The organism is Pedobacter sp. ok626 (genome assembly GCF_900100435.1).
Classification (GTDB): domain Bacteria; phylum Bacteroidota; class Bacteroidia; order Sphingobacteriales; family Sphingobacteriaceae; genus Pedobacter.
Genome location: NZ_FNEX01000011.1, coordinates 1 through 230,686 on the forward strand (window position 1 = coordinate 1; position 230,686 = coordinate 230,686).

Here is a 230,686-nt window from a genome sequence, read left to right on the forward strand (position 1 = left end):
AGCAGGGCATTAAATATCGTAAACAACGCCCCGTCGATGTAGAACCCGTATTTGCACATATCAAAGCTAATCGTGGCTTCAAACGGTTTTTATTGAAAGGGATAAGCAAGGCTGAAGTAGAAGTCGGGTTGCTTTCCATCGCTCACAACTTAAAAAAATGGAAAGCGTAAAGCTTTTTGTATCGTTGTTTAATGCTAAAGTACACCGGGGAACATAGATGCATACACAAATCAACGTTCAACCAAAACTTGTAGCTTTGATCTGAAAAAAGTAGCTAATAACTCAAAAAATAACACAATAAAAAAACCGTCTCATAATTGACTTATGAGACGGCTACTTTTTATTTTGTTTCGTAAAAATGGCAGACTTGACTCCAAGTCAATAACACATGTAAATTGACTTGAAGTCAAGTCAATTTGGAAACGAGCTAAATAAATCCCTTTTGTCTAAAACAATATGCCTGTTTTTTTTATTTAACCTTAAACCAACAAATTAATTATTCATCTTTATTTAATGTTATTATGAAAAACTCGGCCCTTTATTTGTCACTTTTAGCTTTGCCATTATTGTTTAGCTGTAATCAAGATGCTCAGAGAAATAAGGAATTGAAGGATAGTTTAGCTGCTGTAGCAAAAGGTTTGGCTCCTAAGGAATGTTATATAGCCGTTGATGCAACGGATACTGCAAGAATGACAATTAGACCCGGACTGAATGATAAGGTAACAGGAGATCTTGTGATCAGTTATAAGGAAAAAGGGAAGAATGATGGCGCGTTTGTAGGTGCATATAAGGGTGATACCTTGTTTGTGGATTATACTTTCAAGATTGGTACGACAAATACAACAGTTTATAAAAATCCATTGGCTTTTTTAAAGAAAGATGGCAAACTCATCTTAGGTGTTGGCCAGATAGAAACAAGTGTAGGTAAGTCTTATTTTGTAAAAGGGAAACCTATTAGCTTTGATAAAGGTAGATTTACATTTGCTACTGTAGATTGCAAGGAATAAAATTACCTTACGATCTGAACAGCAATCCTGTAATCGGTCTACCAGCACGTTTTGTTTGATACATAAAGAATAAGCCTGTCGCTAAAAGTCCGATAAAGCCAGCGATACAAACAGCCAATCTAGGTCCAAACGCATGTGCTCCCCAGCCAATCAATAAGCTACCAATTGGAATCATTCCCTGATAAGCCATTACATAGTAGCTGATCGCCCTACCTCTCATTTCGGGGATCGCATGCGTCTGAATATAAGTATTGATCGCAGAGGTTTGGGCCATCATGCCTATTCCACTTAAAGCCATAAACAGCAATGCAATTGGTAACACGCTCGAGTAAGACATAAATACCAGGCTTAGGCCGAATATTGCACTCGCAATAATCGTTATTTTCATGAGCGGTTTGGCCGATTTCAAGTTGGCCAGATACATCGCTGAAACTACAGAGCCCAAACCGGCGGCACTTTCGAACCAGCTAAAAGTTCCGGCATTGCCATGAAATAAGTCTTTCGCAAAAATGGGCATTAAGGTATTGAATGGGATCACAAATAAACTGCTAATTCCGATCATCACAATCATACTGCTCAAATCTTTATCACTGGATATATATTTAAAACCATCTTCAAGTTCTCTCCAGATGCTTTTTTGAGCATGTGGGATTACAGTAAGGTTCAGTTTCATCATCAATAAACAGATGAGGACAGGAACATAACTTACAAAGTTGCCCACAAAACAAAAGTCTTCGCCAAAAGTACTCAGAATAACACCGGCGATTGCAGGCCCTACAATTCTCGCCAGATTTGCCATCGTAGAATTCAGCGCTATGGCGTTAGGTAAGTCGGCTTTGTCTTCCACCATTTCGACCATAAGCGATTGGCGACAAGTCACATCAAAAGCATTAATGATCCCTTGAAGTAAACTTAGACCTATAATAATGGGGATGTTGTAAAACTTGAAATATATGATCGCAGCTAATGCACCGGCCTGCATCATAGAGATAACTTGAGTAATCAGCAGGATTTTATATTTGTTGTTTCTATCAATTAAACTCCCGGCATAAGGAGAAAGAATCAAAGAGGGAATAAGACTAACAAAGGCAACTAATCCCAGCAACATGGCCGAATCTGTTAATCTGTACACCAGCCAGCTTACCGCCGTCTTCTGCATCCAGGTTCCGATAAGGGAAATGGATTGTCCGTAAAAGAAGAGTTTGAAATTGCGGTACTTTAATGATCTGAACATGAGGTACTATATATAAGATTAATGTGCTACAAATTTCGGCATAAGATTTAAAGTGGTAAAATTGATTGTTTTAATGATATTGATTAGTTTTAACGATCGATTAATTGCAGGTAATGGAAATTAGACAAATCAACTATTTTATTAAAGCGGCTGAAATGCTACATTTTACTGAAGCAGCTGCGGCATGTTTTGTGACACAGTCGACCCTTTCTCAGCAAATCAAACAATTGGAAGAGGAACTGGGGATGATGTTGTTTGACCGGATAGGAAAGCATGTCCATTTGACTGAGGCTGGTGCTGTGTTTCTGAATCACGCCAGACAAATTGTGCTGGATGTAAAGAAATCTAAACAGGCCATCTTCGAGTTAAATAACCTGGTTATTGGTGAACTAAGAATAGGCGTTACTTCGGCATTTAGTTCTGTATTACTGCCGGCACTGGCGCCCTTTTCTGCTAAATATCCTGGGACTAAAATAATAGTAGAGTATGGTACTGCAGCAGAGTTGGAGTATAAATTGAAACAGGCCGAACTGGATGTACTTCTTGCTTTTCATGAGCAGACAGATAGCGATGATGTCAGTCTGGAAATGGAACATCTTTTTTCATCGAGGATTATGATGGTGGTGTCCAAACATCATCCGCTTGCCAGTCTTGATAAGATTTCTTTAGCCAACCTTGCTAAGGTGGAGCTGATCTTGCCAAGTAAGGGCTTTAGCTCAAGGGATTTGTTAGACGAACTATTCCACAAAGCCCGTCTCTCACCACTGATAAAAATAGAGATGAATAATATCCATTCCTTGTTGTCATTGGTGGATGATGGTAGTTGGGCCACCATCCTTAATGAAAAAGCGCTTATTACCTGGGAAAACCTGGTTGCCATTCCAATCTCAGGAAAGGAATATTACAAGCAAGCCTTTATTTTGTGGCAAAAAGGAGGGTACAGAAAGAAATCGGCAACCCTTTTTATTCATGAATTAATTGAGACACTACAACTTGGGAAAACCTGATGAACTCATTCCTGATTGCTTAAAGGATGGTAGTTTGGTCGATGATTTGTCCCATTGGTCCTTAAAGTAAACGATATTGCCAGCAATAACATCCGATGAGTTTTTAAGCTTAATGACAACAGGATTGTCATTGGCCTGAACCATTTTTAAATCAGATAGTTTTGCTCCAATTACGTCATCCAGGAACATGGCGTACCTGCTGTCGCGCTTTTCATAATTGAATGAACTGTTTTTTACAGTAAACCCATTAACATGGCGCGCCCATATTCCATAAGAAGGTTGAACTTTTAGGTTTCCTACATTGTATTGGCCAACACCCAATTCTGGCGCCAGATTGGTCGTGTCCGAAGCAGGGTTTCCACCTTTTACCAATACATGCACATCATTAAATACGATGTTTTTGATATAGCCCGTATGCAGTCCGTTGGGTAACTTAAAATCAAGTCCGCCCACAACCGTTTCTGTATCTGGTAATTTATAACCTGCAATGATTGGGGTAGCTTTATCCTGTGTGCCATCATAAGCCTTCCAGCGGCCATTTTTACCACCGTATGAACTTCCACCATACACCTCAAAAATATCTATCCCATTAAGTATAATATTCTCCACCTTACCTATGCTCACATTCTTAACCAGCAATTCATCGTGTTTTATTCCATTTTCCATAAAAGCATATCTACCTACAGTAGCACCTAAAATGCGAGCACGGTTAGATATGGAAATAAAGAAAGGAGCTCTGGTTCTATACATCTGAGAGCGGGAATGTAGTTTTCCTGTATGGCCACAATTTAAGTGAATGTCGCTGATATGCGCACCGTCATTGGTCGAAATAGAAAAACCCGCCTTGTTTGCGCCAAGTACATAGATGTTGTCCACACAAATGTCCTTAATGTCGTCTGCCGTTTCTGAACCGATTTGAAACAAGTTACAATTTGTATCACCGATAATGTTGCGCACTTTATAATTCCTTGCCGGACGAGTGAAGCCCAAAGAACAATCAGAGCCCGGTTTTATGAGGTCATCAGAACTTACCTTCGAGTAAATATTGGTCGCCGTAACATTGTTGCAACCCATAAAATCATAAATGTCGCGGGCATTCCCCTGGTTTGCTTTGCCAAAATAAGTATCGTGCACATTGATGTTGTCTGTGCCTGTAGCCAGCAAAGCAAAGTGGCCGGCGCGATCAATTCTTAACATGTTACTCACATCAACAATTTTTGAGTTGTCTTTAGCAATATAATAGGGTTCATCTTTTTTAGGATCATACCACAGGTCTTCGGGACGGTATATACCACCAATTTCCAGATTCGTACATAGTTTCAACGTAAACATTTTATCAGCGCGATTATCTGGCGCATTGTTCATTACTTTATCGCTATTCACCAGATTCCCGTTACCCGTAATCAAACCATTACCAATGATTTTTACATTGTCCAGCCGCTCCCCAAAAAACATGGTGTTTCGAAAATAATGATGGCCAACATCCTGTTTTGTAAGGTAATTTTCTGGATCAGCATAGGGGCCAGCGTCAGTAGGCGAGAGTCCGGAACGATATTTCTTATCACTAAACCAACTAGATTCAGGAGCATCGGCCCCTTTAATGGCACTAATGGTAGCTTCCTTATCCACAAACAAATAAACATTACTTTTTAAATGGACTGTTCGCACATGATAAACCCCAGTACTAAATAAAAGCGTACCACCACCCATTTTATTTAATGAATCAATTGCATCATTGATCCCTTGTGTATCATCCGTACTGCCATCACCCTTTACCTCAAAATTTTTAACATCTACTTTCCCCGAATAGAATTTGAGCACATTAGATAAACCCTTATTTGGGCCATCCTTAACATTAAGTTTAAAGGTATATAATTTTTTAGGTGATAAACCCGACACCATAGCCGTTCCTTTTTTAGCATCAATCACAGCCGAAGCTGCGGTCCAGCTTTTACCATTATCCACAGATTGCATAATCGCAACATTTTTGATGTCGGCATTGATACCCCATTTAAAACCAACAGTAGTATAGGTAGTTGGTGTTTCTTTATACTGAAGATCCCTGTTTACAGCCCTTTCAAAGCTCGAAACCGGATTGGTTACTACTAATGTTGCACAAGCGGAGCCGGTAGCCGGACTGGTTAAAATCTCAGGCTTGGCTGTTGTATAGGACCCACTAAATGCATATTTTCCTGCTCTGTTTAATTTTACATTTTCAATCGTAAGCTTAAGATCTGGCCCATTCGATGGTCTCAAATCCAGGTTGCTAAAGGTAAGGATTGAACCTCCATCAGCGGATTTGCTAATGGTTGCAGTTCCAACTTTCGAGTAGGAATAAGCACCACCAACACGACCAATAGACTGTGTTGCTAAATCTTTTAATTTGACTGTACCACGTCCAATTACATTAACGGTGGTATTGTTTAGTGTAACCTCAATGCCGGCAGGCAAAAAGAGCTGCACCGTAGCATTAGGCGTTCTTTGGCCTGCGCTAAAATAAAGTGTCAAGCCATTACTGGTATTTACAGTGGTCTGCTCACTCTGTAAGTAAAGCCGTCCAGCTACGGCCATTGGTTTTACTACAATTTGATAGGTTTTTGTCGCTTTTCCATCCTCAGCAGTTACCATAAGCAAATCACCATTTACCAACTCCCCATCTTCTTTTGTCCTTCCATCCTTATCCGTAATCCTATACTTCTGAGAAGATCCATCTTTCGATTTCAGCTGCAGCGGAAGCTGTTTCGCAGTAATTTTTGTAGAAACCAAACCTTTATCCTCTGGGGTATCTACCGTGAATAAATAAGTGCTCCCGGCAACAATAACCAATCGATCATTCGTTATTTCCGCAATATGAGTAGACGATTTGCTCAGCTCTATTTCAGGATCAGATTTGTGTTTTTTGATTTTAATCGCCATAGAGGGTATAGCGAAACACATCAATAGAATCAGGGATAACGATTTTAGTTTGTTCATGATGAATTAAAATGGTTCTTAAAAATCGGTATTAAGTATTAAATATATATGACCAAGTATTCAACTATTCTGGCAGAAAACCTATATTTACCTGCAAGGCTTAGTTGTATTATGAAGAAAATCCTTTCTATTGATGGTGGGGGAATAAGAGGAATTATTCCGGGAATGGTATTAGTTGCGCTGGAAGAAAGGCTGAAACTGGAGAGTAAAAATCCAGATGCGGCTATCGTTGATTATTTCGATTTTTTTGCAGGCACCAGTACCGGAGGTATACTTACTTGCCTTTTGCTTTGTCCTGCGGAGGAAAATCCGACAAGACCACGTTTTTCGGCCAGAGCAGCACTAGACCTATACCTGGAGCATGGAAATGAAATCTTTAAAATGAGTTTCTTTAAACGTATCCGGGCAAAACTTGGGCTTGCTGGAGAACGGTACAATAGTATGGTTTTTGAAGGTGTACTAAAGAACTATTTTGGTGAGAAAAAACTTAGCCAGCTTATCAAACCCTGCATCATCAGTGCTTATAATATTGAACTGAGGAAAACCCATTTTTTCAGGCAGCAGAATGCAATTAAAAGGGGCAATATCCGTGATTTTTATTTAAGAGATGTTTGTCGTGCTACTTCAGCTGCACCTACCTATTTCAGCGTGGCAGAAATACACTCATTGGCCAATGTACGTTATCCTCTACTTGATGGTGGGGTATTTGCTACAAACCCAGCTTTAAGTGGCTTAATCGACGTGACCAGGGCCTTTAACCAAACAAGGATTAACGATATTTCACTAGTCTCACTAGGTACCGGTCGTTCAAGAAGGTCTTATGATTACGATCATTTTAAGAAAAGCAGCGCGATGGCTATTGTGCCTGCAATATTAGACATTATGATGAGTGGGGTTGCCGAAACCAGTGACTTCTTCCTGAAACAACTTTTCAATTCGATTGGGCATTCCGAAAACTACATTCGTATAGAACCCGATAGTTTGGAGAGCATTAAAGAGGGATTAGATGCCGCAAGTCCTGCAAATCTTGAAAGGTTAATTGCATTGGGCGACAGGACGGTTAGTGAAAATGAAGCGCGGATCACTCAGATCGCAAAGATGCTGATTGCGGAAGCAAAGGAGTCTGTAAATAAAAAGCCATGGGACTTTTTAAAGGCTGTAAGATCGCTTGGCTCTATGTAAGCACGTAATTGTAGCATACTTTTTGTTCTTACTTTTTCGTTAACAACAAGGATGAGCAATAAACTCCAAAGCCGTTTCTTCAAAGCCATAAAAGGAAAAATCATAATTGCACTGCTCTTAGCTTGTTTTGCTATGTTTATGGCTTGGGCAGTAAGCAAGGTGGCTTTTAAAGAAATGCTGACCACTGTGGAGAACATTACCGCACCAAGTGAGCGCTTAAGGGTCGTGAATGCAATTTCACGAAAAATAGGGGCACTTGATCAGCAGCAAAAAAAGAAGGCATTTAACGATCCAGGTAATTACAACCAGTTATTTAAGGAGTCCAGGCAATTGCGACTGGTGCTAGATACTTTGGCTGGGTTATATACCAATGACTCTACCCAGCTGACCCGGATTTTAACCATCAAAAGACTTTTAAGAGAAAGAGATAAGCAGTTTATAAATTACCTTAAAGTAAGAGAGCGGCTTGTAAATAGCAAGTCTTTCTCTGAACAGGTTAAAAATCTAAGCGCGCTGGCAGCCAAAAGTTCAGAACAGGCTGATAGTACCATAGTAGCTACAGAACAGAAAACATCCACAACCACCATATATCCAACAGAAGAGCGTCCAAAAGGCTTTTTTGGTAAATTATTCGGTAAGAAAAGGACCAATGAAGAGGATAATGGGGTCAAGATTGTAAACGAAGAAAAGGTAAAAAGAGATACCATTGCCTTGTCTGCCGAAGCCCGAATGACAAAAAAACTGGAGCAGTCCTTAAAGGTTATTGAGAAAGAACAGCGGATTAAAAATGAGAGTTTCCTAAACATGGAAGCACTTTTAACTGATGCAAATAACTTACTGGTTAGCCAAATGCTTGATGTTTTGAGAAAGGTAGAGAGTGAAGTTGTTGCACAAATTGAATTAAACGGTATTCAGGCTAAAAATGTAGTAAATACAGGTATCAATACGATTAGTCTCATTATGCTTATCTTTTTCTTTTTAACGGTTCTCTTGCTCTATTTCATTTTAACAGACATTACAAAAAGCAATAAATACAGGACCGAGCTGGAACTGGCAAAAGACGAAGCTGAATACCATGGAAGAGCCAAACAGCGGTTTCTTTCCAATATGAGTCACGAAATCAGAACACCCTTGCAATCCATTATTGGCTATTCCGAAATCATTAGAAAGCAGGAAAAACCGCAACGCAAAGATATTGAGGCCATTTATCATTCTTCAGAGCATCTATTGCAAATTGTGAATGAAGTATTGGATTACAACCGGATTATTTCGGGCAAATTTACCTTCTCCGAAAAATCATTTGATATCGAACAACTACTTAATGAGGTGGTTTCGGTGATGCGGGCACAAGCCGAACTCAAATCGCTTCAGCTGATTACCGAATTTGAGCTTTCTGGCATTAAATACGTAGAGGGAGACCCTTTTAGGTTAAAACAGATTTTGTATAATCTTTTGGGAAATGCGATAAAATTTACAATAAAAGGTGAGGTCACACTCTCCGCATTTTTCAAAAGACAGGGAGAGCTCCTTCATTTTACTTTTCTGGTGAAAGACACTGGGGTTGGACTATCTGAAGACGAAACAAAGCTGATCTTTAATGAGTTTGAACAGGTTAGCACTTTAGAAGATGAAGAATTGAATCTATCTGGTGCCGGGCTGGGCTTAACCATTATCAAATCATTGATTGAACAGCAAGGAGGCAGGGTTTATGTGAAAAGTAAGAAAGGTGTAGGCAGCGTATTTACGGTTTACCTAACACTTAGGATATCCAGCGAACCAGAATATGAAAGTAAGCTGATCGAATCTCCGGTTTATAAAGGAAAAGTTTGGGTAGTAGATGATGACCAGTTGATTCTGGATCTATGTGCCGTTATTTTTGAAAACCACGGTATTGATGCCCAGTTTTTTAACTCGCCCACACAATTGTTAAATGCCGAGTGGAACAATGAGGTAAAGTATATATTGATGGATATGCGGATGCCTGAAATGAGTGGTATAACCCTTTGTCGGCTGCTGAGAGAGAAAATAGGCAATGCAGTGAAGATCTATGCTATTACTGCACAGGTGTTGCCTGATGAGCGCGAATTGCTTTTAAAGAATGGATTTGATGGCCTGGTGATGAAACCCTTTAAACAAGAGGAACTTTTAACCATATTTTATAATCAGGCTACTACCGTTGTGGAAACTGACGAATCGGCTGAAATAGAAATAGAATCCGTTGACTTGGATTTGACTGCATTAAAGAAAATGACTTTCAACGATGATGAGCAACTAAAAAAAATACTCCTCAGATTTTCGGAAGACAGTTTGAACGATAGCGATGAAATAAGGGATGCGGTGGATAAAGCTGATCAACCTCGGTTGCGGTTACTTACCCATCGACTGGCTGGAAGAATTGCTCAGATAGGTGCAAAAAAGCTGGCCACTGCATTTAGATTGATGGAAATGGAATTGGGTAACAAAGATTTAGATCCGCTTAAAAAGCCTCAGATAGAGGCTTTGCTAACACAGCTGAGCCAGTTATTGGCTCAGATTAAGACGTCAGAATAATATTTATTCGATATCGTAACGCTCCATTTTACTGTAGAGTGTTTTTCTATCTATATTAAGGAGTTTTGCGGCTTTAGATTTATTGTATTTTACTTTGATGAGTGTTTCTATAATCATTGCCTTTTCATTCAGCTCATTAATTGCTTTTAGATCAGTGCTATTGGTTCTTGGTGCTTGATTTATAGCTATGGTCATCTCCTCAGGAAGGGATTCCAATTCAGCAGTTTCATTGGGTGTAAGCAACACCATACGTTTAATTACATTTTTGAGTTCGCGTAAATTGCCCGGCCAGTCGTATTGTAGCAATAGCGCCTTAGCTTCCGCTGAGATATTTTGTACATTTCTGTCCAGTTCCTGATTGGAAAGTTTGATAAAGTGAGCAATGAAAAGCTCAATATCTTTATCTCTGTCTCTTAGTGCAGGCAATTGTATTTTAAACTCATTCAGTCGGTGATAAAGATCTTCTCTGAAAGAACCATTGGCTACACTCGTTTTCAGATCATCATTGGTAGCAGTAATAATTCTTACATCAACTTTAATAGATTTGGTACTACCTAGTGGCTGTATAGTTCTTTCCTGAAGCGCCCGAAGCATTTTAACTTGAACCTCATAGCTTAAATTTCCAACTTCATCTAAGAAAAGCGTACCACCTTCGGCAGCTTCAAATTGGCCTTTTTTGTCAGTTAAAGCCCCTGTAAAAGCCCCTTTTGCATGACCAAACAGTTCGCTGGCTGCTAAATCTTTAGATAATGCCCCACAGTCAATGGCCACAAATGGTTTGTTACTACGTTTACTCTGTGTATGTAAGGCACGTGCCGCGTACTCCTTACCTGTACCACTTTCGCCCTGTATAATTACCGACATATCTGTAGGTGCTACCAGGTTAATATGCTCATAAAGCTTATCAGCAATGGTGCTTTTGCCTTTTATGGCATCAGCATGTTCAACAGATTTATCGGATTTCGTATTCGCCTTTTTACCGAGTGCATTTTTGATGAGCATAAGGAGCTCATCCGGATTAACCGGCTTGGTGATATAATCAAATGCACCGAGCTGTATAGATTTTACGGCCGTTCTAACATCGTTAAAACTGGTCATGATGATTGCTGGTTGGGGCGCGCCTTTTTCCAACACATGGGAGAGGACATCTAAACCGGTGCCATCTGGTAAACGATAATCAATCAATAGGAGATCGAAATTTTGCTGATCAGTTATTTTAAAAGCTTTCTTTACATCGTTTACAACATATGGTTCATAGCCATGCTTTGTAAGAAAGCCTTCTAACACCTGAGAGAAAGTAGAATCGTCTTCAATGATCAGTATTTTTGCCATAGGTATTGCGCTTGTGATAATAGCAAAAATACAAAAGCCGGATGAAATCCGGCTTTTGTGAGGTAATATATTATATAAATTAAGGGATATAGGGACTTATTCTATAACCACACCGTCTTTACCTAGTTTTAAAGAGGCGGTTTCTTCTCCTTTTTTAACATCAACCTGATAATATTCAGATTTGTCTGCTTTTGTAACAAGGAATGCAGCTGTTGGGATCCATTCTTTATATTTGTCTGAAGCTAATGTAGCTTTTACTGGATCTGGAAGATCCTTCAATTCAACTGGAGTTTTAGTTGTACTGTCTTGTGGTACGCTGATTACAACTGGAACTTTGATTTCGCTTGCTTGTACTGCTGATAATCCTGCAAATGCTAGGAACGCTGCTGATAAAATGATCTTTTTCATAATTATAAAATTTAAATTCGTTTTCTAATTAATTACGATAAGGTAAAGTGCAGAATTGTGCCATAACTGGCGACTGTAATTAATTTACTGATATTCAGATTTTTATGATTTTATTGTGTAGTTAAAGTTGTAGACTTCCTCCCCAATGTGTAGCGTGCTGAACCAAGATTTTTATTAGAATTGCTCGGCAATCCTTCGGGAACGCAAGCACACCCAGTAATTTTATTTTGATCTGGAGTCGGTTTTTACTGCTTAGCATAATTTTGTTTTGGCAAAAAACAATAACGCTGCGTTTTCAACCAAATTTCAGCTCAGTAAAGGTTTGCCATTAATTATCTAACGAGGTTTGCTTAAACAAATTAGAAAAACAATGAGCGAAGAAACAGAAGGAAAAAGATCAGGCAAGGCCGAATTTGATAAGCTTGAAAGATTTATTGTAAAAATACGGGTTGCGGAAGTGGGTAACTTAAGTCCAGAGCAAATAAAGGAATATCAGGAAAACTTAAAAAAGCGAGGTAATAGTAGTAGCGTTATGGATGTTATGAGAGAAGAAGCGATTCAAAGGGGGATTGAGATAGGACTTGACGAGGGGATGGACAGGGGAATTATGAAGGGGCGGGTAGAAGGGCTTAAAATGGGGCTTGAAGATGGTATTAAAATAGGAGTTGGAAGGGGGCGCGAAGAAGAACGTAAAAAACTGGCGATTAAATTAAAAGCTGAAAATGTGTCTTTAAGCATCATCTCCAGGACTACCGGGTTTACTATAGAAGAATTAATGTCTTTATAGCAGGGAATGAAAATCTATACAAATACATAAATCTTTTCTTAGCTTTGCTGTTATGCTGTCTAAGAAAACGAAATATGCAATAAAGGCACTGGTTGCTCTTGGCAAGAATAGGGAAAACCCTCCTATGCAAATAGTGCGGTTAGCAGAACAAGAGATGATACCCCGGAAATTTCTGGAGCAAATCCTACTTGATATGCGTAATGCTGGCTATTTATATAGTAAGAAGGGTGCAGGGGGTGGATATAGCTTGAATAAGGATCCAAAGGATATTTATTTGGCGGATATACTTCGTATTACTGATGGACCAATAGCAATGGTTCCCTGTGCCAGTTTAAAGTTTTACCGTAAGTGTGATGAATGTCATGATGAGGTAACTTGTGGCATCAGAAAAACATTTATTGATGTAAGGGATGCTACGTTAAAAGTACTTGCCCAAACAAGCATTGCTGATGTGATTGCTAGAGAAACTGACGATACGATCGTGAGCTGATAGATCTGCTTACCAAGAATCCATATGATTTTCAAAACCAGGACTTATCCTGGTTTTTTTTTGCCTTATAATGCCTTACCACATAGGTCCAAAATTTAATTAACTTTGTCAAAATTTTGAAAAATATGAATAAGATTAACAAGGATTTTTTCTGGAGTAGAGGAATGGGAGTGGTTTTATTGGCAGCGATGCCTTTTATGTCATTTGCTCAAAAACCGAACTGGCAGAACCTAGATTTAAAAGCTGATTCTACATTCGGTATAAGCACAGAAAAAGCTTATAACGAATTGTTAAAAGGTAAAAAATCAGTACCAGTTATAGTTGCAGTTCTTGATGGTGGCGTAGAAGATGTACATGAAGATCTAAAATCTATTATTTGGGTAAATAAAAAAGAAAAAGCTGGTAATGGAAAAGATGATGACAAAAATGGTTATATCGATGATATTCATGGCTGGAACTTTATAGGTTCTTCAAAAGGCTCTGTGAACTACGAAACTTTAGAGTTGACACGTTTAGTAAGAAGAGACAATGCTAAATTTGCCAATGCAGATGCAACTTCAGTAAAAGCAAGCGACTTGCCTGCTTTTGAAGCTTATCAAAAAAATAAAGCTGAATTGGATCAGGAATTAGCTGAGGCTAAAACAGGATTAGAGCGTTTTGGAGGAATCAAAAATGCAATTGATGCTGTAGTGAAAAAAATCGGTAAGGAAAATCCTACGCGCGAAGATTTTCAGGCTTTTAAACCTGAAAATGATATGGAAACTAATATTCAACGTATCATGCTTGCTCAATTAAAAAACAGCAGTTTTGATGATTTCTATAAAACTCAGATTATACCAGGTTATGATCATTATAAAAACCAGGTTGAGTATAACCTCAATGTTGATTATGATCCACGTGGTATTGTTGGTGATGATCCTAATAACAGCAAAGAGCGTTTCTATGGTAACAATGATATTGCTGGACCGGATGCGAGACATGGATCTCATGTGGCTGGTATCATTGGCGCAGTACGTACCAATGATTTAGGTATCAAAGGTGTGGCTGATAATGTAGTGATCATGGGTGTTAGATGTACGCCGAATGGTGATGAGCGTGATAAGGACGTTGCAAACGCGATTCGTTATGCTGCTGATAATGGTGCTAAGGTAATCAACATGAGCTTTGGAAAAGGCTTTTCATGGGATAAGGCAGTAGTTGATGAGGCAGTTAAATATGCTGTATCTAAAGATGTATTGCTTGTTCATGCTGCAGGTAACGACAACAAAGATCTAGAAGTAGAGAACAACTTCCCGAACCCAGATTATATTAGTGGTGGTAAAGCAGCTTCATGGCTTACTGTTGGTGCGTCTAGCTGGACTAATGATGGAAAGATAAAAGCTAATTTCTCTAACTATGGTAAAACGAAAGTTGATGTTTTTGCACCTGGTGTAGACATTAACTCAACAGTACCTGGATCGAAATATGAGAAATTAAGTGGTACAAGTATGGCTTCACCAGTAGTTGCTGGTTTAGCTGGACTTATTCGCTCTTACTATCCTAAATTAACTGCTGTACAAGTAAAAGATATTATTATGAAATCTGTTGTTAAAGTTAATCAGTCTGTAGAGGTTAAAACAGAAACAGATAGTAAAACTATTCCTTTTGCAGATCTATGTGTTACTGGAGGTATTGTAAATGCATATGATGCATTGAAACTAGCTGCGGAATACAAGAAATAAATTCAGAATTACAACCGACCGAATAAAAAAGCCATTGATAGCAATACAATGGCTTTTTTATTTAATGGTGATTGAAGTCTGTGTGCTCTCTTGGGAGGGCAAGAATCTTTCGGGAAAATTTGTTGTCCTCTATAAAGGTTAGCCGCTCATATTTGTATTCATTAATCCTATCCACACTGTTTAAATCAGAAAAGATAGCGATCAATAGGTTGTACATTTCTATACAGTTATAATTTAAGCTGTGTGTTTTAAAGAGATGGATACAACCCTCACAATAATCGCGGGCCAGCAGATATTCGCCTCTATTTTTAAGTTGATGCGTCTGTGTCATTTTTAAAATGGCAGCAGAATATTGTGTGACTTTATATCGGTGCTTGTTTTCATGAATTGCCACTAGAATTCTGACCAGTTGCTCCGTTTTCTTGCCAGGATTTATTCGCGTGCGCGACAAGGCAAGCATATTCATGATAAAAATGGTAAATGCAGATCTTCGGGTAAATTCTTTAGGATGCAATTTGACGATAGTATTTATCATTTTAACTGCCCCCTGGTCCGACCCGAAAAATAAATTGAGCACAATAGCCATCAAGTAAACAATCCCCTGCTGGGTATTGAGCACTCTATTCTCCTTTAAAAATGGATACCATAGGTTTTCTATTTGGCCCAAAAGCTCATTATTGCTAATGTATTTGTTCGTAATTTTTGCATGAACAAGTTGGATAGCTTCAAAAGGGTCTATCACCCAGTTTGATCGGCCCATATCTTGTATTTTTTCCATTCGAGAACTAATCCGATGTTCATCCAAACTCAACATATCCATCACCGCAAGAAGCGATTGATAGACTAAAGTATGTTCATCAGCATCCGAAATCTCAACCAATACTTCGACTGCTTCCTTGAAACTCGCGTCCACAAAATCAAAGTTGATTAGCTGCTCAATTATTTTCTCGTGCAGCTTGTGTTCCCTAATCAAATGATTGGTGTCTGCACTATACTTCGACCTGTATTTTAGGTTTTCGGCAATAAAAAGTATTAAATAATTATGTTCGAGATGCGATAATGGTAAATCAAATACGTAGCTAAGCGATTTTAAATCACCTATTCTAATGATAAAGCGAATCGCCCATTGTAACAGCTGGAAACGGGCGCTGTTATTTTGGTGTTCATTTTGGATGTATTGGAAAAAATCTTCCTCTACGCGTAAATTGAATTTCTCCAGGATCTCAATGAACAAGAAATATTCGAAGGTATGAGACTGAATAAAACGAACAAATTCTCGTGGATGATAATCCTCATATTGCTTTTCTTCTATTAAGATCCCATCAGAAAGGAGTTCCATATAGGCATTCTTGAATGCTGCTAATTCTCCAATTAGCAGGTCTTTAGGAACGCTGGCTCCATTTTTTCCAAAATCTGTGAGCTGGATTACTTTTTTCAGGAAAAGGATTTTTTCTGTATAATAATTAGAACGGTATATATTTTCCTGAATGAATCTGGAGATCAGTTCGTGGAAGGTAATGTTTGTAGAATAATTGAAACAAGGATCTTCTTGCTTTAACTGATAGTATAGTTGTATATGGAATGGTAATTTTAGTTGCGCCTTAAGTTTTGGATTAATATCTGTGACTGGTTTACCATCAATTCTAGAAAGGATCAGATCTACTTCTTTTTCTGTTAATGGCGGGACATTAGAAATTTCAGCCACATTAAAGTAGTTACCCGCAAACCATTTTGTTTTTAAGTAAGCGGAATGTCTAATCAATTCGTAAAAACGAATCCAATAGGTAGAGCGCATGCTCATCACCAATTTAATGCATTCAATGTCTTCTACTGAACAGATGAAATTGATGAGGCTATCAAACAGTTGTTTTTTTAAATCCTTTTTAAGCGTAAGCTCTGAAAAACCATCTATAAAAATGACAAACTTTCCGTTTGAATTTTTGTAGTTCTCCTCAATGAAACTAATCAGACTTTCTTTTTTGGGGATATTGAGTAAGGTTTTGAGTTGATCCTCAAAATTTAGATTAGGATTTTCGGCATTAAAAAAGTTATATGCCTGCAAAAATAATATCGAAGAATCATGGAAAGCGGTATTGGGGTTATTGAAGAATTTTTCTGCCAAATGGCACATTAACATTGTTTTTCCGTAACCTGGTTGTGAGATAAAAGCAGTGAAGCTATAGTTGCTTTTAAGAAATTCCTCAAAATCGTGTTCAGCAAATTTTCGGCTGATGGTCAAATCATAAGGCATGCCTACACGATTCTTGATTCCTTTCAGCGTGAAATCTGTGACTTTAGATACCCTGTATTTGATGTCTCCCCAGGTGGCAGGTGGACTTCCGGGGTGGAGGCCGATCGCAATTGGCCAGTTTTCTAAAATTTCTCCGCTAACATATTCAGTTAGGGTTGTAATGGTGAATTTAGAGAAGTTATGTTTGACCGCTGCAAAGCCGAATAGCCGTTTAATAGTAGTTTCACTAACGTGCTTATTTAATGCTCTGCTGATTTCAATCGATATCCTTTTGCAATCAGCAGGTGTAGCTGTCCTAATGCCTGTTTTGATTAGGATTAAACCTTTGAGTTCATTTAAGATAGATGCTTCATCCATACACTTTATAAGTGAGCGTTAAAAAATATAACTAAACGAATATAACGCAATAATAAGAATAATGAACAGGCATTATTTTGAGAAAAAAAAAGAATAAAAAAAACAAAGCCTTCAAAAACCTATCCCACAGTGGTTTAATGGCGTTTTTTTGACAAAAACGAATTTTGCTAATCTAGATAATGAACAAAATGAACGGCAGGTCACTTTTGCTGTGACTTAAATGAACAAGACGAATAGAGGCTAAAAACGAATGTATTTCTAAAATTGTGAATCTTAAACATAATTCATCTCAATCACTCTCCTATGAAAAGGACCTCTACCTTATTTAGCTTATTCAAAAAGTATCTTTTCCTCATTAGTATTTTTAGTATAACGCTCGCAGCTACAAAATCGTATAGCCAGACCAGGATTTATGCTAATGCGGTGAACAATACCAGTCATGTTGATAACCCAAATAATGCGAAGACCAGCAGCGAAACTACTTTCGCAAGAGTAAATTCCAACGCAGGACTTGCTGCTGGCCTTTTTGCTTATCAAGGTGAATTAGAATTGATATTTCCAACCAAAGTTCCCGCTGGCAAAACCTCGTACATCAGAATAAATTTGAACGAGCCGGATTTGTTAAATACGCTGTTGGGGGGGAGTTTGGGGAATTTATTAGCTGATGTGGTTGGAACGGTTGTACTTGGTAACAAATATTTTGAGACTGGAGCCAGGATGGGGGCAGGTAGTGGTAACAATGTAATCTCCGCAACCAGTGCTGTGCCGTTCTCTACTGATAATGTTAAGATTGTTAAAGATGCAAATGGTTATTATTATATCGCTATTACGCCTCAAAGCGAATATGATCGTGTTTATGTCAAAGACTTTACCGATGCTATTTTAGGTCTTGGAGCAAGTAGTTATACAGATGTTTATTATGCTTTTCATGGCGAAGGTGTTGATCCTTGTGCACAGGGTTTTGCTACGTCCTATGAAGGAAAGGGGATATCATTAGATCTATTGAAGTTGGGGCAGGCCGGAGTAACGAATATGGAAAGGGCTATTGATGCTGATAAAACTAATTTTTCACAATTAAGTCTGGGTGTTGTAGGAGTAGGATCAGAGATCAGTCAGACAATTTATTTTGAAACATTATCTAAGTCAACAGATGAATTTAATTTGAAAATACAGGCCGATAAGGCTTTATTAGATGTAGGCCTTGCAAATAATATTAAGGTTACAGCTTATAATGGATCAACATCAGTTTACGAGACGAACTTAAATAATTTGCTGAATTTGGATCTGTTAGGCTTGCTAAAGACAGGAGTTCCTGTTCCGATTCCGTTCGCACCGGGAGTTGCTTTTGACAGAGTGAAAGTGACTTTTTCTTCTTTTGTAGCGGTTGGCCTAACACAAACATTTAATTTATATTCTATCACACGTTCGGCGGCACGGCCAACATTTGTAGCGCCGGCATCTAGTGCCGTCACAGTATGTTATGGAACATCCGCTAATCTAACGGCAACAACATTGGCGACAAATGATTTGCGCTGGTACGATGCACAGGTGGATGGAAATTTGCTGGCTACTACGGCCTACAATGGCGCTTTCCCTACACCTGCATTAACCGCGAGTAAAACTTATTATGTTGCTGCAAGGACCCTTAATTGTACAGAAGAATCTGTAAGGGTACCAGTTGTAGTGACAGTAAATCCCGTGGTAGTTTTTTCGACTACCGTATTAAGTAATGGATCGTTGACCGCTCCTTACTTTAAACAAATTACTGCTGCTACTGGTGGGACGCCAGGCTTTACTTATGCTTTAGCATCTGGTAGTACGCCTCTGCCGGCTGGTATAACATTGGCTGCCAATGGAACCATAGCAGGTACACCAACAGTTTCCGGTGTTTTCCCTTTCTCCATTACCGCGACAGATAGTAAAGGCTGTCCGGCAACTACTGCTTTCAGCTTAACGATAAACGCTGCCTTGTCTATTCCAACAAAAGCATTGCCTAATGGAACAGTTGGAGCGCTTTATCCTCCAGAAGTAATTCCAGAAGCCATAGGAGGAACAGGCCCCTATACTTATGCAGCGCCCCAGGGCTCTCTGCCTCCGGGATTAGATTTTGATCCGTTAACAAGGACAATTACAGGTACGCCTACTCAAAAAGGCACTTATGAGATTCCTGTAACGGTTACCGATGCAAACGGAAATACCCTTACACAAAAATATACCCTGGTAGTCAGAGATCCGTTGGTATTGGCTACTGTACCGCTTTCTAATGGTACAGTAAATGTAGTTTATCCAACGCAAACAATTCCGTCGGCTACTGGTGGAAGCGGGGTTTATACTTATAACGTGCCAAATGGAGTATTGCCTCCGGGATTGACTTTTGATCCGCTTACACGCCAAATAAAAGGCACACCAACTCAATCCGGAACCTACCCGTTTTCTGTTACGGTTGCCGACTCAGAAGGAAAAACAACGATAACTAACTATAGTATATTGGTTAAAGATCCATTGGTGCTGCCTGCTAAAACATTGCCAGATGGAACAGTGGGTGCTGTTTATGCCACTCAAACACTGACTGGTGCTACAGGTGGAGCAGAGGGGTATACCTATATAGGTACTAACTTTCCTCCAGGATTAACATTTAATCCGACAACACTTCAGGTTACTGGAACGCCAACAACTTCGGGTTCTTACAATGCCAATGTGAAGGTTACGGATGCAGATGGGACTATTGCCAATCAAACTTACACCATAAAAGTGAACGGTGAACTTACGCTTCCATCGGCTACCTTGCCAAATGGATTGGTGGGTACAGTTTATCCAACTCAGGTTTTACCTGCCGTTAGCGGCGGTACATCTCCATATACCTATACTGCAATTGGCATGCCTCCAGGGTTAACTTTTGACCCGGCTACACGAGAAATTAAAGGAACACCATTATCGGGGGGGACTTTTACCGTAACGGTGACCGCAAAGGATAAAAATAATTTGACTACAACTACAGATTACACCATCGTTGTAGATGTGAGCGGCCCCACTGTAAATGGAGTAACGACTTGTAGCGGAACACCAGCAACTTTATCTGTATCCAGCCCACAAACAGGGGTTACTTATAATTGGTATGGCCCAACGGGAAACACGCCAGTATTTACAGGTACAACTTATACTACAGGGCCTATAAATGCGAATACAACGTATTATGTAGAGGCTGTTTCTGGTACTGCTGTAAGCAGCCGGACAGCTGTAAATGTTAGCATTAACGCTGCGCCAGACCCTGTTAATGTAATCACTGCAAATGAGAATATCAGTAAAGGGCAGACAGCAACACTATTGGTTAGTACAACAGGCGGTAGTATTGCAAAATGGTATACTTTGCCAACCGGCGGGGCACCATTCTTTACAGGAACTAGCTATACTACGCCAGCTTTAGCTGCTACAACTAAGTATTACGTGGAAACAGAGAGTACATTGGGCTGTTTGAGTCTGACTAGGGTAGAGGTTAAAGTTACCGTAACTGATTTACCAGTAAATGCTAAATGTAATGCGGCTACCAGTCAACAATCTGGTGTTGATGGTATTTGCCTTTTATGCGGAGTTGTTGATCCAAGTGCATCTACAGATGCAGATCCGAATACCTTTACCAAAATTAACCTGGTTGTTGGTGCCGGTGCAACAGGTTATCAACGATTGATATTTGCGACTCCAGGTTCGGCCACCGACAGTGTTCGTTTAGATATCGCTACGCCGGTTGGTTTAGCTGATGTGGCGGTGCTAGGAAATATTACGATTACTTTATTTAATGGCAATACCATGGTTGGTACTGCACACAATTTAAATGAATCACTTATCAACCTTCAATTAATAGGAGGAACTCGATTTAAAGCAACATTCGTAGCAGGCGGGGTTTATGATCGCGTTGAAATACGCTTTGGTGCTTTGGTTTCTGCACTGAGTAATTTAAGTATTTATGGCGCAGAAGTCGTTTATCCTAGCCCAACAGTTTCGGCTACTGGAAAAACAATTTGTTCGGGCAACGTTACTACATTAAATGCAACTGCAAATGGTGGTACCACATTAAAATGGTTTGCTTCGGCATCTGGAGGTACTGCATTGGCTACTGGACCAAGCTTTACCACGCCTACTCCATTAACAGCAAACACTACTTTTTATATAGAAGTAAGTAAAAACGGTTGTGCAAATACAGACAGAGTACCGGTTACAGTTACTGTAACTACTGCGCCTGATGCTCCGGTACTGGCAAATTCGAGTGCGGTATGTGCTGGATCGGCCGCTGTATTGTCTATCAGTAACCCTGTGGATGGAACAACTTACAAATGGTATACTTTGCAAACAGGTGGAACGCCTGTATTTGAAGGAGCTGTATTTAATGCTGGAGTATTAAATACTACAACTACTTACTATGTGGAAGCTGCAAATGGAAGCTGCTCAAGTTCAAGTCGCACTGTGGCTGTAGTTACTGTCAATTCGCTTCCAAACTTACCACAAGTCCAAGCCTCGGCTACAACTGTTAATCCTGGACAAACGGCTATACTAAATGCTTCTTCAGCAGAAGCTAATATCATATTTAACTGGTACGATTCACCAACTGCTATTACAGCTTTGCACACCGGCCCTACATACGTAACCGCTCCATTAACGGTTACAGCTACCTATTATCTTGAAGCTGTATCAACTGTTACAGGTTGTGCAGCTTCTAGCCGTGTGCAGGTTACAATTAACGTAGACAACGGTGGGCTGCCAAATCCGGTGCCATGCGAGGCCGCTACAACCCAAACGAATGGGGTGGATGGGCTTGGATTATTGGCCGGAGTATTTAATCCTGAACTAGCTGTTGATTTAGACACTAAAACGGGATCATCATTGGTACTTCCGGTAGGCCTGCTTGGTGGTTCAGTTTATCAGCGTGTTGGGTTTACTGGACTTTCACACACAGGTGATACAGTACGTGTTCAGTTGTCGACACCAGGTAAATTACTTTCATTAGGACTTTTAGGAGGAATCACGCTTACTACTTACAATAATGGGGTAAGCAATAACGATCCACTATTATTGACTAATAATCTGATAGATCTGCAATTATTAAGTGGAAATACTGCTGCGCTACTCTCTTTTGTTCCGACTCTTCCGTTTGATCAGGTAGAGCTGCGTTTGAATGCTGGTGTAGCAACGTTGCTTACTACAGTAGATTTAGACTATGCACAACGGATTACCAAAGCACCAGAAGTAGCTTCGGCGAATGTTTCAGGTTGTGAAACGCAACCATTAACCTTATCCGTGCTTAATCCTCAGGCAGGACTTACTTATACATGGTATGATGCAACAGGAACTGAGGTTCATAAAGGCGATTCTTATATTATCCCTAATCTTACAGTAAGCACAAAATATTATGTTTCAGCGGCTAATGCTTCAAACTGTGAAAGCTATAAAACTTTAATTAACGTAACTGTAAGCCCTAAACCTGCAGCACCAGAGTTAGTGGCCCCAACTATTAATACTTGTGCTGGTAATGACGTGACTATAACAGTGAAAAATCCAATCGCTGGAATCACTTATCAATGGTATGATAGCAGTAACACTTATCTTGCTGGTAAGGATGGGGTATCATTAACGATAGCTAATGTTCCAGCTCTTCCCCCAACCTTAAGCTATTCAGTAAAAGCTGTAAATAATTGTAATGTAGCTTCCGATCCAACAACGGCTACAATTAATATTGGGGCATTAGATATACCTTTGATTACTCCGCCTTCTGTGACTGTAAAAGTTGGAATTAAGGCTGTTTTAACTGCAACATCAAGCACTGCCGGTGTTACATTTAAATGGTATGATGCTCCTATAGCTGGTAATTTATTGTTTACCGGCCCAACTTACATTGCTGATGCTCAATTGGTGGCAGGCTCAAAAACTTACTATGTTGAAGGCACTGCTCCTTCTGGCTGTACTACATTAACAAGGGCATCGGTTGTTGTTACAGCCAATGATGGTCCGGTTCTACCAGTTCCTTGTGAAGGTGCAAGTACACAAGTTCCTAAAACTGATGGGGTAGTTCTACTTGCGGATGTGTACAACCCTGAATTGGCGATTGATCAGGATGCGGCAACGGCTTCCTCTCTGGTGATACCGGTTGGTGCACTAGGCGGATATGTTTCCCAGCGCCTGGGTTTTGTTGGTTTATCTAACGTAGGTGATACCGTTAGGGTATTGCTGACTTCGCCGGGTAAATTGCTTTCTCTATCTGTTTTGCCGTCACTTACGGTAACCTCTTATAATGGTGCTACTGATAATGGTGATGCAACCATGATTTCCAGTCCATTGATTAATCTTCAACTTTTGAATGGTGGTTCTCAGGTTTTATTAACTTTTGTGCCAACCAAACCTTTTGATGGTGTTGAAGTAAAATTAAACTCAGGGCTTTTAGGAGCCTTCGGTTCAATAGATGTGAATTATGCACAACGTGTAATGATTGCTCCAAATGCATTGGCACAAAGCGCAGCTGCATGTCAGGGATCAGGAGCCGTGTTGTCGGTTACAAATCCTCAAGCTAATGTAACGTATAAATGGTACCAGGGAACAACGTTTATGGCGGATGGGAATAGCTATTCAACGCCAACTACATTACTGGCGGGTACTTATGATTTCTTTGTGACCGCTGCTAGAAATGGATGTGAAAGCAAAAGGGTAAAAGTAGTGGTTACAATATTGCCATTGCCAGTGCTTCCTGTTGCGGATGTAGTTAGTCCAGTGACAACTTGTATCAATACACCGGTTACTTTAAGCGTAAAAGCAGTAAGTGGTGTAGTCTTTAACTGGTTTGATGCTGCGGTTGGCGGAAACCAATTGGTGACTAATAATAAGGACTACCTGACATCAGCAAATTTAGCTGTTGGCTCTTATGACTATTACGTTGAAGCTGCTAATGCAAATGGCTGTACCAGTTCGGCCAGATTAAAAATTACCCTTATTGTTAAAGCGAATGCAGTATCAACTGATATTATTGTTGCTGATCAAACGATTTGTTCGGGAAGCACTGCATCACTAACGGCCACTGCTCCGACTATTCCTGGTGCTACATTTAAATGGTATAAAGATCCGGCTTTGAAGGATACTCCATTTGAAGGTGCTAACTTTATCACTGATGCATTAACAGTAACAACCAGATACTACGTGATTGTAAATGGGCCAAGTACTTGTTCGAATGATGCTTCATCAGCTAAAATAGTTACGGTAACAGTAAACAAAAATGCGGTAGCATCTGATATTGTTGCAGCAGATAAGACCATCTGCGCGGGCTCTATAACTACTTTAAATGCAACAAGTACAACCGTAAATACCCCGGTATTTAGATGGTATAAAGATCCATTGTTAACGGATGCACCTTTTGTAGGAGCTACATTTACAACCGACGCACTTACTGCAACTACTAAATATTATGTAACTGTAAGTGGTGATGGTATTTGTGCAAACAATGCCGCCTCGGCCAAAATTGTTACGGTTATAGTAAACCGAAATGCAGTAGCAACGGATATTACTGCGGCAGATAAAGCTACTTGTTCTGGTACTGCAGTCGTATTAACCGCTACGAGTACAATAAGTAATCCAGTGTTTAGCTGGTATCGTGATAAGGACCTTACTGATCTGGCTGTAAGAAGTAATACATTTACTACGCCAGCATTAACGGTTGATACTAAATACTATGTTACTGTAAGTGGAACTGATGTTTGCGCGAATGATGCTTCAAATGCTAAGGTGGTAACAGTAACGGTAAATAGAAATGGTATAGCAACCGATATTACACTTGCCGACAAAACCATTTGTTCAGGAACCTCAGCAATACTTAACGCTAGTAGCACGGTAGCTACGCCAGTATTTAAATGGTATCGTGATGCTTCGCTTACTGACCTTGCATTTGAAGGACCTAGCTTTACTACACCTGCGCTTACCCAAACTACAATCTATTATGTAACGGTTAGTGGAACTGGTGTGTGTGCTAATGATATGGGTGCTGCAAAAGTGGTTACGGTAACGGTAACTCGAAATGGTGACGTAAGAGATATCACTTCGGCTGATCAAACCATTTGTTCGGGACAAACCGCAGTGCTTTCGGTAAGCAGCGGCACAGTAAATAATGCTGTATTTACATGGTACCGTGATGCCGCTTTAACTGACGTGGCCTTTAGAGGATCAAATGTAACTACGCCTGTCCTGACAACAACTACAAGGTATTATGTAACAGTAAGCGGTGATGGTGTTTGTGAAAGCTTACCAGGCTCGGCCAAAATGGTAACGGTAACTGTTAATCCAGTGCCAAATGTACCGATCATTGGCCCTGCAAGTCCAACAGCTTGTTCTGGTGATGCTGTGATATTAACCGTTCAAAACCCGCAAGCCGGAGTTACTTACGAATGGTATACAGCGGTAACCGGTGGAACCTTATTGAAAACGGGTACTTCATTTACTACTGACCCACTAAATGGCAATGTAGATTATTACTTACAAGCAACGAATGCTTCAAATTGTGGTAATGTTACGGGCAGGGTTAAAATAACTGTAGTTGTAACAGGTAGACCACAGCCGCCTTCGGTTGTCTTAGGTACCGTAAACACTTGTCTTGGAAGTGGTGCTACTCTATCCGTAGCTAACTCCGTAGCCGGAACTACCTACAATTGGTACGCTACAGCGACCAGTACTGATATATTAGGCTCTGGTGTAAACTTCACTACACCGCCAGCTACCGTTACCACTACGACTTATTATGTAGAGGCTAAATCAGGTAACTGTACCAGCTCATCACGTACACCGGTAGTTGTAAATGCTGGTGCTCTTCCGAATCCTCCGGCAACGGTTTCAGGAGCAGGGAATCCGGTGTGCCCTGGTAGTACAACTGTTTTGACAGTGAACAACCCGGATCCTGCTGTTAAGTATGCATGGTTTAGCGTTCAAACGGGAGGTACATCACTTGCCGAGGGAAATAGCTTTAACGTACCAGCACTTTCTGCAACAACGACTTACTATGTGGGTAGTATTAATTTACTTAGCGGTTGTTCAAGCAGTACACGTACTGCGGTAACCGTTACGGTGTTAACCAAACTTGCAGCACCGGTAGTCTCAGTACAGGCTGCTACGGCAACAAGTATCAACTTTGCATGGATTGCAGTACCGGGAGCTACAGCTTATGAAGTTTCTATAGATGCAGGTTTAACATGGACAGCTCCAAGTTCAGGTCCGGCTGGAACTTCACATCTGATAGCTGGTTTAAGTCCAGACCAACAAGTAACGATAAGGGTAAGAGCTAAAGGTCAGTTGGATTGCCAATTGAGCGATGCGACCACCTTTAGTGGTAAGGCCGAGAATCCTCTAGGCAACGACATTTTTGTTCCAAATACATTCACGCCAAATAACGATGGTAAAAATGATATCCTGTATGTATACGGGAATACCATTGCCAAGTTAAAACTGCGTGTGTACAATCAATGGGGGCAGTTCTTGTACGAATCACTATCTGTTCAGAACGGATGGGATGGTACTTACAAAGGGGATGTACAACCAAATGGTGTATATGTGTATTACCTCGAAGCTGAATTTAATGATGGGACAAAAGCAACTAAAAAAGGAACGATAACTCTATTGAGATAAAATGTATCCGATAATAATGAAAAATAGAATTGTTATGAAGAAACTAATTAGAATACTAGCAGTAGGAGCATTTTTAAGTTTGGGTGCGTTAAAAGTATCAGCACAAATTGACCCTCACTTTTCACAATATTACGCTCACCCGCTATGGTTAAACCCAGCCCTAACTGGTGTTATCGATGGAGAATATAGAGTTTCGTTAAATGCTAAACAACAATGGGGATCCATCTCCAATTCATTCCTAACCGCGGGGGCATCGTTTGATATGGCCCCCAAAAAAAATCTGGCATTTGGGGCAATGGTGCTCAATCAAAATGCTGGAGATATCAGCTACAATCATTTAAGTGCATTAGTTTCGGGCGCATACCGAATTCATTTTGGAAGAGAAGGATTTAGTATGATCAACTTCGGCCTGCAGGCTGGTATTTTGAATAAAAGTTTTGACCCTTCAAGAATTACATTGGGTAGCCAATATAATCCTGTAACGGGTTACGACCCGGGGCTTGGTCTTAGTGAGTCCTTCTCCTCAACGAATACGCTTGTTCCGGATGTAAATGCTGGGGTGATGTTTTTTGATGGTAATCCTGATCAAGGCGTAAATGCATTTGCTGGGGTTATGGCGGGCCATTTAACCAGACCCATTGATAAGTTTTTGGGAAATAGTACGCGTATGCCTATTCGCTATGCTGGGCATGGTGGTGCAAGAATTAGAATCTCGGATTCTTTTGATGTAACCCCGAATGGTCTGTATATGAAACAAGGTAATGCACGGGAGATTTCAATGGGTGCGTATGGACAGTTGATGCTTAACGCTGACTCTGATCTTCTTTTTGGATCAAATTACAGGGTGGATGATTCGGCTATTGCTTTTTTTGGGTTGCACCTTAACAACATGGTGTTCGGATTGAGTTATGATTTTAATACATCTAGCTTAAACCGGGTTACTGGGAGTAAGGGTGGACTGGAGTTGTCTGTTTCATTTACTGGCAGAAAAGGAATCCTGGGCCCTAACTTCTTTTGTCCACGATTATAGTTGAACTAATATGAATTCATTACACATTAATGAAACCCCGATGAAAACCAAAATACTCTTGATCCTCTGTTTATTTGCCTCTGCTGCTCAAGCTCAATTTGTATCCAATAATAAAAGGGTAGCCGATGTCTATTTTCAAAATAAAGATTATTATGCTGCGGCTGTATATTATAGAAGAGCGCTAACTCCCACTACCGATAGCGCTAGCTTTGTAGTCCCTTTCGGTTTTGTGGAGAAGATCAAAGAAGAGAGTCCTAAAAAGGATGAATTTGAATATTGTACCTATCAGCTGGGTGAAGCATTAAGGTTATACAAGAACTTTGGGGATGCCGAGAAATGGTACGAAACGGCTAGAGGGTTTAAAAGTCCTAAGTATATATTAAGTAGTTTCTGGTATGGAGACTGTTTACGCTCCAATCAGCGATTTAAGGAAGCTATTGCTGCATTTAATGAGTTTTTGGACAAGTATCCACTTAAAGATAATTATGTAGCCAAGGCTAAGCAAGAAATTGCTTCTTGTCAATTTGCGCTTTATGAGTTGCGCTATCCGAGGATGTATAGCTTTAACAGATTAAAGAATAACACGAATACCAAAGGGTCAAATTATAGCCCGACCATAAAGGGAGCAAATCTTTATTTTAGTTCTTCAAGGCCGATTGGTGGTATAGGAGGTAAAAAGGAGGTATTGACAGGAGATGAGGCAAGGGTGGTTAGAAAAGAAACCCCATATCTGAACGCTGTATATGTAACTACGGTGAATGCTTTTGATCGGGATGTAACTGTTAAAAAAACAACTATTGCAGGGAAAGATAAAGAGTCTGCTGCACCAACCTTTCATCCCAATGGGAAAGTTGCTTATGTGACTAGTTGGACCACGCAAGGCAATAAAAAAATATATCAGTTAAATGCTACTCCTGGTGCTGCAAAGGAGTGGTCGGACCCGATTGAATTGGGTAGCCAGATCAATGTTAGGGGATTTAATTCCATGCAGCCTTTTGTAACAACAGATGGAAAGTATTTGATCTTTTCGTCAGATAGACCTGGCGGATCGGGTAAGTTTGATTTATGGTATGCACAGATTCTTATTGATGGGGCATTAGGTACAGCGGTAAATATGGGTAGCACCATCAATACCGCCGAAGATGATGAAGCCCCGTACTATAATGCTTCGACAAAAAGACTGTTGTTTAGCACTAATGGAAGAGTTGGCATGGGAGGGCTAGATTTTTTTGAAAGTGATGGCGATTTTAGTGATTGGTCTGAGCCTCGTAATCTGGGATTTCCTTTTAACTCTTCAAAAGATGATCTTTATTTCACACCACTTAGAAATGATGATTCGGAAGGGTATATCAGTTCCGATCGTGAATCGAGTTGCTGCCTGGAAATTTTTATTATTAAGAAAAAATTCCTTATTATTCAGGGAGCTTTGTTTGATTGTAGTAATTCGAAGCCTTTAAAGGATGCGGTAGTTACGCTGGCTGATTCGGTGCAGCAATTTAAATTTACTACAGACGAGATGGGTAAGTATACTTTTAGAGTAAATAGCAACCGCCAGTTTAAGTTGACTGCTGAAAAGGATAAATACTTTAGTAAAACGCTGAACTTTAGCTATGCGCAGATGGCCCAAAAGGATACTTTGTTTAGTCCGGAGCTGTGTTTGACGCCCTTTGAAATTGATAAGCCAATTGTACTGAAAAACGTTTTGTACGAATTTAATCAAGCAACTTTGACGGAGGATTCGAAAGTGAAAATGGATTACTTGTATGGAATCATGGTTGATAATCCTACGATTGAAATTGAGTTGAGTGCCCATACAGATAGCAAAGGCTCGGAGGCGTACAACCTGGATTTGTCGGAACGAAGAGCAAAATCTTGTGTTGATTATTTAGTAGAAAAGGGTATTTCCCAAACGAGGATGACCAGTCGTGGCTATGGTAAAACCAGGCCTATTGCACCGAATGAGTTTCCTAATGGGAAGGACAATCCTGAAGGGAGAGCCCTCAACCGTAGAACAGAATTTAAGGTTACCAAAAAATAAATACAAATTCTCTAATTGAAACCCCGTATAGATTTTGCTTCAAAGTTTATATGGGGTTTCTGCTATACGGCTTATTTTCGGCTAATTGTTAAAAATATTTATGCTATAATTACATTAAATTGTAAATTGGCTTTTTGATTTTAATTATGCGCTACTCTAAATGTGCCATTCTGGTATTTCTGCTTTTCGGTTTCTTAACTGGATTTTCTCAAACTGTTGAAGTAACCAGTACCGCAGATGCGGGGATAGGGACATTAAGAGAAGCATTGACTAATGTTCCAGCGGGCACAACGGGTTATACCATTAAGTTTAATCTGCCTGGTCCGGCAACAGAAAACAACAGGACGATTCGATTGCGTTCGGCTTTACCATCTATACCTTCAAATGTTACAATTGACGGAACTTCTCAACCGGTATGGGACGCGTTAGGTGTTTCTGGTGCTAAAATTATTATAGAACCCGAGTTTGCCAATTCTACTTTTCATGGTCTAACAATTGGAACCTATAATGCGGTATATACGCAAGTGGTAAATGTACAAATCTATGGCTTGTTTCTCCGAAACTTTGCCAAGTTTACCAGTCTTCAAAATGTGAATACAAATCAAGGATCAGGAATTGTAATCGATTATAGGGCCAGTAACATAAAAATCGGAGCTCCAGGAAAAGGTAATGTTATTGGGGGGACTATCCATGGTATCTTAATTAACAACACCAATTACTATCCTGCTCCTACTTTGGCAAATATTAACATTCAATCTAATTTAATCGGAGTATTGTATGATGGCATAACAGCGATACCAAATATAACAGGTATTTCCTCGAGCCTATATGAAACATCGATCGCTATTGGTGGTGATAATGCGGGAGAGGGTAACGTGATTGCTGCTAATCAGACCAACGTTAACATTAACAGGGTAAATAATTCAGGTACACGTATTAGTGTGGTTATTGTTAACAATAAAATAGGGGTAAATTATAATGGGACAAAGGATTTTCATGATCTGCAATTATTTCTTTCATCGTCCTCGTTGGAGATTCATGGTGTAAAGGTTAACGCCATTAATGCAGACCTTTATCTACGTAAGAACTTCATTTCTGGTAACCGCACAACTGGAGTGTATATAACGAATTCTGATTTTGTCCTTACCAGCAATTATATTGGGACAGGGATTGGGAAAACGGAAGACTTAGGGAATGGTGTTGGTGTGAGACTTGAAGGCACGGCAACAGGAACCATAGGTGGTACGGTAACATCCGATCTAGGAAATATTATTGCTTATAACAATTATGGGGTAGAGCTGACTTCTTCGAGGCAGGTAAAAATAATGAGGAACAGTTTTTATTGTAATAAAATATTTGGCATAGGCCCAGCTTTAAACTATACACAAGCTTATGTGCAAATCCTCATTAAAAGGCCCGGTCACTTAGAAGGTAGAGCTACACCTAATACGGAAGTAGAGCTTTTTTATACACAGTATTGTAATGGTCTTTGTGAAGGAAAGGACTACTTTGTAACCGTTCAGACCGATGCTACTGGTCGTTGGTATTATGATGGCCTTCTCACAGGGAATGTTACGGCAACTGCAACGCCTATACTAAATGGAACCACATCGCAGTTTTCGACTGCGGCTTTGCTAGAGGGAGAAGCTATTGTCACCTCGGTAACTTGTAATGGGAATGGGTCTATAAAAATCCCTGAACCCAGAGAAGGCTTTTTTTTTACATGGAATAGGATCGAAGAAAATGGGACGCGGACGGAATTGATACCCGCAGGAACTATACAGGAAATCGGTGATTTACCGGTTGGGCAATATGAAGTGGTCGTTGATGACGGGTGTAAATCTGTTGCAAGACAATTTCTTATAAAAGATCAAAGATTGGTAAACCTTGTTGTGAATTGGCCTACGCCAGGCTGTGGACAGCTTACTTTTCCATTTTCGGCCAGTGTTGACAGAGGGGAAGGGGTAATAAAATACGAGTGGATTAATATGATTACAAATCAGGTCGCCTCGATTGGGAAAAACGTGACTCTACCCGAAGGGACATATAAGTTAAGGGTAACTGATCAGGCTGGGTGTCCTGTAGAGTCAATCGTAAAGAAAATTGATAGACTCTCGCAACCCATTATTAATATGGGAGCACGTTTGGTTGGGCCAGCAGCTTGCGGTGCTTCAAATGGGGTAATTAAAAATATTACTATAACAGATGCTATTGGTACAATAACCTACAAATGGTATGTAATGGATCGGGATCCTTTAACCGGTTCCTATGTTCAAGGTGCTAAGGTTAGTGACGACCTTGATCTTACAGGAATGCCTGGAGGAATTTATATGTTGGAAGTGAAGGATCAGGGGCCTTGTCCTGCTGTTCGAATTAGCTATCCGGGTATTACGATTCCTATCACCAACTCTGTTATTATAAATGGTGGTACTACACAGAACACGACTTGTGGTAATAATAACGGGGCGATAAATAATATTTCAATCACTCAGGGAGATACCTATAGGTTAACCACTTCTAATGGTGTGTTGGTGAGTACTGGAAGATGTAGCCCGGGCATACCGTTCAATATAACTACTGGTGTAAATGGTGGTTTAGCTGCTGGGACATACATTTTAAATGCAAGTAACGATTTTACCGGATGTACAGCGGTTCCTGTTAACTATACCATAGGCGTAACTCAAATAACCCAGTATCCTGCTCAGATAGTTTCAATAAACAAAGCGAAATGTGATTTGGACAATGGATCAATTACATTGAACTATCCCAATAATATAAAGCCGCAGACAGGTAAATATCAGTGGAAGAATGCCGCAGGTGAAGTTTTTCCGGGAACGGCTGAAAAGATCGAAAATCTACCGAAAGGCGAGTATACTTTACATATAATTGATCCCAATGGCTGTACTTCTGATCCTTTAGGACCTTACGAGATTGATCGAATTCCGTTAATTATTGTTGATAAGATGAGTGGTGTGGCAACAGATGACGTGTGCGGCCTTGGGCGAGGAACAATAACCGGTGTGCGAATTTCAGAAGGATTACCTTTAAGTGGTTCGGGCGCAGATGCTGTATATTTATATCAATGGAAAAATGCTAACGGTGATATCGTGAGTACGGATAGAGATTTGACTAAAGCCTTCGCCGGAGAATACCATCTTGAAGTAAGGGACCAAGCTTCTTGTGATCCCCAGATCAGTAGAGTTTTTACCATCGAAGCCCCAACTATTCCATTGCAAACACCAGTATTTGATCAGAAGCGACGTGTATGTTATGCAACTGAAATAATGATTCCAATAACTTCACCAGAGGAAGGTACCTACCAGTTGTTTCATTCTGAAGATGATGTTATTCCAATTATGGAAGCTAAGAATGGAATATTCATTTTTAAAGTGGCGAAAACAGGAGAATATGTGATCCGCAGAAAGAACGGAACCTGTGCTAGCGATTTTGTTCCGTTACATATAGAAGTAACTAACGACAATCTTGAGATTAAGAATACCATGACGCCTAATGGTGATGGCATGAACGACTACTGGATGATTAGCGGATTACCTGATCATAAGGATATCAATATTAAAGTTTATACCCGTAGTGGTCAATTGGTATATGAATCAACAGGCCCGTATAATAAGCCATTTGACGGCCGATTCAGAGGTGTTGACCTTCCAGCAGGCGCTTATTATTATAAAATAGATTTAAGAGCCGATTGTAATCCAATAGGAGGTAGTATTACCTTATTAAGATAAGATTAGGTATAACAAAAATGTGTTAAAACTGACGGGTAGAGCACTTCACGTCATAACGGTTATTCAACAAGATACCCAATACGATCTCATGTGTGCCATTGTTAACGTTTCGTAATGCAGATGTGGTCACATCATAGGAATAGCTGATGTTTATTAATGACGCAACATTAAAACCGGCAAGTGCGGAAAAGGAATCATTGTTTCTGTAGCTGCCACCAATCCAGAACTTATCTTGGTAGGCAATCTTAAGGTTGGCATCTAAAGTCATAGGAGCGCTTAACCAATAGGTGAGCAAGGTTGAGGGAATAAAAGCTATATCTTCATCAACAAAGAACTTATAGCCGGCAGTACCGTAAAATGTAGTGGTCTGGTAAGCCGATAAATTGGTCTGTTTGTTTGGCGTTGGAGAACGATAACCTAATATCTGCTTTGCCGAAGCACCAACAAAAAATCGCGGACTATATAGCCATACACCACCACCAACATCAGGTCTTATTTTATTATTGTAATCCGCAGATAAAAGCGGATCAGAAGTATTGTCCACAAGTACACTTGCCACATCAATGCTGGTAGAGGCTAAACCGGCAGAAATACCAAGAGAGAGATTGACATCATAACTAAGACCCAAATGATAGGCGTATGTTCCGTTTATATTGGTTTGCCTGATCCGGCCGGCCTTATCTGTCAATGCATAGAAACCAACTCCATGATGTGGCTCTGCTGATGTATAGGTATCCACATAACTACGGCTTAAAGGATTGTATCCGGCTCCCGAAAAAGAGTTTACTGAACTTCTTACAAAGTCCTCTCCAATTGGAGCGTGTATAGAAATATATTGGGTAACAGGCGCACCTTCAAGTCCTTTCCACTGATTTCTGTAACCCAGCTTTAGGTCAGTATAATTGTCTATTCCGGAAAGTGCAGGGTTAATTAAATAATTGTTAAAGATATATTGTGTAGACCTGGGATATTCCTGCCCAAAGCTAAACAAGTACGTTAGGAGCAATAACGAGAGGTTAAAAATAGATTTCATTCTTATCAAATAGCAATTAATTAACCAATTATAAGATAAATTTTGTGTATAATGAACTTTTAAACTAAATTCTTTAATTAAAGCTGTAATCTATGCATCCCGAATCGCAAATAAAACTCATCGCAGATACCTTACTTCCGGGTTTTATTCCTAAAAATGCTACTGAAAAGGAACTTTCTTTTCATTTTACTATTCCCCCAAATAAGAGCTATAAAGTGTGGTATCAAAAGAATGCCAAGAACGAATGGGTGTTTATAGGTTTTGAACCGACTGAAAACTAGGGGGTTATTGTAGGGCGGGGAATGAGGCTGATTGGAGTATTATTCACCAGTTTGAGTAATTTTTGCCCCCATGCTTCGTGATGTAAATTATACACTTAGGTCTGAAAAGTGCTTAAGCATAATGTAAATGCGTACTATTTGAATAGGGTATAGTAATTGCCTTAAATTACTATGCTACATAGGAAGATTTTGGAAAAGAAAATAAGGAGAAGCATTGTGCCGACCGTGCAGTCCCGACTAGAGAGATTAGATAGATATAACCTAATATATACTAAATCAGAATCTGTTTTTAATGATTTGGCCATATTAACAGCAACGCTATTTGATACGGATATCGCCGTAATTAATTTTATTGATCTGGACGCTGTTTGGTCAAAAGTTAAAATCGAGAACAATCAGGAATCAAATCTCAATACTGAGACAAGTATTTGTTCTTTGGCGATTATTAATGAAAAAGGCGACCTATTTGAGGGGCTATCGATGGCTCCCAGGTTGATGTCAAATGCTTTAATTGCCGGCGAAATGGGAATGAAGTTTTATGCTGCAGTACCTATAATTACCGATGAAGGTTTTCATGTGGGCAGTGTGTGCATTGTTGACAAAAAGCAAAGAGTCTTTTTGCCCCAAGATCGAGAAAAATTAGAATGGGTAGCAACAAGGGTCCGAAAAGAGATGAATAAAAGGATGGCCAAAAAGATAGAAGCTTAAGCATTTTTTATTCTGTAAAAATCAAAATAACTGCGTTTTCGTCGTAATTGTATTTTTTTACATGGAATGTGGATTCCATTATTTAACATTGAGAGTTGTTTGTTAACTCATTGATTATTTTGTAATTAAATGTTAAATAATGATTCTTTGTTCAATTTTTTGGTTTAAACGGATCGTCGTTTTGCTGCTTGCCCTCACGACTTATGAGAATGTACTCGGGCAGGCTTGGATGCCGAGTTATAACTTTCGGAAAAAGATCTCTATTGACAAATCCATGATCCAGGGTGGAGTTAATTTGTTAGAATTCTCTGTGCTCATCGAACTTGAAGATCGGGACTTGAAGCAGCCTACTGGTTGTGTATATCAAGGGCAAAATACGGAACTAGATATCTCATTTGCTAGTGTTCTACAGCCAGATATACCGATTCATTTTCAACTCGACGCTTATGATCCTTTGAAAGGGAAATTAATGTGTTGGGTTCGGATAAAAGAATTGATTGCATCAGGCAATCCCGGAGTCAATGAGCTTTATCTTTACTATGGTTCAACCCAAAGGCATAATCCCCTCTCTGCAGAAAGTCGCGCTACCTGGGGCAATGATTATCAAAACGTTTGGCATATAAACCCGGATATTCCACCTGCAAGCAGTAGGAGTGCCAATCAGAGTTCAAACAATGATATGATCGGTGATTCTGGGGTAAGTGTGGCTAATTTTCAGGAGGGCAAGATTGGTGCTGGACTCTGGTTTAATGGATCTACAACCTCAATGCATGCTGCGCCTGATACTAATTCAAATGTGTATGTTACGCTATGGCTGAAACTTCATGAAATTGGCCGCGAACAGGTTATTCTTGCCAACGATACTTTAGGTGTTGGATTTCGGATTACAATAGATGCAGAGGGGTATATCGTTTTATCAAGTGATTTCATCCGAAAGTCGACTATGGCGCTCACTGCGGGGACCTGGTATTATGTTGGGGTGATGTATAACCGCCAGCAAAAGGAGATTTATATCAACGGCGTGTATAGGGGTGGAGATGCTATCGTTAATTTACGAATGAAAAACATTGGAAGGTATAGTATTGGCAAGAGTAAACAAGACGATCGGTACTTCAATGGGATGATTGATGAGCTGAGGACTTTGCGTGTAATAAGACGGAAAGAATGGCTTTCCGCGGAATACAGAAATCAGCTCAATCCAACAGCTTTTATCAGTGTTTCAGCGCAAGAGATAAATCCTATACAAACTCCGCTGGTAGATGAATTTACAGGTGGATATGGAACAAACAATTGGGACGATGAAGGCAACTGGAGCTCTGGAACGATCCCTGTGCCATACGCCAATATTACTATTAAAGCAGGGCGGGAATTGCGAATACCGGCTGGTACTTCTTTAATCGTAAACAGCCTTATACTTGAACCAGGTAGTAGGCTTTTGTTAGGGACTGATTTAGAAGTCAACTGTAAGACAGAAATAGGCTCATCTTCATCAATAATTTTAGATGAGGGCGTACGAGTGGTGTTTAAAAATGATGTGGTAAATGATGGGGCAATTTTATTGAACGAAAATGCCGGAGCGCTGATATTTGCTGGGGATCAGTCCTTGCTAACCTTTTCCGGCTCGGGAATCTGCGCTGTTTCTCGTTTAGAAGTAAACCTCAACTCAGGCACAGCCTTACTACAAGCAAAACTGAAGGTGAGTAAGCAGGTTGAACTGATCAAAGGAACATTAAACGCTAATGGCAACCTGACGATGCTTGCGACAGGGGCGACTGATTACGCTGTTTTGATGCCCATTCAAAACATCAACGCTGCAAATATTATCGGTAACGTGACTGTTCAACAGTTTATTGATGGTGATTTTTTAGCACCTTCTACTGCACGCAATTGGTGGCTGTTAAGTTCGCCTGTGTACCAATCGTTGGCGGAGCCAAAATTGTATAACCTAAATGCTATTCAGCAAAGTATGTTTGTAACAGGGACAGGTGGTATAAATAATGGTTTCGATCTTTCTCCGAATAACAACTCCACGATTTACACACATGATCAATCCTTGCCCGGAAGCCTCTCTCAGAAGTATGCCGGCATAGCCAGCATGGGGACAAATTTACTTATGGGAAAAGGGTTTTATGTATTTTCAAGGGGAAGTAGGACAGAACCAAATGCCTATGTACATCAAATACAAACAACACCATTTTCGAATCCAAAGCCCTATCTGATTAATTATAGTGGCAAATTATTTACAGGTGAACTTAAGGTAGTTTTGCGGAATAGAGATACAGGCGGGGAAGGTGATGGATATAATTTGTTGGGAAATCCTTATGCTTCGACATTGTTATGGGGTAATTTACAAAAGGTAAATATGAGTCCCTTTTTATGGGTATTTGATCCAAAAAATAATGCCTATCGGGTAACAGATGATCCCGCTTACCTCATTCATTCAGGTGCCGGTTTCTTTGTTAAAGTAAATAGTGGCAATAGCACCGGCGAGCTTACGTTTACCGAACAGGCAAAATCTGGGGCAGTGGTTTCGGGCTTTTCGAGAATACTTTCGTCTGTAAATAAAGAAACAGATCTAGTGCGATACGATAGGAAAACCAGGATAAAAATAACCCTAAATAAGGAATCGCTGTCCGACGACTATATTTTAACCTTACATCCTTCCGGCAGTAACGAAATTAACGATGCTGATGCAGCTAAAATAGGAGAAGGACATTTAAGTATTTCGGGTTTAGCCACAAATGGGAATAAGCTTTCAATTGATGAACGGGCGATAGATACAGGCCGAAAGATAATTAAGTTGTTTGTGAAGGGCTGGACTACTGGTACATATACTTTTAAGTTTAATGCAGTTTTCAACAACCAGGAAAAGCTAACATTAATCGATCATTATTTGGATGTACATTACCCTATAGCCGCAGGAGAAAGCACACATCACTTTTCTATAAATACGGCAGTCGGGGCATCGTATGGCAAGGAACGGTTTTCTTTACTACTAGAACCGATAAAGATAAATGAGCCAATAAATGGGTTGTCTGATAGCCCATTTTTATTTTATCCCAATCCGGTAAATGAGCTGATTTATTTGAAAGCTGTCAATCAGAGCTGGAAAAACCTGAAAGTTATAATTCGTAACATTTCCGCTGAGCAGGTATGGCGCAATGACCTAGCTGTTCTTGAACCTGGTATTCCGGTGCAGTTGTCCTGTAGCCAATTGATAAAGGGAATTTATATCCTACAATTGATAGATCAGAAAAGTAATAAAATCATTGCTTCCTTTAAAATCTTAAAAAACTAAGTCGGATGAAATATGTATTGCTTTTTATTTTTATGTTGAGTTTTAGCCTGGCAATGGGTATACGTACAGATGATCCGGGCCTTCCGGGTGGTGATCCAGATGTGCCTGTGGATGGTGGAGTCGCTGCCTTGTTAGTCGCGGGAGTGGTATACGGAATAAGGAAAATTAGGCAATTACACTAAACGGTAATGCCTTCTTTTCTTAGAATGTAATTGTAAATTCCTTCAATAGGTTTCTGATAAATCTTACCTACTTTAACATGGCTCTTTAAGCATACCTCTCTTAAAATATCTTGATAGTAAAAGGCAATAGAACCCACAAAGTGAGTATCCAGGGTTTTATATTCGCTATAATCCTTGATGTTGCTATCTACAAACTCCTGAAAGCCTTCGCGTAGGATATTTACAATGAAAGGGTGCGTTTTATGATTGATCATAAAGCGGCTAATAGAAGCTAAGTATGTATTTGGACTTGGTTTTTGATATACATTAGTAATCACCGTTTCTTTATCGATATGAAACTCTTGTCCAAATTCAAAGCTGAGTTCAGCAGGCATTAGATTGTACAGGTAGGATGTGATCAGTTTACGACCAAACCATGTGCCCGAGCCCTCATCACCCAATACATAGCCCAGACCATGCATACCATGATGCAAAGTTTTACCATCAAAATAGGAGATGTTGGAACCTGTACCTAAAATGCAGGTTAAGCCTGGCTTATCCCCACAAGTAGCATACGCGGAACCCATCAAATCATGTTCAACAGCAACATAGGCATTCGTAAAGAAAGAAGACAGCCCATTGGATATAATTTCTATTTTATCAGGAGAAGAACACCCTGCACCAAAGAAATAAACTTCCTTAACCTGGCTTGCTAAATGAGCAATTTCTTTCTTTTTAGAAAAGAGTTTGAAAATGTCATGCGCATTCAGGAAGTAAGGATTTATACCCTGTGTGCTAAAGTTGATTTGTTCATTTGGGCTATAACCCATCCAATCTGTTTTGGTGGAACCACTGTCTGCTACTAGAATCATTTGCTAAAAATAGTAATCTTATTGAATATTTAAAGTGCCACTGATTTCTTTTAGACTAATTTCTGTTAATTTTGCTTCGTACTGGGCATTTAGATAGCGGGTTATCGCATCGATGAAATTCTTTTGGGCCTCTCTTAGCTCTAAAGGAGAGATGCTACCCAATCTGTATTTATCAAGCGTAATGTCTTGATTTTGTTTTGCGATATCCACATTGTTTTTCTCAATTTTAAGCAAATCAAGGTTGGTGCTGTAATTCTGATAAGTGAGCAACAACTGTGCATTGATATCCTGTTTCGTTTTTTCAAAGCTCAATTCAGAAGAGTTGATTCCAATCTTGGCATTTCGCTCATTCTGGCGCTGTAAAAAGCCATTAAAGATATTTAGGCTAGCCGTAACACCATAAGTAAAGCCGTTGGAACGCTGCTGGGTATTAAAGCCCGTCGGACTGGCGCTGTTTTGAAATTCGTATCCACCGTTTACAGCAACTACCGGATAGCGCTGCCCTTTAACCTGTTTCAAATTGAGTTCTGCTATTTTCTTATTGATGAAAGCATTTTGCAGATCAGGATTTAGTTGTGCCATCTGGCCTTCCAGGGTGGCTAAGTTCAATGCCTTATCAATGTCAATTCGCTCAGCAACCTTAAAATCAATATTGAGGTCTCTAGCCATTACTTGATTCAAGGAAGTTTTTGAAGTTTTTAACAAATTAATCTCCTGCAAATATGCCGATGTATCTGTATTGTAATCTACTTTGGCAGCCAGGACATCCAGTTTGGAGCCTCTACCAATGCTCAATTTGTTGTTGGCAATTGTTAAACGCAATTGTGATATATCCAATGCACTATCTCTGGCCACAACCAACTGCTGCTCTTTCAATACCGTATAATAGGCATTAATCACACTACTGATCGTAGTTAATATGGTTGCTTTTGCATTCACCTCACCCAGCTTTTGCAATTCTTTAAGGCGCTCGTAATTGGTGAACATTTGTAAACCATCAAATATAGTCCAGCCTAATGCAGCCCCATAGTTCATATTGGTGTTTCTTACCCCATCAAGTGTTTGCTGGTTGCCATTACTTTGTGTACGGGTAATGTTTTGTCTGCTGCCACCATCACTAAAGCTACCCGTTAATTGAGGCAGCATACCCGCATTTCCTGGGTTTAAGTTATTTTTAGCAATTTGAATATCGTTGTTTACGAGTTTAATATCATAGTTGTTTTTTAGCGCAATGCTTATGGCTTCTTCTAAGCCTAGCTTTTGCTGTGCAGAAGCCAGTTGCGTGTACATCGCCAAAACGGTCATTAAACAAAATACAACAGTAAGGCGTGTCCCTAACATGTAATTAATCCTTTTCATGTTTCAATGCTGCTTTTAATGATTGTTCTAATTCAGTATTCGTTTTGTGTTCTTTTGACCAGTATGAATAGATGGCTGGAATCACAAATAGGGTTAAGATCAATGCAAAGGTGGTTCCGCCTACAATTACAATTCCCATACCCATTCTACTTTTCGCTGCGGCTCCTAAAGCCATGGCAATAGGAAGAGCACCAATAGCGATGGCTAAACTGGTCATTAGGATTGGTCTTAACCTCGAAACTGAAGCCTCCCTAATCGCATCATGCACACTTTTTCCTTGTTCTTTAAGCTGGTTGGCAAACTCAAGAATCAAAATACCATTCTTGGTTACCAAACCAATCAACATGATCGTGCCAATCTGGCTAAATATATTCCAGCTCTGACCAAATAACCAGAGGGATAAAAATGCCCCGGCAACAGCCATAGGTACTGTTAAAATAATGATAATCGGATCTATAAAGCTTTCGAACTGCGCCGAAAGAATCAGATAAACCAGTAGCAAGGCCAATCCGAAGGCGAAAAGCGTATTTGAAGAACTTTCCTTGAAGTCCCGTGACTCACCGCCAAGGTCTGTTGTGAAAGTTTCATCCAATACTTTTTCGGCAATCCGGTCCATTGCAGCGATACCTTCTCCAATGCTTTTGCCCGGTGCCAGACCAGCAGAAACTGTTGCGGCTGTAAGTCGGTTGTTACGGTAAAGTTGTGGCGGACTGCTTTCTTCTTTTGCGGTTACCAGGTTGTCCAGTTGGATCAGTTCTCCATTACTATTGCGTACATATACCGAGCTCAGATCTAATGGATCTTTACGATCGCCAACTTCAAACTGACCAATCACCTGGTATTGTTTTCCATTCATAAAGAAATAGGAGAAACGCTGACCACTTAAACCTAGTTGCAAGGCTGTACCAATATCCGCAACTGATACGCCGAGGTTTTTGGCCTTATCCCTGTCAATAGTCAAGTCAATTTCGGGCTTGTTGAACTTTAAGTTTACATCCGAAGTAGTGAAGGTTGGATCTTTAGCCACTTCCTCCATAAACAATGGGACCTTTTCGCGTAACTTTTCAAAGTTCTGCGCCTGGATGATATAATTGACAGGTAGTCCACCACGACGACCTACGGAGATGGTAGGCTGTTGAGTAACCACTACTTTTCCTTCCGAATATTTACGGGTAATCTTGGTTAGGTCAGCTGCGATCTCCGCCTGAGTTCTATTTCTTTCTGAAGGATCTGTTAAACCCATCCTTACGAATCCACTATTGGTAGAGCCTGAACCGCCAAAACCTGGAGAAGTGATAGTAATATTTACTTTCTTTTCGGGTACCGAGTCGTTAACCATCTGGTTTATTTTCATCATAAACCTATCTGTATACGCAAATGAAGAACCTTCAGGCGTAGTCAGGTTCATGTTAATCGCACTTCGATCATCATAAGGAGCGGTTTCCTTCGGTAATATCTTCCAGAACAACACAATCAGGCCAACGCAGACCATGATAATCGGAATGGCTAACCATTTTCTGTCCAGAAACTTATTTAATTTTTCTGCGTAACCTTCATTCAGTTTTACAAAGTATGGCTCCGTTATTTCGTAGAACCTTGTTTTTTTATGCCCTGTTTTTTTCATCAGATAGGCATTCAACATCGGCGTTAAAGTAAGCGATACAAAGGCCGATATTAAAACGGCAGCTCCAATTACCACTCCAAACTCCCTAAACAGCCGGCCCACGAAGCCTTGTAAGAATATTACGGGTAAAAATACGGCAGCGAGGGTAATGGAAATGGAGATTACGGCAAAAAAGATCTCATTAGAGCCTTTTATGGCTGCCTCGAAAGGAGAATAGCCCTCTTCTACTTTTTTAAAGATGTTTTCTGTAACTACGATACCATCATCTACCACCAGACCCGTTGCCAACACAATGGCCAATAATGAAAGTACATTGATGGAGAATCCAAAAATGTACATGATAAAAAAGGTGAATACCAGTGATACTGGAATGTCAATAAGCGGTCGTATGGCGATAGCCCAATCCCTGAAAAACAAATATATGATCAGGATTACCAGAATCAAAGAGAGGATAATGGTCTCTGCAACCTCCGTTACTGATGCTTTAATAAATTTGGTAGTATCTAAAGAGATGTTCAATTTAATATCAGATGGAACATCTTTTTCCAATTGGGCAAAACGTTTGTCAAACTCTTTAGAGATATCAAGGTAATTTGCGCCAGGTTGGGGGATAAGGCCCACGGCAACCATCGGTTTGCCCGATTCTCTTAATACTGTTTCTTCGTTTTCCGAGCCCAGTTCTGCAAAACCAATGTCCTTTAAACGGACTACATTGCCGGTCTCATTTTTCAGGATTAGGTTATTGAACTCATCTGCAGTGGTTAATTTTCCTAATGTTTTTACGATGAGCTCAGTATTAGCTCCTGTGATCTTTCCAGAAGGCAATTCCACATTCTCTTTATCAAGTGCCGCTACAATATCCTGGGTTGTTAAGCCGTAAGCAGCCAGTTTATCCGGCGAAATGCGAATACGCATGGCATACTTTCTTTGCCCCATGATTTGTACGCTACTGACACCGGTAATGGTTTGCAACCTATCCGCAATTACATTCTCTGCATAATCACTCAACTCCATTACATTGCGTTTATCACTCTGTATGGTCATCGTAATCACGGCATCCGAGCTCGCATCAGCTTTACTTACAACCGGATTACCATCAATATCTTTAGGTAGCCTTCTGGCCGCTTCAGATACTTTATCGCGCACATCATTGGCCGCGTCATCAATGTTTTTATTTAGGTTAAATTCGATGGTGATGTTACTACTTCCCTGGTTGCTTGATGAGGAGATGTTTCTGATCCCGTCGATACCATTAATGGATTTTTCGAGTGGTTCAGTAATCTGTGATTCAATAATGTCCGAATTGGCCCCCGGGTAAGATGTCCGTACATTAATTACTGTAGGATCGATGTTTGGATATTCCCTTACACCCAGAAAATTATACCCGATTACCCCAAATAAGAGGATCGCCAGGTTCATCACAATGGCCAGTACTGGCCTCTTTATACTGGTGGTGGAAATACTCATATCTTAGACTTGTGATTTATCACTGTTACTTTAACTGGTGCACCTGGTTTTAAGGCCATTGCTCCGGTTGTTAATACAGTGTCACCAACATTTAAACCCGATGTGATCACAATGTGATCAGCAGTGCGCGTACCTGCCTCAACTGCTACTTGTTCTGCTTTACCATCTTTAGTAATGTAAACGGTTTTTCCCTTTAATACAGGGATGATGGCTTGGTTCGGAATTAATAAAGCATCTTTTACGGTACTTAGCGCCAGTTTTATTTTGGCAAAAGAGCCAGGACGCAGTTCATCGTTGGGATTGGGTACCAGTGCTTTTATTTGTAAAGTTCGGGTTTGCGTATTGATGCCCGGTTCTATGGCGAAAACCTTACCACTAAATGTTTTATTAAGTCCATCCGTAGTAAACGACATTTCTGAGTTCAGTTTGATCTGGCCGATATATTTCTCAGGAACAGAGAAGCTGATTTTTAAAGGGTTTACACTGGATAAGGTTGCGATAAGTGTTGTCGGCGTGATGTAACCGCCCACCGAAATGGAGCGCAAACCAATTTTGCCACTAAAAGGTGCATAGATGGCCGTTTTTGCCAGTTGCGCCCGGATCAGCTGAGTTTGTGCTTTTAAAGATTGTAGATCGGCAAGCGAGGTATCATATTCTTCCTGACTTATAGCACCTTTTTCCAACAGTTGTTTTGATCGGTTTTCATTGGTGGCAGATAGCTGTTGCTTGGTTAGCGCTTGCTGTAATTGCGCCTGTATATCTCTATCATTAATCTTAACCAGCAAACTGCCTTTACTTACATTAGCACCTTCTTTGAAATTAATACTGGTCACTAAACCGGATACTTCACTGCGCAGTTCAACAGATTCGTTGGCTTCCAAAGTCCCCGTGACTTCCAGATCGTTGGTAAAGTCGCCCGCAGTAACTACAATTCCATCAACCTGTAAACCTTTAGAAGGACCACCTTTGCCGCCGCCTTTGCCCATGCTTGCTCCCTCTGCTGCGATTTTTTTATTCGCCGAAATTCTGTAATAGATTAAATAAGCTGCCCCGACAATAAGTAGGGTGTAAATGATGTACTTTACTTTCATTTGTTTTGTGGTTCTTGTTTTACCTGCACTCGAGTTCCGGCGATTGCATTTTATACTTGGTTGCGTTAATGATAACGCGCTTGAAAGGTTAACACACAAAAATATCTAAAATGACCATAGCAGGTTGTATTAAGTGTGTTACAGGTACGGTGATTTTTGAAATAAATTCCTTACTCCGATCGCCTTTTTGCCCAGTTTTATCTAAGTTTGGCACAATTTAGCGAATTTTGCATATCCTTATGCTAGCTACACAACCGTTAAAAGAAAAAGATCAATGAAAAAATCATTATTAGCATTAGTAATATTACTATCAGTAGGTATGACGGCCAAATCACAAGTAAAAATAGGGTTCGAAGTAAGTTTTATTGAACCACAGGCGCACTATGCCGAAATAGAAATGACCATTTCTGGTCTAGTGAAAGACCATATAGACGTAAAAATGCCAGTGTGGGCACCGGGTTCTTATCTGGTACGTGAGTTTTCAAAAAGCGTAGAAGGCTTTAATGCTACAACGGGCGGCAAAACATTAAAGTATGAAAAAGTAAGAAAAAATACCTGGAGAGTACATACTGCAAAAGCAAATTCAGTTAAAATCAAATATAGAGTTTATGCTTTCGAGACTTCAGTGCGGACTTCGTTTATCGATGATACCCATGCGTTCTTGTCAAGCACAGGCATTTTCATGTATCCTGATGGATTGTTGAAAGAAGCGAGTACCGTAAAAATTATCCCTTACAAAGGCTGGACTAAAGTATCAACTGGATTAGAGCCTGTTGCTGGAAAGGAATTTACGTATACGGCTCCTGATTTTGATATCTTATTTGATAGCCCTATTGAAGTCGGTAATCAGGATATCTTTGAATTTATGGCCTCTGGTGTAAAACATGAGGTTGCTATGTTTGGCGGTGGTAACTATGACAAGGAAAAGTTAAAGGTGGATATGGCTAAAATCGTAGCGCAAGGAACTGCAATTTATGGCGAAAACCCAAATAAGCATTATACCTTTATTGTGCACAATTTCTCCACAGGTGGTGGAGGTTTGGAACACTTAAATTCTTGCGTATTAGGTGCTAGTCGTAATGCTTATGGGACTAAAGAGGGTTATAAGGGTTTCTTAGATCTTGTTGCTCATGAGTATTATCACCTTTGGAACGTAAAAAGACTTCGTCCTGTAGCTTTAGGTCCATTTGATTATGACAATGAAAATTATACAACCAATCTGTGGGTAGCAGAAGGTTTTACCGCTTACTACGAAAATAAATTGATGTTGCGTGCAGGATTTATCACCGAAAAGGAATTTGTAGATCAGTTGGTTACTGCAGTGAGCAATGTATCTAATATTCCGGGTGCACAGGTGCAATCTGTAGCTGAAGCCAGCTATGATGCATGGATCAAATTATACAGACCTAACGAAAACTCAAACAACACTACGGTTTCTTATTATGCCAAAGGTGAGGTAGTGGGTATATTAATGGATATTGCAATTGCACAGGCTACAAAGGGAGCTAAAAGTCTGGATGATGTGATGAAAGCCATGTACCTGCAAAATAAAGCACAGAAAAGAGGTTATACTGACGCCGAATTTAAGGCTATGGTAGAGAAAATCAGTGGACAGGATTTTACTGATTTCTGGGCCAAATATGTGAATGGTACTGCCTTAGCAGAATACGCGAAGTATTTTGGTTATGCTGGAATAAAAGTAACCAACGAAATGGAAGGTAAAAGTAGCCCGTATTTAGGCGTTACTTCTAAAAAGACTGAAGGAAGAATGTTTATTACATCAATCATGCGCAATACTTCTGCATGGGTGGATGGCTTAAGTGTGAACGATGAATTGATCAGCATTGATGGCACACCAATAGAATCTGCTGTAGAGCGCATGCCAGCGATCAGCAGTAAAAAAGCGGGTGATGTTGTAGTGGTTAAAGTAGCAAGAGACGGAAGGATTAGAGACTTTAATGTTACGCTTAAGAATTATCCAGGTATCAAGTTAGTAGGCGAGATCGATGATAATGCGAGCGAATTGCAGAAGAAGGTTCGTCAAGCATGGTTTAAAAAATAACCGTTCTCTTCCAAGAGCTGCATTGCTTCGCTGAAGAAGCGAAGAACGCTAGGCTCTTTCTGAGAAGGTAATTTTTTACCTGAGTAAGGAGTTTAAAACAGGAGCCTGGATCATATGTCTGATCCAGGCTTTTTGTTTGTACGAATATCTTGTGATATGGCTCTTTATCTGGCTAAAGTGTCGCGCTAGGAGGCCAATAATTTGCCTTTATAAAGGCCGTTTGAAAAATATTTTTATTTTTTTGCATTTATCATCAATACTGGTAGCAAAAGTGGTATCGTCAAAAGGCCGGTAAGGGCATGAATACAGCGGTTTATGGTCTTTTTCTCTTAAAATGATTATTTCGATAAGGGCAATTTTTCAATAGGCGTTTAAAGGGGATTGAGGGTGGGGTGCCGAATTATGGTTTTTTCAATGGCATAGCTATTGTAAATATCATGTTACATCAAATCATTAAATCATGAAAAACATAGTAAAAATTCTTGGCGTATTCCTAATTATAACGACGGTTATGATGTCTTGTAAAAAAGATACAGATCCTGCAACAAAAGATTTCTTTGTAGGTACTTATAAAGGTTCAGTTTCTTATGCCAAAGACAGCAGTACCATTACCAGTTCAGATGGAAAGATTACAGTTAGTAAAGTTGGGGAAACTTACAATTTCTTTTTCGGTAATAACATCCCTGATATTACAGGTGTGAAGTTTGAAAAACAAGGAGACAATACTTATGTAAGTGTTGGAAGTGGATTAACTGGGATTACCATTGATGCAAGCACTTTAAAAATGTTTGTAGCTAAAGATGGCGCAACTTGGACAGCTGATTGTACAAGGTAGTATTTTAGGCTCTCTAGATTTTTTTTAAATACAAAGGGCGGTAGGTGTTTAACCTGCCGCCCTCTTTTTTGATGTTATTTTAAGGTTGTTTAGAAAGCGAAACGAACGCCTAAACCTATATCACCACCCCAGAAACCAGTGCTTGGAGTTAATTGTAACGCTGGAACCCAGTCCAAAGATAAGTTGATAGGTGCATCTTTAAATTTGTAGTCTAAACCTAAAACACCGTTAGCTGATAGATAAACGTCACCATCACCATGTTTTATCTTGTAAGAACCGATAGTTGCACCTGCACCATAGTACCAGTTTAATCCTGGAGCGTTGGCGATTGGTTTATAAACTTCATATAAACCGGTTAGGTTAGCATAAGAAGCACCACTGTTGCTTCTAAAGTTTCCGATTAATTCCAACATAGCTCCTTTACTTAGGGCAGTTTTAAAACTTACTCCATTAGCAGAACCAAAACGACCACCGATTGCGTTATTGTAGCTCTGAGCCGAAGCAGTAGTCATATTAAAAGTAAAAAGTGCAGCAACGGCAATAAAAGTGAATAATAATTTCTTCATAATTTTTGTTTGTGTATGTGTTAATTGTTTTATTGAAACAGGCTTAGCAACTATTGTGCCGAAGTTAACAAATGTTTAAGTAAATTTTAATCCTGAAGCAAGAGGTTAAACAATTGGATTATATTAGTTTTGATCATATTCTTTAGAGATGCAGAACAGACGTAAATTTATCAAACTTTCAGCCTTCGGAATTCCGATGCTCTCCTCATTTGGTTCATTATCGAGAGATTTTACCACAGCAAGGGGGCAGGTGAAGCCTATTGTTATTTCTACCTGGGATTTTGGAATCGCAGCCAATCAAGCCGCATGGAAGGTCTTATCAACAGGTGGTAGGGCTTTGGATGCCGTGGAGCAAGGAGTACATGTTCCCGAAGCTGACCCAAAAAATCAGTCTGTGGGTTACGGTGGTTTACCGGATAGAGATGGACATGTGACCTTAGATGCATGCATTATGGATGAGTTGGGGAATTGTGGATCTGTAGCAGGATTAGAACACATCATGCATCCCATTTCTGTTGCCCGATTGGTGATGGAGAAAACTCCTCATGTAATGTTGGTTGGGGACGGAGCTTTACAATTTGCGCTGGAGAATGACTTTAAAAAAGAGAACTTATTAACCAAAGAAAGTGAGAAAGCCTGGAAAGAATGGCTAAAGACAGCCAAATATGAGCCTGTGATGAATATCGAAAACAAGCTTTATGATAAAGCTGCACCACAGAAATTACCGGGTAATCAATATAACCACGATACCATTGGGATGTTGGCCATTGATGCTAAAGGGAATTTATCCGGCGCCTGTACTACCAGTGGGATGGCTTATAAATTGCATGGAAGAGTCGGCGACAGTCCAATTATTGGTGCCGGACTCTATGTCGACAATGAAATTGGTGGAGCTACTTCTACTGGGGTGGGCGAAGAGGTGATCCGTAATGTAGGCAGCTTTTTGGTAGTCGAGCTGATGCGTCAGGGCTACTCGCCCGAGGACGCTTGTAAGGAAGCGGTAATGCGCATTATTAAAAAGAAACCGGATATTGCGAAAAAGATACAAGTGGGCTTTCTTGCACTCAATAAAAAGGGTGAGTATGGAGCCTATGCTATTCAAAAGGGCTTCAGTTATGCTGTCTGTACCAGTCAAAAAAACGACCTTTTGATAGATGGGAAAAGTTATTATTAAAAGAAAAAGATCAGTATGGTTAATATGGAAGTCTGCGCCAACTCATTGCGTTCTGCCCTTGCAGCAGAAGCAGGTGGAGCAGTAAGAGTAGAGCTTTGCGATAATTTGTATGAGGGAGGCACAACACCTGCTTACGCGCAGATAGCAATGGCAAAAGAAATGCTGCATATCGATCTTTTTCCAATCATCAGACCAAGGGGCGGAGATTTTTTATATTCCAATCTGGAATTCGAATTGATGAAAGAGGACATAAAGGTATGTAAGGAATTGAAATGTGAAGGTGTGGTATTGGGGATCCTAAATGCCAATGGAACGGTAGATGAGGAGCGCTGCGCAGAGCTGGTTGCCTTAGCTGGAGATATGCAGGTTACTTTTCATAAGGCTTTTGATAGGACGCGGGATTTGTTTGAGGCGATGGAGACGATTATAAAGTTAGGTTGTTCAAGGATCCTCAGTTCAGGGGGCCATATCAATGTAGATAAGGGGATGTCTGTTTTGGAAGAGTTGGTTAAAAAAGCTAAGAATAGAATTCTCATTATGCCCGGTGGTGGCATATCTATTGATAATGTACAGCGATTGGTAAAGTCTACCAAAATAAAAGAATTCCATGCTTCAGCAATGAAAGCGGTGCCAAGTGAGATGGAATTTAAAAACCGCAATCTAATGGCAGGTAGGGGAAGGGATTTAAACTATAAAGCAACCGATGCCGAACTCGTAAAAGAATTGATATATAGGGCAAATAAGCCAATGAAGTAATTAGTAGGGTCTTAAAATATTTTACATTTAATCCCTCTGTTATTTATATATTTGAATTGTTATTTGTTTTGAGTTTATTTTATTCTTTAGGCAAGAAACATGTCCGTGCGAAACTGATCTGCTTCTTGTTAAAATATAGATCCTACTTTTTCAATGAGCAATTTACTTAGCGCTGAACTTAAAATTTTAATAACTGACGATCATCGGGTCATTCAACAAGGATTGACTTTTGTGATTAGGGAATTTCTAAATAAGGCCATTGTCTCATATGCCAATTCTGTAAATGCCACTATTCTTTCGCTTAAACAAGGAAAAGTAGATTTACTAATTCTGGACATTAACATCCCAGGCGGTAATAATTTTAAAATGATTGAGCAGATTAGGGAAATACAACCTGATCTGAAAATATTGCTTTTTTCGGCCCATGAAGAAAGTACCTATGCGCTAAGATACCTTAAGGCGGGAGTGAACGGATATCTTGAAAAAAGTGTTTCAGAAGAAGAAATAAGGGAAGCTATCCGGAGAGTTTTAATAAAAGGGAAATACTTAAGTACTAATATTCAGGATCAATTGTTTGATACCTATTATGAGGGGGGGAACTCCAAAAAGAAACTGCATCAATTAACCAATAGGGAGATTGAAGTTGCACGTTTTATTATCGATGGAGAAGGAACAAGCAGTATCAGCGAAAAGTTGGACTTACAAGCATCTACAGTAAGCACCCATAAAAAGAATATATTTGAAAAACTGCAGATTTCTAATGTTTCAGAGTTGATTGATGTATTCAGAATGGAGCATCAAATGTAATTATTGTACTTTAGCGTAAACTTAACATTTGTCCCTTCATCCGTTTTACTATTTACCTCGAGCTGCATATCGATTTTTGCTGCAAACTCTTTCACCATTTTTAAGCCCAGTCCCTCAGTAATGTCCCGGTCTTCTTTTCCGTTCAACCAGTTTATAATATCATCAGGCATTCCGTAGCCGGTATCCTGCACCCAAAAATTGACCTCTTCTACGGTGCTTTTGGCGCCAAGTTCTATGTGACCATTCAGACAGAATTTGATTGCATTGTCTAAAAGATTATGTACAATCAGCATAAGCATTACCCTATTTGTATGCAAAATAAGATCTTCTGGGATTTTGTTGTGAATAACCGTTCCGTTATACTTTGCAATTTCAGAGAAGATCTGGATTTTCTCTGAAACCAGAAGATTTAAATTGATGTAATCATCTTTGGATGTTTTTTCGGTTAGGAAAAGTTTGCTATAACTTAATAGGTTTTCGGTTAAATGATACATGGAATTGGCCGATATATAAATGGTTCTCAGACTGTCTTTCACAGTCTCATTTGCCGCTTCGTTTTGATACAACTGCTTACCCATAATCGTCATGTATTTTAGTGGACTTTTCAGGTCGTGCGTAATTGCCCCAAGCAGCTTTTTTTGAAATGTAGCTTGTTGATTCAATAGATACTGCGATTCCTCTAGATTAACGATGTTTTTCTCCAGGTCTTCTGTTCGTTTCTTAACTAGATTTTCCAATCTTTCATTTTTAAGGACAATACGCTGGGTTCTCCTTTTAAAGAAAAGGACAATTAATCCCAATACAAACAATATAATGAGGGTAATAAACCACCAGGTCTGGTAAAAGTAAGGATTAACAATTATGGTTATTTTTTTGCAATTAAATCGATTTCCGAATCCAGCGGACTTTCTGATCAGTAACTCATGTTTTCCGGGCGATAGGGTATTAAAACTAATTATGGGGGTACCGATCAAGCTGGCCCAACTTTCATCAACAGCAAGTTTATATTCCAGCGTCATATTATCTGGATTCCCGAAATATGGAGAAGATACCCAGATGTTTAGACGCCCAAACCCTTGGTCTATGTGGATAAGGTCCTCGCCTTTTAAACTTTCGTTATCACGAAATATTTTATCTACGTAAATGGGTTTATCTGGTAAGTCGGCAGTTAAAAGGTCAGGATTAAACATAACCGAGCCCACCAGGGATGGAAATGTAAAATGCCCATCTTTTAAGATGGTACCACAAGGCTGACATCCACCATTAAACTCATTGGTATTGAAACCGTAAGTTACATTGTAATATTGATAGTATACCTGAGCAACTTGTTTATTGCTATAGGCCAAAAGATCATTAATGGCTACCTGAAAGAGTCCCTTGTTGGTACTGATCCAAAAAAAGCCTTTAGTATCTTCAAGTATGCAATGGGAAGTATTCAGAAAGCCGAACTTGTCGACCGGCATTTTTCTTAAATGAGCGTTGTGATAAAGATAAAAACCATCCCCATAAGTACAGATCCAAACCTCTTTTCCGCGGAGCTCAATATCTCTAACATGCATGTTGGCCATTTCTGGTATAGTCGCTAGTTTTTTCGTTAGCAAATCGTATCTAAAAAAACCATTGTGTGTTCCAATCCAAAGATTATCGCCTTGTTTTTTTAGGACTGAGACATCCTTAAGTTTTAACAAAAGATTTACTGCAGCATCAGGTTTGGTTAAATCTTTAGTATAGATTGCGTCGAGTGTTGCAATCCAGAGCAAATTTTGCTCATCCAGATAGAGACATGATGTTTTTTTATGAAGATCAAAACTTTGTAGCACTTGATCTCCTTTAGGAGAGAGTTTATGGACCAAAGAACCTTTTAGTGTCCATATGTTTTTCTCTTGGTCGATCGCCATTGCATAATTATCGCTATAAGCCCTAACGAGAGGGAGCAGAGTCCCTTTTCCATCAGCTTGTACCAGATCCCCATTGGCAAATAATACCGAATGATCTGTAAAAGGGTACAAGGCATATTTTACACTGCTGTTTAAATCTTTTGTTGGCTTCTCTGCCTGAAAGAGGTGTCGTTGTAAAACGAAAAAGCCCTGTGTGGGGCTACCCAGGAAAAGCTTTCTAGCAGTAGCATCATAGTAGATTGTCCAGATATGTTGCTCATCCAGATCAAAATCCTGAATGAGTAGAGTGGTGGTTAACGTGTTACCTACGTACACTACCTTAAAAATGGCCTTATTAACATAAATAAAGGTCTGATCAGTAGCCGTATTCCAGTAGATTTTCAGGTCTTTTGGCTCCCTAGTTTTCGCTTTTACCAAATCACCATTAAGCGAAACTGGTTTTAATTTTCCGCCTTCAATTAAAGTAAATTTTCCATTGTTGCTATACTGAAAAAGCTGTTTGCCAGAAACGAAGAATTTAGGTTGTTCATCGCGTTTAAGAGGGATAGTCTTAATTTGCTTATGGTGATGAAAAAACAGTGTGTCCTTTGTAATGTTGTAATAATTATTGGGGCTTGTTTGAATTGTGAATTTTACCAGACCGGGTCTCATTCCCGGTCCTTCCTGAACGTGTAGCTCTGGACTTACATTTGGAAAAACCTGGTTAAATGTCAAGGGATTTGGCCTTACACATCCTTTTGTGATAGGAATAAGATCATTATATTCTGTTTCTGCATATAAGATTCTGGTACTTAAATCCCGTTTTATCACGTACATTCGATTAGAGCGTGCATGAGTAGATCGTTTATCAAAACGCATGAAATTGTTTCCATCAAATCTGATCAAGCCATCTTCTGTAGCTAACCATAAATAACCGGCATCATCTTTTGCTATAGATTTTACACTGTTTTGCGGTAGGCCATTTACATCTGAGTAATGCTTTACGCTATAAGAACCGGGGTTTTGGGCATATCCGAAAAAGGAAAAAGCAAAGGAGAAAAGAAAAAGGATACGGCTCATAATAGCGTTAAGGCGGCTTGAAATTTAAGGTGCTAATTTATCACTTTTTTTTACTTTAAGACCTTATTGTGGTAATTGTCAAACCGGTTACAATAAATCTTACTAGTTGATATAGAAATAATTCTAGTACTGAGGAAAAGTACTTCTACTCTTGCTTTGAAACGGAGATTTTAAATTTGGCTACTCATAATTGTTAACCTCAAAGGATGATAAATTACGTCTCCAATGTCCGCAAATAGATCTATTGCTATGCGACAGTCTTACAAATTAATCTTGTTTGTTGAAATCCCCCATTTTATAAAATTCATATGAAAAAAAATCTATTTACTTTTTTACTGATACTTTTTACTTTTCAGCTTTATGCTGCCGATTATTATTGGGTAGGGGGAGGAGGAAACTGGAGTGATCTTAACCATTGGCGCTTAGGTAGCAGTGGTGGCAGTATTCCAAGTATCGTACCTTCTGCTGGTGATAATGTGTTTTTTGGGCCAAATGCAGGCTTTGGAACTGCAACGGCCGATAAAACGGTGACTATAAACGCGAATGCATTTTGTAACAACATGACCTGGACTACTGATGTGCCGAATAACCCTATTTTTACCAGGGGGCCCTCTACAACTATACTCCTTTCTATTTCGGGAAACGTTGCACTTTCACCTACGGTTACTTTTAATGGTGTTTATACCAGTTTAGTGGGATCTACTCCCGCTGTACTTACCACAAATGGGGTGATATCGGGAACTTTAAGTTTTACGATTGATAAGCCCGGGAGTGGGCTTACACTTGCCGATAATTTAATATATGCGACTCCTGCCAATGGTTATAATGTGGTTGTACTTACAGCAGGTAGTTTTAATTCTGCAGCAAAGACAATGCAGTTGTATGGTTTTGGTAGTAATAATGCAAATATAAGAAGTGTAAATATCAGCAACAGTACGATTAATCTTTCCTGGACATGGGATTACAGGGGGACAAATAAAAGTCTTATTGCAACCGGTGCCTTTATGAGTTCAGCCGTTGAATTTCATGTTGATGGAGGGTTTTACCCTGTAGTAGAGACTGGCGGAAGTCAAAATGCTCACTATGATATCAGTAGTACAACATTTAATAAATTGACCTTTACCTACACTGCTAATAGTTCATTGGCTAAGATAGCGAACAATAACATTGTAGATTCCCTGTTTTTTAAAGGTTCTGGTGCAATACGCAGCGGGAACAATAAGGTTAAATATGTCATTTTTGAAGGTGATGCGACAATTGGCGGTGGCGCTAATGTGATTCAATATGCCCGGATCGGGGGTAAACTAAGTTTGATAGATCAGGCAGGCCATCAGTTTGATACGCTAATTACTGCACCAAATAAAAATATAAGTATAGCAGGCTCAAATACCATAAACAAATACTTTAAGGCAGGTGGACTACCTTGTGACGGATTCACTGAGATCAGCGGGGTAAGTGCTGGAAAGTTAATCTTTGCTGCAGGTGCTGTTGTAGATATGGATAACGTACTACTTTCTAATCTAGCTGCTCAAGGACCAAATACCCCGATTGCGGTAAATGGTATTGATAATGATGGTAATTCCGGTTTTACCATTACTGAACCCGTGTCAACAGGGACCACACTTTACTGGGTAAATGGGGGCGGTGATTGGAATGATAAAACGCATTGGAGCACTAGTTCTGGTGGTACTGGCGGTGCTTGTATCCCTTTCGTTAACGATAATGTGGTCTTTGATGCGAATAGCGGATTTTCGAACGGAAGCATTGTAACAACAAGTGGTAATTCCTATTGTAAAGACATGACATGGGCCGCCGGGATTAATCAAAATACGACCTTCAATGAGAGCGGTACCTACACACTTTTTGTATATGGCTCAATCGTACTCAATCCAAAGGTAACCATGAATGCTTTTATGGAGCTTAGAGGCGATGCCGCTGTTACTTTGCGTACCAATGGTAGTAGCCTTGGTGCCAATCAGTATAATATTCGCAAATCTGCAGCGGGTGCTACCACTGGGCTTACTTTGCTAGATGACTGGAACAATCCCAATGCTGCTTTTGCTTTAATTAGAGGTGTGCTGGATATCCGTAATCGTACAGTGAATTTGTATGCCATCTCTAGTAGTGGCTCTTTAGGTAAGTTTCTTTACATGAACAAGGCAAATGTATCAGTAAACAATTGGTCCTTCGCAAGCCCTCCTAATGTTTTGGATGCAACTGATTCTTATTTGCTTGCCCGAAATTCCATCGTTACCAATGGCCAGACCTATCATATCGTAGACTGTGCGGTTACCACTTCAGGAGGTATGGATATGGCTGGTACTACGTTTGGACAACTTACATTCACAAATACCGGATTAACGAGTCCTGCCAGGATTCATGGGGGCAATACGATTCGCAGACTTGAATTTAAAGGGCAGGGGATGATCCGATATGGGGGTAATGTGATTGATTCATTGATCACTGCCGAGAACCGTAACTTCTATTTTTATGAAACTTCTCCTGGTCATACAAAGATCAATAAATACTATAAAGCTACGCATCCTTCCTGCAGCGGATTGGGGGAGATCAGGAGTGGTACTTCGGCTGTAAGTACGTTGATATTTGCCGCTAATGCCAAAGTCGATATCTCGAACGTGTATCTGGAAAATATTGCCGCAACCGGTGGTGGTGGCTCTCTTTTGATGCCTATTCCATTTAGCGGTGCAGATGCTGGTGGCAATAGTGGTTGGACAATTTCTTCCAGTTCAGGAAATGCCCGTTATTGGATAGGCGGTTCTGGCGATTGGAACGATGCCAGTCACTGGAGTCTTAGCAGTGGTGGTACTGGCGGAGCCTGTATCCCCACAGTGGGGGATGATGTTTACTTTGATGCTCAAAGTGGTTTTACCAATGCATCAAAATCCGTTACCGTAAATAATGGAAACGCCTACTTTCACAACATGAGCTGGGCTGGTGTACTAAACGATCCTGTTTTTACAAAGTCTGCGGCCTGGTCAATGGAATGCTGGGGAAATAGTATCGTTTTAAATCCGGTATCCACATTAAATATAGTTCCACTTCTGTTGAAAGGTGGGGAAGCAACAGTAATGTCTGGACAGTGTAAAGGAGATTTTGACCTGCGAATCACTAAACCAGGAGGAAGTTTGACGCTTGCAAATAACTATGATAATATTCAAACGGATTTTTATCTGATCGAAGGAGGGTTCACAGCCTCTGGGCGTTTGCTGAATATAAGGAGTATTGATAATGGGGGGCTGGATAACAATATTTCATTAGACATCAGCGGCAGTACCATCAATGCAACTGTAGCAGGAATACGATACAGTGGTGGAATTACAAAACGAAGTTTGAGTGCAGCTAATTCTATCATCAATGGTAACTTGATAGCGGATGGTTTTAATTACAATATTGTGAATAGCGCTGGTATTGGTTCCGCAAATATAACCATATCAAATACCACTATAAAAGAACTTAATTTAACAAATCCAAGTACCTCATCAGCTATAGGAATCAACGGTGCCAACAATACAATTGGCAGACTGGAGTATAAGGGCAGCGGTGGGATATATGGTACAGGGAATAAGATCGATACACTGATATTCTTTCCGGGAAATATATATACCCTTACAAGTGGCACCAACACTACCATTACAGGCGAATGGTTTGGCAGTGGTAGCCCTTGTCGACCTACAGAAATAAAAAGTAGTGGGCCTACTCCGGCTACTATCACTAAAACTGCTGGAATTGTAGATTTTGATTACGTTCGTTTGCAACGCATTGTCGGAACAGGTGCTGCAACTTTTAAGGCCAGGGAGCACAGTACCGATATGGGGGGTAATACCGGTTGGGTGATTTCTCCATATAATGGGGCGGCTCCGATATTGGGTCTTGGACTTGATTTGGGCTTGAAAAATAGTGACTTCCCTTACACGCTTAATACGAATGGCTTTTTTGGTTCACCACTTTCTCAATACGAATGGAAAAAAGGGGGCAATATAATTAGTACAGCAAATGAACTGAGCATTACCGAGCCGGGAACATATTCCGTTAAAGTCATGTTTCCTGATGGCTGCTCGATTACAGATGACATTACCATATCACTGGTAAGTACAGACCTTGCAATAATAAAGTCTGTGGATAACTCGGCACCTATTGTAGGCTCAAACGTGGTATTTACGCTTAAAGCAACGAATAACGGTCCGGGCGCAGGTACTGGAATTACAGTAACTGATCTGTTGCCAACCGGATATACATATGTAAGCAACACCGCTCCTGTGGGCACAACTTACGATGCGGGAACAGGCCTATGGACAATAAGTAATTTAGCTTCTGGTGTTGAAGCAATGATAACGATCACTGCAAAAGTAAATGCAACAGGTATTTATGTAAATACCGCAACCATTTCATCTACTGGAGATGATCCTGAACCTGCCAATAACAGTTCAACTGTTACTATTGTTCCAAGTCCAACAGCAATCATTACGCAGCCGAGCTGCGCAGTCGAGACCGGTACTATTGAAGTACCACTTGCTTCGGGCGGCATGTATTCAATAGATGGTGGTACTAATTTTCAGGTAGGCAATATCTTTGCTAATTTAGCTACTGCTGATTACTCAATTGTGGTAAAAATTGGCGCAAACACAAGTGCGCCTGTAACGGTAACCATTAATGAAGCTCCGGCTGCACCAGATGCTCCGATAAGTGGGGGCAACCAACAGGTATGTGCAACTAGCCCTATTCAAACTTTAACGGCAACAGCAACAGTGCCTATAGGTTCTACAGTAGTTTGGTATGATGCGCTACATGGGGGTAATGTTGTTGCCAATCCTATCTTGAATACCATCGGAACTGTAGTTTATTATGCAGAAACAAATAATGGTATCTGCACCAGTAAATCAAGAACGGCAGTAATGCTTAATATCAACTCAGCTCCGGTTATTGCGCAGCTCGCAGATCAGACAGGATGCACTACATATATACTTCCTGCGATAACAGGTACAAATCTTACTGGTAACGAAGCTTATTATGCCTTGCCGAATGGCGTTGGTTTAAAATATCTTGCTGGAACGGTATTGAATACTATAGGCACACAGACTTTATATATATATGATAAAGCTGCATCTAATGTGGCTTGTGCGGGGAACATTGATGTTGCGCCTAATGCAAGTTTAAGTAATAATGTGTCGTTGCATAATATATTTAGTGCTAGTCATGATTTTTATCCGCGTGCTATTAATCCTGATTTTTGGAAAGGTACAGGTAGTCAGTCTATCACATATAATGCTTCCGAGGGTGTAATACGCTATCAAAATGTGATAGGTGAGTTGAATATAAATAATGATCCTAGTTGTACTGGAAACCATGTTGAAGTTATGGTTGGTGCCACTTTTAAAAACGAAGGACCTACCGCAGGAACAGGTTATTCCGGCCATGTGACCATCGCCAATAAATTGACAGGAGAAGTCCTATACACAAAACCGATAGCACCAGACTTTAAGGTTGGAGCTACTGCAACTTATTCCGCATCAGCAATTGTATCTCCAGCTGAGCTGCTATCCGGTAATTTGATTGTGATTTTCGGCGTGGAAACTGCACAAGGTGGTTATAAAAACTGGACGCTATCTAATTTCAGGGCGACCTATAAGTATCTCTCGGAGATGCCTTGTCCGGATGAGAAATCATTTAAATTGACTATAAATTCACAGCCTGATGCACCAGTTACCGGGGGAGATCAAATGGCTTGTATCGCTGGGGCAACTTTGCCTTTAACCGCTACCGCTACCGTTCCTGCTGGTACGACTATGACCTGGTACGATGCTGTGGTTGGTGGAAATGTTGTTGCCACGCCTACCTTAAATACTGTAGGTACGGTTACTTATTATGCTGAAGCAGCAGCTAATGGTTGTGTGAGTGCAAACAGAACTCCGGTAAAATTAACCTTAAACCAAAGTCCGATTATTGCTGCCATCACAGATATAAGCTCTTGTGGACCATTAACACTACCCTCAATCACTGGTACTAATTTGTCGGGAAATCAGGCTTATTATACAGGGATCAATAAAACTGGGACAAAATTCAATGCGGGTGATGTATACAGCATTGCTGGGGAAACTACTTTGTATGCATATGATGAAATTTTGCAAACAGATAACAGTATCCCTAAATCCGGCACTTTAACATTGGCGGCTGACGGCACTTATAATGCGGTTAGACTCTTGGCCTTGTACCCGGATAATTCACGTGTGATGGCAGCGGGTCCGGTGGCATTCTGGACTGGCGGTGCCAATAACCTTTCGGGTGCTAAAACTAGTGTAGTGGTAGGTAAGGTTTCCGGTGCTAATTTACCGCTGGATATTGGAGCTCAGGTTGCACTTTCCGTTGAAGGTGGTTTTAGAACAGGAAGTGGGGCAGCACTTGGTGGTTACGCAGGTCAAATTGCCATTATTAATCTTGCTACAAATCAACTAATTTATCAGAGCACATTTAGTGATCATCCAATGGGACTGAAAAGGTATAGTGTTACCGGGATTGTATCCAGGACAGATTTAATAGCTGGTAACATCGGTGTTTTTGGAGAGTTTAAAAGTAACATTTGGAGGGCGGATAATTTTACTGCAAGTTTTGCATCTGTTCCGGAAGTTATTTCAAATTGCCCTGCCCAGCAGGCCTTTAAAGTAAATGTTAACCCAATACCGGCAGCACCGTTGGCCGTTAATCAAACTGCCTGTGTAGATTCTCCGGTTCAAACTTTAACGGCAACAGCTACTGTCCCATCCGGATCAACAGTAGTATGGTACGATGCGGCGATGGCTGGAAATATAGTAGCAACGCCAACATTAAATGCGGTTGGTACAATAACCTATTATGCCGAAACGCATTTGGGTACTTGTGTTAGTGCAACAAGAACACCAGTAGTATTAACCATTAATGCTCAACCAGTATTGACTGTACAAAATCCATCAGTTACTTGCCATCCTTCTACAATTGACTTAACAGCTGGTGTGATTACATCAGGAAACCCATCGGGGCTTCTGTTTACTTACTTTACGGATGCAACAGCTACTATTCCACTGGTAAGCCCTGCAGCAGTAGCTGTATCTGGCACTTATTATATCAAGGGAACCAACGCTTCAGGATGTTATATCATTAAACCGGTGGTTGTTCAGTTTGTGGACCAGCCTACGGTTACACTAATCCACCCTGATTGTGTGAATCCAACTGGAACAATTAAAATAACGGCGCCTGTTGGGGCCCAGTTTATTTATACTGTTACGCCTACAGCTGGGGGTACTGTTACGTCAACTGCTGATAATACAGCATTTACTGTTTCCGCTGGCACATATAGTGTAACAGCAAGTAATACCGTGGTACCAGGTTGTGTGAGCGCTGTGACTACTGTTGTTATTAATGCTACTCCTACAACAGCAATGCCTCTGGTATATCAGCCGAATTGCGATGAGGCAACAGGGAAAATTGAGTTTCCGGCCGATGCTAATTATGAGTATTCGATTGACTTGGGAGGTTTTACTGATCAGAATGTGTTTCCGAATCTTGTTCCAGGTATTTACAGTTTCAGGTCTAGGAAAAAAGGAGATGTTTGTATTGCCAGTCCTGTTTCCGTACCTATCGTTGCAAACGCTGGAAGACCGGCTGCACCGGTTGGTGCAGATCAGCAGGCTTGTGCGCAAAGTCCCCTTCAAACTTTGACGGCTACTGCTGCGGCAGCTGCAGGAGATCCTGTGGGTACGGTTATTAAATGGTATGATGCATTAGCTGGTGGAAATCTAATTACCTCTCCAACTTTGAATACTGTAGGCAGCATTACTTATTATGCAGAAGCGGTAAATGCAGGTTGTACCAGTGTGGGGAGGAAGGTTGTGAAATTAACGATTACCGCGCTTCCGGTTGTTAATGCTATAGCCGACATTAATGTTTGCGGATCATTTAAACTACCAGCAATTGCTGGTAGTAATTTATCGGGCACGCAGGCTTACTACACGGCAACTAATGGAGGAGGTACAAAATATGCTATAGGCGACCAATTCAACACGATTGGTGAAACTACCTTATACGCCTATGATAAAGCCTTAGGAACAAGTTGCAGTGCCGAACAAACCTTTAAAATTCTGATTAGAAATACAACAGCCGGAGCAATAAGCGGCGGCCAAACGATCTGTAAAAACTCAGCTGCCTTAGCACTGACCTCAACTACAATTGGAACTGGATCAGGTAGTCTGAAATACAGGTGGGAACAGTCAACAACAAGTGTCTCAGCAGATTTTACTGTTATTGCAGGTGCAACTTTAGCAACTTATTCCCCTAGTACATTAAACACAACAACCTGGTTCAGGAGAACCACCCTTTCTTCCTATAATGGAGTGGATTGCGAATCCGATCCAACAACCGCGGTTAAAATCTCGGTACAGGATGTTGTTACAGCAGGAACAATTGGGGCCAGTCAAACCGTTTGTAATAACAGTAGCCCAGCAACATTAACGTCAGTTACACCCGCTACTGGCTCTGGCACAATTAGCTACCGTTGGGAGAGTTCAACAACTGATGCGACTACAGGCTTTACAACTATAGTAAATCAAATATCCGCAGCTTATAGTCCAGTAGCCTTAACTACTACCACTTGGTTTAGAAGGGTAGCCCTATCAACGGATGGCGCGAATATTTGTGAATCAGTACCAACTGCAGTGATTAAGATCACTGTGCAAAATGCAGTTACAGCAGGTTTAATAAGTGGAGACCAAACCCTTTGCAACGATAGCGAGGTAACGATATCTTCTGTTACCGCAGGTACGGGATCAGGAACCATTAGCTATCGTTGGGAAAAATCAACAACTAGTGCTGCAATCGGTTTTGCTACAATTGCGGGAGCTATACAAGCAGATTACACACCAGCGGCCCTAACTGCAACTACCTACTTCAGAAGGATCACCATTTCAGTATTGGATGGAGTGGCATGTGAATCTGCACCAACAGCAGTTACAACAATCATTGTTCAGGATCAAGTTATAGCAGGGGTAATTGGATCAAACCAAACTATTTGCTTCAATACTACCCCTGCAGCTCTCAATTCTACCACTGCAGGTACAGGATCCGGAACCATTAGTTATCGCTGGGAACAATCCTTAGCATCAGTCCCTGCATTTACTGCAATTGCAGGTGAAACATCAGTGAGCTATAGCCCTGCTGCATTAACAGAAACAACCTGGTTCCGTAGGATCACCATTTCATCATTAAATGGTGTGCTATGCGAATCAGAGCCAACAGCGCTTATAGAAATTGCGGTTCAGGAGGCAACTTCCCCAGGGTCAATTGCTGCCAGTCAGACCATCTGTAATGGCAGCAGGCCTGAGCCGTTAACATCACTTACGGCCGGAACGGGTTCTGGAATCATCAGCTATCGTTGGGAAAGTTCAACCACCAACCCGTTGACAGGCTTCGCAACCATACCAGCTGCGACAGCTGCCACTTATGCTCCAGTCGCTTTAACCAGTACTACTTATTTCAGAAGGATTGCAGTTTCAACCTTAAATGGCAAAGCATGCGAATCGCTACCAACAGCTGTAGCTACCATCTCTGTACAAGGTACTGTTACAGCAGGTACAATTGGTACAGATCAGGTGATCTGCAATAATACTGTACCAGCAGCACTAAACACTGCTACACCAGCTGTTGGATCAGGTACGATTACCTATAGATGGGAGCGTTCGTCCTTTGCCACTACTGGTTTTACTGCTATAGTTGGTGCAACAGCCGATAGTTACAGCCCTACAGCCCTAACGACAACTATTTACTTCCGCAGGATCGCCATCTCTACGCAAAATGGTGTGGTTTGCGAATCGGTACCAACACCAGTAGTTAAAATCACGGTACAGGGAGCTACCAATGCAGGTATTATTGGCGATGATCAAACGATCTGTTCCAATACTGTTCCGACGGTATTAACTTCGGTTACCGCAGGATCGGGATCAGGTACCATCAGTTACCGTTGGGAAAGTTCAACAACCAGTACTACTGCTGGCTTCACAAGCATAGCAGCTGCGCAATCTGCAACTTATGCGCCTCCTGCTTTAACTGTAACTACTTACTTCAGAAGAATCACTATTTCAACAGAAGGTGGGAAGGCTTGCGAGTCTGCATCAACAAATGTGGTTTCCATAATCGTACAGGATGCAGTTACGGCAGGGGTAATCAGTGTCAATCAAACGATTTGTAACAACACAGTTCCAGCAGCATTGACTGCGGTTACTGCCGGAACAGGATCAGGTACAATTACCTATCGTTGGGAAAGTTCAACAACCAGTGCTACTACTGGTTTTGCAGCCATACCAGGCGCAACAACCGAAGATTATGCACCAGCAGCTTTAACCGCAACAACATATTTCCGCAGAATTACCAGTTCAACATTAAATGATAAGGTATGTGAATCTGCACCGACAGCAGTGGTTACCATTACTGTTCAGGGTACGGTCACTGCCGGAACGATCGCGGGCGATCAAGTTGTCTGTAAAGCCAGTATTCCGGTACCACTAACCTCAACTTCGGTTGGTACAGGTTCAGGAACAATTAGCTATAGATGGGAAAGTTCAACCACGGGCGACGATACAGACTTTACTGCCATCGCTGGTGCAACGGGTTCAGGCTATAGTCCCGCGGCTTTAACCTTTACTACCTATTTCAGAAGGATTACAATTTCAACCATAAATGGCGTGGCTTGTGAATCTGTGCCTACAGCTGCAGTTTCTGTATCACCAAACAATGCACCTATCGGAGCAAACCAGAATAAGAACACGGATGAAAATACGATGCTAACTGGTCAGGTGAATGCTACAGATACTGAAGGAGATGTATTGACTTATAGCAAACAAACCAATCCAATTAAAGGTACCGCAGTAGTCAATACTGATGGAAGTTATACCTATACGCCTAATCTATATTACGCCGGCAATGATAGTTTTACAGTAGGCATCAGCGATGGATGTAGCTTAACTGTCGTAACCATTAATGTTACTGTTAAGATGACTTCCGCTCCGTCTATATCGCTTGTGAAAACTGGCGTATTTGCACAAAACTACATTACCTATTCATTTGCCATTAAAAATACAGGTAACGTTCCGCTTTATGCACTAACACTTGTCGATGCAAAATTGGGGATTGTAAGTAAAACCATTGATGCTCCCGGTGGGCTATTGCCAGGCCTTACAATTACCGTGACGGAAAAATATACGCTTACACAGGCCGATAAGGAAGTAGGAAACGTTAACAATACCGCCACTGTAAATGCAACAGGTGGAGCTGGAATTGCGGTTTCGGATGTGTCAGGAACTGCGGAAAACAACAGTACACCTACTGTTACTGGTGTTACCAAACCTTTTGTCGCCGTGGATGACAATTACGAAGCCGATGCCAATAAAGTAATCAAAGAAAACCTGTTGGTTAACGATGACTTATATGGACAGCCAGTAACTAACCTCAGCGTAGAAACGGTTACCCTGCCTAAAAATGGTAAGCTGATTTTAAATGCTGACGGTACATTTATTTATACACCTAATCCTGGTTATATAGGTTCGGATAGTTATACCTACCGAATAAAAGATGAGTATGGGTATTACAGTAACGTGGCTACAGTTTCGTTTCAGGCCAATTTCTTCGAGATCAAGATGCCTACTTTATTTACGCCAAATGGTGATGGTGTAAACGACACCTTTGAAATACGCGGATTGAATCAGTTTGTAGAAAATGAACTAGCCATAGTTAACCGTTGGGGTAGCGAGGTATATCGAATGAAAAATTACCAGAACGATTGGAGTGGCATAAACCTGAATGAAGGAACCTATTACTATCTGTTAAAAGTTAAAAAAACTAATAGTAGCGAATGGGTGATTTTTAAAGGATACACCACTATAGTTAGAGCATTTAAAAAATAGGATTGAATTATAAATTGAGCATCAGGGGAGTGCAATCTCCCGCTGATGCAAAAATAAAATCAATGATGAGAAGAATATTACAGATCATAACATGTTTGGTACTGCTGTCCAAATTGGCCAATGCGCAACAGGATGGCCAGTTTAGTCAATACATGTTTAACGGGATATATATTAACCCTGCTTACGCCGGCTATAAGGAACAGTTAAACCTTCATGCTTTTTACCGCAACCAGTGGACTGGTATTCAAGGGTCGCCAAAAACAATGTCGATCGCTGTAGATGCAATAGCAAATGATGGCAATGTGGGTTTGGCATTGCAGGTCAGCAGCGACAAACTGGGGGCCCAACGCAACGAGTCTGTGTATGCGAACTATGCCTATCGCATCCGGATGAATGCCGAAGGAACTTCAAGACTGGCATTTGGGCTTGGCCTGGGCGCGGTTCAGCTAGGAATTGATGGAACACTTTTAAATGCGAATGATCCAGAAATTTATCAGCCAGTAGGTACCCAAAGTACCATTCTTCCCGATGCAAGAGTGGGGGTTTATTACTCTAGTGATAGGTTTTTTGCAGGTCTCTCTGCCGATAACTTGATTCTACAATATATGGACATGGATAAGTATGCCTATATCCCACAGCCCAAACCACATTTTTATCTAACCGCAGGCGTATTGCTTCCATTAAGTCAGGGTGTACTATTAAAGCCGTCTGTTCTGGTAAAGGATGACCGGGGTGGGCCAACCAGTATGGACGTAAGTACCTTTGTGATTTTTAATGAAAAACTCTGGTTGGGCGGGTCTTACCGTACCGGGGTAAAATTATACAACAAAAACTACTTGCAGAAAAATCTAACCAACCTCAATTCGGTGGTGGCGGCAATGCAAATTTTTCCTTCACAGAATTTGAGAGTAGGTTATGCTTACGATTTCTCTATTGGCAAATTACAGGGCTACAGCAGTGGTACCCACGAAATATCCATAGGCTATTTTTTCAATAGGAAAAATACAAGAATGCTAACACCAAGATATTTTTAAAATGAAGAAGATTCAATCCTCAATTATACTTTGCTTCGTTACGCTGCTTACTTTGCAAACTACAGTAAACGCACAATACGTTTTAACCGAAGCAGATCAACAATACACGCTTTATAATTACAATAAAGCAATAGATTTATACCAGCGCGCCTACCAGAAAAAGGCCACTCTTCATGCTGCGGAGAGATTAGCAGCGTGTTATGAAAATCAGCAGAACTACATCGAGGCAGAGCGGTGGTTTGCAACAGCCTCTGCTATGCCAAATAGCAATCCTGTAAACACGCTTTATTACGCCCAGGCTTTACAAAGTAATGCCAAATATGCCGAAGCTAAGCTGCAATACAGCAAGTATAGTGCGCAAAATAAGGAGCTAACAGAACAACAAAAGAACATCTGGCTGCGGTCCTGCGATTCAGCCATACACTGGATGAAGAACCCTACAGAAATAACGATAAACAACGAGAAGCATTTAAATTCTGCTCAATCAGACTGGGGAGCAACAAAAAATGATAACAATGTTGTATTTGCTTCGGATAGGAATATCGTAGGAAAAAACAAGCAGACCGCACACCGTCCTTTCCTTAAATTTGATGGTGCTAAAACACCCAATAGGAATGTTTATGGTTGGACAGGTAATGGTTACTTTAGACAGTACAGCCAAAATGGAAGCGATAGTGTTAAGATAGTTTCGATAAAAACTGGTACAGCTTATCATGTTGGTCCTCCAAGTTTTACGACAGACGGGAAAACGATGTATTTTACCCTGACAAAAATCCCTGAGGATGCCGTTTACGAAAAGGTAAAAGGAGCAAAGGATAAAGTGGCTACAGTAAATGTACAAATTTATTCAAGTACTAACGGTACCGAATGGTCTTCGCCGACTCCTTTCAAATATAACCATGCTAAAGAATTCTCACTGGGTGATCCTTTTGTCACTGCTGATGGAAAACGTTTATACTTTAGTTCAGACATGCCAGGAGGTAAAGGTGGAATGGACCTTTACGTATGCGAAAAGATAGCTGGTGGTGACTGGGGTCTGCCTGTAAACCTAAAGGAAATTAATACGGAGGGTAACGAACGAAGTCCTGCTGTAGATGAAGCGGGAAATTTCTATTTCAGTAGTGATGGTAGCGTTGGTATGGGCGGATTGGATATTTATAGCGCAACGATTGTCGCAGGGAAAATTGGTGAACCTAAGAACTTAGGATACCCCACAAATTCCCCTCAAGACGATTTCGCATTTAACAAAATTACAAAAGACGCGGGCTACTTGTCTTCAAATAGAACAGGTGGTTTGGGCGATGATGATATCTATAGCTTTACGCTAACAACACCAAAGAAAATCTCTTATATAGATCCAGTTTTATTGAATAAAGAAATTAGGATAGAGAATATCTATTACGACTTTGATAAATGGAACATTAGACCAGATGCGGCTCTTGAACTGGATAAATTGGTTCAGATACTTAAAGAGAATCCTACAATCTGGATTGTGTTGGGCTCACATACCGATAGTAGAGGGGATGATGCCTATAATCAGAGGTTATCGCAAAACAGAGCAAATTCTGCTGTCGAATACATCATCAATAGAGGTATTGATAAAAACAGAATTACAGCAAAAGGCTATGGAGAAACCAGGTTGCTGAACAGATGCAGCAATGGTGTTAAATGTAGCATAGCGGAGCACCAGTTAAACAGAAGAACAGAGTTTACAATTGTGAAGCAATAAATAAATCATCTTTGCCATAAAGAGATTGTAAGTGCTACCGAATTCTTTTTAAGCCCTTGGATGAAAATTCAAGGGCTTTTGTGTGTCTGGACTTTGACTGTTCTGTAAAATGACACAGTTTTGGAAGGTTTCATTATGAATAGGGAATGAATAGTGCTAAAGTTGGGAATGAATAGGGGGTTGCGTTAGGGTTGCCTTACCCTTGCTTTAGGGTTGCTTTACCCCTAGGGTAAGTCAAGGGTAAGGCAACCCTAACGCAACCCTAAAGCAAGGGTAAAGCAACCCCCAATTTTAGCGCTATTCATTTCCTACTTATCCCCTTATCATTACGGTGCCTGACAAAAGCAAATTCAGGCTTGGAATACACGTTAAATATTAATTATTTTTAGTTAAGTTTGGGAAGCAAGGGTTATGTGGCTGGATTTATCAATGCATAATCATTTAACCAAATCTTTAATTAAGCTGATCATATATGGCTGCAATGGTAACGAGAGTATTTGATTTACTCCAATACAACTTAGAGAACTTTCCAAAAGAAGAATTTATTAGCGGTAAGATAAAGGGTAAATGGGTAAATTACAGCACCCAAAAGTTTTGCGAGACAGTTGATCTGTTAAGTAAGGGCTTGATCAGTATTGGTATTGGTAAAGCATCCCGCGTAGCTGTAATGTCGCACAATAGGCCGGAGTGGAACCTTACTGATTTTGCAATAAGTCAAATTGGCGCTTATCAAGTTCCGCTATATCCCACGCTAGCGGAACACGATATCAAGTTTATTCTGGAAAACGCGGAGGTTACCGTGGTTTTTGCGGCTGATGAAGCTATCTACAAAAAATTGCAAGCGGTAAATAAGGAACTGAAATCCCCAGTTAAAATTTACACGCTTGATGAAATAAAAGGAGCAGACCATTGGATGGAGTTGTTAAAGGCTGGTGAAAAGCTTACGGAACTACATTTAGGTAGCTATAGAGATGAGGTAAAACCGGAAGATATCTTAACATTGATTTATACATCAGGTACAACCGGAACACCTAAGGGCGTGATGCTAACGCACAATAACCTGGTGCAGAACTTTGAAAATTCGGCAGTACTTTTACCTCCAGGACTTGAAAAGGGACTTAGCTTTTTACCGCTATCGCATATTTTTGAGCGCATGGTGGTATACCTATATATGTTCTCAGGAGTAAGTGTGTACTATGCCGAGAGTATGGACACGATTGTCGCCGACATACAATTTGTAAAACCGAATGCTTTTTCTACCGTTCCGCGATTACTGGAAAAGGTTTATGAAAAGATTATGGAAAAAGGTAAAGCCCTTACCGGAATTAAAAGGGGGATCTTTTTCTGGTCGGTAGCTCTTGCTGAAAAGTATGAAACCAAGAACAGTTGGTTTTATAATCTTAAACTGGGTATTGCCCGTAAATTGGTATTTAAAAAATGGCAGGAAGCCCTGGGCGGAAACATTGTGGTGATCGTTTCAGGAGGTGCAGCTTTAAACCCTCGTCTTTGCCGCATTTTTTGGGCAGCAGGAATGCCTGTTTTCGAAGGTTATGGTTTAACAGAAACATCACCAGTAATTACCGTTAACCATTTGGATAATACCATGTTTGGGACAGTTGGGCCGGTGATTAAAGGGATGGAGATTAAAATTGCTGCAGATGGTGAGGTTTTAGCAAGAGGCCATTCGATTATGAAAGGTTATTATATGCGTGATGATCTGACCGCTGAAACCATAGATAAAGATGGTTGGTTCCATACCGGTGATATTGGTGAGATTGTTGGCGGACGCTTCCTTAAAATCACAGACCGTAAAAAGGAAATATTTAAAACTGCGGGTGGCAAATACGTTGCACCGCAAACGATAGAAAATAAATTTAAGGAAACGGTTTTGGTAGAGCAGGTGATGGTGTTGGGCGAGAACCGTAAATTCCCGGCAGCCCTGATTGTACCTAATTTTATTGCCCTGAAAGCCTGGGCTGCTAAAAAGGGAATCAAATACAGCACTGATGAGGAGATGGTTAAAAATGCACAAGTTTTAGAGAAGTTTAACCAGATTGTTGAGCTGACTTGTAAAGATTTTGGAAAATGGGAACAGGTAAAGCGTTTTTCTTTATTACCTAAACAATGGAGCATTGATGGTGGGGAGTTGACACCAAAACTGAGTTTGAAAAGAAAAGTGATTCTTGAGAAGAATGCAACTTTGATAGATAAAATCTATACAGATGCAGAAGATTATAAGGGTTAAAGGTTTTATCTCGGTAGCGGCAGCACTATTTATAGCTACAGCTTTTTCTAGCTGTGTTGGCGGTCAGCTTGGTCAGGATAACAGTAACGAATACCGCAATGGTATGGTGGTTTCGGCCAACGAAAAGGCTTCTAGGGTTGGACTAGATATTTTAAAAAGGGGTGGTAATGCCGTTGATGCTGCAGTAGCAGTGCAATTTGCTTTAGCAGTTGTATATCCCAATGCTGGGAACATTGGCGGTGGTGGCTTTATGGTTTATCGTGACGCATCGGGGGAAATGAATTCACTTGATTTTCGTGAAACTGCTCCAGCAACGGCTTCCCGGGATATGTATCTGGATTCGGTAGGCAAGCCTATTGTAGATAAGAGTTTAGAGGGCCATTTGGCATCCGGTATACCAGGATCGGTGGCCGGAATGGTTGCCGCACATGCGAAATATGGAAAGTTGAAATGGGCCGATTTGATTGAGCCAGCTATTGCACTAGCCAAAAATGGATTTAAGCTTAGCGAGCAGCAAGTAGATGAATTGAATAGACTTAAGGCAAGATTTGTAAAAAATAATCCTCAAGGTACAGCATTAGCCAAAGAGACCGAATGGTTGGAAGATGATGTGTTGATACAACCTGAATTAGCGACAACTCTAGAAAAAATAAGAGATTATGGGCGGGCCGGTTTTTATGAAGGGCCGGTAGCTGATAGCCTGCTGGCCGAAATGAGACGTGGAGGAGGAATCATCAGTGCTGAGGATTTAAAAAATTATAAAGCCGTATGGCGTAAACCCATTGTTGGCAATTATAAAGGATATCGTATTGTAACCATGCCGCCACCATCAAGTGGTGGTATTGCTTTAATTCAATTGTTAAAATCTGTAGAGCCCTATCCTTTGAAACGTTGGGGATTAAATTCAGATTCGACAGTGCAGCTTATGGTTGAGGCTGAACGTAGAGTATATGCAGACCGAGCTGAGTATTTAGGCGATCCTGATTTTTATAAGGTGCCACAAGCGCAATTGTTAAACGATGCCTATATAAAAAGCAGAATGGCCAACTTTAACTGGGCGCATGCTACCCCAAGTTCAGAAATTAAGGCTGGGGTGTTAAGGCCTGCCGAGCACGAGGAAACTACGCATTTTTCTATTGTAGATAGAGATGGGAATGCGGTGTCTGTAACGACAACCTTAAACGGCTCCTACGGATCTGCAGTAGTAGTAAAAGGCGGCGGCTTTTTACTAAATAATGAAATGGACGATTTTTCGGTAAAGCCGGGATCACCAAATATGTATGGTTTAGTGGGCGGAGAAGCAAATGCAATTGCGCCTGGTAAACGTATGTTGAGTTCTATGACACCAACTATAGTGGAAAAGGATGGGAAATTGTTCATGATTGTAGGTACTCCTGGTGGTTCTACGATCATTACCTCTGTTTTTCAGACGATCGTTAATGTTATAGAATTTAATAAAACTATGCAGAGCGCGGTGAATGCAAAAAAGTTTCATCACCAATGGTTACCGGATACACTTTATGTAGAGAAAGGTGCCTTAGATAGTGTAACGACCCTGAAATTAATCAATAAAGGCTATCCGATTTTGGAGCGTGGTCCTATCGGTAGGGTGGATGCGATATTGAAAACTAAATGGGGATATTATCAAGGGGGAGCAGATAAACGCGGTGACGATAAGGCAATGGCTTGGTAGAGTTGTATAGAATTATACACAGCGAATGGGAAGTATTGGGGCTTATTAGAGGTTTTACAACTTGGCCTGACAATTGAATTGTTATTTCCAGAATTAATGGAATCTACTAATTATTTAACCCTCCAATTATGAAACAAAATTTATTGAGATGTTTGCCGCTAGCTTTTTCAGCGTTATTGCTTGGTGGTGCTGTTCAGGCACAAGACAAAACGGCCAGTCAGCTTTCTACCTGGTCTATAGGCGTAAATGCAGGTGTGTTGTCACCAATTTCTCCGCTAGGAGGTAAAAACGACTTTTCTAATTGGAAAAGTGATTTAGGATATGGTTTATACATTAAAAAGCAAATTACCCCATATTTCTCGCTACGTCTAGATGGAGTTAAAGGTAAATTAAAAGGAGACAATTCAAAAGCATTTGATGGTGGAGCAGTGATCACCAGTTCAACTACTGGTTTTGAAACTAATCTTGAATATTCAGGTAGCTTAAATGCTGTGGTAAACTTGTTTAACATTAGTATGTTTAATAGCAACAGCGCGGTACAGCTATATGCATCAGGTGGTGCTGGTTTAGCTGGTTATAAAGTAAAAACTTCTACCAACGGTGGTGGTTTAACAGATTACGCAGGTGGTAAGACCATTAGCGAATTGATTATTCCTGTAGGATTGGGCGCTAAGTTTAAGGTGGCCGAAAAAGTTAACCTTGATTTAGGTTGGACTGTAAACTTTGTGGATGGCGATAACCTTGATGGTACTTATCGTGGTAGTAATGATAAATACAATTACGCATATGCAGGTTTAGAATTTTCTTTAGGTCAAGGAAAACAATTGGCATGGCATAACCCAGTAGCTTTAACCTATGATGAGGCATTGCGCGCTAAGCAAGCAGCTGATGCACTGAAAAGTGATTTGGATGCGCAAAAAGCTGAAAATGCAAGGTTAAAATCTGAAGTTGGCGCATTGTCGACTGATAGTGACGGTGATGGTGTTTCTGATAAGTTTGATAAATGCCCAGGTACACCTTCGGGCGTTGTTGTGGATGGCTCAGGTTGTCCATTGAAAGTGCCTGTTCCGGTTGTTCAGGAAAAAGTAATCATTACTGAGGCCGATCGTAAGGTAGTTGCTGATGCGATTAAAAACTTAGAATTTGATTTAGGTAAAGCAACTATACGTGCAAAATCTTATCCTACATTAGATCGTGTTGCTGCGCTTTTGGTGGAGAAAAACTTCAGCTTAAAATTAGCAGGTCATACAGATAATACAGGATCTGCAGCTTTAAACATGAGATTGTCTAAAGATAGAGCGGAATCTGTTAAAGGATATTTAGTAGGTAAAGGTGCAAATCCTTCCAGAATCGAAGCTACAGGCTACGGTATGGCGCAACCTATTGCAACTAATAAAACTGCTGCTGGCCGTCAGCAAAATAGAAGGGTAGAATTTACTTTGTTCTAGCCTAAGACGGTATCCGGTTTAAAAAGCCTTCCTAATTTATTTAGGGAGGCTTTTTTTGTGCAAAAATTTTTAAAGAATTGTATTTGCATTATAGATTTTAATTCGATAGCTTTGTTATGCAAGCATAGTATTTAATGAAACAGCAGGAAACAATTGATTATTTTTTAAAAGTGGTTTGGCAGAATGTATCGAATGCATACAATCAGATTGCCTCGGGGTTTGGCATTACACAAGCCATCGGCTATGTACTCATAAATATTGATAAAGAAGGAACTGCAGTTTCTCAGCTGGCAGGTCTGCTGGGGGTAAAGGCTACCAGCTTGTCAAGAATGCTAAACAATATGGAAGAATTGGGGTTAATATACAGAGAAACGGCTTCCAGCGATAAGCGCTCAGTAAAAGTTTACCTGACCGAGCTTGGTTATGAAAAACGAAAAATGGCCAAAGGTGTGGTAATTGATTTTAATGAATACCTGGCTAAAAACCTGACTGCAGCTGAAAAGAATAACCTTTTGGTAACCTTGCAGAAATTGAACAAACTTACATTGGCATATAAAATTCCGGTAGAAGATGATGAACAAAAAAATAAATAGAGTAGCGGTATTGGGCTCTGGCATTATGGGGTCCCGTATTGCTTGTCACTTTGCAAACATTGGGGTAGAAGTACTTTTGCTTGATATTGCAGCGAAAGAAGGCGATAAAAATAGTATCGTAAACACTGCTTTACAAACTGCAGTAAAAACAAATCCTTCTCCGATATATTCTAAAAAAGTTCTGAATAAGATTGCAACTGGGAATTTTGAAGATGATATGTCTAAAATTGCCAGTTACGATTGGATCATTGAGGTGGTTATCGAAAACCTGGATATCAAGAAAAAGGTTTTTGAACAGGTAGAACAATTCCGTAAACCGGGAACATTGGTGACTTCAAATACTTCGGGTATTCCAATTCATTTGATGGCTGAAGGACGTTCAGAAGATTTTAAAGCAAATTTCTGCGGAACGCACTTTTTTAATCCGCCACGTTATTTGAGGTTACTCGAAATTATACCAACACCGCATACTAAACCGGAGCTGGTAGATTTTCTAATGCATTATGGGGATAAATTTTTAGGTAAAACAACGGTTTTATGTAAAGATACACCAGCATTTATTGCCAATAGGGTTGGGGTATATTCCATTATGGCTTTGCTGCATTTGGTAGAGAAAATGGAGTTGACGGTGGAAGAGGTAGATAAATTTACTGGGCCGGCTTTGGGCAGACCTAAATCGGCAACATTCCGTACTACAGATGTGGTAGGTTTAGATACTATGATTAAGGTGTCTAAAGGGCTTTACGATAATTGTCCGGACGATAAAGCGCATGACTTGTTTAAGCTTCCTGCTTATGTAGAAAAGATGGAAGCCAACAAATGGTTGGGTGATAAAACCGGGCAAGGTTTCTATAAAAAAACAAAATCTGCCGAAGGCAAAACAGAAATATTAGCCTTGGATTTAAAAACGCTGGAATACCGTCCGCAGGTGAAAGTTAAATCAGCTACGCTGGATTTGACTAAGCCAATTGAAAATGTGCGCGACAGAATGAAAGTATTTGCGGCGGGAAAAGATAAAGCTGGCGAGTTATTCAGAGCTTCTTTCTTCGGTCTGTTTGAATATGTGTCTGATCGTATTCCTGAGATTTCTGATGAATTGTATAGAATTGATGATGCCATGCGTGCCGGTTTTGGATGGGACTTAGGTCCTTTTGAGGTCTGGGATGCCGTTGGTGTTGCTGAGGCTATCGAAGGCATGAAAAAGTATGGACATGAGGCTGCGGCCTGGGTTCATGAAATGCTTGCTGCCGGAAATACTTCGTTTTACAAGGTTGAGGATGGAATAAGGAAATATTATGATATTCCTTCTAAAAGCTATAAAGCTGTTCCTGGTGCCGAAGAATTTATTATTCTCGACAACTTAAGAGCCAATAAAGTGATCTGGAAAAATTCTGGAGCTTCTATTATTGACCTGGGGGATGGCATCATCAATGTAGAGTTCCACTCTAAAATGAACACCATTGGTGGGGACACTTTGCAAGCCATCAATAAAGCCATTGATATGGCAGAAAAAGATTATAGAGGGGTTGTGATTGGTAATGACGGGGCAAACTTCTCGGCAGGTGCCAATGTGGGGATGATCTTTATGATGGCAGTTGAGCAGGAATGGGAAGAATTGAATCTGGCCATCAGAATGTTCCAGAATACCTCTATGCGGATTAGATATTCGTCTATCCCAGTAGTGGTTGCTCCTCATAATTTAACATTGGGTGGTGGTTGTGAGTTTAGCTTACATGCCGATCATGTGCAGTTGAATGCCGAGACTTATATGGGATTGGTGGAGTTTGGTGTAGGTGTAATCCCTGGTGGGGGCGGTACAAAGGAATTCGCCCTACGTGCATCTGATGAATATAAAGATGATCAGATTGTGCAAAATGTATTGAAAGATCGTTTCCTGACCATAGGTATGGCTAAAGTTTCTACTTCTGCTGTAGAGGCTTTTGAGTTGGGATATTTGCAAAAAGATAAATATTCGATCAGTATGAACAGGAGCAGGTTAATTGCCGATGCCAAGGCTAAGGCGATTGAACTGGCTGATGCTGGATATACACAACCGGTAAGGCGTAAAGACATTAGGGTTTTAGGTAAACAGGGTTTAGGTATTGTTTACGCCGGTGCCAATACCATGTATTCGGGTCATTACATTTCTGAGCATGATAAGAAGATTTCTGAGAAGTTGGGCTGGGTAATGTGTGGTGGTGATCTTTCATCGCCAACAGAGGTAACAGAACAGTATTTGCTGGATCTGGAAAGAGAAGTTTTCTTGTCGCTTTGTGGAGAGCGTAAGACTTTAGAGCGGATACAGAGTATTGTAACCAAGGGTAAACCATTAAGAAACTAATTAGCTTAATAAAAAGATAAGACATGCAAGAAGCATATATTATAGCAGGATATCGTACCGCAGTGGGCAAGGCCCCTCGTGGTGTATTTCGTTTTACAAGAGCTGATGATTTGGCTGCGGAAGTAATCAGAGCACTGGTAGCTTCGGTGCCTAATCTGGATAAGGAACAGATTGATGATGTAATTGTTGGAAATGCGACGCCTGAGGCTGAGCAGGGATTGAATATAGCCCGTATGATCTCGTTAATGGGATTGGATACGGATAAAGTGCCTGGTGTTACTGTAAACAGGTATTGCGCATCGGGGCTGGAAACTATTGCTACTGCCGTTGCCAAGATTAAAAGTGGAATGGCGGATTGTATTATCGCAGGTGGTGTTGAAGTAATGTCGGGTATGCCTTTTGGTGGTTGGAAAATTGTTCCAAATGCTGATGTGGCAAAAACAAATCCGGATTGGTATTGGGGAATGGGCTTAACTGCGGAAGCGGTAGCAAAGGAATACAATGTGAATAGGGAAGACCAGGATTTATTTTCTTTCCAATCTCACCAGAAAGCGGTAGAAGCCATTAAAAATGGTCATTTGAAAGATGGGGTATTGCCGATAACAGTGAATGAAAATTACCTGGATGCGGATATGAAAAAGAAAACCCGCAGTTATGTTGTGGATACCGATGAGGGACCACGTGCAGATACTTCAGTAGAGAAGTTGGCTAAATTAAAGCCTGTTTTTGCTGCGGATGGTTGTGTTACGGCGGGTAATTCTTCGCAGACTTCGGATGGTGCTGCTTTTGTACTGGTGGTGTCTGAAAAGAAAATGAAAGAACTGGGTGTTGAGCCTATTGCGCGTTTAGTGAGTTATGGAATTGCTGGTGTACCGCCACGTATTATGGGGATTGGACCAATTTATGCGATTCCTAAAGCCTTAAAACAGGCGGGGATGACGCTTGATCAGATAGATTTAATTGAGCTGAATGAAGCTTTTGCTTCTCAATCACTTGCTATTGTAAGGGATTTGCACATCAATCCAGATATTTTAAATGTGAATGGTGGCGCGATTGCTTTAGGACACCCGCTAGGATGTACCGGAGCTAAGTTATCAGTGCAAATATTTAATGAATTAAAAAGAAGGAAACAGAAATACGGAATGGTGACGATGTGCGTAGGTACAGGTCAAGGTGCAGCCGGTATTTTTGAAATGCTTTAATATTATAGAAAACATGGAAGCTACAGACAAGAAAACAATTAAAGGTGGCGAGTTTTTGATCACAGAAACCACTTATCAGGATGTATTTATTCCTGAAGAATTTGATGAAGAGCAAAAGATGATCGCACAAACCTGCCGGGATTTTTTGGCGGCAGAGGTGTTTCCTAATCTTGATCGTATCGATGCTCAGGAAGAAGGATTGATGCCTTCATTGATGGATAAAGCCGGTGAGTTGGGTATTTTAGGTGTTTCGATACCAGAGGTGTACGGAGGTTTTGGGAAGGACTTTAATACTTCTATGTTGGTGGCTGATGTGGTTGGTGCCGGGCATTCTTTTGCCGTAGCGCTATCGGCACATACAGGAATTGGTACTTTGCCTATTCTGTATTATGGAACAGACGAACAGAAAAATAAATATATTCCTAAGTTGGGAACGGGGGAGTGGAAAGCAGCTTATTGCTTAACTGAACCTAATTCGGGTTCGGATGCAAATTCGGGTAAAACCAAAGCTAAGTTATCTGCCGATGGTAAGCATTATGTGATCAATGGTCAGAAAATGTGGATCACCAATGGTGGGTTTGCTGATATCTTTATTGTTTTTGCGAAGATTGATGATGATGCAAATCTAACTGCGTTTATTGTAGAGCGGGAGTTTGGGGGCATTACCATGAATCCGGAAGAGCATAAAATGGGCATTAAAGGTTCGTCGACCAGACAGGTGTTCTTTAACGATTGCCCTGTACCTATTGAGAACATGCTTTCTGAACGTCAAAACGGGTTTAAGATTGCCGTTAATATTTTAAATATTGGGAGGATTAAATTGGCTGCAGCTGCAATTGGGGCTTCTAAAGCAGTGATTGATACGGCTGTGAACTACTCAAATGAGCGGATTCAGTTTGATCGTCAGATTTCTAAATATGGCGCGATCAGGTATAAACTAGCCGAAATGGCAACTAAGGTTTATGCTGTTGAATCTGCAAATTATCGTGCGGGTCAGAATATCGATGATGCTTATGAAACATTGGTTGCTAGTGGTATGGATGCGGGTAAAGCGAAGTTGAAATCTACGGAGCAGTTTGCTGTGGAGTGTGCGATATTGAAGGTTTGGGGTTCTGAAGCTTTGGATTATGTGGTGGATGAAGGTGTGCAGATTTATGGTGGTATGGGCTTTTCTGCCGAGGCACCAATGGACAGGGCATATCGCGATGCGAGGATCAATAGGATATTTGAGGGCACGAATGAGATCAACAGGCTGTTGACGGTGGATATGATGTTAAAGCGGGCGATGAAAGGTGAGTTGGATTTAATGACACCCGCTACTGCTGTCGCAGCTGAATTGATGTCGATCCCTGATTTTGGAGAAGAAGACGATACGCTTTTTGCTGCTGAGAAAAAGATCATTAAAAACCTGAAAAAAGCAACCTTAATGGTTGCAGGTGCTGCAGTGCAGAAACTGATGATGAGCTTATCTAAAGAGCAGGAAATATTGATGAATATTGCAGATATGGCGAGTTATGTATATGTGGCTGAATCGGCAATGCTGCGGACGGAGAAACTGGTAAGCCTACGTGGAGAAGCGGCTTGTGAAGGTCAGCTGAATATGATGCGCATATATTTTGTTGAAGCGGTTGATGCAGTTCAGAAGGCGGGTAAAGAGGCTTTATGGGCTTTTGCAGAGGGTGATGAGCAGCGTATGATGATGGTAGGCTTGAAAAGATTTACTAAAATGGAAGCTTTTAATGTTAAAGATGCCCGTCAAAAGGTGGCACAGCAATTGATCGCTGCTAATAAGTATTGTTATTAAAAATAGACGATTTATTAAAGAAACGATTCATAATTAAAACTGGAAGGCCCGTAATCTGATTGCGGGCTTTTTTTTGTACTACGGTTGTCGGGCGAAAATTGTTAAAATTGGTTAAAAATTGCGCCATCGGCAATAAAAGACTATTTTTGTGAATTATGTTAAAAACCAGTGTCTTGTTCGGGCTTTTTCTGTTGGCGGTAGCTTTTGTTGCCTGCAAAAAAGAAGTGCCTTATGATCAGGCAAAAGAGCTGGAAATTGACGATGAAATGATTGTCAAGTATATGGCAGATAGTAACGTTACGCTCACAAAGCATAGTTCCGGTTTGTATTATAACATCATTAACCCGGGGACCGGAACTGATGTTACCAATACTGATACCATTTACGCTAAATATACTTTGAAAGTTTTAAGAGACTCTGTTGTTCGGGCCAAAAGCCAGGATAGTACTTTTAAGTTCATGCTTCCCGGTTACATAGAAGGCTGGAAAATAGGTGTTGGCTTAATCAAATCAGGTGGCCAAATCCGGATGGTTATTCCGTCTGCTTTGGGTTATCAGCAAAGACCTGTAACATCACCTGTTATTCCACCAAACTCAATATTAGATATTACTTTATCAATAGTTAAAATAAGAAAACCCCAATGATTAAAAAGTTATCATTATATGCCTTTGCCTTGTTAGGCTGTTTAGTTCTATTCAATTCATGTAAAAAGGAGTATGAATCTATTGAAGATGTAGATAAGCGTGCGATAGCGGATTACATTGCTAAAAATAACCTGGTTGGGGTTAAAGATACATTGGGTTATAGTTATCAAATCATTACTCCTGGTACCGGCGCTGCGGTTGCCAATACAGACTCTGTATATTATACTTATGATTTTAAACGTGCAAATGGCGTTTCAATCATTAAAAATGGCGATTACCAAATTCCAGGAACATTTTTAGGCTATACAGATAGGTTTAGTTTTAAGACTATACCAGGGGTTAGACTTACCTTAGCTAAACTAAAAAAAGGTGGTACTGCAAGGATTATTCTACCATCGAGCATGGCATTTGGTAAAAATGGAAACACGGCTTTGGGAGTTGAGTCGAATGAAATCATTATAGTTGAGTTGGCTTTGGTTAATCTTGATCACCAGTATCAAGTAGATAACTTTTTGATCAATAAATTTGTTACTGCTAATAGTTTGACGACTGTTAAACCGACTAATAGAATTCAATATATTGTTTCAAGTGTGGGTACAGGTGCAGATATCTTACCGACATCGAAAATAAAAGTAAAGTATACAGGACGATTGCTAAATGGAACTGTGTTTGATTCTTCTACTGATGGTGTGGAGTTTAATCTTGATGAGGTAATTCAAGGCTGGACATTAGGTATTCCTGGAAATGTAAAAGTAGGTGGAAAGATTAGACTGCTGATTCCTTCTGATTTAGCTTATGGTAAGTCTGCTCAAACTGATGGAATTGGAAATACGACTATTCCTGGAAACTCTTGTCTTGATTTCGATATTGAAGTGATAAGTCTAACGGCTCCTTAAAATATTATTTAGCTAAAGCAGTTTTAAATACGCTTAAAACTCTTTCTCTTGCAAAAGCATGTTCAACTATAGGTAGGACATGCTTTTGTTGTTTTAACTCGGGTACCCAGTAGTTAATATATTCGTTTTTGGGGTCGAATTTTTTAGCCTGGAGTTCTGGATTAAATACCCTAAAGTAAGGTGCCGCATCGTTTCCGCATCCACAAGCCCATTGCCAGCCACCAACATTGCTGGCTTGATCATAATCCAATAGCTTTTCTGCAAAATAAGCTTCGCCCCAGCGCCAATCTATCAAAAGGTGCTTAGTTAAAAAGCTAGCCACTACCATTCTCACCCGATTGTGCATATAGCCGGTTTTATTGAGTTGGCGCATTCCTGCATCTACTAATGGATATCCAGTATTGCCTTTGCACCAGCTTTCAAAATCAGCTTCATTATTGATCCACTGTATATTGTCGTATGCTGGTTTGAAGGATTGATGGGCAGTATGCGGGAAATGCCAGAGGATCATCATATAGAAATCTCGCCAGGCTAGTTCGGATAACCATTTTTCTGCACCTTGTCTTAATGCTTGCCGCGTTGCTTTACGGATGCTAATGGTTCCAAAACGTAGATGTAGGCCGATATGTGTGGTTGCATCTTGGGCAGGGCAATCTCTGTTGCGCTCATATGCCTGTAGTTTTGTTTCAAAGCTTTTGACCGGAAATATTTGTGGGGAACGCTCAAAGCCTAAGTCCTGAAGTGTTGGATTCTTTTCTGTTTGTATAGGAAGCAGGTGGTCGATGTATTTCTTTATCGGATAGGCTTTGCTGTAAAAAGGCTGTAGCTTTTGTCGCCATTGACGGAAGTATGGAGTGAATACGGTGTAAGGTTTTCCATCTGCTTTGCAGATCTCATTCCTTTCGAAGATGACCTGATCCTTAAACGTTTTGAATAATATACCTTTTATCGTTAGCTGCTGTGCTACTGCTTCATCCCTTTTACGGGCGTAAGGTTCATAGTCATGATTAGTGTAGACTTCCTTAACTGTATAGGTGTCCAATATTTCATTCCAGGCTTGTTCGGGCGTTCCATATTTTATCTGTATGGTGGAGTTAAATTGGCTTAAATTTGATTGAAGTTGCAGAAGCGTGTCGTAAATAAACGTTACACGGGCATCATCCTTATTGGGTAGTTTTGAAAGTATATTTTTGTCGAATATAAATAGTAGTAAAACAGGGTAGTTCCCTTTTAATGCATGGTACAATGCCGCATTGTCTGCTATTCTTAAATCCCTACGTAACCAACAAATGCTTATCTCTTTTTTCATGAAATTGTTTTCAGGCGTAAATATCGGATAAGGCATCGAAAAGTTGCGTGTATTTAAATTTAAAATCAGCTGATAATAGCTTTTGGGCTGAAGTATTTGAACTGATGAATACGACATCGCTCATTTCTCCGAGGATCATTTTGAGTACTCTTTCTGGTACATGAAAAGGCCACACGGGGCGGGCGAGCTTATGGGCGATGGTTTTTGTTAATGTAGCATTGGTTACAGGAAATGGCGCGCATGCATTGTAGGCGCCAGCCATTAATGGGCTTTCTACAGCATTTTTGTACATCGCGATGATGTCGTCAAGATGGATCCAGGGGACCCACTGCTTGCCTGTGCCTAAGGGGGCTCCGAGAAAGAACTTAATTGGCCTTTCAAGGGATGCGAGTGCACCTTCACCTTTTGCCAGTATAACGCCCGTTCTGAATTTTACAATTCTTAAACCCAGGTATTTGCCTTTGTCTACCGCGTCTTCCCATTGTTTACAGCATTGGGCCATGAAGCCATAGCCAGGAGGGCTATCTTCGGTAAGAATTTCATCCCCACAATCGCCATAGTAACCAACAGCGGAGGCGGAGATAAAAGTGCTTACATCGGCATTGCTTTCTTTTATGGTTTTGTAGAGCAATTGGGTGGACAGCACCCTGCTATCGATGATTTGTTGCTTGCGCTTTGGGCTCCATCGTTGTTGGGCAATATTCTCTCCGGCCAAATGGATGATTGTATTCACGCCTGTCATGCAATTTGCATCAATATGGCCACTGTATACATCCCATAGGAAAACGTCTACACCTGGAATGTCTCTTAATCTTCTGCTGAGAACTGATACGGTGTGTCCTGATTCTTGTAAGGTCTTGATTAGTTTTTTACCTATCATGCCCGTTGCTCCGGTTATCAAAATTCGCTTGTTCATGTGCAGAGGGTTTTAGGTTAGATAAATACAGCATAAAGAAATTAAAACAATTAGCACCTTATTTAGGTATTGTTTGTTTGACGCTGTGCACTATTGGTTCTTGTATAACTACTTGAGTTGTGATTTGGTTTGTTAAATTATCTTTTTTTAGTAAATATTTTGTTCTGCTTATGTAAAGATTGCCGTAATATTAGTTTTAGGATAAAAAATGGCATATTTTTGAAATATATAGTATAGGTTTAGTCTGGAAATTAATGAGGAACAAGAAAATATTAGTTTGGTTTAGAAACGATCTCCGCTTACACGACAATGAAATGTTGGTTGAGGCAATCGCTAAATCTGACAGTATTTTACCCGTTTATTTTTTTGACCCACGTTACTTTGAAAATACCAGGTTTGGTACGGTTAAGACTGGTGCTTATCGGGCAGGTTTTTTACTGGAGAGTGTATTGGCTTTAAGAAATACTTTCCGTAAAATGGGCGGTGATATTTTACTGGTTCATGGCAAGCCTGAGGATCACATCAAAGAATTAGTGGAACAATTTGATATTGCAGAGGTTTACCATCATCGTGAGGTTGGGCCAGAAGAGACTTTGATTTCGGATGATGTTGAAGATCTTTTGTGGGAACTTAAAATTAACCTTAAGCACTTTATAGGTCATACCTTATACAATAAAGAAGATCTTCCTTTCCCTATAAAGGATATTCCTGATGTTTTTGCACAGTTTAAAAAGAAAACAGAAAGAGATGCGAGTGTTAAAGCATGTTTCTTATCTCCAGAAGAGATTACGTTTGTTGAAAATGAGAACTGGGGCGAATTACCTTCCTTAACTGAATTAGGTTTTGCAGAAAATGATAACGATTTCAGTGCGACATATGCTGTTGGAGGTGAAGAGGCTGGACTGGAGCATTTGAAAATGTTGTTGGCGGACGGTGCTGATATTTACCTAAAAACAAATGGTAAATCTAGTGTTGATAAGCCTGGGTTTTCTTCTCATTTATCGGCTTGGTTGACTTTTGGCTGTTTGTCACCTAGGAAGGTGTATTGGCAGGTTAAAGATGCTGAGCGTGAATTTGGAAGTAATGCTAATTTTAATCAAATGCTGTTGGGTCTGTTGTGGAGGGATTACTACAGGTTTATGTTTAAAAAGCATGGTATTGCCTTTTTTCAGGAAAAGAATCTGGAAAATGATATCATCGCGGCAACTGCAGCAATTGATCCTGCTTTGGAAAATTGGAAAACTGGTCATACCGGAAATCCAATTGTTGACAAGTACATGAAGGATCTGAATGATACCGGTTTTATTCCGCATCCTGGCAGATTATTAGTGGCTACATTCCTTATTCATATACTAGGCGTTCATTGGACTTGTGGTGCCGCATATTTTGAAGAAAAGCTGATCGATTATGCACCTGCGAGTAACTGGGGGAATTGGGCAAGTGTGGCCGGTGTAGATAAAGATACCAAGTCGAAAAACGGATTTGATCTGAGTAAGCAAATTAAAATTCTTGATATCGCTATTTCTGATAGCCCATCTTTTGCTTAGTTGATAAAAGTGTGGAATCTCGGAATTCGACATTCTTACAAAGGATCGGTTGAGCCCTTTAAAGAATGTTTGTCATATGGTCGATTTTCTTAAAGAATTATAAAGAAAATTGCCTGTTTTATAAGGTAAAATCCTAATTTTGCTTCAATATAGCATACTTAAACATAATGGATAATTTATCTTATCTCAGCGGCGCAAACGCCGAATACATAGAGTCCTTATACCAATCTTATAAAGAAGATGCGAATTCGGTAGAATTTGGCTGGCAGAAATTTTTTGAAGGCTTTGACTTTGGCAGAGATTCTTCGGGTGCTGCTGTTAGTTCTGAAGCTCCAGAGCACTTTTTAAAAGAGGTTAATGTGTTAAACATGATCAATGGTTACCGCCAACGTGGTCATTTGTTTACGCATACTAACCCGGTTAGAGAAAGACGTCAGCATTTACCAACATTGGATATTGAAAACTTTGGCTTAGCTAAATCTGATTTAGATACTGTTTTTAATGCAAGTGTTGAATTGGGTATTGGTGCTGCGAAATTGAGTGACATTGTTGCTTTCTTAAAGCAAACTTATTGCCGCTCGATAGGTGCTGAGTATAAATATGTGCGTACGCCTGAAGTGCTTTCCTGGATTGAGCGCAAAATGGAAAGTGTTCGCAACACACCGAATTTCTCTATTGATGAAAAGAAACGGATGTTGACGAAGCTGAATGAGGCCGTTTGTTTTGAGAATTTCCTGGGTACCAAGTTCCTTGGTCAGAAAAGATTCTCATTGGAAGGTGCTGAAGCATTGATTCCTGCGCTGGATTCAGTAATTGAAAAAGGTGCTGCAGTTGGAATTGAAGAATTTGTAATTGGTATGGCGCATAGGGGACGTTTGAACGTTCTGGCTAATATCATGCAAAAATCATATAAAGATATTTTTGCTGAGTTTGAAGGTAAGGCCTATAGTGCGGAATCTCCATTTGGAGGTGACGTTAAATACCACCTTGGTTATTCAACAGATGTGACCACAAATGATGGTAAGAGTGTCCACCTGAGTCTTTGCCCGAACCCTTCTCACCTGGAAACAGTGAATGGAGTGGTTGAAGGAATGACCAGATCTAAAATTGATTTTAAATATGGTGGGGATGATGCCCGTATTGCACCTATTTTGATCCATGGTGATGCTTCGGTTGCTGGACAAGGCATCGTTTACGAAGTGATCCAGATGGCTGGTTTGGATGGTTATAAAACAGGTGGTACTATTCACTTGATCATTAACAACCAAATTGGTTTTACTACAAACTTTAAAGATGCCCGTACCAGTACTTACTGTACCGATATCGCAAAAGTAACTTTGTCGCCGGTATTCCATGTGAATGGTGATGACGTGGAGGCTTTGGTTTATGCGATTAACCTGGCTATGGAATATCGTCAGAAATATAAAAATGACGTATTCATTGATATTTTATGTTACCGTAGGTTTGGGCACAACGAATCTGATGAGCCTAAATTTACGCAACCGTTGCTTTATAAAGCAATAGAGCAACATGCCAACTCAAGAGATATTTATATCGAACAATTGGTAAAAGAAGGATCAATTGAAGCAAGTGTTGCCAAAGACATGGAAAAAGCATTCCGTGCGTTTTTGCAGGAACGTTTAAATGAAGCGAAAGCAATTACTTCTACTTATCAGGACGTGAAGTTTGGTGGTGCATGGTCTGATATGCGTATCGCTACGCCTAAAGATTTTGAAAGCTCGCCAAGTACTGCTGTTAAGGAATCTACTTTATTGGAGATTGCTAAAAGAATAAGCACATTACCGAGTGATAAAAAGTTCTTTAAGAAAATTGAGAAGCTTTTTGAAGAGCGTAGTAAAATGGCCAACACTACCCATGTATTTGATTGGGCTATGGGTGAACAACTGGCTTATGGTACTTTACTTGCGGAAGGAAAAAGAGTACGTTTAAGCGGACAGGATGTTGAACGCGGTACTTTCTCTCACCGTCATGCGGTATTGACTTTAGAAAATTCGGAAGAAGAATATATCCCATTGGCAAATATCTCTGACCAACAAGCTCCGTTTGACATTTACAACTCGCATTTGTCTGAGTATGGTGTTTTAGGTTTTGAGTATGGTTACGCTATGGCTAACCCTAATGCCTTAACGATTTGGGAAGCTCAATTTGGTGACTTCTTTAACGGTGCACAAATTGTTGTGGATCAATATATCGCCAGTGCGGAAACGAAATGGCAACGTGAAAACGGATTGGTAATGTTATTGCCTCATGGTTATGAAGGACAAGGTCCTGAGCACTCATCTGCAAGGATTGAGCGTTTTATGGAGCTTTGTGCAGATTACAACATGCAGGTAACCAACTGTACTACTCCTGCAAACTTCTTCCATGCTTTACGCAGACAGTTTAAACGTGATTTTAGAAAACCTTTGGTGGTGTTTACGCCTAAGAGTTTATTGCGTCATCCAATGTGTGTTTCGCCATTGGTAGATTTCACAGAAGGAAAATTCCAGGAAGTAATTGCGGATACGAACTTAAAAGCTGCTGACGTTACAAGAGTATTGTTCTGTAGTGGTAAGATTTATTACGAATTATTAGAAAAACAGCAAAAAGAGCAAATTAAGGATGTAGCTATTGTTCGTGTTGAACAATTATACCCTACGCCATTAGAGCAGATGGAAGCTGTATATCGCAAATATAAAAATGCTAAAGAAGCACTATGGGTTCAGGAAGAGCCTGAGAACATGGGTGCATGGCCATATTTGTTGCGTAGACTTAGAAAAACATCTTTCAATGATATTGAAGTAATCTCGAGAAAAGAAAGTAGCAGTACAGCTACTGGTTATGCAAAACAACATGCAGATCAGCAAGCTTACATCTTGGCTAAAGCTTTTGAGATGAAGGTTTCTGAAGGTGATGAAAAAATAGCTAAAAAGTCTGTGAGTAAAGTATTTAATGTAGATTAGAAAAAATAATACAACTGTTATGAGTATAGAAATAAAAGTTCCGCCAGTAGGCGAGTCAATAACCGAAGTTGTTTTATCCCGTTGGGTGAAAAATGATGGTGATGTAGTAGAAATGGATGAGGTGATAGCAGAATTAGAATCTGATAAAGCAACATTCGAATTAACTGCAGAACAAGCCGGAACTTTAAAAACAGTAGCAGCTGAAGGTGATACTTTAGCTATTGGTGCTGTAGTTTGCAAAATTGAAGATGGTGGCGCTGCACCAAAAGCGGCGGCTGCTCCTGCTGCTGAAAAACCAGCTGCTGTGGCTGATAAAGCTGCTGCTCCGGTAGCAGAAAAATCAGGCGAAAGCTATGCAACTGGTACTCCATCGCCTTCGGCTGGCAAAATTTTGGCCGAGAAAGGTGTTGATGCTGGTTCTGTTAAAGGAACTGGTGTTGATGGAAGAATTACCAAAGAGGATGCATTGAATGCGCAGAAGTCTGCACCAGCGGCTAAAGCTGAGGCACCTAAAGCTGCAGTTGCTGCTCCTATTGCAGGTTCAAGAAATGAGCGCAGAGAAAAAATGTCGCCATTGCGCAAAACAGTAGCAAAACGTTTGGTTACTGTTAAAAATGAAACAGCTATGTTAACCACATTTAATGAGGTGAACATGAAGCCAATCATGGATCTGCGTGGAAAATATAAAGATCAGTTTAAAGAGAAATTTGGTGTAGGTTTAGGTTTCATGAGCTTCTTTACTAAAGCGGTTTGTGAGGCATTGAAAGATTTCCCTGCAGTAAATGCTCGTATTGACGGTGAGTCTGTTGTGTACAACGAGTTTGCTGATATCTCTATCGCTGTTTCTGCTCCTAAAGGTTTGGTAGTTCCGATTATCAGAAATGCAGAAAGCATGAGCCTTGCTCAAATTGAGAAAACAGTAGTTGAGTTGGCTACAAAAGCACGTGATAGCAAATTGACTTTAGAGGAAATGACAGGTGGTACATTCACCATCACCAATGGTGGTGTGTTTGGATCAATGATGTCTACTCCAATCATCAATGCACCTCAGTCGGCTATTTTAGGAATGCACAATATTATTGAGCGTCCAATTGCTGAAAAAGGTGAAGTTGTTGTGCGTCCGATGATGTATTTGGCATTATCTTATGACCACAGAATCATCGATGGAAGAGAGTCAGTTGGCTTCCTGGTTAGGGTTAAACAACTCCTTGAAGATCCTGCAAGATTATTATTAGGCGTTTAGTCTACGATTATAAAGAAAGGACCCGTATTTATTGCGGGTCTTTTTTTGATTTAAGCATTTCTATTTTTTTATCATTATGCAATCCCTTGGGTTGATTGTAATTCAATTCTTTTCCCTGTGAAAAAATATTATTTCCTTCTTTTTTTATTAATTTTTTCAATAAAATTAAGCGCACAACAAAAAACAATAATTTCTACACAAGAGCCTAAAATTGGCAAAAGTATTTTCGGTAATGAGGTGAAAAGAAATTTCTCGAGAAAGGGAGACTTCTTTGTGATGTGGGGGTATAACCATTCCTGGTATGCGAAAAGCGATATCAACTTTAAGGGTCCGGGTTATGATTTTACGCTTAGAGACGTTGTAGCTCATGATAGACAAACTAAATTGACCTGGAAATATCTGGATCCAAAATCGCTAAGTATACCTCAATTTAATTTCCACTTTGGTTATTTTATCAAGGATAACTACAGTATCTCTTTGGGCTGGGACCACATGAAATATGTGATGGATATTCCACAAACGGTGAAGATTGACGGACATATTGATCCTACTATATCTAATCCAAGCATTCCAACAGGTAGCTATGCTGGAGTATATAATGGTGAAATGCTAACTGTAAATCCTGATATGTTAACATTTGAGCACACAGATGGTTTAAACTACGCTAGTGTGGAGTTGGAAAGATATGATGATATTTGGGTTCCCCGTTCGCAGCGTACTTCATTAACTATGGAGACTGGAATTGGCGCTGGTTTGGTGGTGCCTAGAACTGACGTTCGTTTATTTAAGGTGGGAGAAAACAATTACTGGAATGTTGCAGGTTGGGGTATCTCTGCTAAGCTTGGGTTTAAATTATATATGACTAAAGCACTTTACTTACAAAACAGTACAAAGGTTGGTTATATTGACCTGACTAAAATCCACACTACAGGCAGAAATGATGTAGATGGCGCAAGTCAAAATATTAAATATATTCAGAATTATACGGTACTAGGTTTTCAATTCTAGTATTGTATCCAATAGCTGTATCGTAAATTCAGGACGACAGCATAAAATGGGTTGTATCATGCAAATGATACAACCCATTTTATTTTTGTTTTATATTTTAGCGCTTTGATCCGATCCTAAACATATGAAACACTTTATTTTTACTTTTCTTCTTTCTCTTTTTGTACTGAGTGGTTTTGCACAGCATGTAAACCAAAACTCTGGCTGGTTCTTGTTTTTGAATAGTACCAAGCTTAATGATAAGTGGGGATTGCATTTGGACGTTCAGTTAAGATCTGCTGATCACTGGGATGGGGTTCAGAATTTTCTGTTCAGACCGGGAGCAACCTATTATATCAACAAAAATAGCAATGCGACTCTTGGGTATTTGCTGGCAAATACCTATTTAAAAGGTGATGGTTTGGCTGATAATACGTTGACAGAGCACCGCATTTGGGAACAATATATCTATACGCATAAAATTAAACCAATTTATGCTCAGCATCGTTTTAGGTTGGAGCAACGTTTTGCGGAAACTGCTACCGGGGATGTCTTTTCACAACGACTACGGTATTTTGTGAGGTTTGTGCTTCCTTTTTCTGATCCCAAAGTTCCATTTGTTAAAGGACCATTTGTGGCCTTACAAAATGAATTGTTTTTCAATGTTCAAAATAATGACAAGCTAAATGGTAGACTGTTTGATCAAAACAGGGCATATGGTGCCGTAGGTTACCGATTTAGCAAGCGCTTTGATGTAGAGGCAGGCTACCTAAACCAATTTATTGATGGTCGTACAAGGAATACGACCAATAACGCAATTCAATTGGCTGTTTATACCCGGTTTTAGTTGGCTAATTTTGTCTTAATGTAGAAGTTTGGATCTGCTTTAAAGGATTCATTACTGATGGCTTTGTCGATGGCAATGCTTTTCCAATTGGTAGATGGTGTGATCAAACTGAAACTAGCCGGTTTTAGCGTTACTTTCACTGGCATGTCGAAATCCTTTACATCAGCTACCCATCTATATTTAAGTAGACCATTGGTGATTTGATATTCGAGTACTGGAATTTGAGTATGACGCAGGTATTGGTCAAAAATGTTGTTTAGTTTCAATCCACTTTGTGTAGCTATATAGTCTTCCACTTGTTTCGTGGTTACAGTTGTATGGTAAAAGGTTGTATTTAATCCTCTTAGGATCGCCCTGAATTTTTCGTCATTATCGATCAATTGCCTGATGATGTGCACGAGATTTGCTCCTTTATAGTACATATCGCCTGAACCTTCCTGGTTGACTCCATATCTACCAATGATGGGGATGTCATTTCTAATGTTTTTTCTGATTCCAACTACATAAGCCGATGCAGCATTTTTTCCTGATGTTGATTCGGTAAATAGGGCTTCGGAGTAATTGGTGAAAGCTTCGTGTACCCACATGTCGGCAATGTCTTTTGTAGTGATGTTATTGCCAAACCATTCGTGTCCGCTTTCGTGAATGGTAATGAAATCGAACTTTAAGCCCCATCCTGACCCAGACAAATCATTGCCCAGGTAGCCCCTTTGAAACTTGTTGCCGTAAGCAACTGCACTTTGATGCTCCATGCCGAGATGTGGGGCCTGTACAAGCTTATATCCGTCCTCATAGAAGGGGTAAGGGCCAAACCAATATTCAAAGGATTTGAGCATAGGTTTTACATCTGCATCCCAATGTGGGCGGGCAAGTGTACTATCTTCTTTTAACGACCAGAAGTCTAAAGAAAGCTTTCCTTTTTCGCCAGCATATTGATCTGTCCAATTTGAATACTTGCCGATATAGGTGGTTACATTGTAATTGTTAATGGGGTTTGCGACAAACCAGTTGTATTGCTTATATCCAGGTGGCTTTTCTACAGTGCTCCGCAACCTGCCATTCGAGATTTCTTGTAAATCTTTTGGAACGCTAATGCTGATCAGCATACTGTCTACCTCATCACTTTGGTGATCTTTAGTAGGCCACCAGCAACTCGCACCAAAGCCTTGGCAGGCTACAGATACCCATGGATTGCCTGATTTGTCGGCGCTAAAGATGAAGCCACCATCCCATGGTGGATTTTTAGCAATAACTGGATTTCCGGAATAATGCACAGTAAAGCTTTCTTTTGCTCCTTTTTTAACCTCGCTTGGAAAGGTTACATATACTGCATTAAATTCACGTTTAAAAGAGAGTTCGGTGCCATGATAAAGAACCTTGTCTACTTTTAAATTGGCAAACAGATCGAATTGTAACTTTCTGAAGTTTTGTGTGGCGGTAAACTTAAATTCATTGCTACCGCTGATGAACTTGTTTGGAATATCTACTTTAACATCTAGATGGTAGTAATTGATATCATAGCAAGTACGGAGTGGACTAAGCGTGCCCCGAAGGCTGTCAGCCCTCGAGAATGGATCTTTTCCTTGCATCAGCTGCGCATTGGAAGTGGTTAGGCTTAGCATTAATGCCATAAGGCTATATAACAATTTCATCATTATGAGCTTATGGTTTTAATACGGTTAGGGTAAGTGCCGAAGCGTTGTTAACATCGTGAAATATACGGTGTGTTGCTTTTTGAAAATCTGAAGGTTCTGCCTGGTAGATATCCATAAATTTCTGAGGGTTTCTGTCGGCCAATGGGAACCAACTATTTTGAACTTGCACCATAATGCGGTGACCTTTTTTAAAGGTATGGGCTACATCAGGAAGTGCATAATTCACTTTGGTGACCATACCTGGAACAAATGGTTCTGGCTTTTCAAAGCTGTTACGGTATTTACCACGCATGATTTCGCCGCGAACCAACATTTGGTAACCGCCCATAATGATGTTACGAGGGGTAGGCGATGGGGCCGGACTATCTTCTGGATATACATCGATCAGCTTAACTACATAATCGGCATCTGTGCCAGTGGTAGAAACAACCAGATTGGCTAGAACTGGGCCAGTCAATGTAATATCTTCCGTCAAAACATCAGTTTGATATACTTTTACATCTGGTCTGCGAGCGGCAAAACGCTGATCGTCGATCATGTATTCGCGTGTCCTTCCGGTTTGTATACCATCCTGGTAAGGAACAGGGCTGTTGGGATCGCTTACATATTCGTCCCAACTATCAGTTCGCTGTACTTTATCAAAGCTCAGTTTTCCATTGGGCTGGAAGTAAAGCGTTCTATTTTCTGTTTCCTTTGGTGGCCACGCGCTGAATTTTTTCCATTCGTTGCTACCGGTTACAAAGATGTTTGCTTCGGCAGGACTAAAGCTGCCTTCGCCTTTCAAGTGATATTTAAAGAAGGGTAGCTCGAAGTTTTCCTGATAATAAGTGCTAGTTGGCTGACCAAAATTGATGTCGCCAAAGCTGCTGCCGGTGCTACGTACCCAGCCGCCATGGTACCATGGCCCTGCTACCAGTATATTATTGGCGCCGGGGTTTTGCTTTTCTATGGTTTTGTAGGTTGCAAAGGTTCCATAAGCATCTTCCGCATCGAAGAAACCGCCAACTACCATTACGGCGGGTTTTACATGGCTAAGGTGTTGCAGGATGTTTCTTGCCCTCCAAAAAGTATCGAGGTTTGGATGTGCGAACAAATTGTTCCAGAATCTAATGCTATCGGCGAAATGTTTCTCTTTTAGATTTTTAACTGAGCCTGCTTCCAGGTAAAAACGGTAGATATCTTGAATTGGGAATTTAAAACGTTTAGGTCCTTTATCTGGTGTAATGGGTGTTGGTCTGGGTACGCCAAAAGTGCTCATAAATGAAAACGCATCGGCTAAGAATAGTGTGCCGTTGTGATGGAAATCATCGCCAATAAACCAATCCGTAACTGGTGCTTGTGGCGAGACTGCTTTTAATGCAGGATGTGCACCAGGCAAGGACGTGGTACTGTAAAACCCAGGGTAGGATATTCCATAAATGCCAACCTTACCATTGTTGTCTTTGATGTTTTTAACCAGCCAGTCTATCGTATCGTAAGTGTCAGAGCTTTCATCGATGTCCTTTTTACTTTTTTTGTTGGCAACTTGTGGTCTGATGTCGTCAAAATTACCTTCGCTCATCCATTTACCTCTTACATCCTGATATACAAAGATGAATCCTTCGCGCATTTCGGCTGGGAAATTACCTAAGCTTGTCTTGTAATTTTCTTCGCCATAGGGTGAAACCGTATAGGGTGTGCGGTTGAGTAGGATAGGGTATTTCTTAGTTTGATCCTTTGGGATATAAATGGAGGTAAAGAGCTTAATGCCATCTCGCATTGCTACGCGTCTTTCTATTTTTGTATAGTTTTGGCGGACATAGGCCGAATCTGTTTGTTGTGCGAATAGGGGAGGTGTTGCAAGAAGTACCAGTACGGTAGACCAGAAGGATTTAAGGGTAAGCATAAATGAGGGTTTTTTAAGACATAAATATATGGAATTGGTTAATAATTGACTGATATTCACATTAGGTTTCTTAACTTTACGCAAAAAAAATCCTTAATATGCAATACGATGTAGTTGTAATTGGCTCGGGCCCGGGCGGTTATGTTGGAGCAATCAGATGCGCCCAATTAGGCTTAAAAACGGCAGTTATAGAAAAATATAAAACTTTTGGTGGTACCTGCTTAAATGTAGGTTGTATTCCATCAAAAGCCTTGTTAGACTCTTCTGAACATTTTCACAATGCAGCCCATACGTTTAAAACTCATGGGATCAACCTAAAAGATTTGGCGGTTGATATGCCACAAATGATCGCTCGTAAAGACGATGTCGTGGCTCAAAATACTGCAGGTATTCAATATTTGTTCAAAAAAAATAAAATTGATTCATTTGAAGGTGTTGGTTCTTTTGTTGATAAAAACACCATCAAAATAACTAAAGACGGTAAGTCTGAAACGATTACTGCTAAACATGTAGTCATTGCTTCGGGTTCAAAACCTACGGCATTGCCTTTTTTACCAATCGATAAAAAACGCATCATTACTTCTACTGAAGCTTTAAATATTACTGAAGTTCCAAAACAAATGATTGTTATTGGTGGTGGTGTAATTGGCTTAGAGTTGGGTTCTGTTTATGCTCGTTTAGGAACTAAGGTTTCTGTGATCGAGTTTATGCCATCTATCATTGGTACAATGGATGCTGGTTTAGGTAAAGAACTGCAACGTGTGTTGAAAAAATCTTTGGGTATGGAGTTTTTCATGGGGCATAAAGTAACTGGTGCAACTACTAAAGGTAAAAAAGTAACGGTTACAGCAACTAATGCGAAAGGTGAAGAAGTTAGCTTCGACGCTGATTATTGCATCGTTGCTGTTGGTCGTACTGCATATACTGAAGGATTGGGCTTAGAGAATATCGGCATCAAGACTGAAGAAAGAGGAAACAAGATTCCTGTAAATGAACATTTAGAAACTGCTGTACCGGGTGTATATGCTATCGGTGACGTGATTAAAGGTGCCATGCTGGCGCATAAAGCGGAAGATGAAGGTATTTATGTTGCAGAACGTATTGCTGGTCAAAAACCGCATATCAATTACAATTTGATCCCTGGTGTAGTTTATACATGGCCAGAGGTTGCTTCTGTAGGTTATACTGAAGAGCAATTGAAAGCGCAAGGTGTTCAATACAAAGCGGGTTCTTTCCCTTTTAAAGCGAGTGGCCGTGCTAAAGCAAGTATGGATACTGATGGTTTTGTAAAAGTATTGGCTGATGCTAAAACTGACGAAATCTTAGGTGTACACATGATTGGTCCACGTGCTGCGGATATGATCGCTGAAGCGGTTGTTGCTATGGAATTCCGCGCATCAGCTGAAGACATCGCAAGAATTTGCCACGCACACCCAACTTATACTGAAGCATTGAAAGAAGCGGCTATGGCTGCTACTGAAAACAGAGCAATACATATTTAGTATCTGTTTTACAGAATAAGAAAAGTCGGAAGATTAATCTTCCGGCTTTTTTTTGCGCTTTCGTCATCATAAAAAAAGCGGAACCGTTTAGGGTTCCGCTTTTTGCTAATCAGCTTAAGCTATTAATGAACATGGTCCATTTCATACTCTTTCACTTCTTTATGCGTATAAGGCTCTTCCAATAATTCATCAATGGTTTTGCCTTTTTTGTTAAATCCAAAGTAATTCAGAATGTTGTCAAATACTTGATACATTACCGGAACCACGATAAGGGTTAAGAATAACGAACTGGTTAGACCACCAACGATTACCCATGCCAAACCATTTTTCCATTCTGCACCAGCACCACTCGCTAATGCAATTGGTAACATACCAATAACCATGGCGATGGTTGTCATCAAGATTGGACGTAAACGTGCGTGGTTAGCAAGAACTAAAGCTTCGTGAGTAGATTTTCCTTCTGCTTTCATCTGGTTGGTAAAATCGACCAGGATGATCGCATTCTTGGCCACCAAACCGATCAACATGATCAATCCTAAGATGGTAAAGATACCTAGTGACTGGTTTGCTAAAGCAAGTGCCAATAGGGCTCCGATAACCGATAATGGGATCGAGAACATTACTACCAGAGGGTAAACAAAACTGTCGTACAACGCAACCATGATCAGGTATACCAATATAATAGATGCCAATAAAGCAATACCTAATGTACCGAAACCTTCACTTTGGTTTTCCTGATCACCGCCCCAAACATAAGATACGCCAGTAGGTTTTTTCAATTCGCCGCTTTTTTCCAGATCTTCCAGTTTTTTCTGGAATTCAGATACGATGGTACCAGTTGGTCTACCGATAGACTGTGCTTGTACGGTTACTGATGTACTCTTATCACGCCTTTCTAGTTGACTTGGGCCTGAACCTTCTTTAATCTCCGCAAACTGCGATAATTTAACCTGTTGACCGTTAGCATTGATAAAGATCAGATTTCTTACATCGTCAATGTTTTTACGGTTAAACGCCTGGTAACGGATATTGATGTCGTACTCATACTCACCCTGGCGGAATTTACCATCTGTGTTACCGCTAAATGCAGTTTGCATGGTTGTACCAACCGTTTGTAAGGTTAAGCCTAAAGCAGCCATCTTATCACGATCTACCTGAACATTAATTTCCGGACTACCCTTCTCTACAGATAATTTTATTTCCGCAGAACCTTTAATACCAGCAAGCGCTTTTTTCGCACCTTCAGCATATTTTAAGGCACTTTCTAAATCAGGTCCCATTACCACCAGTTGGATCGGTGCATTTTCTGCAATACCCAAAATACTGATTGGAACTGTTTTTACTTTCGCTCCTACTAAGTAGTGAGAAAGCTCACGACTAATTTTAGTTGCATATATACTTGATTCGTCTGCTCGATCTTTACGATCCACCAATTTAACATTGATCTCTGATTTGTAGGCCGTTGCTTGTGTAGCACCCATGTCTCCACTAGATTGGCCAACAGTAGTGATCATTTGTGTGATCTCTTTTTTCTTACTTAAGAAAGCCTCTGCTCTTTGAGTTACCTGATTGGTTTTCTCAATGGAAGCATCTTTCGGTAATTCTATCTGAACAAGGAATTCTCCTTTATCACTCTTAGGGAAAAACTCTGAACCGATATAACCACCTATGGTTAACCCGCAAGAGCTTAACAGCAATAAGAATACACCGATAAGTGTAATTGCTTTGTGCTTTAATGTCCATTCCAGAATACCTGTAATCCATACGGTGAAAGTATGTAGTTGTTTTTCGAACCATAAAATGAAACGTCCGAAAGCATTTTTACCTTCGATTTTTTCCAGTTTACCGAATCTTGATGATAGGAGTGGAACGATGGTAAATGAGGCGAGAAGCGAGAGCAATGTCGCGATAATTACCACCACACAGAACTGACGAAGGATGTTGGAAACCAAACCTGAACTTACTGTAATCGGAAAGAATACAACCACAATTACCAATGTGATGGAGACAACGGTGAAGCCAATCTCGCTGGTTGCGTCGTAGGCTGCACGTACTTTGTTTTTACCCATCTCCATGTGTCTGTAGATGTTTTCCAATACCACAATCGCATCATCCACAAGGATACCTACCACAAGTGATAAGCCTAATAGTGACATCAGGTTTAGCGTATAACCCAATAAGCTGATTCCGATAAATGTTGCGATTAGTGAAGCTGGAATGGCAACCATTACAATTGCAGCGTTACGTAAACTGTGCAAGAAGAAAAGCATTACAAACGCAACCAGGATAATCGCAAGGATTAAATCGTGGATTACAGCATCTGCAGATTCTAATGTAAATATCGAACTGTCGTTTACAATTTTGATGTTTAGGTTGTTTACCGCATAATCCTTTTGTAGAGTTTCGATCGTTTTGTGCATTTGCTTACTTACCTCTACCGCATTGGCATCAGTTTGTTTAATAATCTGCACTGCAATTGCACCATTTCTGTCGATACGTGCGATCTTCTCTACTTCTTTTTGTGCATCCTGTACATCGGCTACATCCTTTAAACGGATTTGAGCACCTGCTTTACTGGTTGCAACAACCAGGTTTCTTAACTCATCTACATTTTTGTATTTACCAGATAGACGGATCAAGATATCCTCATCACTGGTTTTCACACTTCCTGTAGGGAAATCCAGGTTGGAACTTAAAATAGCTTGTTGAATTTGAGGAATAGATAATCCGTAACCTTGAATTTTATCAGCATTTAATCCTACTTCAATTTCACGTTCCTGTCCACCAACTAAGTTTACCTGAGCTACACCACTTACCCTTGATAGGATAGGTGCAATACGCTTATCCATCAAATCGTAAAACGAAGCATCATCCATCTTTGCAGATGCTGACATGGTAATTACTGGTAAGTCATCCAACGAGAACTTATTTAACGAAGGTGGTTTTACATCAGTAGGTAAATCAGCTAATATCGCATTTACTTTACGTTGGGCATCATTTAATGATAAATCGATATCCGCCTGAGCCGTTAACGTAATGGTTACTACTGATAAACTTTCATAAGAAACTGCATTTAGTTTCTTAACATTTTCCATGGAAGATACGGCATCCTCAATTTTCTTGGTTACCGTATTTTCTACCTCACTAGGAGATGCTCCTGGATAGATTGTTGATATTGATACTACGTTGTTTGAGAATTTAGGCAAAAGCTCATAACTCAAAGAAAAGTAGCTCAATAGTCCCAATAGTGTTAATGCGGAGAAAACCACAATAACAAGGCTGGGACGCTTTATAGAAATTTCTGTTATTTTCATCTTAATCTTATTTTACAGGGGCAACCGCTGTGCCGTCTACTAAGTTGATTTGACCGCTAGTAATTACGGTTTCGCCTTCATTTAATCCCTCAAGGATCTCTACGTTTTCACCTAAAATTCTTCCTGCAACTACTTTGCGGATTTTAGCTGTGTTTCCGTTTTCCAATACAAATACCTGGTTGCTGCTTACACTACCCACAAATGATCCACGAGGGATAGTTAAAGCAGGAGCTTGTTTAGGGAATTTGAATATTGCAGTTCCATACATACCAGCTTTGATGTCTTGTTTTTTATTGTTTTCTACAATTAGTTCAACAGGGAAATTCAACGAGTTATCTGCTTTTGCAGCGATGAAGCTCACTTTACCGGCAAAGTTCTCTGTAGGGAAAACATTAGATTTGATTTGAGCCTGATCGCCAATTTTAATGCTAGCTACCTGGTTTTCGTTAACGTTTACTTTCAGTTTTAACTTCGATACATCAACGATTTCAAACATTTGTGTTCCTTGTGTATTTACAAAGGCTCCAACTTCAATGTATTTTTTGTTGATGATACCGTTGATTGGTGATTTTACATTCGCATCGCTTACTTTTCTGGTAGCGCTTTGCAGTCTTAAACGTGCGTTTTCTACGGCTAGTTTAGCCTGATCTAATTGTTGTTGTGTAACACCACCAGTTTTAAATGAACTGCTGTATCTTGCTTCGTCTCTTATTGCATTTTGAAGAGTAGCTTCAGCGGTTTCTTTATCTGTATTTATGATCTCTGCATCAATACGGGCGATAACTTGACCTTTAGTCACTCTGTCGCCTTCTTGTACAAATATTTTGGTTACACGACCTGCATTTTCAGACAGGAAGTTTAATTCCTGGTTTGGTGCAAATGTTCCGTTTACAGCGAAATCAAGGTCAATTGCTTCTCTTTTAATAACTGCTGTACGTACACTCACAGCCCCACCACCTTGAGCCACGATTGCTGTTTTTGCTTCGTTTTTCTTTTTATTATTGGTTAATACCATACCGATTCCTGCTAGAGCAAGTATGATTACTAAGGCTGTAATAATTCCTCTTTTCATTATAATAGCGATTTTATATTTCCGTTTGATTTGATTAATTGTATTTCGGCAATTTTATAGTTTAAAAGTGCCTGGGTATAGCTGTTTTGTGCTTCGGTTAATGCGGTTTCCGTATCTAGTAGATCGGTTAAAGTCGCCAAACCATTTTTGTAATTGTTTTCCGTACTTCTATAGATTTCATCAGCCAGTTCAGCATTACGTTTTTGTAGTGTAATTGTGCTTAAACTGTTGCGAAGTTGAATTTTGGCATTTTCGTAAGCCATATTCAAGGAGTTTTTTGATTCCCTTCTGTCTTCACTTGCCTTTTTTATGTCTACATCAGCCTGACGGATTTTTGAACGGGTTAAGAAGCCATTAAAGATCGGCACTTTTAAAGTCAGACCAACAGCTGATGCACCATAACCAATAGCGGTATTGCTTGAACTCAAGAAATCAAATCCACCATTCTGACTCGAATAAGTATAGTTTCCTGTTAGGGCTAAGCTTGGATAATATTCAGCTACATAGGCTTTACGTTGTAGCGATAACAATTTGTCCTGGCTGTTCAAAATTTTGATTTCTGTTCTGTTATCCAAAGCAAGAGAATCCGTAAACTGAGGTAATTTAGTTACTTCAGTAAGTTCCGTTTTGGGTAAAGTAATTTGAGTAGTTACTGGCATTCCCATCGCAAACTTTAACTGGTTTTCAAATTGTAAAATTGAATTTGCAGTTTGCTCACGCTGTGTTAATAAATTGGTGAGCTTCACTCTGATACGGTCTAAATCAATTTTTTTAGCTAAACCATTTTTATATTGATCAGCTGAGATTTTTTCAGTAGCACTTACATTTTTAATGTTGTTATCTAGCACACTTAGTTGTTCTCTGTTTACCAATACCTGGTAGTAGTTGTTGGCAACCAATTCAATGATCTGCTCCTCTGTTAACTGAGAAGTAAGACTGTAATATTCCTCACTGGATCTTGCAGCTTGCAAGCCTGTGAAAACCTGTTGATTGAATAGTTGTTGCGAAAGTTGAACACCGGCGGAAGAATTCCAGTTTTGGCCCATTTTAAATGATTGCGTAGTTCCGCCTATATTTGCCACCAATTGGCCAATAATAGGGTTGTAGGTTAAGCCGGCAGTACCTGTAATTTGTGGCAAAGCCTGAGCCCTTACTTCTTCGGTTTTGTATTTACCACCATCGATGTCAAGTTTTGCTTTACGAACTTTCACACTATTCTGTACCGCGTAATTCAAGGCTTCTTTGAGCGTTAATGATTGCTGAGCGCTTACTGTATTAGATAACAACAAGCCCAGCAACAATACTGGAATTATCTTTATCTGTTTAATTATTGTATTCATATATAGTTTATTGATTTTTTAGGCCTTTAATAAATATGGAGGATAAGCTCAATTGCCTTTCCAGTATATTTTTCATTTCTTTTTTACTCGGGAACAGTTCTTTATTGCCATGCAGGATACACAATGATGTAATTCCGGCTAGAGAATCCAGGTATAGCTCTGCAGTTTTATAGGCATCTATAGGCGCAATTTCATTTTTGTCTATAGCTACTTGAAATAGGTCTGCATGAAGCTGTATGTTCTTAGCATGCATGGTCATGAAGTGCTTTTTAAGTTCATCAGAGTTTAACGATGAATCTGGGCTGCCACTTGATAGATGCAACATATAGTACTTTTGGAAAAAGCGATGTCTTATCTCCACATAGTTAGCCATGCACTGTTCCAACGGAATTTCTGTTGCTTTCCCAGGTTCTAGATGTGCAAAATAATCGTTAAATATTTTCTCTATTACTCCTAATACCAAACTGCTTTTATCAGGAAAATAATAATATAAAGAGGGTTTGGATACCGATAGGTCCTCTGCAATTTCATTCATTGTGGTTTTACTAATCCCGTAATGAATGAAACGTTTTATTGCACCCTCGATAATTGTTTCTCTTTTTTTATCTGTCTCTACCATTCTACTTTTTTACTTTCTGACTTTTTTATATTAAGAGTCAAAAATACGGCCATAATTTTACATATGGAATTTTAGCTCCAAAAGCAGTGTAAACTTACAATTCTATGACTATTGTTGAGTGGAATGTGGCCTTAAGCCTTGTAGAAAGATCTCGGCAAATACTCTTTCTTTTAAAAATATTTGCTTAAACTGCTCTTTACCAGGGAAAATGTTCTTGTCTTTGGACATGATATTGAAATGTATGCCTGACAAAGCATCAATAAATATCTCGGTTGCCAGTTTTGGATTCTCTATTTCGAACTCTCCATGTGAAATGCCACGAGTAAATAGTGATCCGATGATTATGGTCTCAAAAGCCCTTGCTTTACTAAATTTTTCATAGAGGTCATCAGGCAATTCGTTGCCAATAATTTGTGTTGACTCTAATAAATTGTAGTATTTCTGAATAAAAGATTGTCTTTTTTGTAATAATTTGAATATTCCTTCGGTTGAACTGCTGGTCTTGTCAATCGATTTAACCAGATCTCGGCTGATGACTTGCATCAGGTGTTCAATCGCGCTTACGTATAGGCTTAGCTTATCAGGGAAATAGTAGTAAAGTAGTGCTTTAGAGAAAGATACATCTTTCGCGATCTCGGTCATAGTGGTCTTTGATAAACCATAATGTGCAAATCGTTTTAATGCAGCTTCAATAATTATACCCCTTTTTCTATCCTGATTTTCCATATAAATACTACAATTCTCCTTTGATATAAGTTCTTTTAAAATGCTTTAATATTTAGCCGAAAAATAGGCATAATTTTTAAATATTGCTTTTAACATATTTATTACAACTGCGAACAATTACATTTGCGCTGTATATCTTTATATCTATGTCGACTATCCAAGAAAATATATCCCTAAAATCCTATAACACGTTTGGTGTAGCTGTTAACACAAGTTTTTTTGCAGAGGTTTTTCATGAATCAGGTTTAAGGGATCTGTTGTCTTTACCCATTGTTAAAGAACAGCCGTTGCTGGTTTTAGGTGGGGGTAGTAATCTTTTATTTACTAAAGATTTTAATGGATTGGTGATAAAGGTAAGTATACCAGGTATTACGGCAGTAGTTGAAGGTAATGTGGCTATGGTGACTGCGGGTGCAGGAGTGGTATGGAATGAATTTGTCAATTACTGTGTAGGTAGTGGCTTTGCCGGTGTAGAGAACCTAAGTCTTATTCCTGGTACTGTTGGTGCTTCACCGATACAAAATATAGGTGCTTACGGTGTGGAGCTTAAGGATGTTTTTGATTCCTGTACAGCTTATGAAATCGCGACTGCCGAAGAACGCGTGTTTAATTTTGAAGAATGCAGGTTTGGCTACCGGGATAGTGTTTTTAAAAATGAACTGAAAGGTCAATACATCATTACTACCGTAACTTTTAAATTAAGTACCGAAGCGCATATTAATACGAAGTACGGTGCTATACAAGCTGAGCTTTTAAATCGCAATATAGAGCACCCAACCATTTCGGACATATCGCAGGTCGTGGCAGATATTAGGGTAAGCAAATTACCAGATCCTACAACAATCGGTAATGCAGGAAGCTTTTTTAAGAATCCAGTTATAGATCAGTTAGCGTTTGAGCAGGTGCTTGCAAAGTTTCCAGGTATCGTTCATTATCCGGCTCCAAATGAGAAAGTTAAGTTAGCAGCAGGCTGGCTTATAGAGCAATGCGGGTTTAAAGGTAAGGTTGTAGGTCATACGGGCACATGGAAAAATCAGGCCTTAGTGCTTGTTAACCATGGTGATGCAACTGGAGCTGAAGTGTATAGTTTTTCAGAAGAAATCATAAATACGGTGTATATAAAATTTGGCGTAATGCTTGAACGGGAAGTAAATATTTTGTAATAATGCCTCTTAAGTATTATTAACGCACTTAATTGATTTCTTAACATAGAATCTGTTTTTTTGGTACATATCTTGTATAGGTATTAGTATGTATTATTAAACAAATTTTGAGCGCCACTCACTCAATAATTGTTTGTTTGTTTTTTAACCTTAAAAACTAAAACATTATGACAAAAAATGAGTTCAACGTACAGCTGCACGACCATTCGGGATCCTTACAATCGTTTGCCTTAAATTTCACTAAAGACCTTGAAGATGCAAACGATCTTGTGCAAGATACAATGCTTAAGGCAGTTACTTACTACGGGAAGTTTAAAGAAGGGACGAATTTGAAAGGATGGTTGTTTACAATTATGAAGAATACGTTCATTAATAATTACAGGCGTTTGGTTAAAACAAATGCATTAATTACCAAATCTGACGATATCTCTTCAGCAAATTTGCACTACAGTGCAACAAAAAATGCAAGCGAAAGTAAGTTTATCATCGGAGATATCCATAAAGCGCTAGCGACATTACAGCCTGAATATTACATTCCATTTGTAAAATATTTTGAAGGCTATAAATATCATGAAATAGCAGAAATGCTTGAAATTCCGATAGGTACGGTTAAAACAAGAATCCATGTTGCCCGTCAGATTCTTAAAAAATATTTAAAAACCTATTCAAAAGATATCTTGGGTGCCGAAATGATTTAAATCGAGTTTCTCATCCCGCATTAAAGGCGCCTTTGGGCGCCTTTTTTTGTGAACTGGGAATTCTACTTCAGAAAATATTCAGATTTCAAGTGTAGATTTGTAAAACTTTAATTTAGTTTTGCTAGTACCAAATGTAAAATGATTATAAAATATCAGTTAAGGGTTAGTTTAATTTTAATGGTATTGTTTTGTACTGTTAAAGTTCAGGGGCAAGCCATAGATTCATTATCAACAAAGGCGGCTTATAGCGAGGTTGAGTATAGACCGATTAGGCCTAAAGCGCTTATCGTACCGGCGATTTTTATTGCCTATGGGTTTAGCGCGCCTCATATAAAGCAATTGAAAAAGCTGGATGACGATACTAATTTCGAATTGAGAGAAGATCATCCTGGATTTGGGTTCCATGCTGACGATTACCTACGTTATGTCCCTATTGCTGCAGTGTATGCCCTTGATTTGGCAGGTGTAAAAAGTAAACACAAGTTTGTAGACAGAACGGCGATGTTGCTTTTGTCTTCCGCCATAATGGGTGCTTCAACTACCATCACCAAAAATATGACCCACAGGATACGCCCCAATGGCTTAAATGATCAATCTTTCCCGTCTGGACATGCTGCTATGGCTTTTATGGCCGCAGAGTTTATGCATCAGGAGTATAAAGATCAATCTCCATGGTATAGTGTAATGGGGTATTCGGTTGCACTAACTACCGCTACTTTGCGCTTGTATAACGAAGCTCACTGGCTTAGCGACGTAGTTGCTGGTGCCGGATACGGTATCCTTTCTACAAAAATTTCTTACTGGGTTTATCCCTTCATAAAAGATAAATTGTTCCACCACAAATCAAACCAAACTGTATTGGTTCCCTTTCATCAGGACGGCCATACGGGATTAACATTCGTTCGTAAGCTATAAGCTAAAAAAGATGACATCTAAAAACAAACTCCAAACTCTCCTTAAACACAGATTTAGCCCTGTTTTATTGGCTACACTGCTATTGTGCATAATATCATTCATTACCCGGGTGGTCTTATTGATTAATTCAAAGCAGTATGTCGATTGGTCAATCCTTAATTTATTAGGCATTTTTGTAATCGGACTTTTGTATGATTTGGCAGCGGCCTCATTCGCGGTTATTCCATTGGTGCTTTATGTTTGGTTGATGCCTGACAAATGGTATAGATCGAAATTTAACAAAGTCCTCTTGTCGCTCTATTTTTTAGTGGTTATTGGTACTTTGCTATTCAATGGTGTATCAGAATGGTTCTTTTGGGAAGAATTCTCGGTACGTTACAACTTCATTGCAGTTGATTATCTGGTATATACCACTGAGGTAATTGGCAATATCAGACAATCCTATCCTGTAAATACGATATTGGTGTTCTTGTTGTTGATATCTATAGGCATACTTTTCTTATTCAAGAAATACATTTGGAAACAGAACGAGCAGCCATTCAGATTTAAACAACGCAGCCTGGTCGCACTTTCGCTGCTTTGTATTCCTGTTGCTGTTTACTTTTTGTTTAGCCATAAATGGAAATATTTTAGTGCCAATCAGTATGTAAGCGAGCTTGCAGGTAATGGTATGTACGATTTTGGTAATGCCTTTTGGAACAATGAGCTAGATTATGATACTTTCTATAAAACATTGCCAATTGATAAAGCAGAAGCTTTGATCAGAAAACAGTTAAACCCAGACAGTACGAGTAGCGCTGATAAGTTTACACTTAGGCAAGTTGATAATCCTGGTGAGGAGAAAAGACTGAATGTGGTTTTGATTAGTGTAGAGAGCTTAAGTGCCGATTTTATGACGCACTTCGGAAACACACAGCACATCACTCCGCAGTTGGATTCTTTGGCTAAACAGGGACTTTTATTTACGAACCTGTATGCTTCTGGTACCCGTACGGTTAGAGGTCTTGAAGCTTTGGCGCTTTCTATTCCGCCAACGCCTGGACAGTCTATTGTGAAGCGCCCTGATAACAAAGGACTCTTCTCTCTTGGTAGCATATTAAAATCAAAAGGATATCACAGTAGGTATGTTTATGGTGGTTATGGTTATTTCGATAACATGAACGCTTTCTTCTCCGAAAACGGATATGATGTTACGGATCGTAGCGCATTAAAGGATTCGGAAATTCACTATTCGAATATTTGGGGGGTTGCTGATGAGGATCTTTTTACGCTATCTCTACGTTTGGCTGATGAGGATTATAACAATAAGAAGAACTTTTTTGCACATGTGATGACGGTTTCGAACCATCGTCCGTATACTTATCCAGAAGGACGTATTGATATTCCTTCACATACAGGTAGGGAAGGTGCTGTGAAGTACACCGATTATGCAATTGGCAGATTTATCAAGGAAGCTTCTGTAAAACCTTGGTTTAAAAACACCATATTTATTATTGTTGCTGATCATTGTGCTTCAAGTGCTGGTGAAGTTGAACTTCCTGTTAATAAATACCATATACCAATGATCATTTACTCGCCGGGTAATGTTGCGCCAGGAAACTTTGATAAGTTGACCGCGCAAATAGATATACCACCAACTTTGCTAGGCCTTTTAAATATGGATTATACCAGCAAATTCTTTGGACAGGATGTATTTAAAATGAAGCCTGGGCAGGAGCGTGCATTTATCAGTACTTACCAGAGTTTAGGTTATTTAAAAAATGGTAAGTTGGTGATTCTTGATCCAAATAGAAAGACAAAAACGTTTATTCCTGATTTTGTGACGGGTAGCTCTACGCAAACGGAACCGGATAATTCATTAATTGATGAAGCGATATCGAATTATCAGGTAGCTTCTTATATGTATAGAAATCACCTGTATAATAGCAAATAGATGATTTAAGGATAAAAAGCAGAAAGGGTTGCATGATCAGTCATGCAACCCTTTCTGCTTTTAAATCGATACTAACACTATTTAAAATATTGTGATAGGTCAGTTACCGTAATGCCTAAACTGGTAGACCTGGGTATTGATGTTTTAGTAAATTTACCATCCCCGATCACCATCAACTTTGATTTTCCAGCTTCAAAAATAATGGGGTTACCATATCGTCCAACATTTGGCTGGTATGGTAATGCTGCTGAGATGAAAGGCGGAACTGTTGCTGCCCCAGTATATGGCAAATTATTGGTTCCCTTTTCAACAATATCACAACCGTAAACAACATCTGAATTGTGAGGTAATGGAGGCAGTTCAATCTCGTTGAAATTGCCATTGGCGGGTAGTGTAAATCTGATCTCAGGTGTTATTTTTGTCGCTATCCCCGTTACGGTATTCCGCTCGTAAAATATAAGGTCAATATCGGCTCCGAGGTAATAGCCCAACGTTCCATAAATGCTTTGGAATTTTGCCGAAATCAACATGTTGGCCGGGTTTGCAGGTGGCCTTAATACTACATTGTCAACAATACTTGTTCCGTCAAAGAAAAAGTTCAATGTCTGTTTGTCGGGCGTGCTGGGAATTGTCTTTGAGAACAGTATGGTTGTTTCTCCTTTCTTACGGATCTCGATTTCTCTACTGGCGTTTTCTTTCATCAGCACCTGCACATTCTCTTTTTCGATACGAGCGGTTCCAGTATGTATTATCTTTCCGCCAACTACAAATTCCAGTTCACCCGATACCGCGTAGCCCTTGATCAATAGATTTATCACTTTGTCGTAAGCCTGAGTACCGTCATAATATAAAATTATGGTTTGATCAAACGGAGCAACAGCAATAGCTTTAGTCTGAACGATTGCACCAGAGTTTTTATTCCTGATTTGAAGTTCCTTCTGCTCGTCATTAAAACCCACGATTGTTTGTATATTAAAACCGCCGCCAACAGTTGCCAACACTTTGTTGTCAACAATATATTCTAGTGAATCAGAAGAGTTGCCCTGGAGGGTAAGCCTTACAATATGGGATGTATTTTCATTTAATATTTCTTTTTTACTGCAGGAAAGCAGAAAAAGTAAGCATAAACTTATGAGTCTGAAAGGTATGAGTTGTGTTTTCATATTTCTATTTTAAAAATTATAGGTAATCACAGTACTGTAAGTGCGTCCAAATCGCTGAACAAATTTCAAGAGGTCACCATCTTCATATTTATCGGTAAAACCAGGTTTCAGTCTAAAGGCCGAACTTAGGTCCCTGGATGCGACATCATAATCTGGATTTCGTTCATAACTTGCCTGATTGATATAAAATGAAGACGCGGTGTTGAGCAGGTTGCCCGCATTGAACTTTATCTCGCATCGGTTCTTTAACAATTTATAGCTAAACTGTAAGTCAATCTGTTCGCGTGGTCTTTCATATTCGATGAGACCGGGGTTGGCACTAACGATGTATGTTTTAAGTCCTGATTTATTGTATAGAAAATTAAAACCAAAATGTTTTCCTGTGTATTGTAGGCCAGCATTGATTAAATAGGGTGATTGGCCGTACATTGGTCTTTTTTTCTTGTTCGTCAACTCTATCGTTGAGGGGGCGCCTGGAGTTTTATCGGGATTGGTTACTCTGAATGTACCCACTACCTCCGATTTTTGTAGGGTGAGGTTTCCATAAGCCGTCAGATTTTTGAGTAGCTCATTATCAACAATAAAACCGAAGTTTTTGCGCAATTCTAATTCGAGGCCATAGACTTTTGCTTGATCAGCGTTTGTGATATAGTATTGGAGATTTCCGCTTTCAATATTGACCGTTAGTTCGACCGGTTTATCAAATTTTTTATAGAAAACACCAGCTGAAATTATCTCGCCAAGTCCTGGAAACCATTCTGTTTTAAGGTCGTAACTACCAATACGCGTGCTGTACAGGCCCAAATTGCCGAATTGCCCTCCCAGATATGGACTGTATTTCAAAAACTGACTGTTTTCCATCATTTCTGGACGTACGATGGTGCTGGAGTAGGCCGCACGGATATTTATTTGTGAGATTGGACTATAAGTTAAATTAGCTGAGGGCAACCATTGCCATGACTTGTCTGGTTTGGGCATATATTCTGATGCACCGCGAATGCTTTTTGGGTTTTTAATATCTGTATATTTGTAATAATCAGCCCTTACGCCCCAAATTAAACGAAGTTGGTCAAAAAAACGGTTATCCAACATCGCATATAATGCATGTGTTTTACTCTTTCCCTCAAAGCTATCGAGCCAGTAGGAGTTGGTGGCATAATTTAATCCATGAACTCCTAAGTTTTCAGGCTTCTGCATATCCGAGACTGATAGGTAGGTAACCGCTGGAGCTGTAGTAAGGCTACGTCCTAATGCTGCAATCTGCCAATTGAAACCTGCTTTTTTGTTGTTGCCAAAATAGCCTGTTTTTGCGGTACTACTAAAGCCTGCTACTTTAAATGGTACGCTTACAGACGCTGTCCATGAGTAATGGTGCTCATCGTTTTTATAGGTGTGCCTTGAAAGATTATCGCTGATTTGTGGCTGGTTAAAATTGCCCGGTATATAGAAATATTGATATGCGCCATTAACCAGTTGCGGGCCACTGTTCGCAATAGTAAGATCCTTTTCCTTACGTGCGATAAGGGTCTTTGCCAATTCCCACTCAAATTTTGCCCTGCCCAACTGATGTTGGCCGCTTAGCTTATTTTGCAACAGATCGGTAAAAGTTGGGTCGTCAGCCTCCTGGATACGTTGTGGTGTATTTAATGGAATGAAATCGCCACCGATTACATTGTCATAACCAATGTTTCGTACCAAAGTATTATCGTACATGTGGGTAAAAACGTTGCGAAGCGTGATGCGGTTTTTGCCAAGTTGTAGTCCCGCGTTCAGTAAAACGCCTATGGTTGTATTAAAACCATAAGCTTTCCCCGGATTTTCAGTATCAAGATTCCAGTCACTTCTATTTTGACGCTCTATTTCATTGATGTTTTGAGTATTTCGATAACTTAGCGATCCTGTAAAACCAAATCTATTCTTGTTCAGCGTATCTAACTTCAACAATCGTCCTATAGTGAACTGGTAGTTTTGCGATGGTGCGGTCTTGTATTTATAAACGGTAAAGTTGTCATTGGTAAACCTGCGGCTTTGATCAACAAGTTTCTGTTGATATTGTTCTTCAGGCATTGATCTATTGGGTTCAACTTCCTTATCGGTAACCATAAGACCGGATGGTGAGTTTCGTCCGCCATCATCAAATCCCCAGTAATCATATCGACCGCGCTTATGGCTTAAGAAATCCTTTCCAGTACTTTGGTCATTGTATGACATGCCCGCTGTAAAGCTCATGAAGTTTTCACTAGGGATATCTTTGGTGTTCACCTGAATCAGTCCACCTGCAAAACTTGCATTCATATCTGGTGTTATAGTTTTACTAACCACCACATTGTCTACCAGGTTGGATGGGATCATATCGAAAGAAAAATTGCGTGTTTGGGCTTCGGTGCTAGGCAGTACCGTTCCATCCAGCGTTGCGGAATTGTAACGTTCACCGATTCCACGGACTAGCACAAACTTGTTGTCAACTGAGCTTACGCCACTAATACGTTTTAAACTTTCTCCAATGTTCTTGTCTGGACTTCGTGATATCTGTTCTGCACTGATGCCGTTGCTGATCTCAGCAGCATTTTTTTGTTTTGCCAAAAGTCCTGCGACTGACGCCTTTTTATAGTCAGAACTAACAACTACTTCCTTTAGACCTTTTGAATCCATTTTTAAGGATACATTCAGCGGAGTGTTTCTACTTCCGGTTACCAATACACCGGTAACTCGTTGGGTTTGGAAAGATATGTAGCTAAACACAAGGGTGTATGTGCCAGGTTGGAGATCAATAATATAACTGCCATCTGCGCCCGCCTGGGCGGTGTTGCCGGTCTCTACTACCTTAACGGATGCACCGGGTAGGGATTCTCCATCCTGGCCTGAAATCTTCCCCGAAATACGGCCGGGCTTGGGAGGAAGAGGTAGTTCACTAAGGGCTATTAAATCCCCAAGTTGAGTGAATTTTAAGTGCCTGCCAGCTGTAAGGTCCTTTAAAACATTGGCCAGGGATTTGTTTTCGGCTTGAAATGATTCTAGTGCTATTGCTCCGACCTTTTTAGAAAAAGAAAAGGAAAATTCAGATTGTTGTTCTATCTTGTTTAATACCTCAGCGAGTATAGTTCTTTTTGCCGTAAGTGTCACTTTAGTCTCGTTAAGATTCTGGGATTTCACATCTGCCCCCATTAACACACCTGTTAGCGTTATGGAGACTGTCGTTACCAGAAAAGCGAATCTTGTCATAGCGCACAGCGATTTAATTACATTTATTTTTGTAGAATTGTACATAAGTTTTTTTAATGGTTTATTGTCCTGAAAAATGATGGATCAGAAAAACTTATTCCGAGCGGAAGTGTACCACCACTTTCGCTCTTTTATTGTTTATCTGATAATAATACTGTCCTGAATTTTTACATATAGTTTTCTTTTATGGATTGACATTTATTTCTGTTGTTGGGTAAATTGCTACCATATCACTATTCTATTCCCCTCAATTCTATATCGGAACTCTGCAGATATGCTTAGTGCCTTCATTACAGTGTCGATGCTCTGGTTTTTTACTTTCAGGCTGATCTGTTTTGTCAATAGTGACTTGTTTTTAAATAGGATGGTGACTTTATAGTACCGCTCTAGTTGATGGGCAATGTTTTCCAGAGTCTCGTTTCTGAAGGTGAATTTGCCCGTTTGCCATGCTTTGATATTGGCAACGTTTACAAGTGATTGACTAAATTTTCCTGTGGAACGGTTATAGGAAAGCTGATCGCCTGTTACCAGCATGTAAGTCTTGATTTTTGCTTTTGTTGGTGTTACACCTACTTTTCCCGAAGCTACCGACACAGATAGCTCTTTATCCACTCCAGAGGCTTGAATATTAAAGGATGTTCCCAGTACCTGTATGTCCAATTTGTCAGTATGTACTTTAAATGGTCTTTTAGGATTATGGGTAACCTCGAAAAATGCTTCCCCGATAAGAAATACTTCTCTTGTCTTCCCACTAAAAGAAGAAGGGTATTTTAATCTGCTCTTCCTGTTAAGAGTGATCTTAGTGCCATCGCCTAAAGTAATAACCTTTATTTCGGCGGTTCCTGTGGTCATTTCCCGAAGGGTTGTGGGGGGAGCCAAATAGTGGCTTTTATTATTAAAATAAAAAAGCCCAGCTATCGTTGATAAAATCAACAGGCTTGCTGCTACCGACCTTATCCAAACCGGGAAACGAATTGGTTTTGCTATTTCTATGGGGAAAAAATGTTCTTTTAAATCGCCCTGCGAAAGCGCCTGCTTTGCAGCTAACTGATCTGGGGTAAGTTCCCCATTGACATCCAGTTGGATAAGCCAGCGTGCTATCAATGTTTTCTCTTCTTCGGTTACCAGTCCCATTTGGTATTTCCGGAAAAGCTCTTCTAAATGTTTTCTTTCGTTCTGCATTCTATAAGTAATAAGCAGAATGGAAGGGAAAGGCCCAGAAATTAATTGTTAATTGTTTGTTATCTAATTGTTAACCATATCAAGACAAGTAACTCAAAAGCCGAAATAGAAGGGTCAGAAGTTGCTTGTCGAATGCGGTTGAGTGCACTGTTGATCTGGTTTTTGACGGTTTTTGGAGAAATATTAAGTTTTTCGGCTATTTCAGCAATGGAATATTCATTGCTTCGGCTCATGGTAAAAACTTCCCGCATTTTATCGGGCATTTCTGCGATCGTATGGTTGATCACTTCCATGACGGCCTCGTATTGCATATCCATTTCCCTAATTTCCATTTCGTCAAGATAGGGTGAGGTGTCTAACTGCTGTTGAAGAAAGTCTGCAAAGTTCTTAAAATGCTTTTCCCGGAAACCTTTGGTCCGGAAATATCCAGAAAGTTTAAACCATAGTCGATTTTTAAGGTAGTTAGTTAAAGGATTGTTGATTGAAAATGTCGCGCGTTTGTCCCATAGTTCAATAAACATGTCCTGCAAAAGATCGTAGGCCTCATCTTGATCTCCGATCTTTTTTGCAGCTAAAGCAAATAAGGATTTGTAATAACGGCGGTGCAGTTCTTCAAATGCAGTATAATCAGAATTCCTGATCAATTGCAAAAGATCCTGTTCGCCTATATGTTCCATACATTATTCTAATTTACTGAGCCAAAGATATCCCAATGAATATTAAGAATATGTTAAGGAATGGGGTGGAGACAGAATTCGGAAGAGTAGGGACGATTAGGAAGGGTTAATAGGTTCGTTGATTTTATGAAATCAACGAACCTGATTGCAGCAATTGAACGTGATTAAGCTGGCTTTTTTAATTCATCATTAACGATATTAGTTGCTAAAAGTAAGGTATGAAGATCTTGGTAATAAGCGATCAGATTAGCCCGTTCGGCATTAGTTAATACAAATCTCTTGGTATAGAAACTTTGTTGGATCATTGTCCAGAGGTTTTCGAGGCTTTCATCAAGCGGATACGTTTCAAAAAAATACTTTAATACAGTTTTAGCGAACTCATGAAGCTCAGCTTTAGTTCCCGATGGTCTTTTGTTAAGAAATTGTTCGTTTGGATACATATGCTCATTTTTTTTAGTTTCAAAAAATGAGTCTCAGTAGGAGTGTTTATAGCAAACACTATAGCAGTTGGTTTTATCGTATAAAGCGAAAGTGAACTATAGCGAGCTCTAAACACCGCACTTTCGGGCTTACCACAGCCTTGTCCACGGATTAACAATAGAGCCCACAACGCTATAGTCCACCTTCAAAAGTACGACAATATTTGTTATGGGCATTAATCTATTGTCTCTGGACCTACTTGTGGTAATTTGAAAGTAGAGACTCTGAATTAATACATCATTTAAGAAGTATGATCTGTTATTGCTGTTTCTTTATTTCATTGGCTATATATTTTATGTAATTGGTTTTTGGATTAAATCCATTGCAAGATTATTAGAATAATTTTAAAACAAAATATTTTCTGTAAAATTATTCGAAATTTATTTTGTAGGAAATATTGTGATTAATTGCAATATTTTAGCGCGCTCTCTTGTAATGACAAGCCCCGTCGCATTTATACCCAAAGAGTAGGCTTCTTCACACCTGGTTCACATCTCCTTCACACCAAACCCACAAAAGGGTACCTTTTTGTGAAGAAAGTGTGTCTAATGTGTGGATCATGTGAGGACTTGTTTCCTAGGATGGCACTTTTATAGTGAGTTGTGTTTGTCGATTTGATATCGAGATGGTATAATCTATTGGGTTCTTTTTCGATCAGTTTTAAAGGAATTGCAGAAACTTGATGTTAATCCTCGAAAACTATATAGCCCGGATTTTTACTGGTAATTCTTTCTATTAAAACACCATACTTTTCTGCTATTTCAATAAAATGCTGAATGTATTTAATGTGTTCTTTAGCAGAATCTTTGAACCAGGATAAAGATATATTAAGTGTTGCTCATTCGTACTCGATAAAGCCTTTTATCAAGAATTAAGAGAAACTAAAATAAACGGCTTCAATTACCAATTATGAACAGAATCCGAAGTCTATATTGCTTGGTCGATAAAGGAGATTATGGTTATTTAAGAAGAAAATCAAACAAGTTTACGTCAGAGGTAAGAGATAGCTTTTTCCGCAGGCGATAGCGACTAACCTCTACTGCCCTAGGAGTGATATTTAACAATTGAGCAATTTCTTTGGACGACAAATTGAGCTTTAAGTAAGCACATAGTTTTAAGTCGCCAGGGCTCAAGTTCGGATATCTATCTTTCAAATTACTCAGGAAGTTAGCATGAACATGGTCAAAGTGAATGGCAAACTGATCCCAATCATTATCCAGCTTTTTAGCTTCATTTAATAGCCTGATTACTTTTTTAAGATCATCTGCTGTATCCTGACTAGTCGTTTGTTTAACCATAGGCAGTAATTCATCGCCAATTTTGGACAATAATTTTCCTCGTTGCACTAAGTGCATCGTCGTTGTTGCAAGCTCTTTATTTTTAAATTCAACCTCTACTTCCAATTGTTTTTTCTGTAATTTGGTAATCTGTTGTTCATTTCGCTCTAGTTCTAATTGGTGCTTCTGACGTAAACGATCCTGTACTTTTCGATGCTGCTTTTCTTGATACTTGATAAGCAGGTATAATAAAAATACGAACATGATAAAATAGATCATATACGCCACATTACTTTCATACCAGGCTGGCCTAATGGTGAAAGGATAACTAGCCGGAATAGATTCATTCCCTAAATTATTGCGTGCCTTTACATAAAATATGTAACTCCCCGCTCCGAGATTGGTATAATCCTTTTCACTTTTACTATTCCAGGCCGACCAAGTATCTTCAAAACCTTTAAGATAATAGCTAAACTCAATATTTTCTTTCTGCTCAAATAATGTTGAACCAAATTCGAAGTGCAACGAATTAAATTTATGGGGTAATTTTGCCAAATCTCCCTTTTGTTTTTTTTCTTTGGTCAAATAGCCGCCAAATAGCACACTATCAGTGGCTCCTATGATCTGCACCCGACCCAAAATAACATTGGGTTTGTACATATTTGCAGCATATTTTTTATAGTCTAAATGCAACAAGCCCATATTTGCTCCAATAAATATGTTGTTGTCATCATATGGGTAAATATTTTCAAAACCAGAAACAATATTCCTCTTTAGTTCTGGGAACTCCACAATAGAGAAGTTCTGCCCGCCTGACTTTCTTTTAAAATCTACTACCCCAATCTTTTTGTCCGAAGCAAACCATAATTTACCTTCCTTATCTTGAACTAAGCATTGAAGTGGCATTTTCTTAAAAATTGGCCTAAAATAAGGGCTCACGTAAAATTTCTTCTTCTTTACATCATACTCGTATATACCTTCGGCAGTAGCAGCAACAATCTTATCCTTAAGGGCAAAGATATAGTTATATAGTGCTAAAGGTAGCCCATCTTTCTCCGTCAACAATGATGTTTTAATGATGCTTTGCCCATCAACCGAGAGATCCATTTTGAAAATTCCGCGATACGGATGAGAGGCCCAAATGCAATTAATCTTTTTATCAACTACTACAAATCGCAATGGTTCATTGAGTGAAGAAAAACTTCTATTATTTACAAACTCTCCATTCTTATAGTCCAGCATTTGCAAGCCGGTATAAGTACCCGTTATTACTTGTTCCGTTAAAGCCCCGCCACCCATTGGCTTATACAACCAGGTGCCCAAATCTTTGTATAATACCTTAGCTTCATTGCCCTTAACATCAAATGCCCCATCTTCTTTGGCCAATAACAAATGGTTGTTAATTTCTGTGAGTCCCCAAGTCTGTCCTTTAGTATTAGTTACTTCCAAAAAATTAGCTTTACTCGTACTAATATCAGATTTGTTTAAGTCAACCGACGCAGAAAACAGCCCATTTGAGGTGCCGATATAGAGCTTACCTTCAAAAATCCGACTGGCATAACTAGCGATCTGCTTGTTTTTATCTGGATAAATATGTTTAATAGCACTACTAAATGCAATAAAAGATATTCCATTGTCTAAACCAATCCACAAATTACGATGATGATCTAACAAGATGCTACGTATGTTATTATTTGACAAACCATCAGCATGAGAAAATTGCTGTTGCAATACCCCATTCCGGTCAACAATTAATAATCCCATAGAAGTGGTTCCTAAAGCATATAAATTTGGATTAATCTGAATTGCTCGATTTATTCGATCATTATAAAAAATCTTATCTAATGTTGTCTTCTTTTTAATGAGTTTATCACCGACTAATAAAAAGAGTCCATTCTCTAGGGTAGTTACCAATAAGGTATCTCTACTATAAGGCAAGATAGCTGTAACAGCCGAATTAGTAATACGTGGGTCGTTGCACCTAATAATCCATTTCCCATCTTTCCATGTTTTAATACCGATGTTTATTTCATGTACAAATACTTCTTTGTTAGCTTCTCCTATAAAAAACCATGACAATGAAGTATCATAAACGTTGATTTTATCATTTATGAGGCGAAAAATCTTAGTCATTGTTCTAAAATAAACGGCATTACCTATAATTTCAATATTCCATACATCTGCAAATTGCCGATTTGATTTTGGAATTAAAGGTTTAAGAGAATGGTACATTAAAACTCCATTCTTATTTGGAAGATAATAGCCAATCTCATCTTGTGCACCAACAAAAATTCTTCCTGTCTGATCAATTTTAACAGATCTCACAATAGTCTTATTTGGAAAAGGATATAGTTTCCAATACATGCCGTTAAACGTAAGTAGACCTTCGTTATTTGCGAAAAAAAGAACGCCATTTTTATCTTGAGCAATTCCCCAGTTCTGATCACCCGCTCCATAATCTAATCCTCGGAAACTGGTCACCTGAGGAATGCCAATTGGTGCTTGGCTTTTTACAACAGACAGTCCAGTAAAGGCCATCAAAATAAATAGAATGATAGATTTCATACAAGTGCTTAGAGTGCTTGAGATATTAGGTACATCAAGTTAGCAAAATTATCATTGTTGTGGTACACTACTGCGTATTCCTATCATTTAAGAGGAAAAAAGTTGTTCTTGTATGGGTATTGTAGTGGAGCTATTTTAGAGTTTAACTAATTACGAATCTATATTTGAGCTATTACAAGCAACCAAATTTTAAAATTAAACTGTTTTTTTATGAAAGGAAAATCTACGTTCATTCTTTTGATTTTGTCAGTGTTTTTTTGGACCAATCCCTGGCCGAAAGAAATAGATGTATCTGGAAAAGTTACCTGCAAAAATGGTGGAAAACCCTTACTCAGGGTTTCTGTTGTTATCCAGGAAACAAAAAATGAAGTTGTCAGTTCTGGACAACCGGGTATAGCTAGCATAATTGCTCAAAACCCAACACCTTGTGTACTCCTCAAATTAACAACCTAACCTGAATTACACATGCAAAGAAATTCAATAGCATACATGCGCAGCATGGTATGCGCAACCACTCATAACGTCTTAATTCAACTTCTCGCTATGTTTAAAGTTACGTTACTGCTTCTGATACTAAACATATCTCAAGCGAGCGCGGAGGTTTTTACTGAGAAAGCCAAAAGCGGTGCAAAAAAAATTGCCATTAAGAAAGTATTCCGCGACCGAATAGTCACTGGCAGAGTAACAGATGAAAGCGGCGAAACCATTCCTGGAGTTACAGTAAGGATAAAAGGCAGCTCCATTATATCTAAAACAAATGATAAAGGGATCTATCAAATTACGGTTCCAGATAAGGGAACCATTTTGGTATTTATTGCTATCGGCTATGAAACTCGTGAAATGTCGATAGGAACTTCAACAGCTCTTAATGTAGTCATGAAGGAATCCACCACATCAATGAATGAGGTAGTGGTGGTAGGATACGGTACACAGCGAAAGGAAACTTTAACAGGAGCGATTACTTCGATTAAGGCTTCAGATATTGTTACTACCAAAACTGAAAGTCTGATTAGTAATATTCAAGGTAAAGTACCTGGGGTACAAATCCGTCAAAACACTGCAGAACCTGGTGCATTCAATAGTAACGTAAGTATCCGTGGTTTTGGAAACCCCTTAGTAATTATCGACGGGGTTCCGCGTGATGGAGTACATGATCTTGCCCAAATCAACTCGGATGATGTGGAAAGTATTTCTTTTCTGAAAGATGCATCCTCGGCCATTTATGGAATGAACGCAGCAAACGGCGTAATCTTGGTAACTACCAAAAAAGGTGTTGCAGGTAAACCGGTGTTTGCTTACTCCTCTTTATTGGGAAGCAAAGGTGCAACAGGTTTAGAACAAACTGTTGATGCATACACCTATCGATTAATGAAGAATGAGATGGACAAAAACATCGGCGCATCTCCTACGTATAGCGATGATATTATTGAGCGATTTAGGACAAATCAGCCTGGATACACCGATAATAATTGGATCGACCTGACGTTGCATAAGCGCGTGTTCCAACAACAGCATAATTTCTCTTTAAGGGGAGGAACAGACAAGTCGAGGTACTTTGCGAGCTTTGGATATACCGAAGATAACGGACTTTTGAAAAGTGATATTCAGAAATATAGGAAGTATAGTTTCAGAGCCACAAGTACATCGGATTTAACAAATAACCTGACTTTAAACATTAATTTTTCAGGTAGACTTGATAATACAAACAGTCCTAGAGATAACTTTCTCTGGGTACTTAAGCCAATAATGGTAACTGACCGTGGTGTAGGTTATCATTCTATCGCTGATCCGGCGCATTTAACTTCGCCGAATCAGGAAAATACCAATCCATATGCGCTGATGAATCCAGATCTTGACGGCTACCGTTATCAGAGTGATCGCCAGTATACCACAACCGTCGACCTGAATTATAAAGTGCCTTTTGTAGACGGATTGAATGCCACTATTCTAGGTGCTTATGATGTGAATTCCCGCAATGAATCAGCGTTGAGAAAATCTTATGATCTATATGATTATTATACTGATGCCAAGATCTTAACTTTTGGTAACAACCAGTACAGTAATTTTATCGAGACCTATAATCGGATGTATGTGCGAGGGCAACTGAACTACAAACGTACATTTGCCAATGTACATAACATAGGTGCAACAGGCGCTGCAGAATTAACGCGTACTCGAGTAGATAATGTATCCGCTGCGCGTCAGTTTACAGATCTTTTCACCAATGATATGATCAATCAAGGCACCCCAACTACGGCAACCAATGGTGGGTTTCGTAACTTTGGTGCATTAGCCGCCTATATTGGCCGTTTAAACTATGATTATAAAGGTAAATACCTGCTGGAAGGCGTGGCACGGTATGACGGATCTTTCCGATATGCACCTTCCAAGCGTTGGGCGTTCTTTCCTTCTGCAAGTCTGGGATGGCGTATTTCTGAAGAGCCATTCATCAAAAATAATCTTAAATTCATAAGCGAATTGAAATTAAGGGCTTCTTACGGAGAAACTGGCCGTGAAGACATAAATTCTAGTCGCCAATCTCCATCTCCGTTCCAATTTATCCCTGGCTATGGCATAAGTGGTGGAAGTGGATCAGGTTACGTATTTAATCCTGGTGTGGTAACTGTAGGCGCTACGCCTCCAGGAGTAGTGAACGACGCGCTTACCTGGGCTACTGCCAAAACAACTAACATAGGTCTTGATTTTGATCTTTTTAAAGGAAAGCTAGGTGGATCGATCGATGTGTTTGAAAGAAAAACAGTAGGGTACCTTGCTGCCCGAATTCAAGATCCAGCTATCCCGAACACATTTGGCGCCTCTTTGCCAAATGAGAATATCAATTCGGACATCAACCGGGGTATAGAACTCGCATTATCGCATAATGGTAAAATCGGTAGTCAATTCGAATACACCATTGCTGCCAATTCAACGTATGCACGTTTGAAAGTTCTTCATGATGAAAGAACGCCTTTTAGTAGCTCATGGGACAGGTGGCGGAATGGTAATGAGAATCGCTATAGTGGACGCCGTCTTATGTATAGCTATAATGGTCAATATACTAATCTTCAACAATATGAAACGGCTCCGTTAAGTGGAGGAACGGCAGGAAATTCAAGGATGCTACCTGGCAGTTATGCCCTTATTGATGCAAATGGCGACGGTCGGATCAACGCGGACGACCAGTTATTCAGTTCATGGAATTTCGGTAACATTAATCCACCGTTGCAATACGGTCTTAACTTAAGCGGAAACTGGAGGAAAATAATTGATTTTAATTTACTGTTCCAGGGAAGTGCACTGTACACTGTCAATTTTGCGAATAATGATATATGGGGCTATGGACGGACACCAAGTTTACATGAGCGATTTATGGACCGCTGGCATCCAGAAGATCCTACGGCTAATCCGTATGATCCGGCCACAGAGTGGGTTCCAGGTTTTTATCCAGCTCTACGAAGCAATTTCACTGGTACTACGGACGACGGGAGTAGTTTCAGAAATAATGTGTGGACTGTTCCAGCAACGTTTTTAAGACTTAAGAGCGTTGAAATTGGATATTCACTTCCGAAATCACTGCTTTCAAAAATAAAGCTTAGCAATGCCCGTATTTATGTTAACGGATTTAATTTATTAACATTCAGCAAAAAGCAATTGAGAAATATCGATCCTGAAAAACAGGAAGGAGATTTCGATGCAGGATTAACCTACCCATTAATGAAGGCATATAATATAGGGATTAATATTAATTTTTAGTATTGGATAACATGAAAAATAACAGATTATATATTATTGCGTTTTGCCTGATCACAGGGCTTTCAAGCTGTAATAAAATGCTTGATCTAAAACCACTGGATAAAGTATCAGATGAAACGCTACTTGCAACTCCGAATGGCATCAAAACGCTAGTTGCTCGTTTATACGCACAGATGCCGATGGAGGATTTCAATTATCGTCCCACGCAAAACCCAGCATTCAACCGACGTGGTTGGGATGGTGTTGGACAAAATATCACTATGCTTGATTTTTTTACCGATGATGCTCATAGAGCATCGGGTAACGGGATTGGGGCAACGAATGACGGTTACTGGCCTTACGCTCAAATACGTGAAATTAATCTCTTTTTTGACAACATAGCAGGAGCGAAAGCAAAAGGTATATTGACTGAAACGCAATATAACATCTTAAAGAGCGAAACGCATTTTATTCGCGCCTATACTTACTTTGGTTTAGTAAAACGTTATGGAGGAGTTCCACTGATTACGAAAGCGCTAGACAATGATTACTTGCCAGGAAGCGATAATACTGCTTTGCGGATCCCAAGAAGTACAGAAAAAGAGACCTGGAATTTTATCATGAGCGAGCTTGACCTGGCTGTACAGTTTTTGCCTGCAACACCATCTAGTGGAGATGGTGTTTACAGAGCGACAAGATGGGCAGCATACGGCTTAAAGTCGCGAGCTGCACTTTTCGCCGCCTCCGTGGCCAAATATTCTAGCAAAGTTCCGTTAGCAGGTGAAGCCGTTACCAGCAAGCTAGTTGGAATGGATGCATCAGATGCAGCAGCATTCTATACACAATCCATCAATGCATCTAAAGAAATTATAGATAAATCAGGGAAGACTTTATATATGCCAACTCCGGCAAATGCGTCAGATGCAGCAAAGAATTTCCAAAACCTATTCCTAACAGAAAATTCAGAGATCATATTCTGCAAGGCCTTTCTCAACGGGACAACTGTAGCTGGACAGGGACATTCCTATGATGCATTTTATAACCCTGGACAAACCAATTCTGGTTTTCATAAATTCGGTCGGTATAGTCCTACACTAGATATAGTAGACGCATTTGAAGATTATAGCGATAATGGTTCTGGCGCCAGCGTACCGATTGTTACACGGACAGACGGTAATGAAAATTACTCTATTCCAACACAGGCTAACCTGCTGAGCAATCTCAACCTACCATTCAGAAGATATAACAGTCTAATGGAACCTTTTGTGAATAAGGATGCACGTATGTTAGCGAGTGTGATGGTTCCTGGGTCTATATGGAAAAACACACCTATTGTTATTCAGGGGGGCATTATTTCCCCTACAGGAGCGCTTACCCTATATGCGCAGGCAACTGTGAAAGGATCTGATGGGAAAGATTATTTTGCAATGGGTGCTCCAGGTACGGCTTTTTCAGGGTTTCTTAACACTACTGGTTCAGAGGATGGTATCAATTATACCACTTCCGGATTTAGTATCAAGAAATACCTTGCCGAAGGTGTAAGTGTGCAGGGAGCAACGGAATCATCTACGACATCGTGGATTGACTTCAGGCTAGCTGAAATTTATCTGAATTATGCGGAAGCAGTTATAGAAAGCGGTACTGGTGATGCGGCGTTGGCAAGGAAAGTATTAAATGATTTGCGACGAAGAGCAGCGCACACGGATAATATTCCGGCAACGCTTGCTAATGTACTTAAAGAACGCAGGGTTGAGCTTGCATTTGAAGGCCAGCGCTATTGGGACCTGATACGCAGAAGAGAATTCCACACACTTTTTAATCTGTATAAAAGAAAAGCGTTAGTTCCAGTGCAAGACCTTCGTGACGCAGCCCAACCTAAATTTATTTTTGTCAGAATGAATCAGCATCATGACGAAATATCTGGCGGACGTAGATTTGAAAATCACTTTTATTATAACTCTATACCGGGAAGAAGTTCAAATAATTTAGTACAGAACCCTGTTTACAATTAAAGACATGAAAAAACGATTAAACTATACATTATTTATTGCCGCTACGTTTTGCATTTTTACTATAGGGTGCAAAATTGATAACTACGGCCCTCCTAATGCTTCATTTTCAGGTGCAATAAAGGATGCAGTAACTAAAGAGCTGGTTGGAACAGACATTCAGAGTGGCTCGAGCATGCGTGCGCTTGAAATAGATCCCGATTTTCCTAGTCCTACCGCCTTAACCTGGGTAATTAAACAGAATGGAGAGTTTCGCAATGATATGGTATTTGCTGCTAAATATGACATCCAGTTTATTGACTGTAATTTTTATCCTTTCTCGGAAAAAAATGTAGTCCTAAAGCCTGGAACAAATGTTCGTGATTTTGAGGTGACACCATATATTCGGATTAAGGACTTTAGCATTACTCATAATGCAGCTAATAACCGGGTTACGGCTACATTTAAAATTGAAGGTGGTAAACCAGAAGTTAAGGTTATGGCAATGAGATTATATGCCTTTACCGACATCTATGTGGGCGAGCAAGTTAAATTTGCTACTTCAGGTAATTCGAATGAGAATAATACCTTCAGTAGAAACTTAACGGGGGCGGCACAAACCATTGATCCAGCAGCTGTACAAACGTTAAGCATTGACCTTGCTGCAAATCAGAGTCTTTTCGCTTTGAAAAGGAACTATTATTTCCGAATCGGAGCATTAGCAACTGGTCCTACCGGTGTTGGTGCAATAAGGTATAATTATAGCCCAACCCTAGTCATCCCTTTATAGGCAATTGAGTTGGTGAGTATCCGCTTGTTCGGATACTCAATTTTTAATATCTCCTAACAATAAAACTATTATGAGAATTTTCTTTCTAGTGGTATTTAGTATCACTACAAATGCATTTGCCCAGGGCATTCCTGAAATGCCCATGAAAATGCCTTATGAAAATACACTGGAGTATACATGGTCCCAAAAAAAAATCTTAAAATCTAAACAGTTGTCTGATATGGAGACAATGGATTTTTGGGAGCACGCAAATTTCGGTACATTATCCCTGTCTCAGGAAAAATTTCATAGTGGAAAATCATCTCTTTTACTTACTTCTCCTACTAAAGATGAAAAGGTCACAACAGGCAGACCGTGGGGTACAGCGAGTGCCATCTTTAAGGTAAAAGACGAAAATTGGTCAGATTGGAACAGGATATCTTTCTGGATATACCCAGATCTACCGGGTTTCAAGATCGTGTCTATTAACCTGGTATTCCATAATAATGGCGCAGAAAAAGTTCCGGATTCGTATAACAGAAATGGCCTAAATTACCAAGTTCTTGAAAATCATAAGTGGAACAAGGTGTATTGGGAGATCGAGCATCTTGGCCGTGATAAGGTTACTGGAGTGGAAATACGATACCGACTGCAAGGTAACGAGCCTGGTACTACATCTACTGCTAGGTACTTTATCGATGAAATGTACCTTGAAAAGGTTGATCCTGATCATTTCGAAGGCTGGAATGTGGCTAAAGGCCAGATAGCATATAATCATGCAGGATATGCTAACGGATTCCCAAAAACTGCCCTCGTATCTGACCTATCAGCAAAAACATTCTCACTCATAAATATAGCTACAAATAAGACAGTTTTCCAAGGTCCAGTTCAGTCAAAACAGACCCCATTGGACAAGTTTCAGATCCTTGATTTTAGTGGGATTAGCGCGGCTGGAAAGTACATTATTAAGGCTGGAGATTTACAAACTAAGCCCTTCCAGATTAATAATTTAAAAGACGTTTACCGAAGTTCTATTATTAAAACCATTAATCATTTCTATAGTCAGCGTTGCGGTGTTGACATTGCGGGGATACATGACGCTTGTCATGCAGACTGGATGACAAAGAATGGGGATAAAATGATCCAGATTAATGGAGGTTGGCACGATGCCGGAGATCTGTCCCAAGGCTTGGTCAATACCACAGAGGCGGCATATGCAATGCTGATTCTGGCAAGGAACCTCGAGAAAAGCGACCGCAAATTGTCCGACCGACTGTTAGAGGAAGCCAAGTGGGGCTTAAATTGGGTATTAAAGAACCGCTTCGGAGATGGATTCAGGAGCAATTGGGCAACCTATGACATGTGGACAGACGGAATTGTTGGTACCATCGACGATGTATTTAGCCAATCGCAAAATAGTTCTCAGGGTAATTTTATGTCTGCAACAACGGAAGCAACTGCTGCTATTTTATTTAAGACTCGTGATTCTTTTCTAGCTAATCGCGCGCTGCAGAGTGCGGAGGAGGATTGGGAATTTGCTTCTAAAAACATCCGATTAAGCACTGAAGCTGCAGGCGCTGCATTGAATGCCTCACTTGCGCTTTACGAAGCAACGATGCATGAGAAGTATAAAGTAGCTGCATTTGAATATGCTAATTATATTTTGGAATGTCAGCAACAAACTGATTTGGATACTGATGTGCCATTTAAAGGGTTTTTCCACCGTACCTCGGCAAAAGACAATATACTTCATTATCCTCATCGCAGCCACGAACAAGATGCTGTGGTTGGTTTAGTAAGGCTATCACAATTATTCCCAAAAGACGCACCTAAATGGGAGAATGCACTTCGTCTGTATGCAGACTACTACAAAAAAGTCGCTTCTTATACAGCTCCCTACTATATGCTGCCGGCGGGAATATACGATTTAACTAAAGCGCAAAATGAAAGCGATAGGGAACAAATAAAAAATGGGATCAGGCTAAACGACCGCTACTATCTGAAGAGATTTCCAGTTTGGGGCGAATTCAGGGGCAATAGCGGTACCACCTTGTCACAGGCAAAAGGATTGTCGAAAATCGCTACCTATTTTGGCGATAAAAATTTGGCAGATATCGCTTCCAGGAGCTTATCCTGGCATCTTGGTTTAAATCCTTTTAATCAAAGCTTTATGTATGGCGAAGGGTATCGATATGCAGGTCAATATAGCGTGATGAGTGGTAATATTGTTGGGGGACTTCCAGTTGGGGTACAAACACATTTCAACAGAGATGATCCTTATTGGCCAGCTGAGAATGTTTATAACTGGAAAGAGATTTGGGTTCATCCAGCTACTCGCTGGCTTATGATTATGAGTGATCTTATTAATTAAAATACGAATGGAAAATATTAAACAAATTAAAGTATATGGGTTATTATGGCTGTTAGTTGCATTTGGATTCGTTATGAACGCCAATGCAAATGATCTTTCAGTATATACACAAAAACCTCACGATCCTGAGGCCTTCTTCTTTACTCCAGAAAAATACGCGATTAAGGGAGATGGCAAAATGGACATATCTAATGCGCTTCAATCAGCAATTAATGAACTCAAAAGGACTAAAAATTTTGGTATACTATTTATCCCAGAAGGAAAATACCTTTTAAGTAAAACTATTCACGTGCCCGCAGCGATCAGGTTAATTGGTTATGGTAAAAAACGGCCTGAATTTATTTTAGGAAAGAAGACTCCCGGGTATCAGCATAAACAGAATTATATGATTTGGTTTACCAATGGTCTTGTTGAGGAAGGCGGAGCGCCAGTTGACGCTGGCGCAGGAACATTTTATAGCGCATTATCTAACATTGATTTCCGGATCGAGAGTGGGAATCCAGAAGCCGTTGCTATCAGATCCCATTTTGCCCAGCATAGCTTCATTAGTCATTCTATTTTAAACATAGGGAATGGAAAAGCCGGCATATATGATGTTGGAAATGAAATGGAAAATGTGAAATTCTATGGCGGTCAATATGGTATTAGTTCATCCAGAACATCGCCAGGGTGGCCAATGATGATGGTAGATACTTACTTCGAGGGGCAGAAAAAAGCTGCAATTCAAACACGTGAAGCTGGACTAACCATCATTAATATGTATGCTAAAAATATACCTGTTGTTGTAGAAATGCAGGAGGGTAGAGTTGATAAGCTTTTTATTGAGAATTCTTTTTTTGAAAATGTATCTCAAGCGGGAATTCTCGTGAGTAAAGAAAATAATGCCTTCTCTCAAGTCAACCTTATAAATGTTGATTGCAATAATGTGCCGCAATTAGTTAAGTATAGGCAAAGCGGAAAAAAAGAAACTGTAACTCAAAAGCAATATAAGGTAAAAGAGTTTACGTATGGTCTTGTTATGGCCGACATGACCAGCCCATCTAGTTTTCAAACAATCCGCGTAATTGAGCCACTTGCTGTATTCCCTAAAAAGATGACCATGGACATCTTGCCGCTTCCATCTATGACTACCTGGGTTAATATTCGGGATTTAGGTGCCAAGGGCGATGGTGAAACGGATGATACGCAGGTATTCCAAAATGCAATTGCCATGCATAAGAATATATATGTTCCGCAAGGCTGGTACCGCCTCACAAAAACGTTAAAAATGGCTTCAGGAACAAAGTTAATTGGGCTGCACCCATTTGGAACTCAGTTCGTATTGAATGAGAGTGAAACTGCTTTTAGTGGATTTGGAACTCCACAGGCCGTGGTCGAGTCGTCCGAAGGCGGGGATGATATTATAAATGGAATAGGCATTAGTACAGGTGCTTATAATTACCGCGCCGTTGGGCTTAAATGGATGGCTTCTAAAAATTCTATGATAAATGATGTTAAGTTTGTGGGTGGACATGGTACAATGAAGAAACCTGCCCAGGTAACTAATACCACAAATGCTCCTGGAGCACCTCAAGGTGGCGGAGGTCAAGGTGGTAGGTTTAATGCAAATGCTTCCAGAGTCAGTTCTCCCTCAAATCCTGTTAGTGCACAAGGGCTGGATCTAGCCTGGGATAATCAATATTGGAGCCTTTGGGTAACGAACAACGGAGGCGGAACGATAAAAGATGTTTGGACGGCAAATACGTATGCGGCAAGTGGATTTTATGTGAGCCATACTTCTACACCGGGAAGAGTATATGCAATGTCATTAGAACATCATGTCCGAAATGAAGCCCGGTTTGAAAATGTTTCAAACTGGAAATTATATGCCTTCCAGTTTGAAGAGGAAGGCCGTGAAGGAAAGGATAACATTATGCTCGAAGTTTCCAATAGTAAAGATCTGATGTTTGCTAACTTATGGATGTACAGGGTGATCCGCGCATCCGCACCAAAACAATTTGGTATACGACTCTGGAACAGTGAGCATATCGATTTCCGTAATATGCATAACTACACCCAGATATTACCTGTAATCGAAATTCCGGTTTATGATGTAAATAAGCAAATTCCGGTTTATGAATGGGATTTTGCACGTTTATTGGTTACCGGCAAAGAGCAAGGGAATAGTTTGTTTAGTAATCGGCCTGGTGTTATTGAGCAGGTAGTATCGGGATTTGAATTTGCTGCAGGTGCTACAAGCGATAGTAAAGGAAATGTTTATTTTGGAGAAAACAGATTGAAGAAGATTTATAAATGGTCGGCTGAAACAAAATCTCTTTCGCTAATCGCAGATTACCCTTGGAAACCCTTCACGATGAGTACAGATACAAAAGACAATCTGCTTGTTGTTTTTAGGTATGATCCGCAGCCAGGTTATTTAGTAGATGGAAAACAGGAAACCGTTGCTCGTGTACCGGATGATAATCCGATGTATAGCGGATGGGGAAATAGTGGGTGGACTGCATTGGCGTATTCGATTGATCCTACTAACCCAGATGCTTCTATGCAGCCAATGATCCGGATGCAGACCGATCAGGTTAAGGGCGTAAAGAGAGTTATCCATCCATCAAGCAGATGGAGAGGTGACTTTAATAAAACGGTTGAAAGCATGCCTGCATATAGCTTTGTGGCTCCAGATGGTGTAACTATTATACCTGAAACCTATGATTTAGGAAGATCTGCCGCGTTAACATCGGTAACTCCTGGTCAATCTGAACCAGTTTATATAGCGCGGGAAATTGACAAAGTGACCGTTAAACTAGATGTCGCAGCCGACGGACGATTAATCAACTTAAAAGAATCACAACCACAAGGCCAGTATAGCAATGTTGTGGATAGCGATGGAAATTTGTACATCGCTGACGGACAGATTTACGTTTATAATAAAGACGGGAAAGAAGTTAAAAGAATCATGCTAAAAGAGCGTCCAATATCAATAACTATTGGAGATACAGATAAAAATACATTGTTTATTACCACAACGACCTCTCTTTATAAAATGAAAATTAAGTAAAATAAAAAAAAAGCCATTTCTGCATAGAAATGGCTTTGTAATTTGGCTCCCTCTGCTGGGCTCGAACCAGCGACCCTCTGATTAACAGTCAGATGCTCTAACCAGCTGAGCTAAGAAGGAGTGCTGGTTGCCAAAACGTTGTTTTTGATCCTTTAAAGAAGAAAAACGCTCATTCGTTTCGGAGTGCAATATTAAGGATTTTTCATTAGATTGACGAAAATAAATGTAAAATAAAAATCCAATAGGATTATTCTGCCTCATTTTCAAATAGGTATCTGTCTAAAATTATAAGCGTGTAGATCATTGATCAGTGGATTTTCAAGCCAAATTTTTCGTGGACCCGGATTTTTGGTTTTCGTTTAAAACCAAAAAAGCCTCTCAGTTTTCACTGAAAGGCTTTGTATTTGGCTCCCTCTGCTGGGCTCGAACCAGCGACCCTCTGATTAACAGTCAGATGCTCTAACCAGCTGAGCTAAGAAGGAGTGCTGGTTGCCAAAACGTTGTTTTTGATCTCTTAAAGAGGAAAAACGTTTGTTCGTTTTGGGAATGCAATATTAGGGGTTTTAATTTATTTATGCAATATTTGCAGTGAAATAATTTTAAAAAATATTCAATTAATTTATATGAGCCTGATAATCATAGGAACTGTAGCCTTCGATGCTATAGAAACTCCCTTCGGAAAAACAGATAAAATCGTAGGTGGAGCTGCAACTTACGCTAGTTTGGCTGCTTCTTACTTCTATAATAAAGTCAAAATTGTTGGTGTTGTAGGTGATGACTTCGAAAAAAAGGACATCGATACTTTTACTGAACACGGGATTGATACCGAAGGATTGCAGATAAAAGAAGGTGAAAAATCATTCTTTTGGTCAGGTAAATACCACAATGATATGAACAGCAGAGATACTTTAGTTACTGAACTAAATGTATTGGCTGATTTTGATCCGATTATTCCAGAGAGCTATCAAGACTGTGAGTATTTGATGTTAGGTAACCTAACTCCGATCGTACAACAAACGGTTATCAAGCGTCTTAAAAACAAACCTAAGTTGATCGTTTTGGATACAATGAACTTCTGGATGGACATTATGATGCCAGATTTGTTGGAAACGATTAAAATGGTAGATGTGTTGACGATTAATGATGCTGAAGCGCGTCAGCTATCCGGAGAATATTCTTTAGTAAAGGCTGCTAAGAAAATCCTGGAAATGGGGCCAAAGTATTTGATCATTAAGAAAGGTGAACATGGTGCTTTATTGTTCCATGAAGATAAAATCTTCTCGGCTCCAGCACTTCCATTAGCAGAAGTTTTTGATCCAACAGGCGCAGGTGATACTTTCGCGGGTGGTTTTATTGGCTATATGGCTAAGGTAGGTACGGTTAACTTCAATAACATGAAGAATGCAATTATTTTCGGTTCTGCCTTGGCTTCTTTCTGTGTAGAGAAGTTTGGAATTGAGAAAATTGTAAACCTTACGGATGAAGAAGTTGCTGCGCGTGTTCAAGAATTCGTAAGCTTAAGCTCTTTTACAATCGAAGCATAACGACCCGATCAAAGATCTTTCTAAGAATGGCTATTCAGATAATGAATGGCCATTTTTTATACATTCAGTTTGCCGATCACGATAAATTTTTCAAATACCGATTCTGTATGAGGGGCATCTGATAATTCTTCTGTTAAATCCTGTCCAGCCCAATGTTCGTAATGTTTGCCATTGCGCCAGAGTCTACTTTCTGTAACGTCGTAAATCAAGCCTTTGTAAGCTACCCATATTTGTGGCTTATCTTGCCCATTGCGTAATGCCAGCTGTTGTTTGGAGTACAGTGGTAAATTATCCATCAACTTTGACCATTTTGCTTTTGAAAAGCTCAAACAAATACACTGTCATTAAGAGCATTCCCATAAAGTAGAAATAAACCTCAATTGGCAGGTACGCAAGGTATAATTTCAATGAAGCGTTTTCATTAAATACAAGGAAGGATTGTTTTTTAACAATCAGGCAGCCTATATAAAAGGGGATCAACAAAACAAAATAGGTTCTGTAAAAGCGATACATAAACCTCAGCTTGTTTTTATACTCTATGTAAAGTAATAGGGCTAATGCTACAAAAAAAGTAGTTGCCGTATACAATTTAAGATAACCGAAAAACAAAAAGGCAATACATATACCTAGCATCAGGTTACTAACCGATAGACTAAACTTTTCGGGATTATTATTGGGAAACTTGGTATTTAAAAAACGATATGTGTATAACCCAAAGGCAGGAATAATAAAGGAAAGTAGGATGATTTGAATAGGCAGGCCTGCAATAACTGCTCCGGTTAAAAGGTTGACATTAAAAGATAAGACGCCCAAAGTAGTGAACAATATTGTAAAAAGAGAAAATAGGATGCCTGTTAAACAAATTGATAATAAAATTATTCTGGTATAACTATTGTTCATGAATTGGGATAAATTATTCTCAAAAGTATGATTTTGACATCGTTTAACAACCATCTAATCTCAGTACTATGAAAAAAACGCTACTATCACTTATTCTTGTAACATTTTGCCTATTAGGTTATAGTCAGGAAACACCCAAAATTGACACGACTAAAAACTGGACTATTCATGGCGAGAATACATTTCTGGTCAACCAGAGTTCTTTCTCTAACTGGTCAGCAGGTGGTATAAATTCTCTTGCCGCAAATTTGATTTTAAATTACGATTTCAATTACAAAAAGGACAAATGGAGTTGGGATAATAAGGCTATTGCAGCTTATGGAATAAGTAAACAGGATGGTATTGGGATGCGTAAAAACGACGACAGACTTATCTTGAATAGTTTGTTAGGTTATAAGGCTGCTCAGTACTGGCTTTATACTTTTTATGCCAACTTCCAGACGCAGTTTGCAAAAGGTTATACTTATGACGGAAACGAAAGAACCACAATATCCAACGCTTTTGCTCCGGCTTACCTGACATTCGGGCCTGGTATTGCCTATAAAAAATCTGATAATTTTAGGGTCAATTTCTCACCTGTAGCTTCAAGAGTAGTGATGGTGTTTGATGATGACTTGAATAAGGATGCGCCTGCTTTTGGTGTTGATCCCGGAAAGAACGTACGTTTCGAGTTCGGTGCATCATTGGATGCTTACTATAAAGTGAATCTGATGGAAAACATTAGTTTTGAGAATATACTAAAGCTATATTCTAACTATCTGGATAAGCCACAAAATATTTATACTGATTATACTGCTAATCTGTTTATGAAGGTGAATAAGTTTGTAACCGTTAATGCCGGTGTGCAAATGATTTACGATGACAAGACTATGATTACGAAAGTAGTAAACGGCGTTAAAGAGGATTGGCATAAAGACTTGCAGGTAAAACAGATCTTTGGTGCAGGTTTAACCTATAAATTCTAGTTGGAGGGTAGGTGTTTATATTGTAAAATGATATCTTTGCCCCACCTATAAAGACATCAAAATAATGCTTTCGAAGTATAAATACCTATTTTCCCTTTTCGTTTTACTCTGTTTTTCTTCTTGTTTTCAGATTATTGAAGAAATTAATCTCACTGATGCGGGTTCCGGTACGGTTAATCTGACCCTAAATCTTAGTGCCAGCAAGACAAAAGTAGCCTCAGTTATGCTAATGGATAGCATACAAGGATATAAAGTGCCGTCCAAGCAAACCATCCAAAAGGAACTTGGCGAAGTTGTTGCCTATCTAAAGAAATCTCCGGGAATAAGCAATGTTCAAAAGAAGGTTGATTTTGAAAATTACATTGTGAGTGTATCCTTTGCTTTTAAAGATATAGCGAACATTGACAATGTAAATCAAAATGTCCTCAAAAAATTAAAGATAAAAGGGCTTAATAACTCTTCTTATACCTACAATCCAAAAATCAAGTTTTTTCAACGCAGTTATCAGCATACCAAGGAGGCTATAGCGGAATACAATAAGTTAAAACCTGAAGTTAAAAAGGTGTTTAAAGATGCTACTTATGTAAGTATTTATAGGTTCGAACAGCCTGTAGTGCTATGTACAAATCCTTTGGCAAAAATATCAAAATCAAAAAAAGCAGTTATGCTTAATACGGGTATTCTCGGTTTAATAAATGGAAAAACCGATTTATCCAACCGCATTACAATAACAAAATAACGTTTCTATTTAATTTATCCTTACTATGAATTCTTTTTTCAGATGCTTAACAGCATTACTTTTAGCCGGTCTTACATTTACATCCAGCGCACAAGATCTTGTGCATAAAATCCCTTCTAATGCACTTGCCGTAGCGACCATCCAAGGTAAAAATCTAACGGAATTAATGTCTTTAACCGAATTTAATAATTCGTTTCTTGGAAAAGAATTATTGGCAAAACAGGCAAAAAAATCAGGCGAATCTTATACTACTATAGAGGATTTGGGTTTTAACCTTGCTTCCTCATTTTATTATTTTAACCAGAGCAACGACAGCGTAACTTATAACTGTTTCCTTGCTCCTGTTAAAAACGCAGCACAAGTTGACAAACTGTATACACAAGCTGATCAGAAGTTTAGTGTAAAAGGTAATGTGAGATATTATTACAATGTTGATTCTACCGAAGTAGCTCGGTGGAATGGGGAAATGTTTTTGTTTGTAATAGCCAGAGGTAAAAAAGAGTACTTTTCGAAGCCTGAAGTGATGGAGCGTTTTGGATTAACTAACCCTTATCCAATAGCTGATTCTGTTGCAATTGATAGTGCGGCTGCCGCAGTTGATAGTTTAGCAGCTGATACTATAGCTGTCGAATATGCGGAACCAGCAGCAGTGGAAATGGGGATGCAAGACTCGGTTGTGGTTGATACAGCGGAAGCATATTCATCTGATCCTTTTTTCAAAAATGAAGACCAAAAGAAATCAATTGTAGCCAGATGGACAGAACGTATGGTGGATGATTTTTTTGCTGGTACCGATAAAACATCCATATTAAACAATAACGATTTTGTAAAAAATATTGATCCTAAGGCTGAAGCTACTATCTGGGTTTCTGGTGTGGATAAGCTTTTCAATACTTATGTGCCTACAACTTATTTAAAAGGCTTGGGCTTTTTAAATGGATATGGAAGCGGAAATGTAAAGCTTTACCTGGAAGATAAATCTATCCGGATGACCAGTAGCATGACCTTTAGCGATGAAATAGCTACTGTTTTTAAAAAGGTGCACAAAAGAAAATTAAACAAACGTTTCTTGAAATATGTGAATGAAGATCGTATGATTGGCTATTTGGGCTATGCAGTGGATACGAAGGCATATCTTGAAGAATACCCTAGGTTGATGTCCAAAATTTATGGCTCTGTATATGCTGATGAAATAGGTATGGCTACAGATCTATTCTCTCTTTTATTGGACGAAGAAGCAATAGGGAAGGTAGTTAAAGGAGATGCACTGTTCATCTTTAATGGTCTTTCACAAAATGAGGTGAGCTACAAGTCGTACGAGTACAACGAAGAGAACTTTGAAAGTAAAGAAGTGATGAAGACTAAAAAGGAGACCTTGCCAGATTTTTTAATGATGTTCTCTTCTGAAGATACCCGATTGATTGATAAACTGATTGCTTATGGCGTAAAAAAAGAATTTGTTAAAAAAGGCTCGGGATATTATGAATTGAGTATCCCTAAAAGTCCTTTGGCACTTTACTTTACGATAAAAGACAATATTGTTTTCTTCGGCACCAATAAAATGGAAATGGATAATATTGCTTCGGACAGATCAGTCGCAAAGGTTTCTGCTAAGAACAAGAAGATGTTGTTAAGTAGTAACTATGCTGCTTATTTCAGTGCTAAAAAACTGTCGGGAAAGATCCCTTCCGAAGAATTTGGAGGTGCTGAAAAGCTAGAAAAGACTAATCGTGTACTGAATGCATTGGGCGATATTTACATGAACTCGAATCCGGCCAAAGGGAATGTATTATCTGCACAAATGAGTATGGATATTCCCGCTAATCAACCGAATGCTTTAAAATATCTTTTATCAATTATTGAAGACGCAAAGAAATAATTTTAAGCGCATAGCAACAATCTTGGCAGCAGTACTAATACTGCTGCTAGCTTTTTTCGGCTATCTGTCGCTAAGGAAATATTATGCCTATAAGGACACTATACATGCAGATGCAGAACTTATAGTTAAGGTTGATGCTGATCAGCTATACTGTGATCTTGCGATGGACTACCTTAGCAATCTATCCTATTATCGAAGTAAAAAAGCGAGTTCAATTGAAAGTGGCTTAAATATACCTTCGCAGATTTTTGTGTATACGGTAAAATCCAAATCTGCTCATACTTACTTTTGTACCATGCCCGTAGCAGACTCGTTGTTGCTTAAGTCGTTTGTAAAACAAAGGCTGGGCATCACTACATTGAAAAATGAAGGGCAGTATCTAAGTGGAAGATCTGCGAATGGTCGACTTACTATTGCCTTTAATGCGCAAACATTTGCTCTGGGATACGCTTTTAATGGCGAAAATGTACAGGATGTTTTGACTGATTTGTTAAATAAGAGAAATCTACTATCTGATAAAGATCAAAAAATTGTGAGGCTTAAGGCGCTAAAATCACATTTGGCTTGTGTTCTTGGAAATTACACAGGGACTGGAGATTTTAAAGATGGGCAACTTCATGTTGAGGGAGACTTTAGCTTAAACGGTTTTACAGTAAACGGAAATAGTTTTAGCCACCGTGTTTTTGATAAAGATGCTATCGTAAAAACCTGGCTAAATGTCAATCCGTCTCTGAATAAAAGCTTTGGCCGAATTAAGGTTAAAGACTATGAAATATATCCGGATAGCTTACTGAAATATTGTAATGGGTATTTTGATATGGAAATGGTGAATCCGGTAAATCAGGCCGATACCGTAATCACTTATGAGTATAACGATGATTTTGAAAAGGAAGAAACCTTAACTCCCCGTGTGGTAAAAGTGCCCGGTGTAAACGGTGTTATTGCAGGCAACGTGACTGGATTGTTGAATTATCTAACTAGAACAAACATCATTAATAACAGTCGTGTTAATAAGGAGCTATTTCCATTGTATAAGTTTTATGCCAAAGATAACCAAACTGGCATATTATTGAGTACAGATCAGCAGGCGGTTACTTCGCAATTGACGGAAAGCACGCCTTACTTTTTTTATCTGGATGTTGATTTTGATAAATTAAAATCACAGGGGCAATTCCCGCTTTTTGAAAAATATATCAGGCAGCTGAACAGACTTGTTGTTAAAGCTAAGTCTGGGGTTGTCGAGAAAGTTGAGCGCATTAAGCATGATCCAAGAAATCACTTTGAAATAGACTTGTACTTTAAAAGAAAGGATGTAAATGCATTGGGACAATTGCGTTAAAATTCTGGCATTTGTGGTATATTAGAGTTTAGATCAATTTTTATGTCAAATATCAATCTGATTATTGAAGAACGCCCGGCGAGTATAGGCAGTTTTATGGTGGGGCGCCTCTTGCCTTTCAAGGAGAAACGTATGGTTGGCCCTTTTGCTTTTATAGATCACATGGGTCCGATATGTATGAGTGATAACGAAAGTTTGGATGTCCCGCCACATCCACATATTGGATTATCCACACTCACTTATCTTTTTGAAGGAAGTATTATGCATCGCGACAGTATTGGTACTGAAGTAGAAATAAAACCGGGTCAGGTAAATTGGATGACTGCAGGTAAAGGGATTGTACATTCTGAAAGAACACCCGAATATCTTCGTAATTCTGATAAAATGATGCATGGCTTACAGATCTGGGTAGCTTTACCTAAGGAGCTGGAGAAAATGGAGCCTGAGTTTTTTCATGTGGAAGGTAAAGGGCTCCCAGAGTGGACAGAAGGTGGTGTTCATTTTAAACTGATTGCTGGTGAGGCTTTTGGACGGAAGTCTGAGGTGCCGGTTTACAGTCCACTTTATTTCCTGGAATTGAAAAGCACTGGCAGGCAAACGGTTAAAATAGGTAATGAGCTGTTTGGTGAAAGTGCTTTATACATTTTAGAGGGAGCCATAGAAAGTGAAGGCAATACTTTTGGCCCAAAACAAATTTTGGTCGCGAAAGACAGTAAGCTTTGTGAGTTTGATATGCAGGAAAATTCGACGATCTTTATTTTTGGGGGTGAGCCTTTTCCTGAGCCTAGGATCATTTACTGGAACTTTGTCGCATCCTCGGAAGAACGGATTGAGGAGGCAAAAGCGATGTGGCTGGAACAGTCGTTTCCACCGGTGCCCGGCGAAACAGAATTTGTGCCCTTGCCCTTACAAAGTAAAAATGTAAAACCACATTTGTAATATTTGTATTTTTACGATTATGAAAGCAGCATACCTGGAAGGTAATAACCATCCATACACTCTAAAAGAGATACCAACACCCCTGCCTACGGGTCAGGAAGTTTTAATTAAACTTGAATTCTCTTCCTTTAATCAAAGAGACATTAGGGTACAGAAAGGGATTTATGCTGCGGCCCCTTTGCCTGAAGGTGGATTGGCTATTGGATCTGATGGTTATGGGAAAGTGGTAAAAGTTGCTGAGAATGCTGACCCAATGTGGTTGGGACGAGAAGTGGTGATTAATCCTGGACGCAATTGGGGTGATAATCCTGAGGCATTTGGGCCAGATTTTAAAATAATGGGTTGCCCTGATCAGGGTACCTTTGCTGAATATATAGCAGTTGATCAGAAATACATCCGACCTAAGCCTTTACATTTAACGGATGAGGAGGCTGCAGCTTTGCCACTGGCAGGACTTACGACTTATAGGGCCGTATTTACCAAAGGGAAAGTTAAAGCGGGCGAGAAGGTGTTGGTAACTGGAATAGGGGCAGGTACGGCCTTATTAGCGTTACAGTATGCACTTGCGGCAGGTGCTGAGGTTTATGTGACCTCGGGTACGGCGAGTAAGTTGGAACGGGCGATTACAATGGGTGCAAAGGCTGGCTTTAATTACAAGACTGAAGATTGGGCTGCACAGGCAAATGCATTAACCAATGGGTTTGATGTAGTTTTGGACAGTGCTTCGGGCAAGGGCTTTGCGAAATTGATAGAAGTACTAAAGCCAGGGGGCAGATTGGTGTTTTGGGGAGGTACGGATGGGCCTATAGAGAGCATCGTTCCTGCACATATTTACTGGAAAAATCTTTCTATTTTAGGAACCACACTGGGAAGTAATCAGGAGTTTGCCGATATGCTATCCTATTCAGAAAAACACAATATCAAACCTGTGATTGATAGAGTTTTTCCAACACTTGCCCATGCGCAGGAAGCTGCTGAATATTTGGCCTCAGGTACGCAGTTTGGTAAGATTGTGATGGGCAATAAGGCTTAGCCTGGCTTTGGCAGTTGGCGCTGCAATACTCTAGCAGTTTGTGTGCTGCCATCATGACTCCATCCCGGGGGATAAATGAAATACTTGATCTTATCGAGGAGTTTCGGTGCTTTTCTCACATCAGCTATTAAAGCTTTAAATTCATGAAAAATGATATTTACGGCACCTGTATCTTCAGGCTGCTTGGTTAAGCCATAGACTATCTTTTCTTCATCAACTTCTTTTTGAAAGGTGCCAAAAATACGATCCCAGATAATGAGTACCATGCCCATGTTTTTATCCAGGTAGCGCAGGTTACTGGCGTGATGTACACGATGGTGGGATGGAGTTACAAAAATGTACTCAAATGCAGGATGAAGTTTGCCAATGGTTTGCGTATGTACCAGGTTGCCATAAATTTGGGTAATGAGGTAAGCAAACAGGATGTCGAGAGCATTAAAGCCCATTAAAGCCAAAGGGAGGTAGAAAAAAGCACGATACAAAGGCTCAAAAACGGTTGACCTAAAGCCAGTGGTCAGGTTAAAGTATTGGGAGGAATGATGGGTGACATGCATTGCCCAAAAGAACCTTACATAGTGGCCTGTATAATGTAAAACCCAATATAGGAAATCCTGAGTAAGAATTAAGACAAGCCAGTAAAGGCAAACGTTGGAGATCTGGAACAAACGATGATGTCTGTAAACGTATTCCAACAACATGAATGTGCCCGCTTTTGTCGCTACATTGACGATAAATGCGGACGCCATAAGGTATACATTGCTGAGGGTATCACGCCCACGATAAAGTTTTTTATCGTGAGCGTAACTAAAATACATTTCAACTAAACTGAGTAAAGTAACAAAGCCGAATAAAGTAATTACGGTTATATGTTTATCTAATTCAGTCATCTCTATCGCATTATTGTATGGTTAATGTTTTTTGTTGTACCGTATGTGCGCTAAAAAAGCCAAGTGCACCGCCACTTATATTGCTTAGAGGATTACTTGGTGCTGCACCATTGTCTGATCCATTTGCACCAAACAAGCTAAATAGATAAGTATATACAGCAGGATCAATGCTATGCATAACTGCGGTTAATTTGTCTCCTTTTTTAAAGTTTAAAGACTTGTTTTTTGTATCGTTTTCAAAAACGAGGTAATCGTTAACCTCTTGCCCGGTGGTGAACTCATCATTCATTACTTCATATTTTTTTTGGAGCTTGTCGTTAACATACTGTTGAAACCAATAGTAATTTTTAGTTTCCAGGGGGTCTTTGAATTTTATCATAGGCGTAACTCTGGTTGAATCGAAATCTTTTGGTTTGAGGGTAAAATCCATGAAAGGAACAGCTTGAGGCATGGTGCTGCTGGCTTTAAATAACTCGCCTTTAATATTAACTGTTAAATTATAGGTTTCGCCAGGTGTGCCATTAATTGCTGTCGTCTCATAGATGCCTTTTCCTGTTTCTGTTAACACAATTGTATTGCCTTTGGTTTCAATTTTAACACTAGCACCGCTAATCCCATTAAAAACGTTATCATCGCCAAACGCTTTGGTCTCACTGATGTATACCTTACAGTTACCCGGTTCGTTCGTAATGGTGCCCTCAATTACATATTTAAGTTCATTGTCGTTGAATTTTAAGTCTACAACTTTCTCACAAGACCATTGAACCGAAATTATTAGTAAAAATATAATGCGAATTATTGTTTTCATATTCTAGAATTTAAAATTATAAGAAATTGACGGAACGAACCTAAATAGGGTTGTTCTGACTGCTTCCGTTCTGTTTGGATCTGTTTCGTTGTCTCTAAAAGTAATGCGGTAGGCATTCTCTCTGCCATAGGCATTGTAAAGGCTAAAATTAAGTTCAGAAGAGAACTTTTTGGTTTGTTTTAGCTGTCGTGTTGCACCCAAGTCAAGGCGGTGATAGCTCGGCATCCGGTCAGCATTGCGATCTGAAAAGTAGAAATAGCTATGTCCAAGCAATTTGTATTTTCCATTTGGAAAGGTAACTGCGTTTCCGGTGGCAAATACCCAGTTGGCAGATAAAGACCATTTTTTGCTCAGTTGGTACATGCTCACCAACGAAATGTCATGTGTTCTGTCTTGACGGGCATTGTACCAATTGTTACTGTTGATGCCATCAATCTTTCTTTCTGTTTTAGAGATGGTATATGCAATCCAGCCGGTTAATTTGCCGTTTTTCTTTTTCAATAAAAACTCTGCACCATAGGCTCGTCCTTTTCCATAAAGCAATTGAGTCTCAATAGGCTGGTTGGTATAAATATTAGCTCCATTTCTATAGTCAATCTGGTTTTGCAGGGTTTTATAATAGGTTTCAACAGTCAACTCATAATTGTCATCATTTAGATTTTTATAATAACCAAGAGATACCTGATCACTCAATTCTGGTTTAATCACATTGGTGCTGGCAACCCATCTATCTGTAGGAGAGGCGGAGTTTGAGTTAGAAATAAGATGCAGGTTTTGTGCATTCCTAACATAAGATGCCTTAATGGAAGTAGAACCGTTTACCTGTAAGGCAGCAGCTATTCTTGGCTCCAGGTTTACATAAGTTTTAACAACTTCGCCGCTTTTGTAGCTGGTTGTTCCCGTTACATTACCTGCTGGGTCAAACGTATAGTAGTCGCCTTCGCCAAGAATACTAAAAGCCGAAACACGTAGCCCATAAGTAAAACTCAAAGTATTGCTGGCTTTCCAGGTGTTACTGGCATAAACGGCGTTCTCAAGCGAGTATCGGTTTTGAAGCTTTTGCGATATTAGGCCGGAATTACCGGTAGCCTGGACTTCCCCAGGTGTAATGGTATGATATATCGAGTTTAGTCCAAAGCTAAATGTGTTTTTTTCGTTGGCATACCATTGGAAATCTTGTTTGAAGTTCCAGTCTCTGATCTGTGAGAAAAGGCTTAATGAACTTTCATCATCAATAGATTTTATTTTGTAATTGTAATTGCTGAATATAGCAGATGTGTTTGAAAATAGTTTGCTGCTAAAAACGTGGTTCCAGCGTAGAGTAGCTGTGGCATTACCCCAGTTTATACCTGCTACATTGTCTGCTCCTAATACATCTTTGCCAAAATAGCCAGATATAAACAATCTGTCTTTATCGCCTAAAATGTAATTGGCTTTTAAGTTTACATCATAGAAATACAGCTTTGCATCTCTAGTAGCCGAATCACTGGAAAGCTTTAGGAACATATCGGCATAAGTTCTTCGTGCTGAAATCAAGAAAGAAGATTTCTCTTTTTGTATTGGCCCTTCTACATTAATCCTTGCAGCAATAAGTCCTACACCGCCACTTACGCCAAACTTCTGGCTATTTCCGTCGTTCATTTTAACATCCAGTACCGAAGATAAGCCGCCGCCGTACTGTGCAGGCATACCGCTCTTGTAAAGTGTTACATTTTTTATGGCATCAGAATTAAAGGTGGAGAAAAAGCCAAGTAGGTGTGAAGCATTGTAAACCGGTGCTTCGTCTAAAAGGATCATATTTTGATCGGCGCTGCCTCCGCGGACAAAGAAGCCGCCACTGCCTTCGCCCGAAGTTTTAACACCCGGTAAAAGTTGCAACGTTTTTATCAAATCGCGTTCTCCGAGTAGTACCGGTACATTTTTAGTCTCACTGATACTTAGTCGTTCCATTCCCATTTGAGGGTTGTCTACACGTCTTCGATCATTGTTTCCTGTAATGGTTACGGTTTCAAGCTCATTTAAATCATCTTGCAGGGAGATGTTCAAATTGGTGTTTTTGCTTAAGTCAATTGTAGTCTTATAGTTTTTTGTGCCAACAGCATTTACAGTGATACTATAAGTACCTACTGGTAGGGTAATAGAGTAAAAACCATATTCATTGCTTGAAGTTGCATAATTGGTTCCTGCCACGCGCAAGGTTGCGGCTATAATGGTTTCACCGGTACTTGCATATTTAATAGTACCACTTAAAGTGCGTTTTCCTTGGTTTGCCGCCGGATTTGCCGCCGGTTCGGCCACCGGCTTTTTTTCCTTAGCGGGGTCAAAACGTATAAATACTTCTGCACCTAAAGGACTAAACTGTATTGGGTGTCCGGTAAATGCATCCTTCAGCATGGTCGATAGGGGGCTGTCTTTCGCAATTACATTGAGCTTTATATTACTGGTAGCTACCTGTTCGTTGTATGTGAATTTAACCCCGCTTACGCTGGTTATCTTATCTAGCGCGGCTTTTAAGGGTTCATTATTAAGTGTTATTGTAATGCGCTTTTCAAGCGGGTCTTGTGCCCATGCATGGGTTTGTACGATCAATAATAGTAGCAATACGATGGCGATGCATGTCAGAAATCTGACCTGTCCATTTAGTTTCATATAGATTTGATGTGTTTAAAAATTATGGCCTTTACAGGTATTTATTTTGTGATTGTATAGAGTGCTCCCTCTTTTTTCCATTTAGCTTCCATTACTATACATAATTTATTTAGGGTTTCATTTAGTGGATTAGTCATATTCAGGTTGCCGTAAAATGCCTTTGAAGACAGTTCAGGATCAAATTGAATTTTAATGTTATACTGGTTTTTTATATCGTTGCCAACTTCCTCAAGTACGGCTCCTTTGTATTCATATAAGCCTAATCGCTTGCTCAGGAAGGCTGCGGCATCAGGATAGTCCATCTTTGTGAGCTTTGATGTCATCTTATCCACCGTGATCCGTTGATTTGCGGTTATCGTATCCCGCTGGGTATCATTCTCGGTATTTAAAGCTACGGCGACTCTTCCTGTTACCAGTGTTACATCGATGGTATGTTGTTCTGCGTATGCGGTAACATTAAAGCTGGTACCAAGTACCGTTGTACTTACTGTTCCGCTTTTAATGATAAACGGATGTTTGGCATCATGGCTTACTTCAAAGAAGGCTTCTCCATCAAGTGAGACTAACCTTTCGGCTCCTTCAAATTTATCGGGATAGCTTAACTTACTGTTTGGACTAAGCCATACTTTGGTGCCATCGGCAAGTTGTAATTGTTTGCGTTGACCTGAAGCTGCGGCTATTTGATAACTAGGAGCTGAGCTAAATATTTGAGTAATGGCCGATCGGTAAAAATATGCGCCTGTAAATAGTAGGAGCAACGCTGCAACACCAATCCATTTTTGTAAGCCAAAGTAAGGCTTTCTGGTAGGCTGCAATTTTACTTGCTGCGCTTCTGTTTTTAGGAATGGTGGGATTAGCCCTTCTTCTGGCAAAGCATTTGTTTGATCCCAGGTGTTGGACATTAAAGCCAGGAGTTCCAGATCTATATTGCTTTTATCCAGCAACTCAAAGAATTTTTTAAGTTCTGTAGCGCTACACTGGTTGTTCAGGTAAAGGTTGTATAAGTGTTTTAATTGCTCTTTTTCTTCCACTGTTTGATAATTTAGCGAGCCCTTTTACGAAGCTCGTTTATTACAATACAATTGAAAAAGAGGAGGGGACTAGTGGGGACGAAAATAATTTGATGAAGCAATAATAAAACAAACGATGCTTCCATGTTTACTTACATAACTGCGGATGAATTTTGTAGCTTCAACCATGTGGTTTTTTACCGTGTTTTTTGAAATGTTCAATTTTTCAGCGATTTGATCGTGACTCATTTCTTCATTACGACTCATTTGGTAGATGATTTTCTTTTGAGGAGGTAGGTTTTCTATAGCTTCATCATAGGTTTTTAGCAGCTCTTTTTCCAGTAAGTTATCTTCTGTCGTATTACGGATGGTTTCAATGTAATGGAATATTTCGTCCTGCAGACTTTTTTCGCGTGCTACTTTTTTAAGGTGATTGAGTACGTGGTTTAAGGTGATTTTTTTGAGGTACGCGCTAAAGTTTAATTCCGTATTGATTTGCGCTTTCTTTTGCCATAATCTGATAAAGACTTCCTGAACGATCTCCTCGGCAGTTTCTGAGGATTTACATAGATTGTAAGCATAGATGTACATTTTGCTCCTGTACAGGTTGTAAATTTGTGCAAACGCCAATTCATCGCCGTTTCTGAGTTTAGTCAGCAGCACCTCGTTTTCACTCATATCCGATTGGTCTGTAAGCATGGAGATCTATTGGGCTCAATGTTAAATAAATTTTTCTTTACAAAAAAATTAGACGGAATAGACGACAATCTTATTGATTGCTAATAAGTTAATAAGAACTAACTTTTTTGGTTTTATAGTCAACTGTAATCTTGGTGTAATTAAGTGATAATAAGCGTAGTATTAAATTTGTGCTGTAACATTATGAAAGTTTTTTGTCTAATTTTGAAAACAAATATGACAATCTTTATGAAACGTTTCCTCTTTATGGCAGTTATGGTTTTGAGCCTGAGCGCCTGTGATAATACCCAAAAAATACGGTTAAGAGCTCCAGAGCCTAAAAGTACCGATGCTACCGTTTCGACTGGAAAGGTAGATACTATTCGGAAGGATAGTTTAAATAATGATCAGGTAATTTCACACTGACATAGGGTTGTCACAACCCCATTTATTTTTGCTTCATAAATCATCAAAAAATGGAAAAGCAAATACTCCGATCATTTCCTGTTATAGGAATTACAGTACGAACCAGCAATGCTGAAGGACATGCCGCAAAAGATATTCCTGAATTGTGGGCAAGATTTTGGAGGATTGATGTAGCTTCAAAAATCCCTGGAAGGGTGGGTAATGATATTTATAGCGTGTATACTGCCTATGAGGGGGATTATACAAAACCCTATACGACGTTGATTGGTTACAAGGTAGAAAACCTGGATCATATCCCAGATGGCTTTTCAGGTTTGTTAATTGAAGAAGGGCCATACATGAAATGTACTGCTAAGGGTAATTTATCGCAAGGCGCAGTATTTGATGCCTGGTTGGAAATCTGGAATGCCGAGATTCCCAGGGCGTATACGTCTGATTTTGAGGTATACGGAGAGCGGGCTCAAAACCCGGAAGACGCCGAAGTTGACATTTATCTGGCTCTTAAACAGTAACAGGGTTAAATTTTTACTAAGTTTGAATATACTAACTCATAACTTATGCTAAAAATAAACAGATCAATAGGGATTCCAGCGCTGGCTGGAACAATCTTATTCCTGGCTGCATGCAGTAATTCCGATGTTAAAACGGGCGAACTTCACTCTGGGATTATCCTTAAAAACATGGATACCACTGTGGTGCCGGGCAACAACTTTACAGAATATGTAAATGGTACCTGGATGAAAAATACTAAAATCCCTTCGGATAAGGCGTCTTTTGGTGCAATGGCCATTTTAGCGGATAAAACACAGGACGATGTAAAAGCTATTATTGAAACGGCGGCAAAATCTAAATCGAAAGATGGTTCTGAAGAACAGAAGATCGGTGACTTTTTCGATTCTTATATGAATATGAAAGTGCGCGATTCGATTGGTTTAGCGCCTTTAGCTCCAGAATTTAAGAAAATTGACGCACTTACATCCAATAAAGACCTTGCCGCTTATTTTGCTTATGCAAATAAGATTGGCTTTAAGATTCCTTTCGGTCTTGGGGTAATGGAAGATTTCAAAGATCCTAAAAAATATATGCTGTATAGCTGGCAGGGAGGTTTAGGCTTGCCTGATCGTGATTATTACTTGCTTACAGATGCAAAGTCGAAGGAGATTCGCGACAAGTATGTTTTGCATATCGAAAATATGTTGAAGATTGCCGGAATACCTGATGCTGGTAAAAAAGCGAAAGAAATCATGGCTTTGGAAACCTTACTTGCTTCAAAGCATATGAAAAAGGAAGATACCAGAGATATGGCAGCTTTATACAACAAGTATGCAGTTAAGGATCTGAATAAGCTACTTGCTGATTTTGATTGGAATACTTTGCTTGTTGATGGTGGTATTAAAGGTGTAGACAGCTTGGTGGTTACGCAGGTAGCTTATACCAAAGATCTGACTGCAATTTTGAAAAATACCCCAATTGATACCTGGAAAGATTATTTGAAATGGGGCGTGATTCATGGTGCTGCAACTTCATTAAATACAGCATTGGATAAGGAAAACTTTAACTTTTATGCAACAACGCTTAAAGGTGTTAAAGAAATGAAACCACAATGGCGCAGAGCGGTAGATGTGGTGAATGACAATCTTGGCGAAATGGTGGGTAAGTTATATGTAGAGAAACATTTTCCGCCTGTAGCCAAAGAACGCATGTTGAAATTGGTTGAAAACCTGCTAAAAGCTTACGAGTCTAGCATTAAAGAGTTGGACTGGATGAGTCCGGAGACTAAAAAGCAAGCTTTGGTGAAGATCAGTAAGTTTACGCCAAAAATTGGTTATCCCGATAAATGGAGAGATTACAGTACTTTGAAGGTGATTAAAGGTGATCTTTATGGTAATCAGCTCCGTGCTACAGAATTTGAATACAACAGAACTATTCATAAACTGGGTAAACCTGTTGATCGCTCTGAGTGGGGGATGACTCCGCAAACGGTGAATGCATATTATAACCCACCAATGAATGAGATTGTATTCCCGGCAGCAATTTTGCAGCCTCCATTCTTTGATATGAATGCTGATGATGCTGTAAATTATGGTGGCATCGGTGCGGTAATTGGACACGAGGTTGGCCATGGTTTTGATGATCAAGGTAGTACTTTTGATGGTGATGGTGTGATGCGCAATTGGTGGACGAAGAAAGATATGGAAGAGTTTAAGAAAAGAACCAGTGCATTGGTAGCTCAATACAGTGGCTTTAAAGTTTTCCCTGATTTGAGCGTGAATGGAAACTTTACTTTGGGTGAAAATATTGGTGACCTTGGTGGTTTGAGCATTGCCTTGAGAGCTTATAATGCGAGTTTAAATGGTAAACCAGCTCCGGTTATGGATGGTTTTACTGGTATACAAAGGGTGTTTATAGGCTGGGGACAAGCCTGGTTAAATAAATCAACTGATGAGAATTTGAGAAATCAGGTTGGTACTGATCCGCATTCTCCTGCTAAATTTAGGGTGAATGGTGTGGTAAGAAACATTCCTGAGTTTTATACCGCATTTAATGTGAAGCCTACAGATTCATTATATCTTGCTCCTGATAAGAGAGTGAAAATCTGGTAAGGGGTTTATTAATTCATTAAAAAGGTCTGTTCAGCTAGCTGAACAGACCTTTTTTTCGTTTTATGTTTGGTTAAATATGTTTAACTGGTAATATAGCTTTCAAGTTGGGAAATAGTTTGTTTCTGATCTTCAATGATGAATTTTACCAAATCTCCGATAGATACCATTCCATGTAGTTGATCGTTATCCATTACAGGCAAATGTCTGATGTGTCTCTCCGTCATGATACCCATGCAAAACTCAATGGTATCTGAAGTCGATACTGTAATAGGATTTGCTGTCATGACTTCTTGAACAGAAGTTTCGGCAGATGATTTACCGTGTAGGATAATCTTTCTGGCATAATCTCTTTCGGTAAAAATTCCTTTTAGGGTTCCTTCTTCCATAACGAGAAGAGAACTAATGTTCTTTTCCATCATTAACTTCAAGGCGTCTAACACAGAAGATTGTTCAGTTACGGAGAAAATTTGAACCGATTTGGTGTTGAGTAATTGTTTTACAGTCTTCATAAGAGATTCATATTTAGCTAATTAAATTTAACTAAAAAAATACAGAATTACAACATTCCTTATAAAAACAATAAAATAAATAGTCTGACTATAGTACGGATAAGATCTCCTCTACGTACTTTCTGTCGTTGGCCAGTCGTGGTACTTTATGTTGTCCACCTAGCTTCCCTTTCGATTTTAGCCAGTTGTAAAATGTATTTGCAGGTGCATTATGGACTTTCGGCCTACGCAAAGCAAGATCTTTAAATCGCTTTGCATCATAGTCCGAGTTTACTTCCCTTAACGTTTGATCTAGTACATCTACAAACTTTTCAAAATCATTTGGCTGTTGGTCAAATTCTATGATCCATTCGTGGCCACCCACTTCTTCTCCTTTAAAATAGATCGGGCAAGCGGTGTAATCCTTAAACACAGCATTTGTTTCAGTACAAGCCTTGCAAATGGCTTGCTCTGCATTGTCAATAATTACTTCTTCTCCAAATGCATTGATAAAATGCTTGGTACGTCCAGTAATTTTAATGCGGTAGGGCGAAAGGTTGGTAAACTGTACGGTATCCCCAATCATGTAGCGCCATAAACCACCATTGGTAGAAATGATGATGGCATAATTCTTATTCAGCTCCACTTCGGCAAGTGATAGCGTCCGAGGATGTTCGTCCTCAAGCTGCTCTAAAGGCAGGAATTCGTAGTAAATTCCATAATCAAGCATCAATAGCATCTCATCAGAATTTACTTCATCCTGTATGCCAAAAAAGCCTTCAGATGCATTATAGGTCTCCAGGTAATACATATCATTACATGGAATCAGTTCTTTGAATTGTTCTCTGTAAGGTTTGAAATTAACGGCACCATGTATGTAAAGTTCAAGGTTTGGCCATACTTCCAATAAATGTTTCTTACCAGTTATCTCTAAAACCTTTTTGGCCAATACAATGGTCCAGGTGGGTACTCCGGCAATATTGGTTACATTCTCTTTTATGGTTGCCTCTGCCATCTTTTCCATCTTTTCCTCATAATTGTCCATCAGGGCAATAGAAATGTTTGGGGTACGGTAATATTCGGCCCATACCGGCAAATTTTTGATGAGTACAGCTGAGAGATCGCCGTAAAACGAATCTTCATTCAGCTGGTTGATTTGGTGACTTCCGCCTAGAACCAGCCCTTTTCCCGTAAGGATCTGGTTGTTGGGTCTGTTGTTGCAAAAGATAGAAAGCATATCCTTTCCACCTTTAAAATGGCATTCTTGCAAAGACTCTTCAGATACAGGGATAAATTTGCTCCTGTCGCTGGTTGTGCCTGATGATTTGGCAAACCATTTAATCTCCGAAGGCCAGAGGATATTTTGTTCCCCTTTAAGCATACGTTCAATGTAAGGCTTTAAGGTGTCGTAGTTTTGTATGGGTATCCTTTCTTTAAACTGCTGCGGGCTAAGGATGGATTGATAATCGTATTTTAAGCCCCATTCTGTATATTCCGCGCTGGATATCAGTTTATGAAACCATTCTTCCTGTACATCATGTGGGTACTTCATAAAAAGCTCGATCTGATGAACTCGCTTTTTCATATACCAAGTAAAAATTGAATTTACAATTGCCATGCGTTGGGTTTTGAATAAGGATTAAAGGTTTTTTTTACGAAGCACGAAATTAGAGCCCAGGTACACCCTTCTTACCATTTCATTGGCAGCAAGAACTTCTGGCGTGCCCGATTCGAGGATTTTACCTTCAAAAAGTAAATAAGCCCTATCGGTAATAGACAAGGTTTCCTGAACATTATGGTCTGTAATCAATATTCCTATATTTTTTTGTTTTAGTTTGGCCACAATGGTTTGAATCTCTTCAACCGCAATGGGGTCGACACCTGCAAAGGGTTCATCCAATAGGATAAAGTTAGGGTTTGCAGCAAGTGCTCTTGCGATTTCAGTTCTTCTTCTTTCTCCACCAGAAAGTAGATCCCCTCTGTTTTTACGAACCTTATGCAAACTAAACTCACTAATCAGTTCTTCCAGTCGCTCATGTCGCTCTTCCTTATTCAATTTGGTCATTTCTAAAATGGCCATGATGTTATCTTCTACGGATAATTTCCTGAATACTGAGGCTTCCTGAGCCAAATAACCAATTCCCTTTTGGGCCCTACGGTACATTGGGTCGCTGGTAATGTCTTGGTCATCTAAAAAAATTGTGCCTTCATTAGGCTTAATCAAGCCAACAATCATATAAAATGATGTCGTTTTCCCTGCTCCATTTGGTCCTAACAGACCAACAATTTCTCCCTGGCTTACACTAAACGAAACGTCGTTAACAACCGTACGCTGCTTATATTTTTTGATTAGATGCTCAGCTCTTAATATCATTTATATATATTAATTATCGATTTTTATTCCTTTAATATTTAATTGTATTCGTCTTTGTTCCTTCCAAACATTCTCCTCTATGGTATAACAAACGGAAAAAGGTTGGTTTGGTTGTAGCAGGGGTTCATATTCTTCTGCCATTCCAAATCCGATACATTCAAAAATAGGGGAATTTTGTTGTTTTATGGTTAATTTTAAATGTTTTGTACCTACAACAAAGGGACGTCCTATAAGAGTTACCGCATTTGTTACAAATATAGGCGCCACATTATGCGGACCAAAGGGAGCCATTTGCGCAATAATGCGCTGAAACTTTCCGTCTATTTGCGAAAGGTGGATTTCGTTATCAATCTTAATTTCCGGACAAAGTAGGTCATCTGTAATTGTGGCCTTTACAATCTCTTCAAAGCGGTCGGCAAAAGCGTCAATGTGTTCTGGTTTCATGGTTAAGCCAGCAGCAAACTTATGTCCACCAAATTGTTCAAGCAGATCCACACAGCCTAGTAAAGCCTCATACAGATCAAATCCCGGTACAGAACGGGCAGAGCCAGTTAGTAAGCCATTTGATTTTGTGAGTACAATTGTGGGGCGGTAATAGGTCTCCGTTAGTCTGGACGCAACAATGCCAATCACACCTTTATTCCAGCTTTCATGATAGACAACTGTTGTTTTTTTATTCATCAGAATGTTGCATTCGCCAATTAATGCTAAAGCTTCGGCGGTAATGCTCTGGTCGGATGTTTTACGATCGGTATTTTGTAAATTGATGAGTAAGCTTTGCTCAAGGGCTAGTGTGTCTTCTGTACATAACAACATTTTAACCGCCTGATTTGCATGATCCATTCTTCCGGCGGCATTGATGCGCGGAGCCAGGGTAAATACGACATCAGTAAGGGTATAATCCTTGTTTTTACCTGATATGTCCATCAATGCTTTCAAACCCATGCAAGGATTTGTGTTTAGCTTAATCAAGCCGTGGTAGGCCAGGATCCGGTTTTCATCCTCTACGGGAACAATATCAGCGGCAATACTCACCATCACCAGGTCAATATATTTTTCGTATTGTGTTGCTGGTAATTGATGTGTAATGCAATAAGCTTGCGCTAATTTAAATCCAATACCACAACCAGCTAGTTCTTTAAATGGGTATTGACAATCATTACGTTTAGGATCCAGAACAGCAATAGCAGCAGGTAACTCATCACCAGGTAAATGGTGATCGCAAATGATAAAATCTATACCTAAGGTGTTTGCATAATCAATTTTATCTGTGGATTTTATCCCACAATCAAGGGCAATAATTAAACTGAAGCCTTCGGTTTTTGCATAATCGATACCAGTTGTCGAAATTCCATAGCCTTCTTTATGTCGGTCGGGGATGTAATAGGTAATGCGATCAGTAAATTGGTTAAAGAAACTAAATGCCAGGGCTACAGAAGTAGTTCCATCAACATCATAATCGCCATAAATCAATATTTTTTCGTTTTTACTTAGCGCGGTATCTATACGCTCAATAGCCTTGTCCATATCCTTCATTAAAAAAGGATCGTGCAGTTTGGCTAGCTCTGGTCTGAAGTATTCGCGGGCCTCATCAAAGGATGAAATGCCTCTTTGTACCAAAATTTGTGCTAAACTCTTATCTATATTTAATTTTTGTGCAAGCAAGTCTGTTGTTTCAGGATTTCCTTGGACAGCCTGCACCCATCTTTTCTTCATTGTTATCTGTTTGTTTATCAATCCTTATGAATTTTGCATGACCTTATAGTTGTCATTTATGAACAGGAAGTTCACGCAGGTTCCATATCTTTGCAATGATTCGTAAATATATCATTTAATTTCTGCTTAAAATAAAACGCCATTGCAAGTTTTCACTTTATACGAAGGTTCTTATTCTGTTGCTGCGGATAAGAAATTTGTTCCCTTTAATCCGGAGACAGATGATCCTAAAAGTCGTCCGGCATCTTTGTTTATCCACGTGCAGCCCTTCCTTGTAAAATTAAATAATTCGTTGATCCTATTCGATACGGGGCTTGGGTACAGCAATGATAAAGGACAGTTGATTTTGCATGAGAATATTAAAAAAGCCGGATTTGATCCTGAAGATGTGGATATGGTACTGATGTCTCATTTACATTTTGATCATTCCGGGGGGATGATTCATCACCTTGGAGATAAAATAGAGTTAAGTTTTCCACATGCAAATTATGTCATTCAACGCGGAGAGTGGGAGAGTGCTTTTACCAATAAATCTTCTTCTTATAAAACCGAAATATTCGAATTTCTGCAACGTAATGCACAGCTTACTTTTATTGAAGGTTCTGGACAGCTGACAAATGAGATTAGCTATGAACTGACTGGAGCACACACGCCTTTTCATCAGGTTTACTTACTGGATGATGGAGTAGATAAAGTGTTTTTTGGTGGGGATGTATTGCCTGAGCCTGAGGAGCTATTAAGGAAGTTTATTGCTAAGTATGACTTTGACGGAAGAAAAGCGATGGAATTAAGAGAAGAATTTGGGATAAGGGCAGCTGCTGAAAACTGGAATTGTTTGTTCTATCACGGAAAAAGCAGAGCTACTGGTTATGTTAGCCTAACAGACGGACAGTTTAAGATTTCGTAGGTTTTTGCTAATCTAGTAACTTAAAAAGTTCAATTAATCTTTCTATAGATAAGGGTTTAGAGATAAACCCTTTCACTTTTGCATAGGTTTTTGCTTTCTCTATGTCATTCTCATACACCGAAGAAGAAAGCATATACATATCTACTTTTTTGGTGATGTTTAATGCGTCATAAGCATCCAGAAATTCCCAGCCATTCAATACCGGCATGTTAATGTCGATAAGAATAAGTTGTGGAAAGTCGGTATGACCGAGCGTAGCTTTCAAATGGTCAATAGCCAGTAGTCCATTTGCTTTGGATACCATATTGACATTATAGCCCGTCTTTTCAACTATCTTTTTGATGATAAAGATGTTAATGTCGTCGTCATCAATAACGAGAAGGTTAATTTTATTATCCATCATAAAGTTGATTGGCCCCTAGCCCAAAAATTGCTATTCGTATAAAGTTATGAAATATGTATGTAAATTGTCAATGTAGTAAACATTTATTTTATCATAAAAAAAGCCATTACTAATAATGGCTTTTTTTATTTCGCTATAAAACTTATTATCGTAGCAATAAGTTTTATTTATACATGTTCTTCCATGTAACTTTCAATTGGAGGACATGCACAAACTAGTGACCTGTCACCAAATGAATCGTTAACTCTGCCCACAGATGGCCAGAATTTATAAGCTGCTACATAAGGCAATGGAAATGCTGCTGTTTGCCTGCTATAATTATGGTTCCAGTCGTCACCTGTAACTACAGCTGCCGTATGTGGTGCATTTTTTAAAGGATTGTCTGTTTTATCAAGGGCACCATTTTCAATCGACGAAATCTCTTTTCTGATGGCAATTAAAGCATCGCAGAAACGATCAAGCTCATGTTTAGGCTCGCTTTCTGTTGGCTCAATCATTAAGGTTCCAGCCACAGGGAATGATACAGTTGGTGCATGGAAACCATAATCCATTAAGCGTTTAGCAATGTCAACTACTTCAATGCCGTAGTTTTTAAAGCCTCTGCAATCCAGGATCATCTCGTGTGCACAACGTCCATTAGCTCCCGAATATAATACTGGGTAATGTTGCTCTAAACGCGCTTTCATGTAATTTGCATTCAATATCGCATATCTGGTAGCGTTAGCTAATCCATCTGCACCCATCATAGCAATATAAGCATGAGAGATAATCAGGATGGAAGCAGAACCCCATGGAGCGGAAGATACTGCGTGAATAGACTTTCCATTGTCGATATTTACTACAGCATGTCCTGGTAAATAAGGCACAAGGTGTTTTGCTACACCAATTGGGCCCATACCTGGACCACCACCACCGTGAGGGATACAGAAAGTTTTATGTAAGTTTAGGTGGCAAACGTCAGCACCAATATTACCTGGGCTAGTTAAACCAACCTGAGCATTCATGTTTGCGCCATCCATATAAACTTGTCCACCATTCTCATGGATGATGTTACAGATATCTATAATGCTCTCCTCAAATACACCATGTGTAGAAGGGTAGGTCACCATTAAACAAGAAAGGTTAGCAGCATGTTCTTCAGCTTTCGCTTTTAAATCAGCAACGTCAATGTTTCCGTTTTCTAATGATTTCACAATGATAATCTTCATTCCTGCCATAGCAGCAGAAGCTGGATTAGTACCATGTGCTGACGAAGGAATTAAGGCGATGTTACGGTGTGCATCACCACGATCATTGTGGTAAGCTCTGATCACCATTAAACCTGCATATTCACCTTGGGCTCCTGAATTTGGCTGTAAGCTCATCGCGGCAAAACCGGTGATTTCGCTTAACCATTTGTCTAATTCATTAAATACAGTATAGTAACCTAAAACCTGATCTGCTGGTGCAAAAGGGTGGATTTTACCAAACTCTGGCCAGGTAACAGGAATCATTTCTGTAGTTGCATTTAGTTTCATTGTGCATGAGCCTAAAGCAATCATTGAATGACAAAGTGAAAGATCTTTAGTTTCTAAAGATTTGATATAACGCAACATTTCATGTTCTGAACGGTGCGTGTTGAATATTGGGTGCGTTAAGTAATCTGATGTACGTTGTAAAGCTGCAGGAATTACAGTCTCCACGTTTTGATCATCCATTTCTACTGCATCAGCCGCAATGCCTTTTACTTTTGCAAATATTTTGGTTAGCAATTGAATGTCTTCAGCTGAAGTAGTCTCATCTAAAGCAATGGTAACAATGCTGCCATTGTAATGTAGATTAAGCTCATTGTCAATACACTCTCTGTGGATAGAATCCGACAGGTTGCCAAGGTCTAATTGGATCGTATCGAAATAAGCTTTGTTAAGTTGTTTGTAACCTAGTTTTTCTAATGATTTAGCCAGGGAAACTGCCAATCCGTGTGTACGCTCAGCAATTAATTTTAAGCCTTTAGGACCATGGTAAACAGCATAAAAACCAGCCATAATAGCTAGTAAAGCCTGTGCAGTACAAATGTTAGAGGTTGCTTTATCCCTGCGGATATGCTGCTCTCTGGTTTGTAAAGCCATACGCAAAGCGTAATTGTTATTACTGTCTATCGTTACACCAATAATACGGCCTGGGATAGAACGTTTGTACTCGTCTTTAGTCGCAAAGTAAGCCGCATGAGGACCACCAAAGCCCATCGGTACACCAAAACGTTGCGAAGTACCAACTACAACATCTGCACCCCACTCTCCCGGAGGAGTTAATAAGGTTAGACTTAATAAATCGGCTACAACAGTAACTTTAACATTTTTATCATGTGCCTTTTGTGCAAAACCGGTATAATCAAATACCTCACCATTACCAGCAGGGTATTGGATGATAGCGCCAAAGAACTCTTCACTAAGCTCGAAAGATTGGTGATTACCAATCACAAGCTCAATGCCATAAGGGTTAGCACGGGTTTTTAAAATATCTATAGTTTGAGGGAACAACAATTCAGAAACAAAGAATTTTGTAGCGCCTTGATTTTTACGCAGACTGTATTGCATAAACATAGCTTCAGCAGCAGCGGTACCTTCATCTAAAAGAGATGCGTTTGCAATTTCCATACCGGTAAGATCAATCACCATAGTCTGGAAGTTTAACAACGCTTGTAAGCGGCCTTGTGCAATTTCAGCCTGGTATGGAGTGTACTGAGTATACCATCCTGGGTTTTCCATTACATTGCGTAAAATAACACCTGGAGTAATGGTGTCATAGTAACCCTGGCCGATATAAGATTTGAAAACTTTATTTAAAGAAGCCGTTTGTTTTAGTGCTGCAAGGTAATCTTTTTCAGATTTAGCCTTTGGCAAATTCAACGGTTGCTTTAGTCTGATAGTTTGCGGTACTGTTTGTACAATCAGTTCGTCAATAGAACCCACACCAATGGTGTTTAGCATTTCATTGGCGTCCTGTGTGTTAGGGGCAATGTGACGGTCTTTAAAGTCCTCTTTGTAATGAATATTTAAGCTCATGAAGTCTATGAATAAAAAGTTGCGCAAAGGTAATAAAAAATACCCTTAGCTTCAGTCAAAAAGACTTCATAAAACTTTATGCATTAATGTTTCAATTGTTGCAGATACATTTGTATGGTGTTTTCAAGCCCTAAGTAAAGCGCATCGCTGATGAGTGCATGACCGATACTAACCTCAAGTAGGCCTGGAACGCTTTGCGCAAAATATTTCAGATTGTGCAGATCAAGGTCGTGCCCAGCATTAATGCCTAGTCCAAGTTCATTTGCTTTATGTGCTGCTGCAACATAAGGTAAAACGGCTTTTTCGCGGTTGTCGAAGTAATTATGTGCATAAGCTTCGGTGTATAGCTCAATTCTATCGGTTCCGGTTAAGACAGCAGCTTCAACCATTTCTACTACAGGATCAACAAAAATAGAGACTCTAATACCTGCTGATTTAAACAAGTTAACCATTTCCTTTAAATAGGCTGCATGTTTGATAGTGTCCCAGCCATGATTAGAGGTGAGTTGTCCGTCGGCATCTGGAACCAGGGTTACTTGTGCAGGCTTATTTGCCAAAACAAGCTTTACAAATTTTTCTTCTCTACAATTACCTTCAATATTAAATTCAGTTGCAATTACAGCTTTTAAATCGAAAACATCTTGATAACGAATATGTCTTTCATCAGGTCGTGGGTGTACCGTTATCCCTTCAGCGCCAAAACGCTCACAATCTAAAGCTACTTTTACAAGGTCCGGATTATTACCGCCTCTGCTATTGCGAAGCGTAGCTATTTTGTTGATATTTACTGATAGATGTGCCATGCACAAATATAAAAGAAATAACTATGTCAATACGATCTCTCTTTGTTTTTATAGCCTTTATCAGCATTTTTAACAGCAGTTACGCTCAGGAAAGCAAAAATGTTTTTAAAGGGTATCCTGTTATTGCACATTCAGATACGCTGTTTTTGGTTAAAAATAAGTTGGGCTCTTTGTCTGCCGCAGAAAGGGCTGAAAGAACCTCTACAAAAGTAGTCGCGCTGTCAGAAGACTTGCTTTTTGTGCCAGATTCGTTAATTACAGTAAAAGATTCGGCACTAATAGATATTGCTTACAAAGGGGATGTGTTGCTAAGTTTGTCGAAAGCTGATGCAGATTCGGTAAAGATGGATAGGGAAGTGATGGCTAAGGCTTATCGTGATATTGTTGCAGAGAATATAAATACCTATAAAAAGGAGACCGATGTTACAGAGTTATTAAAACGGGCTGGATTGGGCTTGCTTATCATTGCCATTATGGTGATGTGTATTTATTTCCTAAATAAGTATTCGAACAGGTTCAATGCCTGGTTACGTGTTAAGCTTCATGCAAAGATTTCAGGCTTTAAGATTAAAAACTATGAGTTAATTAACTCTAAAAATGAACTCCTCCTGATTCGAAAGGTATTGAACCTGATTAAGATAGTTGTGATATTTATTCTGGTCTACCTAACGCTGCCTATTGTATTTAGGCTTTTTCCATGGACTAAGCCCTGGAGTGACAGTTTGATTGGATTTGTGCTTAATCCATTAAAAAATATATCGAGTGCAATAATCAATTTCATTCCTGATTTAATTACGATTGGAGTCATCGTTATTGTTTTTCATTATATAAAAAAGATGGTTCGGTTTTTCTCTAATGAGATTGCAGCTGAGCGGTTAAAGATCAATGGGTTTTATCCAGATTGGGCCAAGCCAACTTATAACATTGTGAAGATCATTCTAAATGCATTTATGATCGTGGTGATCTGGCCATTTATTCCAGGTTCAAATTCCGAAATATTTAAAGGTGTTTCTGTATTTTTGGGAGTTTTGATTTCATTTGGCTCTTCATCTGCCATTAGTAATGGTGTGGCTGGAATGGTCATTACCTATATGCGCCCATTTAAGATTGGTGATGTGGTTAAGATTGGGGATACAACGGGAGCTGTCCAGGAAAAATCGTTGTTGGTAACTCGTGTTTTAACCTTTAAAAACGAGGTGATCACGATCCCAAATAGTGCAATTTTAACCGGAAATACAGTGAATTATAGCAGTCTGGCTGCACAGGATGGTTTAATTGTTCATACTACAGTAACCTTGGGCTATGATATTCCCTGGGCTACAGCGCACGAGCTGCTAATCAGTGCTGCGCTAGCCTCAGAGGGGGTAGTTAAAGAAAAACAACCTTTTGTATTGCAAACAGGATTAGAAGATTGGTATGTGTCTTACCAATTGAACGCTTATATCAGTAATCCTAAAAGGATGCCAGCCATTTATTCCGAAATTCATAAGAATATTCATATCGCATTTGATGCAGCCGGTGTAGAGATTATGTCGCCGCATTATCAGGCGATCAGAGATGGAAATGCGAGCACGGTTGTGAGTCCTGAAAAATCATAAAATGAAAAATATAAGCGATAAGGCAGTCAGTCTGCTTAGTTTCATTGGTTTAACTTTTTTCTTAGCTGTACCAGGCTTCGCACAAGTAAGTGTTGCGAATTACACTAGGTATTTTGCTGTAGTTAAATATGAAAATAAGACGCAGTTGGTGTTGCGTAAGTTTAAAAGAGATGATGTTGATTCCTTTTTGATTGTTGATCCTAATGAACTTACGACAGAAATAATTCCAGATGATCGGGTAAGTCCAAAAGCGCTAACCTGGAAGGAGGCACTTAATTATTTTAGCGATTCGCCATATGCGAAGACCATAAACGATGCAAGGCAATTATCCGGGAGTTTGCAAGATGCCGGGATCATTCATGGCTTTCCGAAAGAAAAGGGGATCACACTTACGATCGACCTTTGCCCCTCTCATAAACCGCTGGATAGGATTATTTTCAGCTCATTGATTACAGAGTTTCAGCGAACAGAAAAACCTGTTCCTGTGGCTATATCGATTACAGGAAGATGGATGCTGACCCATAGTAATGATTTGAAGTGGTTGAAAGAGCTCGTCCGTTCGGGGGATATTGACATTACCTGGGTAAATCATTCTTACAATCATCGGGTAAGTGCCAAGGCCCCACTTAAAACGAACTTTCTATTGGAGCCAGGAACCGATCTTAATTTTGAAATACTGGGGACAGAAATTGCAATGATCCAGCAAGGGTTGCTGCCCTCTATCTTTTTTCGTTTTCCAGGTTTGGTCTCTGATCAGCAAGTGGTGACTAAATTGCTTTCTTATGGAATTATTCCCGTAGGTAGTGACGCCTGGTTGGCAAAAGGACAGACTGCCAATTCTGGCAGTATCGTTTTGATTCATGGCAATGGAAACGAGCCTCTAGGCGTGAAAGACTTTATTCAGCTGTTGAAAAATAAACAAGCCGCGGTTAAAGGTAAGCAGTGGCTGTTATACGATTTAAGTGAAAGCATTGAGGATGAGTTTGAGAAATAAACGTTTTCGGATTTAATGCAAAAAGGGATGCAATTCTAAAACTGCATCCCTTTTCTATTTTTAACAGATTTTGTATCTGTTGTTGTGATTAGTATCTGTAAGCTTCTGGCTTGAATGGACCTTCAACAGGAACACCAATATAATCAGCTTGGTGTTGATCTAAAACATCAAGTTCTACACCAATTTTAGCCAAGTGTAAACGTGCTACTTTCTCATCTAAATATTTAGGAAGAACATAAACTTTGTTCTCATATTTATCTGTGTTAGTCCAAAGTTCTAATTGAGCTAGAGTTTGGTTTGTAAATGAGTTAGACATTACAAAACTAGGGTGACCAGTTGCGCAACCTAAGTTTACCAAGCGACCTTCAGCCAACAAGATGATGTCTTTACCATCAATTGTATATTTATCAACCTGAGGTTTGATCTCTACTTTAGTATCGCCATAGTTTTTGTTTAACCAAGCTACATCAATCTCATTGTCGAAGTGACCGATGTTACAAACGATCGCTTTATCTTTCATAGATTTAAAATGCTCAGCACGAACGATATCACAGTTACCAGTAGTGGTTACAATGATGTCAGCTTCTTTTACTGCTGTGGCGAATTTTTTAACTTCATAACCTTCCATTGCAGCTTGTAATGCACAGATCGGATCAATTTCTGAAACGATTACACGTACACCTTGCGAGCTTAAAGATTCAGCAGAACCTTTACCCACATCACCGTAACCAGCAACAACAGCAACTTTACCAGCCATCATTACGTCGGTAGCGCGACGGATCGCATCAACTAACGACTCACGGCAGCCATATTTGTTATCAAATTTAGATTTAGTAACTGAATCGTTTACATTGATAGCAGGTAAATGCAAAGTGCCATTTTTCATGCGCTCATATAAACGGTGTACACCTGTAGTTGTCTCTTCAGACAAACCTTTGATTGCTGGAATCAATTCAGGGAATCTATCAAATACCATGTTAGTCAAATCACCGCCATCATCTAAGATCATGTTTAGTGGCTGACGCTCAGGGCCGAAATGTAAAGTTTGTTCGATACACCAGTCAAAGCTCTCTTCATCTAAACCTTTCCAGGCATAAACCTGAATACCTGCAGCAGCAATCGCAGCAGCAGCGTGGTCTTGTGTTGAGAAAATGTTGCAAGATGACCAGGTCACTTCTGCACCAAGTTCTACTAATGTTTCAATTAAAACCGCAGTCTGGATGGTCATGTGTAAACATCCTGCAATGCGGGCACCTTTTAAGGGTTTTGATGGTCCGAATTCTTCACGTAATGACATTAAGCCCGGCATTTCTGCCTCTGCCAGTCCGATCTCTTTGCGGCCCCATTCTGCCAGTGAAATGTCCTTAACTTTGTAAGGAACGTAAGTTGTCTCTACTGATGACATATTGTGTTTGTTTAAATGAAGTGCAAAGTTACAGCATTACTTTATCAATAACAAAAAAGCACCCCTCTAAGGCATAGTATTGACAATGAGGGTATAAATGGGTAGCGCTAAGTAATTTAATCGTAAAAACTATCTCCTTAAGACGCTACACCTTTGATGCTAACTGCGAGTGCTGTACATTTGTATGTTCAAATAGGAATTATAAAAGTACTTAAAGCATATGTATCCAGAATATTTAGTAGAACCAATGCGTGCAGAACTTACTAAAGTAGGTTTTGAAGAATTAAAAACAGCAGAAGACGTTGATAACGCTATCAGTGGTGAAGGAACCGTATTTGTTGTTGTGAACTCTGTATGCGGTTGTGCCGCTGCAAACGCGCGCCCGGCAGCAAGACTGGCAGCAGCTAATGAAAAACATCCTGATAAACTGGTTACAGTTTTTGCAGGTATGGAAAAAGAAGCAGTAGATAGAGCAAGAGGTTATATGATGCCTTTTCCTCCTTCATCACCAGCGATGGCCTTATTTAAAGATGGTAAGTTGGTGCATATGATCGAGCGTCATCAGATTGAAGGTCGCCCGGCGCAAATGATTGCAGATAGCTTGATCGGAGCATTCGATCAGTATTGCTAATCGTTTAAACGAAAGATTTTATTCAAAGGGCTATCCGATATGATGGCCCTTTTTTATTTAGTAAGAAAGATGATGTAAAACCTTCCTGTATAATTCATCAGGTAAAAACGGTTTGATCACGATGTCATCAATCCCAGCTTCTGCTACCCTTAACTCTATCTCTTCAGGCAAGTTGGCCGTAAGTGCAATAATAGGGATGATAACTCCGTTTTGACGCATTTTAGCGCTAGATTTATAACCATCCATTACCGGCATATGTAGATCCATCAATATCAATCGATGTTTATTTACATCTAGCTTGTCTAATGCTTCTTGTCCATTTAATGCTACGTCTATGGTTGCACCCCAGCGTTCCAGATATCTTTGCGCTACAAGTACATTCATCAGATTATCTTCTACCAATAAGATATGAATACCAGTAAGCAATTGATCACTCTCATTGGGTAGTTGTTCCTGTTTGTTAAGCTCTAATGATTTTAAGCTCTTGTCAAAAGTTTGTACAAAATAAAATGTAGATCCTTTACCTTCACAACTAATCAGGTTTAGGGAGGAGTTTTGAAGTTCTAATATGCGTTTACAGATAGATAATCCCAGGCCAGTTCCGCCAAAACCTCTGGATGTCGAAGAATCGGCCTGAGTAAACCTTTCAAAAATAAGACGTTGCTTATCCTTTGAGATGCCTATACCCGTATCTGTAACTTCAATGTTTAAGGTTATAGTTTCATCTGTTTGCGCGATCACCTTTAGACCTACCTGTACAAAACCCTGATTTGTAAATTTGATAGCGTTGTGGACCAGGTTGGTAATCACTTGAGATAGACGGGTAGGATCACCCAGTAATTTGTGCTTAAGTGTTTTGTCAACATTTAGGGTCAAACCAATGCCTTTGTCGTTCGCTGCCCCCTGTAATCCTGAAACAATATTCCCTGCAATTGAAGATACATCCATCTCAATGTGCTCAAAGGAGACTTTTCCTGCTTCAATTTTATTGAGGTCTAAAATATCATTTACTATAGAGAGCAGATTGTTTGCAGAGAAAAGCATGACATCCAGTTGTTCCTTTTGGTCATTTCTGGGCGCGTTTTTTAAGAGCAAGTGACTCATCCCAATAACTGCATTTAAAGGAGTTCTGATTTCATGGCTCATCGTACTCAAAAACTCACTTTTTGCTTTTAATCCTTGCTCTGCTTCAACTCTCGCTTTTTTCAGCTCAAATGATACCCTATGTGAAAGTATGAGCGATTGAAGAAAGAAAAAGCTGATATAAAAAAGAAAACTAAGAAATTGAAACTGTGGAATAAAAGACCAGTAATGAAGCAAGGATATAGCGAAGACTGGCATCAGTGCAAATGAACTCATCAATGTGTAAATCGCGCCGGGCCTTTTTCTGATATAGGCCAATGTATATACGTATGGTACATAAACCAGACAGAATAGCATTACTGCCAGAAAGGGGTTCATTAATTGTGTAAAATATATAGGTGCTAAAAAAAGTGCAGCTAAAGAAAAACCAAAACAGAGCAAGCAGATACTTTTTATAACACCCCTATTAATATCAGCCGGATAGAGATAACGTGTGTACAAGGCGAATAGCCCTATTCCTAAAAATAGGGCTAAATACTCAAGTCGTGTGGTTAAATACCAGCTTAGATTAGGCAAAATCGTATGGAGTACATAGTTGTCAATTCCGATAATTCTGTAGCTATAAACTATAGAGAACAAGGAGAACAATAGAATCGCTTTATCTCTATTGCCCATTAAATAAAGCCCGAGAAAGAAAAAACCGCCCATAATCAAACAGCCGGTTAGTAATAGATCAATAGCTTCAGACTGCTTTCTTTTTAAAATAATGTCTTCTTTTTTGCCGATCCACATCGTTTTTTTAATACCCCCCTTACTATGGGTGAAGTTTGCTACCTGTAGCAATAGGGTTAGGCTATCCGTATTGCGAGGTAGCTCTATTGTTCTGTACTCCCAATAAGGAACAAAGTCTTTGGCAGTTGTACTAACATGCCCATTTGATGCCATTTGATATCCATTGACAAACACGCGGTAGGCACTGTAAGCTTCGGGCATTGCAATTCTTAAAGGGATATCAGTTTTAGGAAGCAGAACAATCAGCTTGTAAGTCGCAAAGCCTTTAGCAGGATAGCTTTTGCCATTTATTTTGTCTGTCCACCTAAAGGGAAAATCTACCAACTTTCCCGGGCTTAACTCAGGTTTACCAGGTGTTAAAAGTTGATTCCAGTAGAATAACCATTCACCATTAAGTGCTATTTGATGGTTTAACAATTGATCGCGAAGGTCTATAATGCCATTTTTCGCAATGGGAACTATTGCTTCAGATTTTGCAAAAACGGAACTTGAGAAGCAGTAAAGTACCAGTAGTGTGCTATATATATACTTTTTTATCTTCAAAAGAATTATTGAAATGATTAATTAATGATGTTGGATTAATTAGTTAACGATTTTAATTTTTGCGCTAATATAGGGGTAATTCAGAAAGTTATGGGAATCAAATTAGAAATCCTTATTTAGCAGCTTTTCAAGTTCTCCGAATGAGACATTCATTCTTACTCTTCCTTGTTTTGCGTAGGCGATTTCCCCGGTTTCTTCCGAGATAATAACCGCAACCGCATCTGTGGTTTCTGATACGCCGATACCGGCACGGTGACGTAGACCAAATTGTGGTGGTAGCTTATCGTTGTCGGTTAACGGAAGGATACAGCTCGCGCTCTTAATCTTATTCTCCGCAATAACAACGGCCCCATCATGGAGCGGGCTATATTTCTGAAAAATGCTTTCCAGTAAGCGCTTTGATATTTTTGAGTCAATGAGCTCACAGCTGTTGGCAAAAAGTTGATCGTCGTAAAACTTAACAAATACGATTAGTGCACCTGTTCTCGACTTTTTCATGCTTTTGCAGGCATCAATAATGGGCTTAATTCTAATCAGGTTATTTTGTTCGATATTTTTGCTGCCGAATAAATACCCCCACCAGGCCTTGTTTTGCTGCAGAAAGGTGTTTTTCCCTATTAAGAGTAGGAATCGACGGATTTCCGGCTGAAAGATCACGATCAATGCAATAATTCCTACACTCATAAACTGGTTAAGAATGCTAGACAATAGGTTCATGTGCAGTGCATCAACGATCCAATGGATCGCTAGGATAATCACCATGCCCAGTAAAAGATTTACAGCAAGGGTGTTTTTGATGAGGTTGTAAATGTAATATATGATGAGCGCGACAAGGATTATATCTACTGCATCTGTAATGGTAATCTTTAAGAAATCGAATTCAAGTGTTTTCAATGTGTTTAATTATTGTTTTGCAAAAATGCATCAGCTTAATTACCGCCAAGTTAGGAATTTTTTAGCCATATTATTGCTGTTGTGTCTTTCCAACCAATGCGATACACTCCGCTGCGGCTTTTACATCGTGAACACGTAAAATGTTAACGCCTTTTAGTAAGGCTATGGTATTCAATGTTGTAGTGCCATTTAAAGCCTGTTCAGGGCCTCCTCCTAAAAATTTATAGATCATAGATTTTCTCGAAAAGCCGGCAAGAACAGGGAGCTCAAAAATGTTGAGGTCGCTGATGTGCTGCAATAATTCATAATTTTGATCAAGCGTTTTAGAAAAGCCAAAGCCAGGGTCGAGAATAATGTCTTTTACCCCGAGCTTTTTAAGCTTGTCTATCTTTTCAGAGAAATAGCTGGTCATCTCCAGCATCAGATGGTGGTAGTTGGTATGCTGCTGCATGGTTTTGGGTGTTCCCTTCATGTGCATAATGATATAAGGAACATTTAAATCAGCTACAGTTTCAAACATAGCCTCATCCATTTCGCCAGCCGCAATATCGTTTATGATATGTGCTCCGGCTTCAATTGCTGCCCGGGCAACCTTGGCTCGAAAGGTATCTATGGAAAGCAAGGCTTCTGGGAAAGCCTTACTAATGGCTTCCACACCTGTAACAATTCTGTCTATTTCCTGCTCTTCAGTAACGTCATCAGCACCAGGTCTCGACGAATAGGCCCCAATATCAATAAAGCGACCGCCTTCATTTATAATGGTTTCAGCACGCTTCAGCGCCTGTTCAACAGTGCGGATGCGGCTTTCGCTATAAAATGAATCAGAGGTAAGGTTTAAGATTCCCATCACACAGGGAGTGCTTAAATCAACCAGCTTACCTTTCAGGTTTAGTGTGGTCTTTCGGTTTAAAAATGTATCTTTAGCCATTGTTTTAATACAAACTTAGATAAAAAAGATATCGTATTGAAACGGGTTTGAACTTATTATTTTAATTGTTTTGGCAACAAATACATCTCAGGAATTCGACGCTGTTATCGCAGTTTGCAAATCGCTTTTTTTAAAGAAAACAAAAGACTACGGAACCGCGTGGCGAATATTAAGACCGGCTTCTATAACCGATCAGATTTTCATTAAGGCACAACGTATTCGTACGTTAGAAGAAAAAAAAGTCTCTAAAGTAGGGGAGGACATCACTTCCGAATACATTGGCATCATTAATTATTGTGTGATCGCCATGATGCAATTGGATTTGGGCGAGCATGATCCATTGGAAATGGAACTGAAAGCCGTTGAGGCCGTTTACGATACAAAAGTAAATGAGACCAAGGAATTGATGTTCAACAAGAATCACGATTACGGTGAAGCCTGGAGAGACATGCGCATTAGCTCATTAACGGATTTGATTCTGATGAAAATCCTAAGGGTAAAACAAATCGAAGATAATTCAGGACAAACATTAGCGTCGGAAGGCGTAAGTGCCAATTATCAGGATATGTTAAATTATGCTGTTTTTGCATTGATTAAATTGGGCGTTCAATAATGAAGAAGATTGTATTAAACTTTTCGAGGATCTTTGTTGGTGTTCTTTTTATTTTCTCAGGATTAATTAAAGCCAATGATCCACTTGGGTTTGGCTATAAATTGCAAGAGTATTTCGATGTATTCCATATGTCCTTTTTGGGTGGGATGGCTACAGGAATTGCCATATTACTTTGCGTATTTGAAATCGTACTAGGTGCATTGTTGCTGTTTGGCTTTTGGAGTAAGAAAGTAACAAGTGGACTATTAGCGGTAATTGTCTTTTTTACCTTTTTAACCTTTGTGTCTGCTGCCTTTAAGGTGGTTACCTCTTGTGGCTGTTTCGGGGATGCAATTCCGCTAACTCCATGGCAATCATTCTCTAAAGACCTTGTTCTATTGGTGTTGATCATTTATTTATTTATCAATCGTGATCTGATCAAACCTGTTACTACAAACTTGAAAGTACAGCAAGGCTTATTTGTTTTTGTAACATTGGCTTCCACAATATTCGGCATATTTACTTACAGCACATTGCCTGTTTTAGATTTCTTGCCTTATAAAATAGGTGCAAACCTTCCTCAGTTGATGAAAATCCCTGAAGGAGAGAAAGGTGATGAGTACGCCATTATGTACAAGATGCACAATAAGAAGACTGGTGAAAAGAAAGTAATGAGCGATAAGGATTACTTGAAAACAGAGATCTGGAAAGACGAGAATTGGGAAATTGTAGGTGATCCAGACAAGGTTTTAGTGAAAAAAGGCTATGAGCCTAAAATCAAAGACTTGTTGATTACTGACGCTTCAGGTACCGATTACACAAAAGAACTGATAGAGAATCCTTATTATAGCCTGGTTATTGTGGCATACAACTTAAACGATACCAATGAGAAAGCCATCGCTGAGCTCAATGCATTGGCTTTAAATGCAGCTGAGCAGTTTAACATCAGAACGGTCTTGTTAACATCTAATTCTGCCAGTGATGCAGATGTGTTTAGCAAACGCATGAAGTTATTTGCCGAAGTGTTTTATGGCGATGCAGTACCTTTAAAAAGTATGGTTAGATCAAATCCTGGTGTAATGTTACTTAAAAATGGAGTGGTGATTAATAAATGGCATTACAATACAGTGCCTTCTTTCGATAAGCTTGCCGATATGTATTTTAGTAAATAACTATGTTTCAATACGCCATCAAAAAAATCTTATATGGATTTGCCGTAATGGCAGGCGTTATTGTAGTGGTGTTTTTTTTGTTTAACATATTGCCTGGTGATCCCGCAAGAATGACTATGGGGCAGCGGGCAGATGTATCCTCTATTGAAGCTGTGCGTAAGGAATTTGGATTGGATAAATCTAAGCCTGCACAATTTTTCCTTTACCTGAATGATCTCTCGCCGCTTGGCATTCATGAAAATACAGAGGAAGGTAAAGAGAAATATCATTACGTAAAATTGATTTCATCTGGTGAGGAGGTATTGGCGCTTAAATGGCCATACCTGAGGCGTTCCTATCAAACAAAACGTGATGTAACTACTATCTTGTCCGAAACGGTACCCAATACCTTTATATTGGCCCTTACTGCAATGATATTTGCAACACTGATTGGGGTGTTTTTGGGTGTGCTTTCGGCAGTTCATAAAGATACCTGGATAGATAAGGCTGCAAATTCATTTGCCATTCTAGGTATTTCTGCACCCTCTTTTTTTGCCGGAATTATCATAGCCTGGCTGTTTGGCTTTGTATTGAGTGATTATACCGGACTCAATATGTCGGGCAGTTTATATAGCTATGATCCTTTTAAAGGCGAAGTCATGACCTGGAAAAACCTATGGTTGCCTATGGTCACTTTAGGATTAAGACCCTTATCTATTATCGTGCAGCTAACCAGAAGTGCCATGCTTGATGTACTGGCACAAGATTATATCCGTACCGCTAGAGCAAAGGGGCTAAGCCGAAATGTGATTATCTATAAGCACGCACTAAAAAATGCATTAAACCCCGTGATTACCGCGATATCGGGTTGGTTTGCATCTTTATTGGCAGGATCTTTCTTTGTAGAGTATATATTTGGATATAATGGACTCGGCCGTGCAACGGTAAATGCACTGGAAATGTCTGATTTTCCAGTTGTAATGGGCTCGATTCTTTTTATTGCATTCGTATTTGTAATAATTAATATCTTGGTAGATGTATTATATGCCTTTGTAGATCCAAGGGTGAAATTAGCATAAATGATGAAGATTTTTTTAATAGGTTTTATGGGCTGCGGAAAAAGCACAATGGGGAAAAAGCTAGCCGTAAAACTGGGATACGAGTTTATTGACCTTGATCATCAGATCGAGAAAAGTCTGGGAACAACAATAGCTACCTACTTTTCAACACATGGCGAAGAAGCTTTCAGAAAACTGGAAAGCGAAACCTTAAAGAACTTTGATTATCCTGCAAATGTAGTTGTGGCAACAGGCGGCGGCGCACCATGTTTTTATGATAATATGGAATGGATGAATACAAATGGTCTGTCCATATATATTGAAATGCCCGCTGCGGCATTGGCCAAACGTCTGGAAGGTGGAAAAGAAAAAAGACCCCTGTTGAGGGATCTTAATGAAGTACAAATGATCGAATTTATCGAAAGTAAACTCATTGAGCGGGATGTATTTTACAAACGCGCCCTTGTAACGGTAAATGGAATTAGCCTCACTGCCGATGCGATGAGGGCTATGATATTAAGCAGACAATAATTAATTGCCTAGCTATTTAATTTCTGAAAATGTCAGGTCTCTTCTTCATGGCCTGATCTACGGAGTACGGTCCTGAACCCACAATCCAAAACAACACCAGTAACAGCAATACAATGATGGATAACCATAACTCATTGTTAAGTGCTGAAAATCCGCGAGACAGGTTGACAAAGAATACCGCACATAGCAATATTGGAATTTGAATCACCGCCGCAAAGCGGGTCAGCAATCCAAGGGTAATAAAAAGCCCACCTACAAGATGCACAAAGCCAACAATATGCAGTCCTAAGCTCGACATGAAGCCAGAGAAACCATAAGTGTCGTTTTGCAAAATCATATCTTGAAGTGCAGCCGTATTGCTAACTATCGCAATACCTTTACTAAAGATGAGCAGGCCTAATACAATTCGGATAACATCCAGCCATTTGGCATGATGGACATCGCCCCAGTGCTCAATTTTTTGAATAACTGTCATACAGAACGCCTTCTTTTTAATGAAGTCCTCTATTAAAGTTAACGAAATTTAAGGAGAGAAACAATAGTAAAATATTAACAACAAGAGGTTTATAAACGTTCCCAGGTTAGGTCGGCCTGCATTTGTAGAACAGACGAAAACTGCTGTCTCGGTGGCAGATTCAAATAAGGATAAGTCACTTTAGATAAATAAAGCCCCTCGGGATGTGCAGGAGTGATCAAGTCTGGTGTTTTATTATTGATCAGGTAACTTTCAAACTCTTCTACGCTCAATACGCCTTTGCCAATTTTTAACAATTGTCCCATGATGATTCTGATCATTTTACTTAGAAAACGATTGGAGGAAATCTGGAAACGAAGGTGATCGCCATTCTCGTCAACAGATAGACTGGCAGACCTGACGTAGCAAAGGGTATGTTCGTACTTATCCGGACTGGTGCAAAAGGCTCGGTAGTCTTTATAATTTGGCAGTATGGCTGCTGCCTGCTTCATCTTGTCAAAATCCAGCTTATCTACTAAATAAAACGAACTCAGGCCATTCAAAAAAGGATTCTTATAAGTATGAATGAAATAGTCGTAGGATCGCTGTACCGCATCAAAACGGGCATGTTGCTGGCCATCCATTGGGATAATGTCAAAAATAGCGATGTTGCCCGGCAACACCTTATTCATCCTGAATATCAGGTCGAAATCCCAGGGCTGTTCCACATCCATATGAAAGAAAAACTGACTGGCATGTACACGTGCATCTGTACGGCCACAGCCATTAATAAATATAGGCGTTTTTAATACCTGGTTAAGCGCTTGCTCTATAACACCCTGTACATTCATTACCCCCGGCTGTTTTTGCCAGCCATTGTACTTTAATCCGTTATAGCCTATGTGAACAAAATATCTCAATCTCTTTCTTTTAATATTATTTCTTTCCTGCGCGTTTATTCAGTTCTTCAATTGGCATGTTCATCATTCTGCCAATAGGCGTTTTGCCCCGGTAAGTAATTACCTTTAGCATCGTTGCATCCTTCGGCGGTGTTAGTTTCTCGGTATACTTCGGATAAAACCGGTCGGGGAAGGAATTGTCAAAACTGTAGTAAATTTCTAATCCTGGCACCTCTGTACTCAATTCTATCTGTAGCTGCCTGTCAGCTGATCTGCTTACTTTAAAAATAGGATCATATACACTTGGCGCATATTTAGTCTCCGCCATGTCTAATCGTTTAAAATGCTGCTCTACTCTGCCAAAAAAGTTTAGCCAGTTTTTCTTGGCGGCTGGCGACCAAACCGATTCTGCAATAGCCATTCCCCTTGGCCAGGTCATGTATTCGGCCTGACGGATGTTGTATACCTGCTCTGCCCATAAATTGGCCTGGCCCCCTTTAATGTATTTAGGATCAACATCTGTCGGCACAGGCTCAAATTCGTAAGACTTGCTTAAACGGAGTGAAGCATATACCCTTGGTTCTGTTATTGCATCTGCCTGCATATAATCCAGATAAGCATAAGTGCTAGGACTCATTACTACCTCATGTTGCTTTTTAGCAGCCTCAATACCATATTTCATTCCCCTCCAACTCATTACCGCAGCACTTGGTGATAAGTCGCCATCCAGGATTTCATCCCAACCTATAAATTTCTTTCCTTTGGATTCCACGATCTTCTGTACACGCTTTTCAAAATAGCCCTGAACCTGGTGCATATCTTTTAATCCCTCTTTTTGCATTAAGGCTTTAATAGCATCATTTTTCTCCCAGAAATTGAAAGGAGCCTCATCACCCCCCATGTGGATGTATTCGAAAGGGAAAAGTGCAGCTACTTGTGTAATAACCGTATCTAGAAAAGTATATACTTTTTCATTAGCAGGACAAAGCGTATTGTCGACTAAAGCAGTAGGAGGGGCACCTCTAGACCAATCCATTATACGTTCACCAGAACGTACTTTGTAGTTCTCAGCACCCGGGGTGCAAGACAACTCAGGATAAGAAACAATTGCAGCCAAACTATGACCCGGGACATCAATTTCAGGTAGGATATTTACAAACCTTTCCTTTGCATACTGTACCAGTTCTTTAATGTCTTCCTGTGTATAAAAACCGCCATAATTACGTGGTTCATCAGCAGTAGGAGGGATGAAATTCCCAAACTCACCTACTTTTTTCACACTCCATGCACCCACCTCTGTTAACTTAGGTAAGCCTTTTATTTCTATTCTCCAGCCCTCATCATCTGTAAGGTGTAAATGAAGGATGTTGTATTTATAGCGCACCATCGCATTGATGTATTGTTTCACTTCATCCTTTGTAAAAAAATGACGGGCAACATCAAACATTAAGCCTCTCCAACCTAAGCGTGGGTAATCTGTAATTTCGACACAAGGCGCTTTCCAGTCTATTCCTTCCACAAGTTCCTTACTTTCAATAGCAGCAGGGAACAGCTGCAGCAAACTTTGTACGCCATAAAATAAACCAGCAGCATAGTTTGCCTTTATAGTAATGTGTTTTGGTGTTACAGATAGTTGATAACCTTCAGTGCCAAGTATTGGATCTGCTTTATCATTTAGAGATAGTTTGATGTTCGCAATTGCCGATTTGCTACTCATTGTTGATACAAAGCTGCCGGTAGGTACCGATAACCGTTCCTGTAGAAAAACAAGCAGCTGATGGGTTTCCGGTATAGCGGGACATTGTATGGTTACGTTGGCAGGTAAAGTAAAATGTCCTTCATGCTTAGCAACACTTACTGGCTCGGGTATTATGGAAATATCTTGAGGCAAATTAACAGGATCTGATATTTCTAATGGTATGGTGGTTTGTGCGACAGAAGTTTGACCGATGGCCGAATAACTGAATAAGAAAAAACACAAAAGGGAGAAGATATTCTTCATTAAATGAATTTTAGCGGATTATAAATTCTGGAAACGGATGCAATTTACCAATTACTTTAATGCATCCAATACCGTAAATAGTTTCTTGTTGATGCCTGAGCCTGAATAATTGTTGATATTGATAACGATGATGTACTTATTTCCGGCAGCACTGGTATGGTAACCAGCAAAGGCTGATACATTGTTTATAGTGCCACTTTTTATTTTCATGCCATTGTATTCTGGGAAGGCTTTGTAATAGTCACCAAACCAGGTTTCTTTCTGCGCTTGAAACAAAACATTAGCTACGGCCATTGTCGTAACACGATTTGCCGGCGATAGACCACTTCCATCTATAATGTTTAAAGCATTTTTATCTATGCCTTTATCAGCCCAAAATTTAATTTCCGCTATTGCACCATCGTTCGTTGTCGCCTCTTTACCAGATTTCATGGCGACTGCCTTCAATAAGGTCTCACCATATAGATTAATGCTTTTTTTTAAAAACCAGTAAGTGATCTCTGATAACGTCGGCGAAGTTAATGTGCTGATTTTTTGTGTGATCTCCGGAATAGGCTGATCGTTTAAAGCCATGATGCGCGTTGTAGTAGCCGATTGCGTTACACTAATCCCCGATAGCTTTAAACTATCTTGCAAACGGTATGCGCAATCAAAAGCGGGATCGGGTAGGGCAGCCGAAATGCTTGATTTGCCAATTCCTAATCCCCATGTGCCTCTTACGTAAGCAACAGAACCATAAGGAGGTAAGAAGACATAGGCTTGGTCTCCAGTACCCGGAGCCCCAGTTTTGACCTCGTTGACAATTTTTAAATATGGGATTTCTGGGACTGTTTTTAATAATTTCGCAGCATCATTTAGGTTCGCCCCTGTTTTTAAATAGAGGTCAAACTGATTCTCACGCCAAGACAATCCAGAGGTGCCTGCCCCATAATAATTCCCCATGTCTTGCCAAGTCCAGCCTTCGGGAGTAGTTTGCGTGCCGAATATGCGGTCATCGCCAATAATAGTCCCTTCAATCTTTTTTATGCCTGCTTTTTTGATTGCTGTAACCCATTCTGTGAGAACTACCTTTTCCTTATTCTGGTATCTATCCGAACCCAAAGTAGGGTCGCCACTTCCAATAATGACCAAGTCTCCTTTTAAAACCCCATCCTCAGTAATATTTCCGGTGTAAGCTAAAGTCGTCTGAAATTGAAAATCTTTACCAAGTACACTAAATGCTGTGGCAGCAGTAATAACTTTTAAGGTAGAGGCTGTTGCCAAACCTGTCTGCTCGTTACGAGTAAACAGCGGCTTTCCGGTATTGGCATCCAAAACACAAAGCGAAGAAATGGCATATTTGGTTTGAGGATCTGCCAGAAAAGAGTTGTAAGCTTTTTCCAGTTTCTGTATAGGGCTTTGTGCAAAAGAGAAACTACTGATGAAGAGTAGAAATAAAAAAGGTAATCCTGATCTTTTAGACATATGCTTTAAAAAAAAAAGTGATGTATGTATAACTGGTAAAAGCTATTCATACATCACTCTAACGTTTATAATTTATAAAATTATACGAGTTGGTTCTTTACAAGGTATTCAGCAATCTGAACAGCATTTGTTGCTGCACCTTTACGTAGGTTGTCAGCTACAATCCACATGTTCAATGTGTTTGGTAAAGATTCATCACGTCTGATTCTTCCCACAAATACCTCATCTTTCTCATGCGCATCTTTAGGCATCGGATATTTAAGGTTTGCAGGATCATCAACTAAAATGATACCTTCAGTATTTGCCAATAGGTTCTTTACTTCAGTTACATCAAAGTCGTTCTCAAATTCAACGTTTACCGACTCAGAGTGACCTCCCATTACCGGAATACGTACTGTTGTAGCCGTAACTTTAATGCTGTTGTCGCCCATAATTTTTTGGGTTTCCAAAATCATTTTCATCTCTTCTTTGGTGTATCCATTGTCCTGGAAAACATCAATCTGAGGGATCACGTTTAAATCGATAGGATAAGCATAGGCCATTGGACCGTCAGTTATTCCTTTACGCTCGTTCATCAATTGCTCAACAGCTTTCACACCAGTTCCGGTTACGGACTGATAAGTTGAAACAACAACGCGTTTGATCTTATATTTATCATGAAGTGGTTTTAAAGCCACCACCATTTGAATAGTTGAACAGTTTGGGTTTGCAATGATTTTATCATCAGCTGATAATTCACTTGCATTTACTTCAGGAACAACCAGCTTTTTCGACGGATCCATGCGCCATGCAGATGAATTGTCGATTACTGTAGTACCAACTTCAGCAAAACGAGGGGCCTCAGCTAATGAAGTGCTGCCACCTGCAGAAAACAACGCAATATCAGGTCTCATCGAAATCGCAGTCTCCATGTTTACAACAGCGTACTTCTTACCCTTAAATGTGATTTCCTTACCAACACTCTTCTCAGAGGCTACAGGGATCAATTCGGTTAACGGGAAGTTACGCTCTTCTAATACTTTTAACATTACGGTGCCTACCAGACCGGTGGCTCCAACTACTGCAATTTTCATCTTTTAATTTGTTGTTTTACTTGTTTTTAATTATTTAATCAATTGTATTTATGGTGAAATAATAAGTTTCCAAATATGGGTATTTTTTCAATCATAAAAAAGGGGAGTGGCTTTTGACAACCACTCCCCAATATCTTGTTAAGAATATCTCTTACTTAATCAGTTCGCGGTTTACATAATCAAAGCTTTGCTTAATGCTTACAAAAGGATCCTTCGAAAAGTTCTCTTGCTCCACAATTAAGTGCTCAAGTCCAGCCTGCTTTGCATGCTTGTAAATGTTCTTGAAATCTATGGTACCCGAACCAACCTCAGTATTTATACCGTTGTTAGCCTTATCCATATCCTTTACATGCCACATCGGGAAACGACCTGGGTATTTGTTGAATAGTGCAACAGGATCATTTCCTGAGCGTACTACCCAATACAAATCCATTTCAAATCTGATCAGGTTTTTATCTGTTTCATTTAAAAAGATTTCATAACCGGTAGTTCCACCTTCATGCTTTTCGAATTCAAAAGCATGGTTATGGTAAGCCAATTTTAACCCAGATTGTTTCACCAGTTCGGCTGCTTCATTTAAACGGCCTGCAACTTTCTTGTAATCTTCAAGCGACTTTCTTAGCGGTTCTCCTATGTGAGCAATGGTAAAATAACGATTGTTAACCGCTACAGCTCCTTCTATATATGGTTTTAACAAATCCTTGTTGCCAGTTTTGATGAATTCATCAAAACCAAAATGACCACTTGGCGTAGTTAAGCCATTTGCGGTAAGTAAGTTTTTAAATGATTTTGCATCCAGACCCCAGTAACCACCAGTTGGTGAAAAACCATAAGTCTCTACCTCTTTATATCCTGCCTTAGCAATTTTTTCTATTACACCTTTTACATCATTAGGAAGTTGATTCCTTAATGAATACAACTGTAGTCCAACTTTTCTCTTTGAGCCTGCCGCAAAAGAAATAGATGGTAGTAAAAGCGCTCCTGCTGCAGCAAGTCCCGCTTGTTTAATAAAAGTTCTTCTCGAGTTCATATACTTTCAATTTAAACGTCGCAAATATTTACGGCATCTCTTAATGATTTTATTTTATCTGCATATTTTGGAATAAATTCCTGTGCCACATAACCCTTAAATCCGGTTGCAAGGATTGCTTTCATAATGGCAGGGTAATATAATTCCTGGGTATCATCAATCTCATTTCTGCCCGGTACACCCGCAGTATGGTAATGAGAAATGTATGGGTGAAAAGTTTGGATATTACGGATCACATCTCCTTCATCAATCTGCATATGATAAATATCATATAGTAATTTGAAGTTTTCAGAGCCTAACTTTTTCGCCAGTTCTGCACCCCAGGCAGTATGGTCACATTGATAATCCTTGTGGTTTATTTTACTGTTTAATAGCTCCATTACCAGTACTACACCGTGCTTTTCAGCTAGTGGTAATACCTGTTTCAAGCCATCAACGCAGTTTTTAAGCCCGGTCTCATCATCTTTACCACGTCTGTTGCCGCTAAAGCAGATCAGTTGTGTATAGCCCGCCTCAGCAACTTTAGGAATCATTTCCGAATAGTTTTTAATCAGCGTAGCATGAAATTGCGGGTCATTCCAGCCATCCACTAAATTGATCTCCGCACCATTACACATAGATGAATATAATCCATGTTTTTTTAGTGTGGGCCAGTCTTTAGGGCCTACAAGGTCAATAGCTTTAATGCCAATTTTTTTTGCTTCGATGCACAAATCATCCAACTCCATCTTTCCAAAGCACCAACGGCATACCGAATGGTTTATATTTCCTTTTAGCATCGTGGATTTAGTCTGTTCCAGAGCAAAAGCGGGTATAGCCGCCGAAACGCCTAAAGCGGCGGTTCCGGCAACAATATTTTTCAGTGCAGTTCTCCTGCTTAGATTTTCACTCATTGGTTATTAAATAATTAAGCTTCAACTTTCTTTTTATCATTAAAAAAGAGCGTAAACAACAGGAATACTACAAATGCGATGCCCGAAGGAATGATCCAGATCATTTTCCAATCGAAAGCGCCTTCGCTGGTTTTGTAAGAGTCAGTGATTAGCCCTGCAACTTCAAAGCCAATAAGCATACCCACACCATAAGTTGCAAGGGTAATTAAGCCTTGCGCAGAGCTTTTATATTTTTCACCTGCAGCAGCATTCGTATAAATCTGTCCCGATACAAAAAAGAAATCGTAACAAATACCATGCAATGCAATACCAATGATCAGCATAAAGCTTAAATCGCTCGCATTACCATAAGCAAATAGTGCATAACGGACACCCCAGGCAAGCATACCTACTAAAATGGTCTTTTTAAAGCCAAATTTGCTAAAGAACACTGGTAATAATAATAAGAACAGCACCTCAGATACTTGTCCAATTGTCATTTTACCTGTAGGGTTTTCAAGGCCTACATTAGAAAGGAACGAATGCGCATTCTGATAGTAGAACGCTAGTGGAATACAGATCAGTATAGAAGAGATAAAGAATATGGCAAAGTTCTTATCTTTTAATAGCTTCAAAGCATCAAGACCAAGTATCTCTGATATTTTCACCTTTTCTCCTGATGCAACTTTAGGCGGAGTTTTAGGTAAAGTAAAGCTAAATAGACCTAAGATTAGAGACACAACTGCGCCCATCATGAAGGTATTTTTTAGTAAGCCTTCTTTTACACCCTGGTCAGTATCCCAATGAAATACATAGCTAATTAACAATCCGGCAGCTATCCAGCCAATAGTTCCCCAAACCCTAATGGTAGAAAATTCTTTTTCCGGATCTTTCATTTGGTTAAAGGATACCGAATTGACCAGTGCTAACGTCGGCATAAACAAAATCATGTAAGCCAGTACATATGGATAAAACCCATTGATGTCGGTAGCATTATACATCTGGTACATTAAAACGGCACCAACTAAATGTAAGATGCCTAGAATTTTTTCAGCATTAAAATATCTGTCTGCAATAAGCCCAATAATAAAAGGGGCAATAATGGCACCCCATGATTGAGTTGAAAAAACGGCGGCTGATTGACCACCAGTAGCACTAAGGTTGTGCCCAAGAAAGGTACCAAGTGTTACAAACCATGCACCCCAGATAAAAAACTCCAGGAACATCATGGTTGATAATTTGATGCGGTTATTTAAGTTCATGTTTGGTTATTTATTTCTTTTTTTTGGATCTATTATAGCTTTTTAATCATGATGTTGCGGTACCAAACTTCATTTCCATGATCTTGAAGTGCTATTTTTCCTGATTTGTAAGTTCCCCAATCTGGCCAGCTTGCAAACTTACTTCCGGCAACAAGCGATTTCCAGTTGTCGTCCCAAAGTGTAGTCGATACTACTTTTACGCCATTTAGGTATTGCTCCAGTTTACCATCTTTGCAAATGATTTCAGCTGTATTCCATTCGCCAACAGGTTTTACCGGCTCAGAACTGCTTTTAACAAGATCATACAAATCCCCTGAACGGTGTTTTGGTATTTTACCGTCGCTATGACCATCATTATCCAATACTTGCATTTCTAAACCCGTACTATAAGTTTGATGATATTTTGCTGGATCCTCCTTTACATAGTAAATGATACCACTATTGCCTTTAGGCGCAATTTTCCAATCTATTTTTAAATGAAAGTTGCTGTACTCATTGTCCGTTACTAAATCGCCACCGCCACTTTTATCTCCATTGGGATTGAAGTGTAAAGCGCCACCCTCAATAGTCCATTTAGAGCCTGCGGCAGTTTTACCGTAAGTATGCCAGCCTTTCGTTGTTTTACCGTCAAATATTTTAGTAAAACCTTTTTTGCCCGATTGAGCCTGAGCAACGCTTCCACCAAATAGTGCGGTTAACACAATGGCTGATAAGATATATTTTTTCATGTTCTTAGTTTTCTATCCTTGTTCTTTACGCTTTGTACTTTAATTCTGGTTAAACACCAAGCGACCATCCTTTACGGTATTCGCGTTTTACAAATTGATTCACGTCATCAAAATTGGTGATCTTCATGTTGGCATTGTCCCAAAGTAATTTAATGTTTCTGCCTGGATACTTAATTTTTCCTTCTGCATTTTTGCGTTGGATGTCAGTACCTCTAATCGCAAGATTAGCCATTAACAATGATTCTGTAAGCGGTCCTGCAATAGAGAATGGAGAGCTTAGCTCTTTTTTGCCATAACCAGCGATACAAGCATCAACCCATTGTGTGTAATGACCGTTAGCGCCATCTGGAACACGAGCAAATTTTTGTGCTACTTTGATATTCTCATTTCTGCTTAAAGGAATTAAACGTGGATTTGCACCATAAGTACTAGCCATCATTTTACCTTTTGTCCCAACAAACAAGGTGCCGTTTCCACCGTCGCCAAATGTATCGTTGGCGCCTAATTCTTCAGGCCTTTCAGGTTGTATACCACCGTCCATCCAATGTACAGTAACGTCACCCTTTGTTTTATTAGTCTTAGGGAATTTTAAAGTCACATGACTTGATGGTGGGCAGCTATCAGGGAAATACCCTCTTTTAAACTCATCAACATATACAGAACCAACGCTAGCCTGAACTTCAGTCGCGTATTTTAGATTTAAAACACTGAAAGGAGCTTCCAATAGGTGACAACCCATATCTCCTAACGCTCCGGTTCCGTAATCCCACCAGCCACGCCAGTTAAAAGGAACAAGTTTATCTACATAATCTTTATAAGGAGCAGTACCTAACCACAAATCCCAATCAAGATCAGCAGGTATTGGCGCTTTATTGGCCGACCATGGAATACCTTGCGGCCATACCGGTCTGTCAGTCCATGCATAGATAGTATGTACATCGCCAATTAAGCCGGCATCATACCATTCCTTCATTAACCTTGGACCATCATTAGAGGCACCCTGATTACCCATTTGCGTAACCACTTTATATTTTTCAGCTGCTGCAGTTAAAGCACGCGCTTCATAAATATCATGGGTTAAAGGCTTCTGAACATACACATGCTTTCCTAACTGCATAGCGGCAATAGCTTGTATAGCATGATTATGATCAGGGGTAGAAATAGAAACTGCATCAAAGTTCTTAGCCTCTTTTTCCAACATTTCACGGTAATCCCTATAATACTTTGCTTTTGGGAAAGCTTTTACGCTCGCCGCAGCTCTACTATCATGTACGTCGCAAAGGAATCCAATATCGGCTTTTCCGCTTTTATAGATACCGGAAATATCCGCTTGTCCTTTACCGCCAGCGCCTATACTTGCAGTAATAAGTCTATCGCTAGGGGCTAAAAAGCCTCTTCCACCCAAAACATGGCGCGGTACAATCATAAATGCCGATGCTGCGATAGCGGTGGTCTTTAGAAAGTTCCGCCTGGATGAAGATTCTTGATCTTTTTTTGTGTGGTCCATTTGTGTGTGGTTCTAGTTGTATGGTTCTTTTTGTGTGTTGTTTATTTTTTTAGCGATAAAATATAGCTAACCATTTTTTTCGCATCATCTTTACTTAAAGCTGAGTGTGGCGTCATAGGAACTTCACCCCATACTCCTTTACCACCTGCAATGATCTTATCCGCAAGATGATTTACATTTTCGTCATTTAAAGGGTATTTAGCTGCGATATCTACATATGCTGGGCCAATCACTTTTTGTACTTTGTTGTGACAGCCAATACAGTCAGATTTTGCAATCAATTTTTCTCCTTCGCCTTTAACCGCGGGAGCTTCAGCTGCTGGAGTCTCAGTAGTTGTTGCTGGGCTTTCAGTAGTTGTTGTAGTACTTGTAGTTGAAGAACGTTCTTCAGGACTTGAACATGAGGCCATTGCCAATACAAGGCAGCCTAGTGCTAATAGTGTTTTTTTCATCAGTTTAATTTGTCTTTAACGGTGATGAAGCTATCATGTGCTACCAAAAAAATATTCGTTTCGGTTTGTGTTCTGCAGCACATGATGGTTTCATTTTATTGTTTTATGGATTCAGGCCTAAAATCTTATTGTTGAAATTATCATCTCCACCGGAAGAAGCAAAATCATCAAAAGCCCTGTCTGTTACTTTAATAATATTCTTTTTAATAAATTCAGCACCTTCTTTGGCGCCAACCTGAGCATCTTTTATGCAGCATTCCCATTCCATTACTGCCCAACCCTTATAATCGTATTGTGCCAGTTTACTGAAAATGGTTTTGAAATCTACTTGTCCATCCCCAGGAGAACGGTATCTGCCGGCACGGTTGGCCCAACTTTGATAACCGCCAAAAGTACCCTGTTTACCTGTAGGATTAAATTCTGAATCTTTAACATGGAATGCTTTGATGCGCTCATGATAAAAATCGATGTATTGGATATAATCTAGTTGTTGCAATACAAAATGCGAAGGATCGTACAGCAGACAGGCGCGGGGATGGTTGTTTACCTTTTCAAGGAACATCTCGTAAGTGATGCCGTCAAACAAATCCTCTCCAGGATGTATTTCATAACAAACATCCACACCACAAGTATCAAATTCATTAAGGATCGGCATCCATCTTTTTGCCAGTTCCGTAAAACCTGCATCAACCAGGCCCTCAGGGCGCTGCGGCCATGGATGGAACATATGCCATAATAAGGATCCGCTAAAAGTAGCATGTGCATTTAAGCCAAGATTTTGTGAGGCTTTTGCTGCATACTTCATTTGTTGAACAGCCCATGCTGTTCTGGCTTTTGGATTGTTTTTATAAGCATCTGGTGCAAAAGCATCAAAGGCAAGGTCATAAGCAGGGTTTACTGCTACCAGCTGCCCCTGTAAATGAGTTGATAGTTCGGTAATCTCTAATCCGTACGACTGAACTTTTCCTTTCAGCTCGTCTGCATAAGTTTTACTTTCTGCTGCTTTTTGCAAGTCGATGAAACGTGCATCCAGTGTAGGCATTTGAATACCTTTAAATCCAAGGCCTGCTGCCCATTCGCAAATGGCATCCAATGAATTGAATGGGGCTTCATCTCCAATAAACTGGGCTAAGAAAACTCCTGGTCCTTTAATCGTTGTCATTGTTATTTATATTTTAAAATCAAACCATTTCTGGTCCGACTGGCTCGAAGCCACAGTGTTTTCAATAAAAGCCATTCCCCTGATGCCATCATCAACATTCGGGAAGTCGAGCATTGCTGCTGTCGGCGTTCCGCCTTGTAGTTTTGTTCTCAAAGTCAGCACAAAGTTTCTGTAGATATTTGCAAAAGCTTCAAGGTAACCTTCTGGGTGACCTCCCGGTACACGGGTATTGTGCTTCGCAACATCAGATAGATAAGCTTGTCCAGCACGATATATCTGTGCAGGTTGATCTAACCATTTAACAATTAAAGTATTCGGTTCCATTTGGTGCCATTCCAGACCACCTTTTTCTCCGTACATTTTGATTTTTAAGGCGTTTTCTTCACCAGCAGCAATTTGCGAGGCGACTAAAACTCCGTTTGCTCCGTTGTCAAACTTAAGCAGCACATTACCATCATCATCTAAACCTCTGCCTGGCACCACGATGTTCAGGTCAGCACAAAGTTTAGTAATCTTCAATCCAGAAATGTATTCCGCTAATTGCGCTGCATGAGTACCTATGTCTCCCATACAACCACTTTTTCCACTTTTTGCAGGATCAGTACGCCATGCTGCGCCAGCATTACCTTCACGCTCAGTAAGTGTGCTTAACCAGCCTTGAGGATACTCGACCATGATCTTTCTGATGGCACCCAATTGGCCTTCAGCAACCATATGTCTAGCTTGTTTTACCATTGGATAACCAGAGTAAGTATGCGTTAAGCATAAAATCAATCCTGTTTCCTTAACCTTTTGTTGCAATTGCTTAGCCTCATCAAGCGATAAAGCGATAGGTTTTTCAATCACCACATTAAAGCCATGATCAAGCGCCATCATTGCAGGAGCAAAATGGGCAAAGTTAGGCGTTACAATCGTTACAAAATCTATCCGTTTATCCGCAGGTAATTTACTCTCCTGCGTAATCATCTCTTCATAATTTAAGTAAGTCCTGTCCTCAGGAAGGAACAATATTTTACCAGATTCCTTGGCAACTTCAGGGTTAATACTCAATGCACCACAGCAGAATTCAACCTGCCCGTCAATATTTGCAGCTATACGATGAACGGCGCCGATAAAAGCATCTTTACCGCCACCAATCATGCCCATTCTAATTTTTCTATTCTCCATTAAAGGTTACCTTTTTTTAATTCACTAACTGCAAAATCACATGCTCTGGCCGTTAGTGCCATATAAGTTAATGATGGGTTCTGACATGCGGCCGAGCCCATGCATGATCCATCGGTTACAAAAACATTTTTTACTTCGTGCATCTGGTTCCATTTATTCAAAACAGATGTTTTAGGATCGTGGCCCATACGTGCTGTTCCCATTTCATGAATAGCCATACCCGGCGCAGAACCTTTGTCAAATGTTTGGATATCTTTAGCACCAGCAGCCTCCAGCATTTCTGCTGCATCATTCATCATGTCAACACGCATTTTGCGCTCGTTATCTTTAAACTCGCAATCGATGGCCAAAACAGGTTGTCCCCATTTGTCTTTTTTGCTTTTATCGATGTAGACTTTGTTTTCAAAATAAGGAAGTGATTCACCGAATCCACCTAAGCCCATATTCCATGAACCCGGAACGGTCATTTGATCTTTAAAATCACCACCAAAGGCCAACTCTGCTACATCAGCATGCCAGTTACCGCGACTTCCGCCGCCTTGGTAACCAAAGCCTCTTAAATAATCACGTTTATCATTACCCATGTTCTGGTACCTTGGAATATAAATTCCATTGGCCCTCTTTCCGTAGGTATATTTATCCTCAAATCCTTCTATTCTACCATTTGCACCGGTACGGAAATGGTGATCCATTAAATTATGTCCCAATTGTCCGCTGCCATTACCTAAACCGTTAGGATGCTCATCAGAAGTAGAGTTTAATAAAACGAAGGTGGTTCCTAGAGTTGATCCGTTTACGAATACAATCTTTGCAAAGAACTCAGTAGTCTCCATTGTTTCCGAATCGATAACTACTACACCTTTTGCTTTTTGGGTTTCTTTATCATAAATGATAGAGTTTACCAATGAAAACGGGCGTAATGTTAAGTTACCTGTAGCAACGGCGGCTGGTAGAGTTGACGATTGCGTACTAAAGTAGGCGCCAAAAGGACAACCTCTACTGCAAAGGTTACGGTATTGACATTTACCACGGCCGCCATGCTCAACCGTTAAGTTGGCTGTACGACCAATGGTCATGATCCGCGATTTATTCCATTTGGCTTCAATACGTTTCTTAACTTCCTTTTCTACACAATTAAATTCCATAGGAGGGAGGAATTGACCATCTGGCAATGCCGGCCAGTTTTCAGCGCGTCCGCTGATACCTGCAAATTTCTCTACATAATCGTACCAAGGGGCAATGTCTTTATATCTAATCGGCCAATCTACACCGTGACCATCTTTTAAGTTATCTTCAAAGTTCAGGTCACTGAAACGGTAGCTTTGTCTACCCCACATTAATGATTTACCACCAACATGAAAGCCGCGGTACCAGTCAAAACGCTTTACTTCAGTATAAGGGCAGTCGTGGTCATTTACCCAGAAGCTCTCATTAAATTCTGTATACGGATAATCTCTTTTTTGTACCGGATGGGTTTCTTTTTGCGCTTCGGTCAATTTACCCCTGTGCTCAAATTCCCAAGGCTTTTTCATAGCCGTGGTATAGTCTTTTATATGTTCAACGTTCCTGCCTCTTTCCAGCAATAAAACTTTTAAACCTTTTTCAGTTAATTCTTTTGCTGCCCAGCCGCCACTAATTCCAGATCCTACAACAATTGCATCATAAGTGTTCTGTGCTGTTGCTTTAACATTTAAATTGCTCATTATTTAATTATATAAAAAGGTTTACGACCAAACTTTCTGACCAGGTTTTAAATCTACGCAACCATCGTAGCGACCCGGAATTTCAACAAATGCATAAGCCTGAGTGGCTCCAATTTCTGATGTGAAATAACCCAGTAGGGTAAGGTCTCTGATGATAGAAAAGAAACGCGGTTCCGTTTTAGGAGGATCCTTAGGAAGTATCGAAATCGTGCCGGTACCCTCGGTGGCTGATTTTGCCTGATCTACAGGGTTTGTCTTCTGTCTATCTCTTTCAGCTTGTTCCTGTTTGTCAAGATTTTCCTTTTCTGCTTTGGTAGCAGCAACGGTTACGTCCCTAAGTTTACCTAGCAATTCCTGACGTTGAGCTACGGTTAGTTCCAGGAAGGATTTTTTATATTCATCCTTCGCTTGCTTGTCCAGATCTTCAAGGCCTTTAACAAAAGCTTTTTGTGCATCGTCCGGGTAACAATCCTTTATCATCATCGCAATGAACGGTCCAACACCCGCCGCTTTTGCGCCAGGAGAACTCGTTGTAGGAATGATAATGTCTGCGACCTCAGTAATCAGTTTTTGCTGATCTTCCGTAAATAAACTGCCTTTTGCCTTAGTGGTTGGTGAATTGCAACCCTCCAGAAATACGCCAATTGTAGTTGCCGATAACGCGCCCCCCATTAAAAAGGCAACGTTTCTCACTGCTTCTCTTCTGTTCATATTTGGTTGTTATTGTGTGTTTAAACTGCGTTTTGTTTTGTAATATTAAGCAAAATAAAATAGTTAGTGTCATAAATACACCATAAAGTAAATATATAATGTTTTTGTTACTAAATCAACTTTTTAACAATTAGTTGTATAGAGGGATTTGAAAATAGCCCAGCAATACGCTGTAAATAATCAACTATAAATTTTGGTTGCTACGAACATTTTTGAATAGGTTTGTTCATTTATTTACCTTTGCCAAAATCCATAAATTATTTATGAGTGAAAAAATATTAGTATTAGGTTCTAATGGCCAGATCGGCACTGAACTAGTTACTGCCTTACGTAAAGCATATAGTGAAGATAATGTAATTGCCTGCGATATCCGCAGACCTGATTATGATATCAAAAATTCTGGACCTTTTGAGTTTGTAAACGTACTTGAAAAGGATACCTTAAATAACATCTTTCAAAAATATAAGCCAACACAGGTATACCTGCTGGCTGCGTTACTGTCGGCCACAGGCGAGCAAAATCCAAAGCTAGCCTGGGACTTAAACATGAACGGGTTATTGAATATTTTAGACCTGGCCATTACTTATAAAACAGCAAAGGTTTACTGGCCTAGCTCTATTGCGGTGTTTGGGCCAAATTCGCCTAAAGACTTAACTCCGCAGTTTTGTGTGATGGACCCAAATACAGTATATGGAGTAAGTAAACTTGCCGGTGAGCGCTGGTGCGAATACTACTTTAATAAGTATGGTCTGGATGTACGTAGTATCCGTTACCCTGGACTGATTAGCTGGAAGGCTGCCCCAGGTGGAGGTACAACGGATTACGCGATTCATATCTTCCATGACGCGTTGATGAAAGGAACTTATGCTTCTTTTTTAAATGCAGCAACAGAATTACCGATGATGTATATGGATGATGCAATAAGGGGAACTATTGAATTGATGGACGCAGAATCGAGTAAAATCTCTATCCGTTCTAGTTATAATTTTACAGGTGTAAGCTTTACGCCTGAGATCCTTGCTGCTGAAATCAGAAAGCATATTCCAGAATTTACCTTAACTTACACCGATAATGATCCACGTCAGCAAATTGCAAATAGCTGGCCAAGGTCTATAGATGACAGTTACGCGGCTAAAGACTGGGGTTGGAAACCAGAATTTGATTTAGCAAAGCTGACAATAGACATGTTAAAGAACTTAAAAAAATAAAGTATCTGGTCAAAGGGGGATCCTGTCGACTAAGAGAAAGTAAAAAATAAAAATAGAAAATGGGAAGAGCATTTGAATTTAGAAAAGAAAGAAAATTTAAGCGTTGGGCCAAAATGGCCGTGCAGTTTACCAGGATAGGTAAAGAGATCGTAATGGCTGTAAAGGATGGCGGTGCTAGTCCTGATACCAATTCGCGTTTACGTACCGCAATCCAGAATGCCAAGGCAGTAAATATGCCTAAGGATAGGGTAGATGCTGCAATCAAACGTGCTTCTAATAAGGATGAGAATGGATACGAAGAGTATGTATACGAAGGTTATGGACAGCATGGTGTAGCTGTGCTTATCGAAACTGCTACAGATAATACCAACAGAACAGTTGCTAACGTACGTAGCTACTTCAATAAAACTGGTGGTACTTTGGGTAAAACAGGATCATTAGATTTCATCTTTAACCGCAAGTCGATCTTTAGATTTATCCCTGGAGAAAGAGATCTGGAAGAATTGGAGTTTGAATTGATCGATGCTGGTTTAGAAGATTTATATCTTGAGGCTGATGAAGAAGGAAATGATATTGCAGTAGTACAAACTGCATTTGAGGACTTCGGAAAAATGCAAAAAGCGCTAGAAGATCTTGGTGTAGAAATGAAAAGTGCTAAACTGGAACGCATCGCTTTATCACATACTGCTGTAACTGAAGAGCAGGCAGCTGATGTTTTCAAATTAATTGATAAACTGGAAGAGGACGATGACGTTCAGGCCGTTTATCACAATATGGCTGAATAGCTTTAATAAAGCTATTTATGCTTAGAAAATAACCACGGCAATAATTCGGGCTCTGCAAAGGCAGAGTCCCAGCTGTTGTGGTTCGCATTAGGGTATAGGGTTAGCTTAACAGGACTGCCTAGTACTTTTAACTGATCAGCGATGCTTGTTGAATATAGAACAGGGACCACATCGTCTTTCTCCCCATGAAATATCCACATTGGCGTATTTTTATACTTTTGGACATTAGCCACGTTATCACCTCCACAAATCGTAAATGCAGCAGCAAATAGTTTAGGTTTGCGTCTTAGTAATTCGTAAGTGCCCATTCCCCCCATTGATAATCCAGCCGCATATACTTGATGTTTATCTACGTAAGGTTTTTTAGCGAAATTATCTATCATGGCCAATAAGGCTTGCATAGCTTTACTCGGTTGGCCTGCTTCCTGGAAAAGGAATTCTCTATTGCCTGTAGCATCTTGTTTAAACTCTACATTAGACCAGAAGCTGTCAGAGCTGCATTGCGGAAATACAATAATCGCAGGAAACTGTTTTCTTACTTCTTCCTTCAAAAATAAGCCCCCTCCATGGGTCAGCTGACTTTGGTTATCATTACCTCTCTCTCCACTTCCGTGTAGGAAGAAAAGGATTGGATACTTTTTGGTGCGGTCAAAATTTTCAGGAAACAGCACTCTGTAGCTAATACTGTCCTTTCCCTTTATAAAAGTAACTCTCTCGTATTTTGTTAAATCTTGAGCTTTACTGTTTAAACCGTAAGACAGGAGAATGATGGAGAAGGTTAGTTGGAGCTTGTTCATTTAACTAAATTATCGAATTCTGCTGGCTTCTACAATACTCTGGTGATGGGTGTTGTATCTTCAGCAGATTTATCTGAACTTGTAACTCCTTGACAAGGGGGGCGCTGACATCGCCTCTTTGTTAGTTTCATCAATAAAAAATCGTATATTTGTGTAATAAATCCTTAATGAAGCAAATTAAAGATGAATTACAGAGTATCATTATCGAAAATGGACAGGATGGCTACAGAAGCCAACTCAAAAAAGTCCACAATTTCCTTAGAGGAAATGCGAAAACAGGCTCAAAACCTGAAGAACAAAAGCGTCTCAAAAGTGAAGAAGAACAACTCCTGATTGAGTTTGCTAAAAAAGAGAATCTTATCTTTTCTGGGGATATATCAGAAGATTTATTCATAAGCGAAGGAGCTGAACAAAGGGTTTACCGTTTTGATAATCATAGTGTGATCAAACTTAACGGGAGCGTCTTTTACGAATATTGGTTAGACTATTTTAGCAGCCTGCTGATTCATAATTATTTTTTTAAATCAACCCTATATGAATTTCTCGGTTTTAAAATAATTGACAATGCTCTTTTTGCGGTTGTCAAACAAGACTTTATTCTAGCTACGGAAACAACTGACCTGAAGGCGCTAAGGTCTTTCCTTGAATATAATCAGTTTGACCACGTGCGGAACAATGATTATCAAAATGCTAAGTTGGGTATCATTTTTGAAGATTTGCATGATGAAAATGTTCTTTGTTGTGATGGCTTACTTTATTTTATCGATACAGTATTCTACATTACACCAAATTTCTACAGCGAACAGAACTTAATTTCATAGCTTTCTATTAAACCCTTTATATTTCAAAAACTCTTTTCGCATAAAACGAACTGCGCGGCTCATTTGTACCTTTGCATTATTTTCTGAAATATTAAGAATTGCTGCGATCTCGCTAAATTTATACTCTTTTTCTAAGCGCATAAGTACAATGTGCTGTCCACGCTGTGGAAACTTTTGTGTAATCCAGTATTATATTTTCTTCAATCATAACGTACAAAAAAATGCATACCTATAAAAGATTACGTTATGATTGAAACTTTTGTTGTTTTTGGTAAACATTCAATTATACTAGAAGTTTATGATCGAAGAATTAATTACTCGTTCTGGGAATTTGGTAATCAATTTCTACAAATGGATGCGATTTGAAAAATTACTTAATTAAATCTATAGTTAATTTTTTAGATATTTTTTTTATTTAAAGTTTCTAATGATATTTGGCTAGAGGTTATAGCCCTGAATTTAGACCAAAATATCAAGCCAATGAACTAAAGAAATATAAACAACCTATCAATTACTTCTTAAATGAGGTATTAATTTAAAGAGTCTCGAATGCTCAAATTCTCACAATTAATGAACCGAGGCAATAGATTAAACCCATAACAAATATTGTTGTACTTTTGACGGTGCGCTATAGTGTTATGGGGCTATTGTAATCCGTGTTCAAGGTCGTGAGAAGCCGAGCGTTGCGGATTTACTTTAGGCCCCTAATACTAAGCGCATCTTCATTTTTAACCCGATCTGTGGTTAAAACCGATCTCTAAGCCTACTGCTAAAATCTCGCGAGGGACTCCTATTATCAACTGTTTAACAAACAATAATATGGAACTCAACGACGAAGAAAACAACGAAAGCCTTTATTTTATTCTGGAACCAAATGCCGAAACGGACATCCCTGTCCATGTAGTTTTTGATGACGCATTTGCCGCTAAAGCCTATTTCAACAGGTTTCGAACATTTAGCGATGCTCAGATTCTGGAATGCCGCCTTAACCCAGGTTTTTACACCGATATCACCAGGGACTGTTATTTTATCCAGCTAGAGAGAAATTCCGATGTATATGTGATTTCACTGGCCAATGACCTGCAGCGATCTGAACTTGCCATCAAGGAGCATTACTTTTTTGAAGGAGATCAAATTTGCATTTATCTGATGGCATCATGCGAAGAGGAGGCTGTAAAAGCGGCTCGCAAGATACGTGATAAGGCTATTGCAAACAATGAGTTTGTAAGCAAGCAGAGTTTAGGGCAAATTTTGGGAAGAGCCTGAAATGGCTTTGTCAGGCAATGAAATAAATAGGGGATAAATAGGGAATAAGTAGAGGTAAAATAGGGGGTTGCTTTAGCCTTGCTTTAGGGTTGGCTTAGGGTTGCTTTACCCTTGACTTACCCTAGGGGTAAAGCAACCCTAAAGCAAGGGTAAGGCAACCCTAAGGCAACCCGCTACTCATTCCCTATTTATCCCCTACTTATTCCCTTGTCATTGCAGAAGCATGCCTTGTCCTGATATTACTTGTTGATTTAGGCTAACTCCACCTAGGTTCAGGCTAGTTATTCCTAATTTTGTTTGTTTAGAGGTGATAAAACAAATTTCGTTTCCATTACATCTCTGGAATTGCCTCCGATATAGATTTTGAAATCACCAGGCTCGGCAATAAATTTTAAAGCAGTATTGTAGAATTTCAAATCCTCTTCAGTGATTTTAAAAATTACTGTTTTACTTTCTCCGGGTTTTAAACTGATTTTTTGAAAAGCTTTCAGCTCTTTAACGGGGCGGGTAGAGCTGCCTACAAGATCCTGAATATATAACTGCACGACTTCTTTGCCTTCGAAAGCTCCTGTATTTTTTACCTCAATACTGGCAATGATGGATTCACCAGTTTTAAAGCTGGTTTTGCTTAGTTTTAAATTGCTGTAAGCAAAAGTAGTGTAACTTAAGCCGTATCCAAATGGATAAAGCGGATCGTTGCTTACATCAAGGTAATTGGAACGGAATTTACTAAACCATTTGCCCTCTTCTAATGGCCTACCTGTACTTTTGTGTGCATAATATAGCGGAACTTGACCTACATTTTGAGGGAAGGTCGCCGTCAGTTTTCCAGATGGGTTTACTGTGCCAAACAAAACATCTGGAATAGCATTCGCAGCTTCAGTACCGCCAAACCAAACATTTAAAATCGCAGGTACATTTTCATTTTCCCATTTCAAAGCCAAAGGTCTGCCGGTAAATAAGACTAGCACCATCGGTTTACCCGTTTTAAGTAAAGCCTGCAACAAATGTTTTTGTACCTCAGGGATTTCAATATTTGTTCTGCTGGAGGCCTCACCACTCATCTCTGAGCTTTCGCCCAATGCAGCGACCACTACATCAGCTTGTTGAGCTAGTTTTACAGCTTCAGCGATAATTTCTGCTTCAGGACGATTATCGCGTGGGATATCCCGGCCAAACATAGTTCCCCTTTCCTGGTATTGAGCATCAGCAAGCAAATTAGAGCCTAGACTATGTAAGATTTTAACTTCGGTACCTGCTGCTGCCTGCATTCCTTGTAAAAGAGATTTGGTGTTGGCCAAGTCGCTATTTACACTCCAGGTGCCTGGCATATTGGAACCAGTATTGGCTAAAGGTCCTATTAAAGCAATGGTGCCAGTTTTTTTTAAGGGTAGGATCTGTTGGTCATTTTTTAAAAGCACAAAAGACTCGCTAGCTGCTTTCCGGGCAAACGCAAGGTGTTCTGGTTTTAGAATCTCTGTTTTTGCTCTTTCTTCATTGCAATAACGGAAAGGATCCTCAAACAAGCCAAGTTTGTATTTGGCTTCCAGTACAAGGCGACAAGCCTCGTCAACCCTTTGTTGTTTTACCTTGCCTTGCTGAACTGATTTTTTAAGCGTGGTTAAAAAGCCTTCGCCAACCATATCCATATCTACGCCTGCATTTAAAGATAAAGCCGAAACAGTTTGAAGATCACCCAGACCATGGTCTATCAATTCGTTTACGGCAGTATAATCGGTAACAACCATACCTTTAAAACCCCATTGCTTGCGCAATAGATCCGTCATTAACCATTTGTTGGCCGTTGCCGGAACACCATTGATGTCGTTAAAAGAAGTCATAATGCTACCCGCTCCAGCATCAAGGGCAGCTTTGTAAGGTGGCAAATACTCATTGTACATACGATCCAGACTCATGTCTGTTGTGTTGTAATCCCTTCCTGCCTCTGCAGCGCCATATAAAGCAAAATGCTTTACACAGGCCATCATGGTATTGTATTTCGAGAGATCATCGCCCTGGTAGCCTTTAACCATTGCCTTTGCAATTTGTGATCCGAGGTAGGTGTCTTCTCCGGAACCCTCAGAGATACGGCCCCAGCGTGGATCCCTGGAAATATCGACCATAGGGGAGAAGGTCCAGTTTATTCCGTCGGCAGTGGCTTCAATAGCAGCAATGCGGGCTGTTTTTTCTATTAATGCCATATCCCAGGTACAGGAAAGGGCAAGTGGAATAGGGAAGGTGGTTTTATAACCATGAATCACATCCTGACCAAATATAATGGGTATTTTTAGTCGGGTTTGTTGAACTGCAATTTCCTGCGCCCGACGGATGCGCGAAGGAGTAGTCATGCTGAAAATGCCGCCTACCTGTCCTTTTTTTATCTTGCTTTCCACATCTGTACTTACAGCAGATCCAGTGGTGGCTTCACCTCCTGTCAGTAAATTTAGCTGCCCTATTTTTTCATCTAGTGTCATTTTCGACATCAGGTTGTTGAGGAAAGTGTCCATTTTTTTGTTGGTCGAAGGAACTGCCTTTTTCTGTTGCCCAAAACCGGTGTTAACGGCCAGGAGCAGGGATAGGGAAAGTAAGGATAGGAATTTCATTATGTGTGTGCTTGTATGTTCTTTTATTGTTTTACTGATGGAGGCAAGGCCGAACTCGTAAAACCAAGTTTATTTAAGCCTTTTTGTATTTCTGGACTGCTCATAAAGAGTTTCCACAGCAGACCACTGCGATAATTTTCAATCATCACAATAATAGGTCCCTGATCTATGGCCAGATGCGATTTTGCATACCAGTTGTGCTGTTCGCTAAAGGCATCAACAAAGCCATATTCACTCCATATTTTATTGCCGAGATCTTCATAGAAATGCCTCAATGCTTGCATAGAATATTCGGGGGTATAAGGGAAGGCAGATAGGGCTGCTGTAGGCGTAATTACACCTAGGTCTTCATTGGGCGAATGGGCTGCGTAACCCTGCCAGCTATCGCTAGCCGTTAGCCCCCAGCTGTTTGGTCCGTAGCCTTTGTATTGTTTTGGATTTGCAAGGCAATAGGCCCTGTTTACTAGTGTATGATTTTTGTTCTGCTCCCAGTAATCGGCATACCGGTCTTTCAATCCCCTTGGGTCCAATCCTAAAAAGGAATAATGGGAAAAAAATAGAGGACCACCATTGTCAAAGCCGAGCGGTAACTTATGCCCATAAAATTCTTTACCATTCAAAAAGAAATTGCTTTGTGCCCAGCCTCTGTGGTAAACAGCAGCCGATACCGGATATCTTGTTGCAGAAGCTGCGAGTACGTAAGTAATGAGGCATTCATTGTATCCCCTTAGTGGAAAATTCATTGCCCAGCCATTGTTTGGACTCCAGTGCCAGTACAATACTTCTTCTCCCCCTTTAGTAAACCAATCCCATTCTACTTCATCCCAGAGCCAGGTTATGCGGTTCCTCAACTCACTTTCTACCGGGTTATCTGCATTGAAATATTGTTTGGCAGTTAGTAAGCCCTGGAATAGAAAAGATGATTCGACCAGGTCGGCTCCGTCGTCTTTGCGACTAAATGGGATGGTTTTGCCTGTTGTGCCATTAAGCCAATGTGGGAATACACCATGGTAAGCATCGGCTTTAGCTAAAAATTTAACCATTTTTAACAGATACGCGGATGCGCTGTCGCGATTGATCCATTTTCGGTCAGTAGCCACGATAGTTGCCATAATTCCAAACCCTGTGCCTCCTGTGGTTACCACTTCATCCCCATAGCCAAAGGCAACATTACTACGTTCACGCGCCATGCCGCTAACCGGATGACCAAAATTCCAGAAATATCTAAAGGTTTGTTTTTGCACAAGATCCAATAGTTGATCATCACTTAATCCCTTCTGGATTTTTAATTGTGAAGGAATATTTTTTGTGTTGTTTTTTTGCGCCTTCGCAGGCTGCGGAACTATTATTGAACAGGATGTGAGCACCAGAAAAAGTACTGTAAAAAGTCTGCCTTTTGCCATAATTATTATTGCTAAAAAAGGCTGCTGACCAAAATCAGCAGCCTACAGTTCATTTGTTCTTTAGAAGCCTGGGTTTTGAGTAAGGACCCCGCCACTCAAGTCAATTTCAGTCTGCGGAATTGGCCATACTTCATTACGACCGGCTTTCCATCCTTTAGGACCAAAAACTTCAGTTCCGCGTCCTTGACGAATCACGTCGAAATAGCGGTCAAACTCCATTGCAAATTCAACACGTCTTTCTCTGTAAATTGCTTTTCTCATTTCATTCTGATCGGTTGTAGTTACCTTAGGTAGAATGGCCGTATTTCCTTGACGAGCCCTTAGTCTAACCTGTTCCAGAGAAGAGATCGCCTGACCACTATTGTTTAGTTCGTTGGCGGCCTCAGCATTCATCAGTAATACATCGGAATAGCGAAGCATACGTACATTTTGTTGTGCACCTTCGTTAAAGCCTGATACAAACAAGGAGAAAGGAACATATGATTTCTGGTTGTACATTGGGTTATCTCCTGTTGCTGAAATCACGTCGCCCGACGGTGTAGTTTCGCCTCTGAAAATGATGGTCGCATCCCTTCTTGGGTCTCCGGTTTCATAAGCTGCTGCCAGATTGGCTGAAGGAACATTAAATCCCCATCCGCCACCGGTTACACCGCGTACACCTTGTACCTGAGAATATTGAGAATTAGAAGCATCTTTATTATTTGGCAATAATGCACACTGGATTTCAAAAATAGATTCTACGCTATTTTCATTTTCTATCCTAAACACCTTTTCGTAGTTGGGAAGCAAGGAATAGCCCATGCCCATTACCGTATTGGTGTAAGTCATTACATCTGTCCACTTTTTAAGGTACATCGCAACTTTGGCATGTAAGGTTAATGCTGCGCCTTTTGTTACACGGCCAATATCTGTTGTTGCAGTATAAGATGGGGGCAATACAGCTGCCGCCTCATTCAGGTCTTTCTCAATTTGTGCATATACTTCTGCAACAGATGCTCTCGGAAGATTGTAGTCTGTATTTGCATCTTTAGGAACATGTAAGCGCAGCGGAACTCCTCCGAAAGCGCGTACAAGCCTGAAATAAGAAAAGGCGCGTACAAATTTAGCTTCGGCCAAATACCTTGCTTTCAGGTTCTCATCCATGGTTATGCCTGGAACATTATCCAGTACCTGGTTGGTATAATTGATATTCCGGTATTGTCCATTCCAGAAGCCTGAGATATTTCCCTGATCCGGGTCGATCGTAAACTGATCGAATTGTAAAAAGAAACTGGCATCAGATGCTGTACTTCCTTTGTCTGCATCGTCAGAGCCGATACTTTCGATAGCAATGGCCGGAAATGCAGTGTTTTCCCAGGAACGTAGGTTCCCATAAATAGCGTTTACTCCAGCTGTGGCATCATCAGCCGTTTTCCAGAAGACCGTACTTTGTTGCTTACCTTGTTCAGGAACATCCAGGAAACCTTTGTTGCAGGAAGGCAGGATACCAATGCTAAGGGCTAAACCAATACCCAAAGCTGCTGTTTTATATAGATTATTATATTGTTTCATGATATTGCAGATTAAAAAGTAAGGTTAATTCCGAAATTGTAGGTAGCAAATAAAGGATAAACATTAGCATCCAATCCTGCATTTAAGGCAGTGTTTGGTCTGTCTGCTTTAATCTTTTCTGCATTGTCAGTTGGTATCGGGCCTACTTCAGGACTGAACCCTTTGTAACCAAAAATGTTAATTGCATTTTGAGCATTGGCATAGATTCTTACCTTTTTGATCTTCCATTTATTTAAAATACCTGAAGGCAGGGTATAACCCAGTTGTGCATTTCTTACTCTGAAATATGATCCGCTGGATACATAAAATGAGTTAGGCGCTGCATTGGCTGAGGCGCCTATGTTTGCTGAAGGGTAGGTGTTTGAAGTACCTTCTCCATGCCATCTGTTATCAAAAAGGTCTTTGCTGATGTTCTCGTTTCCGAAGCGATTGGCCAGATTAGCATTATATATGTCTACACCTGCCACACCTTGGAAATCCAAAGCAAGGTCGAAATTTTTGTAAGCAAAGTTGGTGTTAACCCCATATGTGTATTTAGGATTAGGGTCACCAATTACGGTTCTGTCGGCAGAAGTAATTTTTCCATCGCCATTCAGATCTTGATATTTAAAACCTCCAGGAGCAGCACTTGCCTGAGTAGGTGAATTGGCTACATCTGTTGCATTCTGAAAAATGCCCGCAACTTTGTATCCATAAAATAAGCCTATAGGATCTCCAACAATAGTTCTTGTAGCGAATGCGCCGTTGGTAATACCTGTGCTGCCAGAGAAAATAGGTATTTCGCCTGAAAGTACATTTATTACTTTATTGGCATTGTAGCTGATATTGCCACCTACTGAGTAAGTTAAGCCTCCTTCAGTTGTATTTGTCCATGCTGCAGACAACTCCACCCCCCTGTTCTGAATGTCGGCCTGGTTGCCTAGTAATTGATTGTCTACGGTGCCCAATGATCCCAATACAGGGATCTTAAAAATTGCCCTTGAAGTTTTTCTGTTATAAAAATCTGCCTCAACAGTTAACCTGTTTGTTAGGAAGGCAGCCTCAAAGCCAATGTTCGTACCAATTCCCTTTTCCCAAACAATGGCAGGTGGGATAAGGGTATTCACACTTTTACCGGTAAAAGGAATGTTGTTAAATATGGCAACTAGATTGCCTGTCTGGCCCACTAACTGTTGTGAAGGATTAATCGGTACGTTTGCATTTCCAATAATACCCCAGCTTCCTCTTAACTTCAATGAGCTGAACACAGTTTGATTTTTCATGAAATCTTCATTAGTGATTACCCAACCAGCACCAACTGAAGGGAAATATCCCCAGGTTTCGTTGCTGCCAAAAAATTGTGAAGCACCATCGGTACGAATAGAGGCATTCAGCAGATATTTATTCTTGAACGAATAATTTGCCCTTGCAAAATAAGAAGCGAATTTGATGAGTGAACCCTCGTCTGCTGCAGTCCTTGTGGCCGCATCGCCCAAATTAAGATATAGGTCTGCATCACTAGTAAACGGTACATTTTGTGCTGAAGCATTTAAAGTATAAGCTTTGTTACTTTGGGCAGATTGACCGAGTAGTACAGTAATGTTGTGATCTTTGTTAAATGTATTCTCATAAGTCAGCGTATTTTCAATGATCCAGTTTCTGGTTTCAACACGTTTGAGATCAAGGATACTTACATCACTTTTCTGTGCATAAGTAGCATAATATTTTGGACCATATTTTCGATTTTCTAGTTGACCGAACTCTCCACCAAAGCTGGATTTAAAAGTAAAATGTTCTGCAAATTTCAATTCTGCGAAAACATTACCTGTAACTCTGTATTGCTTGGTCTGTTGATTGAAAAAATCAAGACTGGCCTGAGGGTTAAAATTAGCACCATCTCCAAGACCTTGGCTAGTAGGATCTCCGTATGAACCATCTGCATTAAATACAGGTATAGAAGGTGAAGCAGAATATATTTGATGATAGATCGTTGTTGGAACATCTTTGGATTTACTAGAAACCCCGGTAATGTTGTAACCCACCTTAAAGCTTTTTGACAGTTGTATATCATTGGATACGCGGGCTGTATACCTCTTGTAGTTGTTGGTTTTGATAATTCCATCTTGATCAAGATAACCCAATGAGATGTTGTAGGTAGATTTGTCTGTTCCTCCAGCTATCGAAACATTATGGTTTGTTACAAATGCATTGCGAAGGGTCTGATCATACCAATCCGTTCCTACACCCAAATTATCGGTATTACTGAACACAGGGGTTCCGCCGTTTAGTCCGGCAAGTTCATTTGTAAAAATTCCGTATTCTTGAGCATTCGCCATTTTAACCTTATTGGTTACTTTCTGAAAACCGGCATAGGCATCATAGTTGATCGTTGTTGGAGTGCCCAATTTTCCTTTCTTTGTCGTAATTAATACCACTCCATTTGCAGCTCGGATACCATAAATAGACTGTGCAGAAGCATCCTTTAAAATGCTCATGTTCTCAATGTCATTTGGATTCAAAAAGTTGATGTCGTTATACCATACCCCATCTACCACATATAAAGGAGCTTGGTTTCCGAATATTGTTCCTAACCCACGGATGCGAATCTGAGGTGAAGCTCCTGGCGTACCTGTACTGGTTATGGATACCCCGGCAATTTTACCTTGCAATGCCCCTATAGGATTTGTAGATGCCTGTTTTGATATTTCTGATCCTTTTAAACTGGCTACAGCACCCGTTACGTCTAATTTACGCTGGGTTCCATAGCCGACTACTACAACCTGCTCCAGTTGCTGTGAGGAAGGAGTTAATACTACATTGATTGTTTGTTGTCCGTTAATTAGGACTTCCTGGGTTACATAACCAATATAGGTAAATACCAGGGTACTATTGGCCGATGTGTTAATGGAATAGTTTCCGTTAACATCTGTTTGTACTCCTTTAGTTGTGCCTTTTACGGTAACGCTTACTGATGGTACAGTGGTCTTGTCCAGACCATCTGTAACAGTGCCCTTAACAGTGATGTCCTGTGAAAAGGCTGCATTGGTAAAAAACAAACAAAGTGTACTTAAAACAGAGAGTTTTGTAAAAAATCTTTTCATACTCGTTTAAGTTTTTGGTTAATATTTGATAGTTAAAACTCCATTAGATTATTGGTTATAACAAGTTTTGCAACCTCAACATTATTACATCATTTATTAAAAAAGGCTATCTCATCGAGGCGGAGAATCACCGATTTTAATGCGGAAAACAGGGTTGTTGTGGATTAAACCCCATTGAGTTATATACTACAACGATGGAATTAAAAAGGTTTGGTCTGGGGGCGTTTTTTTGAGTTATGAGAGGTAATGTAGTAGTGCTTATAACTCCATAAGGAACTCTACAAGGTTTTTATCGTGTGGTACATTCAGTTTTTTTCTTAGCCTATACCTTCTGATCTCCACTCCTCGAAGGGAAATGTTTAATAAAGACGCCAGCTCTTTGCTACTCATATTCATATGTAAATAGGCGCAAAGTTTTAGGTCATTGGGTACCAGGTCTGGGTGATTGGCTTTAAGTTTTTTGAAGAAATTTTCATGCGCTTCATTAAAACTATTCTCAAATAAATTCCAGTCCCGATCATCATTCATGCCCTCGTCAATGACTTTCTGAATTCTCCTCAATTGATCTTCCGAAAGCGTCTTTCCGTGCTCGTCTTTAAGCTTCAAAATTTCTTCGCTGATTTTTTTGAGTAGCTCATTTTTGTAAACCAGGCTCATGGCAGAATTTGCTAGTTCCCTGCTTTTTCCGGCAAGTTCCGCATGTAGTTTTTCTGTCTGTAATTTTATGATTTGTTTTTCAGTGGTTTCAGCTTCTTTCTTTAGGAATATTTCTTTTTCAGCTTGAAGTTTTGCTGTAATTGCCTGTTGATCTCTAAGTAATTTTTTCTCATATAATTTCTTGCCGATATATAAGAATATAATCAGCAAAATCAGGTAGAAACCAAATGCCCACTTGCTGGCATAAAAGGGGGGAAGCACAGTAAACTCAAAAGCGGTAGTCCCACTTAAGGTCTGATCATTTATTTTCGCCCGGACCAGAAACTTGTAATTCCCATGGTTTAAGTTGGTGAAGTCTTTCTGGGAAGCGCTGCTCCAATCCGACCATTGCTTGGAATAACCTTCAAGGAAATACTGGAATTTGATGTTGGCTTGTCTATAATAGGGTAGTGCATAAGAGACTCGTATATTATTTCGACTGAAAGGGATTTCTATTGCTGATTTGCTGTTACCTACTTCGCTTATAGTGGAGTAGGTATCTGTAATATCCTCTATCTTTCTGATCAATACCGATGGCAGGCTGATTTTTTTGCTCGTTTGGGGTTCATTTGCATTGTATATCACAAAACCATCATCCACGCTGATGAGGTAAATCTGGTTGCTGATTTTGCTGATATTCTCATAATATTGAACCATCCGTCCATCCAGTATACTAAAACGGTTGGAGTCTATATCGATCTTGCCAGGCTGAGCAAAATTGATGAGGGCCATTTTACCGTGGTTAATAAACCAATATTTTTTCTCGCCCGCATTAATGACCTTATTGGAATGGGCAAAGGAACCAATATACTTATTCAGAATTTCATAGGTGGTAAAGCGATTGCTGATCTCGTCAAAAGTTAAAAAGCCTTTATCAGAAGAATAAAGCAGTTTGTTCTCTAGTGTAAACAGATTAACATTGTAACTGCTGGGTAAGCCGTTACGTTCATCGTAATATTTAACGTTGATTACTTTTTTAAAATCGGGACTAAGGCTCAGTTTATAAAGCCCTCTATAAGCATGACTTACCCAAATGTCTCCTTTGGAATCTTTTTCTATATATCTGGAAGGTTCTTTGAAGTTTTCAATTTTATAAAAATATTTCCATTGCCCGGCCTCTTTTTTATAAAGGACAAGACCTGTGTATGTACCTTGAATCAGGTATTCGTCATTTAGTTTTTTTATGGTCCAGCCTCCGCTTATGCTGGAGACCTTTTCTATATTGTTATCTTTTACGCTGAAGGTGCCATCGTTATGACCACATAGTAATTGTCCATCAATTAAGCTCAAGTCCCATACCTGGCCCTGTGACTGTGGAATAAGCTTAAAATTAAAGGGCTTAAAATCTTGTCCCTTTCCACCTATCCATGGACTGGAAAATAGGCCCTGATTGGTGCCTAGATATATTTTATTATTGTAGATCAGGCTGGAATAAACTGTGCCAAACATGCCCGTTTTATCAAAATAGAAATAAAGGGGAGAATTTAGTTCTATCCTGTCGATCCCGTTATCCAGTCCTGTCCATAAATTTTGTTCGTTATCTGCATAAATGCTTAATACCGTGTTGTTTTGAAGGCCGCTTGATTTATTAATTTGCTGTACAATATTACCATCCTCGTCAATAATAATAAGGCCGTTTAAGATAGTGCCGTAGGCATAATATTTGCCCAATACTCGAGCTCCATTATTGAGCTGGTATGTCTGTAAAAAGGGATTAGCTGCAGTTTTGAAAGGAGTGTATCGCTGACCATCATATAAAAAAAGCCCGGCTTTACTGGTTCCTATCAGTAACTGTCCATTTTTGTAAGGGAGTATTGATAATATACTTTCCGGTAAAGGTAATCCTATATTGTTTAAAGGAGCCAATTCATGGCCTTTCAACTCAAACAGCCCTTTGCCGAGCTCTTCGACAATGAAACGCTTATCAACTTTGTGCAAAAACAAAAATGAACCTGTGCTTTTAATCACACTGATTTTGCTATGCTCATAGATGTATATAGTAGTGAACGATTGGAAGATAATTCTTTTATCGTCAACATAGATCTTCCATATCTCATCGGTCATTTTGTGTTGCTTGGGGATAAGGTTGATTAACGAAAAGTATTTTAAACGCTTATCAATTACCCGCCAATAGCCAAACTCACCAAAACTACCTACATAAATTACACCGTCATTACCTGTTGCTACCGACCGCACAATTTGTTGGTTTGGCATTTTGTATTGTTGCCAATATTTTCCATCATAGCTTAAAAGTCCCTGGGCATTTCCAAAATACATAATGCCGGCCTTGTCTTTTGCTATAGACCAGTTTTGATTGCCAGATAAGTAAACGGATTTGGGGAAATTTTGCACATAAGGAACCCCAATATTTTTTACATCATCAGCTGCTGCATAAAAAGGCAGGAATATAATAAGATAAAGTAAAAAGTATGTTAGGCTTCTTCGTTTCATGAAGAGCTAAGATAGTTATTTGGCCGATACGTTTACTGGTTGAGGTACTTTTACATAATATCCTGTTCCATCGTATTTACGCTTACGCGGATTGGTGGTGCAGGGTACCGAACAACAGCCTTGTAACTCATCTCCACATTCGTCACATTGTGTTACATGCTCATTGCACTCTGGATTGGCACAATTGATCATTTTAGGCGTTATTTTGCCACAGTTATAACATGTGGATACTACAGATGGATTAACAGAGTTCACGTCAACAGCAATGCGGCTGTCAAATACATAACATTTACCTTCAAAATCCTCTCCACCTGCTTCTTTTCCGTATTTAATGATCCCGCCATGAAGTTGGTATACATCATTAAATCCATGGTGCAACAGTAATGCAGATGCTTTTTCGCATTTGATACCACCTGTGCAGTAGGTTAGTACTTTTTTGTCTTTGTATTGAGCAAGCTCATTTATCTTATCCGGGAATTCCCTGAAATTTTCGATGTCGAGGGTGATGGCGTTTTTAAATCTGCCAAGATTATGCTCGTAATTTGAACGGACATCAAGGATGATTACATCTTCCTGATCAATCATTTTCTGAAATTCTACGGGCTCCAGGTGCTTCCCAGTCTGTTTGTTCGGATCAATGATGTTCGGATCTCTTAAGCCGGAGTGAACAATTTCTGATTTATAACGACAATGCATTTTAATGAAAGAGGGTTCTTCCACATCGTCGATTTTGAATTCAGTTTTTGCAAAACGTTCATCTGCGTTGATGGCTGCCATATAGGCATCACAGGCTTCTTTTGTTCCTGAAACGGTACCGTTTAACCCCTCATCGGCGACGATGATTCGGCCAACAAGACCTATGGATTTACAGAATTTTAAGTGATCGTCCGCGAATTGTTCTGCGTTTGCTATGTGACTATAGCAATAGTAAAGTAATGTCTGGAATTTATTCATAATTCATTGATACCGGTGCAAATGGCGTTTAATGCGTTGCAAAAATGCAAAAAAAACCGTTCTCCTCCAAGTCTGGCATCTTTAAGGCTCCTGAAGGGGAGCTTAAAGCGCCTGAGGCCTTGTCGGAGAAGGTATTTTTTGTTTCAAGCAGGGCGGAATAGTAGACCGTTTTATTGGGTTGCGGATAGGAGGGGAACGATTTAAAGTGAAGGGTAACCGCTCCATTGTAACAAATTAAGTGGTATGCAGCTAACCTGCACTTAATTTGTGTTGGATAATTACTAAGTTTGCGTCGGTAATCAATTAGAACGTATACTAACTAACTTTTAAACATAAAATGACTAAATTTTCAATGAAGCCATTGTGGTTGTCAGCTGGGCTTTTGCTTGGTACTACCGTTGGTTTTGCACAAGACAATCTTGTTAATTCACTAAAAAATAACCAAAGTGCTAACAGTACAAGCAGTTTCACTTTTACTCCGGTAGTAAATGCAGAAGCTACATCTGTAAAGAACCAAAAATCATCGGGTACTTGCTGGAGTTATAGCACCAACTCATTCCTTGAGTCAGAAATGATTCGTATGGGAAAAAAAACAGTTGATTTGGCTGACTTGTTTACTGCTCGTAATGCTTACATCGAAAAAGGTATTAACTATGTACGTATGCACGGCGCTTTGACTTTAGGTGATGGTGGTGCTTGTCATGATGTAACCAATATGCTAGCTAAGTATGGTGCTTTACCTCAAGAAGCTTATAGTGGTAATGATTATGGAAGCCCAGGTTCTTCAGATAGAATGAACAAGTTAACTGAAGCAATTTTAAAGAAAGCAGTTTCTGGTAAATTTGATCCAACATGGAAAGCAAGATATATTGCAACTATCGATTCTTGCATGGGTGCTGTTCCTGAGAAATTTACTTACGAAGGAAAAGAGTATACTCCTAAAACTTTTGCTAAAGAGGTTGTTGGAATAAATCCAGCTGATTATGTTGAACTTTCATCGTTCACCACCAGCCCTTATTATGAGAAAGCTGTACTGATGGTGCCTGATAACTGGTCATTTGATCAGGTTTACAATGTGCCAATGACTGACATCACTACCATTATTGATAATGCTTTGAAAAAAGGATTTACAGTTGCCTGGGCTACAGATGTAAGTGAAAAAGGTTTTAGCTGGAAAAATGGTGTGGCTTATGTGCCTGCAAAAGATTTTGAAAGCATGAGCATTGATGAGAAAAAAGCAATGTTTAATGGTCCAAAACCAGAGAAAGAAATTACTGTAGAATTACGTCAAGCTGCTTTTGATGACTATGAAACTACTGATGATCACGGTATGCAAATCACTGGTATTGCAAAAGATCAGTCAGGTAAAGAATATTATATCGTTAAAAACTCATGGGGTGCAACTAACGATTACAAAGGATATTTGTATGTAACTAAAAACTTTGTACAGTACAAAACAACAGCCTTCCTGTTGAACAAGAATGGAATTCCATCTGATTTACGCAAAAAAATGGCGATTAAATAAGAGGAAGTTTAAAGCTTAAAAAGGGATGTTTCGTTACGATACATCCCTTTTTTGTATGCTTTACTAGCAAGTTCAAGCTGAATGACCTAGACTAAAATCCGTAAGAAAGTCTAAAACCGTGCTGTACTCTGCTACTGCCGTCGAAAGCAAAACCATAAACGGCTCTGAATATTAAACGCTGAACACCGAAGTAGAATTCCGAGTAATCTTTTTTGATAGGCTGGCTTAAATAGCTGGCGCCAATTAACTCTTCCAGTTTTAATTTACGTAGGAATGGAACCTTGTTGCTGAACCTGCCGGAAAAGTTATGCTCAAAATGTGCCTCTATGTATTCTCTATCAGTACTGAATAGGTAAAAATCAAGGAAAAGGAATTTTCTTAGTTCGGGTAGAGAGAACAACGCGTTATTGCCCCTGAAGTGTTTGGCTTCGGGATAATAGATCTGGTTGTTGTTTAGGAATTTTCCCGCTTCTAACGAAACAGAGGAATACCCCCACAGGCCAAACCTTACTTTCTCCTGCATGACTTCCACTGAAATGAGATCATAATCAACATCACTGCTTAGTGCGTTTTTTATACCTTTTCTATACGAAAGATCAATTATAGGGTATTTTGCAGGCTGGTAAATCCGACCATCAGGATGGGTAATGTATTGCTGCTTGATGGTGTAATTTAGGGATGCTTTTAAAGTTAAGGCCTTATAAGTTGGGAACAATGGTGTCTCCATCGTTGGCGTAAAGGGATTGTTGGAGGTAAACTGTTCTCCCTTAAAGTCATCGAATTTGTAGTTGGTGCTATTAAAGAGGTTGGTGTTGCGGGTGTAGTCCGCACTTAGGTGTGCCAGCAATCCATTAGTCAGCTCCCTTGTGGTTCCTATGCTGGCAAATTCTTTTTTATAAAACTTGGAATAGTTGGTCTCAAAAAGCAAAGAGTTGAGAGAGTTGCTGTAGAGCGTCATCGAACCATAATTGTTTAGGTCATATATGCCAGATCCTGCGCTAATGCTAATGTTTGCTCTTTTTAAGGGGTTGTAAAGGTAGGTGCCGGTTAGGTTTCCGGTAAATGTTTTATTTGAAAACCCGTACCTGGCTTCTGCTCGAACAGTGTAATTACGTTGATCTTCGAGGTCTTTTTTATAAACTACAGCAGGTTTTAGGGTTAAGCCCTCTACTGTGTTGTAAAATATAGAGTTGGTAAGTGGATCGAACGTATAATGCGCTTTTCTACGGTATTTGTTAATGGTTTGTCCAAATATGACAAGGGAAAATGGGCCTATCCTGTTGTTTGCTTTTTCCAGAGAATCGAGGTAATGACTTGAATTTTTTATGGCTGCAATACTGTCTTTTCTGACGTAATTTCTGCTTTCTTCGGCGGTAAGTGGAATCGGACGGTTATTTAACCAGAATAATGAGTCTTTTTTGTTTACGGCCTTATTGATATTCAGAATTTCACCATTGAAAAAGTGTTTTGGGAAGTTGGGCTGTAGATTGTAATTGCTGTAAACACCAATGTAATAGCCTTCAAATTTAAAGCCCAATATATTTCCGTTGAATTGAAAATTAATATTAGAGGGCATAAAAGTACTGCCTGTTTTTAAAAACTGTTGGGAGATGTTCAGGGTGTCGAGCAAATTAATGCCTGTGTTTTTGGTAAGGTAAAGATCTACGTTAACCAGATGCCAGCTGTCGTCCCTAATATATATAACTCCTCTAAATACAGGATCGTGGGCACCACGGGGAATGACTTCGATTTTGTTGATCAGCACGCCATCATCCATACTTACGCCTAAAAGTTTGTATTGATAGTAACGTAGGGCATTGTCGGCGATTGGAGATACAAAGCCCCGGGTGCTTAATTTACTTTCTAATAGAATGTTGTCATAGAAATTGATGATCAGGTCTGAAGCCTTGTTAAAGCTAAAAGTTTTATTCGTACCAGCGGTTTTTGAAGAAATCATTTCCTCATGAATTTGATCGGGGCGTTGATAAGCAAAAGTAGAGGTGGATTCTGAAAGATATAAGATGCCTTTTCTGTTCGTATCCAAATCCAGTATCTTTTGTACATCCTTTCCAAATATCTTTTTTGGAGCTCCAACGAGTTTTTGTACACCTTTGATATAGACATTGCAGGTATAGGCGTTGACCTCGTTCAGGTGTTTCTTTCTTGCTTTTATGGCCTGTCTGATGATCTCATAAGCAGGATCTTCAGCGTTTGAATTAATGGTTACACCAGAAAGTGTGAAAGTCTCAGGGCTAAGTGTGATATCTTGAGAAGTGTTAGCGCTGATGGTTAATTCTTTTTCTATTGGTTTATAGCCAATGGCTTTGTACATGATGGTATGAGTACCCTGTTCAATCGAGAAGGAATATTGGCCGTCGATGTTCGCAGCCGTGCCCTTTGTTGTACTCTTAATAAATACCGATGCGAAAGAGACTGGATTACCCTCAGGGTCTTGAATGCGGCCACTGAGTTTAAATTGCTGTGCTGAACTGTTAAGTAAGCTAAGGAAAAGGAATAAGGTAAAGAAGATCTGCTTCATCAATAGGTAGGCAAGTATGATTATAATTTACAACGCACGCGAGCGCGCATTGTTTTAATTTGTTAACCGGCAATTTTTTTAATCTTGAGGTAAGATAGCTAAAATGCTTGATATAAAGATATAGGGGTAATGTTTGGCCCATTTTTGCCTACCTACTTATAGGTATATTTGACTTGAAATCTGCATTTTATCAGACTTCTACGGAAGAAATGAAAAAACGTACTTATCTTTGAGACTTATCTAATAAGCCCAATTGCGTAAACTCTATGTTTTCTCACATGATAATTTTTTGTCGTATTGTTCTCAACGCGATTCCTTTTAACCTTTTACACCTCTTTCCCTTGCAATCTTTGAGTAAGTTATTATCTAGTGTGGGTCTTTTGATACTGCTGTTTTCTTTGCCTTCTTTTGGCCAAACTACCATTAAAGGTGTAATTAAGGATAAGCATACAAAACAACCGATCCCTTCTGTTTCCATTTCATTTGCAGGTGTAAGTGGGGGTACGGTTTCTGATAAGGAAGGTTTTTTTCAGATTCGCATTAGTAAAACGATAAAAGGGCTTGTTTTTTCTGCAATTGGTTATAAAAAGCATCATTTTACATTGTCTGAAAAAGAATCTCCATATGTAAACATAGAACTGGAAGAGCTTCGCAATGATCTGGATGGCGTAAGTATTGTTGCCGCTAAAAGGCCAAGGTATCGCAATAAGAATAATGAAGCTGTTGAACTGATCAAACATATTATCGATCATAGAGATAAAAACAGGAATAAGCAGGATAGCACCGTGGTTTTTAAGTTGTATGAAAAATTGAATATGTCATTGAATATGGGTGCTGCGGAGATTCCTACTTCTTCGTTTCTACGCAAATTTCCTTTTTTGCTTAAAACAGCCGATACAGTAAGACTTCCGGGGCGGGCATTGATCCCTTTGTTTATGCGGGAGCGCTTAAGCTTGTGCCAGGAGACTAAGGATCATGTAGATGACAAATCCGTGGTGCTGGATGAAAAGCAATCTCGGGTTGATCAGGGATTTGATGAAGATGGTATTGATGAGTACCTGAACCATATCTATCAACATGTAGATATTTACGATCATGATATTTCTCTTGGTAGTCAACGCTTTTTAAGCCCGATATCCTCCCTTGCTCCTGAATTTTATAAGTACTTTATTACCGATACCATTAAGGATGTAAAGCCTTATGTCGTTCGCCTTGCTTTTAGTCCGCGAAGTAAACAGGACCAGCTTTTCATGGGTGAAATGCTGATCCCACTTGATGGTAATTATGCGGTAAGTAGTGTAACCCTTTACCTGAACAAAGCGATCAATATCAATTGGGTAAATGATTTTCAAGCTAGCGTTGATTATAAGCGGGATAAAAAAGGGCAGTATTACATTGCTAAGAGTACAACCGCAATGGACTTAGGCCTCTTTAAAGGTAAACATAGCCTTTATGGGGTACGTACGGTGGGGACTTTTGATTATACTATTGGCAATAAGGGAGTTGTTTTTCCTATGCCTAAAACATTCTCGTCCAGGAAGAAAAGATTGGATACTTTTAGCCGACCCTTAGCTTTATCCTCTTTGGAGTTAAATGCTTACAAAAATATTGACAGCCTGAAAGAGTCTCCAAAGTTTAAACGCTTTATTGGTCTTTCGACGTTGGTTATGTCGGGTTATAATAAGAGGGGGCCTATTGATATTGGACCGGTAACTTCATTTTATAGCTTTAACAATGTTGAAGGAACAAGGCTTCGGTTGAGTGCGCGTACAAATGAGGACTTTAGCGATAAGTGGGTTGTAGATGGTGGAGTTGCCTATGGAACTAAGGATAAACAGTGGAAGCACGCTGTAGGGGTTATTTATTCTTTTAAGCCAGAGGGTGTGTTAAGGTATCCCATAAATTCAATCACGATAAAGAGTAGTTATGAAACCCAGATTCCAGGTCAGGACTTTAGTTTTATAGAAGAGGACAATTTCTTGTTATCTTTTAAAAGAGGGGTTGATGATAAACGTCTTTACACAAGGAAATGGTCTGGAGAGTACTTTCGAGAAATGGAAAACAATCTTTCTTATCGTCTGGGTTATCGCAATCAGGAATTTAATCCAGCAGGTGGACTTATCTTTCAGCCTGAATCGGGTGCAGCACTGGTACATAATCTTCAGGTATCGGAATTTACCTCCGAGTTTAGATGGGCTCCTAAAGAGCAGTTTTTCCAGGGCAAACGCTTTCGTCGTCCTATAAAAAATGGGCATCCTGTTTTTACATTTAGAGCTTCGGCGGCAATTAAAGGTTTCTTAGGTGGAGATTATACTTACCAAAATTTATCTTTGAATATCTTTAAAAGGGTATATGTTTCTCCTTTTGGTTATTCTGATGTCATTCTTGAAGGTGGAATGATATTGGGTAAGGTTCCATTTCCGCTCTTGTCTATCCATAAGGCGAATCAAACCTATTCTTATCAGATTCAATCCTATAATTTGATGAATTTTATGGAGTTTATGAGCGATAGATATGCCAATATCAATATTGATCATTCCCTGAATGGTTTACTCTTAAACAAAATTCCATTAATTAAAAGGTTACAACTTCGGGAGGTATTTTCTGCGAAGATACTTTATGGTGGAATTTCGGCTAAGAACAGACCGGAAAACGATCCTGATCTTTATCGCTTTGCTACGGATAAGGACGGTATGCAAACTTCTTTTGGATTGGGAAAAACACCTTATGTGGAGGGCAGTGTTGGTCTTTCAAACATCTTCAAATTGCTGCGGATAGACTACGTTAGACGCTTTACTTATCTTGACCATCCAAATGTGGCTAAGTCAGGTATCAGGGCCAGGATACACGTCGATTTCTAAACATAGCTGATTTTTGGTTACCACCCGAACAGGGGAATTGCATAACTTTGGCGGTATAACAAATATATTATGTATAAAACATTACAGCCAGTTCTTAAGCAGGAACTAGATCAAATAGAAAAAGATGGTTTATTTAAACGTGAGCGTATTATTGTTACGCCACAGGGCGCAGATATAAAGGTAAGTACAGGGCAGGAAGTGGTTAACTTTTGTGCAAACAATTACCTTGGTCTTTCTTCTGATTCACGTGTTATTGAGGCAGCTAAAAAAGCAATTGATAAATATGGCTATGGAATGTCGTCTGTTCGCTTTATTTGCGGTACCCAGGATGTACATAAAGAATTGGAAGAAAAACTCTCTAAATTTTTAGGTACTGAAGACACCATTTTATATGCTGCGGCATTTGATGCGAATGGCGGTGTTTTTGAACCATTGTTTAACGATCAGGATGCAATTATATCTGACGAATTGAATCATGCTTCAATTATTGATGGGGTTCGTTTGTGTAAGGCACAACGTTTTAGATATAAAAATGCAGATATGGCTGATTTAGAGCGTCAGTTGATTGCCGCTAAAGATTGCAGACATCGTATCATTGTTACGGATGGTGCATTTTCTATGGATGGAGTAATCGCTCCACTAGATCAGATCTGTGACCTTGCCGATAAATATGAAGCCTTGGTGATGATCGATGAGTCGCATTGTACCGGGTTTATCGGAAAGACGGGTCGTGGAACACATGAGCATTTTAATGTAATGGACCGTGTTGATATTATCACAGGTACTTTAGGTAAGGCGCTAGGCGGTGCTTCAGGTGGATTTACAGCAGGTAAAAAAGAAATTATTGATATGTTGCGTCAGCGTTCTCGTCCATATTTATTCTCTAATACTTTGGCTCCTGCCATTGCAGGCGCTTCTGTGGCTGTATTGGATATGTTAAGCGAAACAACTGATTTAAGAGATAAACTGGAAGCCAATACAAAGTATTTCCGCGAAAAAATGACGGATGCAGGGTTTGATATTAAACCAGGTGTACACCCAATTGTACCTGTGATGTTATATGATGCCAAATTGGCACAGGAATTTGCGGCGAAAATGTTGGAAGAAGGAATTTATGTGATTGGTTTTTACTATCCAGTAGTTGGACAAGGTAAAGCCAGAATCCGTGTTCAGCTGTCTGCGGCACATGAGATGCACCATTTAGATAAAGCAATTGCAGCATTTACCAAGGTAGGTAAGGCATTAGGCGTGATATAAAATGTAAGACCGGGTTCATTTTCCTGCTTAGCACATCTTGCAAGTTGATTTTGAACCCGGTGTTTATAAAAATATTATAGAAATTGCTGTATATTTGACCCTATGTTACAAGATAAGATAACACAATATACCGAAGAAATTAATGCTTTTTCTACGGATAATGCTGATGAATTAGAACAATTCCGCATAAAATTCCTTGGGACCAAAGGGATAATCAAAGATATTTTTGATGAATTTAAAGCTGTTTCACCAGAGGAGAAAAGAACACTGGGTAAGGTTTTGAACGAATTTAAGCAGTTGGCAGAGGCCAAATATCAAACACTTAAAGACCAAACTGAAGTAGCAGACACTTCGAAAGAATCGGGTATGGACCTGACACTTCCGGGTGAAGGTTTTGAAGTTGGTTCTCGTCATCCTTTGGCTTTGGTACGAAGAGAGATTATAGAGATTTTTAATAAACTTGGTTTTGTGGTGGCCGAAGGGCCGGAAATTGAAGACGATTGGCATAATTTCTCCGCATTAAACTTTCCTGAAGAACATCCAGCACGTGATATGCAGGATACTTTCTTCATTAAAAAGGGTGGAGAAAATGGTGATATCGCATTGCGTACACATACATCCTCAGTACAAGTGAGAATGATGGAGGCTGGAAAACCACCGTTCAGAGCAATTATGCCAGGACGTGTTTACCGGAATGAAGCAATTTCTGCGAGAGCACATTGCTTTTTTCATCAGGTAGAAGGTTTATATGTGGATGAGAATGTATCTTTTGCTGATCTAAAACAGACCTTGTTTTATTTTGTACAGGAGTTATATGGAGAGGGTACAAAAGTACGTTTCCGTCCGTCTTATTTTCCATTTACAGAGCCATCTGCAGAGATGGATATTTCTTGTACCATATGTAAAGGTGCTGGCTGCCAGATGTGTAAATACAGTGGCTGGGTTGAGATTTTAGGCTGCGGTATGGTTGATCCAAACGTTTTGGAAAACTGTAATATCGACAGTAAGAAGTATAGTGGATTTGCATTTGGAATGGGTATAGAGCGTATTGCAAATTTGAAATTTGAAATAAAAGACCTGCGTTTGTTCTCGGAGAATGATGCAAGGTTTTTAAAACAATATAAAACTTCATTGATATAAATGAGGAGTTTCCCTGGTATATTATTGTTCATTTTGGTGTTGACCGGATGCGGTAAAGAAAGTATGGTGATCCCTAATGTTCCGGTTAATTTGACTCTTCAATTAACTGATCCCAAATTAATTAGGTTAAGTAGTAGTGGTGGGGCAGTCGCTTTCGATAATTATGGCGTTGCGGGCATTGTGATATACAAAACACTTGGTGGGAATTATGTTGCTTATGATAGATGCAGTACCGTCAATCCTGAAAAGAAATGTGCTGTAACGTTAGATGAACCAAGTTTTACAGTAACAGACAAATGTTCAGGAGCGAAATTTTTTTTGGAGGACGGGGGGCCGGCAAAGGCACCGGCAAAGTTGTCACTGAAAAGGTATAATACAGCTGTGTCAGGATTTACAACATTACACATAACCAATTAATGGAACCAGAGAAAATAAAAGAGAGCATCGTTAGAGCTGCTAAGGAGTTGTTCAGAAAATACGGTTATCATAAAACAAGTGTTAATGAAATAGCCAGGAAGGCGCGCATAGCCAAGGCAACCATCTATAAGTATTTTGAGAGTAAGGAACAAATTCTGGATGCCATTTTGATGGATTATCTGGATTTAAACCTACACGAGATCTTAAAAAATAAAGCTCAGTTTGCTGACGAGGAAGAGCACCTTAAGGCATTGGTTATGAAAACTTGTAGGTTGACTTATACGGTCTGTAATGAGTTTATTGGTTGGGATTTTGTACGCGAAAACGCGAACTCCCAGGAATTTTTAAAGCATTTGTCTGATCAGTTAGAGTCGTTATTGCTTTCTGCTTATCTTGAACTTGATCACTTTAAAAACCATCCGTCACGTAGGGAAGGATTGGCATTTCTATTGAAGGCGAGTAAAAATATAGTGTTTTCTTTTGCCTTTACCTCCGTTAGTGATTCTGATGTACGCAAGAACTTTGTTAGTTTCCAGAAAGAATTACTTCCTTTTTTAGTTAAAGCTGCTTTATAATCAGTGCTACCGGCTCATTCAGACCGGTAGATTTCTTTACATAAATTTAATGTAGACCAATTCGGTATTTGGTATAAAAGACTGTATATTTGGAATATATCGTCATTTATAGCAATGAGTAAAGAAGTTTTAGAGATTTCTGTATTGGTAGAAGAGAAGTTTGATATGAAATTCGATCTGGTAGAAGGTGTTTTGGGGTTTATACTTAAAATCTTTGGCCGATAGGATTTAACAAGCTGATTCCTTTCTGTAGCGGCATTCCAAAATGTCTGCCGGATAGCTGTATGTCTGAAAAAAAACCTGTAAATTTGCGGCATAATGAGTAGAAATAGAAAAGCAGGAACGATAACCATCATTCCTGATGTAAGTATTATTGATATTGCCGAAGAGGGTAAAGGTGTTGGAAAGGCTGATGAGCTGGTTATTTTTGTAGAAAGAGCTGTGCCAGGCGATGTCGCAGACGTTCGTATTGTAAAGAAGAAGAAGAATTTGGCGGAAGCGGTTATTGAAACGCTTCATAAAAAATCTGAATTAAGAACTGATCCTTTTTGCCAGTATTTTGGTACCTGTGGTGGCTGTAAATGGCAGCACATGGAGTATGATGCTCAATTAAAGTTTAAATATAAAAATGTTGAGGCTGCATTACAGCGTCTCGCAAAAATAGATACGGCCAGTATGGAACCAATTTTAGGTTCGGCCGAGAATAAATACTACAGGAATAAACTGGAGTATACTTTTTCTAATAAACGCTGGTTAAACAAAGAGGACATGGTAGAGCGGGCGGAAGCGCTTGATACGGACGGTCCTAATCCAAATATGGAAATGAATGCTTTAGGTTTTCATGTTCCATTGCGTTTTGATAAAATAATTGATATTCAACATTGTTATTTACAAGCTGAGCCATCTAACAGCATTAGGAATGAGGTTAGGGATTATGCTTTAAAAATGGGCCTTACTTTCTATGACCTACGCAACCATGAAGGTAATTTGAGAAATCTGATTATCCGTACCTCTTCAACAGCTGAGGTTATGGTCGTAGTGGTTTTTGCTTATGCCGAGCAGGAGCAGATTGATGGCTTGATGGAGCACTTGAAAGGCAACTTCCCGGAAGTTACTTCTCTATTGTATATTGTAAATCAAAAGAAGAACGACACCATTTTTGATCAGGAAGTAATTACTTATGCTGGCAGAGACCATATTTTTGAAGATATGGATGGTTTGAAGTTTAAGATCGGTGCCAAATCTTTTTACCAGACGAATTCTGATCAGGCGCATGAACTATATAAGATTACTAAAGAGTTTGCAGGCTTTACTGGTGGTGAACTGGTGTATGATCTTTATACTGGTGCTGGTACGATTGCTAATTTTGTTGCGCGTAGTGTAAAACAGGTGGTTGGAATTGAATATGTACCAACAGCTATTGAAGATGCTAAGTTTAACTCTAAACTAAATGGAATAGACAATGCAATTTTCTATGCTGGTGATATGAAAGATATCCTGACAAGGGAGTTTATTGCGGATCATGGTAAGCCTGATGTGGTAATTACAGATCCACCTAGAGCTGGAATGCATGCTGATGTAGTAGCGCGTTTGTTAGAAATGGAAGCAGATAAAATTGTTTATGTAAGCTGTAATGCGGCTACACAAGCACGCGACCTAAGTTTGCTTAAAGAAAAATATGAAGTTGTACGGATTAAGCCCGTTGACATGTTTCCGCACACCCAACATGTAGAGAACGTAGTATTGTTAAAATTTAGAGGGAATTAGCTTAAGCGATTTTTAAAGATGGATATTGAAGAATTAATGCCACAACAGCCTGAGGGTGGCAAAGAAGAGCAGAAAAAGAGTCCACTGATTAGTTTAGAGAAAGATCTGGACTTATATGCAGATGCTTTGAAGGAAGTAGCAGTAGAGATTATCGTGGAAGGGATTTCTGCTAATCCTATTTTCGTTGCGCATCAACATACGGTGAGCATAGGAGAGGTGATTTTGGACAGAAAGGAATTGAGTACGGACTGGACTATTCAAGCCTCAACTTTTGAGGAGTTTGTAGAAAAAGGAATCATTACACCTGAGAAAAAAGCGCTGTTTTTGAGAAACTATAAAAAACCAGAGGATTTTATGTGTGTATTTGTGATTGTACCTGAAGGTGCTAATTTTATTTACTATCCTTATAAAAACAAAGGGTAAGCATTGGCTTACAAAAAGAAATCCCTATCCGGGCAAACATGGATAAGGACTACTAAAAAACTATCGATTAGACAACGCTAAAGCAGAAAGGTTTCATGGTTCAGAAAATATTTTTAAATATTTGAATATGAATCTTAAAATCGTTCTTTTTGTAGCAATAAAATAAGGCGAAAAATGGCAGGATCTCAATTACTCATTCTAGATAAAAAGCAGATACAACAGAAAATAAACCGGATTGCTTATCAGATATTGGAAGATAATCTTACGGAAAAGGAAATTGTGCTGGCAGGAATCTGGGACAGGGGCTATAAACTGGCGCTGAGATTGAAAAAGGTATTGTCAAAAATCTCTGATTTGAAGATTACCATGCTGAAAATTGATCTTGACAGGAAGAATAGCAAGTTGGTTGCGAATACTGATCTGGATGAATCTCATTGGAAAAATAAGGTAATCATTCTTGTTGATGATGTACTGAATAGTGGTAAAACACTGGCTTATGGTTTAGGTGTGTTTTTAAATACACCACATAAAAAAATTAGAACGGTAGTATTGGTAGACAGGAGTCATAAAATATTTCCTATCGCTACTGATTATGTAGGTCTGAAAATGGCAACGGTTTTAAAGGAACATGTTGATGTGGTGATGGATGTTGAGGGTGAGGAAGATCGGGTTTATTTGAGCTAATTAATTTAGAAACAGGAGATGCAGTATGATATTATTTGTGTATGCAGTCCTGGTTTTTCTTGTACTCAGGTTTTGTGTTACTTTATTTAATTTTCTGTCTAACCCAAAGCTTGGGTATTACAGTAAGCATTTTTCGGACAAGGTTTCGATCATTGTCTTAGCTTCAACAGTTAAGCATGATGTGGAAAACCTGTTAACTTCTATTTCTGAGCAGGAGTATGAGCATACCGAGGTCTTTGTTCAGCGCCAGGAAAGCATCTCCGAATTGGTCAATCAGACAACAGGCAAATATCTTTTATTCTTATCGCCGGGTACTACAGTGCATTTTGGTTTAATCAATAACCTCATGTACAGAATGAAAGTATTTAACCTCGCCGTTTTAAGCTTAATACCCACTTATAAAGCTTCGAGCTTTATGGGGAATTGCATTTACCCCTTAAACGACTTCCTGTTGTTGAATTTGCTTCCTTTAAGATTGGTTAGGTTGAGTGCCCTTTCTGCATTTACCGCTGGTAGTAATGATTGTATTTTTTTTGATGCTGCGATATATAAACAATATAGATGGCACGAAAAATTGCATCCTAAAGCGTTGGAAGCAGCAGAGATTGTAAAATTAGTAAAGCAACAACAGCTAAAAGCTGAAGTTTTGCTGGCCAATAAATTTGTTTACCATACTGTTGATGTAAAAGATACGGCAAGCTTTTCGATGCGCTTGTTAATGAATTTTTCGAATAGTAGTTTAGCAGCATTGATGTACTTAATGTTGGTTGTCGTTGGCCCAGTTGTAGTATCATTTGATTTCAATCCTGTGCTTATCGTACTTCCAATTGGCCTGATCTTCTTATCAAGGGTGATGATTGCTTTTTTGACTGCTCAGAATCCTTTATTGCAGGTGTTGTTGCATCCGCTGCAGATGCTCTTGTTATTCGGATTGTTGCTTAAGGAGATTTGGGAACGTATTGCTGTGTCAATTAAACTTAAGAAATAGAAAAATCAGGCAGATTTTGCGTAATTTTGTACCATCTCAAAAAAAACGATATCCATGAAATACGATTTAGCGGTAACAATAGATAAGGCATCGGGCTTTTGCTTCGGAGTAGTTTATGCTATTGATATGGCCGAAGACATATTGGACAATGAAGATTACCTTTATTGTTTGGGTGATATTGTTCACAATGACGAGGAGGTGAAGCGCTTGACTGATAAAGGGCTTCGCATTATAGATCATGAACAGCTACAGGGCTTACATAAAGAAAAGGTATTGATTCGTGCACACGGAGAGGCGCCATCTACTTATGAGCTTGCCTTGAAAAATGAATTGACATTGATCGACGCTTCTTGTCCGGTTGTATTGAAATTGCAGAATAGAATCAAGAACTCGTATGATGATGATGAGCAAATCCTCATATTCGGGAAACATGGTCATGCTGAAGTGATTGGTTTACAAGGGCAGACTGATGGCAAGGCCATCGTATTCCAGGATATTGCAGAGTTGGATAAGGTAGAATTGCCTGCTAAATTTACTTTGTATAGTCAAACCACTAAGAGTACCGATAAATTTTATGCAATTAAAGATGAGCTGATTAATCGGGGATATGATGTGAAAGCAAATGATACCATTTGCAGACAAGTATCTAATCGTTATGGTGATCTGGAGAAATTTGTGGCAAACTTTGATAAAATTCTGTTTGTGTCGGGCAAAAAGTCTTCCAATGGCAAGGTTTTGTACGATGTATGCAAAAAATATAACGATAACTCGTATTTTCTATCTAATGTATCGGAAATTGATATGAGTTGGTTCGCTCCCAACGATAAAGTAGGGATTTGTGGAGCAACATCAACGCCAATGTGGCTAATGGAAGAGGTGAAAGCCTTTCTCCTTCATCATTAAAAAGTAATTATTCCTTTTCGGGTAAATGATAAAACGGAAAAACGGTTTGAATAGTTAATTTTGGGGAATAATTATGGGAAAAAAGGGTGTACTTTTAGTGAATTTGGGAACTCCGGATAGTCCGGAAGTTGGTGATGTACGTAAATATCTGGATCAGTTTCTGATGGATGAGCGTGTAATCGATGTTAATGTTTTTAACCGTACCTTATTGGTTAAAGGTATTATTGTTCCTTTTCGCAGTCCGAAAACTTCAAAACTTTACAAAGAGATCTGGGATGAAAATGGTTCGCCTTTATTGTATTTTAGTAAAATACAGGCCGCTTTAGTGCAAGAACAGCTTGGTGATGATTACCATGTCGAGTTGGCTATGCGCTATCAAAATCCTTCCATTTTATCTGCTTTAGAAAAGATGAAAGCTGGTCTGGTTGAAAGTATTAAAGTAATTCCTTTATTTCCCCAATATGCATCTGCCAGTAGCGGTTCAGTTATCCAACTGGTGATGGAATTGGTGAGTAAATGGGCCACTATTCCCCCAGTAAGTTTTGTAAGCTCTTTTCATGATAATGAACTGATGCTGGAGACCTTTGCTGAAAATGCAAGAAAGTATAAACCAGAAACTTTTGATCATGTTTTGTTTAGCTTTCATGGCTTACCAGAACGTCAATTATTAAAATGTGACCATACCGGGAAACATTGTCTAAAAAAAGATAATTGCTGTGATAACCTGAATGATACCAATAAGTTTTGCTACTCTGCTCAGGGACATGATACCGCGAGATTGATTGCGCAGAAACTGAATATTGCCAAAGAAGATTATACCGTATGTTTCCAGTCGCGCCTGGGAAAAGAACCTTGGGTACAGCCTTACACAACAGATGTGTTGAAAAAGCTTGCTGCTGAAGGTAAAAAGCGACTATTGGTTTTTAGTCCTGCTTTTGTTGCCGATTGTTTGGAAACCCTTTATGAAATTACGGTTGAATACCACGAGGAGTTTAAAGCTCTTGGTGGAGAACATGTACAGCTTGTTGAGAGCTTAAATGATAACCCGAAGTTTATACAAGCGCTGGTCGAAATGGCTAAGGCTTAAGGTACTGACTTAGGTATTGTAGGATCTGGTCGGTAGAACCTGTTTTTGAAGTCACATAATTCTTTGCAATATCTCCTTGATTTCCATTTGTGGTTAGCGTGGTAAAGGCTATGTTAAGCTCAGCTATATTGTTGATACTTTGTGCAACCCCTATCTGAATCAGGTCTTTTGCTTCCTGGAACTTATCGTATTTCGGTCCAAAAATAACTGGTATCCCGAATGCCGCCGCTTCCAAAGTATTGTGGATACCGACACCGAAGCCTCCACCGATATAGGCAATTTTGCCGTATGCATAAAGGGACGACAGCATTCCAATATTATCTATAATGAGTATTTGATGTTCGGATGAGGCTTCTTCAGTAGCAAACGTCGAATATTTGATTGCCTGAGGAAACAAGCCCTCAATTTCATTGATGTGATGCACGCCAATTTCATGAGGTGCAATAATGAATTTCCATTCTGGATTTGAAGCGCATAATAAGGCGATCAATCGTTCATCCTCAGGCCAGGTACTGCCGGCAATAAAAACAGGCGCATCTCCGCAAAATCTTTCAATTATACTTAATTTCTTAGGGCTGGCTGCATTTTCGGCTACCCTGTCAAATCTTGTATCTCCACTTAGCGTGGCATTTTGAATGTTTATTGTTTTTAGTAATTGAATGCTTTCTTCGTTCTGTACAAAGAACTGGCTAACATAAGACAGGATTTTTCGATGGAATGAACCATAAGACTTAAAAAAGATCTGGTTAGGTCTGAAAATACCTGAAATAATTAATAATGGAATGTTTTTATTGTGTAGCGCTTTAAAGTAGTGATACCAGTACTCGTATTTGGTGAAAATGGCAAGCTCAGGATTAAAGGCCGCGACTAATCGCTCGGCATTTGAGGCTGTATCCAAGGGTAAATAAAAAACAGCTTCTGCTAATGCATAATTTTTTCTGATTTCGTAGCCGGAAGGGGAAAAGAAGGTGACAATTATTTTTTTATCAGGGTATTGCTCTTTTAATTTCTCCAATACTGGTCTACCTTGTTCGAATTCGCCTAAAGAAGCAAAGTGAAACCATATATGGGGAATAGTTGAATCTATTTTTTTCTCAATTTTGACGAAGATATTTCCTCTACCCTTTAAAAAAAATGAAGCTTTGGAGTTAAAGGGAGCGAATAACCTGATTATTAAGCCGTAAAGTTGAATTGCAATGTTATAAAGCCAAAGCATTTTGTGTGTTTATTTATTATCTTAGCCGAAGATACTTTAATATAATTAAAACAGGATTAATATATGAAAATAGCCGTTATCGGGACCGGATATGTTGGGTTAGTAACAGGAACTTGCCTATCAGAAACAGGAAATAATGTAATTTGTGTAGATATTAACGAAGCAAAAGTGGCCCAGATGCAAGCTGGAATAGTCCCTATTTACGAGCCTGGTTTAGATGTTTTATTTCATAGAAATATTGCACAAGGTCGTTTAACTTTTACTACTGATCTTGCTCATGCAATTAAGGACGCTCAGATTATATTTATGGCATTGCCAACCCCTCCGGGTGGAGACGGTGCTGCTGATCTGTCGTATATTTTAGGTGCGGCAAAGGATATTTCTAAGCTGGTTACCAATTATAAAGTTATTGTAAACAAATCTACAGTTCCTGTTGGGACGGCGGATAAGGTTCAGGCTGTTTTTACTGAAAATACTGATGTAGAAATTGATGTAGTTTCTAATCCTGAGTTTTTGCGTGAAGGTGTTGCAGTAGAGGATTTTATGAAGCCTGATCGCGTGGTTATCGGAACCAGAAGTGATAGAGCACAAAAATTAATGGCAGAATTGTATGGTCCTTATGTTAGACAGGGTAATCCGATTCTATTTATGGATGAACGTTCTTCTGAATTGACAAAATATGCAGCGAATTCTTTTTTAGCAACCAAAATTACCTTTATGAACGAGGTGGCTAATCTTTGCGAGATTGTAGGTGCAGATGTAGATGCTGTTCGTAAAGGAATAGGATCTGATGCAAGGATCGGCAAACGCTTTTTATTTCCAGGTATTGGTTATGGTGGTAGCTGTTTCCCGAAAGACGTACAGGCATTGGCAAAATCTGCTGACGAGCACGACTATGAATTCAAGATATTGAAATCAGTAATGGAGGTGAATGAAAAGCAAAAAACCATATTGGTTGATAAGTTGTTAAAGTATTATAAAAATGATTTAAAAGGTAAGCATTTCGCATTATGGGGATTGGCTTTCAAGCCTGAAACGGATGATATTCGTGAAGCACCTTCTTTGTATATTATTGACGAATTGATTAAGCATGGTGCAAGGGTTACCGCATTTGATCCTGAGGGGATGAATAATGTGAAGGCCATTGTAGGGGATAAAATAACTTATTCTGAAAATCAATATGATGCATTAGTAAATGCTGATGCTTTATTGATTGCCACAGAGTGGTCTGTATTTAGAAATCCGGACTTTGAATTGATGGAAACAAGCCTAAGCAACAAAGTTATTTTTGACGGACGTAATTTATATGATTTGGATAAAATGATTGAGCTTGGATATTATTATAACAGTGTTGGCCGTAAGCTTATAAATTAATGAAACGTAAAAGAGTTTTAATAACCGGTGCAGCCGGGTTTTTAGGTTCGCATCTGTGCGACAGATTTATCAAAGAGGGGTACCATGTTATAGGAATGGATAACCTGATCACTGGGGATCTCCAAAATATCCAACATTTGTTTGGATTGGAAAATTTTGAATTCGCTCATCATGATGTTTCCAAATATGTATATGTATCAGGGGACTTAGATTATATTCTCCATTTTGCTTCACCGGCAAGTCCAATTGATTATTTGAAAATTCCTATTCAAACCTTAAAGGTTGGATCATTGGGGACTCATAATCTACTTGGTTTGGCTAAAAGCAAAAATGCAAGGATGCTTATTGCTTCTACCTCAGAAGTGTATGGCGATCCAAATGTAAACCCACAACCTGAAGAATATTGGGGTAATGTAAATCCAGTCGGACCAAGGGGTGTTTATGATGAGGCTAAACGTTTTCAGGAAGCGATGACTATGGCTTACCATACTTTCCACGGTTTAGAAACCAGGATTGTAAGGATCTTTAACACTTATGGACCAAGAATGCGCTTAAACGACGGTAGGGTATTGCCTGCGTTTATAGGTCAGGCATTACGCGGTGAGGATCTTACTGTGTTTGGTGATGGGTCTCAGACGCGTTCATTCTGCTATGTAGATGATTTAATTGAAGGTATCTACAGGTTGTTGTTAAGTGATTATGCGATGCCGGTTAATATTGGCAATCCTGATGAGATTACTATTAAGCAATTTGGTGAGGAAATTATCAAATTGACAGGGACAAATCAGAAGTTAGTACTTAGAGATTTGCCTGTTGATGATCCAAAACAGAGACGTCCGGATATTACCAAAGCAAGAGCGATCTTGGGTTGGGAGCCGAAAGTAAGCAGAGCAGAAGGACTGAAAATAACTTACGAGTACTTTAAATCTCTGCCTCAAGAAGCTTTAATCAATAAAGACCATAAAGATTTTACAGGATATAACCGTTAATTAAACAATGTCTAAAATATTAGTAACCGGTGGAACCGGTTTTATTGGCTCGCATACTGTAGTAGAACTACATAATGCAGGCTATGAAGTTATTATCGTTGATGATTTTTCCAATTCTAATCCGAAAATTCTTCAGCAAATAGAAGCAATTACGGGTACTAAGCCTGAATTTGTTGAATTGGATCTATGTGATGAAGCTAAAGTAAATGAATTTGTTTCACAGCACAATGATATCACTGGGGTAATACATTTTGCGGCATTTAAAGCTGTTGGAGAGTCTGTACAGCAACCGTTAAAATATTACAGAAATAATTTTTATTCCTTGATCAATCTGATCAATGCATTTAATAGCAAGGTGAATTTGGTGTTTTCTTCTTCCTGCACAGTATACGGGCAGCCAGATGTTTTGCCGGTAACTGAAGATGCGCCGACTAAAAAAGCGGAATCACCGTATGGTAACACTAAGCAGATTGCAGAAGAGATCTTGCAGGAAACTTGTGCGGTAACCCCTCAATTAAAAGTAACCTCTTTACGTTATTTTAATCCTGTAGGTGCACACCATACTGCATTGATTGGTGAATTGCCAATCGGTGTTCCTCAAAATCTGGTTCCTTTTATTACCCAATCTGCAATTGGTAAACGTGGACCAATTACTGTTTACGGTAATGATTATGATACTCCTGATGGTAGTGCAATAAGAGACTATATTCACGTGGTGGATTTAGCAAAAGCCCATGTTGCCGCAATTAAACGATTAGAAAGTAATAAGGCCAGCGCTAATTACGAGGTGTTTAACCTGGGTACAGGCAAAGGTTCATCAGTATTGCAGATTATCGATGCATTCGAATCGTCGACAGGAGTAAAACTAAACTATACGATAGGACCAAGAAGAGAAGGTGATATTGAAAAAGTTTGGGGTGATGTAACTAAATCTACAAAAGACCTGGGCTGGAAAGCTGAGTTGGACTTGAAAGAGATGATGTCATCGGCTTGGAAATGGGAACAATACTTACAGGATAATCCGTTTTAAATGCTGTTAAGTGAGCATAAGGAGCTGAAACTGGAGATCAAGTCTCTTCCTGAAAAGGAAAAGGATAAGCTATTGCTCAGGTTAATTGCTAAAGACAAGGTTTTAACTGAACATCTTCATTTTAAATTACTTGAAGATGAGCACGATTTGGTACGCAGGCAGGAGCAGCTGAAGTCAGGTATTGACGAAGGTATTGCTGATTTGATGACATCTAGAAAGTTGAACTCGAAGGAAACGTTATTGAAGATGCGTAAATTAAATGGCAGTATTAATCATCATTTTAAAGTAACAAAGGATTTAAATAGCGAGATGGAACTTAGAATTCATTTGTTAAATGAGGTTCCCATTGAATTTGATGAAAGTGTTTTTTCAGCCCTTTATAAATTTAACGAGAAGCTGGTTATTTATTTTGTGAAAACAACGGTTTCAGTTTTAAATAAATACGACAAAATGCATGAGGATTTGCAATTTGACCTCAAAGCATCTTTGAATATTTTGCTAGATAAAATTTACAGACATAAAACGGCAGCAATTGCAAAAACACTTGGCTTGCCAACAGAATTATAACAAAAACTTATAGAAAGCTACATAATTTCAATGAAAAAAATATTAGTAACAGGTGGTGCAGGTTTTATCGGATCTCATGTGGTACGAAGATTTGTAAACAATTATCCTGAATATGAAATTGTAAATCTTGACAAATTAACTTACGCAGGTAATTTGGCTAATTTAACTGATGTGGAAGATAAACCTAATTATAGGTTTGTTAAAGCTGATATTACTGATGCAGTTGAGATCAATAACTTATTTCAGAAAGAACAATTCGATGCAGTGATCCATTTGGCTGCTGAATCTCATGTGGACAGGTCGATTGCAGATCCTACGGCGTTTGTAATGACCAATGTTATTGGTACCGTGAATTTATTGAACGCTGCCAGAGAATTTTGGAAAGAAGATTATTCAACAAAACGTTTTTATCATGTTTCTACTGATGAGGTTTACGGTGCATTAGGCGAGACCGGTATGTTTACCGAAACAACGGCTTATGATCCACATAGCCCGTATTCTGCTTCTAAGGCTTCATCTGATCACTTTGTGAGGGCTTATCATGATACCTATGGTCTGGATGTCGTAATCTCAAACTGCTCAAATAACTATGGTTCTCACCATTTCCCGGAGAAATTGATTCCGTTAGCAATTAACAATATCAAAAATGGTCAGCCTGTCCCTGTTTATGGAAAAGGCGAAAATGTGCGTGATTGGCTTTGGGTGGAAGACCATGCAAGGGCTATTGATGTGATTTTTCACGAAGCTAAAACAGGTGAAACCTATAATATTGGTGGGCATAACGAATGGAAGAACATTGATTTAATCCATTTGCTTTGCAATATTATGGATAAAAAACTAAATCGTGAGGCAGGAGAATCGGCCAAACTGATTACTTTTGTAACAGATAGGGCAGGGCATGATTTGCGTTATGCTATAGATTCAAGCAAGTTGCAAAACAAGCTGAACTGGGTGCCAAGTTTACAGTTTGAAGAAGGATTGGAAAAAACGGTAGATTGGTATCTGGAAAATGAAGAGTGGCTGAGTAATGTTACTTCAGGCAACTATCAAGCTTACTACGATACCCAATATCAAGGAAGATAATAAATTAGCTATTCATACCTTAAAGCCTCTACTGGATCCAGTTTAGAGGCTTTTTTTGCGGGGTAATATCCCGAAACTATACCCACTAAAACACATACAGCAAAGCCTCCAAAAATCCATTCCCATGGGATAATGAATGATCCACCCATACCCAGGGAGATCAGGTTTCCGATGGCTATGCCCAGAAATATCCCAAAAGCTCCGCCCATTAGGCAGATGATTACGGCCTCTATCAAAAACTGTTTTCTTATGACAGCAGGGTTTGCACCAATGGCTTTCCTAATGCCTATTTCTCTTGTTCTTTCAGTTACCGAAACCAACATGATGTTCATCAGGCCAATTGAAGCCCCCATTAAGGTGATTACACCAATAGCGATACCACCCCAGACAATGTATCGTAGATTTTCAAAAAGGGTTTGGGCCATAGCATCACTTTTGGTAATCTCGAAATTGTTAGGATCTGTAACCCTTATTTTCCGGATGTTCCTAAATGTGGCGGTGGCCTCGCCAATAACATTCTCCATAATGTCGTTGCTTGGCACAATAACAGTTATGGTATAAGAGGGATTTGAAGTAGAGTTGATCAGCTTTGCTTTTAACAAGGGGACATATACAGCACGGTCGCCACTAAAGCCCATACTTTGACCTTTGGAGACAAGTACGCCAACTACTTTTAAGCGACTATTGCCTACATTAATAATTTTATCGAGTGGATCCTGATTTTTGAATAGCTTCTCACTGACCTCGCTTCCAATAATACAAATGTTGTTTCCGGATTGAACTTCGGTTGTATTGAAATTTCTGCCGAGTGCTAATTCCAGGCCTTGTGAGCCCAGGCCATGCTCATCTACACCTTGTATGCTGATGTTTGGATTTGTTTTTTCTGTGCCATACTTCACTGTAGCACCTCTAGTAGCAACAACACTTATGGCTACTTTTGCAGGCGTGTTTAAGCGTTCTTTAAAGGCCAATGCATCCTCATATCGGATCGATTTGAAAGGTTTTTGCCTTTGGCCGCCACCGATCCTAATGCCTGTACCGCGGTTTCTGATGTTAAATGAATTCGCCCCCATACTGGAAAAAGCCTCTGTCATACTTTTTTTAACAGCATCAAGCGTTGTTAAAATACCTACTAAGGCAGCTAAGCCAATTGCAATGATCAATGCTGTAAGCATGGTGCGCAACCGGTTGCCAGTAATAGATTGCAGGGCTAATTTTACGTTTTCAGTATAGGTCATTACAGGCAGATAAATTTAGGTGCTAAAATAAAAGTCCTGTTGTTAAGACAACAGGACTTAGTATAATGTTACAAATGATGATCTCTTTTATACTGAAAAACTGGTTCCGCAACCGCAAGTACTCGCTGCATTCGGATTGCTAAAAGTAAAGCCCCTCGAATTTAAACCATCCTGCCAGTCAACTTGCATTCCCATCAAGTACATCTGATGGGCTTTATGCATGAAAACCTTGATGCCATCAATAATAAACTCCTGATCACCATCTTTTTTCTGATCAAAACCCAAAACGTAATTCATTCCAGAACAGCCACCACCTTCAACACCTACACGTAAGCCAAAGTCTTCGGCTATTTCTTGTTGGTCTTTCAGTTTAAAAAGCTCTTTCACAGCTGTTTCTGTAAAGGTTACAGGGGCAAATGCGGTATCTACTGTATTACTCATGTTATTTATCAACCGTTAAAAATGTATTAATAGAGCAAATATAAATCAAAATGCACATTTTTGTCGGCACTACCACTAATTATTACGGTATTTAAACAAAATAAAATGGACTTGCAGAAATTTATAACCGAAGCAGCTGTATTGGTGATTGGAGGGGTGGCTACGGTATCGGCTGGGTACTATTTGATAAAGGATGATATTAAGACCTATTTTAGATTGAAATTTTCTGATCAGAAAAAGGAAAAAGAGAACCCATTATTGCCGTTGCGCTTACAGGCCTACGAACGTTTAACTATTTTTATAGAACGGATAAACCCCGCTAACCTTTTTATCAGGCTACATCAACAAGGCATAACAATTGCTGAACTTCAGGCAATCGTATTAAACGAAATTAAATCAGAATACCAACATAACATCACGCAACAGTTGTACATCAGTACGCCCACCTGGGATGTAGTAAAGAAGCTTAAAGATGATACCATTGCTATGGTGAATAATGGGGTGAAGAGTCTGCCTGCAGATGCTCCGGGAGTTGATTTGAGTAGAAAAGTTTTACAGCATATGGCGGGTATTGAAAATAACCCCTATGATTTGACATTGGATTTGATTAAGAAAGATATTCATCAGTTGTTTTAGTTATGAGCAATAAAAAAAT

At 39.6% G+C, this 230,686-nt stretch carries 163 protein-coding genes and 2 tRNA genes (1 of these 165 cut by a window edge); 91 read left to right on the plus strand and 74 right to left on the minus strand.

Annotation, left to right across the window (positions count from 1 at the left end; all coding sequences use genetic code 11):
- Together BLS35_RS15575 and BLS35_RS15580 are read left to right on the plus strand one after the other, a co-directional pair.
- On the plus strand, nucleotides 1–170 hold a 170-nt coding region (locus tag BLS35_RS15575), incomplete at its 5' end, for a transposase (protein ID WP_175459607.1).
- Nucleotides 171–521: 351 nt separating this feature from the next.
- Nucleotides 522–1,007 (plus strand): hypothetical protein, encoded by a 486-nt coding sequence (locus tag BLS35_RS15580; RefSeq protein ID WP_090782676.1) that lies wholly within the window; start codon nucleotides 522–524, stop codon nucleotides 1,005–1,007.
- 7 nt (nucleotides 1,008–1,014) lie between these two features.
- On the opposite strand, the gene BLS35_RS15585 is transcribed toward BLS35_RS15580, so the two are convergent.
- The gene (locus BLS35_RS15585) at nucleotides 1,015–2,241 is read right to left on the minus strand and encodes an MFS transporter (RefSeq protein ID WP_090782678.1); all 1,227 of its coding nucleotides are present in this window, start codon (nucleotides 2,239–2,241) and stop codon (nucleotides 1,015–1,017) included.
- Between the two features lie 113 nt (nucleotides 2,242–2,354).
- Here BLS35_RS15585 and BLS35_RS15590 point away from each other — a divergent pair, with 113 nt between their 5' ends.
- The gene (locus BLS35_RS15590) at nucleotides 2,355–3,248 is read left to right on the plus strand and encodes a LysR substrate-binding domain-containing protein (RefSeq protein WP_090782680.1); all 894 of its coding nucleotides are present in this window, start codon (nucleotides 2,355–2,357) and stop codon (nucleotides 3,246–3,248) included.
- On the opposite strand, the gene BLS35_RS15595 is transcribed toward BLS35_RS15590, so the two are convergent.
- Nucleotides 3,228–6,221, minus strand: a complete 2,994-nt coding sequence (locus BLS35_RS15595; RefSeq protein WP_090782681.1) for a glycosyl hydrolase family 28-related protein — start codon at nucleotides 6,219–6,221, stop codon at nucleotides 3,228–3,230. The two genes, BLS35_RS15590 and BLS35_RS15595, sit on opposite strands and share 21 nt — an antisense overlap.
- Nucleotides 6,222–6,269: 48 nt before the next feature.
- On the opposite strand from BLS35_RS15595, the gene BLS35_RS15600 reads away from it, so the two are divergent.
- Together BLS35_RS15600 and BLS35_RS15605 are read left to right on the plus strand one after the other, a co-directional pair.
- A complete protein-coding gene (locus tag BLS35_RS15600; RefSeq protein ID WP_254778916.1) occupies nucleotides 6,270–7,403 on the plus strand; it encodes a patatin-like phospholipase family protein in 1,134 nt (377 codons plus the stop codon).
- A gap of 51 nt (nucleotides 7,404–7,454) precedes the next feature.
- Nucleotides 7,455–9,953: a hybrid sensor histidine kinase/response regulator gene (locus tag BLS35_RS15605; RefSeq protein ID WP_090782685.1), complete on the plus strand. Its 2,499-nt coding sequence runs from the start codon at nucleotides 7,455–7,457 to the stop codon at nucleotides 9,951–9,953.
- Nucleotides 9,954–9,956: 3 nt separating this feature from the next.
- On the opposite strand, the gene BLS35_RS15610 is transcribed toward BLS35_RS15605, so the two are convergent.
- Together BLS35_RS15610 and BLS35_RS15615 are read right to left on the minus strand one after the other, a co-directional pair.
- Nucleotides 9,957–11,285 carry a sigma-54-dependent transcriptional regulator gene (locus BLS35_RS15610; RefSeq protein WP_090782687.1) on the minus strand — a complete coding sequence of 443 codons (1,329 nt, stop codon included), beginning with the start codon at nucleotides 11,283–11,285 and terminating at the stop codon, nucleotides 9,957–9,959.
- A 96-nt stretch (nucleotides 11,286–11,381) separates the two neighbouring features.
- On the minus strand, nucleotides 11,382–11,693 hold the full coding sequence (locus BLS35_RS15615; RefSeq protein ID WP_090782690.1) for a hypothetical protein: 312 nt from the start codon (nucleotides 11,691–11,693) through the stop codon (nucleotides 11,382–11,384).
- Between the two features lie 370 nt (nucleotides 11,694–12,063).
- Here BLS35_RS15615 and BLS35_RS15620 point away from each other — a divergent pair, with 370 nt between their 5' ends.
- The 3 genes from BLS35_RS15620 (at nucleotide 12,064) to BLS35_RS15630 (ending at nucleotide 14,691) form a co-directional block, all read left to right on the plus strand.
- Nucleotides 12,064–12,480, plus strand: a complete 417-nt coding sequence (locus BLS35_RS15620) for a FliH/SctL family protein (RefSeq protein WP_090782693.1) — start codon at nucleotides 12,064–12,066, stop codon at nucleotides 12,478–12,480.
- Between the two features lie 52 nt (nucleotides 12,481–12,532).
- Nucleotides 12,533–12,970 carry an RrF2 family transcriptional regulator gene (locus BLS35_RS15625; protein WP_090782695.1) on the plus strand — a complete coding sequence of 146 codons (438 nt, stop codon included), beginning with the start codon at nucleotides 12,533–12,535 and terminating at the stop codon, nucleotides 12,968–12,970.
- Nucleotides 12,971–13,095: 125 nt separating this feature from the next.
- Nucleotides 13,096–14,691, plus strand: coding sequence for a S8 family peptidase (locus BLS35_RS15630; RefSeq protein ID WP_090782697.1), 1,596 nt, complete (start codon nucleotides 13,096–13,098; stop codon nucleotides 14,689–14,691).
- 61 nt (nucleotides 14,692–14,752) lie between these two features.
- Here the strand turns inward: BLS35_RS15630 and BLS35_RS15635 are convergent, their stop codons facing one another.
- On the minus strand, nucleotides 14,753–17,299 hold the full coding sequence (locus tag BLS35_RS15635) for an NACHT domain-containing protein (protein WP_090782699.1): 2,547 nt from the start codon (nucleotides 17,297–17,299) through the stop codon (nucleotides 14,753–14,755).
- A 303-nt stretch (nucleotides 17,300–17,602) separates the two neighbouring features.
- On the opposite strand from BLS35_RS15635, the gene BLS35_RS15640 reads away from it, so the two are divergent.
- The 4 genes from BLS35_RS15640 (at nucleotide 17,603) to BLS35_RS15655 (ending at nucleotide 33,758) form a co-directional block, all read left to right on the plus strand.
- Nucleotides 17,603–26,944 (plus strand): Ig-like domain-containing protein, encoded by a 9,342-nt coding sequence (locus BLS35_RS15640; protein WP_090782701.1) that lies wholly within the window; start codon nucleotides 17,603–17,605, stop codon nucleotides 26,942–26,944.
- 34 nt (nucleotides 26,945–26,978) lie between these two features.
- The gene (locus BLS35_RS15645) at nucleotides 26,979–27,974 is read left to right on the plus strand and encodes a PorP/SprF family type IX secretion system membrane protein (protein WP_254778919.1); all 996 of its coding nucleotides are present in this window, start codon (nucleotides 26,979–26,981) and stop codon (nucleotides 27,972–27,974) included.
- A gap of 40 nt (nucleotides 27,975–28,014) precedes the next feature.
- Nucleotides 28,015–30,012 (plus strand): OmpA family protein, encoded by a 1,998-nt coding sequence (locus tag BLS35_RS15650; RefSeq protein ID WP_254778920.1) that lies wholly within the window; start codon nucleotides 28,015–28,017, stop codon nucleotides 30,010–30,012.
- A 146-nt stretch (nucleotides 30,013–30,158) separates the two neighbouring features.
- The gene (locus BLS35_RS15655; RefSeq protein ID WP_090782710.1) at nucleotides 30,159–33,758 is read left to right on the plus strand and encodes a gliding motility-associated C-terminal domain-containing protein; all 3,600 of its coding nucleotides are present in this window, start codon (nucleotides 30,159–30,161) and stop codon (nucleotides 33,756–33,758) included.
- A 22-nt stretch (nucleotides 33,759–33,780) separates the two neighbouring features.
- Here the strand turns inward: BLS35_RS15655 and BLS35_RS15660 are convergent, their stop codons facing one another.
- Nucleotides 33,781–34,791: a PorP/SprF family type IX secretion system membrane protein gene (locus tag BLS35_RS15660; RefSeq protein WP_090782712.1), complete on the minus strand. Its 1,011-nt coding sequence runs from the start codon at nucleotides 34,789–34,791 to the stop codon at nucleotides 33,781–33,783.
- A 92-nt stretch (nucleotides 34,792–34,883) separates the two neighbouring features.
- Here BLS35_RS15660 and BLS35_RS15665 point away from each other — a divergent pair, with 92 nt between their 5' ends.
- The 4 genes from BLS35_RS15665 (at nucleotide 34,884) to BLS35_RS27855 (ending at nucleotide 39,260) form a co-directional block, all read left to right on the plus strand.
- The gene (locus tag BLS35_RS15665; RefSeq protein WP_090782714.1) at nucleotides 34,884–35,072 is read left to right on the plus strand and encodes a hypothetical protein; all 189 of its coding nucleotides are present in this window, start codon (nucleotides 34,884–34,886) and stop codon (nucleotides 35,070–35,072) included.
- Nucleotides 35,073–35,261: 189 nt separating this feature from the next.
- Nucleotides 35,262–35,780 (plus strand): GAF domain-containing protein, encoded by a 519-nt coding sequence (locus tag BLS35_RS15670; protein WP_254778921.1) that lies wholly within the window; start codon nucleotides 35,262–35,264, stop codon nucleotides 35,778–35,780.
- 139 nt (nucleotides 35,781–35,919) lie between these two features.
- Nucleotides 35,920–39,078: a LamG-like jellyroll fold domain-containing protein gene (locus tag BLS35_RS15675; RefSeq protein ID WP_090782718.1), complete on the plus strand. Its 3,159-nt coding sequence runs from the start codon at nucleotides 35,920–35,922 to the stop codon at nucleotides 39,076–39,078.
- 5 nt (nucleotides 39,079–39,083) lie between these two features.
- On the plus strand, nucleotides 39,084–39,260 hold the full coding sequence (locus BLS35_RS27855) for a PID-CTERM protein-sorting domain-containing protein (protein ID WP_165973325.1): 177 nt from the start codon (nucleotides 39,084–39,086) through the stop codon (nucleotides 39,258–39,260).
- Here BLS35_RS27855 and BLS35_RS15680 read toward each other — a convergent pair.
- The 4 genes from BLS35_RS15680 to BLS35_RS15695 are packed head-to-tail and all read right to left on the minus strand — an operon-like array spanning nucleotide 39,257 to nucleotide 45,652.
- The gene (locus BLS35_RS15680; RefSeq protein WP_090782720.1) at nucleotides 39,257–40,111 is read right to left on the minus strand and encodes an N-acetylglucosamine kinase; all 855 of its coding nucleotides are present in this window, start codon (nucleotides 40,109–40,111) and stop codon (nucleotides 39,257–39,259) included. The genes BLS35_RS27855 and BLS35_RS15680 overlap by 4 nt on opposite strands.
- 18 nt (nucleotides 40,112–40,129) lie before the next feature.
- Nucleotides 40,130–41,470: a TolC family protein gene (locus BLS35_RS15685; RefSeq protein WP_254778923.1), complete on the minus strand. Its 1,341-nt coding sequence runs from the start codon at nucleotides 41,468–41,470 to the stop codon at nucleotides 40,130–40,132.
- Nucleotides 41,457–44,561 (minus strand): efflux RND transporter permease subunit, encoded by a 3,105-nt coding sequence (locus BLS35_RS15690; RefSeq protein WP_090782722.1) that lies wholly within the window; start codon nucleotides 44,559–44,561, stop codon nucleotides 41,457–41,459. Before BLS35_RS15690 ends, BLS35_RS15685 begins: the two co-directional genes overlap by 14 nt.
- A complete protein-coding gene (locus tag BLS35_RS15695; RefSeq protein ID WP_090782724.1) occupies nucleotides 44,558–45,652 on the minus strand; it encodes an efflux RND transporter periplasmic adaptor subunit in 1,095 nt (364 codons plus the stop codon). The genes BLS35_RS15690 and BLS35_RS15695 overlap by 4 nt, the downstream gene beginning before the upstream one ends.
- A gap of 274 nt (nucleotides 45,653–45,926) precedes the next feature.
- Here BLS35_RS15695 and BLS35_RS15700 point away from each other — a divergent pair, with 274 nt between their 5' ends.
- Both BLS35_RS15700 and BLS35_RS15705 read left to right on the plus strand, forming a co-directional pair.
- Nucleotides 45,927–47,714, plus strand: coding sequence for a M61 family metallopeptidase (locus BLS35_RS15700; protein WP_254778925.1), 1,788 nt, complete (start codon nucleotides 45,927–45,929; stop codon nucleotides 47,712–47,714).
- Between the two features lie 460 nt (nucleotides 47,715–48,174).
- The gene (locus BLS35_RS15705; RefSeq protein WP_090782728.1) at nucleotides 48,175–48,549 is read left to right on the plus strand and encodes a hypothetical protein; all 375 of its coding nucleotides are present in this window, start codon (nucleotides 48,175–48,177) and stop codon (nucleotides 48,547–48,549) included.
- 89 nt (nucleotides 48,550–48,638) lie between these two features.
- On the opposite strand, the gene BLS35_RS15710 is transcribed toward BLS35_RS15705, so the two are convergent.
- Complete coding sequence (locus BLS35_RS15710; RefSeq protein ID WP_090782730.1) at nucleotides 48,639–49,115, minus strand: hypothetical protein; 477 nt, start codon at nucleotides 49,113–49,115, stop codon at nucleotides 48,639–48,641.
- A gap of 148 nt (nucleotides 49,116–49,263) precedes the next feature.
- On the opposite strand from BLS35_RS15710, the gene BLS35_RS15715 reads away from it, so the two are divergent.
- From BLS35_RS15715 to BLS35_RS15725, 3 genes are all read left to right on the plus strand, one after another.
- Nucleotides 49,264–50,289, plus strand: coding sequence for a N(4)-(beta-N-acetylglucosaminyl)-L-asparaginase (locus tag BLS35_RS15715; protein WP_090782732.1), 1,026 nt, complete (start codon nucleotides 49,264–49,266; stop codon nucleotides 50,287–50,289).
- Nucleotides 50,290–50,313: 24 nt separating this feature from the next.
- On the plus strand, nucleotides 50,314–51,045 hold the full coding sequence (locus tag BLS35_RS15720) for a copper homeostasis protein CutC (protein ID WP_207909124.1): 732 nt from the start codon (nucleotides 50,314–50,316) through the stop codon (nucleotides 51,043–51,045).
- 153 nt (nucleotides 51,046–51,198) lie between these two features.
- Nucleotides 51,199–51,852: a response regulator transcription factor gene (locus tag BLS35_RS15725; RefSeq protein ID WP_090782736.1), complete on the plus strand. Its 654-nt coding sequence runs from the start codon at nucleotides 51,199–51,201 to the stop codon at nucleotides 51,850–51,852.
- Here BLS35_RS15725 and BLS35_RS15730 read toward each other — a convergent pair.
- Nucleotides 51,843–54,809, minus strand: a complete 2,967-nt coding sequence (locus BLS35_RS15730; protein ID WP_090782738.1) for a sensor histidine kinase — start codon at nucleotides 54,807–54,809, stop codon at nucleotides 51,843–51,845. The two genes, BLS35_RS15725 and BLS35_RS15730, sit on opposite strands and share 10 nt — an antisense overlap.
- A 308-nt stretch (nucleotides 54,810–55,117) precedes the next feature.
- Between BLS35_RS15730 and BLS35_RS15735 the strand changes: the two genes are divergently transcribed.
- The 12 genes from BLS35_RS15735 to BLS35_RS28085 all read left to right on the plus strand — a co-directional run bounded on the left by BLS35_RS15735 (nucleotide 55,118) and on the right by BLS35_RS28085 (nucleotide 82,380).
- Complete coding sequence (locus BLS35_RS15735) at nucleotides 55,118–66,751, plus strand: Ig-like domain-containing protein (protein ID WP_090782740.1); 11,634 nt, start codon at nucleotides 55,118–55,120, stop codon at nucleotides 66,749–66,751.
- Nucleotides 66,752–66,813: 62 nt separating this feature from the next.
- Nucleotides 66,814–67,785, plus strand: coding sequence for a PorP/SprF family type IX secretion system membrane protein (locus tag BLS35_RS15740; RefSeq protein ID WP_254778927.1), 972 nt, complete (start codon nucleotides 66,814–66,816; stop codon nucleotides 67,783–67,785).
- 1 nt (nucleotide 67,786) lies between these two features.
- Nucleotides 67,787–69,514, plus strand: a complete 1,728-nt coding sequence (locus BLS35_RS15745) for an OmpA family protein (protein ID WP_090782742.1) — start codon at nucleotides 67,787–67,789, stop codon at nucleotides 69,512–69,514.
- A 472-nt stretch (nucleotides 69,515–69,986) separates the two neighbouring features.
- A complete protein-coding gene (locus BLS35_RS15750) occupies nucleotides 69,987–71,759 on the plus strand; it encodes an AMP-dependent synthetase/ligase (protein ID WP_090782744.1) in 1,773 nt (590 codons plus the stop codon).
- The gene (ggt, locus tag BLS35_RS15755) at nucleotides 71,737–73,452 is read left to right on the plus strand and encodes a gamma-glutamyltransferase (RefSeq protein ID WP_090782746.1); all 1,716 of its coding nucleotides are present in this window, start codon (nucleotides 71,737–71,739) and stop codon (nucleotides 73,450–73,452) included. Before BLS35_RS15750 ends, ggt begins: the two co-directional genes overlap by 23 nt.
- A 128-nt stretch (nucleotides 73,453–73,580) precedes the next feature.
- Nucleotides 73,581–74,900, plus strand: a complete 1,320-nt coding sequence (locus BLS35_RS15760; protein ID WP_090782748.1) for a DUF6089 family protein — start codon at nucleotides 73,581–73,583, stop codon at nucleotides 74,898–74,900.
- A gap of 134 nt (nucleotides 74,901–75,034) precedes the next feature.
- Nucleotides 75,035–75,493 carry a MarR family winged helix-turn-helix transcriptional regulator gene (locus BLS35_RS15765; protein WP_090782750.1) on the plus strand — a complete coding sequence of 153 codons (459 nt, stop codon included), beginning with the start codon at nucleotides 75,035–75,037 and terminating at the stop codon, nucleotides 75,491–75,493.
- Nucleotides 75,474–77,834, plus strand: coding sequence for a 3-hydroxyacyl-CoA dehydrogenase/enoyl-CoA hydratase family protein (locus BLS35_RS15770; RefSeq protein WP_207909126.1), 2,361 nt, complete (start codon nucleotides 75,474–75,476; stop codon nucleotides 77,832–77,834). The genes BLS35_RS15765 and BLS35_RS15770 overlap by 20 nt, the downstream gene beginning before the upstream one ends.
- A gap of 23 nt (nucleotides 77,835–77,857) precedes the next feature.
- A complete protein-coding gene (locus BLS35_RS15775) occupies nucleotides 77,858–79,036 on the plus strand; it encodes an acetyl-CoA C-acyltransferase (protein ID WP_090782754.1) in 1,179 nt (392 codons plus the stop codon).
- Between the two features lie 13 nt (nucleotides 79,037–79,049).
- Nucleotides 79,050–80,840: an acyl-CoA dehydrogenase family protein gene (locus tag BLS35_RS15780; protein ID WP_090782756.1), complete on the plus strand. Its 1,791-nt coding sequence runs from the start codon at nucleotides 79,050–79,052 to the stop codon at nucleotides 80,838–80,840.
- 155 nt (nucleotides 80,841–80,995) lie between these two features.
- Nucleotides 80,996–81,484 carry an FKBP-type peptidyl-prolyl cis-trans isomerase gene (locus BLS35_RS15785; RefSeq protein WP_090782758.1) on the plus strand — a complete coding sequence of 163 codons (489 nt, stop codon included), beginning with the start codon at nucleotides 80,996–80,998 and terminating at the stop codon, nucleotides 81,482–81,484.
- Nucleotides 81,481–82,380 (plus strand): FKBP-type peptidyl-prolyl cis-trans isomerase, encoded by a 900-nt coding sequence (locus tag BLS35_RS28085; RefSeq protein WP_132226005.1) that lies wholly within the window; start codon nucleotides 81,481–81,483, stop codon nucleotides 82,378–82,380. Before BLS35_RS15785 ends, BLS35_RS28085 begins: the two co-directional genes overlap by 4 nt.
- Nucleotides 82,381–82,384: 4 nt before the next feature.
- Here the strand turns inward: BLS35_RS28085 and BLS35_RS15795 are convergent, their stop codons facing one another.
- The gene (locus tag BLS35_RS15795) at nucleotides 82,385–83,689 is read right to left on the minus strand and encodes a cryptochrome/photolyase family protein (RefSeq protein WP_090783034.1); all 1,305 of its coding nucleotides are present in this window, start codon (nucleotides 83,687–83,689) and stop codon (nucleotides 82,385–82,387) included.
- Nucleotides 83,690–83,699: 10 nt separating this feature from the next.
- Complete coding sequence (locus BLS35_RS15800) at nucleotides 83,700–84,605, minus strand: TIGR01777 family oxidoreductase (RefSeq protein WP_090782760.1); 906 nt, start codon at nucleotides 84,603–84,605, stop codon at nucleotides 83,700–83,702.
- Between the two features lie 254 nt (nucleotides 84,606–84,859).
- Between BLS35_RS15800 and BLS35_RS15805 the strand changes: the two genes are divergently transcribed.
- The 5 genes from BLS35_RS15805 to BLS35_RS15825 all read left to right on the plus strand — a co-directional run bounded on the left by BLS35_RS15805 (nucleotide 84,860) and on the right by BLS35_RS15825 (nucleotide 92,192).
- Nucleotides 84,860–86,152 carry a DASH family cryptochrome gene (locus tag BLS35_RS15805; RefSeq protein ID WP_090782762.1) on the plus strand — a complete coding sequence of 431 codons (1,293 nt, stop codon included), beginning with the start codon at nucleotides 84,860–84,862 and terminating at the stop codon, nucleotides 86,150–86,152.
- A 167-nt stretch (nucleotides 86,153–86,319) separates the two neighbouring features.
- Nucleotides 86,320–89,115, plus strand: coding sequence for a 2-oxoglutarate dehydrogenase E1 component (locus BLS35_RS15810; protein ID WP_090782765.1), 2,796 nt, complete (start codon nucleotides 86,320–86,322; stop codon nucleotides 89,113–89,115).
- Nucleotides 89,116–89,134: 19 nt separating this feature from the next.
- Nucleotides 89,135–90,358, plus strand: coding sequence for a 2-oxoglutarate dehydrogenase complex dihydrolipoyllysine-residue succinyltransferase (odhB, locus tag BLS35_RS15815; RefSeq protein ID WP_090782767.1), 1,224 nt, complete (start codon nucleotides 89,135–89,137; stop codon nucleotides 90,356–90,358).
- A gap of 237 nt (nucleotides 90,359–90,595) precedes the next feature.
- Nucleotides 90,596–91,366: a hypothetical protein gene (locus BLS35_RS15820; protein ID WP_254778928.1), complete on the plus strand. Its 771-nt coding sequence runs from the start codon at nucleotides 90,596–90,598 to the stop codon at nucleotides 91,364–91,366.
- Between the two features lie 124 nt (nucleotides 91,367–91,490).
- The gene (locus BLS35_RS15825; RefSeq protein ID WP_090782771.1) at nucleotides 91,491–92,192 is read left to right on the plus strand and encodes a DUF2490 domain-containing protein; all 702 of its coding nucleotides are present in this window, start codon (nucleotides 91,491–91,493) and stop codon (nucleotides 92,190–92,192) included.
- Here BLS35_RS15825 and BLS35_RS15830 read toward each other — a convergent pair.
- Both BLS35_RS15830 and BLS35_RS15835 read right to left on the minus strand, forming a co-directional pair.
- On the minus strand, nucleotides 92,189–93,847 hold the full coding sequence (locus BLS35_RS15830) for a M1 family metallopeptidase (protein WP_371328248.1): 1,659 nt from the start codon (nucleotides 93,845–93,847) through the stop codon (nucleotides 92,189–92,191). The two genes, BLS35_RS15825 and BLS35_RS15830, sit on opposite strands and share 4 nt — an antisense overlap.
- Nucleotides 93,848–93,854: 7 nt before the next feature.
- Nucleotides 93,855–95,732, minus strand: coding sequence for a CocE/NonD family hydrolase (locus BLS35_RS15835; protein ID WP_090782775.1), 1,878 nt, complete (start codon nucleotides 95,730–95,732; stop codon nucleotides 93,855–93,857).
- Nucleotides 95,733–95,830: 98 nt separating this feature from the next.
- Between BLS35_RS15835 and lpdA the strand changes: the two genes are divergently transcribed.
- Nucleotides 95,831–97,234: a dihydrolipoyl dehydrogenase gene (gene lpdA, locus BLS35_RS15840; RefSeq protein WP_090782778.1), complete on the plus strand. Its 1,404-nt coding sequence runs from the start codon at nucleotides 95,831–95,833 to the stop codon at nucleotides 97,232–97,234.
- A gap of 122 nt (nucleotides 97,235–97,356) precedes the next feature.
- Here lpdA and BLS35_RS15845 read toward each other — a convergent pair whose 3' ends face one another.
- The 5 genes from BLS35_RS15845 to BLS35_RS15865 all read right to left on the minus strand — a co-directional run bounded on the left by BLS35_RS15845 (nucleotide 97,357) and on the right by BLS35_RS15865 (nucleotide 104,305).
- Entirely contained in the window at nucleotides 97,357–100,548 is a 3,192-nt protein-coding gene (locus BLS35_RS15845; RefSeq protein WP_090782780.1) for an efflux RND transporter permease subunit, read from the minus strand.
- 7 nt (nucleotides 100,549–100,555) lie between these two features.
- On the minus strand, nucleotides 100,556–101,620 hold the full coding sequence (locus BLS35_RS15850) for an efflux RND transporter periplasmic adaptor subunit (RefSeq protein WP_090782783.1): 1,065 nt from the start codon (nucleotides 101,618–101,620) through the stop codon (nucleotides 100,556–100,558).
- The gene (locus BLS35_RS15855; RefSeq protein WP_090782785.1) at nucleotides 101,620–102,960 is read right to left on the minus strand and encodes a TolC family protein; all 1,341 of its coding nucleotides are present in this window, start codon (nucleotides 102,958–102,960) and stop codon (nucleotides 101,620–101,622) included. The genes BLS35_RS15850 and BLS35_RS15855 overlap by 1 nt, the downstream gene beginning before the upstream one ends.
- A gap of 7 nt (nucleotides 102,961–102,967) precedes the next feature.
- Complete coding sequence (locus tag BLS35_RS15860) at nucleotides 102,968–103,579, minus strand: TetR/AcrR family transcriptional regulator (protein WP_090782787.1); 612 nt, start codon at nucleotides 103,577–103,579, stop codon at nucleotides 102,968–102,970.
- Nucleotides 103,580–103,687: 108 nt separating this feature from the next.
- Entirely contained in the window at nucleotides 103,688–104,305 is a 618-nt protein-coding gene (locus BLS35_RS15865; RefSeq protein WP_090782790.1) for a TetR/AcrR family transcriptional regulator, read from the minus strand.
- A 146-nt stretch (nucleotides 104,306–104,451) separates the two neighbouring features.
- Here BLS35_RS15865 and murB point away from each other — a divergent pair, with 146 nt between their 5' ends.
- From murB to BLS35_RS15885, 4 genes are all read left to right on the plus strand, one after another.
- Entirely contained in the window at nucleotides 104,452–105,468 is a 1,017-nt protein-coding gene (murB, locus tag BLS35_RS15870; protein ID WP_090782793.1) for a UDP-N-acetylmuramate dehydrogenase, read from the plus strand.
- Between the two features lie 167 nt (nucleotides 105,469–105,635).
- Nucleotides 105,636–106,166: an RNA polymerase sigma factor gene (locus tag BLS35_RS15875; protein WP_090782796.1), complete on the plus strand. Its 531-nt coding sequence runs from the start codon at nucleotides 105,636–105,638 to the stop codon at nucleotides 106,164–106,166.
- Nucleotides 106,167–106,304: 138 nt separating this feature from the next.
- Nucleotides 106,305–107,081, plus strand: a complete 777-nt coding sequence (locus BLS35_RS15880) for a phosphatase PAP2 family protein (protein ID WP_254778930.1) — start codon at nucleotides 106,305–106,307, stop codon at nucleotides 107,079–107,081.
- A 10-nt stretch (nucleotides 107,082–107,091) separates the two neighbouring features.
- A complete protein-coding gene (locus BLS35_RS15885; protein WP_090782798.1) occupies nucleotides 107,092–109,014 on the plus strand; it encodes an LTA synthase family protein in 1,923 nt (640 codons plus the stop codon).
- 77 nt (nucleotides 109,015–109,091) lie between these two features.
- Here the strand turns inward: BLS35_RS15885 and BLS35_RS15890 are convergent, their stop codons facing one another.
- The 6 genes from BLS35_RS15890 to BLS35_RS15915 form a co-directional block, all read right to left on the minus strand.
- A complete protein-coding gene (locus BLS35_RS15890; RefSeq protein WP_090782799.1) occupies nucleotides 109,092–110,177 on the minus strand; it encodes a hypothetical protein in 1,086 nt (361 codons plus the stop codon).
- A gap of 9 nt (nucleotides 110,178–110,186) precedes the next feature.
- The gene (locus BLS35_RS15895; RefSeq protein ID WP_165973326.1) at nucleotides 110,187–113,399 is read right to left on the minus strand and encodes a TonB-dependent receptor; all 3,213 of its coding nucleotides are present in this window, start codon (nucleotides 113,397–113,399) and stop codon (nucleotides 110,187–110,189) included.
- 222 nt (nucleotides 113,400–113,621) lie between these two features.
- Nucleotides 113,622–114,581, minus strand: coding sequence for a FecR family protein (locus BLS35_RS15900; protein ID WP_090782803.1), 960 nt, complete (start codon nucleotides 114,579–114,581; stop codon nucleotides 113,622–113,624).
- 59 nt (nucleotides 114,582–114,640) lie between these two features.
- Nucleotides 114,641–115,258 (minus strand): sigma-70 family RNA polymerase sigma factor, encoded by a 618-nt coding sequence (locus tag BLS35_RS15905; protein WP_090782806.1) that lies wholly within the window; start codon nucleotides 115,256–115,258, stop codon nucleotides 114,641–114,643.
- A gap of 164 nt (nucleotides 115,259–115,422) precedes the next feature.
- Complete coding sequence (locus tag BLS35_RS15910; RefSeq protein WP_090782808.1) at nucleotides 115,423–115,698, minus strand: hypothetical protein; 276 nt, start codon at nucleotides 115,696–115,698, stop codon at nucleotides 115,423–115,425.
- 999 nt (nucleotides 115,699–116,697) lie between these two features.
- Complete coding sequence (locus BLS35_RS15915; protein WP_090782811.1) at nucleotides 116,698–119,580, minus strand: triple tyrosine motif-containing protein; 2,883 nt, start codon at nucleotides 119,578–119,580, stop codon at nucleotides 116,698–116,700.
- A gap of 210 nt (nucleotides 119,581–119,790) precedes the next feature.
- Between BLS35_RS15915 and BLS35_RS27545 the strand changes: the two genes are divergently transcribed.
- From BLS35_RS27545 to BLS35_RS15945, 6 genes are all read left to right on the plus strand, one after another.
- Entirely contained in the window at nucleotides 119,791–120,033 is a 243-nt protein-coding gene (locus BLS35_RS27545) for a hypothetical protein (RefSeq protein ID WP_132226006.1), read from the plus strand.
- Between the two features lie 12 nt (nucleotides 120,034–120,045).
- On the plus strand, nucleotides 120,046–123,333 hold the full coding sequence (locus BLS35_RS15925) for a SusC/RagA family TonB-linked outer membrane protein (RefSeq protein ID WP_090782816.1): 3,288 nt from the start codon (nucleotides 120,046–120,048) through the stop codon (nucleotides 123,331–123,333).
- 11 nt (nucleotides 123,334–123,344) lie between these two features.
- Nucleotides 123,345–125,324 (plus strand): RagB/SusD family nutrient uptake outer membrane protein, encoded by a 1,980-nt coding sequence (locus BLS35_RS15930; RefSeq protein ID WP_090782818.1) that lies wholly within the window; start codon nucleotides 123,345–123,347, stop codon nucleotides 125,322–125,324.
- Nucleotides 125,325–125,328: 4 nt separating this feature from the next.
- Nucleotides 125,329–126,090, plus strand: coding sequence for a DUF3823 domain-containing protein (locus BLS35_RS15935; protein ID WP_090782821.1), 762 nt, complete (start codon nucleotides 125,329–125,331; stop codon nucleotides 126,088–126,090).
- Nucleotides 126,091–126,160: 70 nt separating this feature from the next.
- Nucleotides 126,161–128,440 carry a glycoside hydrolase family 9 protein gene (locus BLS35_RS15940; protein WP_090782823.1) on the plus strand — a complete coding sequence of 760 codons (2,280 nt, stop codon included), beginning with the start codon at nucleotides 126,161–126,163 and terminating at the stop codon, nucleotides 128,438–128,440.
- 7 nt (nucleotides 128,441–128,447) lie between these two features.
- Nucleotides 128,448–131,492 (plus strand): glycosyl hydrolase family 28-related protein, encoded by a 3,045-nt coding sequence (locus tag BLS35_RS15945; protein ID WP_207909125.1) that lies wholly within the window; start codon nucleotides 128,448–128,450, stop codon nucleotides 131,490–131,492.
- A gap of 43 nt (nucleotides 131,493–131,535) precedes the next feature.
- Here BLS35_RS15945 and BLS35_RS15950 read toward each other — a convergent pair.
- Together BLS35_RS15950 and BLS35_RS15955 are read right to left on the minus strand one after the other, a co-directional pair.
- Nucleotides 131,536–131,612, minus strand: a tRNA-Asn gene (locus BLS35_RS15950).
- Nucleotides 131,613–131,897: 285 nt separating this feature from the next.
- Nucleotides 131,898–131,974 (minus strand) — tRNA-Asn (locus BLS35_RS15955).
- Nucleotides 131,975–132,115: 141 nt separating this feature from the next.
- Between BLS35_RS15955 and BLS35_RS15960 the strand changes: the two genes are divergently transcribed.
- Nucleotides 132,116–133,036, plus strand: coding sequence for a PfkB family carbohydrate kinase (locus BLS35_RS15960; protein ID WP_090782825.1), 921 nt, complete (start codon nucleotides 132,116–132,118; stop codon nucleotides 133,034–133,036).
- 56 nt (nucleotides 133,037–133,092) lie between these two features.
- Here the strand turns inward: BLS35_RS15960 and BLS35_RS15965 are convergent, their stop codons facing one another.
- Nucleotides 133,093–133,332 carry a cytochrome b5 domain-containing protein gene (locus BLS35_RS15965; protein WP_090782827.1) on the minus strand — a complete coding sequence of 80 codons (240 nt, stop codon included), beginning with the start codon at nucleotides 133,330–133,332 and terminating at the stop codon, nucleotides 133,093–133,095.
- Nucleotides 133,325–133,990, minus strand: coding sequence for a lycopene cyclase domain-containing protein (locus tag BLS35_RS28390; RefSeq protein ID WP_371328249.1), 666 nt, complete (start codon nucleotides 133,988–133,990; stop codon nucleotides 133,325–133,327). The genes BLS35_RS15965 and BLS35_RS28390 overlap by 8 nt, the downstream gene beginning before the upstream one ends.
- A gap of 14 nt (nucleotides 133,991–134,004) precedes the next feature.
- On the opposite strand from BLS35_RS28390, the gene BLS35_RS15975 reads away from it, so the two are divergent.
- From BLS35_RS15975 to BLS35_RS16000, 6 genes are all read left to right on the plus strand, one after another.
- Nucleotides 134,005–134,901, plus strand: a complete 897-nt coding sequence (locus BLS35_RS15975; protein WP_090782831.1) for a DUF3078 domain-containing protein — start codon at nucleotides 134,005–134,007, stop codon at nucleotides 134,899–134,901.
- A gap of 64 nt (nucleotides 134,902–134,965) precedes the next feature.
- Complete coding sequence (locus BLS35_RS15980) at nucleotides 134,966–135,640, plus strand: hypothetical protein (RefSeq protein WP_254778932.1); 675 nt, start codon at nucleotides 134,966–134,968, stop codon at nucleotides 135,638–135,640.
- Nucleotides 135,641–135,665: 25 nt separating this feature from the next.
- Nucleotides 135,666–137,519: a hypothetical protein gene (locus tag BLS35_RS15985; protein ID WP_090782834.1), complete on the plus strand. Its 1,854-nt coding sequence runs from the start codon at nucleotides 135,666–135,668 to the stop codon at nucleotides 137,517–137,519.
- 22 nt (nucleotides 137,520–137,541) lie between these two features.
- Nucleotides 137,542–138,858, plus strand: a complete 1,317-nt coding sequence (locus BLS35_RS15990) for a hypothetical protein (RefSeq protein WP_132226008.1) — start codon at nucleotides 137,542–137,544, stop codon at nucleotides 138,856–138,858.
- A gap of 42 nt (nucleotides 138,859–138,900) precedes the next feature.
- Nucleotides 138,901–139,797, plus strand: coding sequence for a pirin family protein (locus BLS35_RS15995; RefSeq protein ID WP_090782839.1), 897 nt, complete (start codon nucleotides 138,901–138,903; stop codon nucleotides 139,795–139,797).
- A 19-nt stretch (nucleotides 139,798–139,816) separates the two neighbouring features.
- Complete coding sequence (locus BLS35_RS16000; protein ID WP_090782842.1) at nucleotides 139,817–140,830, plus strand: zinc-binding dehydrogenase; 1,014 nt, start codon at nucleotides 139,817–139,819, stop codon at nucleotides 140,828–140,830.
- Here the strand turns inward: BLS35_RS16000 and BLS35_RS16005 are convergent.
- The 5 genes from BLS35_RS16005 to BLS35_RS16025 form a co-directional block, all read right to left on the minus strand.
- Nucleotides 140,827–141,717 carry a sterol desaturase family protein gene (locus BLS35_RS16005; RefSeq protein WP_090782844.1) on the minus strand — a complete coding sequence of 297 codons (891 nt, stop codon included), beginning with the start codon at nucleotides 141,715–141,717 and terminating at the stop codon, nucleotides 140,827–140,829. The two genes, BLS35_RS16000 and BLS35_RS16005, sit on opposite strands and share 4 nt — an antisense overlap.
- Nucleotides 141,718–141,727: 10 nt before the next feature.
- Entirely contained in the window at nucleotides 141,728–142,525 is a 798-nt protein-coding gene (locus tag BLS35_RS16010; RefSeq protein ID WP_090782846.1) for a DUF4249 domain-containing protein, read from the minus strand.
- Nucleotides 142,526–142,528: 3 nt separating this feature from the next.
- A complete protein-coding gene (locus BLS35_RS16015; protein WP_090782849.1) occupies nucleotides 142,529–145,174 on the minus strand; it encodes a TonB-dependent receptor in 2,646 nt (881 codons plus the stop codon).
- Between the two features lie 41 nt (nucleotides 145,175–145,215).
- Nucleotides 145,216–146,205, minus strand: a complete 990-nt coding sequence (locus BLS35_RS16020; RefSeq protein WP_090782852.1) for a FecR family protein — start codon at nucleotides 146,203–146,205, stop codon at nucleotides 145,216–145,218.
- 69 nt (nucleotides 146,206–146,274) lie between these two features.
- On the minus strand, nucleotides 146,275–146,862 hold the full coding sequence (locus BLS35_RS16025; protein ID WP_165973327.1) for an RNA polymerase sigma factor: 588 nt from the start codon (nucleotides 146,860–146,862) through the stop codon (nucleotides 146,275–146,277).
- A 249-nt stretch (nucleotides 146,863–147,111) separates the two neighbouring features.
- On the opposite strand from BLS35_RS16025, the gene BLS35_RS27865 reads away from it, so the two are divergent.
- Genes BLS35_RS27865 through BLS35_RS16040 form a run of 3 tightly spaced genes read left to right on the plus strand, consistent with a single transcriptional unit; the run spans nucleotide 147,112 to nucleotide 149,891 of the window.
- Nucleotides 147,112–147,288: a putative periplasmic lipoprotein gene (locus BLS35_RS27865; RefSeq protein WP_165973328.1), complete on the plus strand. Its 177-nt coding sequence runs from the start codon at nucleotides 147,112–147,114 to the stop codon at nucleotides 147,286–147,288.
- A 50-nt stretch (nucleotides 147,289–147,338) separates the two neighbouring features.
- The gene (locus BLS35_RS16035) at nucleotides 147,339–147,800 is read left to right on the plus strand and encodes a GyrI-like domain-containing protein (protein WP_090782860.1); all 462 of its coding nucleotides are present in this window, start codon (nucleotides 147,339–147,341) and stop codon (nucleotides 147,798–147,800) included.
- A gap of 45 nt (nucleotides 147,801–147,845) precedes the next feature.
- The gene (locus tag BLS35_RS16040; protein ID WP_090782862.1) at nucleotides 147,846–149,891 is read left to right on the plus strand and encodes a M13 family metallopeptidase; all 2,046 of its coding nucleotides are present in this window, start codon (nucleotides 147,846–147,848) and stop codon (nucleotides 149,889–149,891) included.
- Between the two features lie 80 nt (nucleotides 149,892–149,971).
- On the opposite strand, the gene BLS35_RS16045 is transcribed toward BLS35_RS16040, so the two are convergent.
- The 4 genes from BLS35_RS16045 to recJ all read right to left on the minus strand — a co-directional run bounded on the left by BLS35_RS16045 (nucleotide 149,972) and on the right by recJ (nucleotide 154,469).
- Complete coding sequence (locus tag BLS35_RS16045; RefSeq protein ID WP_090782865.1) at nucleotides 149,972–150,400, minus strand: CBS domain-containing protein; 429 nt, start codon at nucleotides 150,398–150,400, stop codon at nucleotides 149,972–149,974.
- An 88-nt stretch (nucleotides 150,401–150,488) separates the two neighbouring features.
- Nucleotides 150,489–151,997, minus strand: coding sequence for a GH3 auxin-responsive promoter family protein (locus tag BLS35_RS16050; protein ID WP_090782868.1), 1,509 nt, complete (start codon nucleotides 151,995–151,997; stop codon nucleotides 150,489–150,491).
- Nucleotides 151,998–152,018: 21 nt separating this feature from the next.
- Nucleotides 152,019–152,753 carry an LPS export ABC transporter ATP-binding protein gene (lptB, locus tag BLS35_RS16055; protein ID WP_090782870.1) on the minus strand — a complete coding sequence of 245 codons (735 nt, stop codon included), beginning with the start codon at nucleotides 152,751–152,753 and terminating at the stop codon, nucleotides 152,019–152,021.
- 9 nt (nucleotides 152,754–152,762) lie between these two features.
- Nucleotides 152,763–154,469, minus strand: a complete 1,707-nt coding sequence (recJ, locus tag BLS35_RS16060; RefSeq protein WP_090782873.1) for a single-stranded-DNA-specific exonuclease RecJ — start codon at nucleotides 154,467–154,469, stop codon at nucleotides 152,763–152,765.
- A 142-nt stretch (nucleotides 154,470–154,611) separates the two neighbouring features.
- On the opposite strand from recJ, the gene BLS35_RS16065 reads away from it, so the two are divergent.
- Nucleotides 154,612–155,376 (plus strand): MBL fold metallo-hydrolase, encoded by a 765-nt coding sequence (locus BLS35_RS16065; protein WP_090782875.1) that lies wholly within the window; start codon nucleotides 154,612–154,614, stop codon nucleotides 155,374–155,376.
- 7 nt (nucleotides 155,377–155,383) lie between these two features.
- Here the strand turns inward: BLS35_RS16065 and BLS35_RS16070 are convergent, their stop codons facing one another.
- The 3 genes from BLS35_RS16070 to BLS35_RS16080 form a co-directional block, all read right to left on the minus strand.
- Complete coding sequence (locus tag BLS35_RS16070; protein ID WP_090782878.1) at nucleotides 155,384–155,779, minus strand: response regulator; 396 nt, start codon at nucleotides 155,777–155,779, stop codon at nucleotides 155,384–155,386.
- A gap of 167 nt (nucleotides 155,780–155,946) precedes the next feature.
- Complete coding sequence (gene gcvP, locus BLS35_RS16075) at nucleotides 155,947–158,823, minus strand: aminomethyl-transferring glycine dehydrogenase (protein WP_090782880.1); 2,877 nt, start codon at nucleotides 158,821–158,823, stop codon at nucleotides 155,947–155,949.
- Between the two features lie 83 nt (nucleotides 158,824–158,906).
- A complete protein-coding gene (locus tag BLS35_RS16080; RefSeq protein WP_090782883.1) occupies nucleotides 158,907–159,626 on the minus strand; it encodes a pyridoxine 5'-phosphate synthase in 720 nt (239 codons plus the stop codon).
- Between the two features lie 23 nt (nucleotides 159,627–159,649).
- Between BLS35_RS16080 and BLS35_RS16085 the strand changes: the two genes are divergently transcribed.
- Nucleotides 159,650–161,224, plus strand: a complete 1,575-nt coding sequence (locus BLS35_RS16085) for a mechanosensitive ion channel family protein (RefSeq protein WP_090782886.1) — start codon at nucleotides 159,650–159,652, stop codon at nucleotides 161,222–161,224.
- A gap of 1 nt (nucleotide 161,225) precedes the next feature.
- On the plus strand, nucleotides 161,226–162,218 hold the full coding sequence (locus BLS35_RS16090) for a polysaccharide deacetylase family protein (protein WP_090782890.1): 993 nt from the start codon (nucleotides 161,226–161,228) through the stop codon (nucleotides 162,216–162,218).
- Nucleotides 162,219–162,306: 88 nt separating this feature from the next.
- On the opposite strand, the gene ahcY is transcribed toward BLS35_RS16090, so the two are convergent.
- Nucleotides 162,307–163,623, minus strand: coding sequence for an adenosylhomocysteinase (gene ahcY / locus BLS35_RS16095; protein WP_090782894.1), 1,317 nt, complete (start codon nucleotides 163,621–163,623; stop codon nucleotides 162,307–162,309).
- A 220-nt stretch (nucleotides 163,624–163,843) separates the two neighbouring features.
- On the opposite strand from ahcY, the gene BLS35_RS16100 reads away from it, so the two are divergent.
- Entirely contained in the window at nucleotides 163,844–164,254 is a 411-nt protein-coding gene (locus BLS35_RS16100) for a BrxA/BrxB family bacilliredoxin (protein ID WP_090782897.1), read from the plus strand.
- A gap of 57 nt (nucleotides 164,255–164,311) precedes the next feature.
- Here BLS35_RS16100 and BLS35_RS16105 read toward each other — a convergent pair whose 3' ends face one another.
- The 3 genes from BLS35_RS16105 to folP all read right to left on the minus strand — a co-directional run bounded on the left by BLS35_RS16105 (nucleotide 164,312) and on the right by folP (nucleotide 168,494).
- Nucleotides 164,312–166,672, minus strand: a complete 2,361-nt coding sequence (locus tag BLS35_RS16105; RefSeq protein WP_090782899.1) for an ATP-binding protein — start codon at nucleotides 166,670–166,672, stop codon at nucleotides 164,312–164,314.
- A 102-nt stretch (nucleotides 166,673–166,774) separates the two neighbouring features.
- Nucleotides 166,775–167,566, minus strand: a complete 792-nt coding sequence (cdaA, locus tag BLS35_RS16110) for a diadenylate cyclase CdaA (RefSeq protein WP_090782901.1) — start codon at nucleotides 167,564–167,566, stop codon at nucleotides 166,775–166,777.
- A 70-nt stretch (nucleotides 167,567–167,636) separates the two neighbouring features.
- A complete protein-coding gene (folP, locus tag BLS35_RS16115) occupies nucleotides 167,637–168,494 on the minus strand; it encodes a dihydropteroate synthase (protein WP_090782903.1) in 858 nt (285 codons plus the stop codon).
- 70 nt (nucleotides 168,495–168,564) lie between these two features.
- Here folP and BLS35_RS16120 point away from each other — a divergent pair, with 70 nt between their 5' ends.
- Genes BLS35_RS16120 through BLS35_RS16135 form a run of 4 tightly spaced genes read left to right on the plus strand, consistent with a single transcriptional unit; the run spans nucleotide 168,565 to nucleotide 171,826 of the window.
- Nucleotides 168,565–169,107: a DUF1599 domain-containing protein gene (locus tag BLS35_RS16120; RefSeq protein WP_090782905.1), complete on the plus strand. Its 543-nt coding sequence runs from the start codon at nucleotides 168,565–168,567 to the stop codon at nucleotides 169,105–169,107.
- Nucleotides 169,107–170,258, plus strand: coding sequence for a BT_3928 family protein (locus BLS35_RS16125; protein WP_090782907.1), 1,152 nt, complete (start codon nucleotides 169,107–169,109; stop codon nucleotides 170,256–170,258). Before BLS35_RS16120 ends, BLS35_RS16125 begins: the two co-directional genes overlap by 1 nt.
- A 2-nt stretch (nucleotides 170,259–170,260) precedes the next feature.
- Complete coding sequence (locus BLS35_RS16130) at nucleotides 170,261–171,316, plus strand: ABC transporter permease (protein ID WP_090782909.1); 1,056 nt, start codon at nucleotides 170,261–170,263, stop codon at nucleotides 171,314–171,316.
- Nucleotides 171,317–171,826, plus strand: coding sequence for a shikimate kinase (locus BLS35_RS16135; protein ID WP_090782912.1), 510 nt, complete (start codon nucleotides 171,317–171,319; stop codon nucleotides 171,824–171,826).
- Nucleotides 171,827–171,842: 16 nt separating this feature from the next.
- On the opposite strand, the gene BLS35_RS16140 is transcribed toward BLS35_RS16135, so the two are convergent.
- The 15 genes from BLS35_RS16140 to BLS35_RS16210 all read right to left on the minus strand — a co-directional run bounded on the left by BLS35_RS16140 (nucleotide 171,843) and on the right by BLS35_RS16210 (nucleotide 188,312).
- On the minus strand, nucleotides 171,843–172,301 hold the full coding sequence (locus tag BLS35_RS16140) for a DoxX family protein (RefSeq protein WP_090782914.1): 459 nt from the start codon (nucleotides 172,299–172,301) through the stop codon (nucleotides 171,843–171,845).
- Between the two features lie 89 nt (nucleotides 172,302–172,390).
- On the minus strand, nucleotides 172,391–173,200 hold the full coding sequence (gene truA, locus BLS35_RS16145) for a tRNA pseudouridine(38-40) synthase TruA (protein WP_090782916.1): 810 nt from the start codon (nucleotides 173,198–173,200) through the stop codon (nucleotides 172,391–172,393).
- 16 nt (nucleotides 173,201–173,216) lie between these two features.
- The gene (locus BLS35_RS16150) at nucleotides 173,217–175,181 is read right to left on the minus strand and encodes a beta-N-acetylhexosaminidase (RefSeq protein WP_090782918.1); all 1,965 of its coding nucleotides are present in this window, start codon (nucleotides 175,179–175,181) and stop codon (nucleotides 173,217–173,219) included.
- A gap of 51 nt (nucleotides 175,182–175,232) precedes the next feature.
- Nucleotides 175,233–176,645, minus strand: a complete 1,413-nt coding sequence (gene dacB, locus BLS35_RS16155; protein WP_090782919.1) for a D-alanyl-D-alanine carboxypeptidase/D-alanyl-D-alanine endopeptidase — start codon at nucleotides 176,643–176,645, stop codon at nucleotides 175,233–175,235.
- Between the two features lie 80 nt (nucleotides 176,646–176,725).
- The gene (locus BLS35_RS16160; RefSeq protein WP_090782921.1) at nucleotides 176,726–177,718 is read right to left on the minus strand and encodes an aspartate-semialdehyde dehydrogenase; all 993 of its coding nucleotides are present in this window, start codon (nucleotides 177,716–177,718) and stop codon (nucleotides 176,726–176,728) included.
- A 151-nt stretch (nucleotides 177,719–177,869) separates the two neighbouring features.
- Complete coding sequence (locus BLS35_RS16165; protein WP_090782923.1) at nucleotides 177,870–178,748, minus strand: sugar phosphate isomerase/epimerase family protein; 879 nt, start codon at nucleotides 178,746–178,748, stop codon at nucleotides 177,870–177,872.
- Nucleotides 178,749–178,759: 11 nt separating this feature from the next.
- Nucleotides 178,760–179,641 carry a hydroxypyruvate isomerase family protein gene (locus BLS35_RS16170; protein ID WP_090782925.1) on the minus strand — a complete coding sequence of 294 codons (882 nt, stop codon included), beginning with the start codon at nucleotides 179,639–179,641 and terminating at the stop codon, nucleotides 178,760–178,762.
- A gap of 14 nt (nucleotides 179,642–179,655) precedes the next feature.
- Nucleotides 179,656–180,882, minus strand: a complete 1,227-nt coding sequence (locus BLS35_RS16175) for a nucleoside permease (RefSeq protein ID WP_090782927.1) — start codon at nucleotides 180,880–180,882, stop codon at nucleotides 179,656–179,658.
- 32 nt (nucleotides 180,883–180,914) lie between these two features.
- Entirely contained in the window at nucleotides 180,915–181,610 is a 696-nt protein-coding gene (locus BLS35_RS16180) for a 3-keto-disaccharide hydrolase (RefSeq protein ID WP_090782929.1), read from the minus strand.
- A 49-nt stretch (nucleotides 181,611–181,659) separates the two neighbouring features.
- The gene (locus tag BLS35_RS16185) at nucleotides 181,660–183,117 is read right to left on the minus strand and encodes a Gfo/Idh/MocA family protein (protein WP_090782932.1); all 1,458 of its coding nucleotides are present in this window, start codon (nucleotides 183,115–183,117) and stop codon (nucleotides 181,660–181,662) included.
- Between the two features lie 41 nt (nucleotides 183,118–183,158).
- Nucleotides 183,159–183,569: a c-type cytochrome gene (locus tag BLS35_RS16190; protein ID WP_090782935.1), complete on the minus strand. Its 411-nt coding sequence runs from the start codon at nucleotides 183,567–183,569 to the stop codon at nucleotides 183,159–183,161.
- Nucleotides 183,570–183,672: 103 nt separating this feature from the next.
- Nucleotides 183,673–184,731 carry a sugar phosphate isomerase/epimerase family protein gene (locus BLS35_RS16195; RefSeq protein WP_090782937.1) on the minus strand — a complete coding sequence of 353 codons (1,059 nt, stop codon included), beginning with the start codon at nucleotides 184,729–184,731 and terminating at the stop codon, nucleotides 183,673–183,675.
- Between the two features lie 6 nt (nucleotides 184,732–184,737).
- Complete coding sequence (locus BLS35_RS16200) at nucleotides 184,738–185,898, minus strand: Gfo/Idh/MocA family protein (protein WP_090782939.1); 1,161 nt, start codon at nucleotides 185,896–185,898, stop codon at nucleotides 184,738–184,740.
- Nucleotides 185,898–187,601, minus strand: coding sequence for a GMC oxidoreductase (locus BLS35_RS16205; RefSeq protein WP_090782941.1), 1,704 nt, complete (start codon nucleotides 187,599–187,601; stop codon nucleotides 185,898–185,900). The genes BLS35_RS16200 and BLS35_RS16205 overlap by 1 nt, the downstream gene beginning before the upstream one ends.
- 21 nt (nucleotides 187,602–187,622) lie before the next feature.
- Complete coding sequence (locus tag BLS35_RS16210; protein ID WP_090782942.1) at nucleotides 187,623–188,312, minus strand: gluconate 2-dehydrogenase subunit 3 family protein; 690 nt, start codon at nucleotides 188,310–188,312, stop codon at nucleotides 187,623–187,625.
- 263 nt (nucleotides 188,313–188,575) lie between these two features.
- Between BLS35_RS16210 and BLS35_RS16215 the strand changes: the two genes are divergently transcribed.
- Both BLS35_RS16215 and BLS35_RS16220 read left to right on the plus strand, forming a co-directional pair.
- A complete protein-coding gene (locus BLS35_RS16215; RefSeq protein WP_090782944.1) occupies nucleotides 188,576–189,520 on the plus strand; it encodes an NAD-dependent epimerase/dehydratase family protein in 945 nt (314 codons plus the stop codon).
- 59 nt (nucleotides 189,521–189,579) lie between these two features.
- Complete coding sequence (locus BLS35_RS16220) at nucleotides 189,580–190,305, plus strand: YebC/PmpR family DNA-binding transcriptional regulator (protein ID WP_090782947.1); 726 nt, start codon at nucleotides 189,580–189,582, stop codon at nucleotides 190,303–190,305.
- A gap of 11 nt (nucleotides 190,306–190,316) precedes the next feature.
- Here BLS35_RS16220 and BLS35_RS16225 read toward each other — a convergent pair whose 3' ends face one another.
- Nucleotides 190,317–191,102: a carboxylesterase family protein gene (locus BLS35_RS16225; protein WP_090782948.1), complete on the minus strand. Its 786-nt coding sequence runs from the start codon at nucleotides 191,100–191,102 to the stop codon at nucleotides 190,317–190,319.
- 167 nt (nucleotides 191,103–191,269) lie between these two features.
- On the opposite strand from BLS35_RS16225, the gene BLS35_RS16230 reads away from it, so the two are divergent.
- The gene (locus tag BLS35_RS16230; RefSeq protein ID WP_090782950.1) at nucleotides 191,270–191,923 is read left to right on the plus strand and encodes a putative polyvalent protein kinase domain-containing protein; all 654 of its coding nucleotides are present in this window, start codon (nucleotides 191,270–191,272) and stop codon (nucleotides 191,921–191,923) included.
- On the opposite strand, the gene BLS35_RS28395 is transcribed toward BLS35_RS16230, so the two are convergent.
- Nucleotides 191,918–192,106 (minus strand): RNA polymerase sigma factor, encoded by a 189-nt coding sequence (locus tag BLS35_RS28395; protein ID WP_371328250.1) that lies wholly within the window; start codon nucleotides 192,104–192,106, stop codon nucleotides 191,918–191,920. The genes BLS35_RS16230 and BLS35_RS28395 overlap by 6 nt on opposite strands.
- A 636-nt stretch (nucleotides 192,107–192,742) precedes the next feature.
- Here BLS35_RS28395 and BLS35_RS16240 point away from each other — a divergent pair.
- Nucleotides 192,743–193,189: a hypothetical protein gene (locus tag BLS35_RS16240; protein WP_090782953.1), complete on the plus strand. Its 447-nt coding sequence runs from the start codon at nucleotides 192,743–192,745 to the stop codon at nucleotides 193,187–193,189.
- Nucleotides 193,190–193,476: 287 nt separating this feature from the next.
- Here BLS35_RS16240 and bglX read toward each other — a convergent pair whose 3' ends face one another.
- From bglX to BLS35_RS16270, 6 genes are all read right to left on the minus strand, one after another.
- Nucleotides 193,477–195,792 carry a beta-glucosidase BglX gene (gene bglX / locus BLS35_RS16245; protein WP_090782955.1) on the minus strand — a complete coding sequence of 772 codons (2,316 nt, stop codon included), beginning with the start codon at nucleotides 195,790–195,792 and terminating at the stop codon, nucleotides 193,477–193,479.
- 23 nt (nucleotides 195,793–195,815) lie between these two features.
- Complete coding sequence (locus BLS35_RS16250; protein ID WP_090782957.1) at nucleotides 195,816–197,195, minus strand: glucoamylase family protein; 1,380 nt, start codon at nucleotides 197,193–197,195, stop codon at nucleotides 195,816–195,818.
- A gap of 60 nt (nucleotides 197,196–197,255) precedes the next feature.
- On the minus strand, nucleotides 197,256–198,746 hold the full coding sequence (locus BLS35_RS16255; RefSeq protein WP_090782959.1) for a RagB/SusD family nutrient uptake outer membrane protein: 1,491 nt from the start codon (nucleotides 198,744–198,746) through the stop codon (nucleotides 197,256–197,258).
- A gap of 11 nt (nucleotides 198,747–198,757) precedes the next feature.
- Entirely contained in the window at nucleotides 198,758–201,826 is a 3,069-nt protein-coding gene (locus BLS35_RS16260) for a SusC/RagA family TonB-linked outer membrane protein (RefSeq protein WP_090782961.1), read from the minus strand.
- 258 nt (nucleotides 201,827–202,084) lie between these two features.
- The gene (locus BLS35_RS16265; protein ID WP_090782965.1) at nucleotides 202,085–204,973 is read right to left on the minus strand and encodes a ligand-binding sensor domain-containing protein; all 2,889 of its coding nucleotides are present in this window, start codon (nucleotides 204,971–204,973) and stop codon (nucleotides 202,085–202,087) included.
- A 15-nt stretch (nucleotides 204,974–204,988) separates the two neighbouring features.
- On the minus strand, nucleotides 204,989–205,927 hold the full coding sequence (locus BLS35_RS16270) for an oxygen-dependent tRNA uridine(34) hydroxylase TrhO (RefSeq protein ID WP_090782967.1): 939 nt from the start codon (nucleotides 205,925–205,927) through the stop codon (nucleotides 204,989–204,991).
- 337 nt (nucleotides 205,928–206,264) lie between these two features.
- Between BLS35_RS16270 and BLS35_RS16275 the strand changes: the two genes are divergently transcribed.
- Nucleotides 206,265–207,452: a C1 family peptidase gene (locus BLS35_RS16275; RefSeq protein WP_090782969.1), complete on the plus strand. Its 1,188-nt coding sequence runs from the start codon at nucleotides 206,265–206,267 to the stop codon at nucleotides 207,450–207,452.
- 91 nt (nucleotides 207,453–207,543) lie between these two features.
- Here BLS35_RS16275 and BLS35_RS16280 read toward each other — a convergent pair whose 3' ends face one another.
- Complete coding sequence (locus BLS35_RS16280) at nucleotides 207,544–209,991, minus strand: DUF5686 and carboxypeptidase regulatory-like domain-containing protein (RefSeq protein WP_090782971.1); 2,448 nt, start codon at nucleotides 209,989–209,991, stop codon at nucleotides 207,544–207,546.
- A 350-nt stretch (nucleotides 209,992–210,341) separates the two neighbouring features.
- Here BLS35_RS16280 and BLS35_RS16285 point away from each other — a divergent pair, with 350 nt between their 5' ends.
- From BLS35_RS16285 to hemH, 12 genes are all read left to right on the plus strand, one after another.
- Complete coding sequence (locus BLS35_RS16285; RefSeq protein WP_165973329.1) at nucleotides 210,342–212,852, plus strand: DUF5686 and carboxypeptidase-like regulatory domain-containing protein; 2,511 nt, start codon at nucleotides 210,342–210,344, stop codon at nucleotides 212,850–212,852.
- Nucleotides 212,853–212,921: 69 nt separating this feature from the next.
- Nucleotides 212,922–214,109, plus strand: coding sequence for a glycine C-acetyltransferase (gene kbl / locus BLS35_RS16290; protein WP_090782975.1), 1,188 nt, complete (start codon nucleotides 212,922–212,924; stop codon nucleotides 214,107–214,109).
- Nucleotides 214,110–214,211: 102 nt separating this feature from the next.
- The gene (gene pheS, locus BLS35_RS16295; protein ID WP_090782977.1) at nucleotides 214,212–215,249 is read left to right on the plus strand and encodes a phenylalanine--tRNA ligase subunit alpha; all 1,038 of its coding nucleotides are present in this window, start codon (nucleotides 214,212–214,214) and stop codon (nucleotides 215,247–215,249) included.
- Nucleotides 215,250–215,666 (plus strand): Rieske (2Fe-2S) protein, encoded by a 417-nt coding sequence (locus tag BLS35_RS16300; protein ID WP_090782979.1) that lies wholly within the window; start codon nucleotides 215,250–215,252, stop codon nucleotides 215,664–215,666.
- Nucleotides 215,666–216,241: a TetR/AcrR family transcriptional regulator gene (locus BLS35_RS16305; protein WP_084289076.1), complete on the plus strand. Its 576-nt coding sequence runs from the start codon at nucleotides 215,666–215,668 to the stop codon at nucleotides 216,239–216,241. Before BLS35_RS16300 ends, BLS35_RS16305 begins: the two co-directional genes overlap by 1 nt.
- 114 nt (nucleotides 216,242–216,355) lie before the next feature.
- Entirely contained in the window at nucleotides 216,356–216,466 is a 111-nt protein-coding gene (locus BLS35_RS16310; protein ID WP_090782981.1) for a phenylalanyl-tRNA synthetase subunit alpha, read from the plus strand.
- A 93-nt stretch (nucleotides 216,467–216,559) separates the two neighbouring features.
- Entirely contained in the window at nucleotides 216,560–218,008 is a 1,449-nt protein-coding gene (gene rlmD / locus BLS35_RS16315) for a 23S rRNA (uracil(1939)-C(5))-methyltransferase RlmD (RefSeq protein ID WP_090782983.1), read from the plus strand.
- A gap of 18 nt (nucleotides 218,009–218,026) precedes the next feature.
- On the plus strand, nucleotides 218,027–218,431 hold the full coding sequence (locus BLS35_RS16320) for a hypothetical protein (RefSeq protein WP_090782985.1): 405 nt from the start codon (nucleotides 218,027–218,029) through the stop codon (nucleotides 218,429–218,431).
- Between the two features lie 174 nt (nucleotides 218,432–218,605).
- Nucleotides 218,606–219,115, plus strand: coding sequence for a phosphoribosyltransferase family protein (locus tag BLS35_RS16325; protein WP_090782987.1), 510 nt, complete (start codon nucleotides 218,606–218,608; stop codon nucleotides 219,113–219,115).
- 25 nt (nucleotides 219,116–219,140) lie between these two features.
- On the plus strand, nucleotides 219,141–220,103 hold the full coding sequence (locus tag BLS35_RS16330; protein ID WP_090782989.1) for a hypothetical protein: 963 nt from the start codon (nucleotides 219,141–219,143) through the stop codon (nucleotides 220,101–220,103).
- 54 nt (nucleotides 220,104–220,157) lie between these two features.
- Nucleotides 220,158–221,006 carry a 4-hydroxy-3-methylbut-2-enyl diphosphate reductase gene (locus BLS35_RS16335; RefSeq protein ID WP_090782992.1) on the plus strand — a complete coding sequence of 283 codons (849 nt, stop codon included), beginning with the start codon at nucleotides 220,158–220,160 and terminating at the stop codon, nucleotides 221,004–221,006.
- A gap of 73 nt (nucleotides 221,007–221,079) precedes the next feature.
- On the plus strand, nucleotides 221,080–222,093 hold the full coding sequence (hemH, locus tag BLS35_RS16340) for a ferrochelatase (protein ID WP_090782994.1): 1,014 nt from the start codon (nucleotides 221,080–221,082) through the stop codon (nucleotides 222,091–222,093).
- Here the strand turns inward: hemH and BLS35_RS16345 are convergent.
- On the minus strand, nucleotides 222,083–223,309 hold the full coding sequence (locus BLS35_RS16345) for a 3-deoxy-D-manno-octulosonic acid transferase (protein WP_090782995.1): 1,227 nt from the start codon (nucleotides 223,307–223,309) through the stop codon (nucleotides 222,083–222,085). The genes hemH and BLS35_RS16345 overlap by 11 nt on opposite strands.
- 63 nt (nucleotides 223,310–223,372) lie before the next feature.
- Between BLS35_RS16345 and BLS35_RS16350 the strand changes: the two genes are divergently transcribed.
- Genes BLS35_RS16350 through rfbB form a run of 5 tightly spaced genes read left to right on the plus strand, consistent with a single transcriptional unit; the run spans nucleotide 223,373 to nucleotide 228,352 of the window.
- The gene (locus BLS35_RS16350) at nucleotides 223,373–224,683 is read left to right on the plus strand and encodes a UDP-glucose dehydrogenase family protein (protein ID WP_090782998.1); all 1,311 of its coding nucleotides are present in this window, start codon (nucleotides 223,373–223,375) and stop codon (nucleotides 224,681–224,683) included.
- Nucleotides 224,683–225,672, plus strand: coding sequence for a UDP-glucuronic acid decarboxylase family protein (locus BLS35_RS16355; RefSeq protein WP_090783000.1), 990 nt, complete (start codon nucleotides 224,683–224,685; stop codon nucleotides 225,670–225,672). Before BLS35_RS16350 ends, BLS35_RS16355 begins: the two co-directional genes overlap by 1 nt.
- A 7-nt stretch (nucleotides 225,673–225,679) precedes the next feature.
- Complete coding sequence (galE, locus tag BLS35_RS16360; RefSeq protein ID WP_090783002.1) at nucleotides 225,680–226,702, plus strand: UDP-glucose 4-epimerase GalE; 1,023 nt, start codon at nucleotides 225,680–225,682, stop codon at nucleotides 226,700–226,702.
- Nucleotides 226,703–227,269, plus strand: a complete 567-nt coding sequence (locus BLS35_RS16365) for a hypothetical protein (protein WP_090783004.1) — start codon at nucleotides 226,703–226,705, stop codon at nucleotides 227,267–227,269.
- A 30-nt stretch (nucleotides 227,270–227,299) separates the two neighbouring features.
- The gene (gene rfbB, locus BLS35_RS16370; RefSeq protein ID WP_090783006.1) at nucleotides 227,300–228,352 is read left to right on the plus strand and encodes a dTDP-glucose 4,6-dehydratase; all 1,053 of its coding nucleotides are present in this window, start codon (nucleotides 227,300–227,302) and stop codon (nucleotides 228,350–228,352) included.
- Between the two features lie 8 nt (nucleotides 228,353–228,360).
- On the opposite strand, the gene BLS35_RS16375 is transcribed toward rfbB, so the two are convergent.
- Nucleotides 228,361–229,590 (minus strand): ABC transporter permease, encoded by a 1,230-nt coding sequence (locus BLS35_RS16375; protein ID WP_175459608.1) that lies wholly within the window; start codon nucleotides 229,588–229,590, stop codon nucleotides 228,361–228,363.
- 87 nt (nucleotides 229,591–229,677) lie between these two features.
- Complete coding sequence (locus BLS35_RS16380; protein WP_090783010.1) at nucleotides 229,678–230,031, minus strand: HesB/IscA family protein; 354 nt, start codon at nucleotides 230,029–230,031, stop codon at nucleotides 229,678–229,680.
- Nucleotides 230,032–230,136: 105 nt separating this feature from the next.
- Here BLS35_RS16380 and BLS35_RS16385 point away from each other — a divergent pair, with 105 nt between their 5' ends.
- The gene (locus BLS35_RS16385) at nucleotides 230,137–230,667 is read left to right on the plus strand and encodes a DUF7935 family protein (protein WP_090783012.1); all 531 of its coding nucleotides are present in this window, start codon (nucleotides 230,137–230,139) and stop codon (nucleotides 230,665–230,667) included.
- Nucleotides 230,668–230,669: 2 nt separating this feature from the next.
- Nucleotides 230,670–230,686 carry the 5' end (the start) of an acyl-CoA mutase large subunit family protein gene (locus BLS35_RS16390; protein WP_090783014.1) on the plus strand. It continues 1,531 nt past the right edge of the window, so only the first 17 of its 1,548 coding nucleotides appear in the window; its start codon is at nucleotides 230,670–230,672; the stop codon falls past the right edge of the window.

What these genes read in the sequence shown, in the direction of transcription:
- BLS35_RS15580 (WP_090782676.1), top strand. Translation starts at nt 522, where the DNA reads ATGAAAAACTCGGCCCTTTATTTGTCACTTTTAGCTTTGCCATTATTG.
- BLS35_RS15585 (WP_090782678.1), bottom strand. Translation starts at nt 2,241, where the DNA reads ATGTTCAGATCATTAAAGTACCGCAATTTCAAACTCTTCTTTTACGGA.
- BLS35_RS15590 (WP_090782680.1), top strand. Translation starts at nt 2,355, where the DNA reads ATGGAAATTAGACAAATCAACTATTTTATTAAAGCGGCTGAAATGCTA.
- BLS35_RS15595 (WP_090782681.1), bottom strand. Translation starts at nt 6,221, where the DNA reads ATGAACAAACTAAAATCGTTATCCCTGATTCTATTGATGTGTTTCGCT.
- BLS35_RS15600 (WP_254778916.1), top strand. Translation starts at nt 6,270, where the DNA reads ATGACCAAGTATTCAACTATTCTGGCAGAAAACCTATATTTACCTGCA.
- BLS35_RS15605 (WP_090782685.1), top strand. Translation starts at nt 7,455, where the DNA reads ATGAGCAATAAACTCCAAAGCCGTTTCTTCAAAGCCATAAAAGGAAAA.
- BLS35_RS15610 (WP_090782687.1), bottom strand. Translation starts at nt 11,285, where the DNA reads ATGGCAAAAATACTGATCATTGAAGACGATTCTACTTTCTCTCAGGTG.
- BLS35_RS15615 (WP_090782690.1), bottom strand. Translation starts at nt 11,693, where the DNA reads ATGAAAAAGATCATTTTATCAGCAGCGTTCCTAGCATTTGCAGGATTA.
- BLS35_RS15620 (WP_090782693.1), top strand. Translation starts at nt 12,064, where the DNA reads ATGAGCGAAGAAACAGAAGGAAAAAGATCAGGCAAGGCCGAATTTGAT.
- BLS35_RS15625 (WP_090782695.1), top strand. Translation starts at nt 12,533, where the DNA reads ATGCTGTCTAAGAAAACGAAATATGCAATAAAGGCACTGGTTGCTCTT.
- BLS35_RS15630 (WP_090782697.1), top strand. Translation starts at nt 13,096, where the DNA reads ATGAATAAGATTAACAAGGATTTTTTCTGGAGTAGAGGAATGGGAGTG.
- BLS35_RS15635 (WP_090782699.1), bottom strand. Translation starts at nt 17,299, where the DNA reads ATGGATGAAGCATCTATCTTAAATGAACTCAAAGGTTTAATCCTAATC.
- BLS35_RS15640 (WP_090782701.1), top strand. Translation starts at nt 17,603, where the DNA reads ATGAAAAGGACCTCTACCTTATTTAGCTTATTCAAAAAGTATCTTTTC.
- BLS35_RS15645 (WP_254778919.1), top strand. Translation starts at nt 26,979, where the DNA reads ATGAAGAAACTAATTAGAATACTAGCAGTAGGAGCATTTTTAAGTTTG.
- BLS35_RS15650 (WP_254778920.1), top strand. Translation starts at nt 28,015, where the DNA reads ATGAAAACCAAAATACTCTTGATCCTCTGTTTATTTGCCTCTGCTGCT.
- BLS35_RS15655 (WP_090782710.1), top strand. Translation starts at nt 30,159, where the DNA reads ATGCGCTACTCTAAATGTGCCATTCTGGTATTTCTGCTTTTCGGTTTC.
- BLS35_RS15660 (WP_090782712.1), bottom strand. Translation starts at nt 34,791, where the DNA reads ATGAAATCTATTTTTAACCTCTCGTTATTGCTCCTAACGTACTTGTTT.
- BLS35_RS15665 (WP_090782714.1), top strand. Translation starts at nt 34,884, where the DNA reads ATGCATCCCGAATCGCAAATAAAACTCATCGCAGATACCTTACTTCCG.
- BLS35_RS15675 (WP_090782718.1), top strand. Translation starts at nt 35,920, where the DNA reads ATGATTCTTTGTTCAATTTTTTGGTTTAAACGGATCGTCGTTTTGCTG.
- BLS35_RS27855 (WP_165973325.1), top strand. Translation starts at nt 39,084, where the DNA reads ATGAAATATGTATTGCTTTTTATTTTTATGTTGAGTTTTAGCCTGGCA.
- BLS35_RS15680 (WP_090782720.1), bottom strand. Translation starts at nt 40,111, where the DNA reads ATGATTCTAGTAGCAGACAGTGGTTCCACCAAAACAGATTGGATGGGT.
- BLS35_RS15685 (WP_254778923.1), bottom strand. Translation starts at nt 41,470, where the DNA reads ATGAAAAGGATTAATTACATGTTAGGGACACGCCTTACTGTTGTATTT.
- BLS35_RS15690 (WP_090782722.1), bottom strand. Translation starts at nt 44,561, where the DNA reads ATGAGTATTTCCACCACCAGTATAAAGAGGCCAGTACTGGCCATTGTG.
- BLS35_RS15695 (WP_090782724.1), bottom strand. Translation starts at nt 45,652, where the DNA reads ATGAAAGTAAAGTACATCATTTACACCCTACTTATTGTCGGGGCAGCT.
- BLS35_RS15700 (WP_254778925.1), top strand. Translation starts at nt 45,927, where the DNA reads ATGAAAAAATCATTATTAGCATTAGTAATATTACTATCAGTAGGTATG.
- BLS35_RS15705 (WP_090782728.1), top strand. Translation starts at nt 48,175, where the DNA reads ATGAAAAACATAGTAAAAATTCTTGGCGTATTCCTAATTATAACGACG.
- BLS35_RS15710 (WP_090782730.1), bottom strand. Translation starts at nt 49,115, where the DNA reads ATGAAGAAATTATTATTCACTTTTATTGCCGTTGCTGCACTTTTTACT.
- BLS35_RS15715 (WP_090782732.1), top strand. Translation starts at nt 49,264, where the DNA reads ATGCAGAACAGACGTAAATTTATCAAACTTTCAGCCTTCGGAATTCCG.
- BLS35_RS15720 (WP_207909124.1), top strand. Translation starts at nt 50,314, where the DNA reads ATGGAAGTCTGCGCCAACTCATTGCGTTCTGCCCTTGCAGCAGAAGCA.
- BLS35_RS15725 (WP_090782736.1), top strand. Translation starts at nt 51,199, where the DNA reads ATGAGCAATTTACTTAGCGCTGAACTTAAAATTTTAATAACTGACGAT.
- BLS35_RS15730 (WP_090782738.1), bottom strand. Translation starts at nt 54,809, where the DNA reads ATGAGCCGTATCCTTTTTCTTTTCTCCTTTGCTTTTTCCTTTTTCGGA.
- BLS35_RS15735 (WP_090782740.1), top strand. Translation starts at nt 55,118, where the DNA reads ATGAAAAAAAATCTATTTACTTTTTTACTGATACTTTTTACTTTTCAG.
- BLS35_RS15740 (WP_254778927.1), top strand. Translation starts at nt 66,814, where the DNA reads ATGATGAGAAGAATATTACAGATCATAACATGTTTGGTACTGCTGTCC.
- BLS35_RS15745 (WP_090782742.1), top strand. Translation starts at nt 67,787, where the DNA reads ATGAAGAAGATTCAATCCTCAATTATACTTTGCTTCGTTACGCTGCTT.
- BLS35_RS15750 (WP_090782744.1), top strand. Translation starts at nt 69,987, where the DNA reads ATGGCTGCAATGGTAACGAGAGTATTTGATTTACTCCAATACAACTTA.
- ggt (WP_090782746.1), top strand. Translation starts at nt 71,737, where the DNA reads ATGCAGAAGATTATAAGGGTTAAAGGTTTTATCTCGGTAGCGGCAGCA.
- BLS35_RS15760 (WP_090782748.1), top strand. Translation starts at nt 73,581, where the DNA reads ATGAAACAAAATTTATTGAGATGTTTGCCGCTAGCTTTTTCAGCGTTA.
- BLS35_RS15765 (WP_090782750.1), top strand. Translation starts at nt 75,035, where the DNA reads ATGAAACAGCAGGAAACAATTGATTATTTTTTAAAAGTGGTTTGGCAG.
- BLS35_RS15770 (WP_207909126.1), top strand. Translation starts at nt 75,474, where the DNA reads ATGAACAAAAAAATAAATAGAGTAGCGGTATTGGGCTCTGGCATTATG.
- BLS35_RS15775 (WP_090782754.1), top strand. Translation starts at nt 77,858, where the DNA reads ATGCAAGAAGCATATATTATAGCAGGATATCGTACCGCAGTGGGCAAG.
- BLS35_RS15780 (WP_090782756.1), top strand. Translation starts at nt 79,050, where the DNA reads ATGGAAGCTACAGACAAGAAAACAATTAAAGGTGGCGAGTTTTTGATC.
- BLS35_RS15785 (WP_090782758.1), top strand. Translation starts at nt 80,996, where the DNA reads ATGTTAAAAACCAGTGTCTTGTTCGGGCTTTTTCTGTTGGCGGTAGCT.
- BLS35_RS28085 (WP_132226005.1), top strand. Translation starts at nt 81,481, where the DNA reads ATGATTAAAAAGTTATCATTATATGCCTTTGCCTTGTTAGGCTGTTTA.
- BLS35_RS15795 (WP_090783034.1), bottom strand. Translation starts at nt 83,689, where the DNA reads ATGAAAAAAGAGATAAGCATTTGTTGGTTACGTAGGGATTTAAGAATA.
- BLS35_RS15800 (WP_090782760.1), bottom strand. Translation starts at nt 84,605, where the DNA reads ATGAACAAGCGAATTTTGATAACCGGAGCAACGGGCATGATAGGTAAA.
- BLS35_RS15805 (WP_090782762.1), top strand. Translation starts at nt 84,860, where the DNA reads ATGAGGAACAAGAAAATATTAGTTTGGTTTAGAAACGATCTCCGCTTA.
- BLS35_RS15810 (WP_090782765.1), top strand. Translation starts at nt 86,320, where the DNA reads ATGGATAATTTATCTTATCTCAGCGGCGCAAACGCCGAATACATAGAG.
- odhB (WP_090782767.1), top strand. Translation starts at nt 89,135, where the DNA reads ATGAGTATAGAAATAAAAGTTCCGCCAGTAGGCGAGTCAATAACCGAA.
- BLS35_RS15825 (WP_090782771.1), top strand. Translation starts at nt 91,491, where the DNA reads ATGAAACACTTTATTTTTACTTTTCTTCTTTCTCTTTTTGTACTGAGT.
- BLS35_RS15830 (WP_371328248.1), bottom strand. Translation starts at nt 93,847, where the DNA reads ATGATGAAATTGTTATATAGCCTTATGGCATTAATGCTAAGCCTAACC.
- BLS35_RS15835 (WP_090782775.1), bottom strand. Translation starts at nt 95,732, where the DNA reads ATGCTTACCCTTAAATCCTTCTGGTCTACCGTACTGGTACTTCTTGCA.
- lpdA (WP_090782778.1), top strand. Translation starts at nt 95,831, where the DNA reads ATGCAATACGATGTAGTTGTAATTGGCTCGGGCCCGGGCGGTTATGTT.
- BLS35_RS15845 (WP_090782780.1), bottom strand. Translation starts at nt 100,548, where the DNA reads ATGAAAATAACAGAAATTTCTATAAAGCGTCCCAGCCTTGTTATTGTG.
- BLS35_RS15850 (WP_090782783.1), bottom strand. Translation starts at nt 101,620, where the DNA reads ATGAAAAGAGGAATTATTACAGCCTTAGTAATCATACTTGCTCTAGCA.
- BLS35_RS15855 (WP_090782785.1), bottom strand. Translation starts at nt 102,960, where the DNA reads ATGAATACAATAATTAAACAGATAAAGATAATTCCAGTATTGTTGCTG.
- BLS35_RS15860 (WP_090782787.1), bottom strand. Translation starts at nt 103,579, where the DNA reads ATGGTAGAGACAGATAAAAAAAGAGAAACAATTATCGAGGGTGCAATA.
- BLS35_RS15865 (WP_090782790.1), bottom strand. Translation starts at nt 104,305, where the DNA reads ATGGAAAATCAGGATAGAAAAAGGGGTATAATTATTGAAGCTGCATTA.
- murB (WP_090782793.1), top strand. Translation starts at nt 104,452, where the DNA reads ATGTCGACTATCCAAGAAAATATATCCCTAAAATCCTATAACACGTTT.
- BLS35_RS15875 (WP_090782796.1), top strand. Translation starts at nt 105,636, where the DNA reads ATGACAAAAAATGAGTTCAACGTACAGCTGCACGACCATTCGGGATCC.
- BLS35_RS15880 (WP_254778930.1), top strand. Translation starts at nt 106,305, where the DNA reads ATGATTATAAAATATCAGTTAAGGGTTAGTTTAATTTTAATGGTATTG.
- BLS35_RS15885 (WP_090782798.1), top strand. Translation starts at nt 107,092, where the DNA reads ATGACATCTAAAAACAAACTCCAAACTCTCCTTAAACACAGATTTAGC.
- BLS35_RS15890 (WP_090782799.1), bottom strand. Translation starts at nt 110,177, where the DNA reads ATGAAAACACAACTCATACCTTTCAGACTCATAAGTTTATGCTTACTT.
- BLS35_RS15895 (WP_165973326.1), bottom strand. Translation starts at nt 113,399, where the DNA reads ATGACAAGATTCGCTTTTCTGGTAACGACAGTCTCCATAACGCTAACA.
- BLS35_RS15900 (WP_090782803.1), bottom strand. Translation starts at nt 114,581, where the DNA reads ATGCAGAACGAAAGAAAACATTTAGAAGAGCTTTTCCGGAAATACCAA.
- BLS35_RS15905 (WP_090782806.1), bottom strand. Translation starts at nt 115,258, where the DNA reads ATGGAACATATAGGCGAACAGGATCTTTTGCAATTGATCAGGAATTCT.
- BLS35_RS15910 (WP_090782808.1), bottom strand. Translation starts at nt 115,698, where the DNA reads ATGTATCCAAACGAACAATTTCTTAACAAAAGACCATCGGGAACTAAA.
- BLS35_RS15915 (WP_090782811.1), bottom strand. Translation starts at nt 119,580, where the DNA reads ATGAAATCTATCATTCTATTTATTTTGATGGCCTTTACTGGACTGTCT.
- BLS35_RS27545 (WP_132226006.1), top strand. Translation starts at nt 119,791, where the DNA reads ATGAAAGGAAAATCTACGTTCATTCTTTTGATTTTGTCAGTGTTTTTT.
- BLS35_RS15925 (WP_090782816.1), top strand. Translation starts at nt 120,046, where the DNA reads ATGCAAAGAAATTCAATAGCATACATGCGCAGCATGGTATGCGCAACC.
- BLS35_RS15930 (WP_090782818.1), top strand. Translation starts at nt 123,345, where the DNA reads ATGAAAAATAACAGATTATATATTATTGCGTTTTGCCTGATCACAGGG.
- BLS35_RS15935 (WP_090782821.1), top strand. Translation starts at nt 125,329, where the DNA reads ATGAAAAAACGATTAAACTATACATTATTTATTGCCGCTACGTTTTGC.
- BLS35_RS15940 (WP_090782823.1), top strand. Translation starts at nt 126,161, where the DNA reads ATGAGAATTTTCTTTCTAGTGGTATTTAGTATCACTACAAATGCATTT.
- BLS35_RS15945 (WP_207909125.1), top strand. Translation starts at nt 128,448, where the DNA reads ATGGAAAATATTAAACAAATTAAAGTATATGGGTTATTATGGCTGTTA.
- BLS35_RS15960 (WP_090782825.1), top strand. Translation starts at nt 132,116, where the DNA reads ATGAGCCTGATAATCATAGGAACTGTAGCCTTCGATGCTATAGAAACT.
- BLS35_RS15965 (WP_090782827.1), bottom strand. Translation starts at nt 133,332, where the DNA reads ATGGATAATTTACCACTGTACTCCAAACAACAGCTGGCATTACGCAAT.
- BLS35_RS28390 (WP_371328249.1), bottom strand. Translation starts at nt 133,990, where the DNA reads ATGGTTGTTAAACGATGTCAAAATCATACTTTTGAGAATAATTTATCC.
- BLS35_RS15975 (WP_090782831.1), top strand. Translation starts at nt 134,005, where the DNA reads ATGAAAAAAACGCTACTATCACTTATTCTTGTAACATTTTGCCTATTA.
- BLS35_RS15980 (WP_254778932.1), top strand. Translation starts at nt 134,966, where the DNA reads ATGCTTTCGAAGTATAAATACCTATTTTCCCTTTTCGTTTTACTCTGT.
- BLS35_RS15985 (WP_090782834.1), top strand. Translation starts at nt 135,666, where the DNA reads ATGAATTCTTTTTTCAGATGCTTAACAGCATTACTTTTAGCCGGTCTT.
- BLS35_RS15995 (WP_090782839.1), top strand. Translation starts at nt 138,901, where the DNA reads ATGTCAAATATCAATCTGATTATTGAAGAACGCCCGGCGAGTATAGGC.
- BLS35_RS16000 (WP_090782842.1), top strand. Translation starts at nt 139,817, where the DNA reads ATGAAAGCAGCATACCTGGAAGGTAATAACCATCCATACACTCTAAAA.
- BLS35_RS16005 (WP_090782844.1), bottom strand. Translation starts at nt 141,717, where the DNA reads ATGACTGAATTAGATAAACATATAACCGTAATTACTTTATTCGGCTTT.
- BLS35_RS16010 (WP_090782846.1), bottom strand. Translation starts at nt 142,525, where the DNA reads ATGAAAACAATAATTCGCATTATATTTTTACTAATAATTTCGGTTCAA.
- BLS35_RS16015 (WP_090782849.1), bottom strand. Translation starts at nt 145,174, where the DNA reads ATGAAACTAAATGGACAGGTCAGATTTCTGACATGCATCGCCATCGTA.
- BLS35_RS16025 (WP_165973327.1), bottom strand. Translation starts at nt 146,862, where the DNA reads ATGAGTGAAAACGAGGTGCTGCTGACTAAACTCAGAAACGGCGATGAA.
- BLS35_RS27865 (WP_165973328.1), top strand. Translation starts at nt 147,112, where the DNA reads ATGAAACGTTTCCTCTTTATGGCAGTTATGGTTTTGAGCCTGAGCGCC.
- BLS35_RS16035 (WP_090782860.1), top strand. Translation starts at nt 147,339, where the DNA reads ATGGAAAAGCAAATACTCCGATCATTTCCTGTTATAGGAATTACAGTA.
- BLS35_RS16040 (WP_090782862.1), top strand. Translation starts at nt 147,846, where the DNA reads ATGCTAAAAATAAACAGATCAATAGGGATTCCAGCGCTGGCTGGAACA.
- BLS35_RS16045 (WP_090782865.1), bottom strand. Translation starts at nt 150,400, where the DNA reads ATGAAGACTGTAAAACAATTACTCAACACCAAATCGGTTCAAATTTTC.
- BLS35_RS16050 (WP_090782868.1), bottom strand. Translation starts at nt 151,997, where the DNA reads ATGGCAATTGTAAATTCAATTTTTACTTGGTATATGAAAAAGCGAGTT.
- lptB (WP_090782870.1), bottom strand. Translation starts at nt 152,753, where the DNA reads ATGATATTAAGAGCTGAGCATCTAATCAAAAAATATAAGCAGCGTACG.
- recJ (WP_090782873.1), bottom strand. Translation starts at nt 154,469, where the DNA reads ATGAAGAAAAGATGGGTGCAGGCTGTCCAAGGAAATCCTGAAACAACA.
- BLS35_RS16070 (WP_090782878.1), bottom strand. Translation starts at nt 155,779, where the DNA reads ATGATGGATAATAAAATTAACCTTCTCGTTATTGATGACGACGACATT.
- gcvP (WP_090782880.1), bottom strand. Translation starts at nt 158,823, where the DNA reads ATGAGCTTAAATATTCATTACAAAGAGGACTTTAAAGACCGTCACATT.
- BLS35_RS16080 (WP_090782883.1), bottom strand. Translation starts at nt 159,626, where the DNA reads ATGGCACATCTATCAGTAAATATCAACAAAATAGCTACGCTTCGCAAT.
- BLS35_RS16085 (WP_090782886.1), top strand. Translation starts at nt 159,650, where the DNA reads ATGTCAATACGATCTCTCTTTGTTTTTATAGCCTTTATCAGCATTTTT.
- BLS35_RS16090 (WP_090782890.1), top strand. Translation starts at nt 161,226, where the DNA reads ATGAAAAATATAAGCGATAAGGCAGTCAGTCTGCTTAGTTTCATTGGT.
- ahcY (WP_090782894.1), bottom strand. Translation starts at nt 163,623, where the DNA reads ATGTCATCAGTAGAGACAACTTACGTTCCTTACAAAGTTAAGGACATT.
- BLS35_RS16100 (WP_090782897.1), top strand. Translation starts at nt 163,844, where the DNA reads ATGTATCCAGAATATTTAGTAGAACCAATGCGTGCAGAACTTACTAAA.
- folP (WP_090782903.1), bottom strand. Translation starts at nt 168,494, where the DNA reads ATGGCTAAAGATACATTTTTAAACCGAAAGACCACACTAAACCTGAAA.
- BLS35_RS16125 (WP_090782907.1), top strand. Translation starts at nt 169,107, where the DNA reads ATGAAGAAGATTGTATTAAACTTTTCGAGGATCTTTGTTGGTGTTCTT.
- BLS35_RS16130 (WP_090782909.1), top strand. Translation starts at nt 170,261, where the DNA reads ATGTTTCAATACGCCATCAAAAAAATCTTATATGGATTTGCCGTAATG.
- BLS35_RS16135 (WP_090782912.1), top strand. Translation starts at nt 171,317, where the DNA reads ATGATGAAGATTTTTTTAATAGGTTTTATGGGCTGCGGAAAAAGCACA.
- BLS35_RS16140 (WP_090782914.1), bottom strand. Translation starts at nt 172,301, where the DNA reads ATGACAGTTATTCAAAAAATTGAGCACTGGGGCGATGTCCATCATGCC.
- BLS35_RS16150 (WP_090782918.1), bottom strand. Translation starts at nt 175,181, where the DNA reads ATGAAGAATATCTTCTCCCTTTTGTGTTTTTTCTTATTCAGTTATTCG.
- dacB (WP_090782919.1), bottom strand. Translation starts at nt 176,645, where the DNA reads ATGTCTAAAAGATCAGGATTACCTTTTTTATTTCTACTCTTCATCAGT.
- BLS35_RS16160 (WP_090782921.1), bottom strand. Translation starts at nt 177,718, where the DNA reads ATGAAAATTGCAGTAGTTGGAGCCACCGGTCTGGTAGGCACCGTAATG.
- BLS35_RS16165 (WP_090782923.1), bottom strand. Translation starts at nt 178,748, where the DNA reads ATGAACTCGAGAAGAACTTTTATTAAACAAGCGGGACTTGCTGCAGCA.
- BLS35_RS16170 (WP_090782925.1), bottom strand. Translation starts at nt 179,641, where the DNA reads ATGAGTGAAAATCTAAGCAGGAGAACTGCACTGAAAAATATTGTTGCC.
- BLS35_RS16175 (WP_090782927.1), bottom strand. Translation starts at nt 180,882, where the DNA reads ATGAACTTAAATAACCGCATCAAATTATCAACCATGATGTTCCTGGAG.
- BLS35_RS16180 (WP_090782929.1), bottom strand. Translation starts at nt 181,610, where the DNA reads ATGAAAAAATATATCTTATCAGCCATTGTGTTAACCGCACTATTTGGT.
- BLS35_RS16185 (WP_090782932.1), bottom strand. Translation starts at nt 183,117, where the DNA reads ATGGACCACACAAAAAAAGATCAAGAATCTTCATCCAGGCGGAACTTT.
- BLS35_RS16190 (WP_090782935.1), bottom strand. Translation starts at nt 183,569, where the DNA reads ATGAAAAAAACACTATTAGCACTAGGCTGCCTTGTATTGGCAATGGCC.
- BLS35_RS16195 (WP_090782937.1), bottom strand. Translation starts at nt 184,731, where the DNA reads ATGACAACGATTAAAGGACCAGGAGTTTTCTTAGCCCAGTTTATTGGA.
- BLS35_RS16200 (WP_090782939.1), bottom strand. Translation starts at nt 185,898, where the DNA reads ATGGAGAATAGAAAAATTAGAATGGGCATGATTGGTGGCGGTAAAGAT.
- BLS35_RS16205 (WP_090782941.1), bottom strand. Translation starts at nt 187,601, where the DNA reads ATGAGCAATTTAAATGTTAAAGCAACAGCACAGAACACTTATGATGCA.
- BLS35_RS16210 (WP_090782942.1), bottom strand. Translation starts at nt 188,312, where the DNA reads ATGAACAGAAGAGAAGCAGTGAGAAACGTTGCCTTTTTAATGGGGGGC.
- BLS35_RS16215 (WP_090782944.1), top strand. Translation starts at nt 188,576, where the DNA reads ATGAGTGAAAAAATATTAGTATTAGGTTCTAATGGCCAGATCGGCACT.
- BLS35_RS16220 (WP_090782947.1), top strand. Translation starts at nt 189,580, where the DNA reads ATGGGAAGAGCATTTGAATTTAGAAAAGAAAGAAAATTTAAGCGTTGG.
- BLS35_RS16225 (WP_090782948.1), bottom strand. Translation starts at nt 191,102, where the DNA reads ATGAACAAGCTCCAACTAACCTTCTCCATCATTCTCCTGTCTTACGGT.
- BLS35_RS16230 (WP_090782950.1), top strand. Translation starts at nt 191,270, where the DNA reads ATGAAGCAAATTAAAGATGAATTACAGAGTATCATTATCGAAAATGGA.
- BLS35_RS16240 (WP_090782953.1), top strand. Translation starts at nt 192,743, where the DNA reads ATGGAACTCAACGACGAAGAAAACAACGAAAGCCTTTATTTTATTCTG.
- bglX (WP_090782955.1), bottom strand. Translation starts at nt 195,792, where the DNA reads ATGAAATTCCTATCCTTACTTTCCCTATCCCTGCTCCTGGCCGTTAAC.
- BLS35_RS16250 (WP_090782957.1), bottom strand. Translation starts at nt 197,195, where the DNA reads ATGGCAAAAGGCAGACTTTTTACAGTACTTTTTCTGGTGCTCACATCC.
- BLS35_RS16255 (WP_090782959.1), bottom strand. Translation starts at nt 198,746, where the DNA reads ATGAAACAATATAATAATCTATATAAAACAGCAGCTTTGGGTATTGGT.
- BLS35_RS16260 (WP_090782961.1), bottom strand. Translation starts at nt 201,826, where the DNA reads ATGAAAAGATTTTTTACAAAACTCTCTGTTTTAAGTACACTTTGTTTG.
- BLS35_RS16265 (WP_090782965.1), bottom strand. Translation starts at nt 204,973, where the DNA reads ATGAAACGAAGAAGCCTAACATACTTTTTACTTTATCTTATTATATTC.
- BLS35_RS16270 (WP_090782967.1), bottom strand. Translation starts at nt 205,927, where the DNA reads ATGAATAAATTCCAGACATTACTTTACTATTGCTATAGTCACATAGCA.
- BLS35_RS16275 (WP_090782969.1), top strand. Translation starts at nt 206,265, where the DNA reads ATGACTAAATTTTCAATGAAGCCATTGTGGTTGTCAGCTGGGCTTTTG.
- BLS35_RS16280 (WP_090782971.1), bottom strand. Translation starts at nt 209,991, where the DNA reads ATGAAGCAGATCTTCTTTACCTTATTCCTTTTCCTTAGCTTACTTAAC.
- kbl (WP_090782975.1), top strand. Translation starts at nt 212,922, where the DNA reads ATGTATAAAACATTACAGCCAGTTCTTAAGCAGGAACTAGATCAAATA.
- pheS (WP_090782977.1), top strand. Translation starts at nt 214,212, where the DNA reads ATGTTACAAGATAAGATAACACAATATACCGAAGAAATTAATGCTTTT.
- BLS35_RS16300 (WP_090782979.1), top strand. Translation starts at nt 215,250, where the DNA reads ATGAGGAGTTTCCCTGGTATATTATTGTTCATTTTGGTGTTGACCGGA.
- BLS35_RS16305 (WP_084289076.1), top strand. Translation starts at nt 215,666, where the DNA reads ATGGAACCAGAGAAAATAAAAGAGAGCATCGTTAGAGCTGCTAAGGAG.
- BLS35_RS16310 (WP_090782981.1), top strand. Translation starts at nt 216,356, where the DNA reads ATGAGTAAAGAAGTTTTAGAGATTTCTGTATTGGTAGAAGAGAAGTTT.
- rlmD (WP_090782983.1), top strand. Translation starts at nt 216,560, where the DNA reads ATGAGTAGAAATAGAAAAGCAGGAACGATAACCATCATTCCTGATGTA.
- BLS35_RS16320 (WP_090782985.1), top strand. Translation starts at nt 218,027, where the DNA reads ATGGATATTGAAGAATTAATGCCACAACAGCCTGAGGGTGGCAAAGAA.
- BLS35_RS16325 (WP_090782987.1), top strand. Translation starts at nt 218,606, where the DNA reads ATGGCAGGATCTCAATTACTCATTCTAGATAAAAAGCAGATACAACAG.
- BLS35_RS16330 (WP_090782989.1), top strand. Translation starts at nt 219,141, where the DNA reads ATGATATTATTTGTGTATGCAGTCCTGGTTTTTCTTGTACTCAGGTTT.
- BLS35_RS16335 (WP_090782992.1), top strand. Translation starts at nt 220,158, where the DNA reads ATGAAATACGATTTAGCGGTAACAATAGATAAGGCATCGGGCTTTTGC.
- hemH (WP_090782994.1), top strand. Translation starts at nt 221,080, where the DNA reads ATGGGAAAAAAGGGTGTACTTTTAGTGAATTTGGGAACTCCGGATAGT.
- BLS35_RS16345 (WP_090782995.1), bottom strand. Translation starts at nt 223,309, where the DNA reads ATGCTTTGGCTTTATAACATTGCAATTCAACTTTACGGCTTAATAATC.
- BLS35_RS16350 (WP_090782998.1), top strand. Translation starts at nt 223,373, where the DNA reads ATGAAAATAGCCGTTATCGGGACCGGATATGTTGGGTTAGTAACAGGA.
- BLS35_RS16355 (WP_090783000.1), top strand. Translation starts at nt 224,683, where the DNA reads ATGAAACGTAAAAGAGTTTTAATAACCGGTGCAGCCGGGTTTTTAGGT.
- galE (WP_090783002.1), top strand. Translation starts at nt 225,680, where the DNA reads ATGTCTAAAATATTAGTAACCGGTGGAACCGGTTTTATTGGCTCGCAT.
- BLS35_RS16365 (WP_090783004.1), top strand. Translation starts at nt 226,703, where the DNA reads ATGCTGTTAAGTGAGCATAAGGAGCTGAAACTGGAGATCAAGTCTCTT.
- rfbB (WP_090783006.1), top strand. Translation starts at nt 227,300, where the DNA reads ATGAAAAAAATATTAGTAACAGGTGGTGCAGGTTTTATCGGATCTCAT.
- BLS35_RS16375 (WP_175459608.1), bottom strand. Translation starts at nt 229,590, where the DNA reads ATGACCTATACTGAAAACGTAAAATTAGCCCTGCAATCTATTACTGGC.
- BLS35_RS16380 (WP_090783010.1), bottom strand. Translation starts at nt 230,031, where the DNA reads ATGAGTAATACAGTAGATACCGCATTTGCCCCTGTAACCTTTACAGAA.
- BLS35_RS16385 (WP_090783012.1), top strand. Translation starts at nt 230,137, where the DNA reads ATGGACTTGCAGAAATTTATAACCGAAGCAGCTGTATTGGTGATTGGA.